General features: G+C 66.1%; 206 protein-coding genes, 6 tRNA genes, 1 pseudogene and 1 riboswitch (1 of these 214 only partly in view). Of the genes and pseudogenes, 81 read left to right on the forward strand and 132 right to left on the reverse strand.

The genetic code is table 11. From position 1 onward, the window contains the following. Positions 1-273, reverse strand: a 273-nt coding sequence (locus tag LGR64_RS25165) for a hypothetical protein (protein WP_230357275.1), incomplete at its 3' end; no start/stop codon positions are given. A gap of 109 nt (positions 274-382) precedes the next feature. On the opposite strand from LGR64_RS25165, the gene LGR64_RS25170 reads away from it, so the two are divergent. Then, complete coding sequence (locus LGR64_RS25170; protein WP_013800378.1) at positions 383-2,260, forward strand: ATP-binding cassette domain-containing protein; 1,878 nt, start codon at positions 383-385, stop codon at positions 2,258-2,260. A gap of 78 nt (positions 2,261-2,338) precedes the next feature. Here the strand turns inward: LGR64_RS25170 and LGR64_RS25175 are convergent, their stop codons facing one another. From LGR64_RS25175 to LGR64_RS25205, 7 genes are all read right to left on the reverse strand, one after another. Next, on the reverse strand, positions 2,339-3,472 hold the full coding sequence (locus tag LGR64_RS25175) for a protein-glutamate methylesterase/protein-glutamine glutaminase (RefSeq protein WP_013800377.1): 1,134 nt from the start codon (positions 3,470-3,472) through the stop codon (positions 2,339-2,341). Positions 3,473-3,487: 15 nt separating this feature from the next. Next, positions 3,488-4,225 (reverse strand): chemoreceptor glutamine deamidase CheD, encoded by a 738-nt coding sequence (gene cheD / locus LGR64_RS25180; protein ID WP_012202590.1) that lies wholly within the window; start codon positions 4,223-4,225, stop codon positions 3,488-3,490. A gap of 33 nt (positions 4,226-4,258) precedes the next feature. Further along, complete coding sequence (locus tag LGR64_RS25185; protein WP_013800375.1) at positions 4,259-5,149, reverse strand: CheR family methyltransferase; 891 nt, start codon at positions 5,147-5,149, stop codon at positions 4,259-4,261. 26 nt (positions 5,150-5,175) lie between these two features. Then, on the reverse strand, positions 5,176-5,664 hold the full coding sequence (locus LGR64_RS25190; protein WP_012202588.1) for a chemotaxis protein CheW: 489 nt from the start codon (positions 5,662-5,664) through the stop codon (positions 5,176-5,178). A 115-nt stretch (positions 5,665-5,779) separates the two neighbouring features. Continuing rightward, positions 5,780-7,978 carry a chemotaxis protein CheW gene (locus tag LGR64_RS25195; protein ID WP_096914211.1) on the reverse strand — a complete coding sequence of 733 codons (2,199 nt, stop codon included), beginning with the start codon at positions 7,976-7,978 and terminating at the stop codon, positions 5,780-5,782. 39 nt (positions 7,979-8,017) lie between these two features. Then, a complete protein-coding gene (locus LGR64_RS25200; RefSeq protein WP_012202586.1) occupies positions 8,018-8,380 on the reverse strand; it encodes a response regulator in 363 nt (120 codons plus the stop codon). A 52-nt stretch (positions 8,381-8,432) separates the two neighbouring features. Next, the gene (locus LGR64_RS25205) at positions 8,433-8,879 is read right to left on the reverse strand and encodes a hypothetical protein (RefSeq protein ID WP_012202585.1); all 447 of its coding nucleotides are present in this window, start codon (positions 8,877-8,879) and stop codon (positions 8,433-8,435) included. Between the two features lie 119 nt (positions 8,880-8,998). Here LGR64_RS25205 and LGR64_RS25210 point away from each other — a divergent pair, with 119 nt between their 5' ends. Together LGR64_RS25210 and LGR64_RS25215 are read left to right on the forward strand one after the other, a co-directional pair. Continuing rightward, on the forward strand, positions 8,999-10,147 hold the full coding sequence (locus LGR64_RS25210) for a hybrid sensor histidine kinase/response regulator (RefSeq protein ID WP_065346514.1): 1,149 nt from the start codon (positions 8,999-9,001) through the stop codon (positions 10,145-10,147). A 39-nt stretch (positions 10,148-10,186) separates the two neighbouring features. Next, positions 10,187-10,816 carry a response regulator gene (locus LGR64_RS25215; RefSeq protein ID WP_012202583.1) on the forward strand — a complete coding sequence of 210 codons (630 nt, stop codon included), beginning with the start codon at positions 10,187-10,189 and terminating at the stop codon, positions 10,814-10,816. Positions 10,817-10,864: 48 nt separating this feature from the next. Here the strand turns inward: LGR64_RS25215 and fliR are convergent, their stop codons facing one another. The 13 genes from fliR to fliF form a co-directional block, all read right to left on the reverse strand. Then, positions 10,865-11,635, reverse strand: a complete 771-nt coding sequence (fliR, locus tag LGR64_RS25220) for a flagellar biosynthetic protein FliR (protein WP_012202582.1) — start codon at positions 11,633-11,635, stop codon at positions 10,865-10,867. A 29-nt stretch (positions 11,636-11,664) separates the two neighbouring features. Continuing rightward, positions 11,665-11,934 (reverse strand): flagellar biosynthesis protein FliQ, encoded by a 270-nt coding sequence (gene fliQ / locus LGR64_RS25225; protein ID WP_012202581.1) that lies wholly within the window; start codon positions 11,932-11,934, stop codon positions 11,665-11,667. Positions 11,935-11,961: 27 nt separating this feature from the next. Beyond that, positions 11,962-12,747, reverse strand: coding sequence for a flagellar type III secretion system pore protein FliP (gene fliP / locus LGR64_RS25230; protein ID WP_012202580.1), 786 nt, complete (start codon positions 12,745-12,747; stop codon positions 11,962-11,964). Continuing rightward, on the reverse strand, positions 12,740-13,075 hold the full coding sequence (locus LGR64_RS25235; RefSeq protein WP_012202579.1) for a FliO/MopB family protein: 336 nt from the start codon (positions 13,073-13,075) through the stop codon (positions 12,740-12,742). Before LGR64_RS25235 ends, fliP begins: the two co-directional genes overlap by 8 nt. Positions 13,076-13,085: 10 nt before the next feature. Then, positions 13,086-13,517 carry a flagellar motor switch protein FliN gene (fliN, locus tag LGR64_RS25240; protein ID WP_012202578.1) on the reverse strand — a complete coding sequence of 144 codons (432 nt, stop codon included), beginning with the start codon at positions 13,515-13,517 and terminating at the stop codon, positions 13,086-13,088. Further along, on the reverse strand, positions 13,507-14,511 hold the full coding sequence (fliM, locus tag LGR64_RS25245) for a flagellar motor switch protein FliM (RefSeq protein WP_012202577.1): 1,005 nt from the start codon (positions 14,509-14,511) through the stop codon (positions 13,507-13,509). Before fliM ends, fliN begins: the two co-directional genes overlap by 11 nt. 18 nt (positions 14,512-14,529) lie before the next feature. Beyond that, positions 14,530-15,105, reverse strand: a complete 576-nt coding sequence (locus LGR64_RS25250) for a flagellar basal body-associated FliL family protein (protein WP_012202576.1) — start codon at positions 15,103-15,105, stop codon at positions 14,530-14,532. A gap of 253 nt (positions 15,106-15,358) precedes the next feature. After that, positions 15,359-16,882 carry a flagellar hook-length control protein FliK gene (locus tag LGR64_RS25255; RefSeq protein WP_230357277.1) on the reverse strand — a complete coding sequence of 508 codons (1,524 nt, stop codon included), beginning with the start codon at positions 16,880-16,882 and terminating at the stop codon, positions 15,359-15,361. Between the two features lie 3 nt (positions 16,883-16,885). Continuing rightward, on the reverse strand, positions 16,886-17,350 hold the full coding sequence (gene fliJ / locus LGR64_RS25260; protein WP_012202574.1) for a flagellar export protein FliJ: 465 nt from the start codon (positions 17,348-17,350) through the stop codon (positions 16,886-16,888). Positions 17,351-17,415: 65 nt separating this feature from the next. Then, positions 17,416-18,858 carry a flagellar protein export ATPase FliI gene (gene fliI / locus LGR64_RS25265; protein ID WP_230357279.1) on the reverse strand — a complete coding sequence of 481 codons (1,443 nt, stop codon included), beginning with the start codon at positions 18,856-18,858 and terminating at the stop codon, positions 17,416-17,418. Next, entirely contained in the window at positions 18,848-19,759 is a 912-nt protein-coding gene (locus LGR64_RS25270; protein ID WP_230357280.1) for a FliH/SctL family protein, read from the reverse strand. The genes fliI and LGR64_RS25270 overlap by 11 nt, the downstream gene beginning before the upstream one ends. Then, positions 19,752-20,747 (reverse strand): flagellar motor switch protein FliG, encoded by a 996-nt coding sequence (gene fliG, locus LGR64_RS25275; protein WP_012202571.1) that lies wholly within the window; start codon positions 20,745-20,747, stop codon positions 19,752-19,754. The genes LGR64_RS25270 and fliG overlap by 8 nt, the downstream gene beginning before the upstream one ends. A gap of 27 nt (positions 20,748-20,774) precedes the next feature. After that, positions 20,775-22,484, reverse strand: a complete 1,710-nt coding sequence (fliF, locus tag LGR64_RS25280; protein ID WP_063327630.1) for a flagellar basal-body MS-ring/collar protein FliF — start codon at positions 22,482-22,484, stop codon at positions 20,775-20,777. Between the two features lie 177 nt (positions 22,485-22,661). Between fliF and fliE the strand changes: the two genes are divergently transcribed. After that, the gene (gene fliE, locus LGR64_RS25285; protein ID WP_013800367.1) at positions 22,662-22,979 is read left to right on the forward strand and encodes a flagellar hook-basal body complex protein FliE; all 318 of its coding nucleotides are present in this window, start codon (positions 22,662-22,664) and stop codon (positions 22,977-22,979) included. A gap of 442 nt (positions 22,980-23,421) precedes the next feature. On the opposite strand, the gene LGR64_RS25290 is transcribed toward fliE, so the two are convergent. The 3 genes from LGR64_RS25290 to flgA form a co-directional block, all read right to left on the reverse strand. Next, positions 23,422-23,793 carry a hypothetical protein gene (locus LGR64_RS25290; protein WP_012202568.1) on the reverse strand — a complete coding sequence of 124 codons (372 nt, stop codon included), beginning with the start codon at positions 23,791-23,793 and terminating at the stop codon, positions 23,422-23,424. Positions 23,794-23,869: 76 nt separating this feature from the next. Further along, complete coding sequence (gene flgM / locus LGR64_RS25295) at positions 23,870-24,190, reverse strand: flagellar biosynthesis anti-sigma factor FlgM (RefSeq protein ID WP_012202567.1); 321 nt, start codon at positions 24,188-24,190, stop codon at positions 23,870-23,872. A gap of 78 nt (positions 24,191-24,268) precedes the next feature. Then, complete coding sequence (flgA, locus tag LGR64_RS25300) at positions 24,269-25,033, reverse strand: flagellar basal body P-ring formation chaperone FlgA (RefSeq protein WP_013800366.1); 765 nt, start codon at positions 25,031-25,033, stop codon at positions 24,269-24,271. A gap of 234 nt (positions 25,034-25,267) precedes the next feature. Between flgA and flgB the strand changes: the two genes are divergently transcribed. The 12 genes from flgB (at position 25,268) to LGR64_RS25360 (ending at position 37,382) form a co-directional block, all read left to right on the forward strand. Further along, on the forward strand, positions 25,268-25,681 hold the full coding sequence (gene flgB, locus LGR64_RS25305; RefSeq protein WP_013800365.1) for a flagellar basal body rod protein FlgB: 414 nt from the start codon (positions 25,268-25,270) through the stop codon (positions 25,679-25,681). Between the two features lie 30 nt (positions 25,682-25,711). Then, a complete protein-coding gene (gene flgC / locus LGR64_RS25310) occupies positions 25,712-26,116 on the forward strand; it encodes a flagellar basal body rod protein FlgC (RefSeq protein ID WP_012202564.1) in 405 nt (134 codons plus the stop codon). A gap of 34 nt (positions 26,117-26,150) precedes the next feature. After that, entirely contained in the window at positions 26,151-26,813 is a 663-nt protein-coding gene (locus LGR64_RS25315; RefSeq protein ID WP_012202563.1) for a flagellar hook assembly protein FlgD, read from the forward strand. Positions 26,814-26,853: 40 nt separating this feature from the next. Then, a complete protein-coding gene (flgE, locus tag LGR64_RS25320) occupies positions 26,854-28,125 on the forward strand; it encodes a flagellar hook protein FlgE (protein WP_013800364.1) in 1,272 nt (423 codons plus the stop codon). Between the two features lie 29 nt (positions 28,126-28,154). Next, positions 28,155-28,895 carry a flagellar basal body rod protein FlgF gene (locus LGR64_RS25325; RefSeq protein WP_013800363.1) on the forward strand — a complete coding sequence of 247 codons (741 nt, stop codon included), beginning with the start codon at positions 28,155-28,157 and terminating at the stop codon, positions 28,893-28,895. A 177-nt stretch (positions 28,896-29,072) separates the two neighbouring features. Beyond that, positions 29,073-29,855 (forward strand): flagellar basal-body rod protein FlgG, encoded by a 783-nt coding sequence (gene flgG / locus LGR64_RS25330; protein ID WP_013800362.1) that lies wholly within the window; start codon positions 29,073-29,075, stop codon positions 29,853-29,855. A gap of 175 nt (positions 29,856-30,030) precedes the next feature. After that, entirely contained in the window at positions 30,031-30,738 is a 708-nt protein-coding gene (locus LGR64_RS25335) for a flagellar basal body L-ring protein FlgH (protein WP_063327631.1), read from the forward strand. A gap of 20 nt (positions 30,739-30,758) precedes the next feature. Next, positions 30,759-31,907, forward strand: a complete 1,149-nt coding sequence (locus LGR64_RS25340; protein ID WP_012202558.1) for a flagellar basal body P-ring protein FlgI — start codon at positions 30,759-30,761, stop codon at positions 31,905-31,907. After that, positions 31,904-32,866 (forward strand): flagellar assembly peptidoglycan hydrolase FlgJ, encoded by a 963-nt coding sequence (gene flgJ / locus LGR64_RS25345; protein WP_230357282.1) that lies wholly within the window; start codon positions 31,904-31,906, stop codon positions 32,864-32,866. The genes LGR64_RS25340 and flgJ overlap by 4 nt, the downstream gene beginning before the upstream one ends. Before the next feature lie 14 nt (positions 32,867-32,880). Beyond that, positions 32,881-34,845 carry a flagellar hook-associated protein FlgK gene (flgK, locus tag LGR64_RS25350; protein WP_230357284.1) on the forward strand — a complete coding sequence of 655 codons (1,965 nt, stop codon included), beginning with the start codon at positions 32,881-32,883 and terminating at the stop codon, positions 34,843-34,845. Positions 34,846-34,868: 23 nt separating this feature from the next. Continuing rightward, entirely contained in the window at positions 34,869-36,068 is a 1,200-nt protein-coding gene (flgL, locus tag LGR64_RS25355) for a flagellar hook-associated protein FlgL (protein WP_071953705.1), read from the forward strand. Positions 36,069-36,089: 21 nt separating this feature from the next. Then, entirely contained in the window at positions 36,090-37,382 is a 1,293-nt protein-coding gene (locus LGR64_RS25360; RefSeq protein ID WP_034398042.1) for an HDOD domain-containing protein, read from the forward strand. A gap of 143 nt (positions 37,383-37,525) precedes the next feature. On the opposite strand, the gene LGR64_RS25365 is transcribed toward LGR64_RS25360, so the two are convergent. The 6 genes from LGR64_RS25365 to LGR64_RS25390 form a co-directional block, all read right to left on the reverse strand. Continuing rightward, entirely contained in the window at positions 37,526-37,825 is a 300-nt protein-coding gene (locus tag LGR64_RS25365) for a flagellar protein FliT (protein WP_141832586.1), read from the reverse strand. Between the two features lie 2 nt (positions 37,826-37,827). Beyond that, positions 37,828-38,241 carry a flagellar export chaperone FliS gene (fliS, locus tag LGR64_RS25370; protein ID WP_071953706.1) on the reverse strand — a complete coding sequence of 138 codons (414 nt, stop codon included), beginning with the start codon at positions 38,239-38,241 and terminating at the stop codon, positions 37,828-37,830. A 104-nt stretch (positions 38,242-38,345) separates the two neighbouring features. Next, entirely contained in the window at positions 38,346-39,767 is a 1,422-nt protein-coding gene (fliD, locus tag LGR64_RS25375) for a flagellar filament capping protein FliD (protein WP_096916798.1), read from the reverse strand. Between the two features lie 176 nt (positions 39,768-39,943). After that, the gene (locus tag LGR64_RS25380) at positions 39,944-40,816 is read right to left on the reverse strand and encodes a flagellin domain-containing protein (protein WP_088166672.1); all 873 of its coding nucleotides are present in this window, start codon (positions 40,814-40,816) and stop codon (positions 39,944-39,946) included. Positions 40,817-41,107: 291 nt separating this feature from the next. Next, complete coding sequence (locus LGR64_RS25385) at positions 41,108-41,959, reverse strand: flagellin domain-containing protein (protein WP_012202549.1); 852 nt, start codon at positions 41,957-41,959, stop codon at positions 41,108-41,110. Positions 41,960-42,207: 248 nt separating this feature from the next. Next, entirely contained in the window at positions 42,208-45,003 is a 2,796-nt protein-coding gene (locus LGR64_RS25390; RefSeq protein ID WP_230357286.1) for an O-linked N-acetylglucosamine transferase family protein, read from the reverse strand. Positions 45,004-45,373: 370 nt separating this feature from the next. On the opposite strand from LGR64_RS25390, the gene LGR64_RS25395 reads away from it, so the two are divergent. The 9 genes from LGR64_RS25395 to LGR64_RS25435 all read left to right on the forward strand — a co-directional run bounded on the left by LGR64_RS25395 (position 45,374) and on the right by LGR64_RS25435 (position 53,195). Then, positions 45,374-45,598: an acyl carrier protein gene (locus tag LGR64_RS25395; RefSeq protein ID WP_097204381.1), complete on the forward strand. Its 225-nt coding sequence runs from the start codon at positions 45,374-45,376 to the stop codon at positions 45,596-45,598. A gap of 5 nt (positions 45,599-45,603) precedes the next feature. Continuing rightward, positions 45,604-46,641: a ketoacyl-ACP synthase III gene (locus LGR64_RS25400; protein WP_192368771.1), complete on the forward strand. Its 1,038-nt coding sequence runs from the start codon at positions 45,604-45,606 to the stop codon at positions 46,639-46,641. A gap of 44 nt (positions 46,642-46,685) precedes the next feature. Next, positions 46,686-47,396, forward strand: a complete 711-nt coding sequence (locus tag LGR64_RS25405; RefSeq protein ID WP_230357288.1) for an SDR family NAD(P)-dependent oxidoreductase — start codon at positions 46,686-46,688, stop codon at positions 47,394-47,396. A gap of 9 nt (positions 47,397-47,405) precedes the next feature. Beyond that, a complete protein-coding gene (locus LGR64_RS25410; RefSeq protein WP_097204388.1) occupies positions 47,406-48,008 on the forward strand; it encodes an SDR family oxidoreductase in 603 nt (200 codons plus the stop codon). A 24-nt stretch (positions 48,009-48,032) separates the two neighbouring features. Continuing rightward, positions 48,033-48,689, forward strand: coding sequence for an acetyltransferase (locus LGR64_RS25415; protein ID WP_192368769.1), 657 nt, complete (start codon positions 48,033-48,035; stop codon positions 48,687-48,689). A 4-nt stretch (positions 48,690-48,693) separates the two neighbouring features. Further along, on the forward strand, positions 48,694-49,911 hold the full coding sequence (locus LGR64_RS25420) for a Rieske 2Fe-2S domain-containing protein (protein WP_097204394.1): 1,218 nt from the start codon (positions 48,694-48,696) through the stop codon (positions 49,909-49,911). Between the two features lie 163 nt (positions 49,912-50,074). Beyond that, positions 50,075-50,521 (forward strand): UDP-3-O-(3-hydroxymyristoyl)glucosamine N-acyltransferase, encoded by a 447-nt coding sequence (locus LGR64_RS25425; protein WP_230357290.1) that lies wholly within the window; start codon positions 50,075-50,077, stop codon positions 50,519-50,521. 102 nt (positions 50,522-50,623) lie between these two features. Then, positions 50,624-51,877 (forward strand): WavE lipopolysaccharide synthesis family protein, encoded by a 1,254-nt coding sequence (locus LGR64_RS25430; protein ID WP_230357292.1) that lies wholly within the window; start codon positions 50,624-50,626, stop codon positions 51,875-51,877. A 16-nt stretch (positions 51,878-51,893) separates the two neighbouring features. After that, positions 51,894-53,195 carry a cytidylyltransferase domain-containing protein gene (locus LGR64_RS25435; protein ID WP_230357294.1) on the forward strand — a complete coding sequence of 434 codons (1,302 nt, stop codon included), beginning with the start codon at positions 51,894-51,896 and terminating at the stop codon, positions 53,193-53,195. A 6-nt stretch (positions 53,196-53,201) separates the two neighbouring features. Here the strand turns inward: LGR64_RS25435 and LGR64_RS25440 are convergent, their stop codons facing one another. Together LGR64_RS25440 and LGR64_RS25445 are read right to left on the reverse strand one after the other, a co-directional pair. Further along, a complete protein-coding gene (locus LGR64_RS25440) occupies positions 53,202-54,359 on the reverse strand; it encodes a DegT/DnrJ/EryC1/StrS family aminotransferase (protein ID WP_230357296.1) in 1,158 nt (385 codons plus the stop codon). Continuing rightward, on the reverse strand, positions 54,356-56,017 hold the full coding sequence (locus LGR64_RS25445; RefSeq protein ID WP_230357298.1) for an O-linked N-acetylglucosamine transferase, SPINDLY family protein: 1,662 nt from the start codon (positions 56,015-56,017) through the stop codon (positions 54,356-54,358). Before LGR64_RS25445 ends, LGR64_RS25440 begins: the two co-directional genes overlap by 4 nt. Before the next feature lie 386 nt (positions 56,018-56,403). Between LGR64_RS25445 and motA the strand changes: the two genes are divergently transcribed. From motA to LGR64_RS25490, 9 genes are all read left to right on the forward strand, one after another. Beyond that, complete coding sequence (gene motA / locus LGR64_RS25450; protein WP_012202536.1) at positions 56,404-57,264, forward strand: flagellar motor stator protein MotA; 861 nt, start codon at positions 56,404-56,406, stop codon at positions 57,262-57,264. Positions 57,265-57,288: 24 nt separating this feature from the next. Next, a complete protein-coding gene (gene motB, locus LGR64_RS25455) occupies positions 57,289-58,326 on the forward strand; it encodes a flagellar motor protein MotB (protein WP_063327644.1) in 1,038 nt (345 codons plus the stop codon). Between the two features lie 124 nt (positions 58,327-58,450). After that, on the forward strand, positions 58,451-58,837 hold the full coding sequence (cheY, locus tag LGR64_RS25460) for a chemotaxis response regulator CheY (RefSeq protein ID WP_012202534.1): 387 nt from the start codon (positions 58,451-58,453) through the stop codon (positions 58,835-58,837). 10 nt (positions 58,838-58,847) lie between these two features. Further along, positions 58,848-59,462: a protein phosphatase CheZ gene (locus LGR64_RS25465; protein ID WP_012202533.1), complete on the forward strand. Its 615-nt coding sequence runs from the start codon at positions 58,848-58,850 to the stop codon at positions 59,460-59,462. A 222-nt stretch (positions 59,463-59,684) separates the two neighbouring features. Continuing rightward, positions 59,685-60,860 (forward strand): EscU/YscU/HrcU family type III secretion system export apparatus switch protein, encoded by a 1,176-nt coding sequence (locus LGR64_RS25470; RefSeq protein ID WP_013800346.1) that lies wholly within the window; start codon positions 59,685-59,687, stop codon positions 60,858-60,860. Further along, positions 60,857-62,956 carry a flagellar biosynthesis protein FlhA gene (gene flhA / locus LGR64_RS25475; protein WP_012202531.1) on the forward strand — a complete coding sequence of 700 codons (2,100 nt, stop codon included), beginning with the start codon at positions 60,857-60,859 and terminating at the stop codon, positions 62,954-62,956. Before LGR64_RS25470 ends, flhA begins: the two co-directional genes overlap by 4 nt. Continuing rightward, positions 62,953-64,608 carry a flagellar biosynthesis protein FlhF gene (gene flhF, locus LGR64_RS25480; protein WP_043822590.1) on the forward strand — a complete coding sequence of 552 codons (1,656 nt, stop codon included), beginning with the start codon at positions 62,953-62,955 and terminating at the stop codon, positions 64,606-64,608. The genes flhA and flhF overlap by 4 nt, the downstream gene beginning before the upstream one ends. Then, entirely contained in the window at positions 64,601-65,482 is an 882-nt protein-coding gene (locus LGR64_RS25485) for a hypothetical protein (protein ID WP_013800344.1), read from the forward strand. Before flhF ends, LGR64_RS25485 begins: the two co-directional genes overlap by 8 nt. A 5-nt stretch (positions 65,483-65,487) precedes the next feature. After that, positions 65,488-66,201 carry an RNA polymerase sigma factor FliA gene (locus tag LGR64_RS25490; protein WP_012202528.1) on the forward strand — a complete coding sequence of 238 codons (714 nt, stop codon included), beginning with the start codon at positions 65,488-65,490 and terminating at the stop codon, positions 66,199-66,201. A gap of 212 nt (positions 66,202-66,413) precedes the next feature. Here the strand turns inward: LGR64_RS25490 and LGR64_RS25495 are convergent, their stop codons facing one another. Continuing rightward, positions 66,414-67,865, reverse strand: coding sequence for an aminotransferase-like domain-containing protein (locus LGR64_RS25495; protein ID WP_034398015.1), 1,452 nt, complete (start codon positions 67,863-67,865; stop codon positions 66,414-66,416). Between the two features lie 237 nt (positions 67,866-68,102). On the opposite strand from LGR64_RS25495, the gene LGR64_RS25500 reads away from it, so the two are divergent. From LGR64_RS25500 to LGR64_RS25520, 5 genes are all read left to right on the forward strand, one after another. Next, on the forward strand, positions 68,103-68,705 hold the full coding sequence (locus LGR64_RS25500) for a LysE family translocator (RefSeq protein ID WP_230357301.1): 603 nt from the start codon (positions 68,103-68,105) through the stop codon (positions 68,703-68,705). 232 nt (positions 68,706-68,937) lie between these two features. Then, positions 68,938-70,122, forward strand: coding sequence for an aminotransferase-like domain-containing protein (locus LGR64_RS25505; protein WP_013800341.1), 1,185 nt, complete (start codon positions 68,938-68,940; stop codon positions 70,120-70,122). An 87-nt stretch (positions 70,123-70,209) separates the two neighbouring features. Continuing rightward, positions 70,210-71,169, forward strand: a complete 960-nt coding sequence (locus LGR64_RS25510; RefSeq protein ID WP_230357303.1) for a PhzF family phenazine biosynthesis protein — start codon at positions 70,210-70,212, stop codon at positions 71,167-71,169. An 87-nt stretch (positions 71,170-71,256) separates the two neighbouring features. Further along, complete coding sequence (locus LGR64_RS25515; RefSeq protein ID WP_034398008.1) at positions 71,257-71,940, forward strand: histidine phosphatase family protein; 684 nt, start codon at positions 71,257-71,259, stop codon at positions 71,938-71,940. A gap of 119 nt (positions 71,941-72,059) precedes the next feature. Further along, positions 72,060-73,034 carry a Bug family tripartite tricarboxylate transporter substrate binding protein gene (locus LGR64_RS25520; protein WP_013800338.1) on the forward strand — a complete coding sequence of 325 codons (975 nt, stop codon included), beginning with the start codon at positions 72,060-72,062 and terminating at the stop codon, positions 73,032-73,034. Between the two features lie 353 nt (positions 73,035-73,387). On the opposite strand, the gene LGR64_RS25525 is transcribed toward LGR64_RS25520, so the two are convergent. Together LGR64_RS25525 and LGR64_RS25530 are read right to left on the reverse strand one after the other, a co-directional pair. Continuing rightward, positions 73,388-74,251, reverse strand: coding sequence for a creatininase family protein (locus LGR64_RS25525; RefSeq protein WP_141832626.1), 864 nt, complete (start codon positions 74,249-74,251; stop codon positions 73,388-73,390). Between the two features lie 41 nt (positions 74,252-74,292). Beyond that, entirely contained in the window at positions 74,293-75,270 is a 978-nt protein-coding gene (locus tag LGR64_RS25530; protein ID WP_141832628.1) for a Bug family tripartite tricarboxylate transporter substrate binding protein, read from the reverse strand. 214 nt (positions 75,271-75,484) lie between these two features. Here LGR64_RS25530 and LGR64_RS25535 point away from each other — a divergent pair, with 214 nt between their 5' ends. The 4 genes from LGR64_RS25535 to LGR64_RS25550 all read left to right on the forward strand — a co-directional run bounded on the left by LGR64_RS25535 (position 75,485) and on the right by LGR64_RS25550 (position 80,485). Next, positions 75,485-77,755 (forward strand): protein-disulfide reductase DsbD family protein, encoded by a 2,271-nt coding sequence (locus LGR64_RS25535; protein WP_141832631.1) that lies wholly within the window; start codon positions 75,485-75,487, stop codon positions 77,753-77,755. A 193-nt stretch (positions 77,756-77,948) separates the two neighbouring features. Beyond that, positions 77,949-78,482, forward strand: coding sequence for a hypothetical protein (locus tag LGR64_RS25540; protein WP_013800334.1), 534 nt, complete (start codon positions 77,949-77,951; stop codon positions 78,480-78,482). Positions 78,483-78,717: 235 nt separating this feature from the next. After that, positions 78,718-79,989, forward strand: a complete 1,272-nt coding sequence (nhaA, locus tag LGR64_RS25545) for a Na+/H+ antiporter NhaA (protein ID WP_141832633.1) — start codon at positions 78,718-78,720, stop codon at positions 79,987-79,989. Between the two features lie 28 nt (positions 79,990-80,017). Beyond that, positions 80,018-80,485 (forward strand): CoA-binding protein, encoded by a 468-nt coding sequence (locus tag LGR64_RS25550; protein ID WP_141832635.1) that lies wholly within the window; start codon positions 80,018-80,020, stop codon positions 80,483-80,485. A 255-nt stretch (positions 80,486-80,740) separates the two neighbouring features. On the opposite strand, the gene LGR64_RS25555 is transcribed toward LGR64_RS25550, so the two are convergent. Continuing rightward, positions 80,741-81,574, reverse strand: a complete 834-nt coding sequence (locus tag LGR64_RS25555; RefSeq protein ID WP_065346541.1) for a GNAT family N-acetyltransferase — start codon at positions 81,572-81,574, stop codon at positions 80,741-80,743. A 308-nt stretch (positions 81,575-81,882) separates the two neighbouring features. On the opposite strand from LGR64_RS25555, the gene LGR64_RS25560 reads away from it, so the two are divergent. After that, positions 81,883-83,715 (forward strand): methyl-accepting chemotaxis protein, encoded by a 1,833-nt coding sequence (locus tag LGR64_RS25560; RefSeq protein WP_230357305.1) that lies wholly within the window; start codon positions 81,883-81,885, stop codon positions 83,713-83,715. 19 nt (positions 83,716-83,734) lie between these two features. Here the strand turns inward: LGR64_RS25560 and LGR64_RS25565 are convergent, their stop codons facing one another. Next, a complete protein-coding gene (locus tag LGR64_RS25565; RefSeq protein WP_174549409.1) occupies positions 83,735-84,553 on the reverse strand; it encodes an IclR family transcriptional regulator in 819 nt (272 codons plus the stop codon). Between the two features lie 149 nt (positions 84,554-84,702). On the opposite strand from LGR64_RS25565, the gene LGR64_RS25570 reads away from it, so the two are divergent. The 4 genes from LGR64_RS25570 (at position 84,703) to LGR64_RS25585 (ending at position 88,951) form a co-directional block, all read left to right on the forward strand. Next, the gene (locus LGR64_RS25570) at positions 84,703-85,668 is read left to right on the forward strand and encodes an MBL fold metallo-hydrolase (protein ID WP_013800328.1); all 966 of its coding nucleotides are present in this window, start codon (positions 84,703-84,705) and stop codon (positions 85,666-85,668) included. Positions 85,669-85,800: 132 nt separating this feature from the next. Further along, complete coding sequence (locus LGR64_RS25575; protein ID WP_141832639.1) at positions 85,801-87,477, forward strand: FAD-dependent oxidoreductase; 1,677 nt, start codon at positions 85,801-85,803, stop codon at positions 87,475-87,477. A 131-nt stretch (positions 87,478-87,608) separates the two neighbouring features. Beyond that, a complete protein-coding gene (locus LGR64_RS25580) occupies positions 87,609-87,875 on the forward strand; it encodes a DUF2783 domain-containing protein (protein ID WP_013800326.1) in 267 nt (88 codons plus the stop codon). Positions 87,876-87,979: 104 nt separating this feature from the next. Further along, a complete protein-coding gene (locus LGR64_RS25585; protein WP_141832641.1) occupies positions 87,980-88,951 on the forward strand; it encodes a Bug family tripartite tricarboxylate transporter substrate binding protein in 972 nt (323 codons plus the stop codon). Between the two features lie 69 nt (positions 88,952-89,020). Here LGR64_RS25585 and LGR64_RS25590 read toward each other — a convergent pair whose 3' ends face one another. From LGR64_RS25590 to LGR64_RS25630, 9 genes are all read right to left on the reverse strand, one after another. Then, complete coding sequence (locus tag LGR64_RS25590; RefSeq protein ID WP_141832644.1) at positions 89,021-89,770, reverse strand: ABC transporter ATP-binding protein; 750 nt, start codon at positions 89,768-89,770, stop codon at positions 89,021-89,023. Beyond that, positions 89,767-91,659, reverse strand: a complete 1,893-nt coding sequence (locus LGR64_RS25595) for a branched-chain amino acid ABC transporter ATP-binding protein/permease (protein ID WP_063327652.1) — start codon at positions 91,657-91,659, stop codon at positions 89,767-89,769. Before LGR64_RS25595 ends, LGR64_RS25590 begins: the two co-directional genes overlap by 4 nt. Next, on the reverse strand, positions 91,656-92,684 hold the full coding sequence (locus LGR64_RS25600; protein WP_012202505.1) for a branched-chain amino acid ABC transporter permease: 1,029 nt from the start codon (positions 92,682-92,684) through the stop codon (positions 91,656-91,658). The genes LGR64_RS25595 and LGR64_RS25600 overlap by 4 nt, the downstream gene beginning before the upstream one ends. A gap of 83 nt (positions 92,685-92,767) precedes the next feature. Then, on the reverse strand, positions 92,768-93,919 hold the full coding sequence (locus tag LGR64_RS25605) for an ABC transporter substrate-binding protein (RefSeq protein WP_013800322.1): 1,152 nt from the start codon (positions 93,917-93,919) through the stop codon (positions 92,768-92,770). A gap of 35 nt (positions 93,920-93,954) precedes the next feature. Beyond that, on the reverse strand, positions 93,955-94,614 hold the full coding sequence (locus LGR64_RS25610; RefSeq protein ID WP_034397985.1) for a TetR/AcrR family transcriptional regulator: 660 nt from the start codon (positions 94,612-94,614) through the stop codon (positions 93,955-93,957). Positions 94,615-94,631: 17 nt separating this feature from the next. Continuing rightward, positions 94,632-95,936: a phenylacetate--CoA ligase PaaK gene (gene paaK, locus LGR64_RS25615; protein WP_141832646.1), complete on the reverse strand. Its 1,305-nt coding sequence runs from the start codon at positions 95,934-95,936 to the stop codon at positions 94,632-94,634. Between the two features lie 11 nt (positions 95,937-95,947). After that, the gene (paaI, locus tag LGR64_RS25620; protein ID WP_034397981.1) at positions 95,948-96,415 is read right to left on the reverse strand and encodes a hydroxyphenylacetyl-CoA thioesterase PaaI; all 468 of its coding nucleotides are present in this window, start codon (positions 96,413-96,415) and stop codon (positions 95,948-95,950) included. A gap of 11 nt (positions 96,416-96,426) precedes the next feature. Further along, a complete protein-coding gene (locus LGR64_RS25625; RefSeq protein ID WP_141832648.1) occupies positions 96,427-97,209 on the reverse strand; it encodes an enoyl-CoA hydratase-related protein in 783 nt (260 codons plus the stop codon). Between the two features lie 169 nt (positions 97,210-97,378). Then, entirely contained in the window at positions 97,379-98,368 is a 990-nt protein-coding gene (locus tag LGR64_RS25630; RefSeq protein ID WP_141832650.1) for a tripartite tricarboxylate transporter substrate-binding protein, read from the reverse strand. 177 nt (positions 98,369-98,545) lie between these two features. Between LGR64_RS25630 and hemE the strand changes: the two genes are divergently transcribed. From hemE to LGR64_RS25645, 3 genes are all read left to right on the forward strand, one after another. Further along, the gene (gene hemE, locus LGR64_RS25635; protein WP_230357307.1) at positions 98,546-99,658 is read left to right on the forward strand and encodes a uroporphyrinogen decarboxylase; all 1,113 of its coding nucleotides are present in this window, start codon (positions 98,546-98,548) and stop codon (positions 99,656-99,658) included. A 526-nt stretch (positions 99,659-100,184) separates the two neighbouring features. Further along, complete coding sequence (gene priA / locus LGR64_RS25640; protein WP_141832654.1) at positions 100,185-102,407, forward strand: replication restart helicase PriA; 2,223 nt, start codon at positions 100,185-100,187, stop codon at positions 102,405-102,407. Between the two features lie 223 nt (positions 102,408-102,630). Continuing rightward, positions 102,631-103,767, forward strand: coding sequence for an asparaginase (locus LGR64_RS25645; protein ID WP_141832656.1), 1,137 nt, complete (start codon positions 102,631-102,633; stop codon positions 103,765-103,767). 176 nt (positions 103,768-103,943) lie between these two features. Here LGR64_RS25645 and LGR64_RS25650 read toward each other — a convergent pair whose 3' ends face one another. From LGR64_RS25650 to LGR64_RS25690, 9 genes are all read right to left on the reverse strand, one after another. Continuing rightward, positions 103,944-104,810 carry a ChbG/HpnK family deacetylase gene (locus LGR64_RS25650; RefSeq protein ID WP_141832657.1) on the reverse strand — a complete coding sequence of 289 codons (867 nt, stop codon included), beginning with the start codon at positions 104,808-104,810 and terminating at the stop codon, positions 103,944-103,946. Further along, positions 104,807-105,229: a GtrA family protein gene (locus LGR64_RS25655; protein WP_230357309.1), complete on the reverse strand. Its 423-nt coding sequence runs from the start codon at positions 105,227-105,229 to the stop codon at positions 104,807-104,809. The genes LGR64_RS25650 and LGR64_RS25655 overlap by 4 nt, the downstream gene beginning before the upstream one ends. A 2-nt stretch (positions 105,230-105,231) precedes the next feature. Beyond that, complete coding sequence (locus tag LGR64_RS25660; protein ID WP_012202493.1) at positions 105,232-106,236, reverse strand: glycosyltransferase family 2 protein; 1,005 nt, start codon at positions 106,234-106,236, stop codon at positions 105,232-105,234. After that, positions 106,233-107,852 (reverse strand): glycosyltransferase family 39 protein, encoded by a 1,620-nt coding sequence (locus LGR64_RS25665; protein WP_230357311.1) that lies wholly within the window; start codon positions 107,850-107,852, stop codon positions 106,233-106,235. The genes LGR64_RS25660 and LGR64_RS25665 overlap by 4 nt, the downstream gene beginning before the upstream one ends. Before the next feature lie 101 nt (positions 107,853-107,953). Continuing rightward, entirely contained in the window at positions 107,954-108,904 is a 951-nt protein-coding gene (locus tag LGR64_RS25670; protein ID WP_230357313.1) for an AEC family transporter, read from the reverse strand. A 129-nt stretch (positions 108,905-109,033) separates the two neighbouring features. Further along, positions 109,034-109,393, reverse strand: coding sequence for a hypothetical protein (locus LGR64_RS25675; RefSeq protein ID WP_012202490.1), 360 nt, complete (start codon positions 109,391-109,393; stop codon positions 109,034-109,036). Positions 109,394-109,492: 99 nt separating this feature from the next. Continuing rightward, a complete protein-coding gene (locus LGR64_RS25680; RefSeq protein ID WP_012202489.1) occupies positions 109,493-109,894 on the reverse strand; it encodes a roadblock/LC7 domain-containing protein in 402 nt (133 codons plus the stop codon). Continuing rightward, on the reverse strand, positions 109,891-110,454 hold the full coding sequence (locus LGR64_RS25685; protein ID WP_141832663.1) for a GTP-binding protein: 564 nt from the start codon (positions 110,452-110,454) through the stop codon (positions 109,891-109,893). Before LGR64_RS25685 ends, LGR64_RS25680 begins: the two co-directional genes overlap by 4 nt. Beyond that, on the reverse strand, positions 110,451-111,197 hold the full coding sequence (locus LGR64_RS25690) for a hypothetical protein (protein WP_034397964.1): 747 nt from the start codon (positions 111,195-111,197) through the stop codon (positions 110,451-110,453). Before LGR64_RS25690 ends, LGR64_RS25685 begins: the two co-directional genes overlap by 4 nt. Before the next feature lie 281 nt (positions 111,198-111,478). Between LGR64_RS25690 and LGR64_RS25695 the strand changes: the two genes are divergently transcribed. The 4 genes from LGR64_RS25695 to LGR64_RS25710 all read left to right on the forward strand — a co-directional run bounded on the left by LGR64_RS25695 (position 111,479) and on the right by LGR64_RS25710 (position 115,984). Beyond that, positions 111,479-113,548 (forward strand): ATP-dependent helicase, encoded by a 2,070-nt coding sequence (locus LGR64_RS25695; protein WP_013800309.1) that lies wholly within the window; start codon positions 111,479-111,481, stop codon positions 113,546-113,548. A gap of 17 nt (positions 113,549-113,565) precedes the next feature. Next, positions 113,566-114,054: a hypothetical protein gene (locus tag LGR64_RS25700; protein WP_013800308.1), complete on the forward strand. Its 489-nt coding sequence runs from the start codon at positions 113,566-113,568 to the stop codon at positions 114,052-114,054. A gap of 89 nt (positions 114,055-114,143) precedes the next feature. Next, the gene (locus LGR64_RS25705; protein WP_012202484.1) at positions 114,144-115,364 is read left to right on the forward strand and encodes a phospholipase A; all 1,221 of its coding nucleotides are present in this window, start codon (positions 114,144-114,146) and stop codon (positions 115,362-115,364) included. A gap of 167 nt (positions 115,365-115,531) precedes the next feature. Beyond that, positions 115,532-115,984 (forward strand): hypothetical protein, encoded by a 453-nt coding sequence (locus tag LGR64_RS25710; RefSeq protein ID WP_012202483.1) that lies wholly within the window; start codon positions 115,532-115,534, stop codon positions 115,982-115,984. A gap of 24 nt (positions 115,985-116,008) precedes the next feature. Here the strand turns inward: LGR64_RS25710 and LGR64_RS25715 are convergent, their stop codons facing one another. Further along, the gene (locus tag LGR64_RS25715; protein ID WP_034397960.1) at positions 116,009-116,479 is read right to left on the reverse strand and encodes a universal stress protein; all 471 of its coding nucleotides are present in this window, start codon (positions 116,477-116,479) and stop codon (positions 116,009-116,011) included. Between the two features lie 135 nt (positions 116,480-116,614). On the opposite strand from LGR64_RS25715, the gene tgt reads away from it, so the two are divergent. Then, positions 116,615-117,787 (forward strand): tRNA guanosine(34) transglycosylase Tgt, encoded by a 1,173-nt coding sequence (tgt, locus tag LGR64_RS25720; protein WP_012202481.1) that lies wholly within the window; start codon positions 116,615-116,617, stop codon positions 117,785-117,787. A gap of 36 nt (positions 117,788-117,823) precedes the next feature. On the opposite strand, the gene LGR64_RS25725 is transcribed toward tgt, so the two are convergent. Beyond that, on the reverse strand, positions 117,824-118,774 hold the full coding sequence (locus LGR64_RS25725; protein WP_012202480.1) for a LysR family transcriptional regulator: 951 nt from the start codon (positions 118,772-118,774) through the stop codon (positions 117,824-117,826). 111 nt (positions 118,775-118,885) lie between these two features. Between LGR64_RS25725 and LGR64_RS25730 the strand changes: the two genes are divergently transcribed. Further along, positions 118,886-120,016, forward strand: a complete 1,131-nt coding sequence (locus LGR64_RS25730; protein WP_141832665.1) for an aryl-sulfate sulfotransferase — start codon at positions 118,886-118,888, stop codon at positions 120,014-120,016. After that, entirely contained in the window at positions 120,013-121,011 is a 999-nt protein-coding gene (locus LGR64_RS25735; RefSeq protein ID WP_141832667.1) for a Bug family tripartite tricarboxylate transporter substrate binding protein, read from the forward strand. The genes LGR64_RS25730 and LGR64_RS25735 overlap by 4 nt, the downstream gene beginning before the upstream one ends. 36 nt (positions 121,012-121,047) lie before the next feature. Here LGR64_RS25735 and LGR64_RS25740 read toward each other — a convergent pair whose 3' ends face one another. The 7 genes from LGR64_RS25740 to LGR64_RS25770 all read right to left on the reverse strand — a co-directional run bounded on the left by LGR64_RS25740 (position 121,048) and on the right by LGR64_RS25770 (position 127,608). Continuing rightward, a complete protein-coding gene (locus LGR64_RS25740) occupies positions 121,048-121,818 on the reverse strand; it encodes a hypothetical protein (protein WP_141832669.1) in 771 nt (256 codons plus the stop codon). Between the two features lie 120 nt (positions 121,819-121,938). Further along, positions 121,939-123,066: a GGDEF domain-containing protein gene (locus tag LGR64_RS25745; RefSeq protein WP_230357315.1), complete on the reverse strand. Its 1,128-nt coding sequence runs from the start codon at positions 123,064-123,066 to the stop codon at positions 121,939-121,941. A 160-nt stretch (positions 123,067-123,226) separates the two neighbouring features. Next, a complete protein-coding gene (locus tag LGR64_RS25750) occupies positions 123,227-124,441 on the reverse strand; it encodes a GGDEF domain-containing protein (protein ID WP_034399116.1) in 1,215 nt (404 codons plus the stop codon). Positions 124,442-124,598: 157 nt separating this feature from the next. Next, positions 124,599-125,732, reverse strand: a complete 1,134-nt coding sequence (locus LGR64_RS25755; protein WP_141832673.1) for a zinc ribbon domain-containing protein — start codon at positions 125,730-125,732, stop codon at positions 124,599-124,601. A 67-nt stretch (positions 125,733-125,799) separates the two neighbouring features. Then, positions 125,800-126,618: a DUF2145 domain-containing protein gene (locus LGR64_RS25760; RefSeq protein ID WP_185750962.1), complete on the reverse strand. Its 819-nt coding sequence runs from the start codon at positions 126,616-126,618 to the stop codon at positions 125,800-125,802. A gap of 8 nt (positions 126,619-126,626) precedes the next feature. Continuing rightward, positions 126,627-127,097: a hypothetical protein gene (locus tag LGR64_RS25765; protein WP_013800299.1), complete on the reverse strand. Its 471-nt coding sequence runs from the start codon at positions 127,095-127,097 to the stop codon at positions 126,627-126,629. 37 nt (positions 127,098-127,134) lie between these two features. Then, entirely contained in the window at positions 127,135-127,608 is a 474-nt protein-coding gene (locus LGR64_RS25770) for a YiaA/YiaB family inner membrane protein (RefSeq protein WP_141832677.1), read from the reverse strand. A gap of 310 nt (positions 127,609-127,918) precedes the next feature. Between LGR64_RS25770 and LGR64_RS25775 the strand changes: the two genes are divergently transcribed. Further along, positions 127,919-129,103, forward strand: coding sequence for a saccharopine dehydrogenase family protein (locus LGR64_RS25775; protein WP_088166626.1), 1,185 nt, complete (start codon positions 127,919-127,921; stop codon positions 129,101-129,103). Here the strand turns inward: LGR64_RS25775 and LGR64_RS25780 are convergent. Next, positions 129,100-131,064: an MFS transporter gene (locus LGR64_RS25780; RefSeq protein WP_141832679.1), complete on the reverse strand. Its 1,965-nt coding sequence runs from the start codon at positions 131,062-131,064 to the stop codon at positions 129,100-129,102. The two genes, LGR64_RS25775 and LGR64_RS25780, sit on opposite strands and share 4 nt — an antisense overlap. An 11-nt stretch (positions 131,065-131,075) precedes the next feature. Further along, on the reverse strand, positions 131,076-131,900 hold the full coding sequence (locus LGR64_RS25785; RefSeq protein ID WP_141832682.1) for a hypothetical protein: 825 nt from the start codon (positions 131,898-131,900) through the stop codon (positions 131,076-131,078). 114 nt (positions 131,901-132,014) lie between these two features. On the opposite strand from LGR64_RS25785, the gene LGR64_RS25790 reads away from it, so the two are divergent. The 5 genes from LGR64_RS25790 to LGR64_RS25810 all read left to right on the forward strand — a co-directional run bounded on the left by LGR64_RS25790 (position 132,015) and on the right by LGR64_RS25810 (position 137,212). Next, entirely contained in the window at positions 132,015-132,755 is a 741-nt protein-coding gene (locus LGR64_RS25790; protein ID WP_012202467.1) for a helix-turn-helix domain-containing protein, read from the forward strand. Positions 132,756-132,937: 182 nt separating this feature from the next. Beyond that, positions 132,938-133,327 carry a YXWGXW repeat-containing protein gene (locus LGR64_RS25795; RefSeq protein ID WP_141832684.1) on the forward strand — a complete coding sequence of 130 codons (390 nt, stop codon included), beginning with the start codon at positions 132,938-132,940 and terminating at the stop codon, positions 133,325-133,327. 162 nt (positions 133,328-133,489) lie between these two features. Then, positions 133,490-134,497 carry a Bug family tripartite tricarboxylate transporter substrate binding protein gene (locus LGR64_RS25800; RefSeq protein WP_034368821.1) on the forward strand — a complete coding sequence of 336 codons (1,008 nt, stop codon included), beginning with the start codon at positions 133,490-133,492 and terminating at the stop codon, positions 134,495-134,497. 65 nt (positions 134,498-134,562) lie between these two features. Beyond that, complete coding sequence (locus LGR64_RS25805; RefSeq protein ID WP_141832686.1) at positions 134,563-136,044, forward strand: SidA/IucD/PvdA family monooxygenase; 1,482 nt, start codon at positions 134,563-134,565, stop codon at positions 136,042-136,044. A 7-nt stretch (positions 136,045-136,051) separates the two neighbouring features. Continuing rightward, positions 136,052-137,212, forward strand: a complete 1,161-nt coding sequence (locus tag LGR64_RS25810) for a CMD domain-containing protein (protein WP_096914266.1) — start codon at positions 136,052-136,054, stop codon at positions 137,210-137,212. A 169-nt stretch (positions 137,213-137,381) separates the two neighbouring features. On the opposite strand, the gene LGR64_RS25815 is transcribed toward LGR64_RS25810, so the two are convergent. Both LGR64_RS25815 and LGR64_RS25820 read right to left on the reverse strand, forming a co-directional pair. Then, positions 137,382-140,000, reverse strand: a complete 2,619-nt coding sequence (locus LGR64_RS25815) for a PepSY domain-containing protein (protein WP_141832688.1) — start codon at positions 139,998-140,000, stop codon at positions 137,382-137,384. Between the two features lie 345 nt (positions 140,001-140,345). Beyond that, complete coding sequence (locus LGR64_RS25820; RefSeq protein ID WP_230357317.1) at positions 140,346-149,543, reverse strand: invasin domain 3-containing protein; 9,198 nt, start codon at positions 149,541-149,543, stop codon at positions 140,346-140,348. A gap of 652 nt (positions 149,544-150,195) precedes the next feature. After that, positions 150,196-150,306, forward strand: a riboswitch (glycine riboswitch). Positions 150,307-150,398: 92 nt separating this feature from the next. On the opposite strand from LGR64_RS25820, the gene LGR64_RS25825 reads away from it, so the two are divergent. After that, on the forward strand, positions 150,399-151,730 hold the full coding sequence (locus LGR64_RS25825; protein ID WP_034397938.1) for a D-amino acid dehydrogenase: 1,332 nt from the start codon (positions 150,399-150,401) through the stop codon (positions 151,728-151,730). Positions 151,731-151,780: 50 nt separating this feature from the next. Here LGR64_RS25825 and LGR64_RS25830 read toward each other — a convergent pair whose 3' ends face one another. The 4 genes from LGR64_RS25830 to LGR64_RS25845 all read right to left on the reverse strand — a co-directional run bounded on the left by LGR64_RS25830 (position 151,781) and on the right by LGR64_RS25845 (position 155,160). Continuing rightward, positions 151,781-153,016, reverse strand: coding sequence for an FIST signal transduction protein (locus LGR64_RS25830; protein WP_034397936.1), 1,236 nt, complete (start codon positions 153,014-153,016; stop codon positions 151,781-151,783). Between the two features lie 76 nt (positions 153,017-153,092). Then, positions 153,093-154,049 carry a PhaM family polyhydroxyalkanoate granule multifunctional regulatory protein gene (locus LGR64_RS25835; RefSeq protein WP_141832692.1) on the reverse strand — a complete coding sequence of 319 codons (957 nt, stop codon included), beginning with the start codon at positions 154,047-154,049 and terminating at the stop codon, positions 153,093-153,095. A 142-nt stretch (positions 154,050-154,191) separates the two neighbouring features. Further along, positions 154,192-154,704: a copper chaperone PCu(A)C gene (locus LGR64_RS25840; protein WP_013800288.1), complete on the reverse strand. Its 513-nt coding sequence runs from the start codon at positions 154,702-154,704 to the stop codon at positions 154,192-154,194. Between the two features lie 96 nt (positions 154,705-154,800). Next, positions 154,801-155,160, reverse strand: a complete 360-nt coding sequence (locus LGR64_RS25845; RefSeq protein WP_013800287.1) for a hypothetical protein — start codon at positions 155,158-155,160, stop codon at positions 154,801-154,803. A gap of 119 nt (positions 155,161-155,279) precedes the next feature. Here LGR64_RS25845 and LGR64_RS25850 point away from each other — a divergent pair, with 119 nt between their 5' ends. Continuing rightward, the gene (locus LGR64_RS25850; protein ID WP_012202455.1) at positions 155,280-155,942 is read left to right on the forward strand and encodes a glutathione S-transferase family protein; all 663 of its coding nucleotides are present in this window, start codon (positions 155,280-155,282) and stop codon (positions 155,940-155,942) included. Positions 155,943-155,960: 18 nt separating this feature from the next. On the opposite strand, the gene recD is transcribed toward LGR64_RS25850, so the two are convergent. From recD to LGR64_RS25880, 6 genes are all read right to left on the reverse strand, one after another. Continuing rightward, positions 155,961-158,156, reverse strand: a complete 2,196-nt coding sequence (recD, locus tag LGR64_RS25855; protein WP_141832694.1) for an exodeoxyribonuclease V subunit alpha — start codon at positions 158,154-158,156, stop codon at positions 155,961-155,963. Further along, positions 158,153-162,010 carry an exodeoxyribonuclease V subunit beta gene (recB, locus tag LGR64_RS25860; RefSeq protein ID WP_141832696.1) on the reverse strand — a complete coding sequence of 1,286 codons (3,858 nt, stop codon included), beginning with the start codon at positions 162,008-162,010 and terminating at the stop codon, positions 158,153-158,155. Before recB ends, recD begins: the two co-directional genes overlap by 4 nt. Then, positions 162,007-165,531 carry an exodeoxyribonuclease V subunit gamma gene (gene recC / locus LGR64_RS25865; RefSeq protein WP_141832698.1) on the reverse strand — a complete coding sequence of 1,175 codons (3,525 nt, stop codon included), beginning with the start codon at positions 165,529-165,531 and terminating at the stop codon, positions 162,007-162,009. Before recC ends, recB begins: the two co-directional genes overlap by 4 nt. Before the next feature lie 70 nt (positions 165,532-165,601). Next, a complete protein-coding gene (locus tag LGR64_RS25870; RefSeq protein WP_141832700.1) occupies positions 165,602-166,054 on the reverse strand; it encodes a CopD family copper resistance protein in 453 nt (150 codons plus the stop codon). Further along, positions 166,051-166,497 carry an RrF2 family transcriptional regulator gene (locus LGR64_RS25875; RefSeq protein WP_071953766.1) on the reverse strand — a complete coding sequence of 149 codons (447 nt, stop codon included), beginning with the start codon at positions 166,495-166,497 and terminating at the stop codon, positions 166,051-166,053. The genes LGR64_RS25870 and LGR64_RS25875 overlap by 4 nt, the downstream gene beginning before the upstream one ends. A 13-nt stretch (positions 166,498-166,510) precedes the next feature. Then, positions 166,511-167,707, reverse strand: a complete 1,197-nt coding sequence (locus tag LGR64_RS25880; RefSeq protein ID WP_230357319.1) for an NnrS family protein — start codon at positions 167,705-167,707, stop codon at positions 166,511-166,513. Positions 167,708-167,826: 119 nt separating this feature from the next. On the opposite strand from LGR64_RS25880, the gene LGR64_RS25885 reads away from it, so the two are divergent. Further along, positions 167,827-168,156 (forward strand): cupin domain-containing protein, encoded by a 330-nt coding sequence (locus LGR64_RS25885; RefSeq protein WP_012202449.1) that lies wholly within the window; start codon positions 167,827-167,829, stop codon positions 168,154-168,156. A gap of 101 nt (positions 168,157-168,257) precedes the next feature. Here LGR64_RS25885 and LGR64_RS25890 read toward each other — a convergent pair. From LGR64_RS25890 to LGR64_RS25990, 21 genes are all read right to left on the reverse strand, one after another. Further along, a tRNA-Phe gene (locus tag LGR64_RS25890) sits at positions 168,258-168,333 on the reverse strand. A 66-nt stretch (positions 168,334-168,399) separates the two neighbouring features. Next, positions 168,400-169,071 (reverse strand): response regulator, encoded by a 672-nt coding sequence (locus tag LGR64_RS25895; RefSeq protein WP_012202448.1) that lies wholly within the window; start codon positions 169,069-169,071, stop codon positions 168,400-168,402. A 41-nt stretch (positions 169,072-169,112) separates the two neighbouring features. Further along, complete coding sequence (locus LGR64_RS25900; RefSeq protein WP_043824543.1) at positions 169,113-171,455, reverse strand: sensor histidine kinase; 2,343 nt, start codon at positions 171,453-171,455, stop codon at positions 169,113-169,115. Further along, positions 171,452-172,135: a DUF4390 domain-containing protein gene (locus tag LGR64_RS25905; protein ID WP_231890591.1), complete on the reverse strand. Its 684-nt coding sequence runs from the start codon at positions 172,133-172,135 to the stop codon at positions 171,452-171,454. The genes LGR64_RS25900 and LGR64_RS25905 overlap by 4 nt, the downstream gene beginning before the upstream one ends. Continuing rightward, positions 172,080-173,477 carry a 16S rRNA (cytosine(967)-C(5))-methyltransferase RsmB gene (rsmB, locus tag LGR64_RS25910; RefSeq protein WP_034397918.1) on the reverse strand — a complete coding sequence of 466 codons (1,398 nt, stop codon included), beginning with the start codon at positions 173,475-173,477 and terminating at the stop codon, positions 172,080-172,082. The genes LGR64_RS25905 and rsmB overlap by 56 nt, the downstream gene beginning before the upstream one ends. After that, positions 173,474-174,097 (reverse strand): LemA family protein, encoded by a 624-nt coding sequence (locus tag LGR64_RS25915; protein ID WP_141832704.1) that lies wholly within the window; start codon positions 174,095-174,097, stop codon positions 173,474-173,476. Before LGR64_RS25915 ends, rsmB begins: the two co-directional genes overlap by 4 nt. Before the next feature lie 133 nt (positions 174,098-174,230). Beyond that, a complete protein-coding gene (gene rpoC / locus LGR64_RS25920) occupies positions 174,231-178,460 on the reverse strand; it encodes a DNA-directed RNA polymerase subunit beta' (RefSeq protein ID WP_013800273.1) in 4,230 nt (1,409 codons plus the stop codon). A gap of 23 nt (positions 178,461-178,483) precedes the next feature. Further along, entirely contained in the window at positions 178,484-182,596 is a 4,113-nt protein-coding gene (rpoB, locus tag LGR64_RS25925) for a DNA-directed RNA polymerase subunit beta (RefSeq protein ID WP_071953774.1), read from the reverse strand. Between the two features lie 276 nt (positions 182,597-182,872). Beyond that, positions 182,873-183,250, reverse strand: a complete 378-nt coding sequence (gene rplL, locus LGR64_RS25930) for a 50S ribosomal protein L7/L12 (RefSeq protein WP_012202441.1) — start codon at positions 183,248-183,250, stop codon at positions 182,873-182,875. A 37-nt stretch (positions 183,251-183,287) separates the two neighbouring features. Continuing rightward, positions 183,288-183,815 (reverse strand): 50S ribosomal protein L10, encoded by a 528-nt coding sequence (gene rplJ / locus LGR64_RS25935; RefSeq protein ID WP_012202440.1) that lies wholly within the window; start codon positions 183,813-183,815, stop codon positions 183,288-183,290. 226 nt (positions 183,816-184,041) lie between these two features. After that, entirely contained in the window at positions 184,042-184,737 is a 696-nt protein-coding gene (gene rplA / locus LGR64_RS25940) for a 50S ribosomal protein L1 (RefSeq protein ID WP_013800271.1), read from the reverse strand. After that, complete coding sequence (rplK, locus tag LGR64_RS25945) at positions 184,738-185,169, reverse strand: 50S ribosomal protein L11 (protein ID WP_012202438.1); 432 nt, start codon at positions 185,167-185,169, stop codon at positions 184,738-184,740. Between the two features lie 140 nt (positions 185,170-185,309). Next, entirely contained in the window at positions 185,310-185,894 is a 585-nt protein-coding gene (gene nusG / locus LGR64_RS25950) for a transcription termination/antitermination protein NusG (RefSeq protein WP_012202437.1), read from the reverse strand. Then, a complete protein-coding gene (gene secE, locus LGR64_RS25955) occupies positions 185,894-186,277 on the reverse strand; it encodes a preprotein translocase subunit SecE (protein WP_012202436.1) in 384 nt (127 codons plus the stop codon). Before secE ends, nusG begins: the two co-directional genes overlap by 1 nt. An 86-nt stretch (positions 186,278-186,363) precedes the next feature. Further along, positions 186,364-186,439 (reverse strand) — tRNA-Trp (locus LGR64_RS25960). Positions 186,440-186,448: 9 nt separating this feature from the next. Next, a complete protein-coding gene (tuf, locus tag LGR64_RS25965; protein WP_013800270.1) occupies positions 186,449-187,639 on the reverse strand; it encodes an elongation factor Tu in 1,191 nt (396 codons plus the stop codon). 78 nt (positions 187,640-187,717) lie between these two features. Beyond that, positions 187,718-187,792 (reverse strand) — tRNA-Thr (locus LGR64_RS25970). 43 nt (positions 187,793-187,835) lie between these two features. Then, positions 187,836-187,909: transfer RNA gene (locus LGR64_RS25975), tRNA-Gly, on the reverse strand. A 55-nt stretch (positions 187,910-187,964) separates the two neighbouring features. Then, positions 187,965-188,050 (reverse strand) — tRNA-Tyr (locus tag LGR64_RS25980). 91 nt (positions 188,051-188,141) lie between these two features. Next, positions 188,142-188,217, reverse strand: a tRNA-Arg gene (locus LGR64_RS25985). A gap of 80 nt (positions 188,218-188,297) precedes the next feature. Then, positions 188,298-188,930 carry a TetR family transcriptional regulator gene (locus tag LGR64_RS25990; RefSeq protein ID WP_169807227.1) on the reverse strand — a complete coding sequence of 211 codons (633 nt, stop codon included), beginning with the start codon at positions 188,928-188,930 and terminating at the stop codon, positions 188,298-188,300. 192 nt (positions 188,931-189,122) lie between these two features. On the opposite strand from LGR64_RS25990, the gene LGR64_RS25995 reads away from it, so the two are divergent. From LGR64_RS25995 to LGR64_RS26010, 4 genes and pseudogenes are all read left to right on the forward strand, one after another. Continuing rightward, on the forward strand, positions 189,123-190,415 hold the full coding sequence (locus tag LGR64_RS25995) for an efflux RND transporter periplasmic adaptor subunit (protein ID WP_088166612.1): 1,293 nt from the start codon (positions 189,123-189,125) through the stop codon (positions 190,413-190,415). A gap of 15 nt (positions 190,416-190,430) precedes the next feature. Further along, on the forward strand, positions 190,431-193,586 hold the full coding sequence (locus tag LGR64_RS26000) for an efflux RND transporter permease subunit (RefSeq protein WP_141832708.1): 3,156 nt from the start codon (positions 190,431-190,433) through the stop codon (positions 193,584-193,586). Then, positions 193,579-195,024: an efflux transporter outer membrane subunit gene (locus tag LGR64_RS26005; protein WP_141832710.1), complete on the forward strand. Its 1,446-nt coding sequence runs from the start codon at positions 193,579-193,581 to the stop codon at positions 195,022-195,024. The genes LGR64_RS26000 and LGR64_RS26005 overlap by 8 nt, the downstream gene beginning before the upstream one ends. A gap of 217 nt (positions 195,025-195,241) precedes the next feature. Further along, positions 195,242-195,772, forward strand: a pseudogene (locus tag LGR64_RS26010) (c-type cytochrome); the annotation flags it as partial. A 57-nt stretch (positions 195,773-195,829) separates the two neighbouring features. Here LGR64_RS26010 and LGR64_RS26015 read toward each other — a convergent pair. Both LGR64_RS26015 and LGR64_RS26020 read right to left on the reverse strand, forming a co-directional pair. Beyond that, on the reverse strand, positions 195,830-196,381 hold the full coding sequence (locus tag LGR64_RS26015; RefSeq protein WP_034397906.1) for a DUF2946 family protein: 552 nt from the start codon (positions 196,379-196,381) through the stop codon (positions 195,830-195,832). Between the two features lie 5 nt (positions 196,382-196,386). Continuing rightward, positions 196,387-197,373 carry a YheT family hydrolase gene (locus tag LGR64_RS26020; RefSeq protein ID WP_141832712.1) on the reverse strand — a complete coding sequence of 329 codons (987 nt, stop codon included), beginning with the start codon at positions 197,371-197,373 and terminating at the stop codon, positions 196,387-196,389. Between the two features lie 147 nt (positions 197,374-197,520). Here LGR64_RS26020 and LGR64_RS26025 point away from each other — a divergent pair, with 147 nt between their 5' ends. The 4 genes from LGR64_RS26025 to LGR64_RS26040 all read left to right on the forward strand — a co-directional run bounded on the left by LGR64_RS26025 (position 197,521) and on the right by LGR64_RS26040 (position 199,927). Continuing rightward, complete coding sequence (locus tag LGR64_RS26025; RefSeq protein WP_012202362.1) at positions 197,521-198,108, forward strand: LemA family protein; 588 nt, start codon at positions 197,521-197,523, stop codon at positions 198,106-198,108. 33 nt (positions 198,109-198,141) lie between these two features. Further along, on the forward strand, positions 198,142-199,014 hold the full coding sequence (locus LGR64_RS26030; protein WP_141833164.1) for a TPM domain-containing protein: 873 nt from the start codon (positions 198,142-198,144) through the stop codon (positions 199,012-199,014). 1 nt (position 199,015) lies between these two features. Then, the gene (locus tag LGR64_RS26035) at positions 199,016-199,558 is read left to right on the forward strand and encodes a TPM domain-containing protein (RefSeq protein ID WP_012202360.1); all 543 of its coding nucleotides are present in this window, start codon (positions 199,016-199,018) and stop codon (positions 199,556-199,558) included. A 108-nt stretch (positions 199,559-199,666) separates the two neighbouring features. Then, entirely contained in the window at positions 199,667-199,927 is a 261-nt protein-coding gene (locus LGR64_RS26040; RefSeq protein ID WP_012202359.1) for a hypothetical protein, read from the forward strand. Between the two features lie 92 nt (positions 199,928-200,019). Here LGR64_RS26040 and LGR64_RS26045 read toward each other — a convergent pair whose 3' ends face one another. The 9 genes from LGR64_RS26045 to LGR64_RS26085 form a co-directional block, all read right to left on the reverse strand. Beyond that, complete coding sequence (locus tag LGR64_RS26045) at positions 200,020-200,436, reverse strand: F0F1 ATP synthase subunit epsilon (RefSeq protein WP_012202358.1); 417 nt, start codon at positions 200,434-200,436, stop codon at positions 200,020-200,022. A gap of 160 nt (positions 200,437-200,596) precedes the next feature. Continuing rightward, a complete protein-coding gene (gene atpD / locus LGR64_RS26050) occupies positions 200,597-202,006 on the reverse strand; it encodes a F0F1 ATP synthase subunit beta (RefSeq protein ID WP_012202357.1) in 1,410 nt (469 codons plus the stop codon). Positions 202,007-202,040: 34 nt separating this feature from the next. Next, complete coding sequence (gene atpG / locus LGR64_RS26055; RefSeq protein WP_043824939.1) at positions 202,041-202,913, reverse strand: F0F1 ATP synthase subunit gamma; 873 nt, start codon at positions 202,911-202,913, stop codon at positions 202,041-202,043. 18 nt (positions 202,914-202,931) lie between these two features. Then, on the reverse strand, positions 202,932-204,485 hold the full coding sequence (gene atpA, locus LGR64_RS26060) for a F0F1 ATP synthase subunit alpha (protein WP_012202355.1): 1,554 nt from the start codon (positions 204,483-204,485) through the stop codon (positions 202,932-202,934). A gap of 48 nt (positions 204,486-204,533) precedes the next feature. After that, the gene (locus tag LGR64_RS26065; protein ID WP_012202354.1) at positions 204,534-205,073 is read right to left on the reverse strand and encodes a F0F1 ATP synthase subunit delta; all 540 of its coding nucleotides are present in this window, start codon (positions 205,071-205,073) and stop codon (positions 204,534-204,536) included. Positions 205,074-205,085: 12 nt separating this feature from the next. Continuing rightward, the gene (locus LGR64_RS26070; protein ID WP_012202353.1) at positions 205,086-205,556 is read right to left on the reverse strand and encodes a F0F1 ATP synthase subunit B; all 471 of its coding nucleotides are present in this window, start codon (positions 205,554-205,556) and stop codon (positions 205,086-205,088) included. Positions 205,557-205,591: 35 nt separating this feature from the next. Then, on the reverse strand, positions 205,592-205,840 hold the full coding sequence (gene atpE / locus LGR64_RS26075; protein ID WP_011803767.1) for a F0F1 ATP synthase subunit C: 249 nt from the start codon (positions 205,838-205,840) through the stop codon (positions 205,592-205,594). Positions 205,841-205,891: 51 nt separating this feature from the next. Beyond that, a complete protein-coding gene (gene atpB / locus LGR64_RS26080) occupies positions 205,892-206,755 on the reverse strand; it encodes a F0F1 ATP synthase subunit A (RefSeq protein WP_012202352.1) in 864 nt (287 codons plus the stop codon). Between the two features lie 21 nt (positions 206,756-206,776). Beyond that, on the reverse strand, positions 206,777-207,259 hold the full coding sequence (locus LGR64_RS26085; RefSeq protein ID WP_141832714.1) for an ATP synthase subunit I: 483 nt from the start codon (positions 207,257-207,259) through the stop codon (positions 206,777-206,779). A 286-nt stretch (positions 207,260-207,545) separates the two neighbouring features. On the opposite strand from LGR64_RS26085, the gene LGR64_RS26090 reads away from it, so the two are divergent. From LGR64_RS26090 to lipA, 3 genes are read left to right on the forward strand one after another with little or no spacing between them, the layout of a single operon-like run. Further along, positions 207,546-207,863 (forward strand): YbeD family protein, encoded by a 318-nt coding sequence (locus LGR64_RS26090; protein ID WP_034397898.1) that lies wholly within the window; start codon positions 207,546-207,548, stop codon positions 207,861-207,863. After that, positions 207,860-208,585, forward strand: a complete 726-nt coding sequence (lipB, locus tag LGR64_RS26095) for a lipoyl(octanoyl) transferase LipB (protein WP_141832716.1) — start codon at positions 207,860-207,862, stop codon at positions 208,583-208,585. The genes LGR64_RS26090 and lipB overlap by 4 nt, the downstream gene beginning before the upstream one ends. A gap of 10 nt (positions 208,586-208,595) precedes the next feature. Further along, a complete protein-coding gene (lipA, locus tag LGR64_RS26100) occupies positions 208,596-209,576 on the forward strand; it encodes a lipoyl synthase (protein WP_013800257.1) in 981 nt (326 codons plus the stop codon). Between the two features lie 395 nt (positions 209,577-209,971). Here the strand turns inward: lipA and ptsP are convergent, their stop codons facing one another. The 4 genes from ptsP to LGR64_RS26120 all read right to left on the reverse strand — a co-directional run bounded on the left by ptsP (position 209,972) and on the right by LGR64_RS26120 (position 213,312). Further along, on the reverse strand, positions 209,972-211,747 hold the full coding sequence (ptsP, locus tag LGR64_RS26105; protein ID WP_012202347.1) for a phosphoenolpyruvate--protein phosphotransferase: 1,776 nt from the start codon (positions 211,745-211,747) through the stop codon (positions 209,972-209,974). A gap of 122 nt (positions 211,748-211,869) precedes the next feature. Further along, on the reverse strand, positions 211,870-212,139 hold the full coding sequence (locus LGR64_RS26110) for an HPr family phosphocarrier protein (RefSeq protein WP_012202346.1): 270 nt from the start codon (positions 212,137-212,139) through the stop codon (positions 211,870-211,872). Then, positions 212,108-212,569 (reverse strand): PTS sugar transporter subunit IIA, encoded by a 462-nt coding sequence (locus LGR64_RS26115; RefSeq protein WP_170962107.1) that lies wholly within the window; start codon positions 212,567-212,569, stop codon positions 212,108-212,110. The genes LGR64_RS26110 and LGR64_RS26115 overlap by 32 nt, the downstream gene beginning before the upstream one ends. 125 nt (positions 212,570-212,694) lie before the next feature. Further along, complete coding sequence (locus LGR64_RS26120) at positions 212,695-213,312, reverse strand: hypothetical protein (protein ID WP_012202344.1); 618 nt, start codon at positions 213,310-213,312, stop codon at positions 212,695-212,697. Positions 213,313-213,435: 123 nt separating this feature from the next. Between LGR64_RS26120 and LGR64_RS26125 the strand changes: the two genes are divergently transcribed. Next, positions 213,436-213,939, forward strand: a complete 504-nt coding sequence (locus LGR64_RS26125) for a TlpA disulfide reductase family protein (RefSeq protein WP_034397890.1) — start codon at positions 213,436-213,438, stop codon at positions 213,937-213,939. Between the two features lie 72 nt (positions 213,940-214,011). On the opposite strand, the gene LGR64_RS26130 is transcribed toward LGR64_RS26125, so the two are convergent. After that, positions 214,012-214,458, reverse strand: a complete 447-nt coding sequence (locus tag LGR64_RS26130; RefSeq protein WP_141832718.1) for a c-type cytochrome — start codon at positions 214,456-214,458, stop codon at positions 214,012-214,014. A gap of 159 nt (positions 214,459-214,617) precedes the next feature. Between LGR64_RS26130 and LGR64_RS26135 the strand changes: the two genes are divergently transcribed. Beyond that, a complete protein-coding gene (locus tag LGR64_RS26135) occupies positions 214,618-215,316 on the forward strand; it encodes a cytochrome b/b6 domain-containing protein (RefSeq protein ID WP_141832720.1) in 699 nt (232 codons plus the stop codon). Positions 215,317-215,381: 65 nt separating this feature from the next. Continuing rightward, on the forward strand, positions 215,382-215,873 hold the full coding sequence (locus LGR64_RS26140) for a GNAT family N-acetyltransferase (RefSeq protein WP_013800251.1): 492 nt from the start codon (positions 215,382-215,384) through the stop codon (positions 215,871-215,873). A gap of 111 nt (positions 215,874-215,984) precedes the next feature. Here the strand turns inward: LGR64_RS26140 and LGR64_RS26145 are convergent, their stop codons facing one another. The 17 genes from LGR64_RS26145 to LGR64_RS26225 form a co-directional block, all read right to left on the reverse strand. After that, positions 215,985-216,491, reverse strand: coding sequence for a peroxiredoxin (locus LGR64_RS26145; protein ID WP_013800250.1), 507 nt, complete (start codon positions 216,489-216,491; stop codon positions 215,985-215,987). Positions 216,492-216,609: 118 nt separating this feature from the next. After that, a complete protein-coding gene (gene rpsQ, locus LGR64_RS26150; protein ID WP_012202338.1) occupies positions 216,610-216,879 on the reverse strand; it encodes a 30S ribosomal protein S17 in 270 nt (89 codons plus the stop codon). Between the two features lie 13 nt (positions 216,880-216,892). Then, a complete protein-coding gene (gene rpmC / locus LGR64_RS26155) occupies positions 216,893-217,090 on the reverse strand; it encodes a 50S ribosomal protein L29 (protein WP_012202337.1) in 198 nt (65 codons plus the stop codon). A 10-nt stretch (positions 217,091-217,100) separates the two neighbouring features. Beyond that, positions 217,101-217,517: a 50S ribosomal protein L16 gene (gene rplP, locus LGR64_RS26160; protein WP_012202336.1), complete on the reverse strand. Its 417-nt coding sequence runs from the start codon at positions 217,515-217,517 to the stop codon at positions 217,101-217,103. Positions 217,518-217,519: 2 nt separating this feature from the next. Beyond that, positions 217,520-218,392, reverse strand: a complete 873-nt coding sequence (gene rpsC, locus LGR64_RS26165) for a 30S ribosomal protein S3 (RefSeq protein ID WP_012202335.1) — start codon at positions 218,390-218,392, stop codon at positions 217,520-217,522. 16 nt (positions 218,393-218,408) lie between these two features. Next, the gene (gene rplV / locus LGR64_RS26170; RefSeq protein ID WP_012202334.1) at positions 218,409-218,741 is read right to left on the reverse strand and encodes a 50S ribosomal protein L22; all 333 of its coding nucleotides are present in this window, start codon (positions 218,739-218,741) and stop codon (positions 218,409-218,411) included. 10 nt (positions 218,742-218,751) lie between these two features. Further along, a complete protein-coding gene (gene rpsS / locus LGR64_RS26175; protein ID WP_012202333.1) occupies positions 218,752-219,027 on the reverse strand; it encodes a 30S ribosomal protein S19 in 276 nt (91 codons plus the stop codon). 10 nt (positions 219,028-219,037) lie between these two features. After that, positions 219,038-219,862 carry a 50S ribosomal protein L2 gene (gene rplB, locus LGR64_RS26180; RefSeq protein ID WP_012202332.1) on the reverse strand — a complete coding sequence of 275 codons (825 nt, stop codon included), beginning with the start codon at positions 219,860-219,862 and terminating at the stop codon, positions 219,038-219,040. 2 nt (positions 219,863-219,864) lie between these two features. Continuing rightward, complete coding sequence (gene rplW / locus LGR64_RS26185) at positions 219,865-220,179, reverse strand: 50S ribosomal protein L23 (protein ID WP_012202331.1); 315 nt, start codon at positions 220,177-220,179, stop codon at positions 219,865-219,867. Next, entirely contained in the window at positions 220,176-220,796 is a 621-nt protein-coding gene (gene rplD, locus LGR64_RS26190) for a 50S ribosomal protein L4 (protein ID WP_012202330.1), read from the reverse strand. Before rplD ends, rplW begins: the two co-directional genes overlap by 4 nt. Beyond that, positions 220,796-221,470, reverse strand: coding sequence for a 50S ribosomal protein L3 (gene rplC / locus LGR64_RS26195; RefSeq protein ID WP_012202329.1), 675 nt, complete (start codon positions 221,468-221,470; stop codon positions 220,796-220,798). Before rplC ends, rplD begins: the two co-directional genes overlap by 1 nt. 210 nt (positions 221,471-221,680) lie before the next feature. Further along, positions 221,681-221,992 carry a 30S ribosomal protein S10 gene (rpsJ, locus tag LGR64_RS26200; protein WP_003059431.1) on the reverse strand — a complete coding sequence of 104 codons (312 nt, stop codon included), beginning with the start codon at positions 221,990-221,992 and terminating at the stop codon, positions 221,681-221,683. 24 nt (positions 221,993-222,016) lie between these two features. Continuing rightward, entirely contained in the window at positions 222,017-223,207 is a 1,191-nt protein-coding gene (tuf, locus tag LGR64_RS26205) for an elongation factor Tu (protein ID WP_013800249.1), read from the reverse strand. Between the two features lie 174 nt (positions 223,208-223,381). Then, entirely contained in the window at positions 223,382-225,490 is a 2,109-nt protein-coding gene (fusA, locus tag LGR64_RS26210) for an elongation factor G (RefSeq protein WP_013800248.1), read from the reverse strand. Positions 225,491-225,638: 148 nt separating this feature from the next. Further along, complete coding sequence (gene rpsG, locus LGR64_RS26215) at positions 225,639-226,112, reverse strand: 30S ribosomal protein S7 (RefSeq protein WP_012202326.1); 474 nt, start codon at positions 226,110-226,112, stop codon at positions 225,639-225,641. 160 nt (positions 226,113-226,272) lie between these two features. Beyond that, positions 226,273-226,650, reverse strand: coding sequence for a 30S ribosomal protein S12 (gene rpsL, locus LGR64_RS26220; protein ID WP_012202325.1), 378 nt, complete (start codon positions 226,648-226,650; stop codon positions 226,273-226,275). A 157-nt stretch (positions 226,651-226,807) separates the two neighbouring features. Continuing rightward, positions 226,808-226,950, reverse strand: the final stretch of a protein-coding gene (locus LGR64_RS26225; protein ID WP_013800247.1) for a D-alanyl-D-alanine carboxypeptidase family protein. 1,027 nt of this gene lie beyond the right edge of the window; only the last 143 of its 1,170 coding nucleotides appear in the window; the start codon falls outside the window, past its right edge — the gene reads right to left on this strand; it ends in the stop codon at positions 226,808-226,810.

Raw genomic sequence — 226,950 nt, forward strand, 5'->3', positions numbered from 1 at the left:
CGACTCGCTGCGATCAGCGAAGCCTTGAATTCTAGCACAGTTTTTAGCGTCGTTGCAATCAAATTTCTTCGATCTTTTCAACACCAGCGATCTGCATCGCTTCTCTTCAGCAGAGCCTTGCATTGTAGCACGTTTTTTCGTGCTGTCTACAAGACTTTTCTGACTCATCGCTGTCTGCAAGGCAGTGTGGCGACGAGGGATCGAACTATAGCATGGGTTTTTACCGATGGCGTGAAATTCGTGAACTTCCTTGCAGACCAGTGAAGAAGCCACCGCCCCGCCCTCTGAAACCGGCCCGGAGCCTGCCCTGCGGGCAGGCTCCGGGCGGGGAGGCCTTGCTGCCTGCACCAGGAATCGGGCCCGCATAGATAATGCGCGCACGATGGCATTGATTACTTTGATAGACGCCCAACTGGCGTTCGGGCATGTGGCGCTTCTCGACCACGCCCAGTTTTCCCTGGAGAGCGGCGAACGTGTGGGCCTGATCGGTCGAAACGGCGCAGGGAAGTCCTCTTTGTTGAAGATTCTTGGCGGACTGGCCAAGGCCGATGACGGCCAGGTCCAGACACAGTCCGGTATCCGCATTACTTATGTGGCGCAGGAGCCGGTGCTTGTGCCCGAGCAGACGATCTTCGAGTCGGCGTCCGCCGGCATTGCCGAGGTGATCGCCGTGCGCGAGCGCTATCTGGCGGGTGGCGAGGGCGAGGATCTCGATGCGCTGCAGTCCCAGATCGAGGCCTATGACGCCTGGAATTGGGAGCAGCGCGTGGAAGAGACGCTGCAGCGGCTGCACCTGGATCCCGACGCCCTGGTGGGCACGTTGTCCGGGGGGATGAAGAAGCGCGTTGCGCTTTCCCAGGCGCTGGTGGCCCGTCCTGACGTGCTGCTGCTGGACGAGCCTACCAACCACCTGGACCTGGATGCCATCGAGTGGCTGGAGGAGCTGCTGCTGAACTTCAAGGGCAGCGTGGTGACCATTACCCACGACCGCTCCTTCCTGGACCGCGTCTCCACGCGCATCGTGGAGCTGGATCGTGGAACGCTGCGCTCCTATCCCGGCAATTTCGTTCAATACCAGCAAACCAAGGAAGATCAGCTGGCCCAGGAGGCCGTGATCAACGCCAAGGCCGACAAGCTGCTGGCCCAGGAGGAGGTGTGGATCCGCAAGGGCGTGGAGGCGCGCCGCACGCGCAGCCAGAGCCGCATCGGCCGATTGGAGCAGTTGCGGGCCAACCGCGCTGCCCGCCGTGATGTGCTGGGCGGGGTGAAGATGGACATTGCCTCGGGCCGGGGCGATGGCTACCAGGGCAAGATCGTGGCCGAGCTGACCGATGTGGCCAAGTCCTTTGGCGACAAGCAGATCGTCTCGCATTTCAGCGCCACCATCCTGCGCGGTGACAAGGTGGGACTGATCGGGCCCAACGGTGCCGGCAAGACGACGCTGCTCAAGATGATTCTGGGCGAACTGGCGCCTGACAGCGGCAACGTGCGGCTGGGTGCGAATCTGCAGGTGGCTTACTTCGACCAGATGCGGCACCAGATCAATATGGATGCCACGCTGGAGGACTTCATCAGCCCCGGCAGCGAGTGGATAGAGATCGGCAACCAGAAAAAGCACGTGAAGAGCTATCTGTCGGACTTCCTGTTCTCTCCGGCACGCGCTCACTCTCCTGTGCGTTCACTGTCCGGCGGCGAGCGCAACCGCCTGCTGCTGGCGCGCCTGTTTGCCCGCCCCGCGAATGTGCTGGTTCTGGACGAGCCCACCAACGACCTCGATATCGAGACGCTGGAGATGCTGGAAGACCTGCTGCAGAACTACGACGGCACGGTATTCCTGGTCAGCCATGACCGCAGTTTCCTGGACAACGTGGTCACCAGCACCATTGCCTGGGAAGGGCCGGGCAAGTGGCGCGAATACGAAGGCGGCGTGCAGGACTGGCTGGACCAGTCGCGCCGCAGCCAGGATCTGGCCGAGGCTGCACAGCCCAAGCCTGCCAAGGAAGAGGCCAAGCCGACGGCGGTGCGCAGCGACAGCAAGCCCAAGCGCAAGCTCAGCTACAAGGAGCAGCGCGAGCTCGATCAGTTGCCCGAGACCATTGCATCGCTGGAGGCGGAGCAGAAATCCATTCGCGAGGCCCTCGCCGACGGCTCGCTGTATGCCAACGACAACTCCCGCGCCGTTCAGTTGCACCAGCGCGATGGCGAGATCGATGAGCAGCTGATGGAGGCACTGGAGCGCTGGAGCGCCTTGTCCGAGTAAGCACCGTGTCGAACTGACAAAAAAAAGAGCGCCATGCGCTCTTTTTTTCATGGAGGCCGCCAGAGCTGGCCGTTCCGCTCAGATGCGGTGGTGCACCTGGTCCGAACCTATGCGCAGCTTGCCCAGCAAGGCGGCAGCGATCTGGTTGAGGGGCAGCACTTCGTCGGCAGCGCCGTGGGCGATGGCCTCGCGCGGCATGCCGAAGACGATGCAGCTGGCCTCGTCCTGCACGAGGTTGTAGCTGCCTGCATCGCGCATTTCGCGCATGGCGACCGCACCATCGGCGCCCATGCCGGTGAGCATGATGCCGTAGGCGTTGCGGCCCGCGCAGGCGGCCACCGACTTGAACAGCACTTCGACCGAAGGCTTGTGGCGATTCACCGGCGGGCTGTCATCGACCACGGCGACATAGTTGGCGCCGCTGCGCTGCACGGAGAAATGCTTGCCACCCGGGGCGATATAGGCATGACCGGGCAGCAGGCGCTCGCCGTGCTGCGCTTCCTTCACAGTCATCTGGCACAGGCTGTTGAGCCGGGCCGCGAAGCTGGTGGTGAAGCCCGGCGGCATGTGCTGGGTGATGACGATGGCCGGGCAGTCGGCCGGCAGATGGGTGAGCACTTCGCGGATGGCCTCGGTGCCGCCCGTGGAGGCGCCGATGGCAACCAGCTTCTCCGTGGAAAGCCGCCCCAGCAGCGACGTCGGTGCAGCCTGGCGCGGCACGGCCGAACCTGCAGAGGAAGCGACCGGCGCTGCCGCGCTGCCTGCGGCAGAGGCTGCACTGCGGGGAGCGACCGGCAGGCGCCGTACCTGGGCCACGGCAGCAACGCGGATCTTGTCCACGATCTGCGCGGCCAGTTCCTGCAGGCCGTTGGAGACACCCACGCGCGGCTTGGCCACGAAGTCGATGGCGCCCAGCTCCAGTGCACGCATGGTGACCTCGGCGCCGCGTTCGGTCAGCGTGGAGATCATGACCACCGGCATGGGACGCAGGCGCATGAGCCGGCCCAGGAAGTCGATGCCATCCATGCGCGGCATTTCCACATCGAGCGTGATCACGTCGGGATTCATCTCGCGGATCATTTCGCGTGCGATCAGCGGGTCATTGGCCGAGCCGATGCATTCCATGTCGTGCTGGCGATTGATGATCTCGGACAGCAGACTGCGTACCAACGCAGAGTCGTCCACCACGATCACCCTGATTTTCCTGTCCATTCCTTTGAACCTTCCTCAAAACAGGTCGACCGAGCCGCCTGCCGTATTGCGTGCCACGACGGCTGCATTGCCGCGCGTGAATTCCTGCTGTACCAGCTCCTCCGGATGGGCATGTGCCAGGCGCTTGACCATGGCCTTGCCGCTGGCGGGGAAGAACACCACCTTGCGAGGGTAGATGTCCAGCACATCCTCCGAGACGATGGGGATGCGTTCGGTCTGCAGGTACTGCGTGACGAAGGCGGTATTGCGTTCGCCCACGTTCATGGTGGTGAAGTTGTGCATCACCTGCCCGCCACCGAAGATCTTGGCCTGCAGCGACTCGCGCCGGGCACCGAGCTTGAGCATTTCGTTGATCAGCAACTCCATGGCGTACGAGCCGTAGCGGCCCGATGCATCGGCAGAGTCGCCGTCGGGCAGCATGAAATGGTTCATGCCGCCCACGCGCATGGTGCGGTCCCAGATGCAGGCCGAGATGCAAGAGCCCAGCACGGTGACCAGGATCACGTCCTCGTTGGAGACAAAGTATTCGCCGGGCAGCACCTTGACGGCGTTGTGCTGGAAATGCGGGTCGTAATAGAAGAACGAAGCCTCGCCAGGGTAGCGCTGCTGGCGCTTGAGCTGCTCCAGCGAGGAACGCGGCACCGGATCGCCCGGCGCCGGATAGTCTGCAGCGGTATAGCTGTTGATGCGCGGCATGCGGCGACGCTCCGAGGGCGCCGGTGGCGGTGCGAAGGCAGGGCGGTCTCCGATCATGGGAGCACCCCCTGGCATGCGGCAGGACCTGCGTCAGCGGCGCTCATAGACGGTCTTCCCCTTGAGCGTGAACAGATCGCGCGATTCACTGAAGTTCTCGGCATGCCCGACGAACAACAGGCCACCGGGCTTCATCACGCGGTGGATGCGCTCCAGCACGCGGCGCTGCGTGGCCGCGTCGAAGTAGATCATCACGTTGCGGCAGAAGACCACGTCGAAGGGGTCGCGGAACGGCCAGTCGTCACGGATCAGGTTGACGTTGAGAAACTCCACCAGGCGGCGCAGTTCGGGCTTGACGCGCACCAGGCCTGCATTGCCGGCCTTGCCCCGCAGGAAGAAGCGGTGCAGGCGCTCGGCGCTCATGCCCTTGATGCTTTCGGCGCGGTAGACGCCAGCCGATGCCGTGTCCAGCACGCGCGAGTCGATGTCGCTGGCCTGCAGTTGGAAGCTGGGCGTGGCACCCAGCGCTTCCAGCGCCGTCATGACGATGGAGTAAGGCTCTTCCCCGGTCGAGGCCGCATTGCACCAGACCTTCCAGGCCGTGCCGGCCGGCTTGCTGCGCAGATGCTGGGCAAAGATCTCGAAATGGTGCTGCTCGCGAAAGAACGCCGTGAGATTGGTGGTCAGCGCGTTCACGAACTCCTGCCACTCCACGCCGTCGGACTGCGACTCCAGCCAGTCCAGGTAGGTGGAGAAGCTGTCGTAGCCCGTCTCGCGCAGGCGCCGCGACAGGCGGCTGTAGACCATGGCGTGCTTGCCATCGTGCAGGCTGATGCCGGCCCGCTGGTAGATCAGCGCCTGTACGCGGGCAAAGTCCCGCGACGACCATTCGAATTCGCGCCCCTGGGCCAGGGGCCCGTTGGCATCCCCGTCGTCGGCGACGGGACGTGCGGCCAGTGCCGCATTGGATGAGCCGGATCGCATGAGGGCGCTCAGTGCAAGAACGGGTCTCAGTCGACCGAGGCGACCAGGCCCATGTCCACGTTGTTCATGAGCTTTTCGATGTCCAGCAGGATGAGCATGCGCTCGCCCACGGAACCCAGGCCCAGAATGCAGCCGCTGTCAATGGCGCTTTCGATGTCCGGCGCGGGGCGCACGGCTTCGGGAGCCAGTTCCATCACGTCGCTGACCGAGTCCACCACGATGCCCACCACGCGGTTGCGCAGGTTCAGGATGATGACGACGGTGAAGCTGTTGTATTCCACCTGGGAGCAGTTGAACTTCAGCCGCATGTCCACGATGGGCACGATGGTGCCGCGCAGATTGACCACGCCCTTGATGAATTCCGGCGCATTGGCGATGCGGGTCGGCGGCTCGTAGCCGCGAATTTCCTGCACCTTCAGGATGTCGATGCCGTATTCCTCCTGGTCCAGGCGGAAGGTCAGGTACTCGCGCGCGCCGGTGGCGACGCCTTCTGCGGTCTTAGCGATCACGCTCATTGCTCAGCTCCTCAACTGTCGGGCCCGCGCCGTGGTGGCGAAGGCCATGGTTTCTTGGCGGCGCGCAGGCACTGCCTGCGGCGCCGTCGATTGTCGTCAGGTATCCCTGTCCCATTCAGTGGCGTGCACGACGCACCAGCGCGCCGGTGTCCAGAATCAGCGCCACCGTGCCATCGCCCAGGATGGTGGCGCCCGAAACGTTGGGCACCTTGCGGTAGTTCGATTCAAGGTTCTTGACCACCACCTGGTGCTGGCCCAGCAGCTCGTCGACCAGCAAGGCCACGCGGCTGCCGTCGGACTCGACCACCACCATGATGTTGCTGGACTGGCTGGTGTCGCTGCGCGGCACGCGGAAGGTCTTTTCCAGCGCGAACACGGGCATGTACTCGTCGCGCACCTTGACCAGCTGCGTGCCGTTGGCCACGGTGTTCACGTCTTCGGCCTTGACCAGGAAGGACTCGACCACCGAGGACAGCGGCAGGATGTAGACCTCGTCGCTGACGCCGACCGACATGCCATCCATGATGGCCAGGGTCAGTGGCAGGCGAACGGCCACGCGCATGCCCTTGCCCTGGGTGGACTCGATCTCGACCGAGCCGCCCAGCGCCGCGATATTGCGCTTGACCACGTCCATGCCCACGCCGCGCCCGGACACGTCGGTGACGACGTCGGCCGTGGAGAAGCCCGGTGCGAAGATCAGCTGCCAGACATCCTGATCGGGCATGTTGTCCGAGACATCCATGCCGCGCTCGCGGGCCTTCTGCAGAATCCGCTCGCGGTTCATGCCGCGCCCGTCGTCGCGCACCTCGATGACGATGGAGCCGCCCTGATGGGAGGCTGCCAGCGTCAGCGTGCCGTGCTCGGACTTGCCGGCCGCCAGGCGGTCCTCGGGCATTTCGATGCCGTGGTCCACGCTGTTGCGCACCAGATGGGTCAGCGGGTCGGTGATCTTTTCGACCAGTCCCTTGTCCAGCTCCGTGGCCTCGCCCAGCGTGATCAGGTCGATCTTCTTGCCCAGCTTGCCGGCCAGGTCGCGCAGCATGCGCGGGAAACGGCTGAACACGGTGGACATGGGAATCATGCGGATGGACATCACCGATTCCTGCAGATCGCGCGTATTGCGATCCAGGTCGGCCAGGCCTGCCAGCAATTGCTGGTAGGCCGATGCATCCAGTCCGTGGCTGTTTTGCGCCAGCATGGCCTGGGTGATGACCAGCTCGCCCACCAGGTTGATGAGCTGGTCGACCTTGGACACCGACACGCGGATGCTGGTGGACTCCATCTGCGCCTGCTGCGTCTGGGCCGCCGTCTTGGCGGCGGGCTTGGCCACGGCGCCGGCCGGCTGGATGGCCAGCGCGCCATCGGCCTGGGGCATGCCGGGTGCGCCGTTGAAGAAGCCATAGGCCTCATCGGCAGGCGGAATGGCGGCCGAGGCCAGGGCGGCGTCGGGGTCGTGCGCATGCTCTTCAGCGGCCGGGGCTTGCGCCGCCACCGCTGCGGGTGCTGCCTCGGCAGGGGCTCCGGCCGCCGTGATGCGGACCTGCTCCTTGGCCACGTGGAAGGCGAACAGATCGAGCAGGTCGTCGTCGGTGGACGAGGTCTGCACGTCAAAGAGGCGGCTTTGCGGCTGATCGCAGGCCAGGTCCTCGATGCGTCCCAGACCGGGAATGTCGCGGAACAGCTCCTTGATGGCCTCGGCCATCTCCAGGCGCTCCAGCGGACCGATCAGGATATGCAGCGAACGTCCGCCGCTGCTGGGTGCCGTGCCGACGGCGCCGCCTGAGACAGGCGCTGCAGCAACCGGGGCCGGTGCCTGCGCTGGCGCAGCCACAGGGGCTGGAGCTGGGGTCGGTGCGGGAGCCGGCGCTGCCGCTGCAGGTACGGCGCTGCGGCCTTCCGCCAGCGTCTCGATGCGTGCCACCAGATCCGTGGTGGACAGGGCCTCGCCCTCGTTGCCGGCCTGGTGGCGTGCCAGCAGGCTGCGGCTGGCATCAGCCGACTCCAGCAACACATCGACCATCTCCGGAATCGGTGTGATCTCGTGCCGGCGCAGCCGGTCGAGCAGCGACTCCATGCGGTGTGTCAGCTCGGTCACGTCGGCAAAGCCGAAGGTGGCCGCCCCGCCCTTGATCGAGTGCGCGCATCGGAAGATGCCGTTGAGTTCCTCGTCATTGGCCGCTGACAGATCCAGATTCAGCAGCATCTGCTCCATCTGGTCGAGGTTCTCGGCCGCTTCTTCGAAGAAGATTTGATAGAACTGGCTCAGGTCGAAGTCTGCGCCCGCTCCTGCCCCATCCTGGTGTAGATCCGCCATCTTTGGTCCTGCTGTTTCCTGTTGCCTGTACTTATCGGCTCAACGCATTACTTTCTGAATGACTTCGATCAAACGGTTTGGATCGAAGGGCTTGACCAGCCAGCCCGTGGCGCCCGCGGCGCGTCCGGCCTGCTTCATCTGGTCGCTGGATTCGGTGGTGAGAATGAGAATCGGCGTGTTCTGGAACTTGGGGTCTTCGCGCAGCTTGCGGGTCAGGCCGATGCCATCCAGACGCGGCATGTTCTGGTCGGCCAGCACCAGGTCGACTTGTTCGAGCTGTGCCTTCTCGAGCGCATCCACGCCGTCAACCGCCTCCACAACGCGAAATCCCGCCCCTGCGAGGGTGAACGCCACCATCTTTCGCATCGAGGGGGAATCATCAACAGCCAGAATCGATCGCATGTATAGCTCCAACAGACGGGCAATAAAAGGTAGAAGAGTGCATGGTCAGCGGTCAGAACAGCTCGACCGAGCCAGCATCCATCTCGCTTTGCGTGACGGGATTGGGCCGGTCGGGTATCGCCGGCAGGCCCAGGGAATCGTCCTCCCCCTCGTCCACGCCCATGGTGGCTGCGGCCAACTGGAACGCGCAGCCTTGCAAAATCTTCGTAATATGGGCGATCAACTGGGAGGACATGTCGTGAAACTGCAACTCGGTCACCGCCAACCGAAGCGTGGACCGCGCGGCGTCCAGCTCGGGCAAGGCGCCTAGCGCCTCACCGGCCAGCTGGCCGTGGGTCTCATCGAAACGGTCCAGCAGGTTCTGCGTTGCATGATTGAGAAGGCCTTCCAGGCGCTGCAGATCGCGCATCGCCACCAGCAAGGCATCCTGCAGGTCTGCGGCCACCATGACGGGCATGGGGACGGCAGGCTCGCCCGAAGGCTTGTGCATTGACTGCATTGTTACTCCACCACCAGCGTTTCAGCCCAATGTTCGCCATGCTCTGCAGCATGGCCAGCCCTTGTCAATCGTCCCCAGGAATGCAGCGCATCCCTTGATATACACGACCACTTGCATTTATGTTCCAAAATGTATCTCATGATAGCGCCCCCGGGGATGCCAGACCACCGCACAAGCCCTTGCGCATATTGCACATCGAGGATTCGGCGGCCGACCAGGCGCTGGCGCGGCTGAGCCTGCTGCGCGGCGGACTGGTCTGCGAGATTGTCGCGGTCGACCTGCTCGATGATGCCGCAGCCGCGCTGCAGAGCCAGGCATTCGACCTCATCCTGGCCGACTACCACCTGCCCGGCTTCACGGCGCTGGACGCCTGGGAGCTGGTGCGCCGCCAGCCCGGGCATCCGCCCTTTGTGCTGCTGTCCGGCGCCATCGGCGAGTCGGCCGCCGTGGACGTGATGCGCGAGGGCATCAGCGACTACCTGCTCAAGGACCACATCACGCGCCTGCCCCATGTGGTCTCGCATGCGCTGGAAGTGCACGAGGCCCGCCTGGCGCGCCGCCGCGCGGCGGCCGAGCTGGCGGCATCCGAGCGGCGCCTGGCCGATCTGACCGAGCACCTGCAGACCTCCACCGAACGGGAACGCGCCAGCATTGCCCGCGAGATCCACGATGACATCGGCGGCTCGCTGACCTCGGTGAAGTTCGATGTGGCCTGGATTGCGCGCAATGCGCCCGAGGGCGGACTGCGCGAGCATGCGCTGGCCGCGCTGGAAATGCTGGAGCATGCGCTGGGTGCAAGCCAGCGCATCATGATGAACCTGCGCCCGCCCGTGCTGGACCAGGGACTGGTGGCCGCCGTGCAGTGGCTGGCCGAGAATTTCGAGCGCCGCACGGGCGTGCCCACCCGGGTGCGCAGCAGCCGCGAGAGCATGGACATCGCGCCCGACATTCAGGTCGTGGCCTACCGCACGGCCCAGGAGGCGCTGACCAACGTCGGCAAATATGCCCAGGCGCGCCATGTGGACATCGATCTCTCGGACCGCGAAGGCTTTCTCACGCTGGAGGTGACGGACGACGGCGTGGGCCTGGCCGAAGGCGCGCGCGACAAGCCCGAATCCTTCGGTTTGCGCGGTCTGGGCGAGCGTGCGCGCACCGTTCAGGGCTGGCTGGATGTCAGCAGTCAAGCCGGGCGAGGAACCTCGGTCATCGTCTCCATTCCGCTGGACGATGGCGGCACTTGCCCTAATATCCCGGGCAATGAATGCTGAACGCCATGGCGGCGTGACCCTTTTTCCAGGAGGCCGACTTTGATCCACGTGGTGCTGTGCGACGACCATGCGGTGCTGCGCCGGGGCATCCGTGACACCCTGGCCGAGGCAGTGGACATCAGCGTCACCGCCGAAGCAGGCAGCTATGCCGAACTGCGCGAACAGTTGCGCACCGCCACCTGCGACGTGCTGCTGCTGGACATCAACATGCCCGGCCGCAGTGGCCTGGAAGCCCTGGCCAGCGTGCGCGAAACCCATCCGCTGATCAAGGTGCTCATGGTCTCCATGTACCCCGAGGATCAGTACGCGCTGCGCTGCCTGAAGGCGGGCGCGCAGGGCTACGCCAACAAGGCAGGCGACCCGGTGCTGCTGATCGAGGCGGTGCGTACCGTGGCCACGGGGCGCAAGTACCTGACGTCCGAAGTGGCCCAAATGCTGGCCGACAGCCTGGCCCAGCCCGCACCCCAGGTGCCGCATGAAAGCCTGTCCGAGCGCGAGCTGCAGACGCTGATCAAGATCGCGGCCGGGCAGCGGCTGACCGACATCGCCACCGAGCTGATGCTCAGCCCCAAGACCGTCAGCGTCTACCGGGCGCGCGTGCTGGAAAAACTGCAGATGAGCAGCAATGCCGAACTCACGGCCTACGCCATCCACAACCAGCTGATCTGAGGCTTTTGCGGCCGACAGGCCTGTAAATCTGTTGTTTTTCACAACTGCTTACATTGAAGTGCCAAATACCGCAATGCCGCGCTGCAGCAAGGCGACCAGGGGCTGCTCAAGCAGCGGCAGCGTGGCCATCAATCCCGTCAGGCCCACGGTGAGCGTGACCGGAAAACCCACGGCATAGATGTTCATCTGCGGTGCTACGCGCGAAATGATGCCCAGCACCAGGTTCACGAACAGCAGCATGGCGACCATAGGCAGGGCGATCCAGAAGGCACTGGCGAAGACCGCCGCCCCCATCTCGTGCAGCCGCATCTGGTTGATGGCCTGCAGGAAGCTGCCGTCCACAGGAAACGCCTCGTAACTCTTGAGCACGGCCATCAGCACCAGCAGGTGCCCGTTGATGACGATGAACAGCAGCGTGGAAATCTGGACCATGAAGCGCGCCACGGCGCTGAGCTGGGCATTCGTGGTCGGATCGAAGAAGCTAGCGAAGTTCAGGCCCATCTGCAGGCCGACCACCTCGCCCGCCACCTCCACGGCGGCAAACACCAGGCGCACCGCAAAGCCCACGGCCAGCCCCACGCCGACCTGCTGTATCAGCGTGCCCAGCGCCTGTGGCGAGTTGATGCCGATCACGGGCTGGTCGCCCAGCACGGGCTGCGCGCACACCGCGACCAGAAAGGCCAGGCCGATCTTCAGCCGCATGGGAATGACGCGCTGCGAGAACACGGGGGCCACGGAGAACATGGCCAGCACGCGCAGAAACGGCCAGAGAACGGGCGACAGCCACGCCACCAGTTGGGCTTCGCTGAAGGTGATCACAGTGGCGTTTCCAGTGCGCGGCGAAGGGCTCAGCCCACCGCCTGCGGAATGGTCTCGATGGTGCGGCGGATGAAGTCCACCAGCGTGCTCAGCATCCACGGGCCCGCAATGGCAAACACCAGCACGGCGGAGATGAGCTTGGGCACGAAGGCCAGCGTGGCCTCATGCACCTGGGTCACCGCCTGGAAGACGCTGACGGCCAGGCCCACGGCCAGCACCACGCCCAGCACGGGCATGGAGATCATGAGCAGCAAGGTCAGTGCCTCGCGGCCGAAGGTGAGCACGTATTGGGAGGTCATGGAAGGATTTCCAAAGAAAGAGCGGGGCTAGACGGCGAAGCTGGCGGCCAGCGAGCCTATGAGCAGGTTCCAGCCATCGGCCAGCACGAAGAGCATGAGCTTGAACGGCAGGGCCACCAGCACGGGCGACAGCATCATCATGCCCAGGGACATCAGGATCGAGGACACGACCATGTCGATGACCAGGAAGGGGATGAAGATCATGAAGCCGATCTGGAACGCGGTCTTCAGCTCGCTGGTCACGAAGGCGGGCACCAGCACGCGCAGCGGTGCGGTCTCGCTGGTGACGCCTGCATCGAGCTTGGCCAGCCGCGCGAACAGCGCAAAGTCCGACTGGCGCGTCTGCTTGAGCATGAAGTCGCGCATGGGCGCCTCGGCCTTCTCAATGGCCTGCTCGAAGGTCACGGCATTCGTGGTGTAGGGCACGTAGGCCTCCTGGTACACGCGGTCCAGGGTGGGGCCCATGACGAACAGCGTCAGGAACAGCGACAGGCCGATGATCACCTGGTTGGGCGGCGCCGACTGCGTGCCCAGCGCCTGGCGCATCAGCGACAGCACGATGACGATGCGGGTGAAGCCCGTCATCATCAAAAGGATGGCCGGCAGGAAGGACAGCGCCGTGAAGAACAGCAGGGTCTGGATGGGCACCGAAAAGCTGGTGCCACCGCTGCCCTGGCCGATGACCAGCGGAAGGCTGGCGGGCGCGCCCTGTGCCCAGGAGGCCAGGGGCGTGGCGCAGCACAGCGCCAGCGCTGCGGCGCCAGCGGCCTGGCTCAGCGTGCGCGCCGGGCGCTTGCAGGAATATTCAGACATTCGCACCGTCCGCAGGCAGGCTGCGCGCTTGCGCCATCGCAGCCGAAAAATCAGCAGGGGCCGGAGCCTGCAGCACATGCAGGCACTGGATGCTTTGCGCCGTGACGCCCAGCACCAGACGCACGGTCTGTGCGCCCTCGCCCACTTCCACCGTCACCACCCGCTGTTGCGGGCCCACGCCCACGGCGCCCAGCACCCGCGACTGCAGGCCGGCGGCACCGCGCAGCGCAGCCGTGCGCTGCTGGAAGCGGCGCAGCAGCCAGGGCAGAGCGGCCATGGCCGTGACCAGGGCCACCACCGTGAGCAGGGTCGGCCACAGCGGGCCCATGCCAGCGCTCTCAGCCACGGCTGACCCGGCGCAGGCGCTCGGACGGCGTGACCACGTCGGTCAGGCGGATACCGAACTTGTCGTTGACCACCACCACCTCGCCCTGGGCGATCAGGTAGCCGTTGACCAGCACGTCCATGGGCTCGCCGGCCAGTGCGTCGAGTTCGACCACCGAGCCCTGGGCCAGTTGCAGGATGTACTTGATCGGCACCTTGGTGCGGCCCAGCTCCACCGACAGCTGCACCGGGATGTCCAGCACCATGTTGATGTCGTTGACCGGCACATCGGCGCCACCGGCGTAGGGACGCACGGGCTCGCCTGTCAGCGGACCGCCCTGCTCCTCTTCCAGCTTGGCGTCGCGCTCGCGCTGCTCGTCCAATGCCTCTGCCCAGCCCGAGAACGGATCATCGCCAGCGGGCTTTTGCGTATCTTCAGTTGCCATTGTTTTCTCCCATCCAGCCAGCGTCGGCGCCACGCAGGCAGTTCTCGACGCGGATTGCGTACTTGTCGTTGTGAGTGCCGTACTGGCACTCGAAAATCGGAACGCCGCCAATGGAGGCGCGGATCAGCGGCTCGCGGTCGAGTTCGATGAAATCGCCGGGGCGCATGGCCAGCAGCTGCTCCACCGTGGCGTCGGCACGTGCCAGTTCGGCCACCAGGGTCACCTCGGCGGCCTGGATCTCGCGCTTGAGCACCTTGACCCAGCGGCGGTCCACTTCGATGGAGTCGCCCTGTGTCGAGGAATACAGCACATCACGGATGGGCTCCAGCGTTGCATAGGGCATGCAGATGTGGATGGAGCCCGAGATGTCGCCGATCTCCAGCTGAAAGGCCGTGGACACGACGATTTCGCTGGGCGTGGCGATGTTGGCGAACTGCGGCTGCATCTCCGAACGCTGGTAGCCCAGCTCCAGCGGATAGATGCCGTGCCAGGCCTTCTTGTATTCCTCGCAGATCACGTTGACCAGGCGGTTGATCACGCGCTGCTCGGTGTGCGAGAAGTCACGTCCTTCGATACGCGTCTGCAGCCGGCCCGTGCCGCCGTACAGCGTATCGATGACACCGAACACCAGCGAGGGGTCGCAGACCACCAGGCCGCTGCCGCGCAGCGGACGGATGGCGACGATGTTGAAGTTGGTGGGCACCACCAGCTCGCGCAGGAAGGCGCTGTAGCGCTGCACCGACACCGTGCCCACGGACACTTCGGGGCTGCGGCGGATGAAGTTGAACAGGCCGATGCGGAAGTTGCGGGCAAAGCGCTCGTTGACGATTTCCATCGTCGGCATGCGCCCGCGCACGATGCGCTCCTGGCTGGAGATGTCGTACTGGCGGATGATGCCCGCCTCGACCTCCTCGGTCGTGGATTTCTGGCTCTCGCCGGTCACACCCTCCAAAAGGGCATCGACTTCTTCCTGGGAGAGAAACGAATCGCTCATGGCGCCTGGCCTCCCCGGTTACTGGATGATGAAGCTGGAGAAGAGCACGCGGCGCACCGGGTTCTTGCCAGCGGAGGAGCGGCGGCGCTCGCCGTCTTCGTCCTCGGCGTCCTCGTCGCGGCTGCGCTTCTTGGCCTTGGCCTGGTTGCCGTAGCCCAGCGGGGCCGACACTTCGTTGAGCACGTCGGCGGCCAGGCGCTCCTTGCCTTCGCGCTCCAGCAGCTCCTCGGCCGTGCGCTGGGACACCAGCATCAGGATGCCGTTGCGGATGCTGGGCAGGTATTGCTTGACCGTGGTGGCCGTCTTCTCGTCGGCCAGCTCCAGCGTGATGCCGATCTGCACGAAGCGGTCGCCGCCCGTATCGGACAGATTGACCACCAGGTTGTCCAGCGGCAGGAAGGTGGGCACGGTAACGGCCGCCTTGCTGGCGCTGCCTTCTTCCTCATCGCCGCTGCTGTGGCGCTTGGACAGCAGGATGAAGGCAGCGGCCGCGCCTATGGCCAGGACGGCAATGATGACGATCAGCACGATCAGCTTCTTGCCCTTGGCCGGGGCGGGAGCTGCATTGTTGGCGGCATTGGGTGTGGCAGACACTGGAATTCCTCTGGGTGAGCGGGACCGCCACGCGCACGCGCTTCATGCGCGGCGCCATGACGCAGCAGGCCCATGGCAGGAATTATTCGGCGATTGGACCCCGGACCATGGCCTGAATAAGCGCATGAAACCCCGGTTTCTCGCTGGCTTGATGGCCCTCAAACGCCACAGGCCGGGCAGCTTGTCACCACCCGGCCTGTTCTGAAAACCCTGAAACGGCGCATGCGCCGCCCCGCAAGAAGCGCAGGAAGAATCAGACGAACAGATCCACCCCGCCCGCTGCCGCGCGGCCACCACCGGCCTGTGCGGCACCATTGCCGCCCGTGACACCGGCGGCATCGACCATGGCGCTCACGCGGCCCTGGCGCGCCTGGGCGTCCGCCCCCTGTCTTGCCGAATCGCCGCTGCCGGACTGGCCACCCGCATCCACGCTGACGCCGGCCAGTTGCAGGCCCTGGGCCTGCAGCAGCTCGCGCAGCTGGTCGGCACCATTGCCCAGCCAGTCACGCGCCTGGGCTTCGCTGGCGCCAAAGCGAACATGGGCCTCGTTGCCCTGCAGGCTGACCTGCACCTGGATGGCCCGGCCCTCATGCTCCACGGACAGCGAGGCGTTCTGGTTCTTGTTGTGGACCCAGAAGGCCACCTGCTCGGACACCTGCTGCTCGCGCTCGGTGGAGTTGCCCGGCTGGGCCTGGGCATCGGGCTGGGCAAAGGCCGCGCCATTTTGGCCGGCCGCCTGCTGGCCCAGGGATTGGCCGGCATGGGCCGCGCCCACGGCAGCCGCAACGCCGTGCAGTCCGTTCGCCGCCGACTCCGTGGAGGCGGTGCCGCCTTCACGGGCTCGCTCGAACAGGCCACGCCATTCTTCGGGCCGCACTGCGGCCATGCCGTTGAGCGCAATGCCCGACGCCAGGGCCACGTCCTGCCGCACACCGCCCGCCAGGGCCTGGGGCGTGTGTTCATGCGTGGCCTGGGCGGTGGTTGCCGTGCGTGCGGCGGCGGCCGTCAGTGCCGCATCGGACTGCACGGCGGCCAGCACATCGGCGGCTTGGGCCTGTGCCTGGGCCTGTGCCTGGGTACGGCGCGCAGCGCCATCGGTCAGGGCCCCGGCTGCATTGGGGTCCGCAGCGGCAGCCAAGGCCGCAGCATTGGCGCTGGCCGTGGCCAGCGCCGTGCCCGCGGCATCACCGGCTGCGGACTGCGGTGCCAGGAAGGCCGCGTGCGCCACGGCGCCCTGCTCCTGGCGCAGGGCCATCATGGCGGCGCTGCCCCGGCCGGACAGCCAGTCGCCCGCCACGCCTTGCAGCATGTCGCGGTCGCCCTTGCCGTCCAGATGGGCGGTCTGCCCGACCAGGCTGAGCCAGGGCGCCTGGCCGTTGGCAGCCAGCGCCATGGCATCGGCCTGCGCCGAGGTGGTCATATCGGTCGGCTCCGCCTGCGGTTGCAGCGGCAGTTGCGGCTGCTGCAGCAGGCCCTGCGCCAGGCCGGGATCGGCCAGCAGGTCTGCGACATCCTTCAGGCCGTCCTTGGCTGCGCCCTTGAGGCTGGACAGCGCGGAAAAAGCGGCACTGCCGTCCTCGCCCAAGGCCTGGCCCAGGGCGCCCGAGGCCAGCGCCGGCAATCCGCCAATGCCGTCCATCGCTGCCAGCAACGAAGAAAAGCCTGCGGCCTGGTCGTTGGAGGGCGGCTGCGTGCCGCGCGCTGAGCGAACGCCTTCCATGGCGCGCTGCATGGCGCTGCGCGCATCGGCGCGCTGTTCGATCTGGTTGGTGGACATGCGTCAAGCCTCCTGGAATGTCAGCCCGAAGCTGCGACGGAAAAACTGGATGGCCGCACGTTCATCGGTCTCCTTTTGCTCGCGGCGCATCTGGCTCAGCGCCAGATCGCGGCGGCGCACCTCGACGACCTTGCGCAGGCTGCTGACCCGCAGCTCGCAGGCCATCAAGGCCTTTTGCGCGGCCTCCAGGCGGATCGCCAGGTCGGCCAGCACCCGCGTCTGCAGGCCGATGGCGTGCTGCAGGCGGTCCATGAACTGGTACTGGTGGAACATGACCTCGGGCTGCACGGACTGGTTTTCCTGCGCGCCCCAGCGCGTCTGCATTTCCTGCACATAGTGCTGCAGCTGTTCCATTTGCGTCTGCGCGGCCTGCTGCGAGCGCAGGCGCTCCTGCACCGCCTGGCGCGCCTCGTCACGCTTGCGCGACGCGGCATCGATGGCCACCATCAAGGCATTCAAGGACGACATACCGGGGTTTCCTCCCTGTGTTCGTTATCGCGTTGGTCGCGTTTTGGCAGTGCCGCGTCGCCGCGTCACTGCCCACCGAGTGCGGCAGCCATGCCCGAGATGCTCTCGTCCATGGAAGCCGACTCGAACATGCTTTGCTGCAGAAAGGCCGCCATGGCCGGCTGCAGGCGTATCGCCTCATCCATCTGCGGGTCCGAGCCCGCCATGTAGGCGCCGACCTGGACCAGGTCCCGCCCCTTCTGGTAGCGCGAATAGACAGCGCGAAAGCGCCGTGCCAGCTCGAAGTGCTCGCGCGAGACCACGTTGTGCATCACGCGCGAGGCCGATTGCTCGATATCGATGGCCGGGTAGTGGCCCGACTCGGCCAGCGCCCGCGACAGCACGACGTGGCCGTCCAAAATGGCGCGCGCCGCGTCGGCAATAGGGTCCTGCTGGTCATCGCCTTCGGACAGCACGGTGTAGAAGGCCGTGATCGAGCCCACGCCGTTGAGGCCGTTGCCGCTGCGCTCGACCAGGGCCGGCAGCTTGGCAAAGCACGACGGCGGATAGCCCTTGGTGGCCGGCGGCTCGCCAATGGCCAGGGCGATCTCGCGCTGGGCCATGGCATAGCGGGTCAGCGAGTCCATGAGCAGCAGCACATGCTGGCCCTTGTCGCGGAAATGTTCGGCAATGGCCGTGGCATAGGCGGCGCCCTGCATGCGCAGCAGCGGCGGCGCATCGGCCGGCGCGGCGACGACCACGGCGCGGCTGCGGTCCTGGGCGCCGAGGATGTCCTCGACGAATTCCTTGACCTCGCGGCCGCGTTCGCCGATCAGGCCGACCACGATCACGTCCGCCTGGGTGTAGCGCGCCATCATGCCCAGCAGCACAGACTTGCCCACGCCCGAGCCCGCGAACAGGCCCAGACGCTGGCCCCGGCCCACGGTGAGCAGGGCGTTGAGCGAGCGCACGCCGGTGTCCAGCGTCTCGCGCACCGGGTCGCGGTCCATGGCGTTGATGGGGTTGCGGTCCAGCAGATCGGCGCTCACGTCGGCCAGCGGGCCGCCATGGTCCAGGGGCTGGCCCTGCGAATCCACGACACGGCCCAGCAGGCCGCTGCCAATGGGCAGGCGCAGCACGCCGGCCGCCAGGGACACGGGCGGCTCGACACCGTCGCCAAAGCGCAGCGGTGCGACAAAGGGTTCGGCCGGCGTCACGATGGCGCCGCTGGACAGGCCCTGGATGTCGCCCGCAGGCATGAGAAACGCACGCTCGCCTGCAAAGCCGACAACCTCGGCCAGCACCGGGTCCTGGCCTTGCTGGCGTATCCAGCACTGCGAGCCCACGGGCACCTGCAGGCCCGTGGCCTCCAGCACCAGGCCGGTCAGGCGCGTGAGCGTGCCGTGGGTTTCCAGGGGAATGTCGCCCTGCAGGCGGGCGCGGGCATTGGACAGCAGTTGCTGCCAGGGCTTGGCGGCAGGCTCGGAGGTCAGTTGGGCGGCGTCGGCCAGCGGGGCGTCAACCGGCATCGCGTTCTCCGTCATACCAGGTGGAGACCAGGCCCAGCGCGGCCACGGCGCGGCGCCAGCGCTTGTCCATGCCGGCATCGACCTGGGCGCCACCCGATTCCACGCGCACATCGCCCTGAGCGACGGAGGCGTCGCTGATCCACTGCACCTTGGACTGGGCGCCATGCTCGGCGCGCAGCGCCTCGTCCAGCACGGCGAAGTCGGCGGGGTTCAGGCGCACGGTGGCGGCGCGGCCGTCGGCGGCCAGCATGTCCAGCGCCTCGCGCACCACGGGCAACAGGGCCTGGGGCTGGCTGCGCAGCTCCTGGCGGACCACCTGGCGCGCAATGTCGCAGGCCAGGTTGAGCAGTTCCTGCGCTGCATCCGTCTGCAGCTGCTTGAAGCCGGCATCAAGGCCGGACAGCAGCACGTCCACGCGCTGCGCCGTCTCGCGGCCTGTGCCGGAGACATAGTCATCCATGTGTTGCTGCCACTGCTGCTGGGCTTCCTGGCGGCCCTGCTCCAGGCCCTCGGCATGGCCTTCGGCGCGTGCCTGTTCCAGCAGGGCATGCAGTTGTTCCTCATCCACTGCGGGGGCGGTGGAGGCCGGGGCGCCCGGCGTGTCGGCTTCGACATCCAGCACCATGGAGTCGGCCTCCAGCCGGGGCGCATCGGAGCGGCCGGGCAGCGACAGGCTGTGAAAGCCCGACGAGGAGGCAGGCGCGCGGGCCATGCCCGCGCCGCCATGCGCAGCCTGTGCACCGGATGCGGCGGGCGCACCCTGGATGTCCGGCAGCCCCGCGAGGCTGGGCAGGCTTTTCAGGCCGCCCATGTGGTCCACGGCGCCGAAGCGCCACTGCACCACCTGGCGCTCGTCGATCTCCTCGGAAGGGATGAAGCGCGAGTTCATGCCGTTAGACATAGCTGTCTTCCGCACCGCTGCCGATGGTGATCTGGCCTTCTTCGGCCAGGCGACGCACCACCTTCAGGATTTCCTTTTGCTGCGCTTCCACTTCGGACAGGCGCATCGGGCCGCGGCCTTCCAGGTCCTCGCGCAGCGACTCGGCGGCACGCATGGACATGTTGGCCAGAATCTTGTCGCGCACTTCCATCGAACCGCCCTTGAGCGCGATGATCAGCGTCTCGGACACCACCTCGCGCAGCACCAGCTGCACCGAGCGGTCGTCCAGCTTGACCAGGTCGTCGAACACGAACATCTTGTCCATGATCTTCTGGGCCAGGTCCGGGTCGTAGTTGCGGATGGTGTCCAGCACGGCCACGTCGGCATTGCCGCCGAGGTTGTTGATCATCTCGGCCGCCGTCTTGACGCCGCCCAGCGAGGTCTTGCGGATCTTGTCGCCGCCGGCCAGCACCTGGAACAGCACCTCGTTGAGGTCCTTGAGCGCGGTCGGCTGAATGCCTTCCAGCGTGGCCACGCGCAGCATGACTTCGCTGCGGAAACGCTCGGGCAGCTGCATCAGCACGGCAGCGGCTTGCTCGTGCTCCAGGTGCACGAGGATGGCGGCCACGATCTGCGGATGCTCGCCGCGCAGCAGTTCGGCCACGGACAGCGGGTCCATCCACTTGAGGCTTTCGATGCCGGAGACATCGCCGCCCTGCAGGATGCGGTCGATCAGCAGCGCCGCCTTGTCGTCGCCCAGGGCGCGCTTGAGCACCGAGCGCACATAGCCGCTGGCGTCGTCCACCAGCAGGCTTTGCGCGGCCGCGTCATCGGCAAAGCGGTTGATGACGAAGTCCACCTTCTCGCGCGAGACACCGCGCATGTGCGCAATGGTCTCGCCGAGCTTTTGCACTTCCTTCGGGGTGAGGTGCTTGAACACCTCGGCCGCTTCCTCCTCGCCCAGGGAGACCAGCAAGATGGCGGCGTCGTTCAGGCCTCGTTCGTCCATATCTCAGCAATCCGTGTTTTGAGAGGCTCAGGTGGCCTCGCCGTTGATCCAGGTCTTGACGATGTTGGCCACCGCGATCGGGTTCTGCTTGGCCAGTTGGCGCGCCTGCTCCAGGCGCACTTGCTCCTGCGTGGGCGAAAGATCGACAGCGGGTGCAGCCAGCGCCGGACGGTCCAGCTGCTCGCCTTCGATGGCATTGAGCTGTCCGCCCACGGCCACCGTCTTGCGGCCCTTGAGCATGGGTCGCACCAGGCCCAGCAGCAAGATGGCGCCGAACAGGGCCAGGCCGATGGGCACGCCCAGGCTGCGGGCCATGGCCAGCACTTCGGGCTGGCGCCACAGCGGCACATCGGCGGGCACTTCGTCCTGCACAAAGGGCGTGCTGACCAGGTTGACCGAGTCGCCGCGCTCGGCGCTGTAGCCCACGGTCTCGCGCACCAGGGTCAGCAGTTGCGCCTGCTGCGCTGCCGTCAGGCCGCGTGCGGCGGCAGCGACGGTGGCTGCATCGGTTGCCGCACCGGCCGCACCGGCAGCGGCCGGCGCAGGGGCAGCCACCAGGGGCGCATTGATGACCACGGCGGCCGTCAGGCGCTTGATGCTGCCCGTGCTGCCGCGTGTGTGGCGCACGGTCTTGTCCACTTCGTAATTGGTGATGGACTCGCGCTTGCTGGCAGCGCGGGCGGCGTTCTGGCCGTCGGCCGCCTGGGGCGCGGGATTGGCGCCGTTGACGGGCGCGGAAGCGTTCTGGGGCGGCTGGTTGCTGGTGGCGCCGGGAATGCCCGTGGGCTGGGGCGGCTTTTGCTCGCCCGAGCTTTCCACCACCTGCTGGCTGCGCACCACGCCCGCGTCGGAGGACTGGTTGGGGCGGTGCTGCTCCGAAGTCGATTCGGTCTGGCTGAAATCCATCTCGGCCGAGACCTGCGCCTTCACATTGTTCTTGCCGACCACGGGCTCCAGGATCTCCAGGATGCGGCGCACGTACTGCTGCTCGATCTGCTGGGTGTAGTTCAGCTGCTGCATGTCCACGGCGTTGGCGTTGCCGTCGGGCGACTGCGACAGCAGCTTGCCCGAGTCGTCCAGGATGCTCACGGCCGTGGGAGCCATCTCGGGCACGCTGGAGGCCACCAGGTGCACGATGCCCGCGATCTGCGTGCGGTCCAGCACGCGGCCCGGGTACAGGCTCAGCAGCACCGAGGCCGAGGGCTTTTGCTGCTCGCGGAAAAAGCCGTTCTGATTGGGCAGGGCCAGGTGCACGCGTGCGCTTTGCACGGCGGCCAGGGCCTGGATGGAACGTGTCAGCTCGCCTTCAAGGCCGCGCTGGAAATTGAGGCGTTCCTGGAACTGGGTGATGCCGAACTTGCTGTTCTCCATCAGCTCGAAACCCGTCACCGAACCCTTGGGCAGGCCCTGGGTGGCCAGCTTCAGGCGCACATCGTGCACGCGGTCGGACGGGATGAGGATGGCACCGCCGCCTTCCGTGTAGCGGTAAGGCACGTTCATCTGCGACAGCTGGGCGACGATGGCGCCGCCATCCTTGTCGCTCAGGTTGGAGAACAGCACCTTGTAGTCCGGCTGGCGGTAGAACATGGCCGCCGCACCCAGGGCGACGACCAGCAGCACGGCGATCGCGCCCCAACGCAGGCGCGCGCCACGGTCCATGGCCGTCCAGCGCTGCTGCAAGGCGGGCTGGGGCACGGGAGTGGCTTGAGGGACAGGGATTTCAGCGACAGCAGACATCTTGGTTCCAGGTGTTCGAGCCCTGCACACACAGGACCCTAGCGTGCTGTCGATTATTCGAAGTCCGCCGCTTCACATTCGCCCGATAAGCGCGCCGTTTGGCCGTCTATTTGCCGCGATGCGAAAACCCTGCCGCCCTACGATCTCGTCATCTTGCTAACTCCGATGGAATGTGTCATGGACCTTCGCATCCCCAGTACCACCTCTCCCCTGTACGGCACCCAGCTCCCCAAAGGCGTGGGCGCAGGCGACGCATCGACCAAAGTGGCGGCTGGCGGCTTCAGCCAGGCCCTTCAAGGCGCGCTGCAGTCCGTCAGTTCAGCCCAGAACAACTCCAGCCAGCTGCAGCGTGAGGTGCAGTTGGAGAACCCGGCCGTCAGCCTCGAAGAAACCATGATCGCCATGCAAAAGGCGCAGATCGGCTTCCAGGCCACGATGCAGGTGCGCAACCGGCTCGTGCAGGCCTATACCGACGTGATGAACATGCAGGTGTGAGGACGTCCGGCCCTGGCCGGACCCTTTTTGCCTCCTCGGATCGCAGACCGCAGACCGAACGGGATTTGCGCGCGCCATTGCGATTGCATTGCGCTTGCATTGCCATTGCACGGCAGCGTCATTTCCGCGCATTTCGGATCTTGCCGTCTTCAGGGTCCTTGCTTCGTTTTCCCCGGATCTGGCCTCCGGCCGTCCCTCATTCCTGGCCGCCCTTCCTGCGCACGGCCATCCAGCATTCCCCCGCCTCCAACTCTTTGACCAAGCGCAGCCTCATCCCGCGCATGGATGGGTACGCCCAAGCTCCAGCCGTGCCTGCGCCCGCTGCGCCGATTCATTCAGCCGAATCCCAGCCCGGAAAAGACAAAACCCTCGGGCACGGATGCCGGAGGGTTGAGCAGCGGGAAGAAAGAAGCGAGAAGAGAGAGAAAAAAGGGACGCGGCTTCAGCTGGCCGAGTGGTAGATGCGCGCCTTGCCCGGTCCGGCATGGGGATGTCCATACAGGTCGCGTCCATATGTGGCCTGGTCCGAAGTCTGGGGAATCAGCGCCGCCGCCTGGCTCTGGGCCACCACGGCCATGCGTGCCAGCTGGTCGCGCTGCATGGCCATCTGCTCGCCCAGCGCCTGGGCGCGTTCGCGCAGCTCCTGCGTCCAGTCGGCCGCGCTGAAGCGCCGGGCCAGTTCGGAGAACGCCGCCATGGCATCGCGCAGCCGGGTGCTGGACTGCTCCAGCGCGACCGCATCCTTCGATTGCAGCGAGGCGGACACCATCCGGACCACCGCGTCCAGGGAATCGAGCATCTCGCTGAGAGTCATGGGACAGGCCTTGCTGAAAAAAGAAAGCGCGTGCTCGCGCCGGAAGGAAAAAACCGAGAAAGAACCGAACCCGCGCTCAGACGCGCGAGTGCGAGAGGAATTCTTCGGAGTTGGCCAGCAGCTTGTCGGCCACGGCGTCGGCGTTCACGCGGAAGGTGCCGTTGGCAATGGCTTCGCGGATTTCCTTGACGCGGTTGGCATCGAAGTCGGCCGTGGCGCGACCAGATTGGTCCAGTGCGCGGGCCGAGGTCGAGAACGACACGGGAACACCGGCCGCCTTGGCAGGCTGGGCCTGGGCGGAGGATTCCTCGGTGGCAATGGTGCTGGCTGTCTTGGGCTGCTTGGCGGCGGCCTGGGAGGCAGCGGCGGGCAGTTCCGGTTTTTGACCTATCTTCATCTTGATTCTCCAATCGCCCTGGCGGCGTGAGGCGCTGTGCCTAGCTTTCGACTGCCTGGAACAAAACTTGAGGTTTTTTTACTGGACCAGCACCACGCCCTCGGGATTCACCACCCCGGAGATGAGCCGGCCATTATCCATGCGAACCCGCACGGTCTGGCCTTCGCCGGCGGCCGACATGGCCTTGCCCGACGATGTGACGGAAAAACCACCACCATTGACCAGAACGCGCACTTCGGCACCCACCGCGAACAGGGCCGGCGTGCGCAGCATGTTCTGGCGCAGCGCCTGGCCTGCGGCCAGCGGGCGGGAAGCCACCAAACCCACCCAGTCCTGCTGGTTGGCGTAGACGGCGGCCGATTCCTCGGCCCAGTCCACTTCGGCCTGGACGGCATCGTCGGCCGACAGCGGGCGGCCCGAAGGCACGCCGTTTTGCAGCACCCAGGCCGGCCCCCAGGCCTTGACCGTGATGGGCAGGAACACATTCCAGGCCACGGCGCCCTGCAGGCAGCGCAGACCCAGGCGGGTACGGCCCCACAGGCGCGAGCCTGCGGGCAAATAGGGTTCGACCTTGGCACAGGCAGCCAGGCGCAGGCGGGGATCGAGCTGGCCCATCTGCACTTCCATGCGCAGGGGCAAGGCGCCCGCGCCGGCCATGCCTTGCTGCAGGGCCTCGTCGGCAAAGCGCTGGCCGATCTGGCTGAGCTGGGCTGCACCGTCAGGAGCGTTCTGCGCGAAGGCAGGGCCTGCCAGCGACGCTCCAGCGGCAAGCGCAGCGCATGCGGCGGCGCGAGCGAGGGCTCGGACGGCGGATGGCGAATGGGCGGTGCTGAAGTTCGGCATGGCTGTGGCTCCTGACTTGCTCCGGCCTCCCGTCAGGATGGGTGGGACACCTGGAGCGATGCCAGCAAATATAGGGCGAGCGCTCTTTTCCGAAGCGCCGAACTGCGCAGGCAAACGCGCTTTCTTCGCGCTTTAGCGTTCGGGCCCGATTTCCATAATCGACGCATGCCGCAGTCCGTGGGCTGCCGCCATTTCGTCAACCGATCACCGCAAATCCCAGAGGGCGAGGCCGACATGCTCGACAAGATGACTGAACGACTGGACTTCCAGAGCAAGGCGCTGGTGCTGCGCGCCGAGCGCCAGCGTGCAATCGCCAGCAACATCGCCAATGCCGACACCCCGGGCTATGTGGCGCGCGACTTCAATTTCCGCGAGGCGCTGACGGCCGTTACCTCCGGCCCCTCGCCCATGACGCTGGCCAGCGTCAGCCAGGGCGGACACATTCCCCTGCCTGCCGCCGCCTCGGGGCAGAGCGCGCAAAGCCATCTCGGCTACTCGGTGCAGGCCCAGACCAACATGGACAACAACACCGTGGACCTGGACCGCGAACGCGCCAACTTCGTCGACAACGCCGTGCGCTACGAGGCCACGCTGCGCTTTCTGAACGGCCAGGCCAAGACCATGCTGTCGGCCATCCAGGGCCAGTAAGCCGGCGCCACAGATCACAGGAGCTTTCCCATGTCCATGTTCTCCATCTTCAGCATCTCCGGCAGTGCCGTCAGCGCCCAATCGCAGCGCCTGAACGTCGTGGCCTCGAATCTGGCCAACGTCGATGCCGTGGCCGGCCCCGATGGCAAGGCCTACCAGGCGCGCCAGGTGGTCTTCCAGACCGTGGCCATGGGCGAGGAAGGCTCCTCGGGCGTGCGCGTCAGCGCCATCAGCCAGGACAACACGCCCGGCCGCCGCATCCACGACCCCCAGCACCCGCTGGCCGATGCCGAAGGCTATGTGACGCATTCCAACGTCAGCGCCGTGGACGAGATGGTCAACATGATCTCGGCCTCGCGCTCCTACCAGAACAACGTCGAGGTCATGAACACGACCAAGTCGCTGCTGCTCAAAACCCTGCAGATGGGCCAGTGAGCCCCGTCCGCACCACTTTCCAGGAGCCACTCCCATGATCTATGGCGCAGGCAGCGTCGCCAGCACGGCCGACATCAACAACAAGTCCGCCACGAGCAATTCGACCACCGACCCCGCGGCGGCGCAGGACCGTTTCCTGAAGCTGCTGGTCGCGCAGTTGAACAACCAGGATCCCATGAATCCCATGGACAACGCGCAGATGACCTCGCAGATGGCGCAGATCAACACCGTCACCGGCATCCAGCAGCTGAACAAGACCATGGAAAGCATGGCCGGCCAGTTCACCGCCATGCAGGTGCTGCAGGGCACGCAGATGATCGGCCGCACCGTGCTGACCGAAGGCAACACCCTGGGCGTGGGCAAGGAAAAGTCCTATACGGCTGCCTTCGACCTCGAAGGCCCGGCCGCCGACGTGAAGGTGCAGATCACCACCGCCAGCGGCGAGCTGGTGGACACCGTCGAGCTGGGCAGCGGCACCGCTGGCCGCAACTACTTCACCTGGGACGGCAGCAAGTACACGGGCGACGCCAGCCAGCTGCGCTACACGGTGCAGGCCACGAATGCCGACACGGTCGTGGCCTCGACCACGCTGTCGCCCCATGCGGTGCTCGCCACAGGCACCACCGACGGCAAGCTGACGCTGGAGCTGGACGACGGCACCAACGTCGCCTACGCCTCCGTCAAGGCCGTGTACTGACCCCCGCACCATCCACCCAAATACATCGCAGGAGCACACCATGGGATTCCAACAAGGCCTCTCGGGTCTGAACGCCGCCAGCAAGAACCTGGACGTGATCGGCCACAACATCGCCAACGCCAACACCACGGGCTTCAAGTCCTCGCGCGCCGAGTTCGCCGAGGCCGTGGCCAGCGCCGTGGGTTCGGCCAGCGGCCAGAACAGCGGCATCGGCGTCAATGTGGCCGCCGTGACCCAGCAGTTCCGCCAGGGCCCGATCACCACCACGGGCAACAACCTGGACGTGGCCATCAACGGCAACGGCTTCTTCGTCGTGCGCCAGCCCGACGGCAGCACGGCCTATACGCGCGCCGGCAACTTCGGCCTGGACAAGCAGGGCAACCTCAAGACCGTGCAGGGCGACAACGTCATGGGCTACCCCGTGGACGCCACCACGGGCAAGGTGCTGGCCGGCGGCCAGCCCGTGCCCATGGTCTTTCCTTCGGGCCAGCCGATCGCTGCCAAGACCACGACCAAGATCGACGTGTCGCTGAACCTCGATGCGCGCGCCACGCCCGCAGCCGGCAACTCCACCGCCACGCCCCCCGTGCCCGCCACGCCGCGCGCCACCTATGGCACCTCGATCAACGTCTATGACAGCCAGGGCGTGCCCACGCCGGTGCAGATGTACTTCGAGAAGGACACGGCCGCCAACACCTGGAAGGTCTACGACGGCCTGGACGATCCGACGGCATCGCCCCCGAAGGTCGCCACCCTGCTGACCACCCTGGTGTTCGATGCCTCCGGCAAGATCACCAGCGGCAGCCCCGTGACGGCGCAGATCAAGAGCAGCAACCCCAACGCGCCCACGCCCGGCACCATCAACGGCACGGCGGGCGTGACGCTGGACTTCTCCAACGTCTCGCAGTTCGGCTCCAAGTTCGCGGTCAGCAGCCTCAAGCAGGACGGCTACACCGCAGGCGCGCTCACCGGCATCAATGTCGGCAACGATGGCTCCATCGTGGCCACCTACTCCAACGGCGTGACGCGCACCGAGGGCCAGCTGGCCCTGGCCGCCTTCACCAACACCCAGGGCCTGGGCGCCGTGGGCGACAACAAGTGGGTGGAGACCTCGGATTCGGGCCCGGCGCTGAACGGCACGGCCGAGTCGGGCACCTTCGGCTCGCTGCGCTCGGGCGCGCTGGAAGACTCCAACGTGGACCTGACCGCCGAGCTGGTGAACATGATGACCGCGCAGCGTGCCTACCAGGCCAATGCCCAGACCATCAAGACCCAGGACCAGGTCTTCTCGACCCTGGTGAACCTGCGCTGATAGCCAAGAACTGAGTCAGGAGAGCCGGCATGGACCGCATCATCTACACCTCCATGACGGGCGCCAACGCAGCGGCGCAGCGTCAGTCCGTGCTGGCCCACAACCTGGCCAATGCCGGCACCAATGGCTTTCGGGCCGAAATGTCCACCTTCCGCTCCGTGCCCCTGCAGGGCAGCGGCGCGGGCACGCGCGTGTTCGCGCTGGAGGCGACCTCCGGCTACGTGGACACGCCCGGACCCACCCAGCGCACGGGCCGCGCACTGGACGCCATGGCCATGGGCCGCGCCTGGTTCGCCGTCCAGGGCCTGGATGGCCAGGAGGCCTACACACGCAACGGCGTGTTCGAGGTCTCCCCCGAGGGCCAGCTGGTCAACAGCAACGGCCAGGCCGTGCTGTCGGACGGCGGCGGCCCCATCGACATTCCCCCCGAATCCACGATCACGCTGGGCTCGGACGGCACGCTGACCGCCAAGACCGGCAACCAGCTGCCCGTGGCCGTGGGCCGCGTCAAGCTGGCCACGCCGCCCGAGGACGCCGCGCTGGTGCGCGGCAATGACGGCCTGTTCCGCACGGGCGACGGCGATCCGCTGCCCAACGACGAGAACGCACGCCTGCTGTCCGGCGCCATCGAAGGCTCGAACGTGAACTCGGTGGAGACCATGGTCGGCATGATTGCCGCCGCCCGCCAGTTCGAGACCCAGATGCGCCTGCTGCAGACGGCAGAAACCAATGACAAGACGGCCAGCCAACTCTTGAGCATGAACGGCTGAGACAGATCACCCCCTGAGCGGCTGCGCCGCTTCCCCCTGGAAGGGGGACGACGCCCTCGCTGCGGGGCGGCCGTTGCTAGGCGTCCCTGGCCTGGATCGTGCCAGTCCCGCGCGATGTGCCAAGGATTCAAACGCTGAGACGGCGCAAGTCGCCACGGAAAACTGAAGGAAAACGCCATGATCAATTCACTGTTCATCTCCAAGACCGGCATGGAAGCCCAGCAGACCCAGCTGGACGTGATTTCCCATAACCTGGCCAACGTCTCGACCACGGGCTACAAGCGCGCCAGCGCGGTGTTCGAGGATCTGATCTACCAGAACCTGCGCCAGTCCGGTTCGCAGACGACCGAGCAGAACCAGTTGCCCACGGGCCTGCACCTGGGCCTGGGTGTGCGCACGGTGGCCACCTCGCGCAATTTCCTGCAGGGCGCCCTGCAGCAGTCCAACAATGCGCTGGACGTGGCCATCGACGGCAACGGCTTCTTCCAGGTCAACATGCCCGACGGCACCACGGCCTATACCCGTGACGGCTCCTTCCAGGTCGATGCGCAGGGCCAGCTGGTGACTGCCAGCGGCATGCCCATCGCCAACGGTGTGACCATTCCCCAGGGCGCGACCAAGGTGTCGATCAGCCCCGAGGGCGTGGTCAGCGTGACCATGGCCGGACAGGCCGCGCCCCAGCAGGTGGGCAATATCGCGATGAGCCAGTTCATCAATCCGGCCGGCCTGGAGCCGCGTGGCCAGAACCTGTTCACCGAGACCGCTTCCTCGGGCCAGCCCCAGCAGGGCCAGCCCGGCGTCAACGGCATGGGCATGATCAAGCAGGGCTACCTGGAAGGCTCGAACGTGAACGTGGTGCAGGAGCTGGTGACCATGATCCAGACCCAGCGCGCCTATGAAATGAATTCCAAGGCCATCACGACGTCGGACCAGATGCTGGCCAAACTCGCGCAGCTGTAATCGATCTCTCCCCCTGAGCGGCTTCGCCGCTTCCCCCTCTCTCGCTGCGCGGGAGGGGGACGACACCCTCGGTGCGGGGCGGCCCTTCCTCGGTGTCCCTGGGCTGGGACATGCCAGTTCTCGAGGGTGGGGTCTGCATGCGCAGCCATGAACCATTGAACCCGGGAACATCGCCATGACCCAACGAATCTTCTCCCTTTCCGCGACGGGCACATGCCTGGCGCTGGCGGCAGTCCTGTCGGGCTGCACGACGCTCAATGACCCGCCGCCGGTGGACATGCCGTCCACTGCGCCTCCGGTGCTGATGCCGGCCGCGCCCGTGGCGGGCAGCCCTACGGGCAGCCTGTTCAATGCCGCCAGCTACCGTCCCGGTTTCGAGAACCGGCGCGCGCGCCTGGTGGGGGACATGGTGACGGTGCAGATCGTGGAGCGCGTGACGGCCAGCCAGAAGTCGGATTCGGGCCTGAAGCGCTCCAACAAGACCACGGCGGGGATTTCTGCGCTGCCGCTGTTCTCGGGCAATGCGCTGGCCAATCTCAAGGACCGCTCGAACATCGGTTTCAACAACAACAACGACTACACGGGCTCGGGCTCGACGTCGAGCGACAACACGTTCACGGGCGCCATCAGCACGACGGTGGTCGATGTGCTGCCCAACGGCCATCTGGTGATCGCCGGAGAAAAGCAGATCGGCGTGAACCACAACGTGGATGTGCTGCGCTTCACGGGCACGGTGGACCCGCGCACGATGCAGCCCGGCAGCCTGGTCGCATCGACCCAGGTGGCCAATGTGCGCGTGGAATCGCGCAGCCGCGGACAGGCCGGGGAAGCGCAGTCAATTGGCTGGTTGTCCCGGTTCTTTTTGAACGTTATGCCGTTCTGATTCTCCGGAGAATGGACAGCATGAAAGTACTGTCCATGCTCCTGACATTGCGCCAAGCGCAGCGCCCCTTCTGGGTTGCAGCCGCCCTTGGCGCCAGCATGCTGACCCTGCCGGCGCATGCAACACGCATCAAAGAGGTCGCTGCCATCCAGGGCGTGCGCAGCAACCAGTTGACCGGCTACGGTCTGGTGGTCGGCCTCGACGGCACGGGCGACCAGACCACCCAGATGCCCTACACCAAGCAGGCCCTGGCCAATTACCTGGAGCAGATGGGCATCTCGCTGCCCGCCACAGGCAATTCGGGCCAGCTGCAGCTCAAGAACGTGGCGGCCGTGATCGTCACCGCCGAACTGCCGGCCTTTGCCCAGCCGGGCCAGGCCATCGACGTGGTGGTCTCCTCCGTGGGCAATGCCAAGTCGCTCAAGGGCGGCACCCTGGTGGCCACGCCGCTGCGCGGCGCCGATGGCGAGATCTATGCGCTGGCCCAGGGCAACCTCGTGGTCGGCGGCGCCGGCGCCTCGGCCGGCGGCTCCAAGGTACAGATCAACCACCTGAGCGCCGGCCGCGTGCCGCAGGGCGCCCAGGTCGAGCGCGCCGTACCCACCCCCATCAACGAAGGCGACAGCATCACGCTGGGCCTGAACGCCACCGATTTCCAGACCGCCGACAAGGTGGTGCGCGCCATCAACCAGCGCATGGGCCAGGGCGTGGCACAGGCGCTGGACGGGCGCACCGTGCGCGTGTCCGCGCCCCAGGACCCGGGATCGCGCGTGCGCATGATCGCCGAGATCCAGGAGATGCCGATCGAGACCTCCAAGCCCTCGGCCAAGGTCGTGATCAATGCACGCACGGGCTCCATCGTGCTCAACCAGGCCGTGACCCTGGGCCCCTGCGCCATCGCGCATGGCAACCTGGCCATCACCATCAGCACCACGCCGGTGATCAGCCAGCCCGGCGCCTTCTCGCAGGGCCAGACCGTGGTGGCCCAGAAGTCCGACATCCAGATCAAGCAGGAGCCCGGCAACATCATCAACATGCCCGGCTCCCCGCAATTGACCGACGTGGTGCGCGCACTCAACACGCTGGGCGCCACGCCCCAGGACCTGCTGGCCATCCTGCAGGCCATCAAGGCAGCAGGCGCCCTCAACGCCGAACTGGAGGTGATATGAGCATCGCACTTCCCAATGGATCGCAGACTGCGGCCAGCAATGCGCTGGCGGCCGACGCCCGGTCCCTCAACGCACTCAAATTCGCGGCCGGCGAGAACAGTCCGCAGGCCGCGAAGGAAACCGCCAAGCAGCTGGAATCGCTGTTCATGCGCGAGATGATCAAGAGCATGCGCGAGGCCACCATGAAGTCCGGCCTGCTGGACAGCGCACAGGGCAACCTCAGCACCGACATGCTGGACCAGCAGTTGTCGGTGGCCATGTCGGGCCAGCCCGGCGGCCTGTCGGATGCCATCACGCGCCAGCTGGCCCGCACCATGGGCTCGGAAGCCGCCGAGGATGCCGAGATCTCCGTGCCCTCCACACTGAGCATGAGCCGCATCGCCTGGCGCAGCACGGCCGGCAGCGCCAATGGCACCACAGGTGCCTGGAGCGGCAGCCGCAGCAGCGCGGCCCAGTCCGTCAACGCCTACGCGCCCGCGCCCAAGGGTCGTGACAACTTCGTCGCCCACCATGGCGACGCCGCTGCACGCGTGGCGCAGGAAAGCGGCATTCCGGCCGCCTTCATGCTGGGCCAGGCCGGACACGAGACCGGCTGGGGCAAGAGCGAAATCAAGAATGCCAATGGCAGCAATGCCCACAACCTGTTCGGCATCAAGGCCGGCAGGGGCTGGACGGGCAAGGTCGCCGAGGTCACGACCACCGAATACATCGACGGCGTGGCGCGCAAGGTCACGGCCAAGTTCCGCGCCTACGACTCCTACGAGGAGTCCTTCCGCGACTACGCGCGCCTGATCACCAGCAATCCGCGCTACGAGAAAGCCATGGGCAAGACCGACTCGGCCCTGGCCTATGCGACCGAGCTGCAGAAAGCCGGCTACGCCACCGATCCCGAATACGCCAGCAAGCTCAGCCGCGCCATCCAGAGCGCCGTGCAGAGCGCGGCACGTGCCCAAGCCTAACCAGAGAACACGTCATGAGCCTTTTGAACGTCGGGTCCCGCGCCCTGATGGCGAACCAGATCGCCCTGCAGACCACAGGCCACAACATCGCCAACGTCAACACGGCCGGATATTCGCGCCAGAGCGTGGCCTTCCAGACCTCGCCGGGCCAGAACATGGGCAGCGGCTACATCGGCAATGGCGTGGATGTGAACACCATCCTGCGCAACTTCAATGACCTGCTCAACCGCCAGGCAGCCACGGCCAGCGCCGTGTCGGCGGCCGACTCGGCACGTGCCACCTCGCTGGCGCAGATGCAGGAAGTGTTCGGCGGCGGCAAGACTGGCCTGGGCGCGGCGATCACCGACATGATGAATTCGTTCGGCGACGTGGCCGGTGCGCCCACCGACCCGTCGGCGCGCCAGGTGGTGCTCACGCGCATGAACGAGCTGGCGGCGCGCTTTCGCTCGGCATCGGCCCAGCTGGACGAGCTGGACTACAGCGCCAAGCAGCAGATGGGCAACGATGTGACCGTGGTCAACAGCCTGGCCGGCCAGGTGGCCACACTCAATGCGCAGATCAGCCGCTCCATCGCCTCGGGCCAGACGCCCAACGACCTGCTGGACCAGCGCGACCAGCTGGTGCGCAACATCAACAAATACGTGCAGACCAGCCAGATCCCTGCGGACGACGGCAGCATCAGCCTGTTCGTGGGCGGCAGCCAGCCGCTGGTGCTGGGACCCAATTCCGCCCAGCTCACGCTCAAGGAAGCCACCGAGTTCCCGGGCAGCGGCAAGATGGCCCTGTACTTCCAGCAGCCCGGCGGCCAGAACGTGGAACTGACGCCCTCCATGCTGGGTGGCGGCGAGATCGCCGGCCTGCTGCAGTTCCAGGGCAGCGACCTGACCGAGGGCCGCAACCTGCTGGGCCGCATGGCCCTGGCCATTGGCGACTCGCTGAACGAGCAAAACAACCTGGGCCTGACGCTGTCGGGACAAAGCGGCAGCAATCTGTTCAAGCTGTCCATGGTCAGCAACGGCTCGACCACGGGCGCGCAGTGGACAGGCGCCACCACGCCGACGACCACGGTGGTCGACTCCAGCCAGCTCAAGGCATCCGACTACCAGATCGTCTTCGGCAGCACGGCCCCAGCTGGCAAGGTCATCCGCCTGTCGGACGGCAAGGTCACGGACTTCACCAACATGGCCGACCTGAGCTCCAAGGAGATCGACGGCCTGCGCTTCGACCTCAAGGCCGAAGGCGTGTCGGGCAACACCGTGCTGTTCCGCCCCATGGCGGCGGGCGCCCACGACATCCAGGCCGCCGTGCACTCGCCCAACGACCTGGCTGTGGCCAACCCCGTGGCGGCCAGCATCAAATCCCTGGGCGACGCCACCCTGCAAATGGGCGGCATCCAGGTCAGTGCCGGCTTCAACATGGCAGGCTTTGCTGGCGCCGAGGTGTCGTTCAGCAAGAACGCCACCGGTCAGCTGGAATACACCATCACCCCGGCACCCGCAGGCGGCATTCCCGCCACCGGCCTCTACACCTCCGGCCAGCCGATCCAGCTGGCACCGGGCCTGCAGGTCAAGATCACCGGCACGCCCGCCATCAACGGAACCACCAGCGACAAGGTCACGCTGGGCAAGGCCACCGACCCGCAATACGGCACGGCCTATCAGCGCGATGCGGGCAATGCCAGCTCCTTCCTGGCCCTGCGCGACAGCAAGCTCTTCGATGGCTCGACCACGCTGAGCGACGGTTTTTCCACTGCCATGGCCCAGGTCGGAACGCGCACGCAGAGCGCGCAGTACGCGGCCAAGCTGTCCGAGACCATTGCCAAGAACCTGGAGGCGGACCGCACGGCCGTCTCGGGCGTGAACCTCGACGAAGAGGCCGCCAAGCTGCTGCAGTACCAGCAGTCCTACCAGGCCTCGGCCAAGATGCTGCAGGTCGCGCAAAGCATTTTCGACAGCGTTCTGCAGACCGTGGGCCGCTGATCACAGGACAGGAGCATTCCACCATGAGCATCTCCCGCATTGGCACGGCCAACATGTACGAAAGCACCATCAACAACCTGAACTCGCGCAACACGAGTCTGGTGGACCTGATGGAAAAGACCACCTCCGGCAAGCGCGTGGTGCGCGCCAGCGACGACCCCGTGGCCGCCGCACAGGCCGAACGCGCACTCACGCGCATCTCCCGCTCCGAAAACGACCAGCGCGTGCTGGGCCTGCAGCGCGATGTGATGGCCCAGGGCGAATCCAAGCTGGGCACGGCCCAGGACGCGCTCAAGGACTTCCGCGACCTGATCCTGCAGTCCGGCAATGGCTCCTATGACCAGAAGGCGCGCGATGCGCTGGTGCAGCAGCTCGAGAGCCTGCGCAACCAGGTGCTGAGCTACGCGAATGCCAAGGACTCCAACGGCCTGCCCATCTTCCGCGGGCTGGGCAGCAAGGAAGATCCTCTTGTCAACAACACCCCCGGCGCCAACTCCCAGTTGCAGCCAGGCCAGGCCACGGGCAGCGAGAACGGCTTGCCGCTGGCTCTGGACGGCTTTGCGACCTGGATGAACGTGCCCACGGGCAACGGCGTCTTCGCCGTGTCGCGCCAGTCGCCCACGGGCAGCTCGGCCTATGCCGACCTGGGCACGGTGTCGGACCCCAGCGCCATCACGGGCGCCAGCTACACCCTGAATTTCACCAAGGACGCCACGACGGGCGCCCTGAGCTACACCGTCACCTCCGGTGGCACGACCGGTGCGGCCGTTCCCTACACGGCCGGCGACAGCATCACCGTGGGCGGCATGTCGATGAAGATTTCGGGCAACCTGGCCACGGGCGACAGCTTCACGCTGGGCCCCAGCCAGCGCACCGACCTGTTCAGCGTGCTGGACAACGTGATCGCGGGCGTGAAGAACGGCGCCACCGATGCCGGCGCCATGCAGCAGGCGCTGGGCCGCGGCCTCAATGAACTCGATGCCGGCATGAGCCGCGTCCAGGCCATGCGCAGCTTCGCCGGCGACCAGCTCAACCGCGCCGACCGCCTTGAAGACGACATGAAGAACCAGGCGGACCAGCAGGAAGCGGCGCGTTCGCGGGCCGAAGACATCGATATGATCAAGGCCCTCTCCGATGTGGACATGCAGAAGGTGGGCATGCAGGCTGCCTTGCAGTCCTATGCCTCGATCCAGAAACTGTCACTGTTCAACTTCATCAACTGATAGCCACCCGCGCATGCATCCATGGTCCAGTCCGTCCTGAGCTCTCTGACCCTCGGCTATAGGCCGCTCTGGAACCAGGCCCGCCGTCTGGCGGGCGTGCAGCTTTATCTTCACGAGGAACCCGGCGTCCAGGCCGACGTGGCCCACCTGCTGCGCATACTGCGCGAGACCTGGGGCACGCAGTCGCCGCCGGTACTGCTGTCGCCCCAGTCGCGCCAGGTGCTGTGCGACCTGCTGGAAAACGCCTCCAAGGGCAGCCCCTGGATCGAAGTGCGCGGCGACTGGCTGCAGGACTCCGCCATCTACGACCTGGTGCGCCAGGCGCATGCGCGCGGCCTGATGCTGGTGTGGCGCGGGCCGCTGTCCGATGTGCCCGACGCCCAGGCCGCCCACTGGTTTGCCAGCAGCCTGCTGCACCTGCCGCCCGAAGGCGCCTCGGGCATGCAAAACCAGACAGCGCTTGCGCTGCAACAGGCCGCGCAGGCAGCCCAGGCACCGACCAAGCTGCAGGCCCTGAAGCAGGCCGCCAGGCCCGCGCCCACCCTGCCGCCCCTGCAACTTCTGGGCGGCCAGATGTACGAGGGGCTGGACAGCCTGGCCCTGACCGATCTGTGCCTGGACAGCTTCCATGCGGGCGCCATCGCCGGCTGGCCCGTGGCCGATACGCTGCATGCCCAGCGCCATCACGCCGCCCTGCCCAGCCGCGACACCGTGCTCGCACTGATGCGCGCCGTCGATGCCGAGCAATCGATCGAGGCCTTCGAGCAGATCCTGGGCGAGGACCCCATCCTGGCCTATCGCTTCATGCTCTACACCAACTCCGCAGCCCTGGGCCTGCGGGGCAATGTGGACTCGCTGCGCCGCGGCCTGGTGATGCTGGGATACGGCACGCTGCAGCGCTGGCTGTCCGACCAGCTGCCCCACGCCTGCACCGAGCCCAGCCTGGTGCCCGTGCGCACCGCCATCCGGCTGCGCGCCAGCCTGACCGAGCGACTGATCGAGGCCGGCATCAGCCACGACCTGCAGCGCGAGGTCTATCTGCTGGGCCTGCTCTCGCAGCTGGACCAGCTGCTGGGCGAGCCCCTGCCCACCGCGCTGCGCCGCATTCCCGTGTCCGAGCGCGTCTTCGACGCCGCCGTGACGCGCACCGGCCCCTACGCGCCGGCCCTGCTCATGGCCATTGCGCTGGAGTCCGACGATCCCGCACCGATTCGCCAGCTGCGCGAAGAACACGCCTTCGAGATCGAGGACGTGAACCGTATCCTGCTGCGCATGCTCAGCGAACTGCAGGTGCAGCCCGCGCCTGCGGCCTGATCAGTCCACAGCGGCCGGGTGGGAAGCCTCAGCCGCCCCTGGCATCCGCAGATTCCGCCCATAAAAAAACCGCCTGAACATCAGGCGGCTTTTTTTTGGCCGGCAGGAAGGCTGCGGATGCAACTCCTGCCGATCTGCCCTGCTCAATGCATGGCGTGAGGCTGGCCGTCGAACATGTGCTCGAACTGTGCCAGCCAGGGCTCGGCCAGCGTGCGGATCTGGGCATCGTTGCGCAGGATACGCTGCATGATGCGGGCCTTCTCCTTGCGCTGATCGGGCGCCAGCGGCTCCTCATGCGACTTGAGCCGCAGCTGCTCGATCAGCACGGCACAAGTGCCCTCGTAGCGCGTCACCCCCTCCCAATCCTTGTTCTGTGCGGCCTGCAGCATCTTGGCGCTGCTGTCTTCTATGGCACGGTAAAAGTCAATCAATGTCAGCTCCATTTCTAGGTCCCGGCAACGGCTGGCGTGTTGGCGATGTCGCGCCAACCATGGGCAATCGGAGCCAGCACATCCTGCGCGCTTTGCAGCAGCGCTGTGTCGTTGCGCAGATTGGCCAGCGTCAGCTGGGTGATGCTGTAGTCGTAGACGGAAATCAGGTTCTGGGCCAGCTCGCCACCTTCATCGGGATTGACAGAGGCCTTCAGGCCTTCTTCCAGAATGCGCACGGCCTTGCCGATCTGCACACCCTTCTCACCGATGTCGCCACGCTGCATGGCTCCCTTGGCCGCGTTCAGCGCTTTTTCAAGCGCATCGAACAGCAGCTGGATCAGCTGGTGGGGCGATGCGCCGTCCACGGAGGACTGGACGCCAACCTGGGCGTAGGCACTTGCAGCACGGCGGTTGAGCGATGTGTACATGTTCGTTTCCTTGATGTCTTGTTCTTCGGCTGCAATGCCTGAAAATTTAGAGGCACCGGGCATTGGTTACAGAAAACACGACCGCCGCTCCGCATGGCTCCTATTTATTTATTCCACTGGGAAACCTGCTGGTTCATGTAGGCACTGAGCGCCGAGTAGCCGCTCATCTTCTTGTCCAGCGACGCGTACTGCTCACGCAGGCGCTTTTCCAGCGAATCGGCCTGGTCGTTGATCCGGTCCTGGGACTTGCCGTTGCTCTTCTTGAGCTCCTGCAGGCTCTTGCTCTTGGTGTCGAAGGTGCCATCGAACTCCAGCGCCTTGCGCGTGAAATCCTTCATGCGCGCGGCCAGGCCTTGCGTATTGGGCTGCCCGTCCGTACCCACCGCGGCAAACATCTTGCTCATGGACTCGGGATCCTTCAGCGCCGCGTCCAGCTTGGTCTTGTCGCTGGCCGTCGTACCGTAGGCCAGCTTGCCGCCCTTCTGGATCTGTATGCCCATGTCGGACAGGCGCTTGAGCGTGTCCGCTCCGCCATCGACCGAGCCCGAGACCACGCTGCGCAGGCTGTTGGTCATGCCCACCGTGGTGGAATCACCCTGCAGCAGCCCCGCCACCTTGCTTTCGGCGTCGTATTTGGTCGAACTGGACAACGCGTCGTTGAGCGCGTTGTAGGCATCCATGAAGGCCTGGATCTTCTTCTTCATGCCCTCGGTGTCCGAAGACACCGTCACCGTCACCGGAGTTGCTGGAGCTGTCTCCTGGTTCACTGTGATGTTGAGACCCGGCAGAGTCTGCTTGAATTCGTTGGTGGTCGATTGCACCTTGATGCCGTTGACTGTCACCTCGGCATTCTGGGCGTACTGCGCCACGGAGCCCGAGGTGGCCGCGCCATTGAACGCCAGAGCAGACAGGCTGGCATCGCCACTGGCACCCACAGTGAAGCCCGCATCCGCACCGGTGCTGCGTGAGCGCAGGACAAGGCGTTCGCCCTGGGCATCCTTGAGCACTGAAGCCACCACGCCGGCGCCCTTGCTGTTGATGGCCTGGACCACGTCCTCCAGCTTGGCGCCTGCTGCGATATCGATATCCAGCGGTGTTCCAGGGTTGCTGAACTGGCTTCCGTCCGTGTTCCAGGTTCCCATGGTGATGGTGAGCTTACCCGCGCCGAACTGCGTGTCCTTCGGCATGATGCCGGTGGCCACCGATTGGCTGCGCGCCAGCTTGTCCACCGAGATTACCGAAGAACCCGGCAGTGCATTGGCGTCCGTGACCGAAACCGCCACGGCCGTACTGGTCGTGGCAGCATTGGTCAGGCGCCACGTATCGGCATTGGCCAGCGAAGTGGCCGCGTCCTGAAGCGTGGACATCAGGGACTTGATCTGCCCGAACGTGGATATCTTGGAATCCAGGACAGACGCTTTTTGCTGAAGCGGAACCAGTGACTGCCTTTGCAGGGCCACCAGTTTGGCGATCATCGTCTCGTCCAGGCCGCTGCCGCTGATGCCAGCTGAACTCAAGGTGGCCATGACCATCCCTTTCTAAGTGCAGAACACCTCCGCGCCATAGCGCAGAGCGCGTCCTTGCGAACACGCACACCAAATGCCCGAGAGCATTCCCCGGTATCTTATCGACCGGTTTTTCTGGAACCTGAGGCTTTTTTTGGCTACGCCCCGCGCAGCCCGCCAGAGCCCCTGGCTCCCTCTTACTGGATCAGCTTGAGCACCGACTGGGGCAGCTGGTTGGCCTGGGCCACCATGGCTGTGCCGGCCTGCTGCAGGATCTGCGTGCGGCTCAGGTTCGCAGTTTCAGCGGCGAAGTCGGCATCCATGATGCGCGAGCGTGCGGCCGAAGTGTTCTCGGCAGCCACCTGCAAATTGGAGATAACGGCTTCAAAGCGGTTCTGGGCTGCACCGAAGGTGGCGCGTGTGTTGTTGACCTGGTCCAGCGCCGTATCGATGGCCGCCATGGACAGGCGTGCATCAGGGGCCGAGCTGCCTGCGCCGAGCAGCGAGCCCAATGCTCCGCCCAATGTCGGCGGCGTGCCCGCAGTGATGTCCAGACCGCCAGGCGCAGCACCTGTCAGGTTCACGGCCATGATCGTGATCTGGTTGTCGGCGCCGGTATTGGCTCCGACCTGGAACACGGTGGGATTGTTGTTGTCCAGCAGCTGGCGGCCGTTGAAGCTCGTGCTGCCGACAATACGGGCGATTTCCTGTGCCAGTTGCTGGAACTCCTTGTCCAGCGAGCCACGGTCCGTCGTGCCGTTGGTGTCGTTAGCGGCCTGCACGGCCAGCTCACGCATGCGCTGCAGGTTGTCGCTGAGCTTGCCCAGCGCGCCTTCGGCCGTCTGCGCCATGGAAATGCCGTCATTGGCATTGCGCATGGCCACATTCATGCCGCGCACCTGGGCGTTCATGCGCTCGGCAATGGCCAGGCCCGCCGCGTCGTCCTTTGCACTGTTGACGCGCAGACCCGAGGACAGGCGCTGCATGGTCGTGCTCAGCGACGACTGGGATGTGCTGAGATTGCGCTGGGCGTTAAGCGAAACAAGATTGGTGTTGATGATGGATGCCATGGGGCAGCTCCTCGTTAGGCATGAACAATGGCCAACCGTTCGACGACCCCAAGCCGCCAGAACGCCAGAAAGCACGCCAGGACTTCCAGCTCTGCCTATCTGATGCCAACGATTGTGCGGAAAAGCCCCTGCGCCAAAGCGCCGATAAAGCCCATGATCCGGCGCCAATTCACCCTTCGAACACCCTCTTCGCCCACTCTTTCGGCCATAAAAAAACCCCAGGCAGATGCCTGGGGTTTGGAGAATTCCGGCCGTCTCCTGCTTGGGAAGGCAACCGGACTCGTACTACGATCAGCGCAGCAGGGCCAGGACGCCCTGGGGCAGCTGGTTGGCCTGGGCCACCATCGCCGTGCCGGCTTGCTGCAGGATCTGCGAGCGGCTCAGGTTGGCGGTTTCCGAAGCGAAGTCGGCATCCATGATGCGGCTACGGGCCGAAGCGGTGTTCTCGGAAGCCACTTGCAGGTTCGAGACCACGGCCTCGAAGCGGTTCTGCGTGGCGCCCAGCACGGCGCGCTCGGAGTTGACCGTGTCCAGAGCCGTGTCCAGGTTGGAGATCACGGTGGCCAGGGCGGTAGCGTCCAGAGCCGTGGTGGCATCGGAACCGATCGAGGCGCTGGTGATGCCGGTGATGTCGGCGTTCGTGCCCAGGTCGCTCGTGGTAACGGTGATCGAGTCGTTGGCCGAGGTGTTGGCGCCGACCTGGAAGTTGATGGCGCCGGAGTCGGTGCTCAGGATCTTCTTGCCGTTGAAATCAGCGCCCTTGATCACGCGGTCGATTTCCTTGCCCAGCTCGACGAATTCCTTGTTCAGCGAAACCTGGTCCTTGGCGCCGTTGGTGCCGTTACGGGCTTGCACAGCCAGTTCACGCATACGCTGCAGAGCGTCGGTCACCTTGGACAGGGCGCCTTCAGCGGTCTGCGCCATCGACACGCCGTCGTTGGCGTTGCGCACTGCCACGTTCATGCCGCGGACCTGGGCATTCATGCGTTCTGCGATGGCCAGGCCAGCGGCGTCATCCTTGGCGCTGTTGACGCGCAGGCCGGACGACAGGCGCTGCATGGTGGTGGACAACGAGCTTTGCGAAGTCGACAGGTTGCGCTGAGCGTTCAGCGATTGCACGTTGGTGTTGATAGACATGGCCATGGTGACAACTCCTAGTAAAGTCAGTTACGTCGCCGCCACGGTGCCCTCGCTTATCGCAAGGCGGGCGGCGGCGGCCCAATCCGACCATCGGCCGCTTTCACATCGAATTACGCGGCTTTTGGTGGGCTCAGGACTTTTTGTCCCTCTGCTGAGTTGGTTTTCGGAGCTGCCCCGGCGAACTTTAGGGGGACTTCACAAGATTTTTTGCACCGCGCGGCATGGCCATCCGCGCGGCGCCTGATTCGCTGTTACAAAACGGGCGCCACGGGAGCGGACAGACCCAGATCCTCATAGGAGACACACAGATCCACAGGCTCCTGTCCCTGGCACCAGCGGGTCCAGGCCTGGCGCATCCCCATCGCCACCGAGCGCGCCACGATATCCGCCTGTTGCGGCTCCTGGTCCTGCAGGCGTGCACGCAGCCCCTGGCGTATCTGCTGCAGCTGCGGCAAATGTGCCTGCCAGTACGCAGCCTGGTCCAGCAATTGCGCCAGGTCCCGCGCTGCAAAGCCCTGGGCCAGGCCCACACGAGCCATCACTTCGGCCGACTGCCGCCCCGCCAGCAGCTCCCCCATCAGCGTCAGCGTGGGCACGCCCATCCACAGGGCGTGGTTGGTGACCACTCCGCCGGTGAAGGGCAGAGTATCCAGGCAGATATCTATGTCATGGTGGGCCTGCAGATAGTGCTCGAATCCCATCTGCTCCACAAAATCGACGCGCTGCGCGGCTACGCCCTCCTCGGCCAGCCATTCGCGCAGGTTCTGCGGAGGACCGGAACGGGGACAGGCCGCGATCTTCAGCCGCGCCGTGGGCAGCGTGCGCAGCACCTCGCCCCAGACAGAAACCACCTTGCGGTTGATCTTGGACAGGCGGTTGAAGGAGCCAAACGTCAAATGCCCGTTGCGCAGCGCCGGCAGTGGCGCCACGGCCTCCTGGTGGATACCTCCGTCGAAGACGTAGGCCAGCGGAACACGCATCAGCCGCTCCGTCAGCTGGGTCTTGAGCAGTTCATCTTCCAGGATCAGGTCGCTGAGCACAATGTAGTCCATGCTCTCCAGGCCTGTGCTGCCGGGGTTGCCTATCCAGGTCATCTGCAGCGGTGCGGGCTTGGCGGCAAACAGATCCAGCCGGTGCCCGCGCGTATGGCCGCTCAGATCGATCAGGATATCGATGCCGTCGGCCCGCACCAGGTTCGACAGCGACTGCACATTCATATCCCGGATACCGCGCCACAGCTGGAACAGGCCCTGGAACTCCTTGGTGACTTCGTCGTGGATCTCGTTGTTGCAATAGGCAACGCACACCAGGTCGCCATGCCGGGACAGCTCGCGCATCACCGGCAGGAAGAACTTGGCGGCCGCATGGGCGCGAAGATCGCCGGACACAAAGCCCAGGCGCAATGTCTTGCCCGGGTCGCGGGCATTGTCATGCCCGGTCCCTTGCTTCCCCGCGGAGTGACGCCGCATAAGCGCGCCATATTCGCGGTTGGCCCACCCCACCGAGGCCGCACTGGCCTCAGGCGAATGGATCATGGCGAACAGGCGCGCGCTGTAGGCGGGCTCGTAGTCCGGGTGCAGCTTCACCAGTTCATCCAGCTGTTGCATGTGGCTCTGGGCATCGCCGCAGCGGTCCCAGTAGGCGGCACGCTGGAACATCAGCTCCCGGTCACCGGGCAAGCGCTCCAGCGCGGCCGTCAGCGCCTGGTCGAGCCGGGGCAGATCACGGGTTTCAAGCAGTACGTGGCAACGGATGATCTGCGCGCGAGCGCTATCAGGCTGAATGCGCAGCGCTTCTTCAAGCAGTTCCAACGCTTGATCCCACTTCTTCTGGGCGAACAGCGTGAAGGCCGTTTCGCAGAGAAGCACCGCATTGTCGGGACGCAATTGCAGCGCCTTGCGCAAGCAGGTTTCGGCTTCTCCCAGTCGGCCGCCGGCACACAGCAGCAACGCCAGATGCAGCAGCAGTTCCAGGCTGCCGGGATCGAGCTGCAGCGCCATGCGATAAGCCGTTTCCGCCTGCAGCTCCCAGCCAGCCTCGCCCAGCACATGGGCGCTCGCCAGGCACAAGCGCAGGTCCTCGGGCCGCTGCTGCATAAGCAGCACCAGGAACTGCGCACATTCCTGTAGCCGTCCGGTCTTCTGCAGCGCAGCGGTCAGCCGCGACAGCGTGTCCACATCCTCGGGATCGAGCAGCAGCGCGTTAACGTAGCAAGGCAGGCTGTCATCGGTACGGTCCTGGGCACAAAGCGCATCGCCCAGATGCGAGAAAGCCTGGGTCCAATGCGGCCGCAGCGCCAAAGCCGCGCGCATCGCACGCTCGGCCTCGGCCGCGTGGCCTGCCTGCAGGCAGATACCACCCAGGTTGAACTGCACCTCGGCATCGCGCGGCAGCAGAACGGCTGCCTGGCGCGCTGCCTGCAGGGCCGCCTCGAGGCGGCCGTTCGCATGATCGGCTGCCGCCTTGAGCTTCCAGACCAGGCCGCTCTTGGGGTACTGGCGCACCAGCGAACCCGCCAGCTGGCTGGCCTCGGCATGCTCGCGCTGGGAGAACAGCTGCATCAGCAGCCGCAGCTGCGCATCGGGCACCCGGCCCCGGCCATCGCCGGCAGCAGGCGCCATCTCCGGCTCAGCAGGCCCCAGCGGCCAACGCGCGGCCTGCTCCTCCAGAAACGCTGCGGCCTGGGCGCCCTGCACCAGAGCCACATCCTTTTCCAGCTGCTCCAGCGCAATCTCCTGCATGCCGTTGGCCCGTGCCACGTCGATCAGCGAGATAGCCATGTCCAGCAGCCCCTCGCGGATCAGCATGTGGATGTACAGGCGCCAGTAGCCAAAATCCGCAGGCCGCACGCCGATGGCCGCCTCCAGATAGGGCAGCGCCTCTGCGCTGCGCAGCTGGTGCAGACCCAGCAGCTGCGCCATGCCGTGCAGGGCCTCGGCATGGGCAGGCTCCTGCTCCAGCACCTTTTCATAGGCTTGGCGAGCCTGCTCGAACTGCCACTGGTCGTGCAACTGGCGGGCCTGCTGCAAATGCTCGTTCGTATTCATCTTGGTCATCAAGGTTGCGGGCAAGCGCCCCACCACAGGCCCGGCCTCCAAGCCGACACCCGCACAAATGCCGCCATCGTGCAGGCAAGCCGGCAAACACGGCCCCTGGATAAGCGGGAGCAAACCGCATTTCTTCCACTTTTATCAAGTGGCCCGGTCACCGCCTGCTACAAAACAGGAAGCACCCCAGGGAGCCATATGCCATCATCCCCCGGGGTCCGCCAGGACAGCATCGCCCCACGCAGCATCGGAACAGGACTCGCTTTTGCCCACAGTTCCAGCCTTCCGGCGCAGAGGCGCTCTGCGAAAATTCATCGAAGCGTTTGCCCTCATAGGCAGGCGCCCAGCCTATTTTTCAGGAACCCATCCCATGCCCTCCATTGACCAATTCATCGAAAGCTTTCTGACCGCCGTGGACTTCCAGGAGGCCGTGGAAGTGACGCCCGAGACCGAGCTCAAGAGCCTGCCCGAGTGGGACTCGCTGGCGGCGCTGGGCGTGATCGTCATGTTCGATGTCGAGTTCGGCAAGACCATCACCGGCGACGACATCAAGAACTGCGTTACCGTCAACGACCTCTACAAGCTCCTGGGCTGAACACCATGGCGCTGTCCACCCTGCACAACGTCCGCTTTGCGGGCATGGCCAGTTGCGTTCCCAAGCGGATCATCTCCAACCTGGAGGACTGTCCCCCTTCGCAGCGCACCGAGCGCGAGCGGCTGGTTCGCAACATCGGCATCCAGACCCGCCGCATCTGCCCGGAATGGCAATGCTTCTCGGACCTGGCCTTTGTGGCTGCGGAGAAGCTGCTGGAAGAACTGCAGTGGCAGCGCGAAGAGATCGATGCGCTGATCGTCGTCACGCAATCGCCCGACTATCCCATTCCCGCCACGGCCATCATTCTTCAGGATCGCCTGGGCCTGTCGCACGGCACCATCGCCTTTGATGTGAATCTCGGCTGCTCAGGCTACCCCTTCGGTCTGCACCTGCTGGGGAGCATGATCTCGGCAGGCGGCGTGAAGAAAGGCCTGTTGCTGGTGGGCGACCGGTCTGCGACCGTCAAGGACCCCCTTTTCTCGGACGCGGGCACGGCCACGGCGCTGGAATTCGATGCCAGCGCCGCCCCGATGCACTTCGACCTCAACAGCGACGGCAGCGGCTACAAGGCCATCATGCTGCCGGCTGGCGGCCACCGCGAGCCCTATGGCGTGCAGCATCTGATTCCCACCCGCGACGAGCATGGCTATCTGCGCACGCCGGCAGACCTGATCCTCGACGGACCGGCCGTTCTGAGCTTTTCCACCCAGCGCGTGCCACCAGCCGTGGAGCGCCTGCTGGAATACTCCCAGGTGGCCAAGGACGATATCGACTACTTCGTCTTCCATCAGGCCAACCGGATGATCAACGAGACCATCCGCAAGAAGCTGGGCCTGCCTGTCGAGAAGGTGCCCTCCACGCTGCACGACCTGGGCAACACCAGCGGAGCGTCCCTGCCCGTCACCATGACCGCACGGCTCAACGCGCAACTGCAGGGGCAGCGCAACAGGCTGCTGCTCGGTGGCTTCGGCATAGGCCTTTCCTGGGGCACAGCCATCGTGGATATAGACCAGGCCCGCTTCCCCGCACTGATCGAAGCATGACAGGCTTCGTCGACCCCTTCTCTCTGGAAGGAAGGCACATACTCGTGACAGGTGCCAGCTCCGGCATCGGTCGCGAGATCGCCCTGCAATGCGCCCACATGGGCGCCCAGGTGTCCATCACGGCGCGCAATTCCGAGCGCCTGCAGTACACCCTGGCCCAGTTGGGCGAAAAGGGCCAGGATGGACTGGTCGCCGACTTGGCCAGCGAATCCGATCTGGATCGACTGGTGCAGGCCGTGCAACCGCTGCATGGACTGGTCCATGCAGCGGGCATATCCCAATTGGTGCCGTTCCGAATGGCACGGGCCAAACACCTGAACGACACATTCAACAGCAATACGCTGGCCCCCCTGCTGCTGACGCAAAAACTGGTGGCAGGGCGAAAGTTGCTGCCGCAGGCATCCATCGTCTTCATCGCCGCCGTGGCCTCGCATGCGGGGCCTGTTGCGAGTGCCGCCTATGCGGCCAGCAAGTCCGCGCTGCTCGGAGCCTCCCGCTCCATCGCAGAGGATCTCTCCAAACACGGCATCCGCGTCAACTGCATCGCCCCCGGCTATGTGCAGACGCCCATGCTGGAGGCCCTGGGCCAGGGCGGCGCCAATCTGCACGAGCGTACCCAATGGGCGCCCCTTGGCCTGGGCCAGCCTGAGGATATTGCCCACGCAACCACATTCCATCTCAGCGATGCCAGCCGTTCAATCAACCGCGGGTATTTCATGGTGGACGGGGGCATCTCCATTTCCATGGGCCTCTAACTGCATAACATGAACTCTGCCCATGCTCCTGCGCTGCCCCGTAGCGCCTCGCACCCCTTCTCCCTGGACGGCAAGGCCATACTCGTGGTCGGCGCCGATACGCCCACGGGCCGGCAGGCGGCCGACACGCTCGCCCGCAGGGGGGCGCAGGTGATCGAGCAGTCGGCGTTCACCCCTGTGAAGACGGCGCTCGACGGATTTCTGTACTGCACAGCCTCGGCGCAGGCACCGATGGGCCTGGCAGACATCACGGAAAACCTCCTGCAGCAGTTCATCGCCAGCCGCCTTGCGGCGCCCGTTCTTGCGATCCGCCAGCTGATGGAAGACGGACTGCTGCGTGAAGGGGCCTCCATCGTCCTGGAGAAGATCAGCTTCGCCAACGCTGGGGATCACCGCTTCGTGAGCTTGGAAGGTGGCCTGGGCTCCCTGACTGCCAGCCTGGCGCTGGAATGCGCTGCGCGCGGCATCCGCGTCAACGCCATCACCACCAAGGCCTTTGCAGAGGCGCATGACAGGGAGGACTTCGCCCATGCGGCCGTCTATCTGCTGTCCCCTGCGAGCCGCTGGGTCACCGGCAGCGACCTGGTCATCACCGGGCAGGCCACCAGATAAGACGATTGAATGAACGAAGAACGCATGAAGAAAGTTTGGATCATCGGCGCCGGCGGTTGGGGACGCGAGGTCGTCTTCCTTGTCCGGGGCCAGCCGGCCTCCGACCGGCAGTGGGTACTGCAAGGCTTCCTCGACAGCCGGCCCCACATGCTGGACAACTATGACAATCAGGGCCTCGCCATTCATGGCGACCCGCTGGCACACAGGCCGCAGGACGATGAACTATTCGTCTGTGCCCAGGGCTCTGCCGCCATGCGTCAGAAATATGCCGAGACCCTGCTTGCCAAAGGCGCGCAGTTCATCAGCATCATTCCACCGGGCACCTATGTCCCGGACAGCGTGCGCATAGATACAGGGTGCATTTTCTCGCCCAATGTGCAAATCAGCCCCGATGCCCATATCGGCCCCTTCACCAACATCCATTCGCTCACCGTGCTGGGCCATGACGTGCAGACCGGCAGCTATTGCCAGATCGGCGCCATGGCGTTCCTGGGCGGCGGCGTGCAACTGGGCGACCTGGTCACCGTCCATCCCCATGCCACCATCCTGCCGGGCATACGCATAGGCGACGGGGCAAGCGTCGGAGCCGGCGCAGTCGTAGTCAAGGATGTTCCAGCGGGCGCCACCGTCTTCGGCAATCCCGCACGCGTGATCTTCCACGCGCCATCCGGACAGGAGTGAACCGATGCGTTCACGGATGCACCCAAGCTACTACCTGTCTGCCGACATCTTCGAACGCGAACAGCAAAAGCTCTTTCGCAAGCTCTGGTTGTTCGCGGGCCTCAAGACCCTGCTGCCGGAAAACAACTGCTTCATCACGCGCAAGATCGCCGGCATTCCCGTCGTCATCCAGAATTTCCAGGGTGAGTTGCACGCCTTCGAGAACGTGTGCCTGCACCGCAGTGCCCCCTTGCAGTCGGAGCCCGTGGGCCGTCGGCCATTGGTGTGCCAATACCATGCTTGGAAATACGACGCCGCAGGACAGGTCAGCAATATTCCCCATTGCGATGCGCTCTACCAGTTCAGCGAACCGCAGAAAAAATCCCTGAAGCTGCGTGAATTCGCCTTGCGCGCGGTCGGCAACCTGCTGTTCGTCAATCTGAGCGATGACCCGCTGCCACTGGAGGAGCAGTTCTCGGCGCAGTTCCTGGCCTCGCTGGAAAGCAGCTCCAGTGCCTATGACAGCGAAGTCATGGTGACGACTTGGCAATGCCGCTTCAACTGGAAGCTGGTCCAGGAAAATCTACGCGACAACAACCATGTCGCTTTCCTGCACCCACGCACGCTGGCCCCGTTCGTGAGCTTTCTGCCAGTGGTCGATCCGGCCTGCGCCGCAGAAACGCAAGAACCCCTGACCGATATCAGCACGGCGGGCCTGCGCCAGGAGATGCGTTATTTCAGCTATGGGGGCCCGGAAGGAACACCATCCGAATACCAGTCCTTAGGCTGGCACGCCAATGTCGAGCGCTGGCGGCCCAATACGGAATCCGCAGATGCTCAGGTCGTGGATGGAAGAGTGCACAACCAGCCAGTGGTTGGCGAATGCCAACAGGATGCCTATTTCAACTGGCTGGCCTTCCCGAACTTGCACATCGCCAGCGGCAACGGCGGTAACTCCTTCGTCATCGAACACTACATTCCAGTTGCCCCGGACCGCACCGACGTGGATATCTATCGTTTCACGGCACGCAAAAAGCGGCCCAACCCAGCGTCAACCCAAATACTTTTGTCCGAGATGCATCACAGCAGGCTGATTCTCGGCGAGGACTTCGGCATGCTGGAGAAAGTGCAATCCATCTTGCATTCGCAAGCCCCCGTGCCAACACAAGGCATCTACGAAACAACCAATCGGCTCATCGAACGCTGGTACACCACCTTGCTGGAGACGGAACATGGCCTGTAGGTGGATCATCGGCGCCGGCGCTGCCTTGGAAAGGGCGCATGAATCCTGGTGCCGCTCCTTTCCAGATTCAAAAATCGAAAAGATTCCCCTCGTCCAGAATGCACAGTATGAATTCGATCTTGAACCACTGAATGCCATAAGCCCCGGCGAGGGTTCAGCCTTCGTGGCGTTCGACGAGCGTTTCGGCAACTTCAAGCGTGTGGAACTGATGCAGGCTGCCATGGAGCGAGGCTTCAAGCTGGCCTCCTTCGTCAGCCCCCGCGCCATGGTGGCCGGCGGCGTGCGCATCGGCCCCAACGCTTTCGTGGGCGATGGCGCCATCGTCGGCCATGGCTGCCGCATCGACTACAACTGCTTCCTGCTGCCAGGTGTGTGCCTGGGAAGCGACGTGCACTTGCGTGCTTCCTGCTGGCTGGAGTCCGCCGTCGTCGTCGGTGATGGCGCACAGATAGGCGCGCACAGCATCCTGCGCAGCGGTGCCCTGGTGGCCGCTGGCGTGCAGGTAGGCCGCGGCTGTGAACTGGGCTGGCCCCGGCGCTATGACAAGGACATCGCAGCCAAGACGGTGTATGACCCGCGCTATGACGCCCCCATCCTTGTTTATGGGTGAGGTCAGGCTCAAAAGTTTTAGTGCGACAAGATCTCAGTTTTTCTTATTCGCTCCTATCAAATTAGCTTCAGCTCGAATCCACTTATTATCCCCAGCATCACCATGGCTATAATCACTGGTAATCTTGAACGAATTCTACTGAAATACCCAGAAATTGACCTGACCAAGGTTCGCCTCATCGGCTGGGGAGCCGGCCAATACTTTCATTATCAATACCCACTCATCAAAGATCGTCTACAGCTCGCGTATACCGTCTGCCCCAATCCCAAAAATCATGGAAAAACCATAATGGGACTGGAAGTACGTTCTCCAGAATCTCTACACCAAGAATGCAAAGAAAATACTATCGTTGTAATATTTGCAGAACGCTACTTCGACATTATGCACGCGTTGAGAGATCGGTTCAACGATCTCCGCAGTGTTAACGCCTGCACACTAGAAGTAAACGATGGCGCCTTGCTTACAGAAATGGATGATTTTCGAAATTTGAATATCACCCCCATACAAAGAACGTGGAAATCGAGGGCGCGTTTTGGGATTTTTATTCAAGGCATGGCCATGGCACATACTCCTTATGTACTTGCTTGGAATCGCATGCACCATCCACATGCCTATCAGTGTATGGTTACTTGGGATCACCTAGATCCAGCACTACTGGAAAGATGCCGCGCGTGGGTTGACAAGCTTATACTTGTTCCTCAACCCGAAAATACAGGAATTCTATTTCTTAATACAGCTTTGCGCTCTGCACGCATAGGCGTTGAACATCTAGCGGAGCAAGGCATTGAATTTTCTGTGCGTTGCCGAAGTGACAATATTTTAGCAGGCTCACTTAACGAAGTGGTTGAGCGTCATTTTTCCCGAGAAAGAAATCATGGAAAAATTGCAATATCCATTCATAGTTGGCCGCATTTGCCTTTCATGTTTAGTGAGAAAACCATGCTTGCACGGACTACGGACATGCTCAAGCTCTGGTCAATGCCCGAAGATCCCAGAAGCACAGAGCACCTCGATTATCAAGTACCAAGCAATGCGCACTTTTTAGAGTTAAAACGCGCAGTTCCAGAAGTATTACTTTGGAGTAGCTACGCAAAGTCTCTTGGTTACTCCACAGACACTCTGGAGGATTCTCATAATTTCCAACGTGCCTGCCTACTTCCTTTAGAGCCAAACTTGCGCTGGCAATCTCTAAAATTTATACCTCTATTTCATATCATAGCCCAGCGTGATCGATGGTGGAATATAGAGCAATGGGAGAAAATTTATACAGACCCAGAGAGCGCACGCGAACATGCACAAGCCTTGCAAAATCTAGACATGAGCGTTGAAGATTTCTGGCAACAGAAAGTCGGATAGAAATCCAGGAATATTTATGCCAAAAATTGTCGCATTTGTCCCCGCCAAAAGTTCCAGCGAAAGAATTAACAACAAGAATCTTACCATCCTTGATGGCGAGTATTTATTCAAACGAAAACTGCGTCAGTTGCTGGCATGCCCAATGATTGATGAGGTTTATCTAGATACCGATAGCGATGAAATTGCGGCTCTGGCCGCAGATCTTCCAATCCTTAGGCTAAAACGCCCCCATAAATTAGCCACCAACAGCACTGATGGACATGAGCTTTTCGAATGGGAATGCTCAACCGTCAATGCCGACATCTATATCCAAACTCTGTGTACTGCACCGTTTATTGATGCCTCGACAATAGAACGAGCCATAGAGCAGCTACTAAGAACACCAAAAGCAGATTCACTAGTAGCGATTACCAAGGAAAAACAATATCTCTGGGAAAACAATAACCCAATTTACCTTCAAAACGGACGAATACCAAATAGCGTAGATCTACCAACAAGCACGATTGAAGCGATGTCGCTTTATATGGTCCGTGGTTCGGAAAAACGCCCTCGCCACCGCTATGGAATAAACCCCACTTTATTTGAAATAACGCCACAAGAGGCCATTGACATTAACTGGCCAGAAGATCTATTGCTAGGAGAGACCATTGCCGCAGGAATACGAGCACAAGAAAATCTTCGCCTGAGCATGCTACGCCCACACCTGAAAACTGCCATGCTTTCAGATATCACCCGAGAATTGGGCCTGCAATGCACTCTCCCACATGAGATCTCACCACGAGGTTTACAGCGCAATCTTCTAGGAAGGGCAAAAACATTGCTACTTATTCCTGCGGATGAAAAAAATCACTGGAAAGGCATTTATAACGCACTGGAATCATATGATTTTGTTCGTCCCGGCGACATCATAGTTGTTGAGAATCGTATTCCCGAGCGGGCATATTTCGGCAATCTTAATGCATCGCTTGCGATCCGTGCAGGAGCATCAGGAGCAATCATCGATGGAGTAACGCGAGATTCTGCAGAGGTTGCCAGCTTAGAATTCCCCGTTTACTCAAGAGGCCACTACTGCAGAGATATAAAATTCGACGGAACTGTGAAATCCATCAACATGCCCATAAAAATCGGTGAAGTTTCTATAAAGAACGATGACTACATCATTGCCGATCATGATGGCGCCGTCGCTATTCCACAAGAACACTGGCAGAGGGTCTTGCAATTAGCATGGGAAACAATTGAAAAAGAGAAAATAATTACAACACTCGTTGCAAAAGGAATCTCAGCAAAAAACATTTTCAAAGAAATGGGCGCCTTTTGACGAAAGTCAGAGGGAATTTTCGTTTACGTTCATGCAGATTTCCTTTATCCGCAGGCGCTGTTGGCGCGGCATGCCAACGAAAAACGGAAGCCCCAGCAGAGTCCTCGCCAGTTCTTCTGCATGAGGTGTCTCAAGCACAATGCAATGCCTGTGCAGCACACCCATATGCTGCAAAAGCGGCTGATACCACCGTCGCGTAGTAATACGGGCTTGCCGGCAGGCCTGCTCCAATCGATCGCGCGCCATCTCGCTGGGTAGCTGTGCACACAACAAGGTCGGAGCCATCAGGCAGGCCTCGCCGGCCTGGGCCTGCCACACCAGGGATCGGTTGCTGGCCAGGTTCAGGTCATGTTTCAAGCTGTCATGCAGCCTGCGGCGCTCTTCGGCATGGAGTTCCCATCGCCCGAGCATTTCCAGCGCAATGGCGGCGTGGTACTCGCTCATCTTGGCATTCGTGCCGGCATGGGCCAGCGCACCAACGGGCAGGCCCGCCTCCGGGTCGAGATTGATGCCGAAGTTGGACAGTTGACGCACCCTGGCCGCCAGCCCCGGACGTGTAGAGACAACCAGCCCGCCTTCCCCCGCTGGCAGGCTTTTGGTGGTGTGCATGCTGAAGACCAGGGTCCCCTGCGCACCCTGCAGCCACTGGCTGCCGTAGGCCGCCGCTGCGTCGACGATGACTGGCAGACCCGTGTCCTGTTCGAACTGCTGCCACGCCTGCATGTCATGCGGCATGCCGAAGGTAGCCACCGTCAGCACCGCATCAATGCGCATGCCGGCGCAGGCCGCTCGGGCAATATCGGGCGTCATCATCCAGCTGCACGGATCGACATCCGCCAGCACAGGCACCAAACCCGCGCGCAGCACGGCAGTGGCACTGGCAACGAAGGTGAATGTGGGCAGCAGCACGCGAGCGCCTGTCGGCAGCCCCAGGGCTTGCAGCACAAGCTCCAGCCCCTGCGTGGCATTGGCCACCGTGGTGACCTGTTCACCAGGCAATGCGAAGCGTTGCGCGAACTCTGCCTCCAGCTCCCGCACCAGAGGCCCGAAGTTTGAATAGTGCCGTGCCGCATGCATACGCTCCAGCCATGGCATCAGCGCCTGCGGAGAGGGCATGTCCGGGACCAGCAGAGGCACCCAGTCCGGCTCGGGATGGCGGGTCATGCAGCGGTTTCCACTTGGGCCAGCAAATGCTGGAGATCGGCTCCCACGCTCAGGGTCTGATGGTCGCCGCGCAGCCAGTTGACCCACATGAGCCGGTAGGCTTTCTCCAGCTCTGCCGTGCGCTCGGGGTAGTTCATCAGGACACTGGCCTGCAGCCGCGAACGGGCCTGGCTACGCTGCTGTGCCAGCCGTGCCGGATCCTCCATCAGGCGCAGCGCAGCCTGTACGTAACCGTCGACGTCCTTGGCGATCTCGCCACCGAAACCGATGCCCCGCAATGTGCCGGCCGTGGACGCATCCACACCACGGACCGCATCCAGCGTCACGATGGGCAATCCCATCCACAGTGCATGCAAGGTCGTGGTGCCGCCGCAAATGGGTGAGGTATCCAGCGCCACATCGGCGATATGCCCCAGTTCCATGAAGCCATCCAGCGGCTGCTGGTGCAGCACGGACACGCGGTCCAGCGGCATGCCTGCCGCCTCCACGCGTGGCTGCATGTGGGCCTGGGCGGCGTCCGGGTCCTGTTCCTTGACCATGATGATCAGGCGCGCGTCCTGGCGCTCGTGCAGGATACGTGCCCAGACGGCCAGCATCTCGTCGGTGAGCTTGGCCGAGTTGTTGAGCGAGATGAGCGTGGGATAGCCATTGCGCAGCAGGGGCGGCTCCTCGCACAGCGGCGAATACTCGGGTGGAGAGTAGCTGGCCATGCAGCGCAGTTGGAAGAGCTTTTCCGAATAGTGGGGAGCATGGCTGGGCGGAGCAATGGCGCCATCCACCAATCGGTAATCCATGGCCTTCATCCCCAGCGTATGCATATAGCCCAGCCAGGTCACCTGCACGGGTGCGGCGCGGCGGGCGAAGACTTCCAGGCGGTGGCCCAGGGTGAAGCCTGACAGGTCCACCAGCACATCGATGCCGTCTGCGCGGATCTGTTCGTAGAGCTGGTCGTCGGTCTGCTCGACCGCATCGTGCCAGTGCGGCACCAGGGCGCGCAGCTTCTCGGTCATCTTGTCGGGGCGGCCGCTGGAGTAGACGTGGATCTCGACGTTGTCCGGGTTGTGGTGCTCCAGCACGGGCCGCATGAAGAAGGCCACCGAGTGCTGGCGGAAGTCGGCCGTGACATAGCCGACCTTGAGCTTCTTGCGGGGATTGCGGTCACGCGGTGGCAGGGGCTTGGCGTTGCGGGTCAGCGGGTCGGCGAAGCGCCGGCCCCAGTCGCGCGCCACTTCCAGGGATTTGAGCGGGTCGCTGCTGGTGTGCGAGTGGATGTAGGCCCGCGTCATCCAGTGCGTGTTCTCGTTCTTGGCGTGGCGGCAGGCGTCGTCGATCAGGTCGCAGGCCTCCTGCCTGCGCCCCGTGCTGAACAGGGCCAGTGCCAGCAGTCGCTGGGCGTTGGGCATGCGGGGCTCTATCTCCAGGGCCATCTGCAACGCTTCCATGGCCTGCGGCCAGATGCTCATGCGCACGTAGACAAAGCCGATGTGCAGCCAGACCTTGGAGTTGCGCGGGTCCCGGGCCACCAGTTGCGCCAGATCCGACAGTGCCTCCAGGAACTGCGCGCGATCGACCATGGCGCGGATGCGGGTCAGCTCGCTGTCGATGCTGGGCGGCTGCGCAGCGGCAGCAAAGGCGTTGGCAAGAGGTGAAGATGGCATGGCGATGCAGCAGAGGAAGTATCAGGCCGACCCGCGGTCGGCACACGGTCGGCCCGCGGTCCGCACGCTTGTGCGCGCGGTGACACAAAGAATAAAACTGTGCCGACTATCCTCGCATGCGCGCCGCGCGATCCGCTATTAAGCGCCCGCCTTGCAAGACTCAAACAGGCACCGATTTGCCGGCCTTTTTGGGCTTTTGGCGCGCAGCGGCGCGTTTACACCTGCATCTCAGGGCTCTCAAGTATTGATGCCTGCGGTCGATAGCTTGACAAGCCATGGGTTCGTCGATGGCCGCCACCCCGCCACGGCCCAGTGTCAAAACAAGCGCGCATTTCCAAGCCAGTTCCGACTTTTCCATCGGGACACCTCTGACAGAATCCACTCCCATGCTTGTCATCATCGGATACATCGTCGCCTTCGGTTGCATCTTCGGCACCTATGTGCTGCACGGGGGCAACGTCCAGGTCATTCTCAAGGCCCTGCCCTTCGAGATGGTGACCATCGGCGGCGGCGCCATCGGCGCCTTCATCGTGTGCAACCAGCCCAAGGTGCTCAAGGCCACGGCCAAGGCCATCCCTGGCGTGATGAAGAGTTCGCGCTACACCAAGGCCCGCTTCATGGAGCTGATGGCCCTGCTGTACGAGATTCTGCAAAAGGCCCGCAAGGAGGGCCTGATGTCCATCGAAAGCGATGTGGAGGCACCCAACGAGTCGCCCATCTTCACCAAGTACCCCGAGCTGCTGGCCGACCACCATGTGGTGGAGTTCCTGACCGACTACCTGCGCATGATGGTGTCGGGCAACCTCAACTCCCACGAGATCGAGTCGCTGATGGACAGCGAGATCGAGGCGCATCACGCCGAAGCGCATGCCCCGGTCAATGCGTTGACCCGCCTGGCAGGCGCCCTGCCCGCCTTCGGGATCATTGCCGCCGTGCTCGGTGTGGTGAACACCATGGGCTCGGTGGGCCAGCCGCCTTCCGTGCTGGGCGGCATGATCGCCTCGGCCCTGGTCGGTACCTTCCTGGGCATTTTGCTGGCCTATGCGCTGGTGGAGCCCATGGCCGGCCTGGTGGAGCAGCGCGCCCAGGATGCCGCCAAGGAACTGGAGTGCATCAAGACCACCTTGCTGGCCAGCATGCAGGGCTACAACCCCGCCACGGCCATCGAGTTCGGCCGCAAGGTGCTGTTCTCCACCGAACGTCCCGGGTTCCTTGAACTGGAAACCCACGTCAAGGGCAAGAAGTAATCCTGCGTCCAGCAGCGTCAAGCCATGGCAGAGAAAAAGCTACAGCCGATCATCATCAAGCGCGTCAAGAAGACAGCGCATGCACCCCACGGCGGTGCCTGGAAGATCGCCTATGCCGACTTCGTGACCGCGATGATGGCCTTCTTCCTGCTGATGTGGCTGCTGGGCTCCACGGCCAAGGGCGAGCTGCAGGGCATTGCGGCGTATTTTTCCTCGCCGCTGAAGGTGGCGATGGCCGGCGGCGACGGTGCGGGCAACAGCTCCAGCGTGATTCCCGGCGGCGGCAACGATCTGGCCAAGGTGCACGGCCAGGTGCGGCGCTCGGAGGCGGCGGACAGCTCCAACCGGCGCACCAGCGTCGATGCAGGCCGCGCTGACCAGGCCCAGGTGGATTCCAACCGCATCAAGGCGCTCAAGGCCAAGGTGGACGCGATGATCACCAGCAATGCGCGCCTCAACGAATTCCGCTCGCAGATCCGCACCGACGTGACGCCCGACGGCCTGCAGATCCAGATCGTGGACGAGCAAAACCGCCCCATGTTCGACAGCGGCAGCGCCATGGTCAAACCCTACATGCGCGACATCCTGCGCGAAGTGGGCGCGGCCCTGGCGGGCGCGGAAAACCGCATCAGCCTGTCCGGCCATACCGATGCCGCCCCTTACGGCAATGCCGACCGCGGCTACAGCAACTGGGAGCTGTCCTCCGACCGTGCCAACGCCTCGCGCCGCGAGCTGGTGGCGGCCGGCATGCCGCTGAACCAGCTGGCCCGCATCACGGGCCTGGCCAGCAGCGACCTGCTGCTGCCCGATGATCCGCGTGCCCCGCAGAACCGGCGCATCACCATCACCGTGCTCACGCAGGAGGCTGAAAAGCGCCTGCTGGGCCACCGCGGACCTGTGACACGCAACGCCTTGCCGCCATCATTGGCCGGCGGCAATGGCGGCACGGCGAATGCGGCCACCACCGAATCCGCAACCGGCGAGACCGCTGCGCAGCCCGCCGCCACCTCGCCTGCAGCTGCCCCGTCTGCGCCCGCGTCACCTGATCGTGTAACAAATTAAGGTTTGCGCCCGATGCTGCCGAAAAGCAGGAAAATTCCCACATTGCGCCAAGAAGGTTTCATATTGTTACCATCGCGGCGGATTCTTACCAGTACCGAGCACCTACCGACCGAAAGGGCCTCACGTGGCTAATGCCCTGCGTTTTTTGATCGTTGACGACTTCTCCACCATGCGGCGCATCGTGCGCAATCTGCTCAAGGAGAGCGGCTTTCCCGAAGCCGATGAAGCCGAAGACGGCGTCGTGGCACTGCACAAGCTGCGCAACAGCAAGTTTGATTTCGTGGTGACGGACATCAACATGCCCAACATGAACGGCTTCCAGCTGCTCACCGAAATCAAGCAGGACGACAAACTCAAGCACCTTCCCGTGCTGATGGTGACGGCCGAGGCACGCAAGGAGGACATCGTGGCAGCGGCCCAGGGCGGCGCGGCAGGCTACATCGTCAAGCCCTTTACCAAGGCCACGCTGGAAGAGAAAGTCAACCTGATCCTCAAAAAGCTGGGCCTGTAGGGCACGCGCCATGAGCAACCCGGATGTCCCCGACAGCGTCCACTACAAGGTGGGCGTTCTCACGCGCCAGCTGCATGACTCGCTCAACGAGCTGGGCTATGCGGACCGATTGCGCGGCAGCATGGGAGAGCTGCCGGACGCGCAAAGCCGCCTTTCCTACATTGCGCGGCTGACCGGAGAAGCCGCCGAGAAGGTTCTGAACCGCGTCGAATTGGCCAAGGTCCAGCAGGACCGGCTGGCCGAGCGTGTACGCGCCATGCGGGCACAGATGGTCGAGGACCCCGTGGCGGCCGTGGCCAAGGGCCGGGTGATGAACTTCCTGGAGGAAGTCGAGCAGGGCACGCAGCAGGCCGACGAGCACCTCACCGAGATCATGATGTCCCAGGACTTCCACGATCTCACGGGCCAGGTCATTGCCCGCGTGGTCTCGCTGGCCGCCGATCTGGAGGACCAGCTGGTGCAGTTGCTCATCCAGACCTCGCCCAACCCGCAGCAGACGGCGCTGGAGCCCCTGGAAAAGCCCAAGGAGCACCTCGCCGGCCCCGTGGTCGATCCCGAAAAGACGCCCGACGTGGTGACTTCGCAGTCCCAGGTGGACGATCTCCTGGCCAGCCTGGGATTCTGATCACCCGGGGGGGCGCACGGCGCCTCCCCCTCTCATTGCACGGCAGCCTCTTTCGCTTGGGCGCAAGGGGCTGACTGCCATCTTCGCGGCGCCCTTGCACCATGCGGCTGCCGTTCCTCCCCTTGTGCAGACAGCACATAAGCGCCGCTTGAGCCCCGCTTATCGGGGCTTCGCCTGCCTGGCTTGTTCCGACAATGACGCAAATCCTTCCGTCATTGCGCCATGGACTCCAGCCAAGACAAAAGCCTTCCCGCCACCGAACGCAAACTGCAGAAAACGCGTTCTGACGGCCAGGGTGCGCGCTCTCGGGACCTGTCGCACCTGGCCATCCTGGGCACGGGCGCGCTGATGATGCTGATGGGCGCCGAGCCCCTGATCCAGCACCTGCGCATGGCACTGGCCCAGCAGTTGGCCTTCGACGCGCACACGGCCAAGACGCCGGCCCTGATGATGGAGCGCATGCTGTCCATGGGCAGCCTGGGTCTGAAGATTTCCCTGGTCGTTGCCGCCGTGACCACGGGTGCGGCCCTGGTGTCGGGCATGCTGGCCGGCGGCTGGATCCTGAGCCTCAAGCCCATCCAACCCCAGTTCAACCGCCTCAATCCGCTGTCGGGCCTGACCAACCTGTTTTCCAAGCAGCAGATGGTGACCGTGGTGAAGATGGTGGTGATGACGGCCATCCTCTCCTTCGTGGCCTGGAAGTTCCTGAGCGGCCATCTCGCCGAGATCGCCGCCATCTCCTCCCAGCCCTCGGCCATGGCGCTGTCCATGACGGGGCAATGGCTGGCCAGCGGCGTGGCCCTGCTGCTGCTGGTGGTGTTCCTGATGGCCGTGATCGACGTGCCGCTGCAGGCCTACCTGTTCAAGTCGCGCCTGAAGATGAGCCATGAGGAAGTCAAGCAAGAGCACAAGGAATCCGACGGCAACCCGCAGATCAAGAGCAAGATCCGCCAGAAGCAGCGCGAGATCGCCGACCGCGCCAGCGTCAACGCCGTGCCGCGCGCCGACTTCGTGGTCACCAACCCGACGCACTATGCCGTGGCCCTGCGCTACGACGAAAAGACCATGGCCGCCCCGCAGGTCATCTCCAAGGGCACGGACCTGGTGGCGCTAAAGATCCGCGAAGTCGCGGGCGCCCACAAGATCCCGGTGCTCGAATCCCCCATGCTGGCGCGCGCCCTGTACGCGCACGCCGATCTGGACCAGGCCATTCCCGCCGCGCTGTACACGGCCGTGGCCCAGGTCCTGGCCTATGTCTACCGCCTGAAGGCCGCGCTGCGCGGCGAAGGCCCCATGCCTGGCGATCTCGGCGAACCCGTCGTGCCCGCCGAACTCGATCCGCACCAGGGCCGCCGCGCGCCAGGCGCCGCCGCGACCACTGAAGGTACTGCTCCATGACGACGAATCCGCTCCAATCCCTGCAATCGATGTGGTCGAGCGAGAACGCCAAGTTCGCTCAGGGCCTGATGGCGCCGCTGCTGGTGGTGGCCATCCTGGCGCTGATGGTGCTGCCCATTCCGCCGTGGCTGCTGGACACATTCTTCACGCTGAACATCGCCGTGGCGCTGATGGTGATGATGGTGGCGGCCTACATGATCCGGCCGCTGGACTTCGCGGCCTTCCCGTCGGTGCTGCTGCTGACCACGCTGATGCGCCTGTCGCTGAACGTGGCCTCCACCCGCGTGGTGCTGCTGGAGGGCCACACAGGCCCGGGCGCGGCCGGCGCGGTGATCGAGGCCTTCGGCCACTTCCTGATCGGCGGCAACTTCGCCGTCGGCCTGATCGTGTTCGCCATCCTGGTGGTGATCAACTTCGTGGTGATCACCAAGGGTGCCGAGCGTATCGCCGAAGTCTCGGCCCGCTTCACCCTGGACGCCATGCCCGGCAAGCAGATGGCCGTGGACGCCGACCTGAACGCCGGCCTGATCGACGAAAAGGAAGCCAAGCGCCGCCGCGCCGAGGTGCAGGAAGAGGCCAATTTCTTCGGCTCCATGGACGGTGCCAGCAAGTTCGTGCGCGGCGACGCGGTCGCCGGCATTCTGATCCTGGTGATCAACATCATCGGCGGCTTCGCCATCGGCATGATCCAGCACGGCCTGTCGGCCGGCCAGGCCGCCGACAGCTACATCCTGCTGGCCGTGGGCGATGCGCTGGTCGCGCAGATCCCCGGTCTGCTGATCTCGGTGGCCGCGGCCATGGTGATCTCGCGCGTGGGCAAGGAAACCGACATGGGCCAGCAGATCGCGCAGCAGCTGTTCATGTCGCCCAAGGTGCTGGGCATCACGGCCGGCGTGCTGGGCCTGCTGGGCGTCATTCCGGGCATGCCCCACGTCGTGTTCCTGTGCACGGGCGCGCTGCTGGGCTGGCTGGCCTGGATGCTCTCGCGCCGCCAGCAGGAACGCGCCTCCCAGCAGACCCAGGCGCCCGCACCCGTGGCCGCGCCCAGCGATGGCGAAGCCACCTGGGACGACCTGCAGCCGGTGGACCTGCTCGGCCTGGAGCTGGGCTACCGCCTGATCACCCTGGTGGACAAGGGCCGCCAGGGCGACCTGCTGACCCGCATCAAGGGCGTGCGCCGCAAGTTCGCCCAGGAAGTGGGCTTTCTGCCCCCGGCCGTGCATGTGCGCGACAACCTGGAGCTCAAGCCCAGCGCCTACCGCATCACCCTGCGCGGCGTGATGGTGGGCGAGGGCGAGGCCTTCCCCGGCATGTTCCTGGCCATCAATCCGGGCGGCATCAGCACCCCGCTGATCGGCACCCAGACCACCGACCCGGCCTTCGGCCTGCCCGCCCACTGGATCGACGAACGCCAGAAGGAAGCGGCACAAATGGCAGGCTTTACCGTGGTTGATTCGGAAACCGTGATGGCCACCCATTTGTCACACTTGATGCAAGTGCATGCCGCCAAGCTGATCAGCCGTACCGAGACGCAGCAGTTGGTGGAGCATGTGGCCAAACTGGCTCCCAAGCTGATCGAAGAAGTCATTCCGAAAATGGTGTCCATCACGACGTTCCAGAAAGTGCTCCAGCTGCTGCTGGAAGACTCGGTGCACGTGCGTGACATCCGCACCATCATCGAGACGCTGGCCGAGCACTCCTCGACCACGCAGGACCCTGTCGAGCTGGCCCGCCGCGTGCGCATTGCGCTGTCGCCGTCCATCGTCCAGCAGATCTACGGCCCGACCCGCGAGCTGAACGTCATCGCCATCGAGCCCGGACTCGAACGCCTGCTGGTGCAGGCCCTGTCCAACCCCGGCTCCCCCTCACTGGATCCCGGCGTGGCCGAGATCCTCACCCAGAAGGCGGCCGACATGGCCAACCAGCAAGAAGAGCTGGGCCTGCCTGCCTGCCTGCTGGTTCCCGATTCCATCCGCAATTCCATTGCCCGCCTGGTGCGTCGCGTGGCGCCGCGTCTGCAGGTTCTCGCCCACAGCGAGATCCCCGAAACGCACACCATCCGCATCGGCTCGATTCTTAAAGGTGCATCCGCATGAACATCAAACGCTTCTACGCCCCCACCTCCCGCGAGGCCCTGGCCAAGGCGCGCATGGCTTTCGGAGCGGGCACCCTGATCCTGTCCAACCGCAACACGCCCGATGGCGTCGAGGTCATGGCCACGGCCGAGGACACGCTGGAGCACAGCAAGGCCGCTGCCAGCAGCACGCCGCTGCAGCAGGCCATCGAGCGCCGCTCCGCAGAGGAAACCACGGGCCTGCGCCCGCAGGTGCAGGCCAAGCTGATCCAGGCGCAGACCCAGCCGCGCACGGCTCAGCCGGCACTGCAGGCCGCGCAGGCGGCTCCATCGCGTGCTTCCCAGGCAACGTCGTCGGCGATTGCGCAGGCCATCTCGCAGGCAGCCTCGCTGTCGGCAGAAGGTGCCGAGCCGGCCGGCCTGCGCCAAAGCGTGCAGGAAGACACCGAACAGCTGGCCATGAGCACCCTGTCCTTCCAGGACTATGTGCGCGAACGCATGCTGCGCCGCCGCCACGAGGCCGGCGTTGACGAGCCGCTGCCCAGCTTTGCCCAGCGCCGCAGCCTGGGCGACGCCCTGCGCGAAGCACCGGCCGCCGCACCCACGGCTGCACAGCAGCCGTTCAAGGCACAGCCCGCACCTTCCGTGGCCCGCCACAACCCGCTGCGCGCCAGCGCCGAAGCGCCGCTGCGCGAGACCTTGCGCAGCGAGCCCGCACCGACCATGGCCTCCCAGGCACTGCGCGATGAGCTGCAGTCCGTGCGCGACCTGATCGAAGAGCGCTTCAACACCCTGACCTGGCTGGGCCAGACGCGCCAGAACCCCATCCACGCCAACCTCACGCACAAGCTGATCCGCGCGGGCTACTCCCCCGTGCTGGCCCGCGCCCTGGTCGAGCACATGCCCCAGGACCTGTCCGCCGGCGACGCCGTGCGCTGGCTGATGCAGGTGCTGGAACGCAATCTGCGCACCGACGCCGACCAGGCCCCGCTGTACGAGCAAGGCGGCGTCTTCGCCCTGGTGGGCTCCACCGGCGTGGGCAAGACCACGACCACGGCCAAGCTGGCTGCCCTGTGCGCAGCCAAGTACGGCGCCGCCAGCGTCGGCCTGATCACCCTGGACACCTACCGCGTCGGCGCCCACGACCAGTTGCGCTCCTACGGCCGCATGCTGGGCGTGGTGGCCCACCTGGCCCATGACCGCGCCGCGCTGCAGGACCTGCTGGGCCTGCTGGCCAACAAGCAGCTGGTGCTGATCGACACCACGGGCGTGGCCCCGCGCGATCCGCGCAAGGACGAGATCCTCGACCTGCTGGACCTGCCCGGCATCCAGAAACTGCTGGCCGTGAACGCGGCCGGCCAGGGCGATGCGCTGGACGATGTGATGCAGGCCTTCAAGGCGCGCGGCTCCAGCCAGGCCATCCTCACCAAGGTGGACGAGGCCGTGAAGCTGGGCCCGTCGGTGGACACGCTGATCCGCCACCAGATGCAGCTGCGCGGCGTGACCAACGGCCAGCGCGTGCCCGAAGACTGGGAACGCGCCGATGCGCAGCAACTGGTGTCCGCCTCCATGCGCGCCGCCACCCGCTCGGCCTTCGATCCCAAGGCGCTGGACCTGGACTTCTTCTTCACCCCGTCCAGCCCCAGCACGGAAGGCGAGATCCACCATGCTTGAAACCTTCCCCCAGCTGCACCAGGGCCTGGGCCTGCACGGCCAGCCCGGCGCCGCCGCGCCCATGGGCCTGCGTGTGCTGGCCATGCTGCGCGACACGGCCAACGACCCGCAGGGCCAGGCCGAACAATCCCTGCTGTGGCCGGTCTGCGCCAGCCTGCAGCGCCTGGGCCTGCCCGTCCTGGTGCTGGACGCCAGCCAGGGCGAGTCCCCGGATGCACCGGGCCTGGCGCAGCTGCTGCAGCAAAGCGCCTGGCAGGCCCGTACCGGCCTGCACCCCGATCCCCGCCACAGCTCGGTGGCCGTGCTGCCGGCGCGCCAGGGCCTGGATCTGCTGCCCCAGCAGGCACGCCAGGCCGGCATGACGCCCATGCAATGGCTGCAGCGCCACGTGCGCGGCTACGCCATCGTCATGCTGTATGCCAATGCCGACACGCTGGCCAGCAACCTGGCCGGCCAGGCCGTGCACCCGCTGATGGTGCTGCCCGAACAAGGCACCCGCGTGCTGGGCTGCTATCGCCAGCTCAAGCAGTTGGCGGTGCATGCCGGCCTGCGCTGCCTGCTGGCGCCGCTGCTGCCCAGCGCCGATGACCTGGGCGTGACCAGCTACGATTGGCGCCGTGGACAGACCGGCGCCCGCAGCCAGGCCGAGGATGCGCAACAGCTGCAATCGCAGATCGACGCGCTGATGCGCTGCGCGCAACGCCACCTGGGCCATGCGCCGGGACTGCTGCCCGTGCGCCTGCACCATGCACCGGACTTGCAGCGCCTGGCGCTGCAACTGCTCAACCATGCGGGCAGCGTGTTGCCACATGGCGGCCAGGATCTGGCCGCCGGCTTCGCGCCGCTGCCCGCATCCCATGCCTGGAGCCACTGACTGCCATGTACACCGCCAAAGGCCAACTCGACCGCGATGCACTGATCCGTCGGCATGTACCTCTGGTACGCCGGATCGCGCTGCACATGATCGCCAAGCTGCCTCCCAATGTGGAGCTTGATGATCTGATACAGGTCGGAATGATCGGCCTGGCCGAAGCCCTGTCCCGCTTCGAGAGCGAGCAGGGCGTGCAATTCGAGACCTTCGCCAGCCAGCGCATCCGTGGCGCCATGCTCGATGAGCTGCGCGAAGGCGACTGGATGAGCCGCAGCTCCCGCAAGAGCCAAAAGGACATCGAGCACGCGCTGCACCGCCTGGAGCAGCGCCTGGGGCGCACGCCGCTGGAATCCGAGATCGCCGACGAACTGGGCATGGACCTGGACGACTACCAGTCGCTGCTGGGCAAGGTGCGCGGCACGCAGCTGGTGTATCTGGAGGACATGTCGGGCGGCGACGAAGGCGAGGACTTCCTCGAACGCCACGTGGCCGACAGCGGCGCCGATCCCTTTGCGCTGCTGCGCGACCACCGCCTGCGCGTGGCCCTGGTCGAAGCCATCAAGGCACTGCCCGAGCGCGAGCAGTACATCATGGGCATGTACTACGAGCACGACATGAACCTCAAGGAAATCGCCGCCGTGCTCGGCGTGACCGAATCGCGCGTGTGCCAGCTGCACAGCCAGGCGATTGCGCGCTTGCGTACGAAGATGCGGGCGCATTGACTGGGAGCACCCCCTGAGGCGCTTGCGCGCCTTCCCCCTCTCTACTTGCTTCGCAAGGGAGGGGGACGACACCCTCGCGGCGGGGCGGCCCTTGCTCGGTGTCCCTCGCTTTGGGGCGCGCCGGTTTTTGGCGCTGCACATCTGATCAGCGCTGGCGGGTCGATGCTGCTTCAGCCCCCTTCCCCTTCCCCTTCCCTCTTCCTCTCCCTTTTCTATGCGCTGCCGCGCATGGCTTGGACTTCGCGTTCGAAGATGCGCCAGAAGGCGGGTTCCTGCGTGGTGGCGAAGTTGATGCGCATGCAGGTGCTGGGCTGGCGGCCTGCGTGGAACATGGCGCCGGGGGCGATGAAGTAGCCGGCGTCCAGCAGGCGCTGGGCCAGGGTTTCGGTGTCCACGCCGGTGTCCACCCAGCCGAACATGCCGGCCGGCTCGGCCGCGAAGCGGGCGCCGGCCTGCTGGGCCAGTGCCACGCTGCGCATGCGGGCCTGGGCCAGGTGCTGGCGCAGGCGCTCGGCATGGCGGCGCAGCTGGCCCTGGTCCATGCAATGGGCCAAGGCGCGTTCCATCAGCGAGGGGGTGGTGAGCGTGGACAGCAGCTTGGTGTCCACCAGGCGCTCCACCAGGGCGGGCGGGGGCGCCAGGTAGCCCACGCGCCAGTTGGGCGCCAGCAGTTTGGCGAAGCCGCTCACATAGATGCTGTGGCTGAGGCGGTCCAGCACGGTCATGCGCGCGGCGTGGTCGGGCGCGATCTCGCCATAGGTATCGTCCTCCACCACGTAGAAGCCGAATCGCCGCGCCAGCTGCAGCACCTCGTGGGCGCTGGCCGGTGACAGGCTGTAGCCGGTGGGGTTGTGCAGCACGCTCACGCTGACGTAGAGCTTGGGTGCGCAGCTTTCGCAGTAGCGCTGCATCACGGCCAGGTCCGGCCCGTCGGGGCCGCGCGGCACGGGCAGCACGCGCATGCCCAGCGATGCCAGGCGCGCGAACTCCACGGCCCAGCCGGGCTCCTCCACCATCACCGGGTCGCCCGGCTGCAGCAGGGCGCGGCTGACCACGTCCAGCCCATGGGTGGCGCCCATGGTGGTGATGATGTGCTGCGGCGCCGCCGCAATGCCCAGGCGCGCCAGGCGCCGCGACAGCGCCTCTCGCAGGCCGATGTCGCCCAGCGGGTCGCCGTAGCCCACGCAGGAGTCGTGCAGGGACTTGCCCGAGCAGGCCTTGCGCATGGCTGCCGCCAGGAAGCCGGCCTCCAGCCACTCGGCCGGCAGCACGCCCGCCCCGGGCTGCGGCCTGCCGCCCACGCTCTGGTGGAACATGCCGCGCACCAGCATGGAGGCATTGATGCGCGTGCCTTTGGGCACGCCAGGGGCCTCCTCGGCGGGGACCGCACGGGCCTGTTCGGGCTGCAGCAGCGGCGCATCCTGCACGAAGTCGCGCACGAAGAAGCCGCTTTGCGGCCGCGCCTCGACCAGGCCCTGGGCCTGCAGCAGGTCATAGGCGGCCACCACCGTGTGCGTGCTCACGCCCTGCTGGCGCGCGCATTCGCGCACCGAAGGCAGGCGTGCCCCCGCAGGCAGCAGGCGCATGCGGATGCGCTCGCCCAGGCGCTCGGCCAGCTGGGTGCTCAGGGTCTGCGGCGCCAGCCGCGAGAGGGGAACGGTCATACGGAAACGGGTGTGAACGGGTGCGAACGGCTGCAAACGGCTGTGAATGGGTCACCAGAAAGTCACTGTATCGGGATAGGCACCAATACAGAACATGCAATTGAGGGTCCAACTGTATTGGCACTGTACAGGTCTTGCACCTATATTTCATGCATTCGTGCTGCGGAGAAGGCCTGCCGTGCCCTCCTCCCCAACAGCCCCTGCCGCCTGTATGGAGACCTTCGGGGCCACCGCCTCATGCCACCGTCCGAACTCACCGCCTTGCTGCTGCTCGCCGCTTCCATGAGCTTCAGCCCCGGTCCCAACACCACGCTGTCCACGGCCCTGGCCGCCAACCACGGCCTGCGCCCGGCGCTGCGCTTCGTCCTGGCCGTGCCCGTGGGCTGGTGCGTGCTGCTGGTGCTGAGCACGGCCGGCGTGGGCGCGGCCATTGTCGCGGCGCCGCTGCTGCTGTGGCTGGTCAAGGCCGCCGGCATCGGCTACCTGCTGTGGATGGCCTGGCGCCTGAGCCGCAGCGCGCAGATGGCTTCGCTGCAATCGCCGCAGCAGCTGCAGGTGGGCTTCTGGCAGGGCGTGGGACTGCAATTCGTGAACATCAAGGCCTGGCTGCTGGCCCTGGCCATCGTGGCCGGCTGGCTGGCCGGGCGCGACGACCTGACCGAGCGCCTGGCCGTGGTGCTGCCCGTCATGGCCGCCTATGCCTTTTTCAGCAATCTGCTGTATGCCTGCGTGGGCGCACTGCTGCGCCACTGGCTGGCCCAGGGACGCAGGCTGCTGTGGTTCAACCGTGCCATGGCGACCATGCTGGCGCTGACGGCGATATGGATGGTGGCCGCATGAGGGTCCTCCACCCACGCCCAGGCAAAGGCCGTACTGGCCTGCCCAGCTATTGAAGGGAGGATGCGCAGACCCTTCACGCCCGCGACAAAATACCCTCATTGCCGGCGCAAGAGCGAGCGCACTATCCGCACTCCGCTCTTCACATGCGGCCGGCCCGTGCCCCACGACGGCATGGCAATCCATACCAGCCCGCCCGCATGGCGGGCACCGCAAGACCTGGAACTGTTTTTTTATGACGACCTGGACGCTGGCAGACCGTGCTGCCAAGATGAACCCCTCCGCCATCCGCGAAATCCTCAAGCTCACCGACCGTCCCGGCATCATCAGCATGGCGGGCGGCCTGCCCTCGCCGCTGGCCTTCCCGCTGGACGAGTTCACCCAGGCCTGCCAGACCGTGATGCAGCGCGATGGCGCCTCGGCCCTGCAGTACGCCACCAGCGAGGGCTTCGCCCCCCTGCGCCAGGCCGTGGCCGACTTCCTGCCCTGGGAAGTGGACCCCGACCAGGTGCTGATCACCACGGGCTCGCAGCAGGCGCTGGACCTGATCGGCAAGGTCTTCCTGGACCGTGGCAGCCGCATGCTGGTCGAAAAGCCCACCTACCTGGGCGCGCTGCAGGCCTTTGCACCGCAGGAACCGATTCCCGTGGGCGTGGACAGCGATGACGACGGCATCCTCGTCGAGGACTTCGCCGCCAAGGCCGGCACCGGCGCCGACAAGGCCCGCCTGGCCTACGTGCTGCCCAACTTCCAGAACCCCACCGGCCGCACCATGGCCGAGGCACGTCGCCAGGCCCTGGTGGACAAGGCGCGCGAACTCAACATCCCGCTGATCGAGGACAACCCCTACGGCGACCTGTGGTTCGAGCAGGCCCCTGCCCTGCCGCTGGCCGCGCGCAACCCCGAAGGCGTGATCTACCTGGGCTCGTTTTCCAAGGTGCTGGCCCCGGGCCTGCGCATCGGCTTCCTGGTGGCGCCCAAGTCCGTCTACAACAAGCTGCTGCAGGCCAAGCAGGCGGCCGACCTGCACACGCCGGGCTTCAACCAGCGCGTGGTCTCCGAGGTCATCAAGGACGGCTTCCTGGACCGCCATGTGCCCACCATCCGCGCCATGTACAAGCGCCAGCGCGACGCCATGCTGGCCGCGCTGGAACGCGAAATGGCCGGCCTGGACGTGCAGTGGACCCGTCCCGTGGGCGGCATGTTCCTGTGGGTTCGCCTGCCCAAGGGCATGGATGCGCAAAAGCTGCTGCCCGCCGCCGTCGAACGCGGCACGGCCTTCGTGCCCGGCGCGCCGTTCTATGCGGACGAGCCCCAGGCCAACACGCTGCGCCTGTCCTACGTGACGGTGTCGGCCGAGCAGATCGACAAGGGCATCGCCGCCCTGGCCGACGCCATCCGCTCGCAGCTGTCGGCCTGATACGCACAGCCCCGGCTGTTCCCTGAAAGCCGGCTTTGCGCCGGCTTTCTTCATCCTGCATTGCTCATCGCACCCCTGCCCCTTGCCATGACCTCCACCGCCGCTCCCCGCCAGCGCCCCTTCATGACCGTGGATGTGTTCACGGCACGGCCCTACCTGGGCAATCCGCTGGCCGTCGTGCTCGACGCCACCGGATTGACCGATGCGCAGATGCAGTCCTTCGCGGCCTGGACCAATCTGTCCGAGACCACCTTCGTGCTGCCTCCCACCGAGGCCGGCCGCGCCGCAGGCGCCGACTACCGCGTGCGCATCTTCACGCCGGGCGGCGAGCTGCCCTTTGCCGGCCATCCCACGCTGGGCAGCTGCCATGCCTGGCTGGCGCAGGGCGGCGTGCCGCAGCAGGCCCAGCGCATCGTGCAGGAGTGCGCCAAGGGGCTGATCGGCATCGAGCGCCAGGACGGGCGCCTGGCCTTTCAGGCACCGTCCACCGACATCAGCGACGTGGAGCCCGGCCTGCTGGATGACGTGGCGGCCGCGCTGGGCGCAGAACGCGGCCAGATCCTGCGTGCGGCCTGGCTGGACAACGGCCCGCGCTGGATGGGCGTGCTCTTCGAACACCCCGACCAGGTGCTGTCGCTGGAGCCCGACCATGCAAGGCTCAAGGCGCTGAACACCAAGGTGGGCGCCTGCGCGTTGTACGAAAGCGCGCAAGATGCACCGGCACTGATCGGCCGCAGCAGCCGCGAGGCCCGCGCCTTTGCCACGGGCCAGCGGCCAGCCGCAGCCGAGACGGATGCCGCCCCCAGCCTGGAAGTGCGCGGCTTCGCCAGCCCCGTCGGCGTCACTGAAGACCCCGTCACCGGCAGCCTCAACGCCAGTCTGGCCCTGTGGCTGCGCGGCGAAGGTCTGCTGCATGCGCCCTACATCGCCAGCCAGGGCTGCTGCGTGGGGCGCGACGGCCGCGTCCACGTCAGCGAGGACGCGCAGGGCGCGCTGTGGATAGGCGGCCATGTCGTGGAATGCGTGAGCGGCCAGGTACTGCTGTAGGGCCCGGCACGGCAGGCCTGTCGCCAAGGCGGCAGCCAGTCGCCCGCAGGACAAACGCCAGCGCCGGCGCTGGCCACAATCCGCGCCATGGGAACCCTCTATCTTGTGCGCCATGGCCAGGCCTCGTTTGGTGCCGAAGACTATGACCAGCTCAGCGAGCGCGGCACGGCGCAGTCGCAAAGGCTGGGGGCCTACTGGCGAGAGCGCGGCCTGCGCTTCGACGCGGTCTACACGGGCACGCTGCGCCGCCATGCGCAGACGCTGGCCGGCATCGCCGACGGCCTGGGCAGCCTGCCTGCCGAGCAGCACCGCACCCAGGCGCTTGCAGGCCTCGATGAATACGACAGCGGCGCGCTGCTGCAGGCCATTCATCCGGCACCCCTGCCCAAGCCCGACACGCCCGAGCTGTACCGCCACCACTTCCGCCTGCTGTGCGATGCCCTGGCCCAGTGGATGGCCGGCACCATCAGCCCCAAAGGCATGCCCAGCTGGGATGATTTCTCGGGCGGCGTGCGCCAGGTGCTGGAGCGCGTGCGCCACGAGCATGCCGACGAAAACGTGCTGCTGGTCAGCAGTGGCGGCCCCATCTCCACGGCCGTGGGCCATGTGCTGGGCACCTCGCCCGAGGTCACCATTGCGCTGAACATGCGCATCCGCAACAGCGCCGTGACCGAGTTCACCACCAGCCCCAAGCGCCTGATGCTGCAGACCTTCAACACGCTCAACCACCTGGACACGGACGAGCACCGCAGCTGGATCACGCACGCCTGATACGGCACCGGCAAGGCTGTCACACAGCTATCGCGCCAAGGCATAGCAGCCAGAACACGGGCGCTCTGGGCCGGCCTGCGCTTTTGCGCCAAACTCGCCGGCCAGGAGACAAAAGACCCATGAACAAACGCCGTTTCACGCGCAGCGCCCTGGCCTGCGCGGCCCTGCTGCTGGCCGCCATCACCAGCCAGGCCCAGCCCCTGTCGAACAAGCCCATCCGCATCGTCGTGCCCTTTGGCGCAGGCGGCGTGGCCGACGTCACCTCACGCGTCGTCGCGCAAAAACTGGCCTCGCAGCTGGGCCAGCCCGTCATCATCGACAACAAGCCCAGCGCAGGCGGCATCGTCGCGGCCGACACCGTGGCCAAGTCCGCGCCCGACGGGCACACGCTGTTCCTCATGTCCAACGGCAGTGCCGTCACCGTGGGGCTGTTCAACCAGCTGCCCTTCGACATGGTCAAGGACTTCACGCCGATTTCCACCCTGGGCTACTTCGACATCGGCGTGCTCACCGCCAGCGACTCGCGCTTCAAGAACCTGGGCGAGCTGGTGGCCTGGGCCAAGGCCAACCCCGGCAAGCTCAACATCGGCAGCATCGCCATCGGCAGCACCCAGCATCTGGCAGCCGAACTGTTCAAGACCACCGCCGGCATCGACGCCCAGATCGTGCCCTTCAACGGCACCCCTGCCGTGGTCACGGCCCTGCGCGGCAAGCAGATCGACGCGGCCGTGGAAATCCTCACGCCCATCATGGGCCAGATCAACTCCAAGGCCGTCAACCTGCTGGCCATCACCGGCGACAAGCGCTCGGCCCTGCTGCCCGGCGTGCCCACGGCCCAGGAGTCAGGCGTCAAGGGCTTCGTCGCCTCCTCCTGGAACGCCCTGGCCGCCCCCGCCAAGACCCCTCCGGAAATCATCGCCCGCCTGAACAAGGAAATCGCCGCCGCCGTGAACTCCCCCGAAGTCACGCAGAAACTGCGCGAGATGAACGTCCAGGCCCAGTCCAGCACGCCCGAGCAGACCGCGCAATTGCTGCAGTCGGAAATCAAGCGCTGGGGCGACGTGATCGTCCAGGCCAAGATCCCCAAGCAATAAAGCAATAAAGGAATAGGCCGAGCGAAGCAAAGGCCCGAGCAAACTCCCCGTATGTCAGCGCCTGCGTCGTGGCGGTTGCGGGGTTGCAAGCCTGCCGAAGGACAGGCTTGCTTCGTGATCTGACTCGCCGTGATGTTTGAACGTAGCGCGCAGCGCGAAGAGAGTTTCACGGCGAACCCCGCAGCCGCCACGACGCAGGTTGCCCCGCAGCGCAGCGAAGGGGTCGCGGACATTCGGGTCGTCTTTCTTTGGCCTACCTTTCTTTGACGAATCAAAGAAAGGTAGGTCGGCCGCCGGGCCGACTCCCGGCCTCGAAAAACCACCACCCGGCAGGGTCCAAAAAAGACCAAAAACTAAAGAGGCTCCGGCGCCCTTCCGACAGTATCCGCAGGCAGCGCAACCATCTCGGACAACAACCGCACCAGCCCCCGAGCCGAAGCCTCCACCATCAAAGCCCCCCGCTCGGCCGTAGCCCCCGCAGCATTCCCCACCGCCCCGCAAACGTTGTAGTCCTCGATGGCCCAGCCCATCTTGGCGCTTCGCCCATTGCCCAGCAAGGCATGCCGCTGCGCCCGATCCTCCGAAGTGGAATGAAAGTCCCGCGCATGCTCCATGCGCACGGTCTCCGGCGCCAGGTGCAGCATCATCGACGTCTCGACCTCGCCGCCATGGATGCCGAAGCGGTGTTCATGCGCGCTGAACTGCGCATTGGCCGCATCGTCCACCAGTCCGAACCAGCTGCTGCTGTAGACCAGCAGGCCATGGCGCATGCGCAGCTCGCGCGCCACGATGTCCATCACGCTGACCTGTCCGCCATGACCGTTGAGCAGCAGCAGCCGGCGCACGCCGGCCCGCGCCACGCAGGCGCCCAGCTCGGTCCACAGCGCGATCACCGTGGCGGGCGACAGCGTCAGCGTGCCGGCAAAGGATTGGTGCTCCACGCTGAAGCCGATGTTCTGCGGGGGAAGGAACAGCGCGGGCAGCTCGGCCGGCAGCAGCGGCAGGGCCGCATCGATCACGCCCTGCAGCAGGCGGGCGTCGACGGACATCGGCAGGTGCGGGCCGTGCTGCTCCACGGCAGCCACGGGCAGCACCGCCACGGTGCGGGCAGCCAGGCCGCTGGCCTGGGCCTGCGCAAAGTCGCGTGCAGAGGCCTCGGCCCACCAGCGGGAAGGCCAGGCGCCGGGGGATATCTGTTCGGGCGGGAAGTCTTGCATGGCCCGATATTAGGGCCATCCATGGGCTGCCGGAGCCCTCCTCACTCGGCCTTGAAGTTGGATTCCTTGACGATGCGTTTCCAGCGCTCGTTGTCCGACTCGATCAGCCGCGCGAACTCCTCGGGCGTTCCCCGGCGCGGCACATAGCTGTAGCTGCGCAGCTTGGCCAGCACGTCGGGCACCTGCATGACCTTGTCCATCTGCTGCGCGAGCTGGGCCACGATGTCGCGGGGCGTGCCCTTGGGCGCCAGCAGGCCCGACCAGGAGCTGAAGCCCATGCCGTCCACGCCGGCCTCCTTGATGGTGGGCACCTGGGGAAAGACTTCGGCGCGCTGGGGCAGCAGCACGGCCAGCGCCTTGACCTTGCCCGTGCGGATCATCTCCACCGAGGTGAAGGAGTCGAACGAGAAATCCACCTCGCCCGCCACCACGGCCTGCATCTGCGGCGCCGTGCCCTTGTACTGGGCGTTGACGATGCCCGGCGCGCCAATCACCTTCTTGAACTGCTCGGTGATCAGCGAAATCATGCTGCTGCCCGAGGACACGCTCAACGGCTTGCCCTGTTTGGCCATGGCGACCAGCTCCTGCAGGCTGTTCACGGGCAGGTCCTTGCGTGCGATGAGGACGAAGCCCACGTCGCACAGATGGCTGATGGGCTCGAAGCTGGACAGCGCCTCGTAGCTGGTCTTGTAGAGCACGGGACTCAGGGTCTGCGCGCCGGCCGTGTTCATCAGCAGGGTGTAGCCGTCGGGCGTGGCGCGCGCGGCCAATTCCGTGCCGATGACGCCATTGGCGCCGCCCTTGTTGTCCACCACGAAGGACTGGCCGGTCAGCTCCCCGAGCTTTTGCATGGCCAGCCGCGCCACCACGTCGGTGGTGCCACCGGCGGGAAAGGGCACGATCACGCGCACGGACTTGTCGGGATAGGCGGCGGCTGCGCGCGCGTGCTGCGGCAGTCCCCAGGCTGCGGCCGCTGCCGCGCCAGCGGCCAGGAAGTGGCGGCGAGATGTCTCCTGCATGGCTTGTCTCCTTGTGTTGCTCTATCCCGAATGGGTGGCCGGTCCATGATGGGCAACGGACATATCGCCTGTCCAATACCAAGCGCCTATGCAACGATATCTTTTGCCAATCGTCCTGCAGCCGGCCACAGGCGATCTCTCTGGACGGCCCGCTACCATCGCAGCCTGCAGCCGGGGGAACCAAAGACCATGCCCCTGGCTCCCACAGTCCGCCATGCCGCACCAACCACCTCTTCGCCACACTGCCCCCCAGCACCTCGCCTTCTGGCTCCTCGCCTTTTTCCTTGCCGCCGCCAGCCTGCTTGCCACCCCTGCCGGCGCGCAGCTGCGCCTGAAGACCGGCAGCGGGGCGGCAGCGGCCGTGGACACGCCACGCGTGCGGGCCGAGCTCGTGGCCCAGGCACCCGAAGGCGTTCAGCCCGGACAGACGCTGTGGCTGGGCCTGCTGATCACCCACCAGCCCGAATGGCATACCTATTGGAAGAACGCCGGTGACTCCGGCCTGGCCACCGAGCTGAACTGGCAGCTGCCTGCAGGCCTGACGGCGGGCGAGATCCAGTGGCCCGTGCCCGAGGCGCTGCGCGTGGGCCCGCTGCTCAACTACGGTTATGAGGGCCAGGTGCTGCTGCCCGTGCCCGTGCAGGTGGCCGCCGACTTCAAGCCGCCCGCGTCCGGCATGCTGGACCTGCGCCTGCATGCGAATTGGCTGGTCTGCCGCGTGGAGTGCATTCCCGAGGAAGGCGATTTCCAGCTGCAGCTGCCCGTGCAGGGCAGCACGGCAGGCCAGGGACAGGCCTTCACCCAGGCCTGGGCGCTCAAGCCCCAGGCACTGTCTGCGCCAGCCCAGGCCAAGGTGGTGCCGGCCAGCCAGCCAGCCGCACCAGGCAGGACGCCCGACGAGCGCGTGCAGCTGCGCATCGAGGGCCTGCCGGAATCCCTGCAGGGCCGCACGCTGGACTTCTATCCCGAATCTTCCGACACCTTCCACCACGCGGCAGAACTGGGCAAGGACTGGCAGCAGCGCTGGGATGGTGCGGCCTGGGTGGCCGAGCTGCCCCTGTCCGACATGCGCGGCGAGACCCCGGCCAAGCTGCCCGTGGTCCTGGCCCTGCCACCCGCCGAGCGCGCCGCAGCGCTGGAGCAGGGCCAGCCCGTGGCCTGGCGCGCCGAGGCCCCGGTCGAGGGCCGCTGGACGGCCGCCGCCATGGCCAGCGTTTCCCCCGCACTGGCCGCTGCCCTGGCGGCCAACCAGGCCGCTGCGCCTGCTGCCAGCGCCACCAGCCTGTGGATGGCCCTGCTCGGTGGTCTGGTGGGTGGACTGATCCTGAACCTCATGCCCTGCGTCTTCCCGGTGCTGGCCATCAAGATCCTGGGCTTTGCACGCCATGGACAGGACCGCCGCGCCCAGCGCCTGGGCGGGCTGGCCTATACGGCCGGCGTTGTGCTGTCCTTCCTGGCCCTGGGCGGACTGCTGCTGGCCCTGCGCGCGGCAGGCGAGCAGCTGGGCTGGGGCTTTCAGCTGCAGTCGCCGGCCATCGTGGCCCTGCTGGCAGCCCTGTTCACGCTGCTGGGGCTGAACCTGGCAGGCCTGTTCGAGTTCGGCTCCATGCTGCCTGGCCGCTGGGCTGCGGCCCATGCGCGCCATCCGGTGGCCGATGCCTTTCTGTCCGGCGTGCTGGCCGTGGCCATTGCCTCGCCCTGCACGGCGCCGTTCATGGGCGCCTCGCTGGGCTTTGCCATCGACATGCCGGCCCTGCAGGCGCTGACGGTGTTCGCCGCCCTGGGCCTGGGCATGGCCCTGCCCTATCTGCTGGCCAGCTTCGTCCCCGCCGTGGTGCGCTGGCTGCCGCGCCCGGGCGCCTGGATGGATACCTTCCGCCGCGCCATGGCCTTCCCCATGTTCGCCACCGTGGTCTGGCTGGTCTGGGTGCTGGGGCACCAGAGCGGCATCGACGCCGCCACCGCGCTGCTGGCCCTGCTGCTGGCATTCAGCGCCCTGGTCTGGACGCTGACGCTCAAGGGCCGCACGCGGGCCGTGCTGGCCACGCTGGCCGTGGTGCTGGCAGGCGCGCTGCTGGCCACCACCGCACCGCTGATCACCACACCTGCCCAGGCGGAGGGCACGGGCACGGCGTCCGCTGCAGGCGAGCGCTGGCAGCCCTGGTCGGCCGCCCGCGTGGCCGAGCTGCAGGCGGCGGGCAAGCCCGTGTTCGTGGACTACACGGCCGCCTGGTGCGTGACCTGCCAGGTCAACAAGCGCACCACACTCAACCATGAGGAGGTGCTGGCCGCCTTCGACAAGCACGGCGTGACCCTGCTGCGCGCCGACTGGACGCGGCGCGACCCGGCCATCACAGCTGCGCTGCAGCAACTGGGCCGCAGCGGCGTGCCCGTCTATGTGCTGCATGCGCCGGGCAAGCCGCCGGTAGTGCTCAGCGAGCTGCTATCGAAGAGCGAGGTACTGGGGGCATTGGCCGCGCTTTGACGGCACGCCCTCCTGGGACAAACCCCGATTTTGGGTAGGTCCCAGGCCTACATTTGTTGCAGCGCACGCCGTCCTAGACTGGATGCATCCGGGGAATACCGCAATCCGAACGCTAGGCGCCGCGGCTGCCGCCCGACTCCGGAGACCCGCCCGCGCGGCAACTGCCCGCCCTGCACGACACAGGAGGTGGGCCATGCATGCACTGATCACCCATTCGCACCCTTCGGGGGTGCACCATCGTTCACGCGGCAAGGGATTGCTGCTGGCGCTGGGGCTTGCCAGCCTGGCCGTGGCGGGGATCGTCCTGCCCTTTGTCTGGGACCTGCTGGGCTTCGTCAACGGATTGCCCAAGATGGGATGGCTGCAGTCCATCCTGGCGGTCTCGCCGGTGTTCAGCTGGCTGATGATGTTCGCCTGGGGCCTGGCCGTTCCCGTGGCGCTGATCTATGCGCTGTACCACCCGCAGACCCATCCCTGGGGCAATGCCGCCATGGTGGCGGGCGCCATGTTCATCGCCGTCACCTGGTATGTGCACATGCCCGCCGCATCGCAGTGCACGGCGATGTACCCGCAGACCGGCATGGCCTGCTCGGTGCTGCAATGGGGCTTCAGCATGAGCCTGGGCGTGGCAACGGCGGCCTATGTGTTCCTGGTCTTCATGATTGCGCTGTCCTCGCTGGGGCTGCTGGCCGAATGCGTTGCGCGCAATGAGCCGCCCAGGCCCTGAATCCGCAGGGTCTTGCGCAAGCGTCCCGACCGCCGATTTTTTGCCGCCGGGCCGCCCCAAGGCAAAAAGCGGCCCCCTCGGGGGGGCAGCGGACCTTGCGCAGCAAAGGGAGTGGGGGCTTCTTTTATAATGGCCGCTGGGTGTCCAGACCGCATGGGGCGGCAGGACAGGTGTTGATAGCGCAGGTCGGGCCGCCTGCGCACTGGGGCCGCAAGGCCCCTTTGCTGCTTTGCACATGAACACCTACACGACCCCGCGGCCGTCCGGCCCGCGCACGCCCCTTTTCCTGTCTTTCGCCGATCGCGTCGGCGCCTTCCTGTCCCGCTGGTCCCATGCCGAGGCTGCGGGCGGCATCGTGCTGCTGCTGGCAGCGGCCGCCGCCCTGCTCTGGGCGAACTCCAGCTGGGCCGGCGCCTATGAGGCGCTGTGGCACACGCCGCTGAGCCTGGGCCTGGGCCCGTGGCAGCTGTCGCAATCCCTGCATTTCTGGGTCAACGATGCGCTGATGAGCGTGTTCTTTCTCGTGGTCGGCATGGAGATACGCCGCGAGATGCATTCCGGCGCACTGGCCCAGCCGCGCCAGGCGCTGCTGCCCGTGATGGCCGCGCTGGGCGGCGTTGTGGCGCCGGCCCTGATCTTCCTGGCCTTCAATGCCGCGCCGCCGCTGCGCAACGGCTGGGCCGTGCCCACGGCCACCGACATCGCCTTTGCCATGGGCGTGCTGGCCCTGCTGGGCCGGGGCCTGCCGCCCGCGCTGCGCGTGTTCCTGCTGGCGCTGGCCATCATCGACGACCTGGTGGCCGTGCTCATCATTGCGCTGTTCTATTCGGGCGGGCTGCAGTGGAGCCAGCTGCTGGTGGCCGCCGCCGGCCTGGCCGGCGTGTTCCTGCTGCAGTCGCTGGGTGTTCGCCGCGCCTGGGCCTATGTGCTGCCGGGCGCCGTGCTCTGGTGGGGCATCTGGCAGACCGGCGCCCATCCCACGCTGGCCGGCGTGGTGCTGGGTCTGGTGACGCCCGTGCACGCACTGGCCGGCCGCGAAAGCGCCGCGCCCGTGGAGCGCGTGCAGGCGGACCTGCATCCCTGGGTGGCCTTTGGCGTGATGCCGCTGTTTGCGCTGGCCAATGCCGGCGTGCCGCTGCAGGGCGCGGGCACCGCTGGCATTGATGTGGCGGGCACGTCGGCCGTGATGTGGGGCGTGGCCCTGGCCCTGGTACTGGGCAAGCCGCTGGGTGTGCTGCTCAGCTGCTGGCTGGCCGTACGCCTGCGGATGTGCGCGCTGCCGCCAGGCATGGGCTGGGGCGACACGCTGCTGGCCGGCCTGCTGGCAGGCATTGGCTTCACCATGGCCATCTTCATCGCCACGCTGGCCTTTGACAGCGAGGCCCTGCTCAATGCCGCCAAGCTGGGCGTGCTGATGGCGTCGGCCACGGCCGCCGTGCTGGGCCTGGCCTGGGGCCTGGTGCTGCGCCGCCGCCATGCTGCGGCCGCGACAGTGCAGCCGGCCTGATCCGCATGCGCTGCGTACACTGCGGCGCATGAGTGATACAGCCACAGACTCCCGCCTGCGTGACATCCTCGTGCAGTGCCGCACCCTGGCCGTGGTCGGCCTGTCGCCGCAGCCCGACCGGCCCAGCCACCAGGCGTCGCAGTACATGCAGTGCCACGGCTACCGCATCGTTCCCGTGAACCCCGTGGTCGCACGCGAAGGCGGACGCATCCTGGGCGAGCCCGTCCATGCCAGCCTGGCCGACGCTGCGGCCGCGCTGGCCGCACAGGGCCTGCGCATCGACATGGTCGATTGCTTCCGAAAGAGCGAGGACATCCCGCCGCTGGCCGCCGAGGCGATTGCCATCGGCGCGCGCTGCCTGTGGCTGCAATTGGGCGTGGTCAACGACAAAGCCCTGGAACTGGCCCGCGCTGCAGGCCTGTGGACCGTGCAGGACCGCTGCGTGAAGATCGAGCACCAGCGCCTGCTGGCCGATGCCCCAGCCGCTGCCCGATAGCTCAGGAATTGCCCATGAAAAAAGCCGCAGCCCCTGAAAGGCTGCGGCCTGCAATTGGCGTGGACCAAGGCCCGGTCAGTCCGGTGCAGGTTACCTGCCTCCGTCCGGGTGTCTGCTTCAGCCCACATCCAGCATCATGCACGGTCTTTGTGACAGCCCTGTGATGCACATCACGGTCCGGCTCACTGCACAAGAAGCCGGATCCGCCCTCTCTTTCCGAAAATCCCCCGATTCCCCCCAAGCGCCGGGACGGCCTCAGCCGCGCCGCGTGAACAGGCGCATGTAGCGCGAAGGCAGGTCCTGCATGCGCATCATGATGGGCAGGTCTGCCGTGTTGAAGTCGCTGTCCCAGGCCGGCGCGCCCAGCACCTTGGCGCCCGTGCGCAGATAGCCCTGGATCAGCGCGGGCGGCTCCACGCTCATGCCACTGGTGCTGACCGAGGCCAACTCCTCGGGCAGGGCCACGCGGGGACGTACCTGCAGCTCGGGCTCGGCCAGATGGGTCTGGCGCAGTTGCTGCCAGACGCGCGCCGGGCCTTCGCCGTGGGCCAGGCCCGGGTACTGCATGGGAATGCTGGCGCAGCCGACCATGGCGTCCAGCTGGTTGCGCTGCATGAATTCGGCCAGGGCGCCCCACAGCGCCAGGATCACGCCGCCCTGGCGGTGCGATGCGTGCACGCAGCTGCGGCCCAGCTCCACCATGCGCGGGCGCCAGGCGTGCAGCGGGGCGAGGTCGAATTCCTGGTCGGAGTACAGGCCGCCGGCGCGCAGCGCCTGGGTGGGCGTGAGCAGGCGGTAGGTGCCGATGACCACGCCCCGGTCGGCGTCGCAGACCATCAGGTGCTCGCAGAAATCGTCGAAGGCGTCGATGTCGTGCCCGGCCAGCGGCGTCTGCAGCACGGCGCCCATCTCGGCGGCGAACACCGCGTGGCGCAGGCGCTGCACCTGTCGCACTTCGTCAAGGTGCCGGGCCCAGCGCACGTCCAGCCGCAGCGGTTTGTCTGCGGCCTGGGGTGGCTGGAGAAGCGCGGAAAGCGGGGGCTTGGCGACGTCGATCGCCGCGTTGCGAAGGGTGTCAAGAACGTCCATATGCCCGCCTTCCTCGTCATGTTGGACGCAGTCGGTGACCTGCCTGTGCCACTCGGTTTGCCTGCGTGCCGCCATTGTGGAAAGCCGCCATGAAAGTCCCGCGACGGTTGCGTTACAGCAACATGTCACACCGCACTGCAATGGTGCACTGCAGCAAATGCCTCTATGACAGGTGTTGCGCGCAAGTTGGTGCACGCCATCCCAGGGTTGGCATGTCGTCAAGAATGAAACAAATTGTGCGTTAATGGCGGGGCCGCATGCCCGGCCATCGCGGCATGCGCAAGTCATCAGCCCTCCCTTGCCGCGCCATGCTCCAGACCCTTCGCTCCAAGATTCTTGCCATCAGCACAGCCACCGTGGTCGGCGCCCTTGCCATCACGGGGGCTGCCACGTACCACATCGTTCGCGGCAGCACTTTCCAGACCATTGAACAGGACCTGGACGCCATCACCGCAGGCAACACCATGGCCATCGACCAGTGGGTGGCCTCCAAGGCACGTGCCGTCAGCGCCGCCGCCGCCGTGATCGAGCATGGCGACCCGCAGGGCTTTGCCGCCCACATGGGCCAGGCCAGTGGCTTTCCCATCACCACGGTGGGCTGGGAAGACAAGACCTACAAGTCCACCACCAGCACCCCGCCCGACTACGACCCCACGGCCCGCCCCTGGTACAAGAGCGCCGTGCAGGCCGGCAAGCTGACGCTGACCAAGCCCTATGGCGACTCCACCACGGGCGTGCCCTATGTGGCCTTCGTGGCGCCCATGCTGCGCGGCGGCGCGCTGCAGGGCGTGATCAGCGGCGCCGTGCCGCTGGAGGGCGTGCGCGAGGTGGTCTCGGCCATCCGCCCGACGCCCGGCAGCCTGGGCTTTGTGGTCAGCCGTGACGGCCAGGTGCTGGCGCATGCCGATGCCAAGCTGCTGCTCAAGCCCACCTCCGACCTGTCCGAGCTGCTGACGCCGGCCGCGCTGACCGCGCTGGCCAGCGCCACGGCGCCGCTGGAAGTGAACCTGGGCGGCAGCGCCAAGCTGCTCAAGGCCCGCCCCGTGCAGGGCACGGACTGGCTGCTGGTGGTGGCGCTGGACAAGGCCGAGGCCACGACCGGCCTGCAAAGCGTGCTCAAGACGCTGGCCATTGCCATCGTGCTGCTCGCCTGCCTGGCAACGGCCGTGGCGGCGGCGCTGACGGCACAGTCCTTCCGGCGCCTGTCGCAGGTGCGCGACGCCATGGACAAGATCGGCTCGGGCGGCGGCGACCTGACGCAGCGCCTGCCGGTGTCGGGCAATGACGAAGTGGCGCAGATCGCCTCGTCCTTCAACGGCTTCGTCGAGCAGATCGGCACCGTGCTCAAGGATGTGCGCAACGGCGTGGAGTCCATGAAGACCGCCACCGACGAGATCAAGCTGGGCAACCTGGACCTGTCCAACCGCACCGAGTCCTCGGCCAGCAGCCTGCAGGAGACCTCGGCCTCGCTGTCGCAGCTGACGGCCAATGTGCGCCAGTCGGCCGAGGCGGCCGCCATGGCCACGCGCCTGGCCCAATCGGCCAGCAGCTCGGCCACCAAGGGTGGCGACGTGGTGGGCAGCGCCGTGAGCACCATGGACGACATCTCCAAGGCCTCGTCCAAGATCGGCGAGATCATCGGCGTCATCGACGCCATCGCCTTCCAGACCAACATCCTGGCGCTCAATGCCGCCGTCGAGGCAGCCCGCGCGGGTGAGCAGGGCCGGGGCTTTGCCGTGGTGGCGGCAGAAGTGCGCAGCCTGGCCCACCGCAGCGCGGCGGCCGCCAAGGAGATCAAGACCCTGATCGACGCCTCCGGCGCCAGCGTGGCCATGGGCACGGACCGCGTGCGCGCCGCCGGCCAGACCATGGGCGAGATCGTGGATGGCATCCAGCGCGTCTCCCAGATCATTGTCGAGATCAACGGCGCCATGACCGAGCAGAGCGTGGGCATCGGCCAGATCAACCAGGCCGTGGCCGACATGGACCGCGCCACGCAGCAGAACGCCGCGCTGGTGGAAGAGTCCACCGCCGCATCGTCCGTGCTCAACGAGCAGGCCCACCACCTGTCGCGCACGGTGGCCGGCTTCACGCTGGAAGGGCGTGCGCCTGCCCGGGATCAGTTGCTGCTCACGCACTGAACCCTACTGGGCCGCGCGCTCAGGCCTGGGCCGGCGCTCCCAGGCGCTGGGACAGGCTGCGCGCCTGGGCCTGCAGCAACAGGGCCGGCCGGCCTTGCAGGTCCAGGTCCAGCGTGGCCGAAGGGCCGATGGCGGCAATGGCCAGCACCAGCTGGCCAAAGCCGTCGAACACCGGCACGGCCAGCGCGCTCACGCCTGACAGCAGCTGGTTCTCGACCCGGCTCAGGCGGCTGGCGCGGATGGCGGCCAGCTCCTTTGCAAAGGCGGGCTCTTCCAGGCTGTGACCTTCCGCGTCCAGCAGGGGCGCAATGCGCCCGGGCTCGCCAAAGGCCGCAAAGATCTTGCCCGTGGCCGTGTGGCGCAGCGATGCGGGCGTGCCGTGGCGCATGGCCACATAGACATGGGTGGGCCCCTCTTCCACGCGGATGATGGTCGGCCCCTGGCCGCTCCACATGGCAATCGACACCGTGCTGCCCACCTCCTGCGCCAGCGCGGGCAGCTCGGCAATCGCCAGGCGCACGGGATCGGCCTGCTGCAGGCTGATCAGCCCCATCTGTATGGCCAGCGGTCCCAGGCCGTAGTGGCCGCTGGCGCGGTCCTGCTCCATCAGGCCCAGCTTGCAGAAGCTCACCAGGTAGGGATGGGCCTTGGCCGCCGTCATGCCGGCCTCGCGCGCCAGATCCTTCAGCGCCATGCGCCGGCCGGTGCGCGCCAGCGCCTTGAGCAGCTGGCCGCCGACCTCCACGCTCTGGATGCCGCGCGGGCCGCGCGCGGGCTCGTCATCGGCGCTGTCGGAGGGGAAGACGGGGTCGTTCGGGGAGGAGGCGGCATCGGACATGGCAGGCATTGTGAAGGCTGGAACCCGAGGTTTGCGGCTCCGAGGGTTTTTCACTATATCAAATGAATTGTTCAATGTTGAATTTTTCCCTAGCATTCAGGCATTCGATAAAAACAAATGCATTTGTCCATCTCAAAAGCAGGATGCCCATGACCACCAAGACCTTTGCCTCCGCCGCCGACCTCGAAATCAAGCAGGTCAGCTTCGACAAGCTCTCCGAGCACGCCTACGCCTACACGGCCGAAGGCGACCCCAACACCGGCATCATCATTGGCGACGACGCCGTGATGGTGATCGACACCCAGGCCACGCCCGTCATGGCCCAAGACGTGATCCGCCGCATCCGCGAGGTCACGGACAAGCCCATCAAGTACGTCACGCTGTCGCACTACCACGCGGTGCGCGTGCTGGGCGCCTCGGCCTTCTTCGCGGAAGGCGCCGAGCACATCATCGCCAGCCAGGACACCTACGACCTCATCGTGGAGCGCGGCGAGCAGGACAAGGCCAGCGAGATCGGCCGCTTCCCGCGCCTGTTCCAGAACGTGGAAAGCGTGCCCGACGGCATGACCTGGCCCACCCTCACCTTCACCGGCAAGATGACGCTGTGGCTGGGCAAGCTCGAGGTGCAGATCCTGCAGCTGGGCCGCGGCCACACCAAGGGCGACACCGTGGTCTGGCTGCCCCAGGACAAGGTGCTGTTCAGCGGCGACCTGGTGGAGTTCGGTGCCACGCCCTATGCGGGCGACGCCTACTTCCAGGACTGGCCGCACACGCTGGACGCCATCGCCGCCCTGCAGCCCGAAAAGCTCGTGCCCGGCCGGGGCGCCGCGCTGCAGACGCCGGCCGAGGTGCAGGCCGGCCTGGCCGGCACGCGCGACTTCATCAGCGACCTGTGGACCGAGGTCAAGGCCGGCGCCGATGCCCAGCAGGACCTGCGCAAGGTCTACGAGGCCGCCTTCGCCAAGCTGCAGCCCAAGTACGGCCAGTGGGTGATCTTCAACCACTGCATGCCCTTCGATGTGACCCGCGCCTATGACGAGGCATCGGGCCACGCCGACCCGCGCATCTGGACCGCCGAGCGCGACCGCCAGATGTGGCTGGCGCTCGAAGGCTGATGCACGGCGGCGTCCGGGCCTGAACACCGGCACGCCCGCCCATCGCACCCGTCCGTGACCCGGCGCCCTGGCGCGCCGGCGGGGATGGCTGCGCCCTTTTTTCCACACTGCCCACGCCAGAGGACGAACACCATGTCCCACCCCGCCATCTCCCTGCAAGCGCTGCGCGGCAGCGGCGCAGACATACAGTCCATCCACATTCCCTACGAGCGCCATGCCGACCAGGACGCTGGTGCGGACACGCCCGCCCGGCATCCCGTGGTCATCGTCGGCGCCGGCCCCGTAGGCCTGTCGCTGGCCATCGACCTGGCCCAGCGCGGCCAGCGCGTGGTGCTGCTGGACAACGACTGCCGGCTGTCCACGGGCTCGCGCGCCATCTGCTTTTCCAAGCGCACGCTGGAGATCTGGGACCGCCTGGGCGTGGGCCAGCCCATGGTGGACAAGGGCGTGTCCTGGAACCTGGGCAAGGTCTTCTTCAAGGACCAGCCGCTGTACCGCTTCGACCTGCTGCCCGAGGACGGCCACGAGCGCCCGGCCTTCATCAACCTGCAGCAGTACTACGCCGAGGCCTATCTGGTCGAGCGCGCACTGCAGCTGCCGCTGATCGACCTGCGCTGGCACAGCAAGGTCACGGCGCTCGAGCCGCAGGCCGAGGGCGCCCTGCTGACCGTGGAGACGCCCGACGGCAGCTACCGCATCGATGCGCAATGGGTCCTGGCCTGCGACGGCTCGCGCTCGCCGCTGCGCGGCCTGCTGGGCCAGGAAAGCCATGGCCGCATCTTCCGCGACCGCTTCCTGATCGCCGACGTGAAGATGCATGCCGAATTCCCCACCGAGCGCTGGTTCTGGTTCGACCCGCCCTTCCACCCGGGCCAGAGCGTGCTGCTGCACCGCCAGCCCGACGATGTCTGGCGCATCGACTTCCAGCTGGGCTGGGACGCCGATCCCGAGGAAGAGAAAAAGCCCGAGAACATCGTGCCGCGCATCCGCGCCCTGCTGGGCAAGGAAGCGCCCTTCGAACTGGAATGGGCCAGCGTCTACACCTTCGCCTGCCTGCGCATGGACCGATTCGTCCATGGCCGCGTGGTCTTTGCGGGCGACAGCGCCCACGGCGTCTCGCCGTTTGGCGCACGCGGCGCCAACAGCGGCGTGCAGGATGCCGAGAACCTGGCCTGGAAGCTGGACCGCGTGCTGCGCGGCCAGGCCGATGCCTCGCTGATCGCCACCTACGGCGCCGAGCGCGAATACGCGGCCGACGAGAACATCCGCAACTCCACGCGCGCCACCGACTTCATCACGCCCAAAAGCGAGATCAGCCGCCTGTTCCGCGACGCCGTGCTCGACCTGGCGCGCGACCATGAATTCGCGCGCCGCATCGTCAACAGCGGGCGGCTGTCCGTGCCGGCCACGCTGCATGGTTCGGCGCTCAACACGCCCGACACCGACACCTTCGACGGAACGCAGCTGCCCGGCGCCGTGCTGGCCGATGCGCCCATGCGCCGGCCCGGCGCAGACGGCACGGCATGGCTGCTGCGCGCCCTGGGACCGGACTTCACGCTGCTGCACTTCGGCCCCACGCCCGCCTGGGCACAGGCGCTGCCCGGCGTGCTCAACCTGTCCATCGCGGCCGAGGGCGAAGCCCATGCGCCAGACGCCGACCTCATCGATGCGCGCGGCCTGGCGGCCAAACGCCTGGATGCACGCCCCGGCACCAGCTACCTGCTGCGGCCTGACCAGCATGTCTGCGCCCGCTGGCGCCGCCCCGACGAAGCCAGCGTACGCGCCGCTCTCCAAAGAGCCTCCCCCTGAGTCGCTTCGCGCCTTCCCCCTCTCTCGCTACGCGGGAGGGGGACGACAGCCTCGCTGCGGGGCGGCCCTTGCTCGCTGTCCCTGGTGGAGGCCCCACCAAAGGATTCCCTCATTTTTGTCAGGAGACCGCCATGCTGCTGTCCACCCACCCCAACCTGCAGGCCTGCGACGATTTCTACGAAGCCCTGATCGCCACCCACCAGGGGCTCGATACCGCGCAAAGCCATGCCCTCAATGCCCGCCTCGTGCTGCTGCTGGCCAACCACATCGGCCACCAGGGCACCTTGCTGCATGCGCTCGAACTGGCCCGCGCCAGCGCAGGACTTGCCCCTGCCGGCGCGGACCCGGCCGAGCGCGGCGCCGTGACACCGGTCGCCCCGGTGCACGCGGCCGCCTGAAGCCGCGCGCCGCCGCCCGTGCGGCGGCCTGCCATCCCCACAAAGGCGCCCGCCTCACAACTCGGACATCTCACAAGGGCGCCGCATACAACATGGAGACAAGGATGCAACGCAAGCAGTTTCTGGCCGCACTGGCCTGCTCGGGCCTGGCCCTGGCCGCAGGGCCTGCCGCCCTGGCACAGGACAAGCCCCTGGAATGGGTCGTCGGCTATGCGGCCGGCGGCGGCTCGGACGTGGTCGCCCGCGTCATCGCCGAGGCCATGGGTCGCAACATGGAGCGGGTCATCGTCATCAACAACAAGCCAGGCGCGGGCACCAACATCGCGGCCGAGTACAGCGCCCGCTCGCGCGACTACGGCAACCTCATGTTCACGGCCGACTTCGCCACGCTGGCGGCCAACCCCTTCCTGTTCAGCAAGCTCAACTACAACGCCGAGCGCGACTTCAAGCCCGTGGGCATGCTGGTGCGCTTTCCCATGCTGCTGGTGGTCAACAACGAGGTGCCCGCCACCAACCTCGCCGAATTCCTGGCCTGGGCCAAACAGCAAAAGACCGGCGTGAGCTGGGGCTCGGCCGGCCTGGGCAGCCCCCACCACCTGGTGGGCGAACTGTTCCGCGAACAGGCGGGCATCAGCAACATGACCCATGTGCCCTACCGTGGCGCCGCCCCGGCCGTGCAGGACGTGGTCGGCGGCCAGATTCCCGCCATGTGGGCCGACAGCGCCACCATCATTCCCTTCCTGAGCGAGAAAAAGCTCAAGGCCATCGGCGTGGCCAGCCCCGCGCGCGTGGACGTTCTGCCCCAGATCGCCACGCTGCAGGAGCAGGGCCTGAAAGGTTTCGAGGGCTACGCCTGGCAGGGCATCGTCGTGCCCACGGGCAGCTCGGCCGAGGTGGTCAAGAAGTTCAGCCAGTCGCTGCAGCAGGCCCTGGCCGACACCCGCACCAAGGCACGCCTGGCCGCCATGGGCGTGGAGCCCATGCCCGGCAGCGCCGAGCAGATGGGCCAGTTCGTGCGCGCCGAGCGCAGCAAGTGGGGCCGGGTGATCGCGGCCAACAACATCAAGCTGGATTGAGCGCCCCGGTGCAGATGCAAAAAGGCTGCCAGTCCGGCAGCCTTTTTCGTTGTGGCGGGGGGTTGCGTCTCAGGCCACCGACACCGCCTCCGCACTGCGCCCCATCCCCAGATAGGTATCGATGATGCGCCGGTCATGCAGCAGCTCCCTGGCCGCGCCGCTGAGCGCCACGGCGCCCATCTCCAGCACGTAGGCACGGTCGGCCACCTTGAGGGCGGCGCGCGCGTTCTGCTCGACCAGCAGCACCGAGACGCCGTGGTCGCGCAGGCCGGCCACGACCTGCAGCACCTCGCGCACGATCAGCGGTGCCAGGCCCAGAGAGGGCTCGTCCAGCAGCAGCAGGCGCGGGCGCGCCATCAGCGCGCGGCCGATGGCCAGCATCTGGCGCTCGCCGCCCGACAGGGTGGAGGCCATCTGCGGGCGCCGCTCCCTCAGGCGCGGGAAGATGGCAAAGACCTCATCCATGCGCTGCGCTTGGTCACGCAGGCCCCGGCGCCAGCGCGAGAAGCCGCCCAGCAGCAGGTTGTCCTCCACCGACATCTCGCCGAACAGCTCGCGCTTTTCGGGCACCAGGGCCACGCCGTTGGCCACCATGACCTCGACGCCGGGGCGTGCGATGCGCTTGCCGTCCAGATGGATCTCGCCGCGCGAGGGCAGCAGGCCCATGGCGGCCGACAGCAGCGTGGTCTTGCCCGCGCCGTTGGGGCCGATGACGGTGACGATCTCGCCGCTGCGCACATCCAGATCCACCTGGTGCACGGCCTCCACGGGACCGTAGGACACGCTCAGGCCCTTGAGCTGCAAAAGGGTGTCGCTCATGCCGTCTCTCCCGTTGCCTCGTCGTCGTCGCCGCCGCCCAGGTAGGCATCCAGCACGCGCTGGTTGACCTGGATCTGGGCCGGCGTGCCTTCTGCGATCACGGTGCCGAACTCCAGCACCGTGATGCGGTCCGCAAGATTCATGACGAACTCCATGTCGTGCTCGACGACGAGAATGCCCAGCCCCTCGGCGCGCAGCTGGCGCAGCAGGTCGGCCAGGGCCTGTTTTTCCAGGTGGCGCAGGCCGGCGGCCGGCTCGTCCAGCAGCAGGGCCGCAGGCTGGCCGGCCAGGGCGCGAGCGATCTCCACGATGCGCTGCTGGCCCAGGGCCAGCGAGGCGGCCGGCACATCGGCGAAGGCGCCCAGGCCGCAGCGCTCGATCTGGCGGCGCGCCTCGGCCAGCACCGAGGCCTCCTCGGCCCGGTCCAGGCGCAGCATGGAGGCCAGCCAGCCACGGTGCGCACGCCGGTGCGCGCCCACGGCCACGTTCTCCAGCACGCTGCGCTGGCCCAGCAGGCGCACATGCTGGAAGGTGCGGCCCAGGCCCAGGGCGGCGAAGCGGCGCGAGGGCGCATCGTTCATGGCCTGGTCCATGAAGCGCACCTGGCCCTCGGTGGGCGAGTCCACGCCCGAGATCATGTTGAAGAAAGTGCTCTTGCCCGCGCCGTTGGGGCCGATCAGCGCATGCACCTCGCCGGCCTTGAGCGTCATGGCCACATCGTTGTTGGCCACCAGGCCGCCAAAGCGCTTGGTCACATGCTCGGCCGCCAGCAGCACCTGGCCCGCCGCAGGCAGCGCGCGCTGCGCCAGCGGCGCCGCGTCCGCCAGCTTCAGATCGGACACGGGCCGGCGCACCCAGCGTGCCGTGAGCGCCTGCAGCGTGGGCCACAGGCCTTCTGCAAAGCGCTGCAGCACCAGCACCATCAGTAGGCCGAAGACGATGACCTCGAAGTTGCCGCTGGTGCCCAGCAGGGCCGGCAATATGTCCTGCAGCTTTTGCTTGACCAGGGTGATCAGCGTGGCGCCCAGCACGGCGCCCCACAGGTGGCCGGCGCCGCCGACCACGGCCATGAACAGGTACTCGATGCCCACGTTGAGGTTGAAGGGCGCCGGGCTCACGAAGCGCTGCATGTGGGCGTAGAGCCAGCCCGACAGCGTGGCCAGCAGGGCCGCCAGCACGAAGAGCTTGACGCGGTAATGCGCGGTGTCGATGCCCATGGACTCGGCCATGACGCGCCCGCCGCGCAGCGCGCGGATGGCCCGGCCCTCGCGCGAGTCCAGCAGGTTGTGCAGCAGCCACAGCGCCACCAGCAGCACGGCCCAGATCACCACGCCCATGGCGCGCGGCGAGGCCAGCGAGACGCCGCCGATCACCAGCGGCGCAATACCCGTGATGCCGGTCTGCCCGCCCAGGAACTCCATGTTGCCGAACAGGTAGTACAGGCTCAGCCCCCAGGCGATGGTGCACAGCGGCAGGTAGTGGCCCTGCAGCTTGACCGTGACCGCGCCCAGCAGCCAGGCCACGACGAAGGTGATGAGCAGGCCCAGCGCCAGGCCCACCCAGGGCAGGCCCGCCGCGCCCACCAGCCCGCCCAGCGCGGCCACCGAGGCCGGCGCCGTGCAGACCCAGGCCGTGGCATAGGCGCCGATGCCCACGAAGGCCGCCTGGCCGAACGAGGTCATGCCGCCCACGCCGGTCAGCATCACCAGGCCTGCGGCCACCATGGCGAACAGGCCGATGTAGCTGAGGATGACGACGGTGAAATCAGGCAGAAAGCCCCAGGACGCGGCCAGCAGCGCAATGGCGGCCACGGTGAGCACGCGCGTGCTGATGCCGCCCGAAGCGGCCTTTGCAGGCGCCGCGGCCTGCGAGGAAACGGGGGCGCTCATTCTTCTTCCTCCACATGGTGGCTATTGCGCGATCGCCACCACAGCACCGGGATGATCAGCGTGAACACCAGCACCTCCTTGTAGGCACTGGCCCAGAACGACGAGAAGGCCTCCAGCAGCCCGACCAGCAGCGCGCCGGCCAGGGCCAGCGGATAGCTGGCCAGCCCGCCCACGATGGCGGCCACGAAGCCCTTGAGGCCGATCAGAAAGCCGGTGTCGTAGTACACCGTGGTCAGCGGCGCGATCAGCAGGCCCGAGATGGCGCCGATCAGCGCGGCCAGCGCAAAGCTCACGTCGCCGGCCATGGCCGTGGGAATGCCCATGAGGCGTGCGCCCACGCGGTTGATGGCCGTGGCGCGCAGCGCCTTGCCGATCATGGAGCGCTCGAAGAACACGAACAGCAGGGCCACCAGCACCAGGGTCACGCCCACCACCACCAGGGACTGGCCCGAGATCGTGATGTCGCCCAGGCGCAGCTGCGCCTCGGAAAACGCGGGGGTGCGCGAGCCTTCGGCACCGAAGAACAGCAGCCCCAGGCCGACCAGCACGCCGTGCATGGCCACCGAGACGATAAGCAGCATCAGCACCGAGGCATGGGCCAGCGGCCGGTAGGCCAGGCGGTAAAGCAGCGGCCCCATGGGCGTGATCAGCACCAGGGTGGCCAGTGCCTGCAGCATCAGCGAGGACGGGCGCAGCCCCCAGGCCAGGGCCACGGCAATGGCCGGCAGCGCCAGGCACCACAGGAAGGTGGCGGGCCAGCTCACCTGGCTGCCCGCGCGCCAGCGCAGCAGATCCACCACCAGCACGGCGGCGGCCAGGGCCAGCAGCAGCCACAGCGTGGTGGGCACGCGGCCGGCCTGCATCATGGCCAGGGTGAGCGCGCCGAAGGCGACGAACTCGCCCTGCGGAATGAAAATGATGCGGGTGACCGAGAACACCAGCACCAGGGCCAGCGCCATCAGGCCGTAGACGGCGCCGTTGACGATGCCGTCCTGCCCCAGCAGCAGGGCGATTTGCAGATCCATGATCGACTTTCGAGCAGGCGCGGCCGAGCGCCACAGCGGCCGCCGCCAGGTGCGGCAGCCGCTGCGGCCTCAGGCCCGCAGGTTCAGGGCTGGTACTTCCAGGTGCCGTTCTCGATCTTGACCATGACGGCCGCGCGCTGGTCCAGGCCCAGGTGGTCGGTGGGCGTCATGTTGAAGATGCCGTGGGCGCCGGCCACGTCCTTGGTCTGCTCCAGCGCATCGCGCAGGGCGGCGCGGAACTCGGCCGTGCCGGGCTGGGCCTTCTTGAGCGCGGCGGGAATCGCCGCTTCGAGCACGCGGCCCGCATCCCAGGAATGCGCGCCAAAGGTCGATGCCGTGCCCTTGCCGTTGGCGGCCTCGTAGGCTTCCACATAGGAGACGGCAGATTTCTTGACCGGGTTGCTGTCGGGCAGCTGGTGGGCCACCAGAACGGGGCCGGCGGGCAGCAGCGTGCCTTCCACATCCTTGCCGCCCACGCGCAGGAAGTCGGCATTGGCCACGCCGTGGGTCTGGTAGATCTTGCCCTGGTAGCCGCGCTCCTTGAGCGATTTCTGCGGCAGCGCGGCCGGCGTGCCCGAGCCTGCGATCAGCACCGCATCGGGCTTGGCGGACATGAGCTTGAGCGTCTGGCCCGTGACCGAGGTGTCGCTGCGCGAATAGGCCTCGGTGGCGGTGAGCTTGATGCCCTTGGCCTCGGCCACCTTGCGGAACTCCTGCAGCCAGCTTTCGCCATAGGCGTCGTTGAAGCCGATGTAGCCCACGGTCTTGATGCCGGCCTTGGCCATGTGCTCGCCGATGGCGGCGGCCATCATGGCGTCGTGCTGGGGCGTCTTGAAGACCCAGAACTTCTTGGCATCCATGGGCTCGACGATCTTGGCCGAGGCGGCCAGCGTGATCATGGGCGTCTTGGCCTCGGAGACCACGTCCACCATGGCCAGCGAGTTGGGCGTGATGCTGGAGCCCAGGATGACATCGACCTTGCTCTCGCTGATCAGCTTGCGCGTGTTGGCCACGGCCGCCGTGGTGTCGGAGGCGTCGTCCAGGATGATGTAGTTGACCTTCTGGCCCGCCACCGTGCGCGGCATCAGTGCCACGGTGTTCTTCTCGGGAATGCCCAGGGAGGCCGCCGGTCCGGTGGCCGAGACCACCACGCCCACATTGATGTCGGCCAGGGCCGAGCCCCAGACCGTGGCCAGGGTCGCGGCCAGCAGGCCCAGTTTCGTCAAACGCTTCATGTCTGTCTCCTTGTGTTGGATGGGGCGTGGCACCTTCAGGCGCCACAATTTACCGTGGTAACTATTTTTTTGCCAGCGGTTTGATGCCCGGGTTTGCCTGGGGTCTGCACGGCCGGCAGGCCTCCGAGGAACAGGTCGGCCACCACGGGGGCCATGGCCTCGTGGTCCAGCGAGCCGTCGGGCCGCAGCCAGGTGAACATCCAGTTCATCATTCCGAACAGCAGCATGGCCAGCGCCTTGGACAGGCCCGCGCCATCGGCGTCCGGCCGCAGCTGGGCCACCGCCTGGGCAAAGGTCTCGACCACTGCGCGCTCCTTGCCCAGCACGCGCTGGCGGTCGTCGTCCTGCAGGAAGCGCACGTCCTCGGTCAGCACGCGGTGGGCATGGCGGGCATGCGCGTATTCCTGCACGAAGCGCTCGATCAGCATGCGCAGCCGCGGCTCGGGCGGCAGGCCCATGGCCTGCACCTCGTCCACCAGGGCCTGCAGCCGCGTCATGTGGCCATCGGTGATGTCCACCAGCAGCGCGTACTTGTCGCGGAAGTAGTGGTAGATGGTGGGCTTGGACAGACCGCAGGCCTGGGCCACCTCGTTCATCGAAGTGCCGGGGTAGCCGCTGCGCGCGAACAGCGCGGCGGCATGGCCCAGGATCAGTTCGCGCTGGTCGTCGTATCCGGAAGATCGGCCTCGGGCCATGGGACTCCTGTGCGCGCTCAGCGGCTGCGGTGGTCGATCACGCGGCGGGCCTTGCCCACCAGGGTGCGCTCTATGGAATCGGGCCGCAGCACCTCGACCTCGGCGCTCACGCCGACCAGGGTCTTGATGCGCTGCTGCACCCACAGTGCCAGCGCCTCGGTGTCGCCCTGCGTGCCCGGCTGCATCTCGCAGCGCACGGCCAGCCGGTCCAGGTTGCCGTCGCGCGTGACCACCAGCTGGTACTGGCCCGACAGCTGGGCGTTCTGCAGAACGATCTCCTCGATCTGCGTGGGAAACAGGTTCACGCCGCGGATGATGAGCATGTCGTCGCTGCGCCCAACGATCTTGCCCATGCGCCGGAAGCTGCGCGAAGTCGGCGCCAGCAGCCGCGTCAGGTCCCGCGTGCGGTATCGCACGATGGGCATGGCTTCCTTGGACAGCGACGTGAAGACCAGCTCCCCCTCGCTGCCGTCGGGCAGCACCTCGCCCGTGTCAGGGTCGATGATCTCGGGATAGAAATGGTCTTCCCAGATCACCGGCCCGTCCTTGCTTTCCACGCATTCGCTGGCCACGCCCGGGCCCATGACTTCGGACAGGCCGTAGATGTCCACGGCATCCAGCCCCGCCTTGCCCTCGATCTCGCGGCGCATGGCTTCGGTCCAGGGCTCGGCGCCGAAGATGCCGATCCGCAAAGAGCTCTCGCGCGGGTCCATCCCCTGGCGCTGCATCTCCTCCACGATCACCTGCATGTAGCTGGGCGTGACCATGATGATGTCGGGCCGGAAATCCTGGATCAGCTGCACCTGCTTTTCGGTCTGCCCGCCCGACATGGGCACCACGGTGCAGCCCGCGCGCTCGGCTCCGTAGTGCGCGCCCAGCCCGCCCGTGAACAGGCCGTAGCCATAGGCCACATGCACCATGTCGCCGGGCCGCCCGCCCGCCGCGCGGATGGAGCGGGCCACCAGGTTCGCCCAGTTGTCCAGGTCCTTCAACGTGTAGCCCACGACCGTGGGCTTGCCCGTGGTGCCCGAGGAGGCATGCACGCGCGCCACCTTCTGGCGCGGCACGGCGAACATGCCGAACGGGTAGTTCTCGCGCAGGTCCTTCTTGGTGGTGAAGGGAAAGCGGGCCAGGTCTGACAGCGTGCGCAGGTCCGAGGGGTGCACGCCCTTCTCATCGAAGGCGCGGCGGTAGTGGGGCACGTTGTCGTAGGCATGCTGCAGCGACCAGCGCAGGCGCAGCAGCTGCAGCGAGGCGATCTCGTCGCGGCTGGCGGTTTCGATGGGGTCGAGGTCGCCGGGGGCGGGGCGCTGCAAGGACATGGCGGACCTCTTCAGGCGGGCTCTGTCAGGCCGGGCACGGTGGGCCGGCCCTTGAAGCTGTGCGAGCGGCCACGGAACAGCGCGATCACTTCCTGGCGCTGGTTGGTGACCTGCACGTCATAGACGCCGGTGCGGCCTGCGCGCGAGACTTCGCGGGCCTGGGCCGTGAGCACGTCGCCGGGCCGGCCGGGCGCGACAAAGTCCACGCTCAGGCCCGAGGCCACCGTCATCTCGTTGCGCGCATTGCAGGCATAGGCAAAGGCCGTGTCGGCCAGCGCCGTGATGAAGCCGCCGTGGCAGATGTCGAAGCCGTTGAGCATATCGTCGCGCACGGCCATTTCCATGCGCGCCGCGCCGGGTGCGATGTCCGTGATGCGCAGGCCCAGGCCTTGCGCGGCGCGGTCGCGCGCCAGCATGCCGTCGCGCACCTGCTCGGCCAGGCGCTGTGCGGCTTCGTCCGGGGTGTGGGTGTCTTGCATGGCGCCGCTCCTCAACGGTCCGAGAACACGGCAACCCGCTTGCCCAGGAAGGCGGCCACGCCCTCCTGGTAGTCGTGGGCCGCGCCCAGCTGGCCCTGCTGGCGCGCCTCGCGCGTGAGCGCATGCTCGTAGTCCAGCAGTTGGGCCGAGTCCATGGCCTCCCGTGTGCGCGCCAGGGCCCGCACGGGCATGGCGGCCAGGCGCTGGGCCAGGGCCTGGGCCTCGCTGCGCAAATCGGCATCTTCCACGCAGCGCCAGATCAGGCCGATGCGTTCGGCCTCGGCCGCAGGCAGCTTGTCGCCCAGCAGCGCAAGGCCCAGGGCGCGCGCACGGCCCACCAGGCGCGGCAGCAGCCAGGTCCCGCCGCAGTCGGGCACCAGGCCGATCTTGGCAAAGGCCTGGATGAAGCTGGCCGAGCGTGCGGCCAGCACCAGGTCGCAGGCCAGCGCGATATTGGCGCCCGCGCCAGCAGCCACGCCGTTGACGGCGGCCACCACGGGCACGGGCATGGACTTGAGCCGCAGGCACAGCGGCTGGTAGCGGCGCTCGATCAGGTCGCCCAGGTTCTGGTCGGGCGCGGCCTCGGGGTCGGACAGGTCCTGGCCCGCGCAAAAGCCGCGCCCCGCGCCCGTGAGCACCACGCAGCGCACCGTGGCATCGCCGGCGGCCTGCTCCAGGGCCGAAAGCAGCTGCTCGTGCAGTTGCGCGTTGAAGCTGTTGAGCGCGTCGGGGCGGTTCAGCACCAGGGTGCGGACGGCGTCGTGCTGCTCAACCAGAACCAGCGATGGGGGCATGAAAGTCTCCGTGGCCTGTCTGCCGTCTTTATGCGGCAGATCAAACATAATTTACCGAATGGTCGGTAAATGTTAGTCGCCAGACCCTTTCCACCACAAGCGCCCAGGCACCGAGGAAACCCCTAGGCCCCATGAAAAAAGGCCCGCACGGGCCATTTTTCTTGAAGGTTCAGGGCTTGAAGCCCGAGCGCTGCACCACCGGCGTCCACTGCGCGCGGTAGGCCTTGAGCATCTCGGCCGTCTGGGCGCTGCTGCTGGAGATCGGGGTCAGCCGGCTGGCCTCGAATTTCTGGCGCGTGTCGGGCTCCTTCATGATCTCCTGCACCATGCGCGACAGGCGCTCGGCAATGTCGGGCGCCATGCTCTGCGGCGCGAACAAGGTGTTCCAGCCCAAGCCCGACAGGTTCAGGCCCGATTCCTTGAGCGTTGGAATGTCCGGCGCCATGGTGCTGCGGCGCTCGCCCGACACGGCCAGCACGCGGATCTTGCCGGCCTCGTGCTGGGGCAGCAGCACGTCGAAGGTGTCGATGGCCAGCGGCACCTGGCCACCCACCAGGTCGGTCAGCAGCGGGGCCGAGCCCTTGTAGCCCACGGTTTCGGTCCGGACCTTGGCGGCCTCGCCCAGCATCAGCGAGAAGAAGTGCGGCAGGCTGCCCGTGGCCGGCACGCCCACGTTGGCCTGCTGCGGATTGGCACGCAGCCAGGCCAGCAGGTGCGACAGCTGCCTGACGGGCACGGCACTGGCCACGGCCACGCCGAATTCGTAGCGATTGACCTCGCTGACCGGGCGGAAGTCCTTGTCCGGGTCGTAGCCCGAGTCGGGGAACACCAGGGGCGCCACCAGCATCACGGCCGGGTTGGCCAGCAGCAGCGCGGGCTGGGAGGCCGGCGCGTTCTTCACATACTGGGCCGACAGGCGGCCGCCCGCGCCGGGCTTGTTCTCCACCACCACGGGCGAGCCCACGCGCGCCTGCAGCTTGTCAGCCACGATGCGCGCCACGCGGTCGGTGGCGCCACCGGGCGGGTAGCCCACGACGATGCGCAGCGGCGCCTTGCCCGGAAACAGCGGCTCGGCCGCCGTGGCACTTCCAGCCAGCCAGCTGGCGGCCGAAACAGCCGGGGCCAGGGCCAGGATCTGGGTCAGGGTTCTTCGCTGCATCGCAAACTCTCTCCTTGCATGGACGGATTCCCGTGCGGAACGCACGCCGCACAATGTAGCGGCCTCAAAAAGCCCGTTGCCGCCGATATTGACCAGGGTTAACCCGAGGCAAGACGCCCTGCGCTGCTCGGGCATCGCGACAGCCTGGCGAAGCCGACTCGGCGACAATCGCCCACCATGAGCTTCGCCCCCCTGACCAACGACACCTTCCTGCGCGCCTGCCGGCGCCAGGCCACCGACTACACGCCGCTGTGGCTGATGCGCCAGGCGGGCCGCTATCTCCCCGAATACAAGGCCACGCGCGCCCGGGCCGGCAGCTTCATGGGTCTGGCCACCAACGTGGACTACGCCACCGAGGTCACGCTGCAGCCACTGGAGCGCTTCCCGCTGGATGCGGCCATCCTGTTCTCCGACATCCTGACCGTGCCCGACGCCATGGGCCTGGGCCTGTCCTTTGCCGAAGGCGAAGGCCCGCGCTTTGCCAAGGTGGTGCGCGACGAGGCCGCCGTGGCCGAGCTGGCCGTGCCCGACATGGACAAGCTGCGCTATGTGTTCGACGCCGTGACCAGCATCCGCCGCGCGCTCAATGGCCGCGTGCCGCTGATCGGTTTCTCGGGCAGCCCCTGGACCCTGGCCTGCTACATGGTCGAGGGCAAGGGCAGCGACGACTACCGCCTGGTCAAGAGCCTGATGTATGCGCGCCCCGACCTGATGCACCGCATCCTGGCCATCAACGCCGACAGCGTGGCCGCCTACCTCAACGCCCAGATCGATGCAGGCGCCCAGGCCGTGATGGTGTTCGACAGCTGGGGCGGCGTGCTGGCCGACGGCGCCTTCCAGGAATTCAGCCTGGCCTATACCAAGCGCGTGCTGGCCGGACTCAAGCGCACGGGCGTCGATGGGCAGGACGTGCCGCGCATCGTCTTCACCAAGGGCGGCGGCATCTGGCTGTCCGACATGAAGGACCTGGACTGCGAGGTGCTGGGCCTGGACTGGACGGCCAACCTGGCCCGCGCCCGCGCCATCGTCGGCGGCGAGGTGGGCGGACCCGGCAAGGCGCTGCAGGGCAACATCGACCCCAATGTGCTGTTCGCACCGCCCGAGCGCGTGGCCGAGCAGGCGCGCGCCGTGCTCGACAGCTTCGGCGCCCCGCACACCGACAGGACCACCACGGGCCCCACGCACATCTTCAACCTGGGTCATGGCATCAGCCAGTTCACGCCGCCAGAGCATGTGGCGGCCCTGGTGGAGACCGTGCACAGCCATTCGCGCGCCCTGCGCCAGCGCTGAGCGAGCCGCCTCCCCGCCTGCCGCTTCTCCCGAACCCCAGGGCCGGACGCCAGCGCAGCGCCGGCCCCTGCCGGGGGCGCCAACGGCCCGGCAAGGCCCCGCTATCCACAAGCCGGGTACCCGACAGCCGCTTGCTGCACAAGATGGCCACAGACCATCTTATGCACAGAAAAATCCGAGCGAGGCCCTAGGAGTTGCAGTTGTCATCCGCGCCTGCACGCCGGCGACATATCGATATAAGCCATTGTTTTTGAATAATTTTTTTGATAGCAACATTTTCAGCATGCACCGATTGGCAAGGCCGGATAAGCAGGTGCATGCCCATAGATCCGAATAATCCCCACAAAGTTATCCACAGAAATTGACGATATACCCAGAAACCCGCAGTCACCGGCCGGGGCGTCTGGTGTAGAACGCCGCACCCAGGCTCCGGGCAGCGCCAAAGGCTTATGCTTGGCGGCTTGGTTTGCCGCAGGCCCTGCCGTGCGGCGCCCGCGTTTTCAGGCCCCGCTTTCCCCGCATTCGCATGTCCCTCCCCGCCCACACCGTCCATGTCGCCGTCCAGACGCCGGCGCACAGCGCCGTGGGCGAACTGCTGAGCTACACCTGCGACCAGCCGCTGGAGGCGGGCACCCTGGTGCGCGTGCCCCTGGGTCGCCGGGACCTGCTGGGCGTGGTCTGGGACGCCCCGCCCCGCCCCGCCGCCATGCCCGAAGGCGTGGAGCTGCGCCCTATCGCCGCCGTGCTGCAGGGCATTGCGCCGCTGCCGGCCGCCTGGCGCCGGCTGGTGGCCTTCGCCGCCTACTACTACCAGCGCAGCGTGGGCGAAATCGCCGTGACGGCCCTGCCCCCGCAATTGCGCGAGATGACGGCCGAGCAGCTGGCGCGCCGGCTCAGGCCGACCAAGGCTGCGGCGAAGAGAGCGGCCAAGGCTGCGAAGGCGGAACAGGCGGAACAGGCGCAACAGGCGCCTGGCACTGCGCCTGCATCAGCGCCTGCATCAGCACTCGCACCGGCCCCGGCCGCCGCAGACATTCCCCCCATCGTCCTCAGCGCCGAGCAGGCCGACGTCTTCACGCAGATCGCCGCCCATCCCGGCCCCTTTCTGCTCTTCGGCAGCACGGGCAGCGGCAAGACCGAGGTCTATCTGAGAGCCACCCAGGCCGCACTGGACGCCGACCCCGGCGCCCAGGTACTGGTGATGGTGCCCGAGATCAACCTCACGCCCCAGCTGGAGCAGCGCTTCACGGAGCGCTTCGCGCCGCAGTACGGCGCCGACTGCGTGGTCAGCATGCACAGCGCAATGACCAACCCCCAGCGGCTCAAGAGCTGGCTGGCCGCGCACACCGGCGTGGCGCGCATCGTGCTGGGCACGCGCATGTCGGTCTTCGCCAGCCTGCCGGGCCTGTCGCTGATCGTGGTGGACGAGGAGCACGACGCCAGCTACAAGCAGCAGGAAGGCGCACGCTACTCGGCGCGCGACCTGGCCATCTGGCGCGCGCGCGATAACGGCGCCAAGGTCATCCTGGGCAGTGCCACGCCCTCGCTGGAGAGCTGGCACGCCAGCCGCCCGCCCAATGCCGACGAGCCGCAGGGCGGCCGCTACCTGCGCCTGCACATGCCCAGCCGCATCGGCGCGGCCGCCCTGCCGCGCGTGCGCCTGGTGGACATGGGCCAGCAGCCGCGCAAGGCCGTGTTCTCGCCGCCGCTGATCGATGCCATCACCGAGCGCGTGCAGCGCGGCGAGCAAAGCCTGGTGCTGCTCAACCGCCGCGGCTTCGCGCCCGTGCTGTTCTGCGCCGACTGCGGCTGGAAAAGCGACTGCCCGCACTGCAGCGCCCACCAGGTCTTCCACAAGGCCGACCGCACGCTGCGCTGCCACCACTGCGGCTACACCCAGCGCGTGCCCATGGCCTGCCCCGGCTGCGGCAATCCCGACATCCTGCCGCTGGGCAAGGGCACGGAGCAGCTGGAGGAAGAACTGGCCCGCCTGCTGCGCAATGTGCAGCGCCCCGACCGCGAGCCCGCCCGCGTGGCGCGCATCGACGCCGACACCACGCGCGCCAAGGGCGCGCTGGAGGAGCAACTGGCCCAGGTGCATGCGGGCGACATCGACGTGCTGGTGGGCACCCAGATGGTGGCCAAGGGCCATGACTTCCGGCGCATCACCCTGGTGGCCGCCGTGCAGCCCGACAGCGCTCTTTTCTCCAGCGACTACCGAGCGCCCGAGCGCCTGTTCAGCCTGCTGATGCAGGCCGCCGGCCGCGCAGGACGCGACGCGCACTACGTGGCCGCCCAGGGCAGCCACCCGGAGATGTGGATACAGACGCACGACCCGTCCCACCCCGTCTACACCGCGCTGCGCTCGCACGACTACCCGGCCTTCGCCGCGCGCCAGTTGCGCGAGCGGCGCGATGCGGGCATGCCGCCCTTCGCCTTCCAGGCCATCGTGCGGGCCGATGCGCGCACCCAGGAAGCCGCCCAGGCCTTCCTGGCCGCTGCGGCCGAGGCCGCCCGCCAGGCCGGCCTGCCCCATGTGGACGATGTCTTTCTCTACCCGCCCATTCCCATGTCCGTGCAGCGCGTGGCCAATGTGGAGCGTGCGCAGATGCTGATCGAGTCGGCCCAGCGGCCTGCCCTGCTGCGCTTTCTCTGGGCCTGGCAGACGCACCTGCACTGGATCAGGGCACAGCCCGGGCACCGCGCCCTGGTGCGCTGGCTGGTGGATGTGGACCCGCTGGCCATCTGAGCGTGGCACGGCCTCTGGAACGGCCCCAGAAAACCTCAAGCCTTTCAGGCCTTGGGCGCAATCCCGCAAAGCGTTCACCGCTCCTTTTTCGGAAGCGCTTTTAGCGCATTCGCCGCACGGCTCCCATCGGGATTTGCGCTGATGCAGGCGGGGCATGTTTATTGCATCGTGCCGCATTCAGCCCACAAGGCTGGATCATTCAATGCCTTTCCAGGAGCGATACATGCCGTTCACCCCCTTCCGTATGACCTTGATGGCCGTCGCGCTTGCGCTGGCAGGCTGCGCGTCCCAGCCCGGCGCCAGCCAGGCCCCCGCAGCCGCAGCGCCCGCCACGGCGACCGCCCCTGCACCCGCTCCCACCGCACAGGCCGGCAAGCCCAACGTGGTCGTCCTGGCCACGGGCGGCACCATTGCCGGTGCGGGCGCCAGCGCCGTCAACAGCGCCACCTACACGGCCGCCAAGGTGCCCGTGGACAAGCTGCTGGCCGGCCTGCCCGAGCTGAGCAACATCGCCAACGTGTCCGGCGAGCAGGTCTTCCAGATCGCCTCCGAGAGCTTCACCAACAAGGAACTGCTGACGCTGGCCCGCCGCGTCAACGAGCTGGCCAAGCAGCCCGGCGTGGACGGCATCGTCGTCACCCACGGCACGGACACGCTGGAGGAAACCGGCTACTTCCTGAACCTGGTGGTGCCCACCGACAAGCCCATCGTCATGGTCGGCTCCATGCGCCCCGGCACGGCCATCTCGGCCGACGGCGCGCTGAACCTGCTGGGCGCCGTGGCCACGGCCGCGTCCAAGGACTCGGCGGGCAAGGGCGTGCTGGTCAGCATGAACGACAACATCGACTCCGCGCGTGATGTCGCCAAGCTCACCAACATCAAGACCAATGCCTTCGCCAGCCAGTGGGGCCCGCTGGGCATGGTGGTCGAGGGCAAGACCTACTGGTTCCGCGCCCCCATCAAGCGCCACACCAAGGGCAGCGAGTTCAACATCGAGCAGATCACCGACCTGCCCGCCGTGGACATCGTCTATGGCTACGGCAACGTGCCCGCCACGGCCATCGACGCGCTGGGCAAGGCCGGCGTCAAGGCCATCGTGCATGCAGGCACGGGCAATGGCTCGGTGGCCGACCGCATCGTGCCCAAGCTCAATGAACTGCGCCAAAAGGGCGTGATCGTGGTGCGCAGCTCGCGCGTGCCGGCCGGCTTCGTGCTGCGCAATGCCGAGCAGCCCGATGACAAGTACGACTGGGTCGTCGCCCATGACCTGAACCCGCAGAAGGCGCGCCTGCTGGCGGCCGTGGCCCTGACCAAGACGCAGGACACGAAGCAGTTGCAGCGCATCTTCTGGGAGTACTGATAAAGCACCCCCTGAGGCGCTGGCGCGCCTTCCCCCTCTCTACTTGCTTCGCAAGGGAGGGGGACGACACCCTTGCTGCGGGGCGGCCCTTGCTCGGTGTCCCTCGCTTTGGGCTGCGCCGGTTTTTGCAGCCTCGTCCCAAGCCCCGTTCGCGGGGCTTTTTCTATTGCCGCTTCTTAGTTCGATGTGAACAGCGGGGTCAGGGGGCCTTGGGCGATGTGGCAGTGCGCCTGTTCGAGGGCCTGGGCGAAGGCGTCGGAGCGCAGGTAGGCGTATTCGACGGCGCGCTGGGCGCCTATGGCGTCGCCCTGGACGGGGGCGGTGGCGGGGTGGCACATCATGAGGCTGCCGGGCTGCAGCTGGGCCAGCCATTGGGCCATGTGGCGGCCATAGCCTTCGGGCGTGGGCTGGTCGAAGGCGTAGACGCCGCCGAAACCGTGGTTGAGCGGCACGCCCTGGCGGCGCAGGCGGCGGGTGGTGGTCCAGCCGCCCAGCAGGGCGATGATGGCGGCCTTGGGGTCGCGCCAGAGTTGGCCGGCCGGGGTGGTTGAGCGGACCCAGGGCAGGTCGTCGGCGTTGTCGCCATAGCGCTGGCGCAATTCCTGCACCAGTGCGGCGCGCACGCCGGGGAGCTGGTGCACGTGCTGGTGGCCGTCGATGAAGTCGGGGGCCATGCCCAGTGCGTCCTCGAAGGCGTCGAGCTGGCGGCGCCAGGCGTCGCGCATGGCGCCGCCGCCGAGTGCGCCGGCATAGGCGCGCGCGATCACGGCACCGATGCCGGCGGCGGGCTGCAGGCCGTGGCCTTCGGTCAGGTTGAAGTGCAGGCCCAGCGACAGGCGCGGGCGCAGCGCGGGCAGGCGCCTGGCGGCCTGCCTCCAGTGCGGCGAGGTGGTCATGCAGCTGGTGGCCGACAGCCGGCCCTGCAGCGTGAGCTGCTCCACGGCTTCATCGACCAGGGGGTGCAGCGCATAGTCGTCGGCGCACAGGACGACGGTTCTGGCCGAGGCCTTCTCCCCGTTGTTTCTGGCAGGTACGGTGTTCATGAGAATTCCTTGCGGCCGGGGGCCGCAAAGGCCCAGAACTTGGCGAAGACGAAGGTGCCCACCGCCACCAGCACCAGCACCAGGGCCAGGCTCCAGAAGTAGTGCCAGTGCAGCCAGTGCAGGGCCACCCAGTACAGCAGCTCGTTGGCCACGAAGGAGGCGCAGGCGACGGCGAAGTACTTGCCGGCCACGGCCCAGCCTTGCGCCCCGGCCTGCACGAAGGTGAACAGCGCATGGCCGTTGTAGCTGACCACGAAGGCCACGAGAAAGGCCAGCACGTTGGCATGCAGCGGCGCCATGCCCACCCGTTGCACCAGCAGGGCGACCACGGCCAGGTGCGTGGCGGCCGCGCAGCCCCCAACCAGCACGAACTGCAGCGCCTGCGGCAGGCGGCGCAGCTGTGCGATCACGTCGTGCATGGCTAGTCCCGTGGCGCCAGCGGGCTGCGGTCTTCGTCGCGCGCCAGCAGGTAGGTGGGGCGGCGCTTGACCTCGTCATAGATCCGGCCGATGTACTCGCCCAGGATGCCGATGGACATCAGCTGCACGCCCGAGAACAGCATGATGCTGGCCGCCAGCGTGGGCCAGCCATCCAGCGGGTTGCCGAAGATCAGCGTCTCCATGGTGATCCACAGGCCGTAGAGCAGGGCCGCCAGCGAGATGATCCCGCCCACCACGCTCCACACGCGCAGCGGCAAGGTGGTGAACGAGGTCAGACCCAGCAGGGCCAGCGAGCCCAGGCGCCGGAAATTGAAGCTGGACGCACCGGCCGTGCGGTCGGCCGGCACGAACGGCAGCGCCGCGGCCTTGAAGCCCACCCAGGCGTACAGGCCCTTCATGAAGCGGTGGCTCTCGGGCAGGGCCTTGAGCGCATCGGCCACGCAGCGGTCCAGCCAGCGGAAGTCGCCGGCATTGGGCGGGATCTTCACCAGGTTGCCGGCATTCATGAGCCGGTAGAACAGGTTGGTGCCCACGCGCTTGGCGCCGCTTTCGGCGCCCCGGTCGGCGATCACGCCATAGACCATGTCGTAGCCGGACTGCCACAGCTCGCACATCTGGGGCAGCATCTCCAGCGGATGCTGGAAGTCGGCGTCGATCAGCACCACGGCGTTGCCGCGCGCATGGTCTATGCCGGCCGACAGCGCCGCCTCCTTGCCGAAGTTGCGCGACAGCGCCAGATAGCGCACGGGCAGTTCCTGGGCCATGCGCAGCGCGATCTCGTGCGTGGCGTCACGGCTGCCGTCGTTGACGACGATCAGCTCGTAGTCGGGCGTCAGCGTGCGCACCGTCGCGTCCAGGGCGCGCAGGAACGCCTCCAGGTTGCCCTCTTCATTGTGGGCTGGCACCACGCAGCTCAGCCGCAGCGGGGGGCGCGGCAGCATCCCCTTGGGAGCGGCCGGAGCAATGTCAGCATGCAATTCGGTCATAGGCCAGCATTGTCAGCGGGCTGGCTGCCCGCGCGCGGCAACACGTCAAAAACCGCATAGGCATAGGGACTGGGCCGAGGAAAACGCCAGCCCGAGCGTTGCACCGTGAGCACACGCGCCTCCTGCGGCAGGCCCAGCTTCGCCAGCCAGGCCTGCGCCTGCTGCTCGCAATCGCGCGATTTCGCGGTCGGGCCGGGCTCGCTGGCCACAGGGCCGCGCGGGCACAGCAGCAGCCCGGGCTGCTGGCGCCAGTCCGACAGCGCCAGCACGCGCGCATATTCGCTGTCGGGCAGGCCGGGAATGGTGCGCAGATGCGGCTGGGCATAGAAAGACAGCATGGCGTTTTCCGCCCAGTCGCCGCCCACCCACTGCAGCGGCTGCTGCGGGTGGCGCTGGTTCCAGGACAGCACGATGGCCTGCGCCGCATCGGCCGCAGGGCGGTAGTAGTCGGAGCCGCTCTTGCGCGCATTGCCCCAGCCCACGGCCAGCCCGATCACCAGCACCACGGCCATGCTCGGCCACCAGGCGCGGCCCAGCGCGGCGAGCGCGGACTGCGTCACAGCGGGCGCCTCGGCGTCCAGATTGCGCAGCCACAGCAGCACGAAGGCATAGCCGATGGGAATGGCCCAGGGCGTGGACAGCTCCACCACGCCGGTGGCGCCAAAGCCCAGCGTCGCAAGCCAGGGCATGAGGGCCAGCCAGAACAGCGTGTCGCCGCGCCCCTGCCAGCACCAGCTGCGGCGCAGGAAACGCGCACTCCAGCGCAGCCAGCCGCCGCCTTGCTGGCGGGCCTGCATGAAGCCATACACCAGGCACACGGCCAGCCAGGCCGGCAGCCAGTAGAAGATGGGCGCCAGCGCAAAGCGCAGCACATAGCCCCACACCACCTGCCCGCCGCCCTGGTCCATGGCATAGCCCAGCGTCACCCACTGGTGGTGGGCGATCCAGGCCACATGCGGCGCCAGCGCCAGGCCAAAGGCTGACAGCGCAACGTAGGGCCGGGGTGTGAGCAGCCACTGGCGCCCTTCACGCACCAGGAAGATGGGCAGCAGGAAACCGGCCAGGAACACGCCGCTGTAGTACTTGCTGAGCATGCAGGCGGCCGAGACCACGCCCAGCGCCACGCTGAAGGCCACGCCGCGCGCCCCCTTTTCCTGCCAGCTGGCCAGCAGCAGGGCCGCCGCCCAGGGCCACAGGGACAGCAGCTGGCTGTTGGCGTTGAACTTGCCGGCCAGCGTCGTATACGGAAAGCACCACAGCAACAGGGCCGCGCCCAGCGGCGCCAGGCGCGCCAGCCCCAGGCGCCTGCCCAGCACGTAGACGCCCCAGATGCCCACGCCCACATTGGCATAGGACAGCAGGCGATAGAAGCCGTCGTTCTGCGGGAACACCATGAACCACAGGCCGACCACCCAGGCGAAGAACGGCGGATGCTTGTGCGTGCCCAGCTGCAGCGGCTGGGCCCAGGCATAGTTCTCAAGCATGTCGTGGTAGCCGTCCAGATTGCCATTGGCCAGCCAGGACACCAGGGCCCAGAGCAGGCAGGCCAGCGTCACCATCCAGAGCAGGGCCGCGCCCGTGGGAACGCCTGCCGGAGCAGAGGGGGAGGATTTCATGCGATCCCGTCGAGGAGGTGAAAAAACATGGGCGGGATTGTAGTGAGCACCAGCATGCCCGTGCGCCCCGGGCCTGCCGCTCAGGTGTGCCCGGGCCCTGCTCAGGTCATCAGCGCCACGGCGCCCGAGAAGCTCAGGAAGGCCAGCACCGTGGACACCAGGATGATGCGGGCCACGCGCCCGCCGTGCGCCCCGAAGCGCTCGGTCAGCAGCGAAACATTGCTGGCGCTGGGCAGCGCAGCCAGCAGCACCAGCGCCACAAAGGCCTCTTCACCGAGCGGCAGGCCCAGCGCCATGGCCGCACGGGCCACGGCCCAGACCAGCAGCGGGTGGACCAGCAGCTTGGCCAGCGCAATGGGCACGTAGTCGCGCGCAGCCACGCGCTCGTGGCTGTTCATCTGCGAGCGCGCCAGCACGGCGCCAATGGTGAACAGCGCCACGGGCGAGGCCGCGCCCGCCAGCATGGCCACGGTGCGGTCGATGGGGCCGGGCAGCGTCCAGCCTGCCGCCGAGGCCACGCCACCCAGCACGATGGCCCAGGGCATGGGATTGGCGGCCATGCCGGCAAACGCCCTGCGCAGCGCCACGGACACGCCATGCCCGCCCGGCAGCCCCAGGCGCGACAGCGCAATGCACAGCGAGGTGGTCACCACCATGTCGATGGCCATGGTGACGATGACCGGGCCCGCCGCACGCTCGCCCAGCAGCGCCACCAGCATGGGCACTCCCATGAAGCCGGTGTTGGGAAAGGCCGCCACCAGCGCGCCAAAGGCCGCATCGTTCCAGCCCACGCGCCGCACGGTCAGCGCCACGGCGGCGCCCACCATCAGCAGCGCGCACAGCAGGTAGACCACGGAAACGCCCACATCCAGCAACTGTGCAATCGGCGTCTGCGCGCCAAAGCGGAACAGCATGCAGGGCAGCGCGAAATACAGCACGAAGGCATTGAGCCCCGGTATCGCCGCCTGCGGCAGCACGCCACGCCAGGTGGCCGCAAAGCCGCAGGCCACAAGCGCGAAGAAGGGGAAGGTGATCAGCAGGACGGACAGCACGCGGCGATTCTGGCAGCAAGCCGGTGCCGCTGCCGCGCGCCCGTGTCACCGCGCGGACGCCGGGCGAAAAAAAACCTGCCGGAATCCGCATCCGGCAGGTCGGGGCGCGGGCGCAACAAGCGCGTGCGCTTACAGCGCCAGGTCCTTCTCGACGTCCTGCACCTTGCGGCGGGCCAGCGCCAGATTGGAGCGGCTCTTGTCCAGCACCAGGTAGAAGAACACACCTTCATGGGCGGCCACGGGCCGGATGATGTGGTACTGGTGCGTCAGGGTGATCAGGATGTCGTCGATGGCGTCATCGAGCTTGAGCATGCGCATGGTCTTGAGCTTGGCGCGCACCACCTCCGTGTTGCCGGCAGCGGCCAGCTCCATGTCGAGGCCGGAGCCCACGCTGCCCATGAGCATGCCGCTGGTGCTGTCCACCAGGGCCGCGCACAGGGCGCCATCGATGCCCAGCAGGCCGTTCAGAGAATCATGTATCGAAGCCATATGCCACCTTTTCAAATAGCAAGGGCAGGCTGTGCGATGGACCACCGCGCCCGCTCCTCGGGGGGGAGAAAACCAAACTTCTGCAGCGGATGCCGCGGATCAGGAACGGGACAGTTCGGAGGCCACTTCGCCCGCCGCCCACAGCGCGCGGCCCAGCAGGGCGCTTTGATCGACCACCATGCACAGGATGGCCGGCTGGTTGCCGGCCACGGCCTGGAAGAGGACGGTGCCCAGCTCGGTCTCGAAGGTCAGCCGCCGGCAGGACTTGTGGCCTATCTCGGTGGCCACGGCCCTGGCCATGGCCATGAGCGAGCCCGCCATGGCCGACAGGCGCTCCGTCGGCAGTTCGCTCCTGACCCGCAGGGAGGTGATCTCGAAGCCGTCAGGCGTGCACAGCAAGGCGATGTGCACGCCCTCCAGGGGCGCCACCACGCGGTGGAGCACATCGCTGCCAGCTTCGATCAGAGAGGGAGGAATCCGGGGAAGCGTTGGTGTCTTCATACCTGACTTTGCAAGGAAAGCAAGGAAACGAGCACCCCCAGCGCATCCAGCAACTGCTGCCGGTCACGGGGGTCCGCCTGGATGACAGGCACTATACCGTGACCTCTGTCCGCCAAGGCGCTGCTGAATGCTTCCTGCTGTTGCTCGCTGGCATCACGGCAGCTGACCACCACCACCAGGGGCTCGGATTCCAGAGAGGCGATCTCGGCCAGGCACTGTGCCGCGTAGTCCGGTGCGCGGGCGTCGCAGACATCCACCATCAGCAGCACGCCCACCGAGGCATTGAGCACCCAGCGGCGCACGAAGTCGAAGCGTTCCTGCCCCGGGCTGCCCACCAGCTGCAGCCGCTCTCCACCGCCCAGGTCGATCTCGCCGAACTCGGCACCCACCGTGGTGAATTCCTTGGAATGGGAGGCCCGGTCCAGATTGGGCACATCCGCCGCCGCCATCAACGCGCCGCACAGGCTGCGCAGCGCCGTGGTCTTGCCTATGCCCATGGGGCCCACCAGGCTCACCCGTACCAACCCGGCAGCAGGCTGTGCGTTCATCCACAGGCTCATGCCACTCCTCCGCGCCGGATCCAGCCGGCCAGCTTCTGCACCCACTGGCGCGGCAGGCCGGCCACCGCGTCGGGCGCCTGTGCGCGGCTGCGGCGCAGCGGCGGGAGATCGTTTTCGCGCGCGGGCCGCAGGCTGCACTCCAGCAGGCTGCGCAGCCGGGGATGGCGCAGCAGTTCGGCCACGGCGCGGGCCTGCATGCCGCTGTGCTCGCACAACAGGGCCACCTCCATGGGGCCACGGCACAGCATGGCCAGGGCACGCAGGCATTCGGAGTTGTTCCACGGCGCGGGCAGCGCCACCCAGGCCTTGAGCTGGAAGCGGTAGCGGCAGTCCACGCCCTGCTGCTGCAGATCGTCCAGCGCCTGCGCCAGCGTATGCGACGTCGCCACCTGCTGGCGCACCGTCCAGTCCATGAGGAAGACGGCCGCCCGGTCCAGCATGTCGATCAGGTCGGACAGCGTGAAATTCATGTCCAGATAGGTTGCCAGGCGCTGCTGCGTGCGCTCCAGGTGCTGTCCCTGGGGCACTCCACCCACGTAGACCACGCAGGGCATCCACCCTGCAGCCTCGGGCGCGGGCATGTTGCCATCGACGACCAGCACCTGGGCGCTGACCAGGGGCACCTGCCGCCAGCCGCGCAGCGACTTGCGGGACGCCACGGCGAACAATGCCTCAAAACGCTGCTTGAGCAGAGGAGACCACAGCTCGGCAGCCAGGCCGATCTCGTCTGTAGTGCGAGCCATCTTTGACACCTCACCGGATAGGAACTGAAATGGACAAACCAGATTCGCCCGTGACAGAACATCGGCGAAGACTGATATTTTGGATAGTTTTTACACATTACTCACTTGATTTAATGTGAACTTTTCTATTTAGACCAACGCCGCCACAGTGCGGACCAGAGTGGCCGCGAGATTTGTCGCCGAATTCCAAGGGTGCTTACACCTGGCCTGATGGCCACGATCCCCGAAGCGGTATGCTCCCGCTTCCCTCACTTTCACGCCTTTCCCCGCGCAACGCACCCATGTCCGCAGGACTCAATCTGGCCCAGCTCCAGGCCGTCCACTACACCGAAGGCCCCTGCCTGGTCCTGGCCGGCGCGGGCTCGGGCAAGACACGCGTGATCACGCACAAGATCGGGCGCCTGATCGAGATGGGCATGGCGCCGCGCCGCATCGCGGCCATCACCTTCACCAACAAGGCCGCAGCCGAAATGCGCGAGCGCGCGGCCGGCCTCATCGGCCGCCAGGCCAAGGACGTGCTGGTGTGCACCTTCCACGCCCTGGGCGTGCGCATGGTGCGCGAGGACGGCCATGTGCTGGGCCTCAAGCCCCAGTTCAGCATCCTGGACGCCGACGACGTGACGGGCATCCTCAAGGACTGCTCGGGCGGCACCACCGACCTGGCCACGGCGCGCCAGTGGCAGTGGACCATCAGCAACTGGAAGAATGCCGGCTGGGACAGCCGCAAGGCCCTGGCCATGGCCCAGGACGACAACGAGCGCAGCACGGCGCTGATCATGCAGCGCTACGAAGAGCGCCTGACCGCCTACCAGAGCGTGGATTTCGACGACCTGATCGGCATGCCCATGCGCCTGCTCAAGAACCACATCGAGGTGCGCGAGAAATGGCAGCGCCTGCTGGGCCATGTGCTGGTGGACGAATACCAGGACACCAACGCCACGCAGTACGAGCTGCTCAAGATGCTGGTGGGCAGCCGCGCCCACTTCACCGCCGTGGGCGACGACGACCAGAGCATCTACGGCTGGCGCGGCGCCACGCTGGACAACCTCAAGAAGCTGCCGGTGGAGTTCCCTCAGCTCAAGGTGATCAAGCTGGAGCAGAACTACCGCTCCACCTCGGCCATCCTGCGCGCGGCCAACAACGTCATCCAGCCCAACCCCAAGCTCTATCCGAAGACGCTGTTCTCTGAGCTGGGCGAGGGCGAGCCCGTGCGCATCGTGGACTGCGACACCGAGGAGCACGAGGCCGAGCGCGCCGTCGCCCGCATCCAGAGCCTGCGCGCGGCCAGCAACCCGCCGCCGGACTGGAAGGATTTCGCCATCCTCTACCGCGCCAATCACCAGGCCAAGCCCTTCGAGAAGGCCTTGCGCAAGGCCAGCATTCCCTACAAGGTCTCGGGCGGCACCAGCTTCTTCGACCGCGCCGAGATCAAGGACCTGTGCGCCTGGTTCCGGCTGTGGATCAACAACGACGACGACCCCGCCTTCCTGCGCGCCATCGGCACGCCCAGGCGCGGCATAGGCCACACCACGCTGGGCAAGCTGGGGGAGTTTTCCTCGCAGCACAAGCTCAGCATGTTCGGCGCCCTGTTCGCGCACATGCTGGAAGCGGCCCTGCCCAAGAAGGCGCATGACAGCCTGCTGGAGTTCGGCCGCTACATCAACGACCTCGAATACCGCGCCCGCCACACGCTGGGCGCCGAGCAGTCGCGAGGCTTCATGCTCGACTGGCTCAAGGAGATCGGCTACGAGCAGTACCTCTACGACAGCGAGGACAGCGAATCGGTCGCCGCCGCGCGCTGGAGCAACGTGCTGGAGTTCTGCGACTGGATGTCCCAGCGCGCCGGCGGCCAGATCGAGGACGCGGCGGGCACGACCACCCACACCGAGGTCAAGAGCCTGCTGGAAGTGGCGCGCAACATCGCCCTGCTGTCCACCATCAGCGAGCGCGAGAAGGAGCAGGACATGGTCATCCTGTCCACCCTGCACGCCTCCAAGGGCCTGGAATGGCCGCATGTGATGCTGGTCGGTGTGACCGAGGGCATGCTGCCCTTCAAGCTCGACGACGACAACGGCCGCCAGCAGAAGGTCAGCGACGAAACCGCCCAGCGCCTGCAGGAAGAGCGCCGCCTCATGTACGTGGGCATCACGCGCGCCCGGCGCTCGCTGGCCGTGAGCTGGACCAAGCGCCGCAAGAAAGGGCGCGAGATGGTCTCCACCCTGCCCAGCCGCTTCATCAAGGAAATGGGCCTGGACGCCGCCACCTCGCGAGAGGACCCGCGCGAGAAGCTGCGCCAGCTGCGCGCCGAGTTCGCCCTCAAGGCACAGCAGTCCACGCCCGCCGACTCCTGACTCCAGAAAGACACCGCATGCGTTTTTACCGCCCCGTTCTCAGCCTGGCGCTGGTGGCCGTGACCACCGCCTGCTCCAGCACGGACCTGCAGACCACCACCCGGCCCACCCTCCAGGCCGCGCCCAAGGCCGCCCGCGCTGCCACCGCCCTGCCACACGCCCCATGCCCCGGCGACGAGGAGATGAAGGACAGCCAGCTGCAGGGCGAATGGACGGGAACCGTCGAAGGCCAGTCCCAGCCCGTGCGCCTGCAGCTGGGACCGCACCCCCAGTGGAAGGGCAACGTCAAGGGCACGATTGCGCGCGGCGCAGACACCCGCCCCATGGTCGGCGACGTGGCCGATGACCACATCACGCTGGAAGAAAGCGCCGACGGCAAGCGCATCACCGCCACCTGGCTGGGCGATGTCGTCGAAGGCAGCTGCGCCCGCGAGATCCGCGGCAACTTCATCGAAGGCGACGATGCGGCGCCCCGGCCCTTCGTGCTGCGCAAGCTCGCGCCGTGACCGGCCCCCGAGCCTGCACACGAGCCCCCTGCTCCCTCTTCACTCAATTACCCCTTACTCTTCGCTCCTTCCATCACCGGACTCAAGCCATGACGACTCCTACACACCTGGATCGCCGCAAGCGCCCAAGCCGCACGCCGACACCCCTGCAGTGGGCCCTGGCCATGGGACTGGGCGCCACGCCCTGGCTCGGCGCCCAGGCGCAGACCGCGCCCCGCCCCCTGTCCGAGGACGCCTGGCGCCAGTGCGCCGCCACCACGGACAACCAGTCTCGCCTGGCCTGCTTCGACACCTGGGCACAGCAGCAGCAACCGCTGACCGCGCCGCCGGCCACCGGCTGGAGTGCTCCGGCCGCCAGCGCTGCAGCCGATCCTGGCGCCCTGCCCACGCCCGCCCCCGTGGTGACGGCCGACAGCGGCCAGGGCCTGGCGCTGCCCACCACCCCCACCAACGGCGGCTGCCGCGACCCGCGCTACAGCGAGCTGTCGCGCTACTTCGAGCTGGAACCGGGCAGCGACTGCGGCACCTTCAGCTTCCGCGGCTACCGGCCCATGTCCGTGTCCGTGGTGACGGCCGACCATGTCAACCGGCAGCCCACCACGCCCGGCAAGGACCCTGCGCAGTCGCAGCCCTACAAGACCGAGGAAATGCGCGTGCAGCTGTCCGTGCGCACCAAGGTCGCCCAGGGCCTGCTGACCAGCAGCACCTCGGCGGGCAAGGACTCGCTGTGGGTCGGCTACACCCAGCAGTCGTACTGGCAGCTGTTCAGCCCGGCCATCTCGCGGCCCTTCCGCAACACGGACCACGAGCCCGAGATCTTCTACGTCTACCCCACCGATGCCCGGCTGCCCTTCGGCTGGCGCTGGCGCTACAGCGGCGTGGGCCTGGTGCACCAGTCCAACGGCCAGAGCGATCCGCTGTCGCGCAGCTGGAACCGCTGGTATCTGATGACCGGCTTCGAGCTGGACAACCGCTGGCAGCTGCACGCCAAGGCCTGGCAGCGCATCCGCGAAAGCGCCGAGCACGACGACAACCCGCGCATTCAGGACTACATCGGCCGGGGCGAGGTGAAACTGGGCTGGAACGTCAATGCACAGAACTATCTGGGCTTCACTGCGCGCGGCTCGCTGGGCCAGGGCCGCGGCTCGGGCCGCGTCGAATGGCTGCGCACCCTAGGCGAAGGATGGAACGGTGGCAAGAGCAATTTGCGCCTGCATGTCCAGCTTTTCAGCGGATACGGTGACAGCCTGATCGATTACAACTACAAGCGCACCGTGCTCAGCGTGGGCTTCAGCCTTCTGGACTTCTAGAAGACCGGCCCTCGCGGGGCACGCTTTGCCGCTTGCCCTTCGCGGGGAAGCCCCGTCCCGCTGGCTGCATTGCCAGCGGCCGGGGCCATGCGTCAGAATGCGCCGATGCCCCGGGCCTTTTCAGGCAGGCCCGGAACCCGCCCCAGAACGAACCGCGGAGGTCCGCCATGGATTTGCAATACCAGCTCAAGGCCGGCAGTTACTGCCTGTACGACATGCGCGAGACGCCCAGTGCCATCACGGGCGAGCGCCGCTGCCGGCTCAGGACCGAGCTGGTGGCCATTGCCTTCGACCTGGTCACGGGCCAGGTCCATGAGCATGGCTCGCCCACGCGCATCCATGCCTGGGCCCTGTGCACGCGCAGGCGGCTGCGCGCGGCCGGCGACTGGGACCAGGCCGACAGCATCGTCGTGGTCTCCGGGCCCCTGCCGGTGGATGAGATCAACAAATGCCTGGGCATACGCGGCTACTGCCGCCGCATGTTCCAGCGCCTGGCCAGTCTGCCGCACGGCAAGCTGCAACCCCACGCGCATGCGCACGCTCATGGTGCCTACGGAGCTTACGGCGCCCATGCAGGCCGGCACCAGTCCCATCAGGGCCAGCAACGGCGGGCCGCCTGAAAGCCCGCGCGCGCCCGGCCCCCCTCACTCGGGACCCAGGTCCTCTTCCCCTTCTTCATCGTGCGGCTCGGCATGCTTGACGATGGTCACGGGCAGCCGGCTGTTGCGTGCCACCTCGCGCGAGACCGAGCCGATCAGCACGCGCCGCAGGCCGCCCTGGCCCAGTGCGCCGATGATGATCTGCTCGCAGCCCGTGCTCTCGGCAATGTCGGCCAGCGCGGCGGCGGGCTCGCCCAGGCCGATCTCCACCTCGTAGGAAATGCCGGCCGCCCGCACCAGGGCCACGGCCGGCGCCACCAGGTGCATGCCGGCGTCCACGCTGGCGGCGGCGATCATGTCCGAGTCCTGCGTGGCCAGCTCGAACAGCGAGGCCTCCTGCTGCACATGGGCCAGCACGAAATGCGCCTGCAGGCCCTGGCGCACCAGGGAGATGGCGTGGTGCACGGCATCCAGCGAGGGCTCGGACCCATCGACGGCAATCATGATCTTCAGCATGCGGACCTCCTTATTTGTAGCTGGCGAATCGCAACCACCCCAGTGTAGACGCGGGCCGGCTATGCCAGACGGGCTCCGGGGACAGTCGCGGAGCGTCCGACACGCACATGCGGCCATCTGGGACAATGGAGGGCTATGCTGCAATTCGACCTGCTCAAGACCGATCCCTCCAGCCACGCGCGCCGCGGCCAGCTCACGCTCAACCACGGCGTGGTGCAGACACCCATCTTCATGCCCGTGGGCACCTATGGCACCGTCAAGGGCGTGATGCCGCGCAGCCTGCAGGAGATGGGCGCGCAGATCATCCTGGGCAACACCTTCCACCTGTGGATGCGCCCGGGGCTGGACATCATGCAGAGCTTCGGTGGCCTGCACGGCTTCGAGAAGTGGGACAAGCCCATCCTCACCGACTCGGGCGGATTCCAGGTCTGGAGCCTGGGCGCCATGCGCAAGATCACCGAGGAAGGCGTGCACTTCGCCAGCCCGGTCAACGGCGACAAGCTGTTCATGTCGCCCGAAGTCAGCATGCAGATCCAGACCGTGCTGAACTCGGACATCGTCATGCAGCTGGACGAATGCACGCCCTACGAGACCAACGGCCACAAGACCACCGAGGCCGAGGCACGCAAGAGCATGGAGATGAGCCGCCGCTGGGCCAAGCGCTCCAGCGACGAGTTCCAGCGCCTGGGCAACCCCAATGCGCTGTTCGGCATCGTGCAGGGCGGCATGTACGAGAACCTGCGCGAGGAATCGCTGCAGGCCCTGGTCGAGATGGACTTCCCCGGCTACGCCGTGGGCGGCGTCTCGGTGGGCGAGCCCAAGGACGAGATGCTGGCCATCATGGCCCACACGCCCCACCGCCTGCCGGCCCACAAGCCGCGCTACCTGATGGGCGTGGGCACGCCCGAGGACCTGGTGCAGGGCGTGGCCGACGGCGTGGACATGTTCGACTGCGTCATGCCCACGCGCAATGCGCGCAACGGCACCATCTTCACGCGCTATGGCGACCTGAAGATCCGCAATGCGCGCCACAAGACCGACCACCAGCCGCTGGACCCCAGCTGCACCTGCCATGCCTGCGCAGGCACCAGCGGCGTGAGCTGGGAGCAAGGCGGACGGGACGGTTTCTCGCGCGCCTACCTGCACCACCTGGACCGCTGCGGCGAGATGCTGGGCCCCATGCTCACCACCATCCACAACCTGCACTACTACCTGAACCTGATGCAGGAAGTGCGCAATGCGCTGGAGGCGGGCAACTTCACTGAAATGCGCGCACGCTTCAAGGCCGAGCGCGCCCGGGGCGTCTGACGCCCCCCAGCCGATTGCTCGAGTCGCTCAGATCGCTCAGGTCGCCAGGTCCTTGAGCGACCAGGACACGCCGGTCTCGAAGCCGGCGCGCATCTCGTCGGCCACGCGCTCCAGCTCGTCCAGAAACAGCCGCATTGCGGCTGCCTTGGTGTAGCCGATGCGCTGGTACAGGCAGCCGGGCAACTGCGCACCTGCGTCATGCAGGGGCCGCCAGAGCAGGCGGCCGGCCGCCACATCCTCGGCCACGTTGTCGGGCACCAGGAATCCCAGGGCCGTGCTGCCGGCCACCAGGCGCCGCACCATGGGCACGGAGCTGGTCTCCACCAGCGGCCGCTGCTGGTGCAGGGCCGCGCTGTCCATCTGCTCCAGCATGCTGCGCAACTCCATGCCCGGCGCCATCAGGATCAGCGGATAGTCCACGCAATCGCGCAGGCGCAGCAGGCGCGGCTCGGTGGCCAGCGGATGGCCGGGGGCCATCACCGCGCCCAGCGGCTGGGGCCAGGCGCGCACCTCCTGCACGCCCGGCGGCGGCGGGCGGCGCAGGCAATAGGCCACATCGATCTCGCCCTGCGCCACGCCGCGCAGCAATTCCTCGCCCGTGCCCGAACGCACGCTGAAGGTGATGCCCGGATAGCGCCCGTGCAGGCTGGCGATCACCAGGGGCAGCAGGTACTCGGCCGTGGCATGGGACACGCCCACGCGCACATGGCCCCGGCGCAGGGCGCGCAGGTCCTCCACCTGGGCCAGCGCGTTGTCGAAGTCACGCTGGCTGCGCCGCACGGCCGCCAGCATCAGCTCCCCGGCCGTTGTCAGCTGCATGCCGCGCGGCAGGCGGTCGAACAGCGGCACACCGACCTGGGCCTCCAGATTGAGGATTTGCTGGTTCACGGCGGCCGCCGTCAGGTGCAGCGTGACGGCGGCCTTGCGCACCGAGCCACGGCGCGCCACCTCGTCAAAACAGCGAAAGGCCTGGGAGATTGCGGGCATGGCGCGGAGTGTAAATTTTTATCTGACACCTCATCCAAAACAAACAGCTATTCCTGACGCTTGCGACTGCCTAGAGTGGCGCTCATTCCCGGCCTCCTTTGAAAGCAGCCCATGGCAAGCACCGTAGACCAAGTCACCCAGCGCCGCCGCGGCGTCGGACTCATCGCCCACGACCCCGCCCTCTCGGCCGGCGGCTACACCCTGATCGCGCCGCAGACGGCCGACGGCCATGTCTACCTGGTGGACATCGAAGGCCGCGTGGCCCATGAATGGAAGCTGCCCGTGCGCGCGGGCCGGCACGCCGTGATCCTGCCCAACGGCAACCTGGGCTACAACGGCAACCACCCCCGCTCGCCTGACCGCTATGCGCCGTGGTCCATGTGGCATGGCGGCGATTTCTACGAGGTCACGCCGCAGGGCGAGATCGTCTGGCGCCACGAGGACCCGGACCACCACCATGACGCGCAATGGCTGCCCAACGGCCATCTGCTCTATGCCGCCTGCGCGCCCGTGCCTGCGGGCTTTGCCGAGCGCGTGCCCGGCGGCACCGCGCATGGGCCCGGCGAGGTGATGTACGGCGACGTGATCCGCGAGGTGGACCGCAGCGGCCGCCTGGTCTGGGAATGGAAGGCCTGGGAGCACCTGGCGCCCGGGGACTTCCCCATCCACCCGGGCTTTGGCCGCTACCACTGGCCGCTGGTCAACGGGCTGGGCGTGAGGGCCGACGGCAGCGTGCTCATGAGCCTGCGCACCACCTCCGGCATCATCGCCGTGGACAAGGCCAGCGGCGCGGTGAAGCTGCACATTCCGCCCTCGGTGGTCTCGCACCAGCATGCGCCCGTGGCGCTGGCCAACGGCCACATCCTGGCCTTCGACAACGGCAACTTCCGCGAAGGCGCCCACGTGGCCTTCTCGCGCGTTGTGGAGATCGATCCTGCCGACCACCGCGTGGTCTGGAGCTACCAGGACGAGATGGTCAACGCCTTCTACACCGCCTTCATGGGCAATGCCCAGCGCCTGTGGAACGGCAACACCCACATCACCGAATCGGCCACGGGCCGGCTCTTCGAGGTCACGCCTGCGGGGGAGGTGGTCTGGGAATACATCCTGCCCTGGTTCGCCGAGTACCCCGATGCCGCAGCGCGCCGCACCGGCCCCGGACGGCTCAACAGCGTGTTCCAGACCTGGCGCTACCACGCGGACCAGTTGCCCTGGCTGGGTGCCGCCGGGAGGCTGTCATGAGCCTCAACCGCAGGCAATTGGCGGCCTGGATGCTGGGCGCGCCCTGGCTGTCACCGGCAGCCCGTGCGTCCACGGCTGGGGCCGACGCCTGGCCCAGCCAGCCGCTGACCGTGGTCGTACCCTTTTCGCCGGGCGGCAGCGTGGACGTGGCCGCGCGCCTGGTCATGCCACGCCTGGCGGAGCGGCTGCGCCAGCCCGTGGTCATAGAAAACACCGTGGGCGCCTCGGGCACCATCGCCACCCAACGGGTGATCAAGGCCAGGCCGGACGGTCATACCGCGCTGTTCGGCGTGGCCAGTTGCGTGCTCATTGCGCCGCTGGTGTCGCCAGAGCGCTTCCGGTATGACGGCCTCAGGGAACTGCTGCCCGTGGCGCCCGTGGCCTCTTCGGCCTTCGTGCTGGCAGGCCGCCCCGACCTGCCGGCCACCACGGCGGCCGAGCTCGTGCAGCTGTCGCGCCAGCAGCCGGGCCGGCTGACCGTGGGCACCGATGGCGTGGGCACCAGCCTGCACCTGACCGCAGAAATGCTCCAGCAACAGGCCGGCCTGTCTTGGACGCATGTGCCCTACAAATCCGGCCCGCAGGCGCTGACCGAGCTGGCGGGCGGGCAGATCGACCTGGCCGTGCTGCCCGTGGCCCTGGTCCAGTCCTTCGTGCGCGAGGGCAAGCTGCGCGGCCTGGGCGTGACCTCGCGCCAGCGCGCCGCCACCTTGCCGCAGACTCCCAGCGTGCAGGAAACACCGGTCTGGCAGTCCTTTGATGTCGAGGCCTGGCAGGGCCTGCTGCTGCCGGCCCGCACCGACGCCCGCATTGCCGAGCGCCTGGCCCGCGAGACCGCCGCCGTGCTGGCCGAGCCGGATCTGGTGCGCAAGCTCGCCGAGGCCGGCTTCAAGCCCATGGCCATGGAGCAAGCCCAGTTCATTGCCCACCTGGAGCGGGAGAGAAAGCTGCTGGAGGCCACGGTGCAGGCCGCCCGCATCCACGGAGCGGGCTGATGCAGCCGCGGTAGCCTCGGTGCGGCCGGCCAAGCCCTACTGCATGGCGCCGGGCGCGGCAAACGAGAAGCTGGCCATCTGCACCAGGGCCCGGCCCCGGGTCAACAGGTAGGAATGCGCAGGGGACTGCGCGCGTGGCTGCAGCCTGAAGAAGGATTTGCCGCCACAGCACTGGCCCACCATCTCGAACTCCGCGCCCTCCAGCCGGCAGCCCACCTGCAGGCCGGGCGCAGGCTCATGGGTGATGGCGGACAGCTGCGACAGGCGCAGCAGCGCATCGGGCTCGGGCAGCACGGTGCGTTGGGCACTGCCATCGGCATGCTCCACATGCACGGACCGGCCCGCCAGCGCATTGCGCGGATAGACGATCTCCAGCCCCGCGCATCCACCGCGCAGGCCGCGCTGCAGGCCTCCCTCCATGCCATCCAGGGCGCGCGCCCAGGCTGTGAAGCCCAGCCCGCGCGCCGACCCCGCGATGCGCACGCGCCATGCCAGGCGCAGGGCACCACAGTCCACCGCGGTTTCGTAGAGGACCTCGAAGCGGTCGTCTTTCTCGCGCAGACTCAGTTCGCCGCTGCCATGCACGCAGCGGTCCCCTTGTTCATCACGCACCGCAAAGGCCACGGAGCGCAGGATCTCCAGGCTGCCGTAGCGGACGCTGCGCAGGCAGCCATCGGCCAGTTCAGCACTGAGCGGCCCGGCCTGCAGCTGGCGGGGCCTGGACGACAAATGCCCTTCCCAGCCCGCAATGTCTACGGCCATGTTCCCGGCGATGTTGCCGGCGGTTTCAGCGATCCATTGATTCATATGCACATCCCAGCCCGTCCTGGACAGGGTGCCGATGCTATGGACGATCCGTGCGAATGAATAACGATGTTTTCTGGCACTCGTCGTGAGCTGCACTCACAAGCCACACGCCACAAGCAGTCAGGCAGGCGTTGCGCTGGGGGCCGGCCGGGCCTGCTGCGGCTCCAGCACGGTGCAGTTGCGGCCCTGGGCCTTGCCACGGTAAAGCGCCGCATCGGCACGCGCAATGGTCGCCTCCACCGACTCGCCCGCGCGGTACTGCGCGGCGCCCAGCGTGCAGGTGACGCGGGCGCCCTCGCCCAGGGTCTGCGTCCACGGGGCTTCGGCAATGCGCAGGCGCAGGCGCTCCAGCAGTTCGCCGGCCTGGGCCAGGTCGGTGTCGGGCAGCACCAGCAGGAACTCCTCACCGCCATAGCGACCCACGCCATCGGCACTGCGCAACTGCGACTTCAGCAGCGTTCCGAAGGCGCGCAGCACGCGGTCGCCGCCCTCATGGCCAAAGCTGTCGTTGATGCGCTTGAAGTGGTCTATGTCCAGCAGCGCCACGCACAGCACCGTGCCACGGTCGTGGGCGGCGGTGCGCACCTCGTGCAGCCGCTCGATCACGCCCCGGCGGTTGCTGACACCGGTCAGGTCGTCATGGCGCAGCAGGGCCTCGATCTGCGCCAGCGCCGTGGCCAGCTTGTCATTGGCGATGCCCAGCCGGTACTGCATGCTGCGAAAGAAGGTGGCCTGCACGCTGCAGCGCACCACGGCACCGAGCACCACGCCGAAGGCCAGCAACTGGCCTGCAGCCGTGTCCGTGGTCATGCGCATCAGCGGCCCCCGCCAGAGAATGATGGCCGCCACGGCGATGAGCGTGCCTATCCAGGTCAGCCAGAAGCTGGTGCGGCTGCGCGCCAGGAAACCGTCGGCGCTGAAGGCGATCAGCATCACCATGGACTGGAACGCCAGCGCAGGGGCGGCCATGACCATGCCCAGCACGCCGATGATGGACACCAGCTGGTGCGTGAGGAACATGCCGGGATCGCGCAGCCTGTGGCACCAGTCGCTGGCATAGGCCCAGGTGATGAAGCCCATGCCCGCCGCCACCCACAGGCCATAGCCCAGCACCACGGCCCAGGGCGCATAGCCGGCCCAGGCATGGCCCAGAAACAGCAGCAGTGCATAGATATGGCTGACCAGCACGGAGATGTGCAGTTGCCAGGTGCGGCGCTTCCAGCGCTCCAGGTGCAGCGCCTCGTCCACCAACGGCGACGCCGGCTTCGGCCCCCACAGGAGACGGTCCGGGAAATTCCGAGAAATGGAGGAAAGCACGGGCATGCGAAGAAGCGCGGCGGGCCGGCGGCCCTCATGGGCGCCCATTGTGACCGCATCCGGGAAATCCCGGGGATTGCATCCTTCTCGCCTAGGAGGTACGTGGCGGCCGCACGTCCTCGGCCACCACGATCTGGTTGCGCCCGCAGGCGCGGCCATGCGCGAGGGCCGCTTCGGCACGCTGCACCAGCCGCTCCGAGGTTTCGCCCGCCTGGAACTCCGCCACGGCCAGGGTCAGGGTCAGCGGGTCCTTGTCGGGGTCGGGGATGGGCTTTTCGCTCCAGTGCTGCTGGCGCACGCCCTCGCGCACGCGCTGCAGCGCCCAGACGGCCTGGACGGAGGCGGTATCCGGCATCACCAGCATGAAGGTGTCATCGCGGTAGCGGCCTATGCCGTCCACCGTGCGCAGGTGGGTGACCAGCAGGCCGCTGAGCATGAGCAGCACCCGCTCCTGCAACGATGGTCCCTTGTGCGGCGGGTGCACGCCCGCACGCTCCACCCAGGGGTCCAGCTCCAGCAGCACCACGCAAAACGGTTCAGGCTTGCGCGCATGGCGTTCGCGCAGGCCATCGACGGCATCCATCAATCGCGAGTAGTTGGCCACGCCGGTCAGCGTGTCGCGCCCCGTGGGCAATTGCAGCGAGCCCACGCGGGTCTGCAGCTGCTGCACATCGTCGGCCAGTTGGCCGCAGTAGCTGGACAGCTGCGCCAGTTCCTCGGTGTACTGGCGCTGCATGCGGCTCAGTGCCTGCCACAGGGCCAGCGCATGCACGGCCAGCGGCAGCAGCACGCTGGCCAGCCACAGAATGCGCACGGCGACCGAGCCCGGTGCCATCTGCGGCATGGGCCTGGCCACCACCACGGCGCAGAGCATGGCCAGCATGGCGCACAGCAGCACGATCTGGCCTGCGGGCAGGTGCAGCGCCTGCTCGCGCTCGCCATCCCAGGGCAGCCAGGCGATGGCGGCCAGCCACAGCAGGGCAGAGGCCCAGGCCAGCGATGGCTGCCAGGCCGCCAGCAGCAAGGCCATCGTGGCCTGTATCCAGCCGTGGCCGCGCAGCGTCCGGGTCAGCGGCAGGCCGGCAGCATGGCAGCGCCAGACCCAGGCCATGCCGGCCAGGGCCGACAGCGCGGCGTAGGCCGCCCAGGCTTTCCATGAAGAAGGGCCGGCCAGCACATGGCCGGCCAGCAGGGCAGCCCCCACGGCCCAGGCCGCCAGGGGAAGAAGATGGGCGGACGCGCCGGCCGGTGGGTGGGCGGGCTGCGCTGGCGTGTGTTGTGGGGGATACGGCAGCTGGCGTGACATGGCATCCTCGCTGAAGACATCTGCGCCCCGGCCGAGCGCGCAAGCCATGGTGTACCACAACCCCGCGCAGCTTCAAGGGTCTTGCCGGCTCCGGCCGACACCGCCAAAGCCGTCGCCAGGGCCGCTTCAGGCGGGGGTCAGGCGGACTCAGCCAGACTCAACCCGGTGCCGGCCCGGCCTCCTGCACGGGAGGCATGGGAGCCACGGCAGGCGCAGCAGACGTGGAAGGCAGCACAGCTCCCGGCTTTCTGCGGTTGCCATCGGCCTGGGTGCCGCAGCTGTGGCAAAAGTGCACAAAGGCGCTCTTGCGGGTATTGCAACTGCCGCAACGGTCGAACAGGCCTATGCCGCAGTGGGGGCAGAAATCGATGGCGCCGTCCTTCAGGTCCACGGGGCGCTCGCAGCCCGGGCATACGCCCTTGGCCAGGCGGGCCAGAGCCACGTCGTAGCCCAGTTCCTGGCGCCGCTGAGTCTCAGGCAGTGACTCCTGCTGTTTTTGCCGCTCCAGGTAGCGGTTCAGGCCCAGAATGGCCGCGCGCCCCAGCAGCACCGTCACCACGATGCCGACCACATAGCGCACGTAGCCGCCGTAGTCGGGCAGGTAGGGCACGAGTTCGACGAAGAAGGCGAACAGCGCAAAGAAGATGAAGCCCCAGACAAAGGGCCACCAGGTGCTCTTGCGTTGTTTGGCGAACAGCCAGCCGGCCACCAGCAGCAGGGGCAGGGTCAGCGCCAGACGGTAGAGGAAGACGCGCAGCTCGATGGCGCGCATCTCCTTGCGCCAGGCCTCCATGGCACCGTCGCGCAGACCGTCCCATTGGCGGTTGGCCGCGTCCAGGCGCTGGCGTGCCTGCAGGCTGGCGTCCTGCAGCCGCTCCACGGAGGCGCGTGCGGTGTTCTCTTCCTGCTTGATGGCATCCAGCGCCTGGGTGCGCGACAGCAGCTCGCTGTCCTGCTCGGGCCGGGCCGTGGCGCGGCGCGTGGCCACCCAGTTGTCGAAGGTCTCGCGCGCCGAGCGGTAGCGCGCCTGCGTGGCCTGGTACTTGAGGCGCGCGTTCTGCAGCGCCGTCTCCGCCTTGTCGTGGTCGGCATCGGCGGCCTTGATCTCGGCCTTGACGGGCTCGGCCGCAGCGGACGCGATGAAGTCCTCCACCGTGCGCGGCGACTCGACCTGGGGCAGGTCGCCCACTACCAGGCCGCCCAGGCCGATGAGGAAGGACGCGAACACCACCGCCACCAGCCACAGGCCTCGGCGGAACCATTTCTCGGGCAGACGCAGGGCCTTGCTCATGGGGAAACTCCTGTTTCAGTGTCCTGCGGCCGGGGAAGACCGCAGGCGGAGGAAAAGCCGGTCCGGCTCAGGGCAGCACGCGCACCGGACCCGCCAGCTGGCTGCGCTGCAGCCACTGCGTCACCGATTCCACGGTCACGGTTTCTATGCGGCTGGCATAACGCTTGTCGTTGGGATGGTCGTCGAAGGCGATGTTGGCAGCCGTCACGCGCCCGCCCAGCCGCGACAGCGCACGAATCACCAGCACGCCAGGCTCGTAGCCCTTGAACTGCAGCCAGGCCTGGGCCTGCTCGCGCCGCTGCACCGTGGCCGGCTCCATGGCGGCGGCCAGGGTTTCGGTGGCCCACTGGTTGGACTGCTGGTAGCGCTGGCCCCAGGCATAGCTGACCATGCTGTAGGGCTCGTGCTGCAGGCGCAGCACGGTCTGGGGCTGGGTCAGAAAGGTCCACAGCGCCTGCTGCACGGCGGGCGTGGGCACCTGAACGCCGGCCTCGTAGCGCCACAGGTCGTCCAGAAAGAACTCGCCCAGGCCCTGGCGGTAGACATGGCCGCCGGCCGTGCCGCATTCGTTGAGCTTGTGCGCCACGCGCCAGGGGCCTTCGGGGGTCCTGTAGGCCCAGCCGTAGTGGGAATAGTGCAGGTCGTACTTGCTCAGGTCCTGGCCCACGCGCGCCAGCAGCACGACGCGAGTGCCGTTCTTCGCATATTCGGCATCCAGCGCCTGGGATGTGCGCTGGGCCAGGTCCAGGCCCTTTTGCAGGGATTGGGGGGTGAGGGGCTTGTCCTCGCAGCTGCGCCCTGCATGGGCCGTGCCCAGCGCGGCGGCCAGCAGCAGCACCAGGCAGGCGGCACGGGCCACCGGGGAAAGGGAGAGAGACGGTTTCATGGCGGGCATCACAGGCGTTCGTTGTGCAGCAGGGCCTTGCCCATCTCGTTGGGAATGAAGGCCAGCACCTTGCCGGCCGCCGAGATGACAACGCCTGCGCCAATCACGCTGCAGGTCAGCACCGTGCCCACGGCATAGGCCGAGGCGGAGGCGCCCCGCCCCACCACTTCCACGCTGGCCTGGGCGCCATCGGAGGCACGCTCGAGCAGATAGACCGTGCCCGTGGCCGAGGCCTGCACCGCCTTCACGGTCAGCACCGCGCCGCCCACCGAGAGCGCGGCCGGCAAGGCCACCACGGCGCCAGCGGCCGTCGAAGCCACCGAAGCCGTACCCACGACGGAGGCCACGGGCAGCATGGACAGCGCCACGGAGGCCTCGCTTTGCGCATGGGCAGGCGCCATGGCCAGGGCTGCGCACAGCGCACCAGCGGCCAGCAGGGCACGCGGCAGGCGCGCGAAAACGGATTGGTTGACCATCATTGCTTGGACTCCTGGAAATACGGGGAAGGGGTGGACATCACTCGGCGTCGACCGGTTGCGCGGCCTCGCGGCGGCCATGCATGCGGGCCTGCGCCAGGTCGGCCTCGTGGCGGTCACGCAGCATCTTGGCCAGCGTGAAGGCGGTGGTGATGAGATAGAGCCAGCTCACGCCCAGGAAGGCCTTGTAGGTCACGTTGATGTCCATGCTCACCAGCCCCCAGCCGGTCAGCGCCATGGACACGGCAAAGCCGCCCCAGACCACCAGCTTCCACATGGGCGTGTCGCCTGCGCCGCTGCGGCCGCCCTCGTTGTCCCGCACGAACTTGGCCAGCACGAAGGCGGCCGAGAGGCAGAACACATAGCCCATCACCATGAAGGCCTGCTCCAGCTGCTCGCCGGGCAGCCATGCCAGGCCGATGGCGCACAGCGAGACCGCAATGCCGAACGACACCCACACCTGCAGTTGCCAGGCCCGGGTATCACGCTGAACGACGATGGGAGAAGAGGACATTTGCCGAGGCGCCCCTCAAGGGCATTGGTTGAACACGGGACGCATGGTGCCCAGACGTAACTTGCGTGTCTGCATTCAACCGTAACAGTGGCCAGACACAGGCCATCGAGTATCTTCAAACGGTACTTTTCAAGTTTTTGACTGTTGTTTACACCCCAAAAAGTTCCTGCATGTGACACCAGCACACAGGACATCGGGCACGGCACCTGGGCGACAGGAACCCTGCGGCGCGCCACAGACAATGCGCCCACCCCGGCTGCAGTGCAGCGGGCAATCGCACGTTCGCCACGCTGATTGATGGAGATCTCCCATGACCAAACCCTTTGACCTCGTCGTCCACGGCGCCACCGGCTTCACGGGCCGGCTGGTGGTGGAGTACCTGCTCAGGCGCTACCCCGCAGGCAGCGGCCTGCGCTGGGCCATGGGCGGGCGCAATGCCGCCAAGCTCGCGGCCGTGCGCGACGAGCTGGGCGCGCCCGCCGATACCCCGCTGGTGGTGACCGACACCGGCAATCCCGCAAGCCTGCAGGCGCTGATGGAGCAGACCCGCCTGGTGCTGACCACGGTCGGCCCCTACCAGCTCTACGGCAACGAACTCGTGGCCGCCTGCGCCAGCGCCGGCGTGGACTATGTGGACCTGTGCGGCGAGCCAGCGTGGATGCGCCAGATGATCGATGCCCACGAGGCCGCAGCCCGGGCCAGCGGCGCGCGCATCGTGTTCTCCTGCGGCTTCGATTCCATTCCCTTCGACCTGGGCGTGTTCATGCTGCAGCGAGAGATGCAGGCCCGCTTCGGCCAGCCCGCCCAGCGCGTGCGGGGCCGGGTGCGCAAGATGAAGGGCACGTTCTCGGGCGGCACGGCAGCCAGCCTCAAGGCCACCATGGCGGCGGCCGCCGCCCAGCCGGGCGTGCTGGAGCTGCTGCGCAATCCGTTCTCGCTCACGCCGGGCTTCGAGGGCCCGCGCCAACCGTCCGGCAGCAAGCCCATGGTGGACGAGGTGCTGGGCCTGTGGGTGGCACCCTTCGTGATGGCGGCCATCAACACGCGCAACGTGCACCGCTCCAACTTTCTGCTGGGCCATGCCTATGGCGCCGACTTTGTCTACGACGAGATGATGGTCACAGGCGCGGGCGAAAAGGGCGAGGCCCTGGCCAACGCCGTGGCAGCCGACAAGTCGCTGGGCGCGGACGACGGCCCCAAGCCTGGCGAGGGGCCATCGCGCGAAGAGCGCGAATCGGGCTTCTACGACGTGCTGTTCATCGGCACCGACACGGCCGGCCACAGCCTGCGCGTGGGCGTCAAGGGCGACCGCGATCCGGGCTACGGCTCCACGTCCAAGATGATCACCGAGGCAGCCGTCTGCCTGCTGCAGGACGCTCCGGACACGCCCGGCGGCATCTGGACCACGGCGCCCGCCATGGGCAACGCGCTCATCGCCAGGCTCAAGGCCAATGCCGGCCTGAGCTTCACGGTAGAGGAACAGAACCCCTCTTAAGCCGCCAGCAGCCGCTGCACGCGCTCGCGCAGCAGCGCGGGCTGCACCTCGGCCTGGGCCATGGGCTGGCCCACGTTCAGGCCCACGCGGTTGAACAGGCCACGGCGGAAGGGCCGGACCATGGCGCCGCCCTGCTCGATGCGGCTGAAGTACGAGCCCCAGAGATTGGTCAGCGCCATGGGGACCACGGGCACCTGCAGGCCATCGGCCTGGGCGCGCTCGACGATCTTCATGATGCCGCCACGGAACTCCTGCAGCTGCCCGTCGCGCGTGATGCCGCCCTCGGGGAAGATGGCCAGCAGATCACCCTCGCGCAGCACCTGGGCGGCGCGCTCGAAGGCTGCCTCGTAGGTGGCGGGATCTTCCTTCTGGGGCGCGACGGGAATGGCCTTGGCCAGGCGGAACAGCCAGCCCAGCAGGGGCACGCGGAAGATGCGGTGGTCCATCAGAAAGTAGATGGGCCGGGGGCTGGCGGCCATGAGCAGCACGGCATCGACAAAGCTCACATGGTTGCAGGCCAGGATGGCCGCGCCGGTGGCCGGAATGTGCTCGTCGCCCTGCACCTTGAAGCGGTACACGAAGCGCGAGACCACCCAGGCCACGAAGCGCAGCAGGTACTCGGGCACCAGCAAAAAGATGTAGGCCGCCACCACGGCATTGGCAATGCCCGTGATCAGGAACACCTGGGGAATGCTGAAGCCCGCCGCCAGCAGCGCGCCGGCCAGCACGCTGGAGGCGATCATGAACAGCGCGTTGAGGATGTTGTTGGCCGCGATGATCCGCGCGCGGTGCGTGGGCTGGCTGCGCATCTGGATCAGCGCGTACATGGGCACGCTGTAGATGCCGGCCGACAGGGCCAGCATGCCCAGGTCGGCCATCACACGCCAGTGCGCGGGCTGGGCAAAAAAGGCACCCACGCCCATCAGCTCGGAGGCAGGCAGCGCGCGCGAGGCAAAGAACAGGTCCACGGCGAACACGCTCATGCCGATGGCGCCCAGCGGCACCAGGCCGATCTCCACATGGCGGCGGCTGAACACCTCGCACAGCAGCGAGCCCGTACCAATGCCCACGGAAAACACCACCAGCAGCAGCGAGGCCACATGCTCGTCGCCATGCAGCACCTCCTTGGCAAAGCTGGGGAACTGGGCCAGGAACACGGCGCCGAAGAACCACATCCAGCTGATGCCCAGCAGCGAGCGGAACACGGCGGGCTGCTCGCGGGCCAGTTGCAGGTTGCGCCAGGTTTCGGTGAAGGGGTTCCAGTTGATGACCAGGTGCGGGTCGGTGGCCGGCGCATTGGGGATGAACTGCGCAAAGATCCGCCCGATCACCGCCAGCGCCAGGCAGGCCACGGCCACCTGCATATGCCCCACCTCGGGCACGGCCACCAGCAGGCCGCCTGCCACGTTGCCCAGCAGGATGGCCACGAAGGTGCCCATCTCCACCATGCCGTTGCCCCCCGTCAGCTCGCGCTCGCTGAGCACCTGGGGCAGGTAGGCAAATTTCACGGGGCCGAACAGCGTGGAGTGCAGGCCCATCAGGAAGACGCAGCCCAGCAGCAGCGGCACATTGGCCTGGATGAAGCCCCAGGCGGCCAGCGCCATGATGGCGATTTCCAGGTTCTTGACCAGGCGGAACATGCGGGTCTTGTCCCACTTGTCCGTCAGCTGGCCCGAGGTGGCCGAGAACAGCAGGAACGGCAGGATGAACAGCGCCCCGATCACCAGCCCCGCCATGGCCGAAGGCAGCCAGGAGACGCTGAGCTGGTAGGTCACCATCACGGTGAGCGCGAACTTGAACAGGTTGTCGTTGGCCGCCCCGGAGAACTGCGTCCAGAAGAACGGCGCAAAGCGCCGCTGGCCCAGCAGGGCGAACTGGTTGGGGTGCTCGTGCGCGGCCGATGGCACGGCGCCGGCCGTTGCGGTGGGGGCAGACGGGCTGCCGGTCTCTTGCTGGAACATCTTGTCTTCCCTCAACGGTTGGTGGCGCCGCCGTGGCCGCACGCATCGGCGCACATTGTGCCCGTACTGGTCATGCGCGCCGTGCCGGCCGCACGCAGCGCGGCGATCACGGGCAGGGCGGCGGCGGCCGCCACCACATGCTTGAGGCTGTGGCCGGACACCAGCCCGGCCGTGGCCTCGAAGACGGCCGCATCACCCCACTCCAGCAGCTTGGCCGCGCCATACCAGGCAATCACCACGCCCAGGCGCAGCGCCAGCGCGCCATGGCGCGGCGCCACGCAGGCCAGGCCCAGCACCGCCAGCATGCCGCCGCCCTGCACCAGCGCCCAGGGAAGCAGGTTGCCGCCGTGCAGCCAGACCAGCACCGAGGCCACGGCGGCGACCAGCATGGCCACTGCGGCGCGCACGGCCACGCGGTCGGCAATGCGCGATTGCAGTGCCAGCCCCAGCATGCCGGCAAAGGCCATGGACATGCCCAGCCGGTCGCCGGCCAGGGTGGCATCGTGGGGTGCCCAGTGGTAGACGGACGAACCTATGGCCGAACACGCCAGCCCCGTGAAGAACAGCGCGGCCAGCCAGCGCAGGGCCGGCGCCAGCGCCTGGCTACGCCGGTCCAGCAGCAGGTGCGCGCCCGCCACGGCGGCCCAGGCAAAGCCCAGGTTGCTGAGCACATCCAGCGCATGGGGCAGCGCCCCCCAGGCGCGCTGGTCGGCAAATGCGTGAAAGTCCTGCGGCTGCGGCACGGCGGGGCCAAGGCAGGCGGCCAGCAGCAGCAGGGCAGCACCCCAGTACAGCGCGCGCAGGGCGGCGGCCGGTGAAATCGATACGGATGGCATGTGTTGCTCCTCGTGGAAAGTGGGGCGGAGTGTGGCGAGCCGTCGGCCCTTCCAGCATCGTTTTTCTGCACCCGCCGCGCAAACCAGCACCTCGGGTATCGATAATCGCTACCCATGAGCACCACTGCCGACCTCGTCATCGCCCTCAAGAAGGAACTCAAGGCCGCCCAGATGACCTATGCCGACCTGGCGCGCGCCCTGGGCATGGCCGAGTCCAGCGTCAAGCGCATGCTGGCCAAGGGCGACATGCCGCTGTCGCGCATCGATGCCATCTGCCGCGCGCTGAGCCTGGACTTCGCCGACCTGGCGCGCCGCGTGGCCGACAGCCAGCCACTGCTGCAGGAGATGACGCCCGAGCAGGAGAACGCCGTGGTCGCCGACCGCAAGCTGCTGCTGATGGCCATCTGCGTGCTCAGCCAGTGGACGCTGGAGCAGATCGTGGCCACCTACCGCATGACCGAGGCCGAAGGCATCCGCTACCTGGCCCAGCTGGACCGCATCGGCATCATCGAGCTGCGCCCCGGCAACCGCTACCGGCTGCGCCTGGCCAAGACCTTCCGCTGGCGCGCACGCGGGCCGGTGATGGAGTACTTCCGCGAGAACGCCGTGCTCGACTATTTCGGCGGCGGCTTCGACCAGCCAGGCGAAGGCATGCTGATGGTGCACGGCTCCATCGGCCGGCATCTGGCGCCCAGCTTCGTGGAACGCATACAGCGGCTGGCCCATGACTTTTCCCAGCAGCACCTGCAGGACCAGCGCCTGCCGCCGGGCCAGCGCGAGGGCTACACCCTGGTGCTGGCCATGCGCAGCTGGGAATTCACGGCGTTCACGGCGCTTCGGAGAGGCACTGTCTGACGGCGGCTGCAGGACGGCAGCCTGCGCTGCAGCGCCTGGCAACAAGGCTTCACCAAGGCGATACACAAGATTGCAAGACTTCGCGGCGCGGCAACCCGGGATTGACGATGGACCTGCACCATGCAGTCATGGATTCCTTTCACCAGGACTCCAGCCCGATGAACCAAGGACAAGGAGCCGCCATGATTTCCCTTCGCACACCGCTGATCGCCGCCACCCTGGCCCTGGCCGGATGGGCCGGCACCGCGCAGGCCCAGGCCAACGTGACCTATGCGGCGCCGGGCGCCGCCATCTCGGTCCAGTTCGGCGCGCCGCCTCCCGTGCGCTACGAGGCGGTTCCTGCACCGCGCCGCGGCTACGTCTGGGCACCCGGCTACTGGCGCCCGCAGGGCCACCGCCATGCCTGGGTGGCCGGCCACTGGGTCAAGGCGCGTCCCGGCTATGTGTACCGTCAGCCCGCGTGGTCGCAGCAGGGCGGCCGCTGGGGCTACGCACCCGGCCGCTGGGACCGTGACCGCGACGGCGTGCCGGACCGCCATGACCGCCGCCCCAACAACCCCTACCGCCATTGATGGACGCTTGCGCCCGGCATGAAGCCCGCCCCATCGGCGGGCTTTTTGCTGGCAGCCCCGGGCATGCCCACACTGGCTTCATACCAACATATGCATATAAAAGTGGCTCATTAAGTTCTCAGGAAAATATGGGAATTGATTCACCGGATTTCCCTGCACACCATGCGCCCCTCGTTTTTCCGCTCCTGGATTCCCGCCGCCGCCGCGGCCCTGGCCGTCTTCGGCTCCACCGCAGCGGTGGCAGCCGATTCGGCGGCTTCGTGGCCGCACCAGCCCGTGACCATGATCCTGGGCTTCCCGGCAGGCTCGGGCGTGGACGTGATCGCGCGCGGCGTGCAGGAGCCGCTGTCCCAGCGCCTGGGCCAGCCGCTCATCATTGACTACAAGTCGGGAGCGGCCGGCAACATCGCCAGTGAGATCGTGGCGCGCGCCAAGCCGGACGGCTACACGCTGGCCTTCGGCACGGCCGCCACGCACGGAAGCAATGCCGCGCTTTACAAGAAGCTGCCGTTTGACGTGGAAACCGACTTCGTGCCGGTGGCGCCGCTGATCGATGTGTCCAACGTGCTGACCATCAATCCCAACGTGATCAACGTCAAGAACCTCAAGGAGTTCGTGGACGAGATCAAGGCCAACCCCGGCAAGTACAACTACGCCTCCACGGGCAACGGCGCGGGCACGCACATGGCCTTTGCCGAGTTCAATGCGCGCCTGGGCCTGAACATGGTCCATGTGCCCTACAAGGGCGGCCCCGAGGCCATCACCTCGGTGCTGCGCGGCGAGACCTGCTGCATCATGAACCAGGTCCAGACCGTGCTGCCCCACTACAAGAGCGGCAAGGTGCGCCTGCTGGGCGTGACCACGGCCAAGCCCGTGGAAGTCATCAAGGAAGTGCCCACCATCGCCTCCAGCGGCCTGACGGGCACCAAGGGTTTCGACAGCTCGATCTGGTTCGGCATCTTCGCACCCAAGGGCACGGACCCGGCCATCGTGGCCAAGCTCAGCCAGGCCGTGCGCGAGGTGCTGGAGCTGCCCGAGGTGCGTGCGCGCTTCGAGTCCCAGGGCAATGCCATCCGCATCGAGACGCCCGAGCAGTTCAAGAAAACCGTGCACAACGACCGCCTGAAGTGGGCACAGGTGGTCAAAGACGCGAAAATCAGCATCGATTGATGCCGCGCGCGCCCGCAGGCCCTGCCCCGCTGGCGCGCCTTTCCTCGTGAGTTCCTGGTGAGTCTATGTCCCTGACCGAACCGGCAGCCGCGGCCCCTGCGGGCCTGGCTGCCCTTGAAGAACGCCTGCGCGACGACCTCGTCGCCCTGGGCTGGCCTGCCAAGGCCTGGATTCCTCCCTCCACCCGCAACGGCCAGCCCGTGCACGATGTCCTGGTCATCGGCGCCGGCCAGGCCGGCCTGGCCCTGTCGGCCGCGCTGTCCCAGCTGGGCATCGCGGCCGTTTTGCTGGACAAGGCCCCGCTGGACTTCGAAGGCCCCTGGGCCACGACGGCGCGCATGGAAACCCTGCGCTCGCCCAAGGAGCTGACCGGCCCCGCGCTGGGCCTGCCCTCGCTGACCTTTCGCGCCTGGTTCATCGCCCAATGGGGCCGCGAAGCCTGGGCCGCGCTGGACAAGATCCCGCGCCTGCAGTGGATGGACTACCTGCGCTGGTACCGCCGCGTGATGCGCTGCGACGTGCGCAACGGCCACCAGGTCACCGCCATCCGCCCGCAGGCCGACGGCACGGTCGAGGTCGATGTGACGGCCGATGGCGCCTCGCGCACCTGGCTGGCACGCCGCGTGGTGCTGGCCACGGGCCGCGACGGCCTGGGCGGCCCGCAGATCCCCGCCTTCATGCAGGGCGTGGACCGCAGCCGCTGGGCGCATTCCTCCGACGTGCTCGACTACCGCCGCCTGGCCGGCCTGCACGTGGGCGTGGTGGGCGCGGGCTCGTCGGCCATGGACAGCGCGGCCACCGCGCTGGAGAACGGCGCCGCCAGCGTGGACCTGCTGGTGCGCCGCAGCGACCTGCCGCGCATCAACAAATCCAAGGGCTCGGGCACGCCCGGCCTCACGCACGGCCAGTTCCTGCTGCCCGACGCCTGGAAATGGCGCATACGCCACTACATCAACGTGCAGCAGGTGCCACCTCCGCACGGCAGCACGCTGCGCGTCTCGCGCCATGCCAACGCCCACTTCAACCTGGGCTGCGCCGTGCAGAAGGTGGAGCAGGACGGAGACCGGCTGCGCGTGGACACGCCGCGCGGCGTGTTCGTGCTGGACTTCCTGATCGTCTCCACCGGCTTTGCCATCGACTGGCGCCAGCGCCCCGAGTTCGCCGACCTGGCGCCCCATGTGCGCATCTGGAGCGACCGCTTCGTGCCCGAGGCGGGTGCCGAGGACCAGGAACTGTCGGACTCGCCCGACCTGGGCCCGCTGTTCGAGTTCCAGGAAAAGACGCCCGGCGCCCTGCCAGGCCTGGACCATGTGCACTGCTTTTGCTATCCGGCCGCGCTGTCGCACGGCACGGTGTCGGGCGATATCCCCGCCATCAGCGACGGCGCGCGCAAGCTGGCCCAGGGCCTGGCCTCGCTGTTCTACCGCGAGGACCTGGAACACCACTACGCCCAGCTGCAGTCCTATTCCGAGCCCGAGCTCGACGGCAGCGAATGGACGCCCGCCGACCCCGAAGCCCGCGTGCGGGCCCTGGCAGACAAGACCTGAGATACCCATGACCACCGCCAACGACACCATCGACCGCCTGGCCGGCCTGACCGACCAGTCCCCCGTTTTCGCCACGCGCCGCCAGCGCGACAAGGTGGCCATTGCCACCCAGGCCTGCGAGGACCTGCTGCTGGGCGACGGCCTGGCCGACAGCCTGTCGCGCGCCGAGCGCCTGGTGCTGGCCAGCGAGCAATGCCGCGTCAGCGGCGTGCAGGCCCTGGCCGATGAATACCGCCAGCGTGCCGAATCCCTGGGCGATGCCCTGACGCCCGCGCTGCACACCGTGCTGACCCAGCCCGGCGCCCAGACCGGCAACGCCCGCCTGGATGCGGCCCTGCACTTTGTGCGCACCCTGGCCCTGCACCCGGCCGAGAGCGACCGCGCGGCCCTGCTGGCCATGCCCGAGTCCGGCCTGTCCATCGACGACACCGTGCTGGTGGCCCAGCTGGTGGGTTTCATCGCCTACCAATTGCGCCTGTTCGCGGGCGTGCAAGCCATGGACGCGCTGGGCGGCCAGGCCAGCGCACCGGCTGCCGAAGCCGCCGCCGCACCCTTCGTGCACCCCGCCAACCTGCCGCCACCGGGCGAGCCGCTGCGCCGCAACGGCTACACCAGCGAGACGCTGGACTGGACGTCCTGGCTGCCCGTGCTCGACCCCGCCACGGCCACGGCCGAGCAGCAGGCCGTGCTGGACCTGAGCCACCCCAAGGCGCGCACGTCGGACTTCTACCTGCTGCTGGCCCGCCAGCCGCGCGTGCTGTCGGAGCGCTCGCAGGCCTTCAACGCCATCATGTACGCGCCCGGCGGCCTGTCGCGCGCCGAGCGCGAGGTGGCGGCCACGGCCGTGTCGCGCTCCAACGGCTGCGTGTACTGCGCATCGGTCCACGCCCAGCGCTTCGAGCAGCTGGCCAAGCGCAACGATGTCATGGCCCAGATGTTCGACGACCCGGACACGGCCGGCACCAATGCGCGCGAACGCGCCATCATCCAGTCCTCGCTGGCGCTGACGCGCGCGCCGGGCAGCTTTGGCGCAGCCCAGCTGCAGCCGCTGCGCGATGCCGGCCTCACGGACCAGGAAATCCTGGACATGCTGCATTCGGCCGCGCTGTTCGGCTGGGCGAACCGGTTGATGCTCAATCTCGGGAAAGAGAAGTACATCACCCCCTGAGGCGCTTACGCGCCTTCCCCCGTGGCACGGCGCCTCTCTACCCGCTTCGCGGGGAGGGGGACGACACCCTCGGTGCGGGGCGGCGCGGCCGGCGTAGGCCCTTCCTCGGTGTCCCTGACTTGGGCCGCGCCGGTTTCATGCGCTGTGCATTAAGACGCGGCGCTTCACCTCAGTACACATCCCTGCGGTAACGGCCTTCGACGATCAGGTCTTCGACGGCCGTAGCGCCCAGGATGTCGGCCAGCGCGGCATCGACGCCTGCGGCCATGCCGTCGGCGCTGCCGCAGACGTAGAGCACGGCGCCGTCGGCGATCCAGTCGCGCAGGGGTTCGGCGGCTTCGCGCAGGGCGTCCTGCACGTAGCGGCGCCGGGCCTGGTCGCGGGAGTAGATGAAGTCGGCACGCTCCAGCTTGCCGGCGGCCAGCCAGCCGGAGACCTCGGCCTCGCAGTACCCGTCATGGGCCCGCTGGCGTTCGCCGAACAGCAGCCAGTTGCGGTGGCGGCCTGCGTGCATGCGCGCCAGCAGGTGGCCGCGCAGGCCGGCATAGCCGGAGCCGTTGCCGATGAAGATGGCCGGCGCATCGGGCTCGGCATCTGCCTCTTCACGCGGCTCGAAGGCGCGGTTTTCCACCAGTCTCATGGCCACGGAGGTGCCCTTGGCCGCATGCGCCGTCAGCCAGCCCGACGCCACGCCCAGGCCGCCGTCATGGCGGGCCTGGCGCACCAGCAGCCGCACATGGCCGTCCTGCGGCAGCGAGGCGACCGAGTAGCTGCGCGGCAGCAGGGGCCGCAGCGCATCGGCCACGGCCTGGGGCGCGGTGCCGGGGGCGATGTCGCCCGGAGCCGGCAGCACGCTGGCGGCCAGCGCCTCACCCAGCGTGCAGGTCTGCTGGCGCCATTGCACGGGGGCCGAACCGTCGCATTCCTGTGCGGCCAGCCAGGCCTGCACGGTGGCTGCGCCATGGCGTGGCAGCACCTCGGCCAGCGCACCAGCCCGCCACAGCGGGGCCACGCCTTCGGGCGGCGACAGTTCCAGCACGTAGAGACCGGCGCCCTGGCTGCCCGCATTGCACAGGCTGCGCGCCTGCAACGGCCATGCGGCAAAGGCCGTGGCATCGGCCAGCGGGCCTGCAGCAGACGCAGGCAGCGCATCCGATGCAGGCGGCAAGGCCCCGAAATGTCCGGCCAGCGCCTGCTGCCAGGCATTCCAGGCCTGGGGTTGCTCGCCATCCATCTCGATCAGCGGAAACACGGGCTGTGCGCCCAGGCGGCGCAGTTGGTGGTCCAGTGCATGGCCAAAGCCGCAGAAGGCCGCGTACTGCCGGTCGCCCAGCGCCAGCAGGCCGTATTGCAGGTGCGGCAGGGCCGAGCCCGAGGCCGCGCCCAGCAGGCGCGCAAAGCGGCGCGCGGCATCAGGCGGGTCACCTTCGCCGAAAGTGCTGGCCACGAAGAGCACGCGCCGGTGGTGGCGCAGTTGCTCGGCGTCCAGCGCCGCCACGGATTGCAGGCTGGCCGCCATGCCTGCGCCGCGCAGCGCGGCCACGGTGGCCACGGCCAGGCGCTCGGCGCGGCCGGCCTGGCTGGCAAAGGCGACCAGCACGGTGTCCTGGCCCGCAAGCACGGACTGTGGCTGCTCCTTCATGAGCGCCTGGCGCTCCTTGGCCAGGGCGCGCGCCTTGCGCCGGCGGTCCAGGTAGAGCATCCAGCCCGTGATGGCGAACAGGGGCATGATCAGCGAGGCCAGCGTCATGAAGATGCGCCCCGGCATGCCGAAATAGGTGCCCATGTGCAGCGGGTAGATGGCGCCCACGGCGCGGCGGCCCGTGGGCAGGTCGGCATAGCGCTCGTCGCGCTGCACGGCGCCGTCGGGCAGCAGGGCCATCTGGTTGCGCGCGCGCTCATGGGCGGCATCGGCATCCAGCCAGCTGATCTGCAGGGGCTGGCCCGCGCGCTCGGGCAGGCGCAGCTGGGCGAACTGCCAGCCATGGGCGATGCGCTCGAAGGCGGACCAGCCAGGCGCGATGTCGATGGGCTGCTGGGCGCCAGCCGGCTCAGGCCGGCCGCCACCGGGTTTCGAGGACGGCGCCGCGGGAGCGGCCACACGCGGCGGCACGCCGGCCCAGCCGTCCACCGTGCTGCGCACCACGCCAAAGGCCCAATACATGCCAGTGCAGGTGAACACCACATAGGCCACCAGGGCCCAGGTGCCCGCCACCGAGTGCAGGCCCCAGAGAAAGGAGCGGCCCTTGAGCGCCGGATCGAAGGTCAGCCAGGTGCGCCATGACAGCGGCCGGCGCGGCCATCGCAGGTACAGGCCCGACAGCGACAGCATCAGCAACAGGCCGGCCAGCGTGCCGGTGATGGGCTTGCCGTCATCGCGCGACAGCAGCAGCCAGCGGTGCAGGCGCTCCACCCATTCGAAAAACTCCGTGCCGTGCTGCTCAGGCAGCTGCGCGCCCGTGTAGGGATCGACAAAGACCGTCTGGCCCCGGCGCTGGCCGGCCGGCGGCTTGAAGGCCACCTGGGCCGAGCGGCCGGGCTCGGCAAAGACGGTGATGCGTTGGACCACGCGCTGCTCGCCGGCCTCGTGCAGCGCCTGCGCAATCTGCGGCGGCGCCAGCGGCGCGGCATCGCGCGCGGGCACGGAGGCAGTGCCGGGATTCAACCAGCCCAGGATCTCCTCGTGGAACGAGAACACCGCGCCCGACAGCCCGATGACGATGAGCACCGTACCGGCCGTAATGCCGACGAACCAGTGCAACTGGAACCAGATTTTCTTGAAAGTCATGGGGAGCAGGCGAGCAGGCGACGTCGGTCGGAAATCCATTGCGGTGCGCAACGGAACATCAGGACAGAACGGTGCATGGAAGGCAGGCGGGCAGAGATGAAAGTGCGCGGCACCTGTGCATCGGCCCCGGGCGGCGTTGGCCGGGACTTGTCGAGGGAAGGCGCCAATCAGCGAGAAATTCTAAATTGTTCTCATTTACGGCGTGTTGCACGCGCGATAGGCCCGCAAGACGGCCTGGGGTTACGGGCAGGCTTGAGCCGCCGGGATGCAGTGCCTGCGCCCAATGGAAATCGCCTGCCGAAACAGGTTCGGCAGGCGATGATTCAGCTCCTCTTCAGCAGTGTGTCAACCACGTCTGCGGCGCAGATTCCACAGGCCTGCAGCCAGCATCAGCAGCATGGCCATGGCGAGCATGCGAGGTTCGAGCGCAGGGATCGGCCGGGCACCCGGTGCCGCCCCCACACGCGCCGGTCCGCTGGGATCCACGATCACGCCATTGGCTGCGCGATCGTCATCACCCTGGCCGCCATCGGTGACCACCACCGAGGTCGTATTGCCCGACACCACCGCACCCGGAGGCTGATACCAGGAGTCCGCCGCCCCTGCGGACGCTGGACCGAACTTCCAGTACGCCATGCCGGTCACCGGACCCGGCCAGGTGACGCTGACCGTGATCGAGCTGCTGGCCGTACAGCCGCGGGCCACGAAGTGCACATTGCCATACGGGAAGCTCAACTGGCCCGGCGCACCCGCCGCAGCCGCGACGAAGGACGACTGCGACACATCGAACCCGCAGCCCGCGCCACCACCGCTCAAGGTCGCCGTGGCATTGCCTGCCCCGGTGGCTGTCGGACCCGTGAATGTCGTTCCGAGCACGTTGAGCGAAGTCGTTGTGGCAGGTCCGGTGTTGCCATTGCCAGGATTGGTCTGGGTCGCGCTGATCGTGTGCAGACCCGGCGTCGGCAAGCCGCCGCCTGGCGTGCAGCTCCACGTCTGATCGGCCGCGACGATTGCCGTACACAGCGTCGTCGAGCCATCCTTCACCGTGATCGTGTGGCCCGGCGTGCCGGTGCCGGAAATCTGCGGATAGCCTCCCACCGTGGTCGGCGAAACCGTCAGCGTCGGAGCCACCGGCACCTGCGTGCTGGGAGTGACCGGCGTTGCTGGTGTCGATGCACAGTTCACAGTGCAACCTGCCGTCGGATTGACCGGGCTGATGCCACCCGACGGATCGTAGGAGGCTGTGTTCGTGCTCGAACCCACAGCCGTCGGCACAGCCGGCAGATTGAAGCTGGTGTTGCCTCCCGCTGCCACTGCCGCAGTGAAGTTCACCGTGCAAGACAGGATCGCCGTGCCATTGCCCACGAAGGGGAAGGTGTTGGGCGTGCAGGTCGCGCTGGCCACGTTTGCGCCGGTCGGCGCACCCGTGATGCTGATACCCGCAGGCACCAGGTCCTTGATGGTCACGCTGTTGGCGGGACCAAAGGCACTGGCCGCATTCGCTACCGTGAAGGCGTAGTTGAAAGGCGTGCCCACCGCCAGGCTGCCTGGGTTGGCCTTGGTGACCGTCAGCGCAGGAGTACCAGGGGTCACCGGCGTGGAAGGCGTCGATGCGCAATCCGTCGTGCACCCTGCCGTCGGATTGACGGGGCTGATGCCACCCGACGGATCGTAGGAAGCCGTGTTCGTGCTCGAACCCACAGCCGTCGGCACAGCCGGCAGGTTGAAGCTGGTGTTGCCACCGGCTGCCACTGCCGCAGTGAAGCTCACCGTACACGTCAGCACGGAACTGCCGTTACCCGCAAACGGGAAGGTGTTGGGCGCGCAGGTCGCACTGGCCACGTTCGCGCCGGTCGGCACTCCCGTGATGCTGATGCCCGCAGGCACCAGGTCCTTGATGGTCACGCTGTTGGCGGGACCGAAGGCACTGGCAGCGTTGGACACGGAGAACGCGTAGTTGAAGGGTGTCCCCACAGCCAGACTGCCCGGGTTGGCCTTGGTAACCGTCAGCGCAGGAGTACCAGGGGTCACCGGCGTGGAAGGCGTCGACGCGCAGTTCGTCGTGCACCCCGCCGTCGGATTGACCGGGCTGATGCCGCCAGACGGATCGTAGGAAGCCGTGTTCGTGCTCGAACCCACAGCCGTCGGCACAGCCGGCAGGTTGAAGCTGGTGTTGCCACCCGCTGCCACTGCCGCAGTGAAGTTCACGGTGCAAGACAGGATCGCCGTGCCATTGCCCACGAAGGGGAAGGTGTTGGGCGTGCAGGTCGCACTGGACACGTTCGCACCGCTCGGCACACCCGTGATGCTGATCCCCGCAGGCACCAGGTCCTTGATGGTCACGCTGGTGGCGGGGCCGAAGGCACTGGCAGCGTTGGACACGGAGAACGCGTAGTTGAACGCAGTCCCCACAGCCAGGCTGCCGGGGTTGGCCTTGGTAACCGTCAGCGCAGGCGTGCCTGGCGTGACTGGAGTCACCGGTGTCGATGCACAGTTCACAGTGCAACCGGCCGTCGGATTGACCGGGCTGATTCCGCCCGACGGATCGTAGGAGGCAGTGTTCGTGCTCGAGCCCACAACCGTCGGAACAGCCGGCAGGTTGAAGCTGGTGTTGCCACCCGCTGCCACTGCCGCAGTGAAGTTCACCGTACACGTCAGGACGGAACTACCGTTACCCGCAAACGGGAAGGTGTTGGGCGTGCAGGTCGCACTAGCCACGTTCGCACCGGTCGGCACACCCGTGATGCTGATGCCTGCCGGCACCAGGTCCTTGATGGTCACGCTGGTGGCGGGGCCGAAGGCACCGGCAGCGTTGGACACGGAGAACGCGTAGTTGAACGCAGTTCCCACAGCCAGGCTGCCCGGGTTGGCCTTGGTGACCGTCAGCGCAGGCGTACCAGGCGTGACCGGCGTGGAAGGTGTCGATGCGCAATCCGTCGTGCAACCGGCCGTCGGATTGACGGGGCTGATGCCGCCGGACGGATCGTAGGAAGCCGTGTTCGTGCTCGAACCCACAGCCGTCGGCACAGCTGGCAGATTGAAGCTGGTGTTGCCACCGGCCGCCACTGCCGCAGTGAAGTTCACCGTGCAAGTCAGCACGGAGCTGCCGTTACCCGCAAACGGGAAGGTGTTAGGCGTGCAGGTCGCACTGGCCACGTTTGCACCGGTCGGCACGCCCGTGATGCTGATGCCTGCAGGCACCAGGTCCTTGATGGTCACGCTGGTGGCGGGGCCGAAGGCACTGGCGGCATTGGACACGGAGAACGCGTAGTTGAACGCAGTCCCCACAGCCAGGCTACCCGGGTTGGCCTTGGTAACCGTCAGCGCAGGCGTGCCAGGCGTGACTGGAGTCACCGGTGTGGAAGCGCAGTCTGTCGTGCACCCTGCCGTCGGATTGACCGGGTTGATGCCGCCCGACGGATCGTAGGAGGCCGTGTTCGTGCTCGAACCCACCGCCGTCGGCACAGCTGGCAGGTTGAAGCTGCTGTTGCTGCCAGCCGCCACCGGCGTGGTGAAGCTCACCGTACACGTCAGCACGGAACTGCCGTTACCCGCAAACGGGAAGGTGTTGGGCGCGCAGGTCGCACTGGCCACGTTCGCGCCGGTCGGCACGCCCGTGATGCTGATGCCTGCCGGCACCAGGTCCTTGATGGTCACGCTGGTGGCGGGACCAAACGCTCCAGCCGCATTCGCTACCGTGAAGGCGTAGTTGAACGCAGTCCCCACAGCCAGGCTGCCGGGATTGGCCTTGGTGACCGTCAGCGCAGGCGTACCAGGCGTGACCGGCGTGGAAGGCGTCGATGCGCAATCCGTCGTGCACCCTGCCGTCGGATTGACGGGGCTGATGCCGCCCGATGGATCGTAGGAGGCCGTGTTCGTGCTCGAACCCACAGCCGTCGGAACAGCCGGCAGGTTGAAGCTGGTGTTGCCACCCGCTGCCACTGCCGCAGTGAAGTTCACCGTACACGTCAGGACGGAACTACCGTTACCCGCAAACGGGAAGGTGTTGGGCGTGCAGGTCGCGCTGGCCACATTTGCGCCGGTCGGCACGCCCGTGATGCTGATGCCTGCCGGCACCAGGTCCTTGATGGTCACGCTGGTGGCGGGACCAAACGCTCCAGCCGCATTCGCTACCGTGAAGGCGTAGTTGAACGCAGTCCCCACAGCCAGGCTGCCGGGGTTGGCCTTGCTGACCGTCAGCGTGGGCGAACCAGGGTTGACTGGGGTGGCGGGCGTCGACGAGCAGTCCGTCGTGCAACCTGCCGTCGGATTGACCGGGCTGGTACCACCGGACGGATCATAGGAAGCCGTGTTCGTGCTCGAGCCCACAGCCGTCGGCACAGCTGGCAGATTGAAGCTGGTGTTGCCACCGGCTGCGACCGAGGTCGTGAAGTTCACCGTGCACGTCAGGACAGTGCTGCCATTGCCCGTAAACGGGAAGGTGTTGGGCTTGGGCGAGCAGTCCACACTGGCCACGTTCGCACCTGTCGGCGCACCAGTGATGCGGATACCTGCAGGCACCAGATCCTTGATGGTCACGCTGCTGGCAGAACCGAAGGCACTCGCTGCATTCGCTACCGTAAAGGTGTAGTTGAAGGGCGAACCTACGGCCAAGCTGCCAGGGTTGGCTTTGGTGACACTGAGGTTCACCACGCTCACAAAGTGAATTTGTGCGGCGCTTGGCGAATACGCGTTTGCTCCCACGGTGAACGTGCCACCCAGGGGTCCGGCAGGAATGCTGGTGGCAATGCTGTAGGTTCCACTCGCTGTGCTGGTGGCAGTGATCGAGCAGATGCCCAGAGTTGCGCCGCTTGTTGCAGTGGTGCAAGTGGCTGACGCGCCGTCCGCGCCACCGTTCAGCTTCACGCCGGGGGTACCGGCAAAGGTCACGACCTCGCCACCCTTGGGGTTGCCACCGGCATCGCGCACATACGCTTCCACCACATCGGTTGCCGTGCCATTTGCAGCCGCGTTGTCGCTCACGACACGCAGGCCCGAATTGCTTGCCGAGGCATTGCCGGCGACAAAGGCCATCGATTGCGGGCTGTTGCCGATGGCAACTGTCCCCACCGTGGCGGCAGCCGAGTAAGTCGATGCGGTCACGCTGGTGAACGACACCGAGCAGGTCGCCGCCGCACCGGCAGTCGTGCAACTGACGGTGGCAGGAGAGGCTCCGGCAGGCGTCACGCTGAAGTTCACGGCAACGCCGGTGACCGGATTGCCGAACGCATCCTTGGTGACCACGGAAACGACGTCCTGGCCGCCACCGGCCGCCTGGTTGTTCACATCGACCGACATGGTCGAATTGGCTGGATCGACGGCACCTGCCGTAAAGACATAGGCAGCCGTCGCACCGTACGTATTGCCACCGGAGCTGACGCCGCTGCCGCTCAATGCGCCGCTCGCGATGCTTGCGCCGGAAGTGTAGGAACCCGCGACGGTTGTCCTGGCAGTGACCTGGCAGGTACCGGCCGCATTGGTGGTGCAGGTACCGCTGAAGGTGATGTTTGCGGTGGGAGAGAACGTGACAACGCTTCCGGCCACCGGATTGCCGTTGACATCTCCCACAAACGCTTCAAGCACATCTGTCGCCGAGCCATTGGCCGTGACCGGACTGCTGACGGTACGCACCCCCGACCTGGCGGGGTCGGCGGCATTGGCCGTGAAGTTGATCACGGCCGGACTGCCGTTTGCCACGCTCTGGGTGGTGGTGCCGTTGTTGTCCGTGGCTGTGAAGCTCGCCGCACCCGCCACGGTGGATGTCACCGTGATGGAGCAGCGCGCTGGATTCGCATTGGCCGCAATCGTGCAGGAAGTTGCCGACGGCGTGCCGGCGCCGGTATGGACAAAGCCGATGGTGTGGGCGACCGTATCGACGGTTGCATTGCCATTGGCGTCCTGCAGTGCGACGGTCACCGTGCCGGTGCTCGTACCGTCGGCCATCACCGAGAGCGGTGTGGCACTGAGCAGATTGCCACTGGCTGTATTGCTGGGCGGCCCGGCAATGAAGTTGACCGATACCGGACTGCCATTGCTCACGGCCGTTCCGTTGTCCGTTGCCGTGAAACTTGCGGTGCCAACCGTGGCCGAGTTCACCGTCACGGAGCAGGTGGCCGGATTGGCGTTGGCCGCGATCGTGCACGTGGGTGCGGCCGGCGTGGTCGTGCCCACGCCCGTTTTGGTGAAGACAATCGTGTGCGCCACCGTATCCGTGGCGGGATTGCCATTGGCATCGCGCAGGGTCACGCTGATCGAGCTCGTGGCAGTGTTGTCTGCGACAACGCTGAGCGGACTGGCACTGATCAGGTTTCCATTCGCGCCATTGCTGGGCGGGCCGGCCGTGTAGTTCACCACAGCCGTAGCCGTGGCGGCCGAGCCATTGATGGTGAAACCAAAGGTGCCACTGCCGACTGCGGTAGGTGCCGTGACGGTTGCCGTGTAAACCCCTGCGCTGCACGACCCCGCGCCGACCGCAGGCGAGCCCTGTGTTCCGCCGTTCAGCGTGAAGGCCACCGTATTGGCACAGGTCGCAATCGAATTGCCTGACGCATCCTTGAGCTGCGCCGTCAATGTGCTGGTTGCAGTGCCATTGGCAATGATCGAGGTCGGACTCGCAACGATGGTCGAGGCGCTGGTACTTGGCGGACCCGCCGTGTAGCTCACTGAAGCCGTAGCAACTGCGGCAGAGCCGTTGATGGTGAATCCGAAGATCCCGCTGCCGACGGCCGTGGGCGATGTGACGGTGCCCGTATAGATGCCGGCGGTACATGAGGCCGCGCCCACACTCGGCGTTCCCTGCGTTCCGCCGTTCAGGGTGAATGCCACCGTGTTCGTGCAGGTGTTGATCGGATTGCTGCTGGCATCGACCAGTTGCACGCGCAGCACGCTGGTGGAGCTGCCGTTGGCCACGATCGATGTCGGTGTGGCGACTATCGTGGATGCACTCGTGCTCGGCGTTGCAGCCGCATAGGAGACCGTTGCGGTGGCAACAGCCGCAGACCCGTTGATGGTGAACCCGAAGGTGCCGCTGCCGACCAGCACCGGCGATGTCACCGTCCCCGTGTACATGCCGGCACTGCAGCCCGTGACGCTGACGGCAGGAACGCCTTGCGTCCCCGCATTGAGGGTGAAGGCCACCGTATCGGTACAGGTGGTGACAAGGTTGCCTAAAGCATCCTTCAACTGCACGGCCAAGGTGCTGGTGGAGACGCCATTGGCCGCAATCGATGGCGGACTCGCGGCGATTTCAGACCCGCTCGTGCTGGCCGGCAGCCCGGTGAAGCTGTAAGCAACCGGCGAAGGCTGATAGGTCACTGCACCAGATACCGGGCTTCCACCCAATGGAAGATTGGAGAACGTGGCACCAGCGACTGACGAAGACAAGGTCACGGGTGTCGTGAATGTTCCGGCGACACTGCTGCTGGCATTGATGGGAGACGCACACTTTCCGCTGGAGTTGGTCGTGCAGCTGACTGCGGCGGAGCCGCCATTGAACGTGACACCTGCAGGCGGCGCTGCGAAGGTAACGGTGTCACTGCCCCCCGTCCAGGCATTGCCTTGGCCGTCAACAATGTAGACCTCCAGCAAGTCGCTGCTGCCGACAGATTGATTGTTGGTCGTCGCCAGAACGCCGGATTTCAGGGCACAGGGAAAACCGGTGACGCTTGCCGCCGTTGAAAGCTGCGAGGTCTGGGCTCCACCGGAATTGCTGTCCGTCACTGTGACCCGCACCTGGCCGCTGAGATACGAAGGAACGGTCAGCGTTCCCGAGGCTCCGGCCATGGTCCCTGAGCCCAGATAGACCTGTGCGTCGTTGGCGCCCGCGCCGGTCGGCGACCAAAAGGCTTCCACCGTATACGGTGCCGGCTCGCTCGCATTGGCATTTGCCGTGATATTGAATGTCCAGGTGCAGGCGGCGGTGTCACTGGCGCCAACGCCAAGGGTGGGGGTCCATCCGGTTTGTCCATTGGCCGTCGTCAGCAAACTGATACCTGAGTTTGCAGCCACAGGCACGGAAAACAGCGTGTTCTGAGAAATCTTGAAGAAATCACGCGTAGTGATACGGATGGCACTTCTCGACTGGCTTGTCATCTTGTTGTTGCCAATCAACCCTGGTGCCGTACCCGTACCACCGATATTCACCCCGTCCCCGCCGCCAGTGAAGTTGTTATCGGTCACCGTCACTACCTGCGTCGTGCCTGAGGCTGCCGTATTCACCGTTGGTGCCGACACATGCAATGGCGATGAAGCGGTATAGGCGGCAATAGGCAGCGAGAAGGTATTACCCGTCACGGCAAGACCGATTCCATTGTCTAGGTTGATCGCTCCATCAACCGTCACCACGGCCCTGGGCGCATTTCCACCAGTCGGGCTCAGTGCGATATTCGAATTCTTGATCGTCAATCCGTTGACGGTCATGTTCGACATGACCTGGAAAAACTGCTCGAGCTGCATTCCCCCGATAGGGTTGGGCAGATTCGTTACCGTGAAATTATCGACAACGATGTTGGAAACCGTGCCTGTACCGTTGCTTGCGGCAACGGAAATAGCCGAGCCCCTGTTATTGCCGAAATTTCCATTCCATATCGCGGAATTGATCGTGCTATTGGTAAAGAATACGTTTTGTGCGCCTTGATGAATCTCCGCGTACAGCTCGCAGTTGAACGGCGTACCCTCTCCCGCAGGAGTTGGAGCCACATTCACCAGGCCGACGCGATCAATGGTGACATTGTTCGCCGGGGAGCCAACGACGAATACCGCTTCGCCACAGGTCATGTTGGGCGAATTGGTGAGCGTGATGTTCTTCCCACCAAGATAAAAAGTTTCCCAGGGGGAGTCCGCCCAGTTCTGGACTTGTATGACTCCCCCGAAATCGATGGTCAACGAGCCCGTGCCGGCTGGCACGGTGCCTTTGAGCCAGTACCAGGCACCACCGGCACCAGTGGTGGTGCCCGTATCGCCGCCGCTGATCATCTGGGTTTGACCACAGGCATTGGTGGCTCCCGTCACGGCGCCGGACTGGGCGCCGCTGATGAATGTATTGGCACAGCGCACGTAAACCGTCTGATTGTCGACATACGGATAGAGGTTTCCGGCCGCATCCTTGGATGTCCCGCTCTGTATGGTTCGCACCGACGTAGTCAGTGTCGGCGCAAAGACGATGGAAACATCGGCACTCGGATCCAGCGTTTGCAGCGTGTAGTTGGCTGCCTGAATGGCCGCTCGCAGCGTACATGCGCCAGCAAAGGTGCCCCCCAGCGTGCTGACACAGGTGGTTGGTGTCGTTGCATTGGCATTGGGAGCGTCGCTGTTGTCGGTGACCGTGAAAACGATGGTCGCCGCCAGTGCCGTGGATGAAATACCGGCGCACGAAAGCAGCAGCAACGAGAACAAGTACCTCGCTGCACGCCATTTTCGTAAAAACACCGAACCAGGCAGGCGATCAAGAACGCGCATGATATTCCCCATTTTTTCAAGGAAATCAGACAGGAAAATATTTTCCCCAATGGCAATGGCCATCAGTCGTACCCAGCGCATTTGCATCGCCGCACCTCGGATAGTTCTATTTGAGTCAAGAACTCACAAATCACCTTGCAACCGGTGACATTGGAAGTAACAGGGTTTCGCGCAGATCCTGCGCGTCAATCAAAAATGGTGGATTTCCATCAGCGCTTGCGCACTGCTCCATTGCCCATTGAGCCGGGCACACCTTCAGCCGGGTTTGCGATGCAAATCATTTTTTTCCTCCCTCAACGAACCATATTCACCGTGCTTGTATTTTTTCCAGTGGCGGGCCAGTTTCCATAGACCTTCACCTGTGCAACGGTAAGTCGCCTATCCGACAGATATACAACCCATGGTTACCCCATGGAGGTTCAATCGATCAGAACATGCGCTGTCAAACCACCACACATACCGATAGGCTAAATCATGTTTTTTTCTATTTCAATAGTTTTTTTCATGAGCCCGAAGGTTTACACCAGCGTTACGAGGGCGGCTCTTGAGCGAATTAGGGAATACCCTGAATCAGCCACACCACATGCAGGTGGCAACTGGTGATATCCCCAGTACAACTGGAACTGGCTCCGCAAGCCACATAGAATCGCCCCTGCAGGAGAGCAGGCGGGCACCACGGTGCCGAGCCTCACCGAAGGCGCAAACTCCCATACACGCTCAGGTTCCGTACTGCAAACACAACATGCCGTCTGGAGAGCCGCCGCACGCAATATGCGGCGCACCGAAGGAGCAAGCCCCGTTCCCATGGACGGCGGTGAATCTCTCAGGTACCAAGGACAGGGGGAGCGGCAGCTGCGTCACGACGGACGCAGGCTGCTTGCTATTGAATCCATAGCTACCAGCTTCCGCGTGACCGGCACATGCCTTTGAAAGGGCATTGTCATGCGCGTCATCGTTCTCGGAGCCGGCCTGATCGGCACCGCCTCGGCCTACTATCTGCAATCTCTCGGTCATGAAGTGACCGTCATCGACCGCCAGGCTGCGCCCGGCGCCGAAACCAGCTTTGCCAACGGCGGGCAGATCTCGGTCAGCCACGCCGAACCCTGGGCCAACCCCGGCGCACCGCTGAAGTTGCTGGGCTGGCTGGGCCGTCAGGATGCCCCCCTGCTGTTCCGCCTGCGCGCCGACATGCGCCAGTGGCTCTGGGGCCTGTCCTTCCTGCGCAACTGCACGCCCGCGCGCACGCGCCACAACATCCAGCAGATCGTTCGCCTGGGCACCTACAGCCGCGAGGCCCTGCAGCAGCTGCGGTCGGACACCGGCATCCAGTACGAGCAGCGCATGCAGGGCATCCTGCACTTCTACACGAACGCCCGCGAGTTCGAGGGCGCGCTCAAGCCCACCGAGCAGATGCAGGCCCTGGGCTGCGACCGCCGCCTGATCGACGCCGACGAAGCCGTGCGCCTGGAGCCGGCCCTGGCCCATGTGCGCGGGCAGATAGCGGGCGCCACCTATACGGCCGAGGATGAATCGGGCGACGCCAATCTCTTCACGCGCGAGCTGGCACGCATTGCCACCACCACGGGCGTGCAGTTCCGCCACGGCCACCACGTCATGGCGCTGCGCACCACGGGCGCAGGCGCCAGCCGCCATATCGACCATGTGGAAGTGACCAATGCCGATGGCCGCTACGAACGCATCCAGGGCGACGCCTATGTGCTGGCCATGGGCTCGTTCAGCCCGCTGCTGGCCCAGCCGCTGGGGTTGCGCCTGCCCATCTACCCGGCCAAGGGCTACTCCGTGACCCTGCCGGTGCTGGACCCCGCCAAGGCCTACCAGGTCAGCCTCACGGACGATGAGTTCAAGCTGGTGTTCTCGCGCTACACGGGCGCGCAAGGCGACCGCCTGCGCATTGCGGGCACGGCCGAGTTCAACGGCTACGACCGCAACCTGGACCCCGTGCGCTGCGAGGCCATCGTGCGGCGCGTGCAGCAGCTGTTCCCCGGCGCTGGCGATACCGAACGCGCGCAATTTTGGAGCGGCCTGCGCCCCGCCACGCCCAGCAATGTGCCGCTGATCGGACGCTCACCCATCGCCAACCTGTTCCTGAACACCGGCCACGGCACGCTGGGCTGGACCCATGCCTGCGGCTCCGGCATGGCGCTGGCCGACCTGGTCAGCGGCAGGCAGCCGGCCGTGGATTTCGATTTTCTGGGAGCTGCAGCCATGGACCCGGATCGCAGCGCAGGCACGGTGCGCCCGCGCGCGGTCTGAGGTGCAGACGGTGTGTACCGTGTGTACGGCGTATACGGTGTGTACGACGCCTAAGCAGTGAACACCGTCAACACCCCGGCGAAGCGGTGCAGGCGGGCATCCATGATCTCGGCTTCGGCGACGAAGCCGATCAATGGCACATCGCCCAGTGCGTGGCGCAGGGTGCGCAGTTCGGCATCGGGGCCGCCGAACAGGCCGCCGCCGCGGCCCCGGCAACTGATGTAGATGGCGCCACGGATGCGGGGCTGTGCCTCGCCTTCGGGCGCCGCCTCCTCGGGCTCCGCCGCATCGCGCAGCGCAGCGCCCAGTTGCAGCAGTTCCTGGCGCGCGACCTGGGCCTGGCGGCGGCAGAAGATCACCGAATGCCCGGCCTCCACGGCCGATGACAGGGCCACGCCCTGGCGCAGCGGGTCCAGCCCGACCAGGGTCAGTACCTGGGCCTCTTCGGTGAGCACGCCGTGGGCCATGCCCCGGCCCGGCGGCGCAATGGCCGCCAGCGTGCTGCGCACCGTGGTCAGCGCGGGCTGCCAGTCGCTGCCTTCCAGCTCCACGCCCAGCAGTTGCAGCAGGCGCTGCAAGGCCGGATCGCCATTGAGCCCGGTGACCAGGGCGCCGCGCGCCTCGGTGATCTCCAGGCCCTCGCCCAGCGGCACGCAGCCCTGGGCCATGCCCGTGATGCAGGGCACGCCCGCACCGAAGGCCACGCCCGAGAAGCCTCCGCTAAAAATGCCGCGCGCATCCGCATGCTGCGCATGCAGGTCCTCGGTGCGGCAGGCGATCTGCACGCCCTCCACGCCATCGTCCCCGTCATCGCCCACGCCGCCGAACAGCAGGCCGGACTCGGTGCGCTCGGACAGCTCGTACAGCAACTCGGCCAGCTCGGGCTGGCCGCCTCCGGCATGGACCAGGGCCGAATGGGCCGTGAACCCGGCCTCCCCGCCCGGCGCATGCAAGGGCGCCAGGCCCGAATACAGGCGGTAGTGCGCGGCCGGCACATCGAGCAGCATTACCGCGAGCGCGGAGCCGGACAGGTATTCATGGGACATGGCCAGCACGCCACCGGCCGAACAGCCAGCCCAGTCCGCCACATGGGGCAAGGCCCTGGCCAGATGCTGCAGCAGCGGCCTTGCATGGGCGGCATGCGCGTGGGACAGGTACACCAGGCCCAGTCGAGGGCGCTGCGCATGGCCCGGATCGGCCATCTGCGAGCGCAGTTGCAGCAGCACCGCATCGGCCGCGGCGCGCCAGTCGGAATGGCTGGCATGGCCTACAGGAAACAACGACATTCCAACCTTCTTTCTAGCCCTGCCAGCGCCCGGCTTGCGGAGGGCTCTAGACCATCCATGGGTGCCGCCGTCCCGCTCAGCGCGGTGGCCGGCTCTTGGCCGGCGCCTTGCCTGCGGCCGGTGCCTTGGCTGTTGTCTTTGCGGTGGTCTTTGCCGCCGTCTTCCTGGCCGCTGCCTTGGCTGGCGCTTTGGCTGGAGCCTTGGCTGGCGCTTTCGCAGGCGCCTTGGCGGCTCCGGCCGGGGCCTTGGCCGCCGGTGCAGCCGCCTTGCCTGCCTGCGCGGCGAAGGCGCCAGCCTGGGCCGTCATGCGGTCCATGGCGGCCTTGGCGATGTCGCCGGCCATGCCAGTGGCGCGCTGTGCGGCAGCCACGGCCTCGGGGGCCATGGGCTCGGCCATGGCCTTGGCGGCGATCTGCTGGAATTGCTGGGTCAGTGCGCCCCACCATTGCATGGCCTGGCCCATGGCGGCGGCCTGGGCCGGCTCGTCCCTGGGCGCAGAAGCTTCAGCGCCGGAGGCCTTGCTGCCGGCATCCGCGGATGCAGCGGCCGCAGCAGCTGCAGGCGGCTCGGCAGGGGGCTGTGCGGGCGCGGCCTGCGGCTTTTCCTGCTTGCCGGCCTTGCCGGCGGAGGACATGGGCCAGTCCGAGTGGTCGGACTGCCCCGCGCTGGCGGCGCCTTTGCCCGCAGTGGCTGCAGCAGCGGTGGCGGCTGCAGCGGCGGGAAACTGGAAGGCCTGCGCCAGTTCGCCCATGCTGACGTTCATGCCCTGCAGGGTGGACAGCGTCATGCGCTGCACTTCCAGGGCCTGGATGGTGGCGGCCAGCGCCTTGCCATTTTGGTCCAGCCAGAACTGCACGGCCTTGAGTTCGGTGATGCGCTTGTCCACCTCCTCGATGCTCACCGTGGGCGCCACCCATTCGGGCAGGCGCCCCAGGGGCCGGGCCGTGGCCGATCCCGCGCTCTGGGCCAGGCCCTGCAGGAAGTCGAAACCGGGGATGAACTTGCCGAAACCGAAGGAGGACGCGTCACTCATGGCAGCACTCGCTAGGACTGGGTTGGAAGAGCATGCCGGCGAAGGATGCCGGCCATGCTCCCAGCTTAACCCAGGCACACGCCAAGTCCACGGCAAGTCATGCGCATGCGGCTGCGCACAAACCCGGTGCAATGGCGCCGGCTCAGTGCGAATGGCCGGCGTGGCCGCCGCCGTGGCCCGCTGCCGGGGCAGCCGCCGCGCCAGGCGCCATGGCGCGCACGGGGACCTGCAGGCTCAGGCGCGAGGTTTCGCCCTTGGCATCCTTGAACACCAGGGTGATGGGCACCTGGCTGTCCTTGAGCAGCGGGCTCTTGAGCTGCTGCAGCATGACGTGGTAGCCGCCGGGCTTCAGGTCCACGGCCACGCCCTTGGGCAGGTCCAGGCCGTCGATGGCGCGCATGCGCATCACATCGCCTTCCATCTTCATTTCATGCACCTCGGCCACGCCGGCGGCGGGCGACTCCACGCCCACCAGGCGCAGCGGCTCCTCGGCCGTCAGGCGCATGAAGGCGCCCGTGGCCTGCTGGCCCGGCACGCTGGCACGCGCCCAGGCGGCGTCGGCCTTGACGTGGGCCGCATCGGCATGGGCATGGGCCAGACCCATGGACAGGGAGGCGGCGATCAGGAAAGGGGTGGTCCATTGACGCAGTGTCATCACGGTTTCTCCAGAAAATTCAATACGTTGCAGCACGGTCTGTGTGCCTTGCAAAAACAAAAGCCAAGCGAAAGAGGCAGGGATTGAAATGGGGAGTCACCGGGGCGGGGCGCGGGCCTGCGGCAAGGCCGGCATGGCCACGCTGTGGACGGAGGCCGGGTGCGCCCGTGGCTGCGCATCTGCCATCAGCGGTGCCGGGGCCGCACTGCACCGGGCGGGCGGCGGCGCCAGCGGGGGCAGGCACAGCGGGCAGTCGATGCCGTGGCTGCCGGCAAGGGCATTGTCCTGACCGGCCGGCGATGGCACCCAGACCGATTCGCCAGCGGCCGAGCACAGGCGCTCCCAGCCCGAGGCACGCGCCAGCGGCGCAAACGCCGATGCCAGCGCCACGCACAGCCACAGCCCCAGCACCCAGCGGGCGCAGGCAGCCAAGGTGGAGGGCAGGCGAAGCGGCATGGCGCCATTCTAGGGGTCTGCCCCAGTCGTCATCTCCGGGACCGCGCCATGCCCTGCCCGCCCCTACCATCACAGGCGCGCACCCTCGCCTTCACCACAAACAACCCAAGGAGACACCCATGCTCACCCTGTGCGGATTCGCGGCCAGCAACTACTACAACAAGGTCAAGCTGGCCCTGCTGGAAAAGCAGCTGCCCTTCAACGAGGAACTGGACTGGCTGGGCGAGACCGACATGGCACTGTCGCCGCTGGGCAAGGTGCCGTACCTGCGCATCGACGACGGCCGGGGCCTGTGCGAGTCGGCCGCCATGGTCGAGTACGTGGAGACGCTGTCGCCCTCGCCGGCCCTGCTGCCGGCCGACGCCTTCGAGGCCGCCAAGGTGCGCGAGCTGTGCGTGTACCTGGACCTGCACCTGGAGCTGGTGGCGCGCATCCTCTACCCGCAGGCCTTCTTCGGCGGCCAGGTCAGCGACTCCACCCGGGAGCGCACGCTGGCCCAGCTCGACAAGAACGTGGCGGCCTTCGCCAAGCTCGCGCGTTTCTCACCCTTTGTGGCGGGCGACAGCTTCACGCTGGCCGACTGCTGCGCCATCGTCCATCTGCCCCTGGTCAGCGCGGCCAGCAAGATCGTTGGCGGGCGCGACGTGCTGGCCGACCTGCCCGTGCGCGAGTACCTGGCGCGCATGGCCGAGCGGCCCACGGTGCAGCAGGTCAATGCCGACCGCAAGACCAATACGGCGCTGATGATGTCCCGCTACGCCAGCGACAAGACTCCGGCCTGAGCCACCGCCCTGCCCGCCTCAGTCCTGCAGCCAGCGCAGCAGCCCGCTGGCGCGCTGCGTGGGGCTGCCAACGGCCGAGGCCAGCAGGCCCGGCACCTCGGAGAACAGCGAGAAGGCCTGGCGGGCGCGCGTGATGCCGGTGTAGACCAGCTCGCGCCCCAGCACGCTGCCACCGCGCGAGGGCAGCACCAGGGCCGTGTGCTCGAACTCCGAGCCCTGGCTCTTGTGCACCGTCATGGCGAAGGCGGTCTCCACATGGGCCAGGCGGCTGACACCGACCGAGCGCAGCTCGTCACCCTGCAGGAAGTACACGCGCAGCGGCTGCCCGGGCCCGCCCTGCGGGCCCCCCTGTGACCCGCCATGCGACCCACCCGGCAGCGCAATGCCGATGTCACCGTTGAACACGCCCAGCTGCGCATCGTTGCGCGTGACCATGACGGGCCGGCCCGCATACCATTCGCCGCTGCGGCGGATCGCGCCCTGCGCTTCCAGGGCCTGCTCCACCGCCCGGTTGAGGCCGGACACGCCCCAGTCCCCCTCGCGCACGGCGCACAGCAGCCGGAAACGCTCGAAGGCCTGCAGCACATCGACCACCCAGGCCCGGTGCGCGGCCTCGTAGTCGCCGTCCGCAGCCGGCCTGTTTTGCAGCGCCCTGGCATACAGCGCATAGCTGGCCAGGCCGCCGCGCCCGCGCACGGCCAGTTCGGTCACGGCCTGCACGCCGCCGCCCTGGCGCTCCCAGAGTTCGGAGTGCGTACCGCCTTGCGTGCCGGCATCGAGCAAGGCCTGGGCCTGCGCGGCGTGGCCGGCATTCACGGCGCGCGCCAACTGGCCGATGGGACCACCGAAGCGCCGGCTCTCGCGCAGCATGACGGTGTGCTGCGCAAGAGCCGGAGGCCGGTCGCCTGCCGGCGCCGCGAACTGCGGCGGTACCGCCTGGCCGGCCACGCGCAGCGCGTAGTCCAGCGTGTCCGGCAGGTAGCGTCCGGCCTGGGCATCGCGGCACAGGTCGCCCAGCACGGCGCCCGCCTCCACCGATGCCAGCTGGTCCTTGTCGCCCAGCAGCACCAGGCGGGCGCCGGACGGCAGTGCCTCCAGCAGCGCCGCCATCATCTCCAGGTGGACCATGGAGGCCTCATCGACGATGAGCACGTCCACGTCCAGCTGCCGGCCCGCATGGAATCCCCAGTGCCGCGTATCGGGCCGCGCGCCCAGCATGGAGTGCAGGGTGCGCGCCGCGCCCATGCGCTGCACCAGGCCCGCCAGGTCGATCTCGCCGCCCATGCTGCCCTGCAATTGCAGCAAGGCCCCGTCAATCGATTGCTTCAGGCGCGCAGCCGCCTTGCCCGTGGGCGCGGCCAGGGCCACGCGCAGCTGGCCGGCGTCGGGCGCCGTGGCAAACAGCAGGGCCAGCAGCCGAGCGGCGGTATAGGTCTTGCCGGTGCCGGGGCCGCCCGTGATCACCGACAGCCGGCCGCGCAGCGCCAGCGCGCAGGCCAGCTTCTGCCAGTCCACGGGGCCGCCCTCCGCCGCAGGCGGGAACAGGCGGTCCAGCCAGTGGCGGGCCAGGACTTCGTCCAGCGGCTGGCCGGCCACGGCCTGCGCCGCCGTGCGCTGGATGACATGGGTGGCCACGGCGCGCTCGTAGTCCCAGTAGCGGCGCAGGTACAGCAGCGGCGCGGGGCCGTCGGCACCGGCCAGCACCAGGGGCTGTCCAAGGTCCTCGCCGCCATCCTGGCCCGCGTCGCCGACCACGCGCACCACGGGGCTGGCACCCAGCGCCGCCACCCAGCCGGACAGGCGCGCAGGCAGCATCTGCCACAGGGCCTGCTGCGCGGGCAGCGCCTCGGCCGGCCAGGCCAGCACGTCGTTGGGGTGGCCGGCCAGCGGTGCCAGGGGCAGGCAGCTGTGGCCGCGCCCCTCCATCTGCGCCAGCAGTGCGGCGGCCACCAGCAAGGCGGGCCCGGCCTGCGCATCCTGCCCGGCGACGAAGGAGGCCAGCGCCGCATCCAGGCGCCGCAGCAGGCCGGCATCGGCCCAGCGGCGCAGCAGGGCCAGCACTTCATTGGTGTCTGGCGGCACGGCGCCCGGCGGTTTGCCGCCCAGCGATGCGTCGCCCGGCGAGTCGTCGCCCGGCGGTTCGCCGCCCGGCCGTTCGTCGAACAGGTCCAGCGTGGCCGTATCGACGGCCCGCAAACGGGGGCGCGGGCTCATGGCGGCTCCTGCATATCGGCGCGGCCGGGGCCGAGCAGTTCATCAAGCGCATCGAGCAGGGGCAGCTCGGGCGCCATGGCATGCATGCCACCGGCCGGGCCATCGATGCCGCGCAGAAAGTAGTACAGCGCGCCGCCCAGCTGGCGCTGCGGCTCGTAGGCCGTGCCCAGGCGGCTGCGCAGCAGCCGGTGCAGGGCCAGCAGGTAGAGCGCGGCCTGCACGTCGTAGCGGTGGTGAAGCATGGCGCGGGCCAGGGCCTCCTGGCCATATGCGGCGCCGTCCGGGCCCAGGTGGTTGCTCTTGTAGTCAAGCACCCAGTAGCGGCCCTCGTGGCAGAACACCAGGTCGGCAAAGCCCATGAGCATGCCGTGCAGCGAGCGCTGGGGCAGCGCAGGCCGCTCCTGCCCCGGCAGGATGAAGCGCCGGCACAGCTGGTCGATGCGCTCGGCCGGCAGCTGGCGCGCGGGCAGCCAGAACTCCATCTCGGACAGTTGCGGGCCCAGCGTGGCCAGCGTGACATCGAGCGGCGCCAGCGGCTGGTGGACCACGGCCGTGAGCCAGGCCAGCAGGTCGCGCGCCTGCTCGCCACGGCCCGCGCGCTCGCAGCGGCGCACCAGGCGATCAGCGAGCGCACCCTGGCCGTCCACGGGTAGGGCAAAGTCTTCGCCGCCCAGCCATTCCAGCTGGTCGTGCACGAAGTTGCCGACCACGGGGCCGCGCAGAAAGCGGTGCCAGACCACAGGCCCGCCGGCCGGTCCATCCTGCAGGGGCTGCAGGCCCGCCAGGCCGGCCACGCCGGCAATGTCCGCCAGTTCCGGCGATGGCGGCGGCTCCAGCGCCTGCTCATCCTCGGCCGGGCGCTGCACGGCCACGGGCAGCACGGGCAGGCTGGGCGCGGCCATGGCACGCACCAGGGCCGAGAAGCTGCCGATGCCCCAGCGGGTGTCGAAGCGCGCGTCGTAGGCCGGGGCATCGTGCAGCGGGGTGGCGCCAGCCGGGGGCTGCCAGCGCGTGCGCTGCAGTGGCCCGGCATCCAGGTCGCGCCAGGCCATGTGCGGGTCTTCGCCGCACAGCTGCTGCAGGCCGTCGCGCCAGCCCTGGGCCGAGCGCGGCTCGGTGCCGCCCAGCAGGTAGCCGGCTGCGCCCTGCTCATTCACGCAGGCCTTGCCGTTGCCGCGCTTGAGCGGGGCCAGGCCCAGCCACAGCGCATGGCGCGGGCGGGTGAGCGCTACGTAGAACAGGCGCAGGTCCTCGCGCAGCCGCTCGCGGTCGGCCTGGGCCAAGTCCTCGTCGCTGAAGTCCAGCAGCAGCCTGCGGGCCGGGGCGGCATCGTCTCCCACCCCATCCTGCGCTGACAGGGTCAGGAAGGGCGTTCTGGCCCGCTCCATGGGGCGGAAGCTGCCTGCAAACGGCAGGCAGACCAGCGGGTATTCCAGGCCCTTGCTCTTGTGCACGGTGACGATCTTGACCAGGTCGGCATCGCTTTCCAGGCGCACCACCTGCTCTTCGCTGCCGCTGCCCGGCGTCTCGATCTGGGTGGCCAGCCAGCGGATCAGGGCCTGCTCGCCCTCCAGCTGGGCGCTGGCGGTCTGCAGCAGCTCGGCCAGGTGCAGGTAGTTGGTCAGGCGCCGCTCGCCGCCCATGGCCGGGTCCTGCAGCCAGCGCACGGGCAGGTCCAGCCGGTACAGGGTCTGGCGCAGCATGGCCAGCACGCCCAGGCGCAGCCAGATGCTGTGCAGTTCGCGCAGCTGCTCGCTGCGCACGTCAAAGGCTTCCTCGTCGGCGGCCAGCCAGGCCAGCTCGTCCAGCGACAGGCCGATGAGCCGCGTGGCCAGGCCCGCGCGCACGGCCTGGGCATCCAGCGGCGCGGCGACGGCGCGCAGCCAGTACAGCAGGTCATGGGCCTCGTCGCTGGCGAACACCGAATCCTGGTCCGACAGGTAGACCGAGGCCACGGCGCGCGCCTGCAGTTCTCGGCGCACGGCGGCCGCCTCTCGGCCCGTGCGCACCAGCACGGCGATGTCGGCAGGCCGCAGGCGCACAAGGCGGCCATCGGGCTGCACAAAGCCGGCCTGCGGGTCGGCCAGCCACTGCACGATCTGCTCGGCGCAATGGGCCGCAAAGCGGCGCCGCACCTCGTCGGCCGACAAAGGCAGGGGAATGCCGGTGTCCTCGTCGCGGCCCGCACTCCAGGCCACGGTGAGGGCGGGCATGGCGCCGTCGCGCGTGTGCAGCAGCTCGCGCCGGCCCTGGGCGGCCACGGGCTCGAACGGCAGCGGGTTGTGGCTGCCGCGCCGAAACATGAAGGCGCCCTCGCCCGGCCGCTGCTCGGCCTGCGCGAACCAATGGTTGACGGCGCCCACCAGTGCCTGGGTGGATCGGTAGTTGGTGCCCAGCACGTAGTGGCGGCCCTCGGTGGCGCGGCGCGCCTGCAGGTAGCTGTGGATGTCGGCGCCGCGAAAGCCGTAGATGGACTGCTTGGGGTCGCCGATCAGCAGCAGGGCGCTGTGCGGGTCGTTGGCCGCCGTGCGGTAGATCTGGTCGAACAGGCGGTACTGCAGCGGCGAGGTGTCCTGGAATTCATCGATCAGCGCCACCGGGTACTGGGCCAGGATGCGCTCGCGCAGCACGGCGCCGTTGTCGCCGGCCAGGGCCGTGTCCAGGCGCTGCAGCATGTCGGCAAAGCCGAAGCTGCCGGCCTGGCGCTTGAGGTGGGCCAGCCGCTGCGCCACGCGCGCGGCCGCATGCAGGCGCACGGCCACGCTGACGGGCGGCAATTGCTCCAGTTGCACCAGCAGCGCCTGCAGCTCGTCCAGCTCCAGCGGCATGAGCACATCGCCGGCCGATCCCTTGAACGCCTCGGCCAGGCCCTCGGGGCTGAGGCGGTGGCGCGCGGCCTCGGTCAGCGCCAGCGGACCGTCCAGCGGCGCGCGCGACCAGTCGGCCAGCGCGGCCAGCCAGCCGGTGTAGCGCGCGGGCTGCAGCTTGCGCTTGTCCCACAGCGCGCCATGGCCGTCGAGCTGTCCATCCAGCCACAGCTGCAGGCGCTGTGCCTTGTCGTCCCAGCCGGCCGCCAGGGCCAGCAGGCGGCTGCGGCGCTGCTCCATGGCGCGCTGCAGGCAGTCGGCCAGGCTGCCCTCGCCCGCGCCGGGCACAGGGGGCTCGCGCAGCAGGGCGCGCATGTCATCGACCAGGGCGCCGACGTGGGGCCAGATCTTCAGGACCTCGTCCAGCAACTCGTCGGACAGCGGGTAGCACTGCTGGCGCCAATAGTCCTGCGCGGCCTCGGTCTGGCGCTGGCTTTCGTCGGGCTCCAGCGTTTCATCGAAGAGGTTGCCGCTGTCGAAGGCATGCTCGCGCAGCATGCGCTGGCACCAGGCGTCGATGGTGTGGATGGCCGCGTCGTCCATGCATTCGGCCGCCATGGCCAGGCGCCAGGCCGCGCGTTCACGGGCCGCGCCTTCGGGGTAGGCCTCGCGCAGCGCGTGCAGGAAGGCGTCTTGGGGCGCGGGCTCGGCCTCGCCGCGAAAGCACTGCACGGCCTCGATCAGGCGCTTGCGTATGCGGTCTGACAGCTCGCGCGTGGCCGCGCGCGTGAAGGTCATGACGAGGATGTCGGGCGGCATCAGCGGGCGCTCGAAGGCCGTGCTGCTGATGCCGTCCAGGCTGCCCTCGCCATGCCCCAGCACCAGTCGCAGGTAGAGCGCGGCGATGGTCCAGGTCTTGCCGGTGCCGGCGCTGGCCTCGATCAGGCGGCTGCCCCACAGCGGGAAGCGCTGTGCGTCGAGCACATGGCTGGTCACGTCGCCGTCCACATCGCCGGTCACGGCGCCGATCATTTCGCTCGCGCTCATTGCGCCTCCCCCTGGTACGGCAGGACCTGCACCTGCGCGGCCACCCAGTCGAGCAGCGGCGCGTGAGCGGCATGGGCCAGGGCCTCGAAACGGCCATCGGCGCTCAGGCGTTCGAAGTCCGGGTAGCAGCGGGCCCAGGACGGGTCCTCGCCTTCGCCGCCGACCAGATGACCACCCTCATAGGCCTGCTGTGCCGCAGCGGGAAAGCCTTCGGCCATGGCCAGGCCGCTGCGCAGCGGCAGGGGCAGCGGGCCGTTCTGGCCTTCGCGCCACAGGGCCATCAATTCACGCAGCCGTGCCAGCGCGTCGGAAGGGTCCATGGGCAGCACCTGCACCAGGCCGTCGCGCGCCACCACGCGCAACTCGGCCTGTGAGCCGCTGGCGGCCAGCGCCAGGCTGCGCAGGTAGACCGGCATGAGCTTGTCGGCATGGGGCCTGCCCTTGGCATTGAGCAGGTTGCGCGGGTCCAGCAGCAGCCAGCACTGTGCGTCGTCCGCATCGGGGGGCTCTTCGGTTTCGCAGGACTGGCGCAGCCCGTCGATCCAGTCGTCGAACACCAGGCCATCGTCCTCGATCAGCAGCCGCCTGCGCGGCGCGGGATGGGCATACCGATCCAGTTGCTGGCGCCAGGCCCGCAGCGAAGGCGTGACCGAGGACTGCAGCGCCCGCGCGCCGCGCTCGCCCAGCCCCGCCAGCGGCAGCCGCCCCGAGCGCGTGAGGCGCGCCACGGCCGCTCGCACGCTGTCTTCCATGGCCTGGGGCGCCTGCCCGGGCTCGTCCAGGCCGGCCGCCACCTGCTGCTGCAACTGCTGCACCAGCAGGTATTCGGTCAGGCCGTCGAGCTGGAACAGTTCCTCGTCCACCACGGGGTTGTCCTCCTGCTCGAAGCGCACCTGCAGGCGCTGGCGCAGGTAGGCGCGCGCCGGGTGGCGCAGGAAATCGGTGAGCCGGGCCAGCGTCAGCGGCGCCGAGGCGTCGGGGACAAAGGGCGGGCGCGGCTGCGCGGGCAGCGGAGGCAACGCGTCCGTGCCGTCCGACTGCGCATGCGCGGCCCGCCATTCGCGCGCATAGGTGGTCCAGGGCGAGCCTTCTTCGAAATAGCGGCGACTGAAGGGCTGCAGCGGATGCTGCTGCGTGCGCTGCGCCAGCAGCGGCTGGCCGCCTTCGCCGCGCCAACCTGTCTCCAGGTAGTCGCGCAGCTGGGAGACCAGGACCGAGGGCGGCTGCTCGCTGTTGTCGCGCACATGGTGGCCGGTCCAGCTGATGTAGAGCGCGCGGCGTGCGGACAGCAGGGCTTCGAGCATGAGCTGGCGGTCATCGTCGCGGCGCGCGCGGTCGCCGGGGCGCTGCTGGCCGGGCAGCGCCATCAGGTCGAAGTCGCTGCGCGTGGCGCGGCGCGGATAGTCGCCATCGTTCATGCCCAGCAGGCAGACCACCTCGAAGGGAATGGCCCGCATGGGCATCAGCGTGCAAAAGGTCACGCCACCGGCGCGAAAGCGCTGCGACAGCGAGGGCTGCTCCAGCGCCTGCATCCAGGCCTCCTGGGCCACGCCCAGTTCCACGGCGTCCGCATAGCCGGCCTGCTCGCAGGCGCGCTGCCAGTCCGTGAGGGCGGCGTCCAGCGCGGCCAGCATGGCCTCGTCCTCATCGTCCTGCGCCTTGAAGAAGTCCTGCAGCAGTGCGCGAAAGCGCTGCGCCCAGACCTCGGGCGTGGCGGGCCGCCCGGCCTCGCGCCACCAGGCCAGCATGCGCTCCAGCAGCGCAGCCAGCACGCCGGCCAGCTCGGCCGACAGGCCGCCCACTTCGTCATAGGGCTCGATGCCGCCAAAGGCCTGGCCGTCCTGCGCCACGCCGCCGGCATAGCCCAGCAGCATGCGCTGCAGGCCGAACCAGGCGCTGTTGTGCTCGCCGCAGGCCTGCAGGCCCAGGGCGCCGCGCTGCGGCGCATTGAGTCCCCAGCGGATGCCGGCCCCGGCCATCCAGCGCGTGAGCTGGGGCAGGTCGTCGGCCGCCAGCCCCATGCGCGCGGCAATCGCGGGGACGTCCAGCAGGTCGCACAGCTCGCTGAGCCGGCAGCGCTGCTGGGGCAGGCGCAGCAGCCATTGCAGGGCCACGGCCAGCGGGCTGCTGGCGCGCGCACCCAGGTCGGCGATGTCGAAGGGAATGTGGCGCGGGTCATGGCGGCCGTACTGGCCGAAGACCGCACGTATCGAGGGCGCTGCCGTCTCTATGGACGGAAGCATGACCACCACGTCACGCGGGGTCAGCGGCGCTTGCCCTGGCTGGGCAGGATCCGGTGGCCGGGCCAGCATCTGCAGCAGCTGGTCGTGCAGCACCTCCAGTTCGCGCACCACGCTGTGGGCGCTGTGAAAGACGATGGAACGATCGGCCCGCGCCACCTCCAGCGGCGGGTGCTCGGCCAGCGGCACCAGGTCGCGGATGCGCTGCTGTACCTGGGCCAGCAGCGGCGCGGTGCGCAGGTCCTCGGCATCGGTTTCGTCGAACAGGTCCACGCGCGGCATCTGCAGCTGCGCGGCGGCACCCGTGGTGTCGAAGGCGTCGAGCTGGCGCACATAGTCGCGGCTTTGCCGGCCCCAGGCGGCCAGCAGCGGATGGGCGTGGGCATGCATGGCCTCCAGCGGCAGCTGCGCCAGATCGCGCCCGCCGCGCAGCGGCTGGCGGCGCCGCGCCATGCGCAGCAGCTCGCGCCCGTCGATGGCGTCGGCCCAATGGAAGCGGCAGGGATTGGGCACGGCCAGCAGCACCTGGCTGTGGCGGGCGATGGCCGCCAGGAATTCCAGCAGGCTCAGCGGCAACTGGCTGATGCCGAACACCACCACGCGGCGTGCCAGCGGCGCGGCCGGCGCCTCGCCGGACTGCAGCGCGGCCAGCACCCTGCCCTGCAGGCGCGCGCGCGTGGCGCCGCGCTGGTCCTCGTCCAGCTCGGCCAGCACGGCGCGCCACAGGCGCGGCTGCCACTGCTGGCCTTCGGGCACCGGGGCGTCCGCCACACCAGGGCGCAAGGGCATGGGCAGCACGTCATGCCCGGCCTCCCAGGCATCCAGCCAGTCGGCGCGGTAGATCTGGTATTGGTCGAAAAGGTCGGCCAGGCGCTGGGCCAACTGCAGCAGCCGCTCGGGCTCGCCGGGGCGCAGAAAGCCTGCAATGGGGGCGAACGCCGGGTCATGAAGGCACTGCGGCAGCAGGCGCATGAGCCGCCAGGTCATGGGCGTCTTGTCCAGGGGCGATTCGCGCGGCACGGCCTGGCGGCCCAGCACCTGGCGGTAGCTGCGCCACACAAAGCGCGCGGGCAGTTCCACGCGCGCGGCGGCGCACACGCCCAGCTGCTCGGCCATGCGCATCTTGAACCACTCGGCCATGCCGTTGCTCTGCACCAGCACCACCTCGGGCTCCAGCACATCCAGCGGGTGCGCAGCCAGCCATGCCAGCACCGTGTCGGCCAGCACCTCCGTCTGATTCCCGTGCAGGGCGATCAAGCCCGGCTGCCAATGCGATGCCACCTCTGCGCCCCCGTGCTCCAAGCCATGCGAGCAGCGAGCTTAACGCGGGCAGGGCCTGCCTGCAGACTGATTACCAGTGCAGGTAGAACATGGCCTTGGCCAGCAGCACGATGGCCAGCACGTGGCAGAACACGCTCAGGTGCAAGCGGTGCGAGCGGCGCCCGCCAAGCACACCGCGCCGGCGCCACCACATGGCCGCCAGGAAATGCCCGAACACGCTGAGCGCCAGCACGATCTTGAGCGCCAGCAGCAGGCCGAAGCTGCTGGCCAGCGGAGCGGCAAAGGCGGCAGCCAATGCCGAGCGGTGCTGCCAGGCCAGCCCCAGCCCCGCGCCGTACAGCACCATCAGCACCCAGGGCATGACGGCGACCGCGCGGTCGCCCAGCGCCTGCTCGGTGACGCGCGCCACGGCAGCGGGCAGGTGGCGGCGCGCCCCGGCCAGCAGCACGACTTCGAAGAACACCGTGCCTGCAAAGGCAATGGCCGCCAGCAGGTGCAGGGTCAGCAGCAGTCCGTAGCTCATGCGCGGCTCCTGTGCGGCAGGGGCAGCGGCAGGGATGCGGGAGCCGGCAGCAGATCGGCCAGCGTGAAGCCGTCCAGATGGGCCATGAAGCTGTCCAGCGCCCCGCCCAGCACGCCGGCCAGCCGGCAGTCCTGCGCAAGCGTGCAGGCAGGCGGGCTGGTGCCCGTGAAGCATTCGACGATGGCAAGGTCCGGCTCCATGCCGCGCACCACGTCGCCCAGGCCGATGTCGGCCGGCGCATGGGCCAGGCGCATGCCGCCGCCCTTGCCCCGCACGGTCACGATCCAGCCGCGCAGCGCCAACTGGTGCGTGACCTTCATGAGGTGGGCTTCGGAGATGGCATGGGCCTGGGCGATCTCGGCAATCGTGCACAGCCGCCCGGGGTGGCGCGCCACATGCATGAGCAGGCGCAGCGCGTAGTCGGTCATCAGGGTCAGGCGCATGGCAGGCCTGCGATCATGCCTGCCGGTCGGCACGCGGGCGCACCAGCAGCGGGGCGAAACGCCACAGGTACAGCGCAAAGGCCAATACCCAGGCTGCGGCCGAGGCATGCAGCGCCGCCAGCGACAGCGCCGTGGGCAGCAGGGCCGCCAGGCGCAGCACGGCAGCGGCAATGACCAGGGCATAGGCGGCGACCATGCTGCGGTCGGTGCGCAGCGGCAGGCCCAGGTGGCCCATCGACGTCCGTGTGCACATGCCGATGATGAGCAGGGCAAAGCCGCCCGCACCGATCACATGCACGGGCCAGGCGGGGCGCAGCACCCAACCGGCCGCATGCGCGCCGGCCACCAGCAGGCCCGCACCCAGCGCCGCGTGGCCCAGGTAGAGAATCCACAGCAGCGGCACGCGGCGCACGGCCTGGGGCTTCCAGGCCAGCACCTGCCACAGGGCGATCAGGCCGGCCACGGCCAGGCCGGCGGCCAGGCCCGGCCACCAGCCCGCCAGCAGGCAGGCGATGGCCACCACGCCCGCGCCCAGCTGCCACTGGCCGCTGGCCGTGTGCATGGGGATCTGCAGGCCGGACACGGCGCGCATGGCGAAGAAGGGAATCACGCGCCGCGCGATCAGCAGCGCAATCACGGCCATGCACAGCAGGCCTGCGTTGAAGCGCTGCATGAGCGCGCCGTAGTCGCCCTGCCAGATGGACCACAGGTACAGCGCGTCGGCCGTGCCCAGGCCGGCCAGCAGCAGGGGCAGCCCGTAGTTGCGCCGGCTGCGCGCGGCATGGATGGCGCGGCCCAGCGCCAGCGCGGCCCAGGCAAAGAAGGCGGTCTCGCACAGCGCAGCCACGGCAAAGGCCTGCGGCCCGGGCAGCAGAAAGCCCGCACGGGCGATCAGCCACAGCAGGCACAGCGCGCCCAGCGCCCGGCCCTGCAGCGGATTGCGTCCCGTCCAGTTGCTGCCCGCCGTGAACAGAAAGCCTACGGCGATGGTGGCCACGAAGGCCCACAGCATCTCGTGCGCATGCCAGAACACGCCGGGCATGCGACCGGTGATCCTCTGCGGCGCATGGACCCACAGCGCCACCGACAGCGCGGCCCAGAGGCAGCCCAGCAGGTACAGCGGCCGAAATCCCAATTCGAGGAATACCTTCCATTGCGGCGCCGGCTCCCGGGTTCTCAGGGGTTCCTCCAGCTCCATCCATTGCGCCATGATGTGCACTCCTTCCGGCCCGCTGCGCCTGCATAAGATGCATCCAGCGTACATCTTCAAGTGCACAGGCGAGGCGGCGGCGCAACCACCTTCTGATCCACATCAAGCAGGAGCCAAGCATGGCACTCGAACACGCAAAGCCACTGGAGGTCATCGCCCTGCACGCCCGCGACGGCATGCCCATCAGCACCAGCCTGATCCGAACGCCGAAGCTGCAACTGCTGCGCCTGGTGCTGCCACCGGGCCATGCCCTGCCCAGCCATCAGGTCCCCGGCGAGGCCACCATCCACTGCCTGGCGGGCGAGGCCGGCATTGCCACGCGCCTGGCAAGCCTGCGGCTGGTGGCCGGCTCGGTGGTGCTGGTGCCTGCCGGCGAGCTGCACGATGTGCACGCGCGCGGCGACCAGGGCTGCGTGCTGTTGGTGACGATTGCGGGCGCGAACGACTGAAGGCGGCCGCAGCCGGCGCACAGGCAGGATCACGCATTGCCTGAGGCACAAAGAAAAACGGACCGCTTCTTGCGAAGCAGTCCGTAATTTTTTACTGAATTTGGTGGCCTGGGACGGAATCGAACCGCCGACACAAGGATTTTCAATCCTCTGCTCTACCGACTGAGCTACCGGGCCGAGAACTAGATTATATGCAGGATTTTTTGACCCAAAAACGAAAAAGCCAAAATTCCTTCAAAAAGTCTATCCGCGCTTGTTGCGGCCCAGGTCCACGCCCAGCTGGCGCAGCTTGCGGTACAGGTGGGTGCGCTCCAGGCCGGTCTTCTCGGCCACGCGTGTCATGGAGCCGCCTTCGCGTGCCAGGTGGAATTCGAAGTAGGCCTTCTCGAAGCCGTCGCGCGCCTCGCGCAGCGGGCGGTCCAGGTCGAACCCCTGGTGTGCATGCGGCACGTTGTTGTCCACCGGCACGCGGCTGGCCGCAGGCGTGACCACGGCCGCAGTGTCCGGCTCGACCACCGCCACGGGCGCTGCAGCCGGTGCCTGGCTGGCGGCGTTGCGCGCCAGGCCCTGCTCCACAGCCTTGAGCAGCTTTTGCATGGTGATGGGTTTTTCGAGAAAGGACAGCGCACCGATGCGCGTGGCCTCCACGGCCGTCTCGATGGTGGCGTGACCGCTCATCATGATCACGGGCATGGTCAGCAGACCTGCCGAGGCCCATTCCTTGAGCAGCGATACGCCATCGGTGTCGGGCATCCAGATGTCGAGAAGCACGAGGTCGTAGGTGTTGGAGGCGCGCGCCGAGCGTGCCTGACCGGCGTTCTCGGCCACGTCCACACTATGACCTTCGTCGTTGAGGATTTCCGACAACAAATCCCGGATCCCCAGTTCGTCGTCGACCACCAGTATGTTTGCCATGTGTCTTAAGCCTATGTGCTGAGGCGCGGGGGGCGTCAGGCCTATCCCGTACGCTCAGGCGCAAATGATAGCGACACTTGCGCACCTTGAATCACCCCGTCGTCTTCCCTGTTGCCCAGGTCGATGCGGGCGCCATGCTCGTCTGCGATTTTCTTGACCACGGCCAGGCCCAGGCCGGTGCCTCGCACCTTGGTCGTGACGTAGGGCTCGAAGGCCCGTTGAAGGATGTTGGCGGCGAAGCCCGTGCCGCTGTCACTGATGCTCAGGCGCACGCGGCGCGCGGACTCGTTCCAGCGCGTCTCTATGGTCACGGGGCCGGGGGGCTGGCCGCTTTCCTGCGCGCGCTGGGCCGTGGCGTCCTGGGCATTCTGCAAAAGATTGTGAATGACCTGCCGCAGCTGCTGGCCATCGCCGGAAATCGGCGGGCATTGCGGGTCCAGCACGCAGTCCACGCGCACTTCGGCGTTCTCTTCCCCATACAGCTGTAGCACATCGGTGACCAGCGCGTTAAGGTCCAGCGACTGCAGGTTGGCGGCGGGAAGGCGCGCGTAGTCGCGGAATTCATCGACCAGGCGCTTCATGGCGCCGACCTGATCGACGATGGTCTTGACGGACTTGGCCAGCAGCGCCTGCTCTGCAGGCTGCAGCTTGTCGGTCAGCCGCATGGCCATGCGCTCGGCCGACAGCTGGATGGGCGTGAGCGGGTTCTTGATCTCGTGGGCCACGCGGCGCGCCACCTCGCCCCAGGCCTGAGCACGCTGGGCCGAGACGATTTCCGAGATGTCGTCGAAGACCAGCAGGCGCTGCGCATCGGGCAGTTCCGCACCGCGCATGACCAGGGTGGTGGTGTGCTGGATGACGCCGCCGTCGGTGGAGGCATGCAGCTCATGCACTAGTTGCCAGCGATCGCGCCCCTGCTCGCCCAGGAAGAGCGCGAACTGCTCCTGCACGACTTCGCCGAACTGCTCCAGCCCCGGCACCTGGGACAGCAGCCGGCCTTCATGGACGGCCATGGGCGCGCGCAATATGCGCGTGGCGCCGGGATTGCTCAGCACGATGGCGCCCCGCGCATCCAGCACGATGACGCCCGAGGTGAGGTTGTCGAGGATGGTCTGCAGGTTGCCGCGTGCGGCATCGAGCTGGCCCATGCTGCGGTTGGCTTCGGCACGGGCGTCGGCCAGTTGCTGGGTCATGAGCGCAAAGGAGCGCGTGAGCCCGCCGATCTCGTCGCGCGTCTGCAGCGCCGGCTTGGGCCGCAGGTCGCCGCGCGCCACGTCGCGCATGCCCTGGGCCAGCAGCAGCAGCGGCCTGGCCAGCTGGTTGCCCAGCACGATGGCCAGCACCACGGCGCCGAAGACGGCCAGGAACAGGCTGAGCGTGAGCGTGCCTATGTACATGCGCTGCAGGCCACCGCGTGCCAGCGCGCGCTCCTGGTATTCGCGGTTGGCTGCCTGCACGGCCAGGGCATTGGTCACCAGGGCCTGCGGCAGTGCAATGGTGGCCTGCAGGTAGCGCGGCTCGGTCAGCAGGCCCACGCTGGGGTTGGGCACCAGGGCCAGGGTGCGGACCTGGGCCCCGGGCGCGGTGGCGCCGGGCTGGGCCATGCCGTCGTCGTCCAGGCCTTCGATGCTGGCCACGGCGCGCTGCTCGCGCAGCGAGCGCAGCATTTGCGCGCTGGGGCGTTCGGGCTGCAGGTTGAAGCGCGACTGGCCCACGCTGGCGATGGCGCGCAGGCCCGCAAGGTCGCCGCCGCGGGTGGTCTGCGTCGGGCCCATGACGGCGAGCTCCGATGCACTCCACAGCACGACATCGGTGGCACCCAACTGGTCGCGCACGCGCTCCAGGATCAGCGCGGCGCCGGCATCGGAGACCTGGGACAGCTGGGCGCCTGCGGTGCGCGTGTTGTTGGCCATGTCATTGGCCACGGTCTCCAGCGTGGCACTGGCCAGGCTGACGCCGGCCGACAGCGCGCCCTCGACCTGCACATCGAACCAGCTTTCGATGGAGCGCGAGACGAACTGGTAGGAGACGATGTAGATCAGCAGGCCCGGCACCAGGCCCACCAGCGTGAAGATGCCGGCCAGCTTGAGCAGCAGGCGGCTGCCGAAGCGCCCGCGCTGCAGCCGGATGGCCAGGCGGATGCCGCCCCAGGCCAGGATGGCCAGCAGCAGGCCGGCCACGACCACGTTGGCGGCGAACAGCCAGTTGTAGTTGCGCTCGTAGTCCAGGCGGTTGTTGGTGGCCAGGGTGAGCAGGAACAGCAGCAGCACGCCGACCAGACCCATGAGGCCGGCGCCCACGCCCACGGCCCAGCGCGTGCCGCGCGACAGGCCGGCCGAGGCCGGCAGGGCCACGCGTTCGTCGTCGGCTGAGGCCCTGCTCATGGCGCGTCTTCCAGCATCTGGGTGCGCGACAGCTGCAGGTTCCAGCCCGAGCGGCCCAGCGCGCCGATCTGCAGCGGCCTGGGCAGCTGGGACAGGTCGATGCGAAAGCGCAGTTGCACCGATACGCCCGATTGCGTGGGCGCCGTGTCCATGATCTTCCAGCGCGAGATGCGCTGCATGGAGGCCAGCGCATCGTCCAGGCTTTCGAAGGTCTGGCCCAGCGCCAGCCCCAGGCCGCTGCTGGAGAACGGGGTGCTGGAGATGTGCAGGCGCCAGCGGCGCGTCAGCGGCTGGTGGCTGAGGCGGTAGTGGCGGCTGGCGGTGGCCAGTTGCTGATCGGACCAGTACCAGCGCTCGCGCTGGATCTGGGCATCGGCCACGAAGTACATGGGGATGCCCTGGCGCAGCGCATCGTCGATCTGGTAGGGCAGCTCGAAATGGAGGTTGGCCGACAGCAGCAGGCCGTCGTCGGAGCGATCGAGCTGCATGGGGCCGATCTCGGCCGTCAGGGCATCGGCCCTGGCCTGCAGGCCCAGGCCCGCCAGCACGCCGGCCAGCAAAAGCGCCCCGGCCAGCCGCGCCAGCAGGCGCAGCCAGGCTGGCGACCAGGCCCGATGGGGGGGGTCAGCGCGTCTTTTGCAGCAAGGCGTAGAAGAAACCGTCGTGGTCACCCAAAGCATTGTCAGCCAGCATGCCGGCTTTATCGGCTTTGCCCGGGATTAAATGCCCCGGTGCCGCCAGGGTTCGCGCCTCACTGTTGCGTGTAACAAACGCTTGAACCTGGGCCTCGCCCTCTTCCCTGAAGACCGAGCAGGTGCAGTAGAGCAGGCGCCCGCCGGGCTGCAGCAGGGGCCACAGGGTGTCGAGCAGGCGCGCCTGGATCTCGGCCAGCTGGCGCACATCGCTTTCGCGGCGCAGCCAGCGCACGTCGGGCTGGCGCCGCACGATGCCCGAGGCCGTGCAGGGCGCGTCCAGCAAGATGGCGTCGAACCGCTGGCCGCCGCATTGCGCATCGAACCACTGGTCGGGCCGGGATGCATCGGCCACCACCACGCGGGCCTGCAGGCGCAGCCGCCCCAGCGTGTCCGCGATGCGCGCGGCGCGCTCGGCATCTATCTCCAGCGCCGTGACCTCCAGGGTCTGCGGGGCTGCGTACTCCAGCAGGTGGGCCGTCTTGCCGCCCGGGGCGGCGCAGGCATCGAGCACGCGCAGCGCGCGGCCGGCGGGCTGCTCCAGTCCCTGCAGCAGCAGCGGCGCGGCCAGTTGCGCGGCCGCATCCTGCACCGAGGCCAGGCCTTCGTCGAAGCCCGGCAGGGATTGCACCGGCAGGGCCTGCTGCAGTTGCAGGCCGCTGTCGGCCACGGCCAGGGAAGGCACGTCCATGGCCTGCAGCGCTGCCTGGTAGGACTGGCGGTCCGTTTGTTGGCGGTTGACGCGCAGCGTCATCGGCGGCTGTTCATTGTTGGCCTGCAGGATGGCTTGCCAATGATCGGGATGGTCCTTGCGCAGGCGGGCGATCCACCAGGCCGGGTGGTTCCAGACGGCCTGCGGCTGGTCGTCGGTGGCGGCGACCAGGGCATCGCGCTCGCGCAGGAAGCGGCGCAGGCAGGCATTGATGAAGCCGGACTGGGCGCGCGTCGGCCCCTGCTTGGCAGCCTCCACCGTCTGGTTGACCAGGGTGAATGGTGGGTACGGTGCCCGGGACTCATCCCAGGCCAGGGCCAGGGCCGTGTTCAGCAATGCGCTGACGCGCGGCGGCGGGTTGCGCGAGGCCAGCTGCTTTTGCAGCGCCTGGGCACGGCCCAACTGGCGCAGCACCTGGAACAGCAGCGCCTGGACGCCGGGGCGCAGCGGCTGCGCCACGCGCGCCAGCACGCTGCGGCTGGACTGGCCTTCAAGCACGGACTGCAGGCATTGGGCGACGGCGTCGAGCTGCTGCCAAAGAGGAGGTGCGGCCGGTGCGGCATGCGCCTGCGAGGGCGCCGCAGCGCGGCGCGGGGAAGAATGCGTGCGTTGGTTCATGTTCCACTTTCCTGTGCCTTGCTGGCGACAGGCTCGACCAGCAGGCTGCGCACCGGGCGAAAGCCCAGCAGCCAGGCCAGCAGCCTGGCCGGATATTGCGCAATGGCGGCGTTGTAGCGCTCGGCCGCGGCGTTGAATTGCTGCAGTCCCAGGCGGTTGCGCACCTGGTGCTCGGTCCAGCGCTGCTGCCAGGGCTGCAGCGGATCGGGGTCCGGCGATGGGGCATCTGATGGCGCAGCGCCAGTGCCAGCGGCGCCGGTGTCAACGGCGACCTTGGTCATGGCCTGCCAGGCCACGTCCAGCGCCGAACAGGCGTGCTCCAGCGAGGCCAGCGCGGCCTCGCGCAGCGGCCGGCCACGGGCATCGACCAGGGCCGCCTGCAGCTGTGCGGCGGTCTGGTGCAGTGCGGCCTGGGCATGCACAAGGGCGGGGCTTTGGCCTTCAGCCTTGGGCTGGGCCTCGAAGGCCTGCAGCATGGCATGCCACTGGCCCAGGTGCGCATCGAGCGCTCCGAACTGCTGCACGCAGCCGCTGCGCAGCCGGGCCAGCCGGTTGTATGCGCCGACGGCCCAGAACACCAGCAGTGCCAGCAGCATCCATTCAAGAGACAAGGACCACATCGTCTGCAATGGCCCCGCCGGAGGAGGTCCGGCCGGGCCCTGGTTATTCCCAAAGAAAAACGCTCCCGCCTGCGCAGGGCAGGCCGGGAGCGTCACGTCACTTCAAGGGCTCGCTTGCGCTCGCCCGAGTGTCTCAGTCAGCGGAAGCGTCACCGGCGACGGCAGCCACGCCAGCGTCGTCGTCAGCCATCACACCGGCCAGTTCGGCCGCTTCGGCGTCGGCGATGGCGCGGCGCTCTGCGTCGTCCATGGCGTCCTTGGCCTTGCGTGCCTGGTGGTAGGCCAGACCCGTACCAGCGGGGATCAGGCGACCCACGATGACGTTTTCCTTCAGGCCACGCAGCTCGTCGCGCTTGCCCATGATGGCAGCCTCGGTGAGCACGCGGGTCGTTTCCTGGAACGACGCGGCGGAGATGAAGGAGTCGGTCGACAGCGAAGCCTTGGTAATACCCAGCAGCACGTTGGAGTACGTGGCGGGGATCTTGCCTTCGCGCTGCAGGGCCTCGTTGGTATTGAGGATTTCCGAACGCTCGACCTGCTCGCCAGCGATGTAGGTCGAATCGCCGGTGTTCTCGACCACGACGCGGCGCAGCATCTGGCGAACGATCACCTCGATGTGCTTGTCATTGATCTTCACACCCTGCAGACGGTAGACGTCCTGCACTTCATCAACGATGTAGCGCGACAGCTCCTCGATGCCCAGCAGGCGCAGGATGTCCTGCGGATCGGCGGGACCGTCGACGATGGACTCGCCCTTGTTGACCACCTGGCCTTCGTGCACCAGGATGTTCTTTTCCTTGGGCACGAGCTCTTCCCAGACCTTGCCATCCAGATCGGTGATCTGCATGCGCACCTTGCCCTTGGTTTCCTTGCCGAAGGAGATGGTGCCGGTCATCTCGGCCAGCGTGCCCTTGTCCTTGGGCGTACGGGCTTCAAACAGCTCGGCCACACGGGGCAGACCGCCGGTAATGTCGCGGGTCTTCTGGCCTTCGACAGGGATACGGGCCAGCACTTCGCCGGGGCCCACGTCCTGGCCGTCACGCACCTGGATCAGAGCGCCGACCTGGAAGCCGATCGTCACCGAGTGGTCGGTGCCGGGGATCTTGACTTCCTGGTTGTTGGCATCGATCAGCTTGACCTGAGGACGCACGACCTTGGCAGAGCCACGGCGCTTGGGATCGATCACCACCAGCGTGGACAGGCCGGTCACTTCGTCGACCTGCTTGGCCACGGTCAGGCCCTCTTCCACATTCTCGAAGCGCACCTGGCCGGCGTACTCGGTAATGATGGGTCGGGTCAGCGGATCCCAGTTGGCCAGGATCAGACCGGCCTTGACCTGCTGGTCGGGCCTGACGGTCAGCACGGCACCGTAAGGCACCTTGTGGCGCTCACGCTCGCGGCCGTTGTCGCTGATGACGATTTCGCCCGAACGCGAAATCACGACCAGCTCACCCTTGGTGTTGCTGACGTAACGCATCGTGCTGTTGAAGCTGATGGCGCCGTTGGACTTGGCTTCCACGCTCGATGCGATGGCAGCGCGCGAAGCGGCACCACCGATGTGGAAGGTACGCATGGTCAGCTGCGTGCCGGGCTCGCCGATGGACTGTGCGGCGATCACACCCACGGCTTCGCCGAGGTTGATCTGGCCGCCGCGGCCCAGGTCGCGGCCGTAGCACTTGGCGCACAGGCCGTAGCGGGTTTCGCAGTTCAGCGCGGTGCGGACCTTGATTTCGTCCACGCCTTGCAACTCGAGTTCATCGATCCCGTCTTCGTTGAGCAGCGTGCCTGCGGGCAGCAGGACGGCCAGCGTCTCGGGGTGCACGACGTCCTCGGCCGTGGTACGGCCCAGCACGCGGTCACGCAGCGATTCGATCACTTCACCGCCTTCGACGATGGCGCGCATCAGTGCGCCATTGGTCGTGCCGCAATCGTCCTCGTTGACCACCAGATCCTGCGTCACGTCCACCAGACGACGCGTCAGGTAGCCGGAGTTGGCCGTCTTCAACGCCGTGTCGGCCAGACCCTTTCGGGCGCCGTGGGTGGAGATAAAGTACTGCAGAACGTTCAGGCCTTCACGGAAGTTCGCCGTAATGGGCGTCTCGATGATGGAGCCGTCAGGCTTGGCCATCAGGCCACGCATGCCGGCCAGCTGGCGGATCTGCGCGGCCGAGCCGCGGGCGCCGGAGTCGGCCATCATGTAAATGGCGTTGAACGATTCCTGCTCGACTTCGTTGCCGTGGCGGTCGATGACCTTTTCCTTGGCAAGCTGGGCCATCATGACCTTGGAGACTTCGTCGCCGGCCTTGCCCCAGATGTCCACCACCTTGTTGTAGCGCTCGCCAGCGGTCACGAGACCGGAGACGTACTGCTGTTCGATCTCCTTCACCTCGGCTTCGGCACGGCCGATGATCTCGGCCTTTTGCGGCGGCACCAGCATGTCGCCGATGGCGATCGAGATACCGGCGTGCGTGGACAGGCGGAAGCCGTTTTGCAGCAGCTTGTCGGCAAACACCACCGTGGCCTTGAGACCGCACTTGCGGAACGAGGCGTTGATGAGCTTGGAGATTTCCTTCTTCTTGAGCGCCTTGTTCATGTGGCTGAACGGCAGGCCCTTGGGAAGGATCTCGGACATCAGGGCGCGGCCCACGGTGGTTTCCACCAGGCTGGTCGAAGGCTCGAACTCGCCAGAGTCCTTGTTCTTGGTCCACTCGGTCAGACGCACGCTGATCTTGGCGGCCAGTTCGACCTGGTCGGAGTCCAGCGCGCGCTGCACTTCACCGATGTCGGCGAAGATCATGCCTTCGCCCTTGCCGTTGATGCGCTCGCGCGTTGCGTGGTACAGACCCAGCACCACGTCCTGCGAAGGAACGATGGAGGGCTCGCCCGATGCGGGGAACAGCACGTTGTTGGAGGCCAGCATCAGCGTGCGGGCTTCCATCTGTGCTTCTACCGACAGCGGAACGTGGACAGCCATCTGGTCACCGTCGAAGTCGGCGTTGAAGGCCGCGCAGACGAGCGGGTGCAGCTGGATGGCCTTGCCTTCGATCAGGATGGGTTCGAAGGCCTGGATGCCCAGTCGGTGCAGCGTGGGAGCACGGTTCAGCATGACCGGGTGCTCCTTGATGACCTCTTCGAGGATGTCCCACACCACGGGCGTGCCGGATTCGACTTCCTTCTTCGCCGCCTTGATGGTGGTGGCGATGCCGCGCTGCTCGAGCTGCGCGAAGATGAAGGGCTTGAACAGTTCCAGCGCCATCAGCTTGGGCAGACCGCACTGGTGCAGCTTGAGGTACGGACCCACCGTGATCACGGAACGGCCCGAATAGTCCACGCGCTTGCCCAGCAAGTTCTGGCGGAAACGACCGCTCTTGCCCTTGATCATGTCGGCCAGCGACTTCAGGGCACGCTTGTTGGCGCCCGTCATGGCCTTGCCACGGCGGCCGTTGTCCAGCAGCGAGTCCACTGCTTCCTGCAGCATGCGCTTTTCGTTGCGCGCGATGATTTCCGGAGCCTTCAGCTCCAGCAGGCGGCGCAGACGCGAGTTGCGGTTGATGACGCGGCGATACAGGTCGTTCAGGTCGGACGTTGCGAAGCGGCCGCCGTCCAGCGGCACCAGCGGACGCAGGTCCGGGGGCAGCACGGGCAGCACTTCCATGACCATCCAGCCCGGCTTGATGCCGGACTTCTTGAACGCTTCCAGCAGCTTCAGGCGCTTGGCGTTCTTCTTGACCTTGACTTCGGAGCCGGTCAGATCGCCGCGCAGACGCTCGGTCTCGACATCGATGTCGATGCCTTCGAGCAGGTCCTTGATGCCTTCGGCGCCCATCTTGGCTTCGAACTCGTCACCGTATTCGGTGCGCTTGGCCTCGTAGTCGTCCTCGGTCATGATGCTGAACTTCTTCAGCGGGGTCATGCCGGGGTCGGTCACCACGTAGGCTTCGAAGTACAGCACGCGCTCGATGTCGCGCAGCGTCATGTCGAGCACCAGGCCCAGACGCGACGGCAGCGACTTCAGGAACCAGATGTGGGCGCAGGGCGCAGCCAGGTCGATGTGGCCCATGCGCTCGCGGCGCACCTTGGTCTGGGTCACTTCGACACCGCACTTCTCGCAGATCACACCGCGGTGCTTGAGGCGCTTGTACTTGCCGCACAGGCACTCGTAGTCCTTGATGGGGCCAAAGATCTTGGCGCAGAACAGACCATCGCGCTCGGGCTTGAACGTGCGGTAGTTGATGGTCTCGGGCTTCTTCACCTCGCCGAAGGACCAGGAACGGATCTTCTCGGGAGAAGCCAGACCGATCTTGATGGCATCGAAATGCTCATCAGGCGTGAATTGCTTGAACAGGTCGAGTAGAGATTTCATAAGACTCTTTCCCTTTTCAATATTTAAGAACGCTCAAGCTCGATGTCGAGGCCCAGGGAGCGGATTTCCTTGACCAGCACGTTGAACGACTCGGGCATGCCTGCCTCGATGGCGTGCTCGCCCTTGACGATGGATTCGTACACCTTGGTACGGCCCACCACGTCGTCGGACTTCACGGTCAGCATTTCCTGCAGCACATAGGCGGCGCCGTAAGCTTCCAGCGCCCACACTTCCATTTCCCCGAAACGCTGGCCACCGAACTGGGCCTTGCCGCCCAGCGGCTGCTGCGTCACCAGAGAGTACGGACCCGTGGAGCGGGCGTGCATCTTGTCGTCGACCAAGTGGTGCAGCTTCAGGTAGTGCATGTAGCCGATGGTGGTCGGACGCTCGAAGCGGTCGCCGGTGCGGCCGTCATACAGGTAGGCCTGCGTGCGCGACTCCGTCAGTCCCTTGCGCTGGGCCAGTTCCTCCGGATATGCCAGATGCAGCATGTCCTGGATTTCCTGCTCGGACGCACCGTCGAACACCGGCGTGGCAAACGGCACGCCCGTGGTCAGCGCCTGCGCCATGGACACGATCTCCTTGTCGTCGAGCTGCGTCAGGTCTTCCTTGCGGCCGCGCGAGTTGTAGATCTCTTCCATGAAGGTGCGGATCTCGGCGGCGCGGGCTTCCTGCTGCAGCATGTCGCCGATGCGCTGGCCCAGGCCCTTGCCGGCCCAGCCCAGATGCACTTCCAGCACCTGGCCGATGTTCATACGCGAAGGCACGCCCAGCGGGTTCAGCACGATGTCGGCAGTGGAGCCGTCGGCCATGTAGGGCATGTCCTCGACCGGAACGATCTTGGAGACCACACCCTTGTTGCCGTGGCGGCCGGCCATCTTGTCACCGGGTTGCAGGCGGCGCTTGACGGCCAGGTAGACCTTGACCATCTTGAGCACGCCAGCGGGCAGCTCGTCGCCCTGGGTGAGCTTCTTGCGCTTTTCTTCAAAAGCCAGGTCGAAGCTGTGGCGCGTCTGCTCCAGCGAGTTCTTGATGGACTCGAGCTGGGTGGCGACTTCGTCCTCTGCAGGACGGATGTCGAACCAGTGGAACTTCTCCACGCCATCCAGGTAGGCCTTGTCGATCTTGGCGCCCTTGGCCAGCTTTTGCGGGCCGCCGTTGGCCACGCGGCCATTGAGCAGCTTTTCGATACGGTCGAAGGCGTCGGCCTCGACGATGCGCAGCTGGTCGTTCAGGTCCAGGCGGTAGCGCTTGAGTTCATCGTCGATGATCTGCTGGGCGCGCTTGTCACGCTGGATGCCTTCACGGGTGAAGACCTGCACGTCGATCACGGTGCCTTGCGAGCCCTGGTCCACGCGCAGCGAGGTGTCCTTCACGTCGGAAGCCTTCTCGCCGAAGATGGCGCGCAGCAGCTTCTCTTCAGGCGTCAGCGTGGTCTCGCCCTTGGGCGTTACCTTGCCGACCAGCACATCGCCGGGCTGCACTTCCGCACCCACGTAGATGATGCCGGACTCGTCCAGGCGGTTGAGCTGCTGCTCGGACAGGTTCGGGATGTCGCGCGTGATTTCCTCGGCACCGAGCTTGGTGTCGCGGGCCATCACCACGAGTTCTTCGATGTGGATCGAGGTGTAGCGGTCTTCGGCCACCACGCGCTCGTTGATCAGGATCGAATCCTCGAAGTTGTAGCCGTTCCAGGGCATGAAGGCGATCAGCATGTTCTGACCGATGGCGATTTCGCCCAGGTCGGTCGATGCGCCGTCGGCCACCACGTCACCCTTGGCCAGCTTGTCGCCACGCTTGACGATGGGACGCTGGTGGATGTTGGTGTTCTGGTTGGAACGCTGGTACTTGATGAGGTTGTAGATGTCCACGCCGACTTCGCCGGCCACGGCTTCCGCATCGTTCACGCGGACCACGATGCGCGTTGCATCGACATAGTCCACGATACCGCCGCGGGTTGCCGTCACCACGGTGCCGGAGTCCACTGCCGCCACGCGCTCGATGCCCGTGCCCACCATGGGCTTTTCGGGACGCAGCACAGGCACGGCCTGACGCGACATGTTGGCGCCCATCAATGCGCGGTTCGCGTCATCGTGTTCCAGGAACGGAATCAGCGAGGCAGCCACCGACACGATCTGTGCGGGCGACACGTCCATGTACTGAACGCGCTCGGCCGACACCAGGGTCGAATCACCCTTTTCGCGTGCCGACACCAGGTCGCCGATCAGGCGGCCTTCGGCATCCAGGTCGGCATTGGCCTGGGCGATGATGTACTTGCCTTCCTCGATGGCCGACAGGTAGTCGATCTCCATCGTGACCTTGCCGTCGGCCACGCGACGGTACGGCGTCTCGATGAAGCCGTACTCGTTCAGGCGGGCGTACAGGGCCAGCGAGTTGATCAGGCCGATGTTCGGGCCTTCAGGCGTTTCGATAGGGCAGACGCGGCCGTAGTGGGTCACGTGCACGTCGCGCACTTCGAAGCCTGCACGCTCGCGGGTCAGACCGCCCGGGCCCAGGGCCGAGACGCGACGCTTGTGCGTGATTTCGGCCAGAGGGTTGGTCTGGTCCATGAACTGCGACAGCTGCGACGCACCGAAGAATTCCTTCAGGGCGGCCGAAATCGGCTTGCTGTTGATCAGGTCATGGGGCATCAGCGGCTCTTGCTCGGCCTGGCCCAGACGCTCCTTCACAGCCTTCTCGATACGTGCCAGGCCCGTGCGGTACTGGTTTTCGGCCAGTTCGCCCACGCAACGCACGCGGCGGTTGCCCAGGTGGTCGATATCGTCGACTTCGCCCTTGCCGTTGCGCAGATCCACCAGGATCTTGACCACGGCCAGGATGTCCTCGTTGGACAGCACCATGGGGCCGGTGGCGCCATCGCGGCCGACCTTGGCGTTGAACTTCATCCGGCCCACGCGCGAAAGGTCGTAGGTGTCGGGGTTGTAGAACAGGCGCTGGAACAGAGCCTGCACGGCGTCTTCGGTCGGCGGCTCGCCGGGGCGCATCATGCGGTAGATGGCCACGCGTGCAGCGAACTCATCGACGGTTTCGTCGGTGCGCAGGGTCTGCGAGATGTAGGCGCCCTGGTCCAGCTCATTCGTGTAGATGCACTGCAGATCCTGGATGCCGGCGCTGCGCAGCTTCTTGAGCAGGGACTCGGTCAGCTCTTCATTGGCCTTGGCGATGATCTCGCCCGTGTCCGGATCGACGATGTTCTTGGCGACCACGCGGCCGATCAGGAAATCTTCGGGGACGCTGATGAACTTGGTGCCCGACTGCTCCAGCTCACGCGTGTGGCGAGCGGTGACGCGCTTGTCCTTGGCGACCACGACCTTGCCCGACTTGTCGGTGATGTCGAAGCGCGCGACTTCGCCGCGCAGGCGCTCGGAGACGAACTCCATCTGCGCGCCCGAATCCATGAGGCGGAAGTTGTCGTTGACGAAGAAGTTGGCCAGGATCGATTCCGGCGTCAGGCCGATGGCCTTCAGCAGAATGGACACGGGCATCTTGCGGCGACGGTCGACGCGGAAGAACAGCAGGTCCTTGGGGTCGAACTCGAAGTCCAGCCACGAGCCGCGGTAAGGAATGATGCGTGCCGAGAACAGCAGCTTGCCCGAGCTGTGGGTCTTGCCCTTGTCGTGCTCGAAGAACACGCCAGGCGAGCGGTGCAGCTGCGAGACGATGACACGCTCGGTGCCGTTGATGATGAACGAGCCCTTTTCGGTCATCAGGGGCACTTCGCCCATGTAGACCTCTTGCTCCTTGACTTCCTTGACCACCTTGGACTGCGAGGTCGAAGACTCACGGTCATAGATGATCAACTGGACCTTGGCGCGCACGGCGGAGGCGAACGTCAGACCACGGGTCTGGCACTCGCGCACATCGAAAGCAGGCTTGGCGAGGTTGTACTCGACGAACTTCATCTCCACAAAACCGTTGTGGGAGACGATGGGGAAGGCGGAGTTGAAGGCCGCTTGCAGGCCTTCGATGGTGCGTTTTTTGGGGGCTACATCTGACTGCAAGAATGCGGTATATGCATCTTTTTGCATCTGCAGCAGGTAAGGCACTTCGAGCACGCTGTCGCGGCTCCCGAAGCTTTTGCGGATTCGCTTGCGTTCGGTGTAAGAATAGGCCATGAGATCTCCGGGCAAAGACATGAGTCCTGGGTCTGCGACGACTGCCCCACATGGAAAGCTCCCTGCGGGCTTGGCGGTTGGCCACTACCAACCATGGCTGACGGCGATGCGTTGCACATCGCCCGAACCAAGGCATCTTCTGCTGTCGGGTTGTCAGAAGACACTAAAAAACAGACTGTGCTGACTGCTTTTTAGTGTGCTCTATGGATCAGCGCTCCACAAGCGCCAAAGGCTGGAGGCCCTTTTTCGGAGCCTCCAGCCCTTGAGGGGACTGAATTACTTCAGTTCAGCCTTGGCACCGGCTTCCACCAGCTTCTTCACAGCGGCTTCAGCGTCAGCCTTGGCAACGCCTTCCTTGACGTTCTTGGGAGCGCCGTCGACCAGGTCCTTGGCTTCCTTCAGACCCAGGCCGGTGATTTCACGCACGGCCTTGATGACGGAAACCTTGTTCGCGCCGGCTTCGGTCAGCACAACGTTGAACTCGGTCTTTTCTTCTGCAGCAGCAGCGCCGCCAGCAGCGCCGCCAGCAGCGGGAGCAGCCATAGCGGCAGCGCTCACGCCAAACTTCTCTTCAATGGCCTTCACCAGGTCATTGAGTTCCAGGACCGTCATGCCGTCGAGCGCGGTCAGAAATGCGTCTTTATCGAATGCCATTTTGATTTCCTAACAATATTGGTTAACTGCCGCGCGCTCAGGCTGCGACTGCTTCGGCTGCCGGTTCTTCGGCAGAGCCTTCGCTCTTCTTTGCCGCCAGGGCGCCCAGCACAACGGCCGTACGCGAGATAGGCGACATCAGCAAGCCACACAGTTGTGCCAGCAGAACTTCCTTCGAGGGGATGTTCGCCAGTTGCTTCACACCGTTCACGTCCAGGGCCTTGCCTGCAAACGCACCACCGCGGATCACCAGCTTGTCGTTGGTTTTCGCGAAGTCGGCCACCACCTTGGCGGCGGCCACTGCGTCTTCAGAGAAGCCATAGATCAGAGGGCCGGTCATCTGGTCGGCGACAACGTCAAACTGGCTGCCAGCCACAGCACGGCGGGCCAGCGTGTTCTTCAACACGCTCAGGCTCACACCCTTGCTGCGAGCATCAGAACGCAGTTTGGTCATGTCGGCGACCGTGATGCCGCGGTATTCCGCGATCACAAGCGTTTGAGCTTTTGCGGCGAGGCTGGTCACTTCATTGATGACCGCTTCTTTCTCACTGCGATTAAGACTCAAGGTCTACTCCTTCAAATGCGCACTCGGGGCAAGCCCCTCATGCGCGCTCTTGTTGCAGCGACCAACTGTTTTGGAAATGCATCCATCTGCAGCGGGATCGCCATCTGCGTTGGCCCCGGGGGTTTAAGTGCCGCAAGGCACACCAACGGTCTTGGATGACCCGGCGCATCGCTGCACCGGCCCACCACTGAGGCACCCCGAAAGGTGTCTCAAGATTTCTTGGCTATCAGGCCGAGATGGTTTGCGTGTCGACGCGAACGCCCACACCCATGGTCGACGAAACAGCGACCTTGCGCAGGTACAGGCCCTTGCTCGAAGCGGGCTTGGACTTGTTCAGCGCGTCGATCAGCGCAGCCAGGTTGCCTTGCAGCTTCTCGTTGTCGAACGAGCGGCGGCCGATGGTGGCGTGGATGATGCCGGCCTTGTCGACGCGATATTGCACCTGACCAGCCTTGGCGTTCTTCACAGCCGTGGCCACATCGGGAGTCACCGTGCCAACCTTGGGGTTGGGCATCAGGCCGCGCGGGCCCAGGATCTGGCCCAGCGTACCGACGACGCGCATGGCGTCGGGGGCAGCGATGACCACGTCGAAGGGCATGTCGCCAGCCTTCACGCGGGCAGCCAGGTCGTCCATGCCGACCACGTCGGCGCCGGCAGCCTTGGCTTCTTCAGCCTTGGCGCCTTGGGCGAACACAGCCACGCGGGCAATCTTGCCGGTGCCATGGGGCAGCACGACAGCGCCGCGAACCACTTGGTCAGACTTCTTGGCGTCCACGCCCAGTTGCACGGCCACGTCGATGGATTCATCGAACTTGGCGGTGGCAGCATCCTTCACCAGCGCAACTGCGTCAGCGAAAGCGTACAGCTTGGTGGACTCCACCTTGCCCTGGAGAGCCTTTTGCTTCTTGGTCAACTTGGCCATTTACACGCCCTCCACAATCACGCCCATCGAGCGAGCCGAACCAGCCAGCGTACGCACGGCGGCGTCCACGTCAGCAGCGTTCATGTCCTTCAGCTTGGTGTTGGCGATCTCTTCCAGCTGAGCGCGGGTGATCTTGCCGACCTTGTTCTTCAGGGGGTTGGAAGAACCCTTGTCCAGCTTGATGGCCTTCTTGATCAGCACAGTCGCCGGAGGCGTCTTGATGATGAAGGTGAAGCTCTTGTCCGCGAAGGCCGTGATGACCACGGGCAGGGGCAGTCCGGGCTCGACACCTTGGGTCTGGGCGTTGAACGCCTTGCAGAATTCCATGATGTTGAGGCCGCGCTGACCCAGCGCAGGACCGATCGGGGGAGAGGGATTGGCCTTACCAGCTGGCACTTGCAGCTTGATGAAGCCGACGATTTTCTTCGCCATTGAATGCTCCTTGCGGGTATAGCGCCGCCGGCCCAACCAACAACAGTTGCAGCCGGCAGCTCCCCGGGGGTTGAAAGACTCTTGTGAAAACGCTCTGCACCAAGCCTAAAAATGCAGAGCCAGAGATTGTAAGCGGTAACTCAGGTTTTTTCAACCTGGGCAAATTCAAGCTCGACTGGCGTGGAGCGACCGAAGATCATCACGGAGACGCGCAGACGGCTCTTCTCGTAGTTGACCTCTTCGACAGAGCCATTGAAGTCCGTGAACGGACCTTCCTTGACACGCACCAGCTCGCCGGGCATGAACTCGACCTTGTGGCGCGGCTTTTCCGTGCCTTCCTGCATCTGGCTGACGATCTTGCGCACTTCCTCTTCGGAAATGGGCGCAGGACGGTTCTTGGCACCGCCCACGAAACCCGTCACCTTGCTGGTGTGCTTGACCAAGTGCCAGGTGTCGTCGTCCATAACCATCTCGACGAACACGTAGCCAGGAAACAGACGGCGCTCGGTAGTGCGGCGCTGGCCATTCTTCATTTCCACCACTTCTTCAGTAGGGACAAGAATGCGACCGAACTTGGACTGCATGTCAGAGCGCGCGATGCGCTCGATGATGTTGCGCTCAACCGCCTTTTCCATGCCGGAGTAGGCATGGACGATGTACCAGCGCAGATCCGGATTGGCAGGCGCTGCCCCTCCGTCGTTCACACCCGTTTCGACAGCATCCATTACTTCCTCCAGCCCAAAATCAGGTCGTACAAGACCCACTCAAGCGTCTTGTCCGTGAACCACAGGAACAAGGCCATGATGACGACAAAGCCGAAGACGTACAAGGTCATCTGCATGGTTTCCTTGCGCGTCGGCCAGACGACCTTCTTGACTTCGCGCCAGGCATCCTGAGCAAAGCTCACGAAACGCTTTCCGGGCTCGGAAACAAGGAACGTGCCAGCAGCTGCAGCCAGGCCAACCAGCAGCACCAGCCACTGGACGATGGGCCCTTGCTTGCTCAGCAGATAGAAACCTGCGATCGCAGCAACGACTAAAGCCGCGACTGCGGCAAGCTTGGCTTTGTCAGCTCCGGAGCTGACCGTTTCAACCTGAGTAGTGGCCATAATCCATTTCTAATGCGCATCTTTTGCGCAACGCCAAGACACCGAAGCCCGCTTTGGGGCGGGCTCGTTGCGATTCCACCATCAGGTGGCAGGGGCAGTAGGAATCGAACCTACAACCTTCGGTTTTGGAGACCGACGCTCTGCCAATTGAGCTATACCCCTACGAATCAATTAGGCAATGATCTTGGCAACCACGCCAGCGCCCACGGTACGGCCACCTTCGCGGATAGCGAAGCGCAGACCTTCTTCCATGGCGATGGGGGCGATCAGCTTGACGGTGATCGACACGTTGTCGCCAGGCATCACCATTTCCTTGTCGGCGGGCAGCTCGATGGAGCCGGTCACGTCGGTCGTACGGAAATAGAACTGGGGACGGTAGTTGTTGAAGAACGGAGTGTGGCGACCACCTTCGTCCTTGGACAGCACGTACACCTCAGCCGTGAAGTGGGTGTGGGGCTTGATGGAGCCGGGCTTGCACAGCACTTGGCCGCGTTCCACGTCTTCACGCTTGGTGCCGCGCAGCAGCAGGCCCACGTTGTCGCCAGCTTGACCTTGGTCCAGCAGCTTGCGGAACATTTCCACGCCGGTGACGATGGTCTTCTGGGTGTCGCGGATACCGACGATTTCGATTTCTTCGCCGACCTTGATGATGCCGCGCTCGATACGGCCAGTCACCACGGTGCCACGGCCAGAGATCGAGAACACGTCTTCCACGGGCATTGCAAAGGCACCGTCCACAGCGCGCTCGGGCGTGGGGATGTAGGAGTCCAGTGCTTCAGCCAGGCGCAGGATGGCAGGTTCGCCCTTGTCGGACTGGTCGCCTTCCAGGGCCAGCTTGGCCGAGCCGCGGATGATGGGGGTGTCGTCGCCGGGGAAGTCGTACTTGGCAAGCAGCTCGCGCACTTCCATTTCGACCAGTTCCAGCAGCTCTTCGTCGTCCACCATGTCGCACTTGTTCAGGAACACGATGATGTAGGGCACGCCCACCTGACGGGCCAGCAGGATGTGCTCGCGGGTCTGGGGCATGGGGCCGTCAGCGGCCGAGCACACCAGGATGGCGCCGTCCATTTGAGCAGCGCCGGTGATCATGTTCTTGACGTAGTCGGCGTGGCCGGGGCAGTCAACGTGAGCGTAGTGGCGACCGGCCGTTTCGTACTCGACGTGGGCGGTGTTGATCGTGATGCCGCGAGCCTTTTCTTCAGGTGCTGCGTCGATCTGGTCGTAAGCCTTGGCTTCGCCGCCGAACTTCTTGGACAGAACGGTAGCGATAGCAGCCGTCAGGGTCGTCTTGCCGTGGTCCACGTGACCGATGGTGCCAACGTTGACGTGCGGCTTGGTACGCTCGAATTTTGCTTTAGCCATTTTTCCGACTCCGAAAAAAATCTAAATCACTACAACAGGATTTGGCGCAACCCCATCTAGCGAGCGCACCAGAGATAATGGTGCCCATGGGCAGGATCGAACTGCCGACCTCTCCCTTACCAAGGGAGTGCTCTACCACTGAGCCACATGGGCCTTGAGGCTGCCGAAGCAATCTCAAAAAACTTTGCTCGCCAACTGGAGCGGGAGACGGGAATCGAACCCGCGTCATTAGCTTGGAAGGCTAGGGTTCTACCATTGAACTACTCCCGCACAGATTGACTGCACGTCGCCATCTTTTCAGATGACTTCTCTTCTTCACCATTACTGGTGGAGGGGACTGGATTCGAACCAGTGTAGGCGTAAGCCAACAGATTTACAGTCTGCCCCCTTTAGCCACTCGGGCACCCCTCCGAAGAGATTTGAATTCTAGCACCGTTTTTTTCGTCAAAAAAATTTCAGTGCAGTTTTTTCTCAGGCCACCTGGGCGATCCAAGAAAAATTGTGGTGCGGCTGGCGGGGATCGAACCCACGACCCTTGGCTTCGGAGGCCAATACTCTATCCACTGAGCTACAGCCGCTCAGGGCATCGCTGCCCTGCACAAGCCGAGCATTGTCGCATGACTTTGCCCCGGCACGTCCAAGCCCCCAGGACCCGGCGCTATTGCGCCTGCGGCACCGTGAAGCCCAACCCCCGCAGGCAGACGTCCACCGCCTGCGCGCCCACCTGCTTAAGATCGAAGGCCCTTCCCAGCAGCCAGCTCTGCAACAGGCCATCGAACATGGCGCACAGCGCGATCGAGGCCTGGGGAGCCGGCATGGACATGGTCACCGCATGGCTTTCGGCAGCCGCGCGCAGCGCCAGCTCCAGTTGCGCGGAAAAAGAGTCCAGTGCGGCACGGTTGCGCTCCTGCACGGGCATGAGCTCGCCCACGTATTCCACCTTGAGCAGCAGGATCTCGAAGACGCGCCGCGTACTGTCGTCATCGGCGATGCGCCCGAAGACCACCGCCATCAGGCGCCGCACATATTCCAGCGCATCGCATTCGGAGTCATCCTCGCAGTCGCCCTGAGCGGCCTGCTCCAGCGGGAGCGTGACGCGGTCCAGCATGGCGTAGAAGAGATCCAGCTTGTCCTTGAAATGCCAGTAGACCGCACCGCGCGTGGCGCCGGCTCGCTGGGCAATCTCGTTGAGCGAGGCCCGGGCGACACCCTGTTCGTAGAACACTTGCTCCGCAGCGTCCAGCAGACTGTTGCGCGTTGCAAACGCATCTTCTTTCGTTCGTCGTGCCAAGATGTATTTCCTTCCATCGTTGAGCCCGGCCATGCCACGCTACGCCATGCTTCGCGCCGCCTTGCAGCAACAGCGGTCATTATACATTCATGTATGTATGTATAATCCGCGACTTGCCCGTGGACACGGGCGTTCCGGATAGCGCTGACCGGAACGTCAACATCGTTATTTGATTCAGCACAAGGACCCATCATGCCCAGCACACGCAGCAATGTGTCAGCCGCTCCGTCCCCTTACAGCAGTCTGCGCCTCACCACCGTGGCCCTGGCCGTCACTGCCGCAATGGCCATGGCGGCCTGCGGGAAAAAGCCCGAAGAACAAGCTGCCGCGCAGCAGCAGATGCCCGCCGTGCCGGTGGGCGTGGTGGTCGCCACCCCCGCCGACGTGGGCCTTGTGACCGAACTCCCTGGCCGCGTGGATGCGCGCCGCGTGGCCCAGATCCGCGCCCGCAGCGCCGGCATCGTGCAGGAGCGCCTGTTCAAGGAAGGCAGCGACGTGAAGGCCGGCCAGGTGCTGTACCGCATCGATCCGGCGCCCTACCAGGCGACGCTGCAAAGTGCCAAGGCCACGCAGGCCCGTGCCGAGGCCAACCAGGCCCAGGCACTGGCGCAACTGGAACGCTATCGCCCGCTGGTTGCCGCCAACGCGATCAGCAAGCAGGACTTCGTCAATGCAGAGGCGGCCTACAAGCAGGCCCAGGCTGACGTCGCGGTCGGCAAGGCCTCCGTGCGGACCGCCGAGATCAATCTTGGCTATACCAGCGTCACCGCCCCCATTTCTGGCCGCATCGGCCAGTCTCTGGTGACCGAAGGCGCGCTGGTCGGCCAGGGCGAGGCGACTCCGCTGGCCGTGGTCCAGCAGATCAATCCTGTCTATGTGAACTTCACCCAGTCGTCCAGCGAGGCCTTCCGGCTGCGCCGCGCGATGGAGCAGGGCAAGCTCAAGAAGGCCGATGGCGCCGAGGCTGCCAGCGTCGAGGTGCGCCTGGACGACGGCACGGCCTATGAGCTCAAGGGCAAGCTGCTGTTCACCGACCTGACCGTGGACAGCTCCACCGGCCAGGTCACGCTGCGTGCCGAGGTGCCCAACCCCAAGGGATTGCTGCTGCCCGGCATGTATGTGCGCGTGCGCATGGAGCAGGCCCAGGCGTCCAACGCCATTGCCGTGCCACAGCAGGCGGTGACACGTACCGAAACCGGCGACACCGTGAGCGTGGTCAGCGACGACGGCAAGATCACCAAGCGGCAGGTGAAGGTGACCACGGCCCAGAACAACCAATGGCTGGTCAGCGAAGGCCTTCAGGCGGGTGAGAAGGTCATGGTCGACGGCTTCCAGAAGCTGCAGATGCTGCCGCCCGGCACGCCGGTCAAGCCCGTGCCCTGGCAGCCAGAGGCCGCAGGTGCCCAGAAGCCGGCCGGCGCGGCAGCGCCAGCCCCGCAAGCCGCAGCCGACGCCAAGCCTGCGGACCAGGCAGACAAGAAGTAATCAAGGGGCTCAGCAATGGCCAAGTTCTTTATCGACAGACCGATCTTTGCATGGGTCGTCGCGCTGTTCATCATCGTCCTCGGTGGTATTGCGCTGACCAAGCTTCCGATCGCTCAATACCCCAAGGTGGCTCCTCCAGCCATCGTCATCAACACCGCCTACCCAGGCGCGTCCGCGAAGGTGCTCGAAGACAGCGTGCTGTCCGTGATCGAGCGCGAAATGAACGGCTCGCCCGGTCTGGTCTACATGGAGTCGGTGGCCCAGGCCGATGGCACGGGCAGCATCACCATCAGCTTCGAGGCCGGCACCAACGTGGACCTGGCGCAGGTGGACGTGCAAAACCGCCTGTCGCGCGCCACGCCGCGCCTGCCTGCGTCCGTGACGCAGCAGGGCGTGCGCGTGGACAAGGCGTCGTCCAACTTCCTGCTGTTCATCATGCTGTCGTCCGAGGACGCCAAGGCCTATGACACGGTGGCCCTGGGTGACTACGCCTCGCGCAACATCGTTCCCGAAATCCAGCGTGTGGCCGGCGTGGGCCAGGCACAGCTGTTCGGCACGGAAAAGGCGATGCGCATCTGGTTCGATCCCGCCAAGCTGCAGGGCTACAAGCTCTCGGCCGAGGACGTGACGGCCGCCATCCGCAGCCAGAACGCCCAGGTGGCCAGCGGCGCCATTGGCGACCTGCCCAACATCACGGGCCAGAAGATCGCCGCCACGGTGACGGTGATGGGCCAGCTGTCTTCGATCGGCCAGTTCGAGAACATCGTGCTGCGCGCCAATCCCGATGGCTCCACCGTGCGCCTCAAGGACGTGGCCACCATCGAGATCGGCGGCCAGGCCTACGCGACCTCCGCCCGCCTGAACGGCAAGGATGCCGTGGGTATCGGCGTCCAGCTGACGCCCAGCGGCAATGCGCTGGCCACGGCCAAGGCCGTGCATGCGCGCATGGAAGAGCTGCAGAAGTTCTTCCCCAAGGGCGTGAAGTACTCCATTCCCTACGACAGCTCCAAGTTCGTGAGCATCTCCATCGAGAAGGTGGCCCACACGCTGCTGGAAGCCATCGTGCTGGTGTTCCTGGTGATGTACCTGTTCCTGCAGAACTGGCGCTACACGCTGATCCCGACCATCGTGGTGCCCATTGCACTGCTGGGCACCTTCGCGGTCATGCAGGCCGTGGGCTTCTCGATCAACGTGCTGGCCATGTTCGGCATGGTGCTGGTCATCGGCATCGTGGTGGATGACGCCATCGTGGTGGTGGAGAACGTCGAGCGCATCATGAGCGAGGAAGGCCTGCCGCCGCGCGAAGCCGCGATCAAGGCCATGGGCCAGATCTCGGGCGCCATCGTGGGCATTACGCTGGTGCTGATCGCGGTGTTCATACCGTTGGCCTTCTTCGCGGGGTCCACCGGCAATATCTACCGGCAGTTCTCCATCGTGATGGTGGCCTCCATCAGCTTCTCGGCCTTCATGGCGCTGACGCTGACACCGGCCCTGTGCGCAACGCTGCTCAAGCCTGTGGAAGCCGGTCACAACCACGAGAAGAAGGGCTTCTTCGGCTGGTTCAACCGCACGTTCGCACGCTCGGCCAAGTCCTATGAGGGCTGGGTGGCCCGACTGCTCAAGCGCTCGGTGCTGATGATCGGTGTGTACTTGGCCGTGATCGCGGGCGCCGTGGTGGTGTTCCGTGGCCTGCCGACCTCGTTCCTGCCGACCGAGGACCAGGGCTACTTCATCGTCAACGTGCAACTGCCCCCTGGCGCCGCCAAGGAGCGCACGCTGGAGGTGATGAAGCAGGTGGAAGAAGCCGTGCTGCCGCAGCCCGAAGTGGCCAACATGGTCAGCGTGCTGGGCTTCAGCTTCTCCGGCCAGGGCCAGAACGCCGCCCTCGCCTTCGTGCCGCTCAAGGACTGGTCCGAGCGCAAGGGAGCGAACTCCACGGTGGACGCCATGACGGGCCGCATCATGGGCATGACGTCGGGCATCCGCGATGCCTTCGTGTTCGCCGTGAACCCGCCGCCCATTCCCGAACTGGGCAACGCTGTGGGCTTCTCGTTCCGCCTGCAGGACCGTGCCGGCCACGGACACGATGCGCTGATCAACGCCCGCAACATGATGCTGGGCATGGCCGGACAGAGCAAGGTGCTGGCCGGCGTGCGTCCCGATGGTCTGGAGGACGCGCCCCAGCTGCGCATCGAGATCGACCGCGACAAGGCCAACGCCCTGGGCGTGGACTTCACCTCGATCAATGCCGCGCTGTCCACGGCGCTGGGCTCGTCCTACGTCAATGACTTCCCCAACCAGGGGCGTCTGCAGCGCGTGATCGTGCAGGCCGATGCTCCGGCCCGCATGCAGCCCGACGACCTGCTGCGCCTGAACGCGCGCAATGCCAAGGGCGATCCGGTGCCGCTGTCCACGTTCGCGACCACCAAGTGGGTCAAGGGCGCCCAGCAGACGGTGCGCTACAACGGCTACCCAGCCGTGCGTATCGAAGGCTCGGCTGCTCCGGGCTTCAGCTCGGGCGATGCCATGGACGAAATGGAAAAGCTGGCTGCCAAGCTGCCCGAAGGCTTCGGCTTCGAGTGGACCGGCCAGTCGCGTGAGGAAAAGCTGGCGGGCTCGCAGGCCATCTTCCTGTACGCCTTCGCCATCCTGGCCGTGTTCCTGTGCCTGGCCGCCCTGTACGAGAGCTGGTCGATTCCGCTGTCGGTGATTCTGGTCGTGCCGCTGGGTCTGCTGGGCGTGGTGCTTGCCACCTTGCTGCGCAACTACTCCAACGACGTGTACTTCCAGATCGGACTGGTGACGGTGATCGGCCTGTCGGCGAAAAACGCGATCTTGATCGTGGAGTTCGCCAAGGACCTGCAGGCCGAAGGCAAGGGACTGATCGAGGCTGCGCTGGAAGCCGCCCACCTGCGGTTCCGCCCCATCATCATGACTTCGCTGGCCTTCGGCCTGGGCGTGGTGCCTCTGGTGATCGCCACGGGCGCGAGCTCGGCCAGCCAGCGTGCCATCGGCACCGGCGTGCTCGGCGGCATGATCACCGGCACCGTGCTGGCCGTGCTGTTCGTGCCCACCTTCTTCGTCGTGGTGCGCAAGCTGTTCAAGGGCAAGATCAAAACGCACAACCCGCCGTCCACACCGGCCGGCAAGGAGGCCTTGAGCCATGATTAATCGCAGTACCCCGGTGGCCATCGCCACCGCCGTGCTCCTGGCGGGATGCTCGCTCATCCCCACCTACGAGCGCCCTGCCGCTCCGGTCGCGGCGCAGTACACCCGCGCGAACGCCACCGCTGCGGCGGAAGGCGGCACGGCTGCAGCGCAGCTGCCCTGGCAGGATTTCTTCCAGGACGCACGCCTGCAGCAGCTGGTTCGCACCGCGCTGGACAACAACCGTGACCTGCGCGTGGCTGCGCTCAACATCGAGCGCGCCCAGGCCCAGTACCGGATCACGCGCGCCGACCAGTTCCCGACGGTCGGTGCAGGCGTCAACGCCAGCCGCGCTCCAAACACCACGGGCTCGGGCACCAAGTACGTCAACAGCTACCAGGTGGGCCTCGCCGTCACCTCGTGGGAGCTGGACTTCTTCGGCCGCATCGGCAGCCTGAAGGAAGCCGCCCTGGCCCAGTACCTGGCGACCGAGGAAGCTCGCCGCGCCGCGCAGACCAGCCTGGTGGCCGCTGTGGCCAGCGGCTGGTACACGCTGCTGGCCGACGAGCAACTGCTGAAGATCTCGCGCGACACGCTGCGGACCCGTGAAGAGTCGATCAAGCTGACCAAGCTGCGCTTCGACACGGGCGTGGCGTCCGAGCTGGACTACCGCCAGGCCGTCTCGCTGACCGAGGCTGCGCGCGCCACGCTGGCGCAGCAGCAGCGCCAGCGCGCCCTGGATGAAAACGCCCTGGTGCTGCTGCTGGGCCAGTCCCTGCCAGCGGACGTGCTCGCCAGCCTGGGCTCCAGCCAGGGCCTGCGCGACACGGCCGACCTGCCCGCCGTGCCGGCCGGCCTGCCTTCGGACCTGCTCACACAGCGGCCCGACATTCGCCAGGCCGAGCAGCAGTTGATCAGCACCAACGCCAACATCGGTGCCGCGCGTGCCGCCTTCTTCCCGCGCATCACGCTGACGGGGCAGTTCGGCACGGCCAGCAACGAGCTGTCGGGCCTGTTCAAGAGCGGCAGCTGGGGCTTCACCCTCGCGCCATCCGCCCTCCTGCCCATCTTCGATGCGGGCCGCAATTCGGCCAATCTGGCTGCGGCCAAGGTCGAGCGCGAAGTGGCCATCGCCCAGTACGAGAAGTCCATCCAGAGCGCCTTCCGCGAGGTCTCCGACGCACTGGACAGCCAGGGCACCCTGCGTGACCAGATCATGGCCCAGCGCGCCCAGCTCGAAGCCGAGCAGGCACGCCTGAAGCTGTCCGACCTGCGCTACAGCAACGGCGTGGCCAGCTACCTGGACCTGCTGGATGCACAGCGCAGCCTGTTCGCGCTGGAGCAATCCACCGTGAGCGTGCGTCTGGCGCAGCTGCTCAACCAGATCGAGCTGTACAAGGCGCTTGGCGGCGGCTGGACCGACAGGACAGCGACAGCAGCGGCAGCCGCGCCCGCGCAGTAAGACCAAGGCAGGCATCTGCCGCGCCAACCGCACAGAGGTGTTCTCCGCAAGGTGAACACCTCTTTTTCATGGCGCGCGGAAAGCATTTGCCATTTGCTTGATCCATCTCATGGCATATGTGCGCCCCAGGTCAACCCGGGTCTGCGCGCAGTGTCTGCAAGAGGCTCGTCGATATAATTTGTTGTTGACTCACGCCCCCACAACACAAGAGGACTTCATGAGCGCAACCCACACCGAAGAAGCCCATACGGGCCCGATCAAGAACCCCAAGCAGCTGCTGATGGCGGTGTTTTTCTCGTTCGTGGTTCCGGTGTTCGTGATCATCGGCCTCGTGCAATACGTGAGTTCGGCCGACAAGGCCGGCGCCGGCGCTTCCCAGACCGAAATGGCCAAGGCCCAGCGGCTGCAGAAAATCGGCCTCGTGGAAATCCGGGATGCCAATCGCCCGCTGCGCTCGGGTGAAGAAGTCTTCAAGGGCCAATGCGCGGCCTGCCATGCCACAGGTGCCGCAGGTGCTCCCAAGTTCGCGGATGCCGCGGCCTGGGGCCCGCGCCTGGCACAAGGTCTGGAAGGTCTGGTGCACTCGGCCCTCAAGGGCAAGGGAGCGATGGCGCCTCAAGGCGGCGGCGATTTCAACGACACCGAAATTGCCCGTGGCGTGGTCTACATGACCAATGCCGCAGGTGGCAAGTTTGAAGAGCCCAAGGCCCCGGCCGCAGAAGGCGCTGCAGCGGAAGGTGCAGCGGCACCCGCCAACTGAGCAAGGCCCAGGATGTCTGGCACCAACCGGCTTCGGCCGGTTTTTTCATGCCCGGGCCGGACTGCGCACAAAACCGTAGCGTTGCGGCAACGTCTGTGCCGGCACCTCTTCACAGGCAGGCAGCATGCTGGCGTCCAGCGCGGCCGCGGCATCGACCATGTCCTGCGTATGGACCAGGCCCAGGCCGGAGGGCATGGCCAGATACAGGCGCCCTGTCTCATCCATCAAAACCGCCTTGATGGCTGCGGCCTGCAGCTCTGCCCCTGTGTGGCTGTGCACCTGCAGGCGCTCGCCATCCCAGCGCAACCGCCATATCCAGGGTGTGCTTTCCAGTTCCACATACACACGCTGGGGACCATTCTGGAAAAACCACCGACCGTCGGGCTCGGCAAGATAGTTGCGGGCAATGAAGTCCGCCAGCTTTTCGTTGCGCACCTCCGCGCCCTTGGCTCCCGGGATGCCGCTGTCGAAAGCGCCGCAGGCCTGGGCCTCTTCATCGCGCAGATACCAGCGCCCGCGCTCGTCCAGCCCCAGCCAGCCGCTGCAGGCGGGCACATGGGGCCATTTGGCCATGGCCTGCTTCACGATATCGTCCATTGCATTCATCCTTGTTCGCTGTCTGCCAGCCACTGCGTGACGGCCTGCGGCATGCCCAGTACATGCCCTGGCCAATGTCCCTGTGCAAAACCCACATGACCGCCGTGCGGCGGTTGCCACAGCGTAACCCGTGGGCCGACCTCGCCTGGCCCTGGCAGGCTGCATGCAGGGACAAAGGGATCGTCCAGCGCATTGAGCAGCAGCGCAGGCACGGCAATGCTGCCCAGCACAGGCTTGGCTGCCGCCCGGCCCCAGTAGTCGTGCGCATCGAGAAAGCCATGCACGGGTGCCGTGAACGCGTCATCGAACTCCTTCAGATCGCGCGCGCGCACCGCGGCATCGCGGTCGAAGAGGCCGGGAAATTGCGCCCATTTGACCCGCGCCTTGGGCACCAGCGTGCGCAGGAACATGCGTGTGTAGATCCAGCGGTTCAGACCCTGCCCCAGCGCCATGCCGCCAGCCGCCAGATCCAGCGGCGCACTCACCGCCGCAAGGGCCTGGACCACCTCGGCGGCCTTGTCTGCCTGCAGACCGGCCCAGCGCGCAAGCGCATTGCCGCCCAAGGAAACACCCACCACATGGAGCGGGCGGGAAGACCGTGCGCGCAGGCGGCGCAGTATCCAGTCCACCTCCTGCACATCGCCCGAGTGATAGGCGCGCGGCCCCCGGTTGACCTCGCCACTGCAGCCGCGAAAGTGCGGCACGGCCATGTGCCAGCCACGCTGCGCGGCCACCCAGGCCATGGCCTGGGCATAGTGGCTGTTCGCCGAGCCTTCAAGGCCATGGAAAAGCACCAGCCATGGCGCGTCGTCAGGCAGGGTGGAAGCACCGCCGAAGGCGACATCGATGAAGTCCCCATCCGGGGTATCCCAGCGCTCCCAGCGCCAGGCGGGCGCCGCCTGGCCCACCGGCCAGCGGCGCGCGAACAGTGCCGGCCAGATGGTCTGGGCGTGGCCCCCGGGCAACCAGCGCGCCGCCGTGAATTCGTGCATAAAAGCCCTGTTAGCAGTCCTTGCCACACCGCTGCGCAAGGGCCTTTGCCCTACAGGGCAGCAGGCCGGGCGCGCAGCACAATCGCCAGCATTGCGCATGCTCGTGCGCGATACTGTTTTCCATTGTCGCTTTCAGGTTGCCATCTTATGAAACGTCTACTCGCCACGCTTGCCACCGTCCTGGCATTGACCGGCTGCGGCTACAACGACTTCCAGCGTCTTGACGAACAGACCAAGTCGGCCTGGAGCGAGGTGCTCAACCAGTACCAGCGCCGTGCCGACCTGGTGCCCAACATCGTGGCCTCGGTCAAGGGCGAGGCCAATTTCGAGCAGGAAACCCTGACCAAGGTGGTGGAGGCACGCGCGAAGGCCACCTCCATCCAGGCCACGCCCGAGCTGGTCAACAACCCCGAGGCCTTCAACAAGTTCCAACAGGCGCAGGGCGAGCTGTCCAGTGCCCTGTCGCGGCTGATGGTGGTGGCCGAGCGCTATCCCCAGTTGCAGGCCAACCAGGGCTTCCGCGACCTGCGCGTGACGCTGGAGGGCACGGAGAACCGCATCACCGTGGCGCGCAACCAGTACATCCAGGCCGTGCAGTCCTACAACGTGCTGGCGCGCAGCTTTCCGACCAATCTGACGGCCAAGGTTTTCAGCTACGAACCCAAGCCCAGCTTCAGCGTGCAGAACGAGGCCGAAATCTCCCGTCCGCCCACGGTGGACTTCGGCAACAAGTAAGCCGTGACCATGTCCCTGGTGCCACTGTGGCGCATGCTTTGCGCCCTTGCCCTGACCATGCTGCTGCTGCCCGGGAGCACGCTGGCGCAGGCGCCGCAGCCCGTGCCGGCCCTCTCGGCGCGGCTCATCGACCAGACGGGTACGCTGTCGGCCGATGAGGCACGCGCCATTGAAGACAGGCTGCGTGGCATCGAACAGAAGTCAGGCTCGCAGGTCGTCGTGCTGATGGTGGCCACCACCGCGCCCGAGGACATTGCCGCCTATGCCTGGCGCGTGGCCAGTGACTGGAAGATCGGCCGCCGCGACGTGGGCGACGGCTTGTTGGTGGTGATTGCCAAGAACGACAGGCGCATGCGCATGGAAGTGGCCCGCGCGCTGGAAGGCGCGATCCCCGACCTGGCGGCCGCGCGCATCATCGACCAGCAGATGGCACCGCGCTTTCGCCAGGGGGACTATGCGGGCGGCATCACCGCTGCGCTGGACCAGGTGGCAGCGCGCATTGCGGGCGAGCAACTGCCGGCGCCCTCCTCCAGCCCCCAGTCTTCCAAAAGCCCGGACAGGGGCTTCGACATGGAAGACCTGATGCTGTTCTTCTTCTTCGGCGTGGCCGTGGTCGGCCCCATCCTGCGCTCGGTACTGGGCCGGCCGCTGGCCTCCGTGCTGGCGGGGGCAGGCGCCGGCATTGCCGCCTATGTGGTGACGGCCAGCCTGCTCGTCGCCGCAGGAGCGGGAGTCGTCGCGCTGCTGTTCACCCTGCTGGGAAGCGGCCGCTCCAGCAGGGGTGGCGGCGGTGGATGGGGCGGTGGTGGCGGGTTTGGCGGAGGCGGCGGCCGCAGCGGTGGCGGGGGCTTCAGCTCTGGCAGAGGCGGCAGTTTCGGGGGCGGCGGCGCCTCGGGGAGTTGGTGAGATGGCGGCTGCAATCACAGGCTTTGTACAGCGTCTGCTCCGGCTGCTGCGCCACCATTGGGCCGAAGGGCAGTTGCGCCGTGCACTCCCGCCTGAAAGCCTGGCGGAGCTGGAGCGCCTGATCACCATGAGCGAGCAGCGCCATACAGGCCAGATTCGCATCTGCGTCGAACCCGGACTGCCGCCCAGCTACCTGTGGCGCGACGCCACGCCGCGCGAGCGCGCCATCACGCTGTTTGGCAAGCTGCGCGTCTGGGATACCGAACACAACAACGGTGCCCTGATCTATCTGCTGCTGGCCGACCACGCCATCGAAATCGTCGCCGACCGCGCCCTGGCGCGCACCCTGCCGGCGGAACAATGGCAAACGCTGATCAGCGACATGGGTGCCGCCTTTCAGGGCGGCCATTACGCCATGGGCATGACGGCAGCCCTGGAGCGCGTGAGCCTGCTGCTTGAAACCAACTTTCCGCGTGACCCGCTCCAGCCTGTGCACGATGGCAGCGACAATCTTCCCGATGCTGTCGTGATACAGCACCACTGAAAGGCAGGCAGGCTGCGCAGGCCGGGCCGAGCCACCCCCTTCATCAAGCTATCGCGGGCACGGAGGCTGTGATAGCGTCACGCCATTTCATCAAGGAGCATCCACACCATGAAGAACACCCTGGCCCGCCTGGGCCTGCTGGCCGCCGTGCTGACCCTGAGCGCCTGCGCAAGCCCCATCCTCGACGACTCGCAGGAATATGACTATGTGCTCAGCTGCAAGCTGCGCGAAGACGACCCCAAGCGCTGCGAGCAACAGATCCGCGCCCTGTGCCCCGTGCCCGCCAAGGCCGTGACGCACAAGTCGCGCACGGTGGACCCCAAGGACAATGCCGTGACCTACGTGTACCAGGCCCGCTGCGGCGACTGAGCCATGGGGCCGGTGATCGGCCTTCCAGCCTTTCGCACCAAAGAAAAAGCCGCCCGAGGGCGGCTTTCTTGCAGCTGGAGCCCGAATGGGGCTCAGCGCTTTTGGCGGAACTTGCGCAGGGCCGCGATCTGAGCGGCCATGACGGCCAGCTCGGACTGGGCACGCGCCAGATCGACTTCGCTCTTGGCGTTCTTCAGTGCTTCCTCGGCTTCGAGCTTGGCCTTCTCGGCCTTCTCGGCGTCCAGGTCGGCACCGCGGATGGCGGTGTCGGACAGCACGGTCACACAGTTGGGCTGCACTTCCAGGATGCCGCCGGCCACGAAGACGAACTCTTCGCTGCCGTCCGCCATCTCGATACGCACCGAGCCAGGCTTGATGCGCGTGATCAGCGGAGTGTGGCGGGGAAAAATGCCCAGTTCGCCGGATTCACCGGGCAGGGCGACAAAGCGCGCTTCACCGGAGAAGATGGACTCTTCGGCACTGACCACATCAACGTGGATGGTGTTCATCTTTGCTCCTCAGAAAAGGTGGGACTGGAACTTGGAACCGGCAGGGCCCAGATCGGGGACACCGAGCAAGGGCCACCCCGCAGCGAGGGTGTCGTCCCCCTCCCCCGCGAAGCGGGTAGAGAGGGGGAAGCGACGCAGTCGCTCAGGGGGTGCCGCAGGCTCAAGCCGCCAGTTTCTTGGCCTTCTCGAAGGCTTCGTCGATGGTGCCAACCATGTAGAAGGCCTGCTCGGGCAGGTGATCGCACTCGCCAGCGCAGATCATCTTGAAACCACGGATGGTTTCAGCCAGCGACACGTACTTGCCGGGAGCGCCAGTGAACACTTCGGCCACGTGGAAAGGCTGCGACAGGAAACGCTGGATCTTGCGGGCGCGGGCCACGGTCAGCTTGTCTTCGGGAGCCAGCTCGTCCATGCCCAGAATGGCGATGATGTCGCGCAGTTCCTTGTAGCGCTGCAGCGTGCCCTGCACTTCGCGGGCCACCTTGTAGTGCTCTTCACCCACGACTTGGGGGTCCAGCTGGCGGCTGGTGGAGTCCAGCGGATCGACGGCGGGGTAGATACCCAGCGAAGCGATGTCACGCGACAGCACCACGGTCGAGTCCAAGTGGGCGAACGTCGTGGCAGGCGAGGGGTCGGTCAAGTCATCGGCGGGCACGTAAACGGCCTGGATGGAAGTGATCGAACCGACCTTGGTCGAGGTGATGCGCTCTTGCAGGCGGCCCATTTCCTCGGCCAGCGTGGGCTGGTAGCCCACGGCGGAAGGCATGCGACCCAGCAGAGCGGACACTTCGGTACCGGCCAGCGTGTAGCGGTAGATGTTGTCCACGAAGAACAGCACGTCCTTGCCTTCGTCACGGAAGGCTTCGGCCATGGTCAGGCCGGTCAGCGCCACGCGCAGACGGTTGCCCGGGGGTTCGTTCATCTGGCCGTAGACCATGGCCACCTTGGAGTCGTTCAGCGACTCCTGGTTGACCACGCCGGCGTCCGACATTTCGTGATAGAAGTCATTGCCTTCGCGGGTACGTTCACCCACACCGGCGAACACCGACAGACCACCGTGGCCCTTGGCGATGTTGTTGATGAGTTCCATCATGTTCACGGTCTTGCCCACACCGGCGCCACCGAACAGACCCACCTTGCCGCCCTTGGCGAAGGGCGAGATCAGGTCGATCACCTTGATGCCGGTTTCCAGCAGTTCCTGCGAAGGCGACAGCTCGTCATAAGCCGGCGCCTTGCGGTGGATGGGAGCCGTCAGCGCCTGATCCACGGGACCACGTTCGTCGATGGGGTTGCCCAGCACGTCCATGATGCGACCCAGCGTCGCCTTGCCCACGGGCACGGTGATGGGGTTGCCGGTGTTGGACACCATCAGGCCGCGACGCAGACCGTCGGACGAACCCAGGGCGATGGTACGCACAACGCCGTCACCCAGCAGTTGCTGCACTTCCAGCGTCAGGGCCGAGCCGTCGAGCTTCAGGGCGTCGAACACCTTGGGCATTGCGTTGCGGGGGAACTCGACGTCCACCACAGCGCCAATACATTGAACAATCTTGCCTTGCACTTGAGCCATTTTTTGCTCCAATTAGTTTGTCTGTTGAGCTGCTTTACACAGCAGCGGCGCCAGCCACGATTTCCGACAGCTCGGTCGTGATCGCTGCCTGGCGCGTCTTGTTGTAGACCAGCTTCAACTCGCCAATGACGCTGCCTGCGTTGTCGGTAGCGGCCTTCATGGCCACCATGCGCGCCGATTGCTCGGACGCCATGTTTTCCGCGACAGCTTGGTAGACCAGGGACTCTGCGTAACGCACGAGCAGCTCGTCGATCACGGACTGCGCGTCGGGTTCGTAGATGTAGTCCCAGCTATGGCCAGACGTCTTCTCGGCCTGCATGCTCTCGGACGACAGAGGCAGCAACTGCTCCACCACCGATTCCTGCTTCATGGTGTTGATGAACTTGGTGTAGCTCAGGTACACCGCGCTCAGCTTGCCCGCTGCATATGCATCGAGCAGCACCTTCACAGGGCCGATCAGCTTTTCCAGATGGGGCGTATCGCCCAGACCCGTCGCGTGCGAAACCACCTTGGCGCCGACACGGTTCAGAAAGCCCAGACCCTTGTTGCCAATGGCCACTGCTTCTGCCGACACGCCTTGATCCTGCAGCTCCCGCAGCTTGGCCGTGACAGCACGCAACACGTTGGTGTTCATGCCGCCGCACAACCCCTTGTCCGTCGTCACCACGATGACGCCGGCTGTCTTTGCATCACCGTTCACTTGCATGAACGGGTGCACGTACTCGGGGTTGGCTTGGCCAAGATGGACTGCAATGTTGCGGATCTTTTCGCTGTACGGGCGTGCAGCCAGCATCCGTTCCTGCGCCTTGCGCATCTTGGATGCGGCCACCATTTCCATGGCTTTGGTGATCTTCTTGGTGTTTTCCACCGATTTGATCTTGCCGCGAATTTCCTTACCTGCTGCCATGATGGCTCCTCGTCCGGTTTAAGCGAACGACTTCTTGAACGCAGCGATGGCGGCGTTCAATTCGGCTTCGGAATCCTTGTCCATGGCCTTGGAAGCGTTCAGCTTGTCGATCAGGGCGCCGTGGCTGGTCTTCAGGAACTGGTGCAGACCAGACTCGAAAGCCAGCACTTGCTTGACCTGGATGTCGTCCATGTAGCCCTTGTTCACTGCGAACAGCGAAGCGCCCATCAAAGCGGTGGACAGGGGGCTGTACTGGGCCTGCTTGAGCAGTTCGGTCACGCGGGCACCGCGGTCCAGCTGCTTGCGGGTGGCTTCGTCCAGGTCGGAGGCGAACTGCGCGAAGGCAGCCAGCTCACGGTACTGTGCCAGGTCGGTACGGATACCGCCGGACTGGCCCTTGACCAGCTTGGTCTGTGCAGCACCACCGACGCGCGACACCGAGATACCGGCGTTGATGGCGGGGCGGATACCGGCGTTGAACAGGCTGGTTTCCAGGAAGATCTGGCCGTCCGTGATCGAGATCACGTTCGTGGGCACGAAGGCCGACACGTCACCGGCCTGGGTTTCGATGATGGGCAGTGCCGTCAGCGAACCCGTCTTGCCCTTGACTTCACCCTTGGTGAAGGCTTCGACGTAGTCGGCATTCACGCGGGCTGCACGTTCGAGCAGGCGGCTGTGGAGATAGAACACGTCGCCGGGGAAGGCTTCGCGGCCCGGGGGACGGCGCAGCAGCAGCGAAACTTGGCGGTAGGCCACGGCTTGCTTGGACAGGTCGTCATAGACGATCAGGGCGTCTTCGCCGCGGTCGCGGAAGTACTCGCCCATCGTGCAGCCGGAGTAGGCCGACACGTACTGCATGGCAGCGGATTCGGAAGCGGTGGCAGCCACGACGATGGTGTATTCCATCGCGCCAGCCTGCTCCAGGGCACGCACCACGTTCTTGATCGAGGAAGCCTTCTGGCCGATCGCAACGTAGATGCAGGTAACGCCCTGACCCTTCTGGTTGATGATGGCGTCGATGGCCACGGCGGTCTTGCCGGTCTGGCGGTCGCCGATGATCAGTTCGCGCTGGCCACGGCCGACGGGCACCATCGAGTCGATGGACTTGATGCCGGTCTGCAGGGGCTGGTCCACGGACTGGCGTGCGATCACGCCGGGAGCGACCTTCTCGATCACGTCCGTCATCTTGGCGTTGATCGGGCCCTTGCCGTCAATCGGCTGACCCAGGGCGTTGACCACGCGGCCGATGAGTTCGGGGCCGACGGGCACTTCCAGAATGCGGCCCGTGCACTTGACGGTGTCGCCTTCGGAGATGTGCTCGTACTCGCCCAGAATCACGGCGCCGACGGAGTCGCGCTCGAGGTTCAGCGCCAGGCCGAAGGAGGGCTGGCCATCCTTGCCTGCGGGGAATTCCAGCATTTCGCCTTGCATCACGTCCGACAGGCCGTGCACGCGCACGATACCGTCGGTCACCGAAACCACGGTGCCTTCGTTACGGATGTCGCTGCTGCCAGCCAGACCCTCGATGCGGCTCTTGATCAGTTCAGAAATTTCTGCGGGATTGAGTTGCATGACTCTTTCCTTCTTTAGCTTTGGTTAGCCGAGACCTCAGTCGCGTTGTTACGCAATGAGGGCCGCTTTCATTTGTTCCAGGCGGGCCTTGACGGACGTGTCAAGAACTTCATCACCCACCACGACGCGGATGCCACCGATCAGGGACTGATCTTGCTGCACCGACAGGTTCAGCTTTCGGCCGAAACGCTTCTCCAGCGAAGTCCCGAGGGCAGCCAGAGCGGCAGCATCTATGGGAAAAGCGCTTTGAACCACGGCGTCGGACGAGCCACCGGCGCGGTTCACGAGGCTGCGAAACTGGGCCGCCACTTCTGGCAGGGCTTGCAGTCGGCCGTTTTCAATGATGACGCGCAGAAAGTTGCGAGCGGCATCGGGCAATGCCGAGCCGGCCACGCCGCTGATGACGTCGAACAGTTGTTCGTCGGTCACCTTGGGGTCGTCGGCCAGCTGGCGCAATTGCGGATTGGCGGCAATCGCCGCCAATTCCTCCGCCCAGGCAACAGTGCCGGACAGGTCAGCACCCTGCTGGGTGCTGGCCTTGAACAGGGCATCTGCGTAAGGACGGGCAATGGTGGCGAGTTCTGCCATGTTTGCTCTTCCTTACAGCTCGGTCTTCAGGCGGTTCAGCAGGTCGGCATGGACGCCGGCATCCACTTCCTTGCGCAGGATCTGCTCGGCGCCCTTGACGGCCAGCGCAGCCACTTGCTCGCGCAGGGCTTCACGGGCCTGGACTGTCTGCTGCTCGGCCTCGGCGCGGGCAGCAGCAACAATCTTGTTGCCTTCTTCGGAGGCACGGGCCTTGGCTTCTTCGATGATGGCCTGGGCACGGCGTTCGGCGTCCGCAAGCCGCGATGCCGTTTCGTTGCGCGTCTGGGCCAGTTCCTGCTCGACGCGCTTGTTGGCGGCGGCCAGGTCAGTCTTGGCCTTGTCGGCAGCAGCGAGGCCATCGGCGATTTTCAGAGCTCGTTCATCCAGCGCCTTCGCGATCGGGGGCCACACGAACTTCATCGTGAACAGCACCAGGATCAGGAAAACGATGGCCTGGACGAACAGGGTCGCGTTGATACTCACGGCAACACCTTTCTATCTAGGGCGTTGATCGGAGCTTAGGCCAGGACGAAGGGGTTGGCGAAAGCGAACAGCAGAGCGATAGCAACACCGATCAGGAAGGCAGCGTCGATCAGACCGGCCAAGATGAACATCTTGGTTTGCAGTTCGTTGATCAGCTCAGGCTGACGTGCCGACGATTCCAGGAACTTGCCACCCATCAGGGCGATACCGATCGAAGCGCCGATAGCGCCCAGACCAACGATCAGACCACAAGCCAGAGCGACGAGACCGAGAATGTTTTCCATGATGACTCCTGAGATTAAAGAAAGAGAAAGGTTGAGAGGGAAAGGAAATGGTCAGTGGGCTTCATGTGCCTGGCCGAGATAGATCAGCGTCAGCATCATGAAAATGAAGGCCTGCAGGGTGATGATCAGAATGTGGAAGATCGCCCAGATAGAGCCTGCAATGATGTGCCCCAAGGGGAGCAACACACCGGAAAGCGACATGGCAGCCGCACCGCCCATCAGAGCGATCAGACAGAACACCAACTCACCAGCGTACATGTTGCCGAACAGTCGCATGCCATGCGAAACCGTCTTGGCGACATATTCAATGATCTGCATGGCCAGGTTGATAACACCCAGGATCAGTGCAAACACGGGATTCTTGCTGGTGCCGAACGGAGCGGTCACCAGTTCGTGGGCCCAGCCGCCCATGCCCTTGATCTTGATGCTGTAGAAGAAGCACAGGATCAGCACGGCCGAGGACAGGCCCAGCGTGGTCGAGAGGTCAGCCGTGGGAACGACACGCAGGTAGGCGTGCGAGTCACCCTGGACGCCCTGCCACAGTACCGGCAGCAGGTCCACGGGCAGCATGTCCATGGCGTTCATCATGAAGATCCAGACGAACACGGTCAGTGCCAGCGGAGCGATGAACTTGCGGCTTTGCGCGTTGTGGATGTTGGCCTTGGCCTGGTTGTCCACCATCTCGACCAGCAGCTCTACAGCCGCCTGGAAGCGGCCCGGAACGCCCGATGTGGCCTTGCGCGCGGCAAGCCACAGCACGAACAGGCTCAGCACGCCCAGCGTGGCGCTGACGACGATCGAGTCCAGGTTGATGACCGAAAAGTCGATGATCGACTTTTGCTTGATGTTCTGGAGGTGCTGCAGGTGGTGAACGATGTATTCACTTGCAGTAGGTGCGTGCGCGTCTGCGGCCATCGGTCAACTTCTCTTCAAATATCAATCGGTTTTTCGGACATTGGCCCGCACTATCAGTGCGACCCAATACGTTTTCATGACGATCACCAAGCCCGCCAGCAGCGCCAGCCAACTCAGCCCCGGGACCAGCTTGGGTGCAGCCGCCAGCATGGCAATGCACAGCACCAGCTTCACCAGTTCCCAGGCAAAAATTCCCACCATGGCGGCTGCAGCGCCGCCCGGCCTATTGCGCACGACGGCGCGCGCAAACAGCGCAGCCGGCAGCACCACCGACAAGGCGCCATAGGCAGCCGACCATCCGACCTCGGCGCGCCCCGTCACCAGCCACGCGACCAGTGCCACCAGCACGCCAACCACCGCCTGGACCACCACGAAGCGCCACACAGACATCTGCGGGTTTCGCGTACGCCACTCCTGAGCCTCCTCGGAGGTCAGGGGCTTGAAGTCGGAATCCTCGCCCTCAAGTTCCCTGTCAGCGTCTGTGTCAGCGGCGTAGTTTTTCATTGAGTTCTCGAAGGCCGCAGACCAGACAAGACTTTTTCACAAAGCCTCTGATTATAAGTAAAAACCCCTGCCGAACGATAGGGGTTGTTACGGGCATGCCCAAAACGGCGGCGGCAGCCTGGCTGTGTGGCAGCAGGCCAACAACGCCAGCCTCGCACCGCAGGCAGCTTGTTTGTTGTGTGTGGAGTTTTCGTGACCGGCGGCGCGGCAGCCCCAGGCTGCGACATGGCCGCGAACGATAGCGCACAATCGCCTCCAACGCCAAGCGATTAACCTTGATTCACCTATGACCGACGCCCCAACCCCCTCCTCCGCACCAGCAGCCGCGCCGGGCGCGGACCCGCGCAAGGACTCGTTGATCGAGTACCCGTCGCAGTTTCCCATCAAAGTCATGGGCATCAAGGCCGAGCATCTGGTGCATGAAATCACCCAGATCGCCGAGCGCTTCGACCCCGCCTTTGACCCCAGCACCATCGAGTTGCGCCCCAGCAGCAGCGGCAAATACCTGGGCGTCACCGTCACGGTGACGGCCACCAGCCGCGAGCAGCTCGACGACCTGTACCGGGCGTTCACCTCGCACCCTCTTGTGAAAGTGGTGCTTTGAGCACCCCAGCCGCCGAGCTTGCGCAGACGCTGGACTTGCGCCTGCTGGGCCGCACCGACTACGAAGCCACGGTGCAGGCCATGCAGGCATTCACGAGCGGCCGCGATGCCGGCACGCGCGACGAGCTCTGGATCTGCGAGCACGCCCCGCATTTCACGCAAGGCCTTGCCGGGAAAAGTGACCACTTGCTGAGCCCTGGCAACATTCCCGTGGTCGCAACCAACCGCGGCGGGCAGGTCACCTACCACGGCCCGGGCCAGGTGGTCGCCTATCCGTTGCTCGATCTGCAGCGCCTGGGCTACTTCGTCAAGGAATACGTGTTCCGCATCGAAGATGCGGTCATCCGCACGCTGGAGCATTTCGGCATCACCGGCCACCGCGTGGAAGGCGCCCCCGGCATCTACGTGCGCCTTGACGATCCTCGCAGCCACGCCATGCTGGCCCAGCGCCCGCAACTGCGCGCACCGGGTTCGCCCGTACCCCAGCCCGATTTTTCGGGGCTGGGCAAGATTGCAGCCCTGGGCATCAAGGTCAGCCGGCATTGCACCTATCACGGCGTTGCCCTGAATGCCGCCATGGACCTGGAACCCTACGACCGGATCAACCCTTGCGGCTATGCAGGACTGCAAACGGTGGACCTTTCTACAATCGGCGTTCAGACAACCTGGGACGAAGCCGCGCGCGTGCTGGGACGACAGTTGCAGCGCCGCCTAGCCCCCTGAATCCAGAACCATGACCACCAACACCGTCGTGCGCGAAGCGCAGTCCCAAGCCGAGTACAACCCGCTGGCCAAGCAGAAGGCGGCAGCGAAGCTTTCGCGCATCCCGATCAAGGTCGAGCATGGCGAGGCCCTCAAGAAGCCCGAGTGGATCCGCGTCAAGGCGGGCAGCCCCACCACGCGCTTCTACGAGATCAAGGACATCCTGCGCGCCAACAAGCTGCACACGGTCTGCGAGGAAGCCTCCTGTCCCAACATCGGCGAATGTTTCGGCAAGGGCACGGCCACCTTCATGATCATGGGCGACAAGTGCACGCGCCGCTGCCCGTTCTGCGACGTGGGCCACGGCCGCCCCGACCCGCTGGACACCAACGAGCCGCTCAATCTGGCCAAGACGATTGCCGAGCTGCGCCTGAAGTACGTGGTGATCACCAGCGTGGACCGCGATGACCTGCGCGACGGCGGCTCGGGCCATTTCGTGGAGTGCATCAAGAACATCCGCGAGCTCTCGCCGCTGACCCAGATCGAGATCCTGGTGCCCGACTTCCGTGGCCGCGACGACCGTGCGCTGGAAATCCTCAAGGCCGCACCTCCCGATGTGATGAACCACAACCTGGAGACCGCACCGCGCCTGTACAAGGAAGCGCGTCCCGGCTCGGACTACCAGTTCTCGCTGAACCTGCTCAAGAAGTTCAAGGCCTTGCACCCCAAGGTTCCGACCAAGAGCGGCATCATGGTGGGCTTGGGCGAGACCGACGAGGAAATCCTGCAGGTGATGCGCGACATGCGCGCCCATGACATCGACATGCTGACCATCGGCCAGTACCTGGCGCCCAGCAACAGCCACCTGCCGGTGCGCCGATACGTGCACCCCGACACCTTCAAGATGTTTGAGGAAGAAGCCTACAAGATGGGCTTCACGCACGCCGCCGTGGGCGCCATGGTGCGCTCCAGCTACCACGCGGATCAGCAGGCACACGCCGCAGGCGTTTGAGCTCGCCGCGTCCAGGCGGCCCTCGATGCCCAGCCCTCGCCAGCCCTGCTGCCGAGGGCTTTTTCATGGCCGCATGACGGCACATCAAGACGCGCAGGCAACAAAAAAGCAGAGCCGCTGACGCATGCTCTGCTTGAATTGGAGGCGATGTTGCCTCTTCTGACATCGTAGAAAAAAAGCCTGGCTAACCGGCAGACCGCTGGCTGGCAAACCGACTTGCTGCAGGCTGAACAGGCCTGGCGAGTCGCCCCACGATGAAACTGAAAAAGGCTTGCAGCTCGAATTCCCCACCAGAGAGTTTCTTGCTGCATTGGGGCTGATCATAGCATCGAATGAGAATCAATCGCAACTAAAGCTGCAAATCTTTTTTTCTGCGCATCCCCGCCTGCATGAATTCATGGTCCCAGCAGCGCTGCGGGACTGTCCGAGCGCAGGACTTCCTGCGCCCAGGCAGTCAGCTTGCGTGTATCGGCACGCAAGATTTCCTGCTTGACGACCAGGATCTGCGCCGGATGCATGGAAAAGCTGCGCAAACCCAGGCCGAGCAGCAGGCGCGTCATGCCCACATCCCCGGCGGTCTCCCCGCAGACACAGACGCTCTTGCCCTGCGCCCTTCCTTCGGCGATCACGTCCGCCACCAGCTTGAGCACGGCGGGATGCAAGGGGTCATAGAGATGGGCCACGGTCTCGTCGGCGCGGTCGATGGCCAGCGTGTACTGGATGAGGTCGTTGGTGCCGATCGACAGGAAGTCGAAGTAACGCAAAAAGGTGCGCACGATCAGCGCGGCCGCAGGCACTTCGATCATGGCGCCCAGCTTGACCGGGCCATGGGCCACGCCTCGCGCGTCGAGTTCGCTTTGCGCCAGCCGCACCTGGGCCAGGGTCTGCTCGATCTCGCTTTGGTGGGCCAGCATGGGAAACAGCAGATGGATCTGCCCATGCGCCGCCGCACGCAGGATGGCGCGCAACTGGGTGCGGAACATGGCCGGGTCAGCCAGGCTCCAGCGGATGGCGCGCAGGCCCAGCGCGGGGTTCAGGTAGTAGTCCTTGGGCTGTGCCTTGTCCAGCGGCTTGTCGGCGCCCACGTCCAGCGTGCGTATGGTCACGGGCATGCCCTGCATGCCGTCCACGGCCTCGCGGTAGGCGCGGTACTGCTCCTCCTCACCGGGCAGGTTGCCGCCACGCCCCATGAACAGGAATTCCGTGCGGAACAGTCCCACGCCCACGGCGCCTGCATGCACGGCCGCAGGCCCGTCGCCGGGTTGCTCGATATTGGCCAGCAACTCGATGCGCTCTCCGTCCAGCGTCAGCGCGGGCGTATGGCGCAGGCGTGAGAGGCGCTCGCGCTCCAGCTCGTTCTGGCGCTGGCGAAAGCCATATTCGGCCAGGATGATGGGAGAAGGATCGACGATGACGACGCCTGCGTTGCCATCGATGATGATCCAGTCGTCCTGGCGGATCAGCTGGCTGGCCGCGCGCGCGCCGACCACGGCCGGGATGTCCATGCTGCGCGCCACGATGGCCGTGTGCGAGGTGCGCCCGCCCACGGCCGTGATGAAGCCGGCAAACAGCCGGCTCTTGAACTGCAGCATGTCCACAGGCGACAGGTCCTGCGCCACCAGGACCAGGGGCACATCGGTGACTTCGTCGAGCAGCAGCGGCTGCTGCGGCGCGCCCTCCCCCGTTGCATCGGCCCGCGGCAGCGCGGCAGGCGCGGGCACGGGGCTGGCCATGCCCTTCATGTAGCGCAGGATGCGCTCGACCACCTGCTCCAGGTCGGCCTTGCGCTCGCGCAGATACTCGTCCTCCATCTCGTCGAACTGGCGCGAGACGACCTCGAGCTGCGTGGTCAGCGCCCATTCGGCGTTGTAGAGACGATCGGAAATCCAGTGCTTGATGGCGGCGGCCAGGGCCTCGTCCTGCAACAGCAGCAGGTGGACGTCGAGCAGGGCATCGAGCTCGCCCGGCGCATCCTGGGGCATTTCATCCTGCAGGCGGCGCAGCTCGTCGATGACGGCGTTGCGTGCGCTGCGGGCGCGGTCGATTTCCGCGTCCACCTGGTCGGGCCGGATGAAGTAGTGCACCACCTCCATGCGGCTGGAGGCCACCACCACCGCGCGTCCTATCGCAATGCCCCGTGAAACGGCCAGTCCGTGGATTGCAAACGTCATTGCGCCTGTCCTTTGCCTGCTGTGCTGCTGCGCAGGCCCCGGGCCGTCGCAATGCGGCATCGTCCGGGCCCGGCGCGTGTTGCTCTTTTGCGCTCACCGTCTGCCAGCGCAGCGGAGGCCCATCACTGGCCTTCGCCAAATTTGTCGTTGATCAGGGCCGTCAGCGCATCCATGGCTTCCTGCTCCTGCGGTCCTTCGGTTTCCAGCAGCACCTCGGAGCCCATGCCGGCAGCCAGCATCATCACGCCCATGATGCTCTTGGCGTTGATGCGCCGCTCGCCCTTGCTCATCCAGACTTCGCAGGGAAAGCTGCCTGCAAGCTTGGTGAGCTTGGCGGAGGCGCGGGCATGCAGGCCCAGTTTATTGCTGATGGTTATAGGGGTCTTGATCATTGGATGGTCGCGGACTCTGGTTCTGAGGCGTGTTCACGCCCACCTGCATCACCCCATGGCTGCCTCCCGCCAAGGCACGCTCGGCCACGGCTTCCAGCGCCTCGTGGCGATAGCCTATGGAGCGCAGCAGCATGGGCAAGTTCACTCCGGCCACCAGTCGCCCGGCAGGCAGCTGCGCCACCAGGCGCTGCGCCACGTTGCAGGGCGTCGCGCCAAAGAGGTCGGTCAGCACCAGCGTGGGCAGCGCCACCAGGCCGCCATGGTCCTCAAGCAACTGCTCGGCACGCATCAGGGTGGCCTCGGGCGGCTCCTGAGCGGGCACATCCAGGGCAAGGACGTCCTCGGCACTGTCGGCGAACACGTGCAAGGCGCATTCGCGCAGTGCATGGGCCAAAGGTGCGTGGGTGAACAAAAGGATGCGCGTGGTCATGAAGTCACAGGGTTCGGAGTCGATTATGGCGTGCGCAGGCGCATGCAGGGCAACCGGCGCGCCTGCACTGCGTTCCATGCCACAGCTGCCTCCCGCATCCGTGGCTCCGAAACCTGTTGCCGTTGCTATTGCAGTTGCAGGCTGGCGAAGAAGTTGTTGGCCTCGTCTGTGCGCGGCTTGTCGCTGTAGATCACGGCATGGTAGAGGCGTGCGCCTGCCGGCTCCATTCGTGCAAACCACACGCCATGGGCGGTGAGCTTCCAGCCCTGGGGCCCCACGCCTTCAAACGTGGTGCGCAGCGACTGCGGCAGATTCAGTGCGCCTGCAGGCAGGAAAGGGCCATCTTCCTTGGAGCGCAGTTGCTTGGCGCCCGCAGGTGCCTGCCCCGGAGCACCCGGGTTCATCTGGCCGAGCACGGCTGCCTGCCAGTACGACAGCATCTCGGCGGCTCTGGACGGCTCGCTGACCAGGAAGTGGGACACCGCGTAGGTCGACGCATCGGCATCGCATCCCATCATGGACATCTGGACTGTGCCCATGCCCTGGCCCAGCTCCACCGGCCGTGTTGCGGATTGCGGATCGCAGGGCAAGAGCACGCGCAGCGGCGTGCCTTCGACCGCGACCTGCCGCCAATCCAGCCTGGGACTGCAGGCGGCCAGGGGCGCCAACACCAGCAGCGCGGCGCCGAGCCGCAGGGCCAGAGCGCGGCCCTTTGCTTTAGAAAAGCTTTCCATCAATGTCATGCCGGCATTATCGGCATGGCCCGACCTGTCCGAGCCCCGAACTTTTGCCCTTGCCGCGCATCGAAAGGCGGTGCACGGCATGCGTGCAGGCCTTCGGGCGCAACTTTGGGCACAATCGTCGCTATGGCAAGCAAACATTGGATCGCAGGCGTGATGATCGCCGCAGCCGCCGGCATGGGCGCATGGGTGTATTCGGGTGCCGGCCAGACGGCCGCGCCGCAGTCCACCTTCGTACTGCTGGACGGCAGCAAGCAGACCACGGCCGACCTCAAGGGCAAGGTGACCTTGGTGAACTTCTGGGCCACCAGCTGCACCACCTGCGTGGCCGAAATGCCCGAGATCGTTGCCACCCACCAGAAATTCCAGAGCCAGGGCTTCGAGACCCTGGCCGTGGCCATGAGCTACGACCCGCCCAGCTATGTGGTGAACTTCGCCGATTCGCGCAAGCTGCCTTTCAAGGTCGCGCTGGACAACACCGGCGCCGTGGCCCGGGCCTGGGGCGATGTGCAACTGACTCCCACCACCTACATCGTCAACAAGCGTGGCGACATCGTGAAGCGCTATGTGGGCGCACCTGACTTCGCTGAGTTGCATCGGCTGATCGAGAAGCTGCTGGCCGAGGCCTGATACAGCGCAGACCAAGGTACAAAAAAACCGGCACCAGGCCGGTTTTTCATTGGTGCATCCTCCGCCCGCCGCTCAACGGCTGCGGAAGCTGTCGTGGCAGGCCTTGCAACTGGCGGCAGCCGGGCCGAAGGCGGCCTTGAGTTGCTCCAGGTTGCCGGACTTGGCCGCAGCCGCGAGCTTGACCGTCTCGGCCTGCATCTTCTCAGACAGGTCCTGGAACTTGGCCTGCTCCTTCCAGATTTCAGGCTTGGCCTTTCCACCTTCCGTGCCCGCGCCGAACGCGGCCCAAGGCAGCTTGGCCATGAAGGCCACCACCTCGGCGTTTTCCTGGGCCGCCTTGGCATCGAAGGGGATCTTTCCGTTCGCCATGGCGCCCAGGCGCCCGAAATGCTGGCCCAGCACGGCGAGCGCGCCCTGGCGGTACTTGATGGCGTCTTCGGACTTGGCGAACTGTGCGGACGCGGGCAGCGCCGTGGCGGCCACCAGGGCGGCCAGCGCCCATGCAGAAACTTTCTTCATCGTGGTTTTCCTTTGGGAGTGTGGGGAAATCTGCCGGGCCAGTATGGCAGCGGCGTCTTGCCGGCGCCGCTTTGATTGACCACGGCCAGGGTGCATTCCTGGTCCTCGCAGGAATGCGGGGCGGCACAATGCCCTCATCCCCATCCCAGCTTTCATGCCATGGCACAAGAATCGACCACACAAGGCGCCGCCAAGCACAAGGTCCGCATCTGGGACCTGCCTACCCGGCTGTTTCACTGGCTGCTGGCCGCAACGGTGGTTGGCCTGGTCGTGACGGCCAAGCTGGGCGGCAATGCCATGAACTGGCATCTGCTGCTGGGCCATGCCATGCTGGCCCTGCTGCTGTTTCGCCTGCTTTGGGGCCTGGTGGGCGGCCGCTGGTCGCGCTTTGCCAGCTTCATCCACGCGCCGGCCACCGTGCTGCGCCATGTGCGGGGACAAGGAACGGAGAGCGACAGCGCAGGCCACAGCCCGCTGGGCGCCCTGTCCGTGTTTGCCATGCTGGCCGTGCTGATCGCCCAGGTGGGCAGCGGGTTGCTCAGCGACGACGAGATTGCGTTCTCCGGCCCGCTGGGCCGCTTTGTATCGGGGGACACCGTGGCACAGGCCACCGCCTACCACGCGCACTGGGGGCAGTATCTGCTGTACGCGCTGGTGGCCCTGCACCTGTTGGCCATCATGTTCTATGCCTGGCGCGGACGGGGTCTGGTGCGCGCCATGGTAACGGGAGACAAGCACTTGCCCGAACCCCTGCACTCTTCACGCGACACGGCAGCCAGCCGCCTGTTGGCATTGGTCCTGGCGTTGGTGGCGGGGGCCGCCGCATGGTGGGTGCAGCAGCTGGGGGGTGCTTTCTGACTGCGTGGCCAGACGTTGCCAGCTTGCCGCTACACTGCGTTTTCCGTCGTTTTAGTCAAGTGCCCGTGGACAAGCCTGCTGTCGCCTTGCTGGCGCCGAATCCCCTGGAAGACATGGACGAAGTCCGCCAGATCTTCCAGGAGTACGCCGCAAGCCTGGATGTCGATCTGCAATTTCAAGATTTCGAGGCCGAGATCGCCGATCTGCCTGGCGACTACGCATCGCCGCGCGGCCACATCCTGCTGGCCAAGGTCGATGGCGCCGTGGCCGGCTGCTGCGCCTTGCGTCCGCTGGACAACTGCGATTACGCCAACGCTGCCGAGATGAAGCGCCTGTTCGTGCGCAAGGCCTTTCGCGGTTTCGGCCTGGGCCGCCAGCTCGCCGAGGCCATGCTCGATGTGGCGCGCCAGGCCGGCTATGACCATGTGCTGCTGGACACGCTGGACGACATGGAGTCGGCGCGCGCCCTCTATACGGACCTGGGCTTCGAGGAAATCCCGCCCTACTATCACAACCCCATCGCAGGGGCGCATTACCTCAAGGCCGATATCTTCTAGGGCCGGCTGAGGCAGCCCCCTCAAATACAAAAAGGCATTGCACCTGGGTGCAATGCCTTTTTTCGCAAAAGCGCGATGCCCAGGCCCGGCAGGCCTGCAGCACGATCAGGATCAGGCCTTGGCCTGGCCCAGCAGGGTGGCAGCGTCGCTGACTTCGAACTTGCCAGGGCCTTCCACGTTCAGCGTGGCGACCTTGCCGTCCTTGACCAGCATGGAGTAGCGGTTGCTGCGCAGGCCCAGGCCCTTGCCGTTCAGGTCCAGCGTCAGGCCGGTGGCCTTGGCGAAGGCGGCATCGCCGTCGGCCAGCATGCGCACCTTGCCGTCGGTCTTCTGGTCACGGGCCCACGCGCCCATCACGAAGGCGTCGTTGACCGACAGGCACCAGATCTCGTCCACGCCCGCAGCCTTGAAGGCTTCGGCCTGCTCCACGAAGCCGGGCACATGCTTGGCCGAGCAGGTGGGAGTGAATGCGCCGGGCACGGCGAAGACTGCAATGGTCTTGCCGGCAGCGGCTTCGGGCAGCTTCACGGGGTTGGGGCCGATGCTGCAGCCATTGCCTTCGACTTCCACGTATTCCATCAGGGTGGCAGCGGGCAGGGCATCTCCGACTTTGATCATCTCTATCTCCTTTGTGGTGCAAAACCGGGGGCCGCCGAAATGGCGGTCCCCAAACGAAAAAACGACCCACATTGTGGGTCGTTTCCTGTGGCCTTGCAGCCGGTGGGCCTGTGTAGGCTTACACCAGAGCAGCCTTTTGCACCAAGCGGGTAGCAACCCAGTTCTTGGTCTTGGACAGCGGGCGGCTTTCCGTGATTTCAACCACGTCGCCCAGCTTGTATTCACCTTGCTCGTCGTGAGCGTGGTACTTGCTGGACTTGATCATGATCTTGTCATAGATCGGGTGCTTGACGCGGCGTTCAACCATGACCGTCACGGTCTTGGCACGCTTGTCGCTGACCACCTTGCCAATCAAGGTGCGCTTGAGGGATTTTTTAGCTTCCGTCATGTCGGCTTCCTGATTACTTGGCAGCTTGCTTTTCAGCAAGGATGGTCTTGGCGCGGGCGATGTCACGGCGCGTGGTACGCAGCGTGTTCGTGTTACCCAGCTGTTGCGTAGCCTTTTGCATACGCAGGCCAAAGTGAGCCTTTTGCAGGGACTTCACTTCGGCTTCCAGGCCGGCAACGTCTTTTTGGCGGAGTTCAGCAGCTTTCGTCATGTTGTTCTCCTTAGGCACCAATTTGACGGGACACGAAGGTCGTACGCAGCGGCAGCTTTGCAGCGGCCAGGCGGAACGCTTCACGAGCCAGCTCTTCAGGGACGCCCACGATTTCGTAGAGCACCTTGCCGGGCTGGATTTCGGCCACGTAGTACTCGGGGTTGCCCTTACCGTTACCCATACGCACTTCTGCGGGCTTGGTAGAGATTGGCTTGTCCGGGAACACGCGGATCCAGATACGACCGCCACGCTTGACGTGACGCGAGATCGCGCGGCGAGCCGCTTCGATCTGACGCGCCGTCAGGCGACCACGGTCAGTGGACTTCAGGCCGAAGTCACCGAAAGCAACGGAGTTACCACGCGTTGCGATACCGGTGTTGCGACCCTTTTGCTCCTTGCGGTATTTGCGGCGAGCAGGTTGCAGCATCTTTATTCTCCTTTACCGTCCGCTGCTGTAGCGGGCGCGTCAGTCTTGCGAACGCGCTTAACGGAATCAGCGCCAGCGCCGGCGGGCTTATCGCTGCCGTCAGCAGGTGCTGCGTTAGCGCCTGCGGGGCGGCGGGCACCACGGCCAGCACCGTCACGACGACCATCGCCGCGACCATCACGGCGGGGGCCGCGAGGACGACGTTCTTCTTCGGGGCGGGGGGTCTCGGCTGCCGGCAGGTCGTTACGACCCAGCGTGTCACCCTTGTAGACCCAGACCTTCACACCGATCACACCGTAGGTCGTCTTGGCTTCGGAGAAGCCATAGTCGATGTCGGCGCGCAATGTGTGAAGTGGCACACGGCCTTCGCGATACCACTCGCAACGTGCAATTTCGATACCGTTCAGACGGCCCGAAGACATGATCTTGATGCCTTGGGCACCCAGACGCATGGCGTTTTGCATTGCACGCTTCATGGCGCGGCGGAACATGATGCGCTTTTCGAGCTGCTGGCAGATCGAATCGGCGATCAGCTTGGCATCGATTTCAGGCTTGCGCACTTCTTCGATGTTCACAGCCACGGGCACGCCCAGACGGGTTGCGAGTTCCTTCTTCAGGTTCTCGATGTCCTCGCCCTTCTTGCCGATCACGACACCAGGACGTGCCGAGAAGATCGTGATGCGGGCGTTCTTTGCAGGACGCTCGATCAGGATGCGCGACACGGCGGCATTCTTCAGCTTGGCCTTCAGGAACTCGCGCACCTTGATGTCTTCGGCCAGCATGCCGGCGAAGTCACGGTTGCTTGCGTACCAACGGCTGGCCCAGTTGCGGCTAACAGCCAGGCGGAAGCCGGTAGGATGGATTTTCTGTCCCATATTCTTCCCAGGCCTTTCAGTTGCCAACCGTCACGTACACGTGGCACGTGGGCTTGCTGATGCGATTGCCGCGGCCCTTTGCACGCGCGGTGAAGCGCTTGAGCGTGGTGCCTTGTTCGACGAAGATGGTCTTGACCTTCAGTTCGTCGATGTCGGCGCCGTCGTTGTGCTCGGCGTTGGCGATGGCGGACTCGAGCACCTTCTTGATGATCACGGCAGCTTTTTTCTGCGTGAACGTCAGGATGTTCAGGGCTTGGTCCACTTTCTTGCCGCGGATCAGGTCCGCGACCAGGCGACCCTTGTCCACAGACAGGCGGACGCCACGGAGAACAGCACGTGTTTCAGACATGTTCTATTCCTTACTTCTTGGCTTTTTTGTCCGCCGGGTGACCCTTGAAGGTACGGGTCAGCGCGAATTCGCCGAGCTTGTGGCCGACCATCTGGTCAGTCACATACACGGGCACGTGCTGCTTGCCGTTGTGCACGGCGATGGTCAGACCGATGAACTCGGGCAGAACCATGGAGCGACGCGACCAGGTCTTGACGGGCTTCTTGTCCTTGGTGGCGACGGCCTTTTCGGCCTTTGCCAGCAAGTGATGGTCAACAAACGGACCCTTTTTAAGAGAACGAGTCATTTGCTACCCTTTACTTCTTGCGACGCGACACAATCATCGACTGCGTGCGCTTGTTGTTACGGGTACGGTAGCCCTTCGTCAGGTTGCCCCATGGGTCAACAGCGTGACGACCTTCACCGGTCTTGCCTTCACCACCACCGTGCGGGTGATCGACAGGGTTCATCACCACGCCGCGAACGGTCGGGCGAATACCCATCCAACGCTTCACACCGGCCTTGCCCAGACGGCGCAGGCTGTGCTCTTCGTTGGCGACTTCACCGATGGTCGCGCGGCATTCGATGTGCACCTTGCGCACTTCGCCGGAACGCATACGCACTTGGGCGTAGATGCCTTCACGGGCCAGCAGCGTAGCCGACGTACCTGCCGAACGGGCGATCTGCGCGCCAGCGCCGATCTTCAGTTCGATACAGTGGATGGTCGAACCCACGGGGATGTTGCGGATCGGCAGGGTGTTGCCCACGCGGATCGGGGCTTCCGAACCGCTGACGATCGTTGCGCCGACTTCCAGGTTGCGCGGAGCAATGATGTAGCGACGCTCGCCGTCGGCATAGCACACCAGAGCGATGTGGGCCGTACGGTTGGGGTCGTACTCAATGCGCTCGACCTTGGCGGGGATGCCGTCCTTGGTGCGCTTGAAGTCCACCACGCGATAGTGGTGCTTGTGGCCACCGCCCTTGTGACGGGTGGTGATGTGACCGTTGTTGTTACGGCCCGACTTCTGGTGCTGAGGCTCCAGCAGGGGGGCGAAACCTGCACCCTTGTGCAGATGGTCACGCGTGACCTTGACCGTGCCGCGTTGGCCGGGGGTCGTCGGTTTGAGCTTGATAACAGCCATGATTACGCAGCCTCCCCGGACAGGTTCAGCTCTTGACCGGGCTTGAGCATCACGTAGGCCTTGCGAACGTGGTCGCGGCGGCCAGTGGTCTTGCCAAAGCGCTTGGTCTTGCCCTTGATGTTCACCACGGAGACACCAGCAACTTCCACCTTGAACATCAGTTCCACGGCGGCCTTGATTTCATGCTTGGTGGCGCTCTGCAGCACCTTGAACGTCACGGCGTTGGACTTCTCGGCAACCATGGTGGCCTTTTCGGACACGATGGGAGCAACCAACACCTGCATCAGACGACCTTCGTCAAACTTGAGCGTGCTCATTCGAACATCTCCTTGAGTTTGTCGATCGCACCCTTGGTGACGAGCACTTTCTTGTAGTGCACCAGCGACACGGGGTCGGCGTAGCGCGGCTCGACCACGAACACGTTCTTCAGATTGCGGGAAGCCAGGTACAGGTTCTCGTCGACTTCTTCAGCGATCACCATGACCGATTCCAGGTTCATGGCCTTGAACTTGTCGGCCAGCACCTTGGTCTTGGGGCTTTCGAGCTTGAGCGAGTCCACCACGGCCAGACGGCCTTCGCGGGCCAGCTGCGACAGGATGGCAACCATACCGGCGCGGTACATCTTCTTGTTGATCTTCTGCGTGAAGTTTTCTTCAGGCAGATTCGGGAAGATGCGGCCGCCGCCACGCCACAGAGGCGAGGAAGACATACCAGCGCGAGCACGGCCGGTGCCCTTTTGCTTGAACGGCTTGGCAGTCGTGTGACGAACCTGCTCGCGGTCCTTCTGAGCGCGAGTGCCCTGACGTGCGTTGGCACGGTAGGCGATCACGATCTGGTGGACGAGGTCTTCGTTGAATTCACGACCGAAAACAGTCTCGGGCGCATCGAACTTGGATGCGGCCTGGCCTTGTTCATTCAGGAGTTCGAGCTGCATTAGTTCGCTCCCTTGGAAGCTTTGGCCTTGATGGCGGGGCGCACCGTCACGAAGCCACCCTTGGAGCCCGGAACAGCGCCCTTGATCAAGAGCAGTTGGCGTGCTTCGTCAATGCGAACCACGTCGAGATTTTGGGTGGTGATGGTTTCATCGCCCATGTGACCGGTCATCTTCTTGCCCGGGAACACGCGACCTGGATCCTGGGCCATCGAGATGGAGCCGGGAACATTGTGCGAACGGCTGTTGCCGTGCGAGGCGCGCTGCGAGCGGAAGTTGTGACGCTTGATGGTGCCGGCGAAGCCCTTACCGATGGAAGTGCCTTGCACGTCCACCTTCTGGCCCACCGAGAACAGCTCGGCGACGGGCAGGACGGAGCCTGCGGCGTACTTGCCAGCGGTTTCTTCGGTCACGCGGAATTCACCCATCACTTCACCGGCTTCGACACCTGCCTTGGCAAGGTGGCCGGCTTCTGGCTTGGTCACGCGAGATGCCTTGCGCGAACCGAAAGTGACCTGCAGGGCCACGTAGCCATCGTTCTCTTGGGTTTTGACCTGAGTCACACGGTTGTTGGACACATCCACCACCGTGACGGGCACTGCGTCCCCGTCATCGGTGAACAGACGCATCATGCCCACCTTGCGACCCAGCAACCCGAGGGAGTTGCTCAGACTCATTTGTTTGCTCCAAAACTTTCGCCGCTGAAACTGCAATTGGCCCAGCGTTGCGCTCCCGCCCCAGATGTCCAAGGCCTTGCGCACGAAAGAAGGTTGATAAAACTTCGCTCAAGAAAGGCGAAGCCCCAAATTTTAACGCGAACTGCCTTTTCAAGCAAGTTCGCGTTAAATCAAAGCCCTTCAACGGCCCCGCAAGGGGCCGTGAAGTTCTTATTGCAGCTTGATCTCGACGTCCACGCCTGCGGGCAGGTCCAGCTTCATCAGAGCGTCAACCGTCTTGTCAGTCGGGTCAACGATGTCCATCAGGCGCTGGTGAGTGCGGATTTCGAACTGGTCGCGGCTGGTCTTGTTGACGTGCGGCGAGCGCAGGATGTCGAAACGCTTCATGCGTGTCGGCAGGGGCACGGGGCCCTTGACGATCGCGCCGGTGCGCTTGGCAGTGTCAACGATTTCAGCAGCCGACTGGTCGATCAGCTTGTAGTCAAACGCCTTCAGGCGGATGCGGATTTTTTGCTTGGACATTGTGTATTCCTAGTTTTCCAAGAATTACGCAATGATCTTTGCAACCACGCCAGCGCCCACGGTACGGCCACCTTCGCGGATAGCGAAGCGCAGACCTTCTTCCATGGCGATGGGGGCGATCAGCTTGACGGTGATCGACACGTTGTCGCCAGGCATCACCATTTCCTTGTCGGCGGGCAGCTCGATGGAGCCGGTCACGTCGGTCGTACGGAAATAGAACTGGGGACGGTAGTTGTTGAAGAACGGAGTGTGGCGACCACCTTCGTCCTTGGACAGCACGTACACCTCAGCCGTGAAGTGGGTGTGGGGCTTGATGGAGCCGGGCTTGCACAGCACTTGGCCGCGTTCCACGTCTTCACGCTTGGTGCCGCGCAGCAGCAGGCCCACGTTGTCGCCAGCTTGACCTTGGTCCAGCAGCTTGCGGAACATTTCCACGCCGGTGACGATGGTCTTCTGGGTGTCGCGGATACCGACGATTTCGATTTCTTCGCCGACCTTGATGATGCCGCGCTCGATACGGCCAGTCACCACGGTGCCACGGCCAGAGATCGAGAACACGTCTTCCACGGGCATTGCAAAGGCACCGTCCACAGCGCGCTCGGGCGTGGGGATGTAGGAGTCCAGTGCTTCAGCCAGGCGCAGGATGGCAGGTTCGCCCTTGTCGGACTGGTCGCCTTCCAGGGCCAGCTTGGCCGAGCCGCGGATGATGGGGGTGTCGTCGCCGGGGAAGTCGTACTTGGCAAGCAGCTCGCGCACTTCCATTTCGACCAGTTCCAGCAGCTCTTCGTCGTCCACCATGTCGCACTTGTTCAGGAACACGATGATGTAGGGCACGCCCACCTGACGGGCCAGCAGGATGTGCTCGCGGGTCTGGGGCATGGGGCCGTCAGCGGCCGAGCACACCAGGATGGCGCCGTCCATTTGAGCAGCGCCGGTGATCATGTTCTTGACGTAGTCGGCGTGGCCGGGGCAGTCAACGTGAGCGTAGTGGCGACCGGCCGTTTCGTACTCGACGTGGGCGGTGTTGATCGTGATGCCGCGAGCCTTTTCTTCAGGTGCTGCGTCGATCTGGTCGTAAGCCTTGGCTTCGCCGCCGAACTTCTTGGACAGAACGGTAGCGATAGCAGCCGTCAGGGTCGTCTTGCCGTGGTCCACGTGACCGATGGTGCCAACGTTGACGTGCGGCTTGTTCCGCTGGAATTTTTCTTTTGCCATGATTTCTCCGAAAGAGCAAAACCTGTGTGATGTTTAAGGTCTGCACCCCATTGCTTGGTCGCCCCGCACAGGTGACAGGGCGGCATGGGATCGCAGACCGGCAAAAATCGCAGCACCCCGGCGCCAAAACGCCTGGGTGCTGCGATTCAAAAGCCTTCAATTATACAAAAAAGCTTACTTCGAGCGAGCAGCAACGATGGCTTCAGCCACGTTACGGGGAGCTTCAGAGTAGTGCTTGAACTCCATCGTGTACGTAGCGCGGCCTTGCGTCTGCGAGCGCAGCGACGTGGCGTAGCCGAACATTTCCGACAGAGGCACTTCAGCCTTGATGGACTTGCCGCCGCCGGCCATGTCGTCCATGCCCTGCACCATGCCGCGACGCGAGGACAGATCGCCCATCACGGTACCGGCGTAGTCTTCGGGCGTCTCGACTTCCACAGCCATCATGGGTTCCAGGATGACGGGGCTGGCCTTGCGGGCAGCTTCCTTGAAACCGAAGATGGCGGCCATCTTGAACGCCATTTCGTTCGAGTCCACATCGTGGTACGAACCGAAGGTCAGCGTGACCTTCACGTCCACGACAGGGTAGCCAGCCAGCACGCCGGAAGTCAGCGCTTCGATCACGCCCTTCTCGACTGCGGGGATGTATTCGCGAGGAACCACACCGCCCTTGATGGCGTCGACGAACTCGAAGCCCTTACCGGGTTCCTGGGGTTCGACCGTGAACACCACGTGGCCGTACTGACCCTTACCGCCGGACTGGCGAACGAACTTGCCGTCCACGTCCACGACCTTCTGGCGAATGGTTTCGCGGTAGGCAACCTGGGGCTTGCCCACGTTGGCTTCCACGTTGAATTCGCGCTTCATGCGGTCAACGATGATTTCCAGGTGCAGCTCGCCCATGCCGGCGATGATGGTCTGGCCCGATTCTTCGTCGGTACGCACGCGGAACGACGGATCTTCGGCAGCCAGGCGCGACAGGGCGATGCCCATCTTTTCCTGGTCGGCCTTGGACTTGGGCTCCACGGCCTGTGCAATCACGGGCTCGGGGAAGACCATGCGTTCCAGCACGATGGGGGCGTCCACGGAGCACAGCGTTTCGCCGGTCGTCACGTCCTTCAGGCCCACGCAGGCAGCGATGTCGCCGGCGCGGATTTCTTCGACTTCCACGCGCTCGTTGGCCATCATCTGCACGATACGGCCGATGCGTTCCTTCTTGCCCTTGACCGAGTTGAACACGGTGTCGCCCTTGGTCAGGACGCCCGAGTACACGCGCACGAAGGTCAGCTGACCGACGAACGGGTCGGTCATCAGCTTGAAGGCCAGTGCCGCAAACTTTTCACCGTCGTCGGCCTTGCGGCTGAGCTTGGTTTCTTCGTTTTCGGGATCGGTACCGGTGACGTCAGGGATGTCCACAGGCGCCGGCAGGTAGTCGATCACGGCGTCCAGCATGCGCTGCACACCCTTGTTCTTGAAAGCGGTACCGCACAGCATGGGCTGGATTTCGGTAGCCAGCGTACGAGCGCGCAGGCCGGCCTTCACGTCTTCTTCGGACAGAGTACCTTCTTCCAGGTACTTGTTCATCAGCTCTTCGCTGGCTTCAGCGGCGGCTTCCACGAGGTTCTCACGCCACTTGTTGGCGGTCTCCACCAGCTCGGCGGGGATCTCGTGGTATTCGAACTTCATGCCTTGCGAGGCTTCGTCCCAGATGATGGCCTTCATCTTGACGAGGTCGACCACGCCCTTGAAGTTGTCTTCGGCGCCGATCGGGATCACGACGGGCACGGGGTTGGCCTTCAGGCGCAGCTTCATCTGGTCAACGACCTTGAAGAAGTTGGCGCCGGTACGGTCCATCTTGTTCACGAAGGCCAGACGGGGCACCTTGTACTTGTTGGCTTGGCGCCACACGGTTTCCGACTGGGGCTGCACGCCGCCCACGGCGCAGTACACCATGCAGGCACCGTCCAGCACGCGCATGGAACGCTCCACCTCAATGGTGAAGTCCACGTGGCCGGGGGTGTCGATGATGTTGAAACGGTGCTCGGGGTAGGACAGGTCCATGCCCTTCCAGAAGCAGGTCACTGCAGCGGAAGTGATGGTGATGCCGCGCTCTTGCTCTTGCTCCATCCAGTCGGTCGTAGCAGCGCCGTCGTGCACTTCGCCCAGCTTGTGGGTCACACCGGTATAGAACAGGATACGTTCCGTGGTGGTGGTTTTGCCTGCGTCGATGTGGGCGGAGATACCGATGTTGCGGTAGCGCTCGATGGGGGTCTTGCGAGCCATGATGGATCCTTGATCGTATGGAGGGAGTCTCTGCCCGTTCCAGCCTCATGGTGCAGACGGACAGCAGTCTTATCTGGGGATGCTCCTAATCGAGACAAGGCCGCAGGCAAAAATGCATGCGGCCTGTCTGATCGGGAGCGAAGCGCTCTTAGAAGCGGAAGTGGCTGAATGCCTTGTTGGCTTCGGCCATGCGGTGAACTTCGTCACGGCGCTTCATGGCGCCGCCACGGCCTTCGGTGGCCTCGAGCAGTTCGTTGGCCAGGCGCTGGGCCATGGACTTCTCGCCGCGCTTGCGGGCGGCTTCCTTCAGCCAACGCATGGACAGGGCCAGGCGACGCACGGGGCGCACTTCGACGGGCACTTGGTAGTTGGCACCGCCAACACGGCGGGACTTCACTTCGACCATGGGCTTGACGTTGTTGATGGCAACAACGAATGCTTCCAGCGGGTCTTTGTCAGGGTGCTTCTTTTGAATCAGGTCCAGGGCACCGTAGATGATGCGTTCTGCGACCGCCTTCTTGCCGCCTTCCATGATCACGTTCATGAACTTGGACAGCTCGACATTGCCGAACTTGGGATCCGGCAGGATTTCACGTTTGGGGACTTCGCGACGACGTGGCATTTTTTACCTCTATCTTGCTTCAGTTGGCATCTTTTCAGACACCGCGAGAGTCAACAGGACTCCCACTTACTCGACCCGCGCAAAACACTTGCGTTTGGGGTCACTACGCTGAATCTCGCGCCACGCGGGATACAGCACCTTCCTCGAAAAAACGCAGGGCTTACTTGGCCTTGGGCTTCTTCGCGCCGTACTTGGAACGGGATTGCTTGCGGTCCTTGACGCCTTGCAGGTCAAGGGAGCCACGCACGATGTGGTAACGCACACCGGGCAAGTCCTTCACACGGCCGCCGCGCACCAGAACAACGCTGTGCTCTTGCAGGTTGTGGCCTTCACCACCGATGTAGGAGATGACCTCGAAGCCGTTGGTCAGGCGCACCTTGGCAACCTTACGCAGAGCGGAGTTAGGCTTCTTAGGCGTCGTGGTGTACACACGGGTGCACACGCCGCGGCGCTGAGGGCAGTTTTCCATAGCAGGGCTCTTGGATTTGACAACTTCGACCGTGCGGCCCTGACGCACGAGTTGGTTAATGGTTGGCATTAATAAACGTCCCTAAACGTGAATTGCTTGCGAAAAGCGAAAACGTGAATCCCTTCGGAAATTCCGAAAAGCCCTCGACTGTACCAGCTTGCGGGAGATCGCACAACTGCACCCCCTCCAAGCCAGTACGCGAGGGCCTGCGCGACAGGCGCGGGGCTTACTTGATCCAGAGGCGGATCGCATCCCAGGCACGGCCGAAGAAGCCTGCCTGCTCCACGCCTTCCAGCGCCACCAGCGGCACTTCGGCCACGGTGTCGGCACCCATCTTGACCTTGAGCGTGCCCATGGCCTGGCCCTTGG

Source organism: Delftia sp. Lp-1, assembly GCF_020523835.1.
In the GTDB taxonomy this organism is placed as follows: domain Bacteria; phylum Pseudomonadota; class Gammaproteobacteria; order Burkholderiales; family Burkholderiaceae_C; genus Comamonas; species Comamonas acidovorans.

Excerpts from the sequence above, each read along its gene's own strand:
- LGR64_RS25170 (WP_013800378.1), top strand. The coding sequence starts at position 383 with ATGGCATTGATTACTTTGATAGACGCCCAACTGGCGTTCGGGCATGTG.
- LGR64_RS25175 (WP_013800377.1), bottom strand. The coding sequence starts at position 3,472 with ATGGACAGGAAAATCAGGGTGATCGTGGTGGACGACTCTGCGTTGGTA.
- cheD (WP_012202590.1), bottom strand. The coding sequence starts at position 4,225 with ATGATCGGAGACCGCCCTGCCTTCGCACCGCCACCGGCGCCCTCGGAG.
- LGR64_RS25185 (WP_013800375.1), bottom strand. The coding sequence starts at position 5,149 with ATGCGATCCGGCTCATCCAATGCGGCACTGGCCGCACGTCCCGTCGCC.
- LGR64_RS25190 (WP_012202588.1), bottom strand. The coding sequence starts at position 5,664 with ATGAGCGTGATCGCTAAGACCGCAGAAGGCGTCGCCACCGGCGCGCGC.
- LGR64_RS25195 (WP_096914211.1), bottom strand. The coding sequence starts at position 7,978 with ATGGCGGATCTACACCAGGATGGGGCAGGAGCGGGCGCAGACTTCGAC.
- LGR64_RS25200 (WP_012202586.1), bottom strand. The coding sequence starts at position 8,380 with ATGCGATCGATTCTGGCTGTTGATGATTCCCCCTCGATGCGAAAGATG.
- LGR64_RS25205 (WP_012202585.1), bottom strand. The coding sequence starts at position 8,879 with ATGCAGTCAATGCACAAGCCTTCGGGCGAGCCTGCCGTCCCCATGCCC.
- LGR64_RS25210 (WP_065346514.1), top strand. The coding sequence starts at position 8,999 with ATGTTCCAAAATGTATCTCATGATAGCGCCCCCGGGGATGCCAGACCA.
- fliQ (WP_012202581.1), bottom strand. The coding sequence starts at position 11,934 with ATGACCTCCCAATACGTGCTCACCTTCGGCCGCGAGGCACTGACCTTG.
- fliP (WP_012202580.1), bottom strand. The coding sequence starts at position 12,747 with ATGTCTGAATATTCCTGCAAGCGCCCGGCGCGCACGCTGAGCCAGGCC.
- LGR64_RS25235 (WP_012202579.1), bottom strand. The coding sequence starts at position 13,075 with ATGGGCCCGCTGTGGCCGACCCTGCTCACGGTGGTGGCCCTGGTCACG.
- fliN (WP_012202578.1), bottom strand. The coding sequence starts at position 13,517 with ATGGCAACTGAAGATACGCAAAAGCCCGCTGGCGATGATCCGTTCTCG.
- fliM (WP_012202577.1), bottom strand. The coding sequence starts at position 14,511 with ATGAGCGATTCGTTTCTCTCCCAGGAAGAAGTCGATGCCCTTTTGGAG.
- LGR64_RS25255 (WP_230357277.1), bottom strand. The coding sequence starts at position 16,882 with ATGTCCACCAACCAGATCGAACAGCGCGCCGATGCGCGCAGCGCCATG.
- fliJ (WP_012202574.1), bottom strand. The coding sequence starts at position 17,350 with ATGTCGTCCTTGAATGCCTTGATGGTGGCCATCGATGCCGCGTCGCGC.
- fliI (WP_230357279.1), bottom strand. The coding sequence starts at position 18,858 with ATGCCGGTTGACGCCCCGCTGGCCGACGCCGCCCAACTGACCTCCGAG.
- LGR64_RS25270 (WP_230357280.1), bottom strand. The coding sequence starts at position 19,759 with ATGTCTAACGGCATGAACTCGCGCTTCATCCCTTCCGAGGAGATCGAC.
- fliG (WP_012202571.1), bottom strand. The coding sequence starts at position 20,747 with ATGGACGAACGAGGCCTGAACGACGCCGCCATCTTGCTGGTCTCCCTG.
- fliF (WP_063327630.1), bottom strand. The coding sequence starts at position 22,484 with ATGTCTGCTGTCGCTGAAATCCCTGTCCCTCAAGCCACTCCCGTGCCC.
- fliE (WP_013800367.1), top strand. The coding sequence starts at position 22,662 with ATGGACCTTCGCATCCCCAGTACCACCTCTCCCCTGTACGGCACCCAG.
- LGR64_RS25290 (WP_012202568.1), bottom strand. The coding sequence starts at position 23,793 with ATGACTCTCAGCGAGATGCTCGATTCCCTGGACGCGGTGGTCCGGATG.
- flgM (WP_012202567.1), bottom strand. The coding sequence starts at position 24,190 with ATGAAGATAGGTCAAAAACCGGAACTGCCCGCCGCTGCCTCCCAGGCC.
- flgA (WP_013800366.1), bottom strand. The coding sequence starts at position 25,033 with ATGCCGAACTTCAGCACCGCCCATTCGCCATCCGCCGTCCGAGCCCTC.
- flgB (WP_013800365.1), top strand. The coding sequence starts at position 25,268 with ATGCTCGACAAGATGACTGAACGACTGGACTTCCAGAGCAAGGCGCTG.
- flgC (WP_012202564.1), top strand. The coding sequence starts at position 25,712 with ATGTCCATGTTCTCCATCTTCAGCATCTCCGGCAGTGCCGTCAGCGCC.
- LGR64_RS25315 (WP_012202563.1), top strand. The coding sequence starts at position 26,151 with ATGATCTATGGCGCAGGCAGCGTCGCCAGCACGGCCGACATCAACAAC.
- flgE (WP_013800364.1), top strand. The coding sequence starts at position 26,854 with ATGGGATTCCAACAAGGCCTCTCGGGTCTGAACGCCGCCAGCAAGAAC.
- LGR64_RS25325 (WP_013800363.1), top strand. The coding sequence starts at position 28,155 with ATGGACCGCATCATCTACACCTCCATGACGGGCGCCAACGCAGCGGCG.
- flgG (WP_013800362.1), top strand. The coding sequence starts at position 29,073 with ATGATCAATTCACTGTTCATCTCCAAGACCGGCATGGAAGCCCAGCAG.
- LGR64_RS25335 (WP_063327631.1), top strand. The coding sequence starts at position 30,031 with ATGACCCAACGAATCTTCTCCCTTTCCGCGACGGGCACATGCCTGGCG.
- LGR64_RS25340 (WP_012202558.1), top strand. The coding sequence starts at position 30,759 with ATGAAAGTACTGTCCATGCTCCTGACATTGCGCCAAGCGCAGCGCCCC.
- flgJ (WP_230357282.1), top strand. The coding sequence starts at position 31,904 with ATGAGCATCGCACTTCCCAATGGATCGCAGACTGCGGCCAGCAATGCG.
- flgK (WP_230357284.1), top strand. The coding sequence starts at position 32,881 with ATGAGCCTTTTGAACGTCGGGTCCCGCGCCCTGATGGCGAACCAGATC.
- flgL (WP_071953705.1), top strand. The coding sequence starts at position 34,869 with ATGAGCATCTCCCGCATTGGCACGGCCAACATGTACGAAAGCACCATC.
- LGR64_RS25360 (WP_034398042.1), top strand. The coding sequence starts at position 36,090 with ATGGTCCAGTCCGTCCTGAGCTCTCTGACCCTCGGCTATAGGCCGCTC.
- LGR64_RS25365 (WP_141832586.1), bottom strand. The coding sequence starts at position 37,825 with ATGGAGCTGACATTGATTGACTTTTACCGTGCCATAGAAGACAGCAGC.
- fliS (WP_071953706.1), bottom strand. The coding sequence starts at position 38,241 with ATGTACACATCGCTCAACCGCCGTGCTGCAAGTGCCTACGCCCAGGTT.
- fliD (WP_096916798.1), bottom strand. The coding sequence starts at position 39,767 with ATGGCCACCTTGAGTTCAGCTGGCATCAGCGGCAGCGGCCTGGACGAG.
- LGR64_RS25380 (WP_088166672.1), bottom strand. The coding sequence starts at position 40,816 with ATGGCATCCATCATCAACACCAATCTTGTTTCGCTTAACGCCCAGCGC.
- LGR64_RS25385 (WP_012202549.1), bottom strand. The coding sequence starts at position 41,959 with ATGGCCATGTCTATCAACACCAACGTGCAATCGCTGAACGCTCAGCGC.
- LGR64_RS25390 (WP_230357286.1), bottom strand. The coding sequence starts at position 45,003 with ATGAATACGAACGAGCATTTGCAGCAGGCCCGCCAGTTGCACGACCAG.
- LGR64_RS25395 (WP_097204381.1), top strand. The coding sequence starts at position 45,374 with ATGCCCTCCATTGACCAATTCATCGAAAGCTTTCTGACCGCCGTGGAC.
- LGR64_RS25400 (WP_192368771.1), top strand. The coding sequence starts at position 45,604 with ATGGCGCTGTCCACCCTGCACAACGTCCGCTTTGCGGGCATGGCCAGT.
- LGR64_RS25410 (WP_097204388.1), top strand. The coding sequence starts at position 47,406 with ATGAACTCTGCCCATGCTCCTGCGCTGCCCCGTAGCGCCTCGCACCCC.
- LGR64_RS25415 (WP_192368769.1), top strand. The coding sequence starts at position 48,033 with ATGAAGAAAGTTTGGATCATCGGCGCCGGCGGTTGGGGACGCGAGGTC.
- LGR64_RS25420 (WP_097204394.1), top strand. The coding sequence starts at position 48,694 with ATGCGTTCACGGATGCACCCAAGCTACTACCTGTCTGCCGACATCTTC.
- LGR64_RS25430 (WP_230357292.1), top strand. The coding sequence starts at position 50,624 with ATGGCTATAATCACTGGTAATCTTGAACGAATTCTACTGAAATACCCA.
- LGR64_RS25435 (WP_230357294.1), top strand. The coding sequence starts at position 51,894 with ATGCCAAAAATTGTCGCATTTGTCCCCGCCAAAAGTTCCAGCGAAAGA.
- LGR64_RS25440 (WP_230357296.1), bottom strand. The coding sequence starts at position 54,359 with ATGACCCGCCATCCCGAGCCGGACTGGGTGCCTCTGCTGGTCCCGGAC.
- LGR64_RS25445 (WP_230357298.1), bottom strand. The coding sequence starts at position 56,017 with ATGCCATCTTCACCTCTTGCCAACGCCTTTGCTGCCGCTGCGCAGCCG.
- motA (WP_012202536.1), top strand. The coding sequence starts at position 56,404 with ATGCTTGTCATCATCGGATACATCGTCGCCTTCGGTTGCATCTTCGGC.
- motB (WP_063327644.1), top strand. The coding sequence starts at position 57,289 with ATGGCAGAGAAAAAGCTACAGCCGATCATCATCAAGCGCGTCAAGAAG.
- LGR64_RS25465 (WP_012202533.1), top strand. The coding sequence starts at position 58,848 with ATGAGCAACCCGGATGTCCCCGACAGCGTCCACTACAAGGTGGGCGTT.
- LGR64_RS25470 (WP_013800346.1), top strand. The coding sequence starts at position 59,685 with ATGGACTCCAGCCAAGACAAAAGCCTTCCCGCCACCGAACGCAAACTG.
- flhA (WP_012202531.1), top strand. The coding sequence starts at position 60,857 with ATGACGACGAATCCGCTCCAATCCCTGCAATCGATGTGGTCGAGCGAG.
- flhF (WP_043822590.1), top strand. The coding sequence starts at position 62,953 with ATGAACATCAAACGCTTCTACGCCCCCACCTCCCGCGAGGCCCTGGCC.
- LGR64_RS25485 (WP_013800344.1), top strand. The coding sequence starts at position 64,601 with ATGCTTGAAACCTTCCCCCAGCTGCACCAGGGCCTGGGCCTGCACGGC.
- LGR64_RS25490 (WP_012202528.1), top strand. The coding sequence starts at position 65,488 with ATGTACACCGCCAAAGGCCAACTCGACCGCGATGCACTGATCCGTCGG.
- LGR64_RS25495 (WP_034398015.1), bottom strand. The coding sequence starts at position 67,865 with ATGACCGTTCCCCTCTCGCGGCTGGCGCCGCAGACCCTGAGCACCCAG.
- LGR64_RS25500 (WP_230357301.1), top strand. The coding sequence starts at position 68,103 with ATGCCACCGTCCGAACTCACCGCCTTGCTGCTGCTCGCCGCTTCCATG.
- LGR64_RS25505 (WP_013800341.1), top strand. The coding sequence starts at position 68,938 with ATGACGACCTGGACGCTGGCAGACCGTGCTGCCAAGATGAACCCCTCC.
- LGR64_RS25510 (WP_230357303.1), top strand. The coding sequence starts at position 70,210 with ATGACCTCCACCGCCGCTCCCCGCCAGCGCCCCTTCATGACCGTGGAT.
- LGR64_RS25515 (WP_034398008.1), top strand. The coding sequence starts at position 71,257 with ATGGGAACCCTCTATCTTGTGCGCCATGGCCAGGCCTCGTTTGGTGCC.
- LGR64_RS25520 (WP_013800338.1), top strand. The coding sequence starts at position 72,060 with ATGAACAAACGCCGTTTCACGCGCAGCGCCCTGGCCTGCGCGGCCCTG.
- LGR64_RS25525 (WP_141832626.1), bottom strand. The coding sequence starts at position 74,251 with ATGCAAGACTTCCCGCCCGAACAGATATCCCCCGGCGCCTGGCCTTCC.
- LGR64_RS25530 (WP_141832628.1), bottom strand. The coding sequence starts at position 75,270 with ATGCAGGAGACATCTCGCCGCCACTTCCTGGCCGCTGGCGCGGCAGCG.
- LGR64_RS25535 (WP_141832631.1), top strand. The coding sequence starts at position 75,485 with ATGCCGCACCAACCACCTCTTCGCCACACTGCCCCCCAGCACCTCGCC.
- LGR64_RS25540 (WP_013800334.1), top strand. The coding sequence starts at position 77,949 with ATGCATGCACTGATCACCCATTCGCACCCTTCGGGGGTGCACCATCGT.
- nhaA (WP_141832633.1), top strand. The coding sequence starts at position 78,718 with ATGAACACCTACACGACCCCGCGGCCGTCCGGCCCGCGCACGCCCCTT.
- LGR64_RS25550 (WP_141832635.1), top strand. The coding sequence starts at position 80,018 with ATGAGTGATACAGCCACAGACTCCCGCCTGCGTGACATCCTCGTGCAG.
- LGR64_RS25555 (WP_065346541.1), bottom strand. The coding sequence starts at position 81,574 with ATGGACGTTCTTGACACCCTTCGCAACGCGGCGATCGACGTCGCCAAG.
- LGR64_RS25560 (WP_230357305.1), top strand. The coding sequence starts at position 81,883 with ATGCTCCAGACCCTTCGCTCCAAGATTCTTGCCATCAGCACAGCCACC.
- LGR64_RS25565 (WP_174549409.1), bottom strand. The coding sequence starts at position 84,553 with ATGTCCGATGCCGCCTCCTCCCCGAACGACCCCGTCTTCCCCTCCGAC.
- LGR64_RS25570 (WP_013800328.1), top strand. The coding sequence starts at position 84,703 with ATGACCACCAAGACCTTTGCCTCCGCCGCCGACCTCGAAATCAAGCAG.
- LGR64_RS25575 (WP_141832639.1), top strand. The coding sequence starts at position 85,801 with ATGTCCCACCCCGCCATCTCCCTGCAAGCGCTGCGCGGCAGCGGCGCA.
- LGR64_RS25580 (WP_013800326.1), top strand. The coding sequence starts at position 87,609 with ATGCTGCTGTCCACCCACCCCAACCTGCAGGCCTGCGACGATTTCTAC.
- LGR64_RS25585 (WP_141832641.1), top strand. The coding sequence starts at position 87,980 with ATGCAACGCAAGCAGTTTCTGGCCGCACTGGCCTGCTCGGGCCTGGCC.
- LGR64_RS25590 (WP_141832644.1), bottom strand. The coding sequence starts at position 89,770 with ATGAGCGACACCCTTTTGCAGCTCAAGGGCCTGAGCGTGTCCTACGGT.
- LGR64_RS25595 (WP_063327652.1), bottom strand. The coding sequence starts at position 91,659 with ATGAGCGCCCCCGTTTCCTCGCAGGCCGCGGCGCCTGCAAAGGCCGCT.
- LGR64_RS25600 (WP_012202505.1), bottom strand. The coding sequence starts at position 92,684 with ATGGATCTGCAAATCGCCCTGCTGCTGGGGCAGGACGGCATCGTCAAC.
- LGR64_RS25605 (WP_013800322.1), bottom strand. The coding sequence starts at position 93,919 with ATGAAGCGTTTGACGAAACTGGGCCTGCTGGCCGCGACCCTGGCCACG.
- LGR64_RS25610 (WP_034397985.1), bottom strand. The coding sequence starts at position 94,614 with ATGGCCCGAGGCCGATCTTCCGGATACGACGACCAGCGCGAACTGATC.
- paaK (WP_141832646.1), bottom strand. The coding sequence starts at position 95,936 with ATGTCCTTGCAGCGCCCCGCCCCCGGCGACCTCGACCCCATCGAAACC.
- paaI (WP_034397981.1), bottom strand. The coding sequence starts at position 96,415 with ATGCAAGACACCCACACCCCGGACGAAGCCGCACAGCGCCTGGCCGAG.
- LGR64_RS25625 (WP_141832648.1), bottom strand. The coding sequence starts at position 97,209 with ATGCCCCCATCGCTGGTTCTGGTTGAGCAGCACGACGCCGTCCGCACC.
- LGR64_RS25630 (WP_141832650.1), bottom strand. The coding sequence starts at position 98,368 with ATGCAGCGAAGAACCCTGACCCAGATCCTGGCCCTGGCCCCGGCTGTT.
- hemE (WP_230357307.1), top strand. The coding sequence starts at position 98,546 with ATGAGCTTCGCCCCCCTGACCAACGACACCTTCCTGCGCGCCTGCCGG.
- priA (WP_141832654.1), top strand. The coding sequence starts at position 100,185 with ATGTCCCTCCCCGCCCACACCGTCCATGTCGCCGTCCAGACGCCGGCG.
- LGR64_RS25645 (WP_141832656.1), top strand. The coding sequence starts at position 102,631 with ATGCCGTTCACCCCCTTCCGTATGACCTTGATGGCCGTCGCGCTTGCG.
- LGR64_RS25650 (WP_141832657.1), bottom strand. The coding sequence starts at position 104,810 with ATGAACACCGTACCTGCCAGAAACAACGGGGAGAAGGCCTCGGCCAGA.
- LGR64_RS25655 (WP_230357309.1), bottom strand. The coding sequence starts at position 105,229 with ATGCACGACGTGATCGCACAGCTGCGCCGCCTGCCGCAGGCGCTGCAG.
- LGR64_RS25660 (WP_012202493.1), bottom strand. The coding sequence starts at position 106,236 with ATGACCGAATTGCATGCTGACATTGCTCCGGCCGCTCCCAAGGGGATG.
- LGR64_RS25665 (WP_230357311.1), bottom strand. The coding sequence starts at position 107,852 with ATGAAATCCTCCCCCTCTGCTCCGGCAGGCGTTCCCACGGGCGCGGCC.
- LGR64_RS25675 (WP_012202490.1), bottom strand. The coding sequence starts at position 109,393 with ATGGCTTCGATACATGATTCTCTGAACGGCCTGCTGGGCATCGATGGC.
- LGR64_RS25680 (WP_012202489.1), bottom strand. The coding sequence starts at position 109,894 with ATGAAGACACCAACGCTTCCCCGGATTCCTCCCTCTCTGATCGAAGCT.
- LGR64_RS25685 (WP_141832663.1), bottom strand. The coding sequence starts at position 110,454 with ATGAGCCTGTGGATGAACGCACAGCCTGCTGCCGGGTTGGTACGGGTG.
- LGR64_RS25690 (WP_034397964.1), bottom strand. The coding sequence starts at position 111,197 with ATGGCTCGCACTACAGACGAGATCGGCCTGGCTGCCGAGCTGTGGTCT.
- LGR64_RS25695 (WP_013800309.1), top strand. The coding sequence starts at position 111,479 with ATGTCCGCAGGACTCAATCTGGCCCAGCTCCAGGCCGTCCACTACACC.
- LGR64_RS25700 (WP_013800308.1), top strand. The coding sequence starts at position 113,566 with ATGCGTTTTTACCGCCCCGTTCTCAGCCTGGCGCTGGTGGCCGTGACC.
- LGR64_RS25705 (WP_012202484.1), top strand. The coding sequence starts at position 114,144 with ATGACGACTCCTACACACCTGGATCGCCGCAAGCGCCCAAGCCGCACG.
- LGR64_RS25710 (WP_012202483.1), top strand. The coding sequence starts at position 115,532 with ATGGATTTGCAATACCAGCTCAAGGCCGGCAGTTACTGCCTGTACGAC.
- LGR64_RS25715 (WP_034397960.1), bottom strand. The coding sequence starts at position 116,479 with ATGCTGAAGATCATGATTGCCGTCGATGGGTCCGAGCCCTCGCTGGAT.
- tgt (WP_012202481.1), top strand. The coding sequence starts at position 116,615 with ATGCTGCAATTCGACCTGCTCAAGACCGATCCCTCCAGCCACGCGCGC.
- LGR64_RS25725 (WP_012202480.1), bottom strand. The coding sequence starts at position 118,774 with ATGCCCGCAATCTCCCAGGCCTTTCGCTGTTTTGACGAGGTGGCGCGC.
- LGR64_RS25730 (WP_141832665.1), top strand. The coding sequence starts at position 118,886 with ATGGCAAGCACCGTAGACCAAGTCACCCAGCGCCGCCGCGGCGTCGGA.
- LGR64_RS25735 (WP_141832667.1), top strand. The coding sequence starts at position 120,013 with ATGAGCCTCAACCGCAGGCAATTGGCGGCCTGGATGCTGGGCGCGCCC.
- LGR64_RS25740 (WP_141832669.1), bottom strand. The coding sequence starts at position 121,818 with ATGAATCAATGGATCGCTGAAACCGCCGGCAACATCGCCGGGAACATG.
- LGR64_RS25750 (WP_034399116.1), bottom strand. The coding sequence starts at position 124,441 with ATGTCACGCCAGCTGCCGTATCCCCCACAACACACGCCAGCGCAGCCC.
- LGR64_RS25755 (WP_141832673.1), bottom strand. The coding sequence starts at position 125,732 with ATGAGCAAGGCCCTGCGTCTGCCCGAGAAATGGTTCCGCCGAGGCCTG.
- LGR64_RS25760 (WP_185750962.1), bottom strand. The coding sequence starts at position 126,618 with ATGAAACCGTCTCTCTCCCTTTCCCCGGTGGCCCGTGCCGCCTGCCTG.
- LGR64_RS25765 (WP_013800299.1), bottom strand. The coding sequence starts at position 127,097 with ATGATGGTCAACCAATCCGTTTTCGCGCGCCTGCCGCGTGCCCTGCTG.
- LGR64_RS25770 (WP_141832677.1), bottom strand. The coding sequence starts at position 127,608 with ATGTCCTCTTCTCCCATCGTCGTTCAGCGTGATACCCGGGCCTGGCAA.
- LGR64_RS25775 (WP_088166626.1), top strand. The coding sequence starts at position 127,919 with ATGACCAAACCCTTTGACCTCGTCGTCCACGGCGCCACCGGCTTCACG.
- LGR64_RS25780 (WP_141832679.1), bottom strand. The coding sequence starts at position 131,064 with ATGTTCCAGCAAGAGACCGGCAGCCCGTCTGCCCCCACCGCAACGGCC.
- LGR64_RS25785 (WP_141832682.1), bottom strand. The coding sequence starts at position 131,900 with ATGCCATCCGTATCGATTTCACCGGCCGCCGCCCTGCGCGCGCTGTAC.
- LGR64_RS25790 (WP_012202467.1), top strand. The coding sequence starts at position 132,015 with ATGAGCACCACTGCCGACCTCGTCATCGCCCTCAAGAAGGAACTCAAG.
- LGR64_RS25795 (WP_141832684.1), top strand. The coding sequence starts at position 132,938 with ATGATTTCCCTTCGCACACCGCTGATCGCCGCCACCCTGGCCCTGGCC.
- LGR64_RS25800 (WP_034368821.1), top strand. The coding sequence starts at position 133,490 with ATGCGCCCCTCGTTTTTCCGCTCCTGGATTCCCGCCGCCGCCGCGGCC.
- LGR64_RS25805 (WP_141832686.1), top strand. The coding sequence starts at position 134,563 with ATGTCCCTGACCGAACCGGCAGCCGCGGCCCCTGCGGGCCTGGCTGCC.
- LGR64_RS25810 (WP_096914266.1), top strand. The coding sequence starts at position 136,052 with ATGACCACCGCCAACGACACCATCGACCGCCTGGCCGGCCTGACCGAC.
- LGR64_RS25815 (WP_141832688.1), bottom strand. The coding sequence starts at position 140,000 with ATGACTTTCAAGAAAATCTGGTTCCAGTTGCACTGGTTCGTCGGCATT.
- LGR64_RS25820 (WP_230357317.1), bottom strand. The coding sequence starts at position 149,543 with ATGCAAATGCGCTGGGTACGACTGATGGCCATTGCCATTGGGGAAAAT.
- LGR64_RS25825 (WP_034397938.1), top strand. The coding sequence starts at position 150,399 with ATGCGCGTCATCGTTCTCGGAGCCGGCCTGATCGGCACCGCCTCGGCC.
- LGR64_RS25830 (WP_034397936.1), bottom strand. The coding sequence starts at position 153,016 with ATGTCGTTGTTTCCTGTAGGCCATGCCAGCCATTCCGACTGGCGCGCC.
- LGR64_RS25835 (WP_141832692.1), bottom strand. The coding sequence starts at position 154,049 with ATGAGTGACGCGTCCTCCTTCGGTTTCGGCAAGTTCATCCCCGGTTTC.
- LGR64_RS25840 (WP_013800288.1), bottom strand. The coding sequence starts at position 154,704 with ATGACACTGCGTCAATGGACCACCCCTTTCCTGATCGCCGCCTCCCTG.
- LGR64_RS25845 (WP_013800287.1), bottom strand. The coding sequence starts at position 155,160 with ATGCCGCTTCGCCTGCCCTCCACCTTGGCTGCCTGCGCCCGCTGGGTG.
- LGR64_RS25850 (WP_012202455.1), top strand. The coding sequence starts at position 155,280 with ATGCTCACCCTGTGCGGATTCGCGGCCAGCAACTACTACAACAAGGTC.
- recD (WP_141832694.1), bottom strand. The coding sequence starts at position 158,156 with ATGAGCCCGCGCCCCCGTTTGCGGGCCGTCGATACGGCCACGCTGGAC.
- recB (WP_141832696.1), bottom strand. The coding sequence starts at position 162,010 with ATGAGCGCGAGCGAAATGATCGGCGCCGTGACCGGCGATGTGGACGGC.
- LGR64_RS25870 (WP_141832700.1), bottom strand. The coding sequence starts at position 166,054 with ATGAGCTACGGACTGCTGCTGACCCTGCACCTGCTGGCGGCCATTGCC.
- LGR64_RS25875 (WP_071953766.1), bottom strand. The coding sequence starts at position 166,497 with ATGCGCCTGACCCTGATGACCGACTACGCGCTGCGCCTGCTCATGCAT.
- LGR64_RS25880 (WP_230357319.1), bottom strand. The coding sequence starts at position 167,707 with ATGGCGCAATGGATGGAGCTGGAGGAACCCCTGAGAACCCGGGAGCCG.
- LGR64_RS25885 (WP_012202449.1), top strand. The coding sequence starts at position 167,827 with ATGGCACTCGAACACGCAAAGCCACTGGAGGTCATCGCCCTGCACGCC.
- LGR64_RS25895 (WP_012202448.1), bottom strand. The coding sequence starts at position 169,071 with ATGGCAAACATACTGGTGGTCGACGACGAACTGGGGATCCGGGATTTG.
- LGR64_RS25900 (WP_043824543.1), bottom strand. The coding sequence starts at position 171,455 with ATGAGCAGGGCCTCAGCCGACGACGAACGCGTGGCCCTGCCGGCCTCG.
- LGR64_RS25905 (WP_231890591.1), bottom strand. The coding sequence starts at position 172,135 with ATGCTTTGGGTGACCACGACGGTTTCTTCTACGCCTTGCTGCAAAAGA.
- rsmB (WP_034397918.1), bottom strand. The coding sequence starts at position 173,477 with ATGAACCAACGCACGCATTCTTCCCCGCGCCGCGCTGCGGCGCCCTCG.
- LGR64_RS25915 (WP_141832704.1), bottom strand. The coding sequence starts at position 174,097 with ATGTGGTCCTTGTCTCTTGAATGGATGCTGCTGGCACTGCTGGTGTTC.
- rpoC (WP_013800273.1), bottom strand. The coding sequence starts at position 178,460 with ATGAAATCTCTACTCGACCTGTTCAAGCAATTCACGCCTGATGAGCAT.
- rpoB (WP_071953774.1), bottom strand. The coding sequence starts at position 182,596 with ATGGCCTATTCTTACACCGAACGCAAGCGAATCCGCAAAAGCTTCGGG.
- rplL (WP_012202441.1), bottom strand. The coding sequence starts at position 183,250 with ATGGCATTCGATAAAGACGCATTTCTGACCGCGCTCGACGGCATGACG.
- rplA (WP_013800271.1), bottom strand. The coding sequence starts at position 184,737 with ATGGCCAAGTTGACCAAGAAGCAAAAGGCTCTCCAGGGCAAGGTGGAG.
- rplK (WP_012202438.1), bottom strand. The coding sequence starts at position 185,169 with ATGGCGAAGAAAATCGTCGGCTTCATCAAGCTGCAAGTGCCAGCTGGT.
- nusG (WP_012202437.1), bottom strand. The coding sequence starts at position 185,894 with ATGGATGCTGTCGAAACGGGTGTGAACGACGGAGGGGCAGCGCCTGCC.
- secE (WP_012202436.1), bottom strand. The coding sequence starts at position 186,277 with ATGGCCACTACTCAGGTTGAAACGGTCAGCTCCGGAGCTGACAAAGCC.
- tuf (WP_013800270.1), bottom strand. The coding sequence starts at position 187,639 with ATGGCTAAAGCAAAATTCGAGCGTACCAAGCCGCACGTCAACGTTGGC.
- LGR64_RS25995 (WP_088166612.1), top strand. The coding sequence starts at position 189,123 with ATGCCCAGCACACGCAGCAATGTGTCAGCCGCTCCGTCCCCTTACAGC.
- LGR64_RS26000 (WP_141832708.1), top strand. The coding sequence starts at position 190,431 with ATGGCCAAGTTCTTTATCGACAGACCGATCTTTGCATGGGTCGTCGCG.
- LGR64_RS26005 (WP_141832710.1), top strand. The coding sequence starts at position 193,579 with ATGATTAATCGCAGTACCCCGGTGGCCATCGCCACCGCCGTGCTCCTG.
- LGR64_RS26015 (WP_034397906.1), bottom strand. The coding sequence starts at position 196,381 with ATGGACGATATCGTGAAGCAGGCCATGGCCAAATGGCCCCATGTGCCC.
- LGR64_RS26020 (WP_141832712.1), bottom strand. The coding sequence starts at position 197,373 with ATGCACGAATTCACGGCGGCGCGCTGGTTGCCCGGGGGCCACGCCCAG.
- LGR64_RS26025 (WP_012202362.1), top strand. The coding sequence starts at position 197,521 with ATGAAACGTCTACTCGCCACGCTTGCCACCGTCCTGGCATTGACCGGC.
- LGR64_RS26030 (WP_141833164.1), top strand. The coding sequence starts at position 198,142 with ATGCTTTGCGCCCTTGCCCTGACCATGCTGCTGCTGCCCGGGAGCACG.
- LGR64_RS26035 (WP_012202360.1), top strand. The coding sequence starts at position 199,016 with ATGGCGGCTGCAATCACAGGCTTTGTACAGCGTCTGCTCCGGCTGCTG.
- LGR64_RS26040 (WP_012202359.1), top strand. The coding sequence starts at position 199,667 with ATGAAGAACACCCTGGCCCGCCTGGGCCTGCTGGCCGCCGTGCTGACC.
- LGR64_RS26045 (WP_012202358.1), bottom strand. The coding sequence starts at position 200,436 with ATGAACACCATCCACGTTGATGTGGTCAGTGCCGAAGAGTCCATCTTC.
- atpD (WP_012202357.1), bottom strand. The coding sequence starts at position 202,006 with ATGGCTCAAGTGCAAGGCAAGATTGTTCAATGTATTGGCGCTGTGGTG.
- atpG (WP_043824939.1), bottom strand. The coding sequence starts at position 202,913 with ATGGCAGCAGGTAAGGAAATTCGCGGCAAGATCAAATCGGTGGAAAAC.
- atpA (WP_012202355.1), bottom strand. The coding sequence starts at position 204,485 with ATGCAACTCAATCCCGCAGAAATTTCTGAACTGATCAAGAGCCGCATC.
- LGR64_RS26065 (WP_012202354.1), bottom strand. The coding sequence starts at position 205,073 with ATGGCAGAACTCGCCACCATTGCCCGTCCTTACGCAGATGCCCTGTTC.
- atpE (WP_011803767.1), bottom strand. The coding sequence starts at position 205,840 with ATGGAAAACATTCTCGGTCTCGTCGCTCTGGCTTGTGGTCTGATCGTT.
- atpB (WP_012202352.1), bottom strand. The coding sequence starts at position 206,755 with ATGGCCGCAGACGCGCACGCACCTACTGCAAGTGAATACATCGTTCAC.
- LGR64_RS26085 (WP_141832714.1), bottom strand. The coding sequence starts at position 207,259 with ATGAAAAACTACGCCGCTGACACAGACGCTGACAGGGAACTTGAGGGC.
- LGR64_RS26090 (WP_034397898.1), top strand. The coding sequence starts at position 207,546 with ATGACCGACGCCCCAACCCCCTCCTCCGCACCAGCAGCCGCGCCGGGC.
- lipA (WP_013800257.1), top strand. The coding sequence starts at position 208,596 with ATGACCACCAACACCGTCGTGCGCGAAGCGCAGTCCCAAGCCGAGTAC.
- ptsP (WP_012202347.1), bottom strand. The coding sequence starts at position 211,747 with ATGACGTTTGCAATCCACGGACTGGCCGTTTCACGGGGCATTGCGATA.
- LGR64_RS26110 (WP_012202346.1), bottom strand. The coding sequence starts at position 212,139 with ATGATCAAGACCCCTATAACCATCAGCAATAAACTGGGCCTGCATGCC.
- LGR64_RS26115 (WP_170962107.1), bottom strand. The coding sequence starts at position 212,569 with ATGACCACGCGCATCCTTTTGTTCACCCACGCACCTTTGGCCCATGCA.
- LGR64_RS26120 (WP_012202344.1), bottom strand. The coding sequence starts at position 213,312 with ATGACATTGATGGAAAGCTTTTCTAAAGCAAAGGGCCGCGCTCTGGCC.
- LGR64_RS26125 (WP_034397890.1), top strand. The coding sequence starts at position 213,436 with ATGGCAAGCAAACATTGGATCGCAGGCGTGATGATCGCCGCAGCCGCC.
- LGR64_RS26130 (WP_141832718.1), bottom strand. The coding sequence starts at position 214,458 with ATGAAGAAAGTTTCTGCATGGGCGCTGGCCGCCCTGGTGGCCGCCACG.
- LGR64_RS26135 (WP_141832720.1), top strand. The coding sequence starts at position 214,618 with ATGGCACAAGAATCGACCACACAAGGCGCCGCCAAGCACAAGGTCCGC.
- LGR64_RS26145 (WP_013800250.1), bottom strand. The coding sequence starts at position 216,491 with ATGATCAAAGTCGGAGATGCCCTGCCCGCTGCCACCCTGATGGAATAC.
- rpsQ (WP_012202338.1), bottom strand. The coding sequence starts at position 216,879 with ATGACGGAAGCTAAAAAATCCCTCAAGCGCACCTTGATTGGCAAGGTG.
- rpmC (WP_012202337.1), bottom strand. The coding sequence starts at position 217,090 with ATGACGAAAGCTGCTGAACTCCGCCAAAAAGACGTTGCCGGCCTGGAA.
- rplP (WP_012202336.1), bottom strand. The coding sequence starts at position 217,517 with ATGCTGCAACCTGCTCGCCGCAAATACCGCAAGGAGCAAAAGGGTCGC.
- rpsC (WP_012202335.1), bottom strand. The coding sequence starts at position 218,392 with ATGGGACAGAAAATCCATCCTACCGGCTTCCGCCTGGCTGTTAGCCGC.
- rplV (WP_012202334.1), bottom strand. The coding sequence starts at position 218,741 with ATGTCTGAAACACGTGCTGTTCTCCGTGGCGTCCGCCTGTCTGTGGAC.
- rpsS (WP_012202333.1), bottom strand. The coding sequence starts at position 219,027 with ATGACTCGTTCTCTTAAAAAGGGTCCGTTTGTTGACCATCACTTGCTG.
- rplB (WP_012202332.1), bottom strand. The coding sequence starts at position 219,862 with ATGGCTGTTATCAAGCTCAAACCGACGACCCCCGGCCAACGCGGCACG.
- rplW (WP_012202331.1), bottom strand. The coding sequence starts at position 220,179 with ATGAGCACGCTCAAGTTTGACGAAGGTCGTCTGATGCAGGTGTTGGTT.
- rplD (WP_012202330.1), bottom strand. The coding sequence starts at position 220,796 with ATGCAGCTCGAACTCCTGAATGAACAAGGCCAGGCCGCATCCAAGTTC.
- rplC (WP_012202329.1), bottom strand. The coding sequence starts at position 221,470 with ATGAGTCTGAGCAACTCCCTCGGGTTGCTGGGTCGCAAGGTGGGCATG.
- rpsJ (WP_003059431.1), bottom strand. The coding sequence starts at position 221,992 with ATGTCCAAGCAAAAAATCCGCATCCGCCTGAAGGCGTTTGACTACAAG.
- tuf (WP_013800249.1), bottom strand. The coding sequence starts at position 223,207 with ATGGCAAAAGAAAAATTCCAGCGGAACAAGCCGCACGTCAACGTTGGC.
- fusA (WP_013800248.1), bottom strand. The coding sequence starts at position 225,490 with ATGGCTCGCAAGACCCCCATCGAGCGCTACCGCAACATCGGTATCTCC.
- rpsG (WP_012202326.1), bottom strand. The coding sequence starts at position 226,112 with ATGCCACGTCGTCGCGAAGTCCCCAAACGTGAAATCCTGCCGGATCCC.
- rpsL (WP_012202325.1), bottom strand. The coding sequence starts at position 226,650 with ATGCCAACCATTAACCAACTCGTGCGTCAGGGCCGCACGGTCGAAGTT.